The sequence below is a fragment of the Nocardioides aquaticus genome (assembly GCF_018459925.1).
Classification (GTDB): domain Bacteria; phylum Actinomycetota; class Actinomycetes; order Propionibacteriales; family Nocardioidaceae; genus Nocardioides; species Nocardioides aquaticus.
Window position 1 is genome coordinate 57672 of record NZ_CP075371.1, and the last position, 218569, is coordinate 276240.

223 protein-coding genes, 3 tRNA genes and 3 pseudogenes (2 of these 229 only partly in view) are annotated in these 218569 nt (G+C 73.2%); 135 read left to right on the forward strand and 94 right to left on the reverse strand.

Features of this window, described 5'->3' with window-relative positions; all coding sequences use genetic code 11:
- Window positions 1-189, forward strand: partial view of an MMPL family transporter gene (locus ENKNEFLB_RS00265; protein WP_246535753.1) — the end only. It extends 1881 nt beyond the left edge of the window; only the last 189 of its 2070 coding nucleotides appear in the window; its start codon lies off the left edge, out of view; the stop codon is at window positions 187-189.
- A 40-nt stretch (window positions 190-229) separates the two neighbouring features.
- On the opposite strand, the gene ENKNEFLB_RS00270 is transcribed toward ENKNEFLB_RS00265, so the two are convergent.
- Complete coding sequence (locus tag ENKNEFLB_RS00270; RefSeq protein ID WP_214057373.1) at window positions 230-499, reverse strand: YrhK family protein; 270 nt, start codon at window positions 497-499, stop codon at window positions 230-232.
- 96 nt (window positions 500-595) lie between these two features.
- On the opposite strand from ENKNEFLB_RS00270, the gene ENKNEFLB_RS00275 reads away from it, so the two are divergent.
- The gene (locus ENKNEFLB_RS00275) at window positions 596-1840 is read left to right on the forward strand and encodes an AI-2E family transporter (RefSeq protein ID WP_214057374.1); all 1245 of its coding nucleotides are present in this window, start codon (window positions 596-598) and stop codon (window positions 1838-1840) included.
- Between the two features lie 157 nt (window positions 1841-1997).
- On the opposite strand, the gene ENKNEFLB_RS00280 is transcribed toward ENKNEFLB_RS00275, so the two are convergent.
- The gene (locus ENKNEFLB_RS00280) at window positions 1998-2156 is read right to left on the reverse strand and encodes a hypothetical protein (RefSeq protein WP_214057375.1); all 159 of its coding nucleotides are present in this window, start codon (window positions 2154-2156) and stop codon (window positions 1998-2000) included.
- A gap of 71 nt (window positions 2157-2227) precedes the next feature.
- Between ENKNEFLB_RS00280 and ENKNEFLB_RS00285 the strand changes: the two genes are divergently transcribed.
- Complete coding sequence (locus ENKNEFLB_RS00285) at window positions 2228-2890, forward strand: TetR/AcrR family transcriptional regulator (protein WP_214057376.1); 663 nt, start codon at window positions 2228-2230, stop codon at window positions 2888-2890.
- A 71-nt stretch (window positions 2891-2961) separates the two neighbouring features.
- On the opposite strand, the gene ENKNEFLB_RS00290 is transcribed toward ENKNEFLB_RS00285, so the two are convergent.
- From ENKNEFLB_RS00290 to ENKNEFLB_RS00310, 5 genes are all read right to left on the reverse strand, one after another.
- Window positions 2962-3939, reverse strand: a complete 978-nt coding sequence (locus ENKNEFLB_RS00290; RefSeq protein WP_214057377.1) for a bile acid:sodium symporter family protein — start codon at window positions 3937-3939, stop codon at window positions 2962-2964.
- Between the two features lie 79 nt (window positions 3940-4018).
- On the reverse strand, window positions 4019-4342 hold the full coding sequence (locus ENKNEFLB_RS00295) for a putative quinol monooxygenase (RefSeq protein ID WP_160010476.1): 324 nt from the start codon (window positions 4340-4342) through the stop codon (window positions 4019-4021).
- Window positions 4343-4369: 27 nt separating this feature from the next.
- Window positions 4370-5404, reverse strand: coding sequence for an NAD(P)-dependent alcohol dehydrogenase (locus ENKNEFLB_RS00300; protein WP_246535754.1), 1035 nt, complete (start codon window positions 5402-5404; stop codon window positions 4370-4372).
- Window positions 5401-6228, reverse strand: coding sequence for an iron-sulfur cluster assembly protein (locus tag ENKNEFLB_RS00305; protein ID WP_214057378.1), 828 nt, complete (start codon window positions 6226-6228; stop codon window positions 5401-5403). The genes ENKNEFLB_RS00300 and ENKNEFLB_RS00305 overlap by 4 nt, the downstream gene beginning before the upstream one ends.
- Window positions 6225-7277, reverse strand: coding sequence for an amidohydrolase family protein (locus ENKNEFLB_RS00310; protein ID WP_214057379.1), 1053 nt, complete (start codon window positions 7275-7277; stop codon window positions 6225-6227). Before ENKNEFLB_RS00310 ends, ENKNEFLB_RS00305 begins: the two co-directional genes overlap by 4 nt.
- 181 nt (window positions 7278-7458) lie before the next feature.
- Here ENKNEFLB_RS00310 and ENKNEFLB_RS00315 point away from each other — a divergent pair, with 181 nt between their 5' ends.
- Genes ENKNEFLB_RS00315 through ENKNEFLB_RS00335 form a run of 5 tightly spaced genes read left to right on the forward strand, consistent with a single transcriptional unit; the run spans window position 7459 to window position 13359 of the window.
- Window positions 7459-8883 (forward strand): AAA-type ATPase lid domain-containing protein, encoded by a 1425-nt coding sequence (locus tag ENKNEFLB_RS00315; RefSeq protein ID WP_214057380.1) that lies wholly within the window; start codon window positions 7459-7461, stop codon window positions 8881-8883.
- A gap of 39 nt (window positions 8884-8922) precedes the next feature.
- Window positions 8923-10029, forward strand: a complete 1107-nt coding sequence (locus ENKNEFLB_RS00320; protein ID WP_214057381.1) for a hypothetical protein — start codon at window positions 8923-8925, stop codon at window positions 10027-10029.
- A complete protein-coding gene (locus ENKNEFLB_RS00325; protein WP_246535755.1) occupies window positions 10026-10964 on the forward strand; it encodes an ABC transporter ATP-binding protein in 939 nt (312 codons plus the stop codon). Before ENKNEFLB_RS00320 ends, ENKNEFLB_RS00325 begins: the two co-directional genes overlap by 4 nt.
- A complete protein-coding gene (locus ENKNEFLB_RS00330) occupies window positions 10961-11794 on the forward strand; it encodes an ABC transporter permease (protein ID WP_160010464.1) in 834 nt (277 codons plus the stop codon). The genes ENKNEFLB_RS00325 and ENKNEFLB_RS00330 overlap by 4 nt, the downstream gene beginning before the upstream one ends.
- Window positions 11795-11814: 20 nt before the next feature.
- Window positions 11815-13359, forward strand: a complete 1545-nt coding sequence (locus ENKNEFLB_RS00335) for a hypothetical protein (RefSeq protein ID WP_214057382.1) — start codon at window positions 11815-11817, stop codon at window positions 13357-13359.
- 28 nt (window positions 13360-13387) lie between these two features.
- On the opposite strand, the gene ENKNEFLB_RS00340 is transcribed toward ENKNEFLB_RS00335, so the two are convergent.
- Window positions 13388-14170 (reverse strand): lipase family alpha/beta hydrolase, encoded by a 783-nt coding sequence (locus ENKNEFLB_RS00340; protein ID WP_214057383.1) that lies wholly within the window; start codon window positions 14168-14170, stop codon window positions 13388-13390.
- A gap of 86 nt (window positions 14171-14256) precedes the next feature.
- Between ENKNEFLB_RS00340 and ENKNEFLB_RS00345 the strand changes: the two genes are divergently transcribed.
- Both ENKNEFLB_RS00345 and ENKNEFLB_RS00350 read left to right on the forward strand, forming a co-directional pair.
- Entirely contained in the window at window positions 14257-15264 is a 1008-nt protein-coding gene (locus ENKNEFLB_RS00345; protein WP_214057384.1) for an SDR family NAD(P)-dependent oxidoreductase, read from the forward strand.
- Entirely contained in the window at window positions 15261-15866 is a 606-nt protein-coding gene (locus tag ENKNEFLB_RS00350; RefSeq protein ID WP_214057385.1) for a nitroreductase family protein, read from the forward strand. The genes ENKNEFLB_RS00345 and ENKNEFLB_RS00350 overlap by 4 nt, the downstream gene beginning before the upstream one ends.
- 292 nt (window positions 15867-16158) lie before the next feature.
- Here the strand turns inward: ENKNEFLB_RS00350 and ENKNEFLB_RS00355 are convergent, their stop codons facing one another.
- Together ENKNEFLB_RS00355 and ENKNEFLB_RS00360 are read right to left on the reverse strand one after the other, a co-directional pair.
- Complete coding sequence (locus tag ENKNEFLB_RS00355; RefSeq protein ID WP_214057386.1) at window positions 16159-16689, reverse strand: hypothetical protein; 531 nt, start codon at window positions 16687-16689, stop codon at window positions 16159-16161.
- Window positions 16689-17252, reverse strand: coding sequence for a hypothetical protein (locus ENKNEFLB_RS00360; RefSeq protein ID WP_214057387.1), 564 nt, complete (start codon window positions 17250-17252; stop codon window positions 16689-16691). Before ENKNEFLB_RS00360 ends, ENKNEFLB_RS00355 begins: the two co-directional genes overlap by 1 nt.
- A gap of 95 nt (window positions 17253-17347) precedes the next feature.
- Between ENKNEFLB_RS00360 and ENKNEFLB_RS00365 the strand changes: the two genes are divergently transcribed.
- From ENKNEFLB_RS00365 to ENKNEFLB_RS00395, 7 genes and pseudogenes are all read left to right on the forward strand, one after another.
- Window positions 17348-17830, forward strand: a complete 483-nt coding sequence (locus ENKNEFLB_RS00365) for a glutathione peroxidase (protein WP_214057388.1) — start codon at window positions 17348-17350, stop codon at window positions 17828-17830.
- Complete coding sequence (locus ENKNEFLB_RS00370; RefSeq protein ID WP_214057389.1) at window positions 17827-18336, forward strand: SRPBCC family protein; 510 nt, start codon at window positions 17827-17829, stop codon at window positions 18334-18336. The genes ENKNEFLB_RS00365 and ENKNEFLB_RS00370 overlap by 4 nt, the downstream gene beginning before the upstream one ends.
- Before the next feature lie 76 nt (window positions 18337-18412).
- Window positions 18413-19774: an NAD-dependent malic enzyme gene (locus ENKNEFLB_RS00375; RefSeq protein WP_214059245.1), complete on the forward strand. Its 1362-nt coding sequence runs from the start codon at window positions 18413-18415 to the stop codon at window positions 19772-19774.
- Window positions 19775-19876: 102 nt separating this feature from the next.
- A complete protein-coding gene (locus tag ENKNEFLB_RS22785) occupies window positions 19877-21373 on the forward strand; it encodes a fatty acid desaturase (RefSeq protein ID WP_214057390.1) in 1497 nt (498 codons plus the stop codon).
- Window positions 21373-21561 carry a ferredoxin gene (locus ENKNEFLB_RS00385; RefSeq protein WP_214057391.1) on the forward strand — a complete coding sequence of 63 codons (189 nt, stop codon included), beginning with the start codon at window positions 21373-21375 and terminating at the stop codon, window positions 21559-21561. Before ENKNEFLB_RS22785 ends, ENKNEFLB_RS00385 begins: the two co-directional genes overlap by 1 nt.
- Window positions 21562-21564: 3 nt before the next feature.
- Window positions 21565-22800 (forward strand): NAD(P)/FAD-dependent oxidoreductase, encoded by a 1236-nt coding sequence (locus ENKNEFLB_RS00390; protein WP_214057392.1) that lies wholly within the window; start codon window positions 21565-21567, stop codon window positions 22798-22800.
- Between the two features lie 112 nt (window positions 22801-22912).
- Window positions 22913-23290: pseudogene (locus ENKNEFLB_RS00395) on the forward strand (TetR/AcrR family transcriptional regulator); the annotation flags it as partial.
- A gap of 135 nt (window positions 23291-23425) precedes the next feature.
- Here ENKNEFLB_RS00395 and ENKNEFLB_RS00400 read toward each other — a convergent pair.
- On the reverse strand, window positions 23426-24007 hold the full coding sequence (locus ENKNEFLB_RS00400) for a TMEM165/GDT1 family protein (RefSeq protein ID WP_214057393.1): 582 nt from the start codon (window positions 24005-24007) through the stop codon (window positions 23426-23428).
- Window positions 24008-24310: 303 nt separating this feature from the next.
- Between ENKNEFLB_RS00400 and ENKNEFLB_RS00405 the strand changes: the two genes are divergently transcribed.
- Window positions 24311-25621, forward strand: a complete 1311-nt coding sequence (locus ENKNEFLB_RS00405; RefSeq protein ID WP_214057394.1) for a M15 family metallopeptidase — start codon at window positions 24311-24313, stop codon at window positions 25619-25621.
- A gap of 15 nt (window positions 25622-25636) precedes the next feature.
- On the opposite strand, the gene ENKNEFLB_RS00410 is transcribed toward ENKNEFLB_RS00405, so the two are convergent.
- Entirely contained in the window at window positions 25637-26566 is a 930-nt protein-coding gene (locus ENKNEFLB_RS00410) for an alpha/beta hydrolase (protein WP_214057395.1), read from the reverse strand.
- A gap of 83 nt (window positions 26567-26649) precedes the next feature.
- On the opposite strand from ENKNEFLB_RS00410, the gene ENKNEFLB_RS00415 reads away from it, so the two are divergent.
- The 12 genes from ENKNEFLB_RS00415 to ENKNEFLB_RS00465 all read left to right on the forward strand — a co-directional run bounded on the left by ENKNEFLB_RS00415 (window position 26650) and on the right by ENKNEFLB_RS00465 (window position 38741).
- Window positions 26650-27615 (forward strand): NADPH:quinone oxidoreductase family protein, encoded by a 966-nt coding sequence (locus tag ENKNEFLB_RS00415; RefSeq protein WP_214057396.1) that lies wholly within the window; start codon window positions 26650-26652, stop codon window positions 27613-27615.
- Window positions 27608-28240, forward strand: coding sequence for a 2-phosphosulfolactate phosphatase (locus ENKNEFLB_RS22790; protein ID WP_275955934.1), 633 nt, complete (start codon window positions 27608-27610; stop codon window positions 28238-28240). The genes ENKNEFLB_RS00415 and ENKNEFLB_RS22790 overlap by 8 nt, the downstream gene beginning before the upstream one ends.
- Window positions 28237-28848, forward strand: a complete 612-nt coding sequence (locus tag ENKNEFLB_RS22795) for a hypothetical protein (protein ID WP_338040935.1) — start codon at window positions 28237-28239, stop codon at window positions 28846-28848. Before ENKNEFLB_RS22790 ends, ENKNEFLB_RS22795 begins: the two co-directional genes overlap by 4 nt.
- 85 nt (window positions 28849-28933) lie before the next feature.
- Window positions 28934-29524: a SigE family RNA polymerase sigma factor gene (locus ENKNEFLB_RS00425; protein ID WP_214057397.1), complete on the forward strand. Its 591-nt coding sequence runs from the start codon at window positions 28934-28936 to the stop codon at window positions 29522-29524.
- Entirely contained in the window at window positions 29521-30609 is a 1089-nt protein-coding gene (locus ENKNEFLB_RS00430; RefSeq protein WP_214057398.1) for a hypothetical protein, read from the forward strand. Before ENKNEFLB_RS00425 ends, ENKNEFLB_RS00430 begins: the two co-directional genes overlap by 4 nt.
- Window positions 30610-30646: 37 nt before the next feature.
- Window positions 30647-32626, forward strand: coding sequence for a M13 family metallopeptidase (locus ENKNEFLB_RS00435; protein WP_275955935.1), 1980 nt, complete (start codon window positions 30647-30649; stop codon window positions 32624-32626).
- A 39-nt stretch (window positions 32627-32665) separates the two neighbouring features.
- Window positions 32666-33256 carry a DUF998 domain-containing protein gene (locus ENKNEFLB_RS00440; protein WP_214057399.1) on the forward strand — a complete coding sequence of 197 codons (591 nt, stop codon included), beginning with the start codon at window positions 32666-32668 and terminating at the stop codon, window positions 33254-33256.
- A gap of 9 nt (window positions 33257-33265) precedes the next feature.
- The gene (locus tag ENKNEFLB_RS00445; protein ID WP_214057400.1) at window positions 33266-33562 is read left to right on the forward strand and encodes a DUF2470 domain-containing protein; all 297 of its coding nucleotides are present in this window, start codon (window positions 33266-33268) and stop codon (window positions 33560-33562) included.
- A complete protein-coding gene (locus tag ENKNEFLB_RS00450; protein ID WP_214057401.1) occupies window positions 33559-35721 on the forward strand; it encodes a RecQ family ATP-dependent DNA helicase in 2163 nt (720 codons plus the stop codon). Before ENKNEFLB_RS00445 ends, ENKNEFLB_RS00450 begins: the two co-directional genes overlap by 4 nt.
- Window positions 35722-35734: 13 nt before the next feature.
- A complete protein-coding gene (locus ENKNEFLB_RS00455; RefSeq protein WP_214057402.1) occupies window positions 35735-36994 on the forward strand; it encodes an AGE family epimerase/isomerase in 1260 nt (419 codons plus the stop codon).
- Window positions 36995-37004: 10 nt separating this feature from the next.
- Window positions 37005-37853, forward strand: coding sequence for an LLM class flavin-dependent oxidoreductase (locus ENKNEFLB_RS00460; protein ID WP_214057403.1), 849 nt, complete (start codon window positions 37005-37007; stop codon window positions 37851-37853).
- Window positions 37854-37961: 108 nt separating this feature from the next.
- Window positions 37962-38741: a FadR/GntR family transcriptional regulator gene (locus tag ENKNEFLB_RS00465; RefSeq protein WP_275955936.1), complete on the forward strand. Its 780-nt coding sequence runs from the start codon at window positions 37962-37964 to the stop codon at window positions 38739-38741.
- On the opposite strand, the gene ENKNEFLB_RS00470 is transcribed toward ENKNEFLB_RS00465, so the two are convergent.
- Complete coding sequence (locus tag ENKNEFLB_RS00470) at window positions 38642-39121, reverse strand: DUF4112 domain-containing protein (protein WP_214057405.1); 480 nt, start codon at window positions 39119-39121, stop codon at window positions 38642-38644. The genes ENKNEFLB_RS00465 and ENKNEFLB_RS00470 overlap by 100 nt on opposite strands.
- An 81-nt stretch (window positions 39122-39202) precedes the next feature.
- On the opposite strand from ENKNEFLB_RS00470, the gene ENKNEFLB_RS00475 reads away from it, so the two are divergent.
- The 5 genes from ENKNEFLB_RS00475 to ENKNEFLB_RS00495 all read left to right on the forward strand — a co-directional run bounded on the left by ENKNEFLB_RS00475 (window position 39203) and on the right by ENKNEFLB_RS00495 (window position 45242).
- Window positions 39203-40132 (forward strand): hypothetical protein, encoded by a 930-nt coding sequence (locus tag ENKNEFLB_RS00475; protein ID WP_214057406.1) that lies wholly within the window; start codon window positions 39203-39205, stop codon window positions 40130-40132.
- Between the two features lie 61 nt (window positions 40133-40193).
- A complete protein-coding gene (locus ENKNEFLB_RS00480) occupies window positions 40194-43067 on the forward strand; it encodes a DEAD/DEAH box helicase (RefSeq protein WP_214057407.1) in 2874 nt (957 codons plus the stop codon).
- Window positions 43064-43771, forward strand: a complete 708-nt coding sequence (locus ENKNEFLB_RS00485) for an SWIM zinc finger family protein (RefSeq protein WP_214057408.1) — start codon at window positions 43064-43066, stop codon at window positions 43769-43771. Before ENKNEFLB_RS00480 ends, ENKNEFLB_RS00485 begins: the two co-directional genes overlap by 4 nt.
- A gap of 77 nt (window positions 43772-43848) precedes the next feature.
- Entirely contained in the window at window positions 43849-44655 is an 807-nt protein-coding gene (locus ENKNEFLB_RS00490) for a crotonase/enoyl-CoA hydratase family protein (RefSeq protein ID WP_214057409.1), read from the forward strand.
- A gap of 2 nt (window positions 44656-44657) precedes the next feature.
- Window positions 44658-45242, forward strand: a complete 585-nt coding sequence (locus ENKNEFLB_RS00495; protein WP_214057410.1) for a hypothetical protein — start codon at window positions 44658-44660, stop codon at window positions 45240-45242.
- Window positions 45243-45418: 176 nt separating this feature from the next.
- On the opposite strand, the gene ENKNEFLB_RS00500 is transcribed toward ENKNEFLB_RS00495, so the two are convergent.
- Window positions 45419-45991 (reverse strand): SACE_7040 family transcriptional regulator, encoded by a 573-nt coding sequence (locus ENKNEFLB_RS00500; protein WP_214057411.1) that lies wholly within the window; start codon window positions 45989-45991, stop codon window positions 45419-45421.
- Window positions 45992-46143: 152 nt separating this feature from the next.
- On the opposite strand from ENKNEFLB_RS00500, the gene ENKNEFLB_RS00505 reads away from it, so the two are divergent.
- From ENKNEFLB_RS00505 to ENKNEFLB_RS00545, 9 genes are read left to right on the forward strand one after another with little or no spacing between them, the layout of a single operon-like run.
- A complete protein-coding gene (locus ENKNEFLB_RS00505; protein ID WP_214057412.1) occupies window positions 46144-47631 on the forward strand; it encodes a BCCT family transporter in 1488 nt (495 codons plus the stop codon).
- Window positions 47622-47816, forward strand: a complete 195-nt coding sequence (locus ENKNEFLB_RS00510) for a hypothetical protein (protein WP_214057413.1) — start codon at window positions 47622-47624, stop codon at window positions 47814-47816. The genes ENKNEFLB_RS00505 and ENKNEFLB_RS00510 overlap by 10 nt, the downstream gene beginning before the upstream one ends.
- 43 nt (window positions 47817-47859) lie before the next feature.
- A complete protein-coding gene (locus ENKNEFLB_RS00515; protein ID WP_214057414.1) occupies window positions 47860-49416 on the forward strand; it encodes a carboxyl transferase domain-containing protein in 1557 nt (518 codons plus the stop codon).
- 7 nt (window positions 49417-49423) lie between these two features.
- Complete coding sequence (locus ENKNEFLB_RS00520) at window positions 49424-51364, forward strand: acetyl/propionyl/methylcrotonyl-CoA carboxylase subunit alpha (protein ID WP_214057415.1); 1941 nt, start codon at window positions 49424-49426, stop codon at window positions 51362-51364.
- Window positions 51361-52329: a hydroxymethylglutaryl-CoA lyase gene (locus ENKNEFLB_RS00525; protein WP_246535756.1), complete on the forward strand. Its 969-nt coding sequence runs from the start codon at window positions 51361-51363 to the stop codon at window positions 52327-52329. The genes ENKNEFLB_RS00520 and ENKNEFLB_RS00525 overlap by 4 nt, the downstream gene beginning before the upstream one ends.
- A complete protein-coding gene (locus ENKNEFLB_RS00530) occupies window positions 52326-53438 on the forward strand; it encodes a hypothetical protein (RefSeq protein WP_214057416.1) in 1113 nt (370 codons plus the stop codon). The genes ENKNEFLB_RS00525 and ENKNEFLB_RS00530 overlap by 4 nt, the downstream gene beginning before the upstream one ends.
- Entirely contained in the window at window positions 53435-53839 is a 405-nt protein-coding gene (locus ENKNEFLB_RS00535; RefSeq protein WP_214057417.1) for a hypothetical protein, read from the forward strand. The genes ENKNEFLB_RS00530 and ENKNEFLB_RS00535 overlap by 4 nt, the downstream gene beginning before the upstream one ends.
- Window positions 53770-54684, forward strand: coding sequence for a hypothetical protein (locus tag ENKNEFLB_RS00540; protein ID WP_214057418.1), 915 nt, complete (start codon window positions 53770-53772; stop codon window positions 54682-54684). The genes ENKNEFLB_RS00535 and ENKNEFLB_RS00540 overlap by 70 nt, the downstream gene beginning before the upstream one ends.
- Window positions 54681-55940, forward strand: a complete 1260-nt coding sequence (locus ENKNEFLB_RS00545; RefSeq protein WP_214057419.1) for a hypothetical protein — start codon at window positions 54681-54683, stop codon at window positions 55938-55940. The genes ENKNEFLB_RS00540 and ENKNEFLB_RS00545 overlap by 4 nt, the downstream gene beginning before the upstream one ends.
- On the opposite strand, the gene ENKNEFLB_RS00550 is transcribed toward ENKNEFLB_RS00545, so the two are convergent.
- The gene (locus tag ENKNEFLB_RS00550) at window positions 55901-56584 is read right to left on the reverse strand and encodes an EcsC family protein (protein WP_214057420.1); all 684 of its coding nucleotides are present in this window, start codon (window positions 56582-56584) and stop codon (window positions 55901-55903) included. The two genes, ENKNEFLB_RS00545 and ENKNEFLB_RS00550, sit on opposite strands and share 40 nt — an antisense overlap.
- Window positions 56585-56659: 75 nt before the next feature.
- Between ENKNEFLB_RS00550 and aat the strand changes: the two genes are divergently transcribed.
- Entirely contained in the window at window positions 56660-57343 is a 684-nt protein-coding gene (gene aat / locus ENKNEFLB_RS00555) for a leucyl/phenylalanyl-tRNA--protein transferase (protein ID WP_246535757.1), read from the forward strand.
- Window positions 57344-57356: 13 nt separating this feature from the next.
- Here the strand turns inward: aat and ENKNEFLB_RS00560 are convergent, their stop codons facing one another.
- From ENKNEFLB_RS00560 to ENKNEFLB_RS00570, 3 genes are all read right to left on the reverse strand, one after another.
- Window positions 57357-57692 carry a rhodanese-like domain-containing protein gene (locus tag ENKNEFLB_RS00560; RefSeq protein WP_214057421.1) on the reverse strand — a complete coding sequence of 112 codons (336 nt, stop codon included), beginning with the start codon at window positions 57690-57692 and terminating at the stop codon, window positions 57357-57359.
- Window positions 57693-57944: 252 nt separating this feature from the next.
- Window positions 57945-58610 (reverse strand): histidine phosphatase family protein, encoded by a 666-nt coding sequence (locus ENKNEFLB_RS00565; RefSeq protein ID WP_214057422.1) that lies wholly within the window; start codon window positions 58608-58610, stop codon window positions 57945-57947.
- A gap of 37 nt (window positions 58611-58647) precedes the next feature.
- The gene (locus ENKNEFLB_RS00570; RefSeq protein WP_214057423.1) at window positions 58648-59319 is read right to left on the reverse strand and encodes an alpha/beta hydrolase; all 672 of its coding nucleotides are present in this window, start codon (window positions 59317-59319) and stop codon (window positions 58648-58650) included.
- 99 nt (window positions 59320-59418) lie between these two features.
- On the opposite strand from ENKNEFLB_RS00570, the gene ENKNEFLB_RS00575 reads away from it, so the two are divergent.
- Window positions 59419-59868: a hypothetical protein gene (locus ENKNEFLB_RS00575; protein WP_214057424.1), complete on the forward strand. Its 450-nt coding sequence runs from the start codon at window positions 59419-59421 to the stop codon at window positions 59866-59868.
- A 10-nt stretch (window positions 59869-59878) separates the two neighbouring features.
- Here the strand turns inward: ENKNEFLB_RS00575 and ENKNEFLB_RS00580 are convergent, their stop codons facing one another.
- Window positions 59879-60745, reverse strand: coding sequence for an Fpg/Nei family DNA glycosylase (locus tag ENKNEFLB_RS00580; protein ID WP_214057425.1), 867 nt, complete (start codon window positions 60743-60745; stop codon window positions 59879-59881).
- A 114-nt stretch (window positions 60746-60859) separates the two neighbouring features.
- Between ENKNEFLB_RS00580 and ENKNEFLB_RS00585 the strand changes: the two genes are divergently transcribed.
- From ENKNEFLB_RS00585 to ENKNEFLB_RS00600, 4 genes are read left to right on the forward strand one after another with little or no spacing between them, the layout of a single operon-like run.
- On the forward strand, window positions 60860-61153 hold the full coding sequence (locus tag ENKNEFLB_RS00585; protein WP_214057426.1) for a hypothetical protein: 294 nt from the start codon (window positions 60860-60862) through the stop codon (window positions 61151-61153).
- Between the two features lie 33 nt (window positions 61154-61186).
- Window positions 61187-62389: an ATP-binding protein gene (locus ENKNEFLB_RS00590; RefSeq protein WP_214057427.1), complete on the forward strand. Its 1203-nt coding sequence runs from the start codon at window positions 61187-61189 to the stop codon at window positions 62387-62389.
- Between the two features lie 44 nt (window positions 62390-62433).
- Window positions 62434-63243: a glycerophosphodiester phosphodiesterase gene (locus tag ENKNEFLB_RS00595; RefSeq protein ID WP_214057428.1), complete on the forward strand. Its 810-nt coding sequence runs from the start codon at window positions 62434-62436 to the stop codon at window positions 63241-63243.
- 19 nt (window positions 63244-63262) lie between these two features.
- Window positions 63263-64207, forward strand: coding sequence for a DUF5926 family protein (locus ENKNEFLB_RS00600; protein WP_214057429.1), 945 nt, complete (start codon window positions 63263-63265; stop codon window positions 64205-64207).
- A 111-nt stretch (window positions 64208-64318) separates the two neighbouring features.
- Here the strand turns inward: ENKNEFLB_RS00600 and ENKNEFLB_RS00605 are convergent, their stop codons facing one another.
- The 4 genes from ENKNEFLB_RS00605 to ENKNEFLB_RS00620 all read right to left on the reverse strand — a co-directional run bounded on the left by ENKNEFLB_RS00605 (window position 64319) and on the right by ENKNEFLB_RS00620 (window position 67982).
- Complete coding sequence (locus ENKNEFLB_RS00605; protein ID WP_246535758.1) at window positions 64319-65371, reverse strand: adenylate/guanylate cyclase domain-containing protein; 1053 nt, start codon at window positions 65369-65371, stop codon at window positions 64319-64321.
- Window positions 65372-65378: 7 nt separating this feature from the next.
- Window positions 65379-65747, reverse strand: coding sequence for a Crp/Fnr family transcriptional regulator (locus tag ENKNEFLB_RS00610; RefSeq protein ID WP_214057430.1), 369 nt, complete (start codon window positions 65745-65747; stop codon window positions 65379-65381).
- 141 nt (window positions 65748-65888) lie between these two features.
- Window positions 65889-67115, reverse strand: a complete 1227-nt coding sequence (locus ENKNEFLB_RS00615) for an arginine deiminase (RefSeq protein WP_214057431.1) — start codon at window positions 67113-67115, stop codon at window positions 65889-65891.
- A gap of 27 nt (window positions 67116-67142) precedes the next feature.
- Window positions 67143-67982, reverse strand: a complete 840-nt coding sequence (locus tag ENKNEFLB_RS00620) for a prephenate dehydratase (RefSeq protein WP_214057432.1) — start codon at window positions 67980-67982, stop codon at window positions 67143-67145.
- Between the two features lie 23 nt (window positions 67983-68005).
- Between ENKNEFLB_RS00620 and ENKNEFLB_RS00625 the strand changes: the two genes are divergently transcribed.
- Window positions 68006-68410: a DUF4446 family protein gene (locus ENKNEFLB_RS00625; RefSeq protein ID WP_214057433.1), complete on the forward strand. Its 405-nt coding sequence runs from the start codon at window positions 68006-68008 to the stop codon at window positions 68408-68410.
- Window positions 68411-68424: 14 nt separating this feature from the next.
- On the opposite strand, the gene ENKNEFLB_RS00630 is transcribed toward ENKNEFLB_RS00625, so the two are convergent.
- Window positions 68425-69270, reverse strand: a complete 846-nt coding sequence (locus tag ENKNEFLB_RS00630) for a MarR family winged helix-turn-helix transcriptional regulator (RefSeq protein WP_214057434.1) — start codon at window positions 69268-69270, stop codon at window positions 68425-68427.
- 179 nt (window positions 69271-69449) lie between these two features.
- Here ENKNEFLB_RS00630 and ENKNEFLB_RS00635 point away from each other — a divergent pair, with 179 nt between their 5' ends.
- Complete coding sequence (locus tag ENKNEFLB_RS00635) at window positions 69450-71009, forward strand: MFS transporter (protein WP_275955978.1); 1560 nt, start codon at window positions 69450-69452, stop codon at window positions 71007-71009.
- A gap of 10 nt (window positions 71010-71019) precedes the next feature.
- Window positions 71020-71754: an AAA family ATPase gene (locus tag ENKNEFLB_RS00640; RefSeq protein WP_214057436.1), complete on the forward strand. Its 735-nt coding sequence runs from the start codon at window positions 71020-71022 to the stop codon at window positions 71752-71754.
- A gap of 10 nt (window positions 71755-71764) precedes the next feature.
- On the opposite strand, the gene ENKNEFLB_RS00645 is transcribed toward ENKNEFLB_RS00640, so the two are convergent.
- Complete coding sequence (locus tag ENKNEFLB_RS00645) at window positions 71765-73339, reverse strand: bifunctional phosphatase PAP2/diacylglycerol kinase family protein (protein ID WP_246535759.1); 1575 nt, start codon at window positions 73337-73339, stop codon at window positions 71765-71767.
- A 119-nt stretch (window positions 73340-73458) separates the two neighbouring features.
- Between ENKNEFLB_RS00645 and serS the strand changes: the two genes are divergently transcribed.
- Genes serS through ENKNEFLB_RS00665 form a run of 4 tightly spaced genes read left to right on the forward strand, consistent with a single transcriptional unit; the run spans window position 73459 to window position 77082 of the window.
- Entirely contained in the window at window positions 73459-74727 is a 1269-nt protein-coding gene (serS, locus tag ENKNEFLB_RS00650; RefSeq protein WP_214057437.1) for a serine--tRNA ligase, read from the forward strand.
- On the forward strand, window positions 74724-75608 hold the full coding sequence (locus ENKNEFLB_RS00655) for an HAD family hydrolase (protein ID WP_246535760.1): 885 nt from the start codon (window positions 74724-74726) through the stop codon (window positions 75606-75608). The genes serS and ENKNEFLB_RS00655 overlap by 4 nt, the downstream gene beginning before the upstream one ends.
- Window positions 75609-75610: 2 nt before the next feature.
- A complete protein-coding gene (locus ENKNEFLB_RS00660) occupies window positions 75611-76432 on the forward strand; it encodes an HAD family hydrolase (RefSeq protein ID WP_214057438.1) in 822 nt (273 codons plus the stop codon).
- Window positions 76426-77082: a hypothetical protein gene (locus ENKNEFLB_RS00665; protein WP_214057439.1), complete on the forward strand. Its 657-nt coding sequence runs from the start codon at window positions 76426-76428 to the stop codon at window positions 77080-77082. The genes ENKNEFLB_RS00660 and ENKNEFLB_RS00665 overlap by 7 nt, the downstream gene beginning before the upstream one ends.
- Before the next feature lie 49 nt (window positions 77083-77131).
- On the opposite strand, the gene ENKNEFLB_RS00670 is transcribed toward ENKNEFLB_RS00665, so the two are convergent.
- The 3 genes from ENKNEFLB_RS00670 to mobA are packed head-to-tail and all read right to left on the reverse strand — an operon-like array spanning window position 77132 to window position 79407.
- Window positions 77132-77734 (reverse strand): bacterial proteasome activator family protein, encoded by a 603-nt coding sequence (locus tag ENKNEFLB_RS00670; protein WP_214057440.1) that lies wholly within the window; start codon window positions 77732-77734, stop codon window positions 77132-77134.
- 43 nt (window positions 77735-77777) lie between these two features.
- Window positions 77778-78776: an NAD(P)H-quinone oxidoreductase gene (locus tag ENKNEFLB_RS00675; protein ID WP_214057441.1), complete on the reverse strand. Its 999-nt coding sequence runs from the start codon at window positions 78774-78776 to the stop codon at window positions 77778-77780.
- 37 nt (window positions 78777-78813) lie between these two features.
- Complete coding sequence (gene mobA / locus ENKNEFLB_RS00680; RefSeq protein WP_246535761.1) at window positions 78814-79407, reverse strand: molybdenum cofactor guanylyltransferase; 594 nt, start codon at window positions 79405-79407, stop codon at window positions 78814-78816.
- A 25-nt stretch (window positions 79408-79432) separates the two neighbouring features.
- Here mobA and ENKNEFLB_RS00685 point away from each other — a divergent pair, with 25 nt between their 5' ends.
- From ENKNEFLB_RS00685 to ENKNEFLB_RS00695, 3 genes are read left to right on the forward strand one after another with little or no spacing between them, the layout of a single operon-like run.
- Window positions 79433-80230 (forward strand): carbon-nitrogen hydrolase family protein, encoded by a 798-nt coding sequence (locus ENKNEFLB_RS00685; protein WP_214057443.1) that lies wholly within the window; start codon window positions 79433-79435, stop codon window positions 80228-80230.
- 11 nt (window positions 80231-80241) lie between these two features.
- Window positions 80242-81240 carry a hypothetical protein gene (locus ENKNEFLB_RS00690; protein ID WP_214057444.1) on the forward strand — a complete coding sequence of 333 codons (999 nt, stop codon included), beginning with the start codon at window positions 80242-80244 and terminating at the stop codon, window positions 81238-81240.
- A 51-nt stretch (window positions 81241-81291) separates the two neighbouring features.
- Window positions 81292-81528, forward strand: a complete 237-nt coding sequence (locus ENKNEFLB_RS00695; RefSeq protein WP_214057445.1) for a biotin/lipoyl-binding carrier protein — start codon at window positions 81292-81294, stop codon at window positions 81526-81528.
- A gap of 52 nt (window positions 81529-81580) precedes the next feature.
- On the opposite strand, the gene ENKNEFLB_RS00700 is transcribed toward ENKNEFLB_RS00695, so the two are convergent.
- Window positions 81581-81669 (reverse strand) — tRNA-Ser (locus ENKNEFLB_RS00700).
- A gap of 76 nt (window positions 81670-81745) precedes the next feature.
- Here ENKNEFLB_RS00700 and ENKNEFLB_RS00705 point away from each other — a divergent pair.
- The 3 genes from ENKNEFLB_RS00705 (at window position 81746) to ENKNEFLB_RS00715 (ending at window position 82694) form a co-directional block, all read left to right on the forward strand.
- Complete coding sequence (locus tag ENKNEFLB_RS00705; protein WP_214057446.1) at window positions 81746-82240, forward strand: hypothetical protein; 495 nt, start codon at window positions 81746-81748, stop codon at window positions 82238-82240.
- Window positions 82241-82290: 50 nt separating this feature from the next.
- Window positions 82291-82383: transfer RNA gene (locus ENKNEFLB_RS00710), tRNA-Ser, on the forward strand.
- A gap of 173 nt (window positions 82384-82556) precedes the next feature.
- A complete protein-coding gene (locus tag ENKNEFLB_RS00715) occupies window positions 82557-82694 on the forward strand; it encodes a hypothetical protein (protein WP_214057447.1) in 138 nt (45 codons plus the stop codon).
- A gap of 216 nt (window positions 82695-82910) precedes the next feature.
- Here the strand turns inward: ENKNEFLB_RS00715 and ENKNEFLB_RS00720 are convergent, their stop codons facing one another.
- Complete coding sequence (locus ENKNEFLB_RS00720; RefSeq protein ID WP_214057448.1) at window positions 82911-83918, reverse strand: LuxR family transcriptional regulator; 1008 nt, start codon at window positions 83916-83918, stop codon at window positions 82911-82913.
- Between the two features lie 118 nt (window positions 83919-84036).
- Window positions 84037-85875: a phosphoenolpyruvate carboxykinase (GTP) gene (locus ENKNEFLB_RS00725; RefSeq protein WP_214057449.1), complete on the reverse strand. Its 1839-nt coding sequence runs from the start codon at window positions 85873-85875 to the stop codon at window positions 84037-84039.
- 222 nt (window positions 85876-86097) lie between these two features.
- Here ENKNEFLB_RS00725 and ENKNEFLB_RS00730 point away from each other — a divergent pair.
- From ENKNEFLB_RS00730 to ENKNEFLB_RS00740, 3 genes are all read left to right on the forward strand, one after another.
- Window positions 86098-86170: transfer RNA gene (locus ENKNEFLB_RS00730), tRNA-Arg, on the forward strand.
- 238 nt (window positions 86171-86408) lie between these two features.
- Complete coding sequence (locus tag ENKNEFLB_RS00735; protein ID WP_214057450.1) at window positions 86409-86711, forward strand: helix-turn-helix domain-containing protein; 303 nt, start codon at window positions 86409-86411, stop codon at window positions 86709-86711.
- Window positions 86704-87960, forward strand: coding sequence for a tyrosine-type recombinase/integrase (locus ENKNEFLB_RS00740; RefSeq protein ID WP_214057451.1), 1257 nt, complete (start codon window positions 86704-86706; stop codon window positions 87958-87960). Before ENKNEFLB_RS00735 ends, ENKNEFLB_RS00740 begins: the two co-directional genes overlap by 8 nt.
- Window positions 87961-88011: 51 nt before the next feature.
- Here the strand turns inward: ENKNEFLB_RS00740 and ENKNEFLB_RS00745 are convergent, their stop codons facing one another.
- From ENKNEFLB_RS00745 to ENKNEFLB_RS00760, 4 genes are all read right to left on the reverse strand, one after another.
- A complete protein-coding gene (locus tag ENKNEFLB_RS00745) occupies window positions 88012-88215 on the reverse strand; it encodes a Rossmann-fold NAD(P)-binding domain-containing protein (protein ID WP_214057452.1) in 204 nt (67 codons plus the stop codon).
- An 87-nt stretch (window positions 88216-88302) separates the two neighbouring features.
- Window positions 88303-88632 carry an SDR family NAD(P)-dependent oxidoreductase gene (locus ENKNEFLB_RS22800; RefSeq protein ID WP_214059252.1) on the reverse strand — a complete coding sequence of 110 codons (330 nt, stop codon included), beginning with the start codon at window positions 88630-88632 and terminating at the stop codon, window positions 88303-88305.
- Window positions 88601-88963 (reverse strand): hypothetical protein, encoded by a 363-nt coding sequence (locus ENKNEFLB_RS00755; protein WP_214057453.1) that lies wholly within the window; start codon window positions 88961-88963, stop codon window positions 88601-88603. Before ENKNEFLB_RS00755 ends, ENKNEFLB_RS22800 begins: the two co-directional genes overlap by 32 nt.
- On the reverse strand, window positions 88960-89337 hold the full coding sequence (locus tag ENKNEFLB_RS00760) for a TetR/AcrR family transcriptional regulator (RefSeq protein ID WP_214057454.1): 378 nt from the start codon (window positions 89335-89337) through the stop codon (window positions 88960-88962). The genes ENKNEFLB_RS00755 and ENKNEFLB_RS00760 overlap by 4 nt, the downstream gene beginning before the upstream one ends.
- A gap of 266 nt (window positions 89338-89603) precedes the next feature.
- On the opposite strand from ENKNEFLB_RS00760, the gene ENKNEFLB_RS00765 reads away from it, so the two are divergent.
- Window positions 89604-90833 carry an MFS transporter gene (locus ENKNEFLB_RS00765; protein WP_214057455.1) on the forward strand — a complete coding sequence of 410 codons (1230 nt, stop codon included), beginning with the start codon at window positions 89604-89606 and terminating at the stop codon, window positions 90831-90833.
- A gap of 5 nt (window positions 90834-90838) precedes the next feature.
- Window positions 90839-91630, forward strand: coding sequence for a helix-turn-helix domain-containing protein (locus tag ENKNEFLB_RS00770; RefSeq protein WP_214057456.1), 792 nt, complete (start codon window positions 90839-90841; stop codon window positions 91628-91630).
- A 298-nt stretch (window positions 91631-91928) separates the two neighbouring features.
- Here ENKNEFLB_RS00770 and ENKNEFLB_RS00775 read toward each other — a convergent pair whose 3' ends face one another.
- Window positions 91929-92441 (reverse strand): hypothetical protein, encoded by a 513-nt coding sequence (locus ENKNEFLB_RS00775; protein WP_214057457.1) that lies wholly within the window; start codon window positions 92439-92441, stop codon window positions 91929-91931.
- A 241-nt stretch (window positions 92442-92682) separates the two neighbouring features.
- Between ENKNEFLB_RS00775 and ENKNEFLB_RS00780 the strand changes: the two genes are divergently transcribed.
- Window positions 92683-92955 (forward strand): hypothetical protein, encoded by a 273-nt coding sequence (locus ENKNEFLB_RS00780; protein WP_214057458.1) that lies wholly within the window; start codon window positions 92683-92685, stop codon window positions 92953-92955.
- A 114-nt stretch (window positions 92956-93069) separates the two neighbouring features.
- On the opposite strand, the gene ENKNEFLB_RS00785 is transcribed toward ENKNEFLB_RS00780, so the two are convergent.
- Window positions 93070-93384: an ArsR/SmtB family transcription factor gene (locus tag ENKNEFLB_RS00785; protein ID WP_214057459.1), complete on the reverse strand. Its 315-nt coding sequence runs from the start codon at window positions 93382-93384 to the stop codon at window positions 93070-93072.
- Window positions 93385-93478: 94 nt separating this feature from the next.
- Here ENKNEFLB_RS00785 and ENKNEFLB_RS00790 point away from each other — a divergent pair, with 94 nt between their 5' ends.
- The gene (locus tag ENKNEFLB_RS00790; RefSeq protein ID WP_214057460.1) at window positions 93479-94684 is read left to right on the forward strand and encodes an MFS transporter; all 1206 of its coding nucleotides are present in this window, start codon (window positions 93479-93481) and stop codon (window positions 94682-94684) included.
- A 198-nt stretch (window positions 94685-94882) separates the two neighbouring features.
- Here ENKNEFLB_RS00790 and ENKNEFLB_RS00795 read toward each other — a convergent pair whose 3' ends face one another.
- Window positions 94883-95509, reverse strand: a complete 627-nt coding sequence (locus ENKNEFLB_RS00795) for a YdeI/OmpD-associated family protein (protein ID WP_214057461.1) — start codon at window positions 95507-95509, stop codon at window positions 94883-94885.
- A gap of 118 nt (window positions 95510-95627) precedes the next feature.
- Here ENKNEFLB_RS00795 and ENKNEFLB_RS00800 point away from each other — a divergent pair, with 118 nt between their 5' ends.
- From ENKNEFLB_RS00800 to ENKNEFLB_RS00815, 4 genes are all read left to right on the forward strand, one after another.
- On the forward strand, window positions 95628-95924 hold the full coding sequence (locus ENKNEFLB_RS00800) for a DNA gyrase subunit A (protein WP_214057462.1): 297 nt from the start codon (window positions 95628-95630) through the stop codon (window positions 95922-95924).
- Between the two features lie 281 nt (window positions 95925-96205).
- Entirely contained in the window at window positions 96206-97216 is a 1011-nt protein-coding gene (locus tag ENKNEFLB_RS00805; RefSeq protein ID WP_214057463.1) for an IS481 family transposase, read from the forward strand.
- A gap of 109 nt (window positions 97217-97325) precedes the next feature.
- On the forward strand, window positions 97326-97679 hold the full coding sequence (locus ENKNEFLB_RS00810; RefSeq protein WP_214057464.1) for a helix-turn-helix transcriptional regulator: 354 nt from the start codon (window positions 97326-97328) through the stop codon (window positions 97677-97679).
- A gap of 155 nt (window positions 97680-97834) precedes the next feature.
- A complete protein-coding gene (locus ENKNEFLB_RS00815) occupies window positions 97835-98026 on the forward strand; it encodes a hypothetical protein (RefSeq protein WP_214057465.1) in 192 nt (63 codons plus the stop codon).
- A gap of 544 nt (window positions 98027-98570) precedes the next feature.
- Here the strand turns inward: ENKNEFLB_RS00815 and ENKNEFLB_RS00820 are convergent.
- Both ENKNEFLB_RS00820 and ENKNEFLB_RS00825 read right to left on the reverse strand, forming a co-directional pair.
- On the reverse strand, window positions 98571-99500 hold the full coding sequence (locus ENKNEFLB_RS00820; protein WP_214057466.1) for an alpha/beta hydrolase: 930 nt from the start codon (window positions 99498-99500) through the stop codon (window positions 98571-98573).
- Window positions 99501-99528: 28 nt separating this feature from the next.
- Entirely contained in the window at window positions 99529-100236 is a 708-nt protein-coding gene (locus ENKNEFLB_RS00825) for a TetR/AcrR family transcriptional regulator (RefSeq protein WP_214057467.1), read from the reverse strand.
- Between the two features lie 149 nt (window positions 100237-100385).
- Here ENKNEFLB_RS00825 and ENKNEFLB_RS00830 point away from each other — a divergent pair, with 149 nt between their 5' ends.
- The 11 genes and pseudogenes from ENKNEFLB_RS00830 to ENKNEFLB_RS00880 all read left to right on the forward strand — a co-directional run bounded on the left by ENKNEFLB_RS00830 (window position 100386) and on the right by ENKNEFLB_RS00880 (window position 112172).
- Window positions 100386-103109 (forward strand): ABC transporter permease subunit, encoded by a 2724-nt coding sequence (locus tag ENKNEFLB_RS00830; RefSeq protein WP_214057468.1) that lies wholly within the window; start codon window positions 100386-100388, stop codon window positions 103107-103109.
- A 1-nt stretch (window position 103110) separates the two neighbouring features.
- Window positions 103111-103326, forward strand: a pseudogene (locus tag ENKNEFLB_RS23080) (ATP-binding cassette domain-containing protein); the annotation flags it as partial.
- A complete protein-coding gene (locus ENKNEFLB_RS22805) occupies window positions 103257-103847 on the forward strand; it encodes an ABC transporter ATP-binding protein C-terminal domain-containing protein (protein WP_275955979.1) in 591 nt (196 codons plus the stop codon). The pseudogene ENKNEFLB_RS23080 and the gene ENKNEFLB_RS22805, both read left to right, overlap by 70 nt.
- Window positions 103848-104070: 223 nt before the next feature.
- Entirely contained in the window at window positions 104071-105225 is a 1155-nt protein-coding gene (locus ENKNEFLB_RS00845) for an ABC transporter substrate-binding protein (RefSeq protein ID WP_214057471.1), read from the forward strand.
- A gap of 147 nt (window positions 105226-105372) precedes the next feature.
- Window positions 105373-106101: an SDR family NAD(P)-dependent oxidoreductase gene (locus ENKNEFLB_RS00850; RefSeq protein WP_214057472.1), complete on the forward strand. Its 729-nt coding sequence runs from the start codon at window positions 105373-105375 to the stop codon at window positions 106099-106101.
- On the forward strand, window positions 106094-107731 hold the full coding sequence (locus ENKNEFLB_RS00855; protein ID WP_214057473.1) for a flavin-containing monooxygenase: 1638 nt from the start codon (window positions 106094-106096) through the stop codon (window positions 107729-107731). Before ENKNEFLB_RS00850 ends, ENKNEFLB_RS00855 begins: the two co-directional genes overlap by 8 nt.
- Entirely contained in the window at window positions 107724-109463 is a 1740-nt protein-coding gene (locus tag ENKNEFLB_RS00860) for a class I adenylate-forming enzyme family protein (RefSeq protein ID WP_214057474.1), read from the forward strand. Before ENKNEFLB_RS00855 ends, ENKNEFLB_RS00860 begins: the two co-directional genes overlap by 8 nt.
- A 26-nt stretch (window positions 109464-109489) precedes the next feature.
- On the forward strand, window positions 109490-109939 hold the full coding sequence (locus ENKNEFLB_RS00865) for a hotdog family protein (RefSeq protein ID WP_214057475.1): 450 nt from the start codon (window positions 109490-109492) through the stop codon (window positions 109937-109939).
- 39 nt (window positions 109940-109978) lie between these two features.
- The gene (locus tag ENKNEFLB_RS00870; RefSeq protein ID WP_214057476.1) at window positions 109979-110518 is read left to right on the forward strand and encodes a MaoC family dehydratase; all 540 of its coding nucleotides are present in this window, start codon (window positions 109979-109981) and stop codon (window positions 110516-110518) included.
- Entirely contained in the window at window positions 110518-110985 is a 468-nt protein-coding gene (locus ENKNEFLB_RS00875) for a Zn-ribbon domain-containing OB-fold protein (protein WP_214057477.1), read from the forward strand. The genes ENKNEFLB_RS00870 and ENKNEFLB_RS00875 overlap by 1 nt, the downstream gene beginning before the upstream one ends.
- A complete protein-coding gene (locus tag ENKNEFLB_RS00880; RefSeq protein WP_214057478.1) occupies window positions 110982-112172 on the forward strand; it encodes a lipid-transfer protein in 1191 nt (396 codons plus the stop codon). The genes ENKNEFLB_RS00875 and ENKNEFLB_RS00880 overlap by 4 nt, the downstream gene beginning before the upstream one ends.
- Before the next feature lie 629 nt (window positions 112173-112801).
- On the opposite strand, the gene ENKNEFLB_RS00885 is transcribed toward ENKNEFLB_RS00880, so the two are convergent.
- Window positions 112802-113848: a 2,3-butanediol dehydrogenase gene (locus ENKNEFLB_RS00885; RefSeq protein ID WP_214057479.1), complete on the reverse strand. Its 1047-nt coding sequence runs from the start codon at window positions 113846-113848 to the stop codon at window positions 112802-112804.
- A 282-nt stretch (window positions 113849-114130) separates the two neighbouring features.
- Here ENKNEFLB_RS00885 and ENKNEFLB_RS00890 point away from each other — a divergent pair, with 282 nt between their 5' ends.
- Complete coding sequence (locus ENKNEFLB_RS00890; protein ID WP_214057480.1) at window positions 114131-115243, forward strand: amidohydrolase family protein; 1113 nt, start codon at window positions 114131-114133, stop codon at window positions 115241-115243.
- A 13-nt stretch (window positions 115244-115256) separates the two neighbouring features.
- Window positions 115257-115601 carry a metal-sulfur cluster assembly factor gene (locus tag ENKNEFLB_RS00895; protein ID WP_214057481.1) on the forward strand — a complete coding sequence of 115 codons (345 nt, stop codon included), beginning with the start codon at window positions 115257-115259 and terminating at the stop codon, window positions 115599-115601.
- 218 nt (window positions 115602-115819) lie between these two features.
- Here the strand turns inward: ENKNEFLB_RS00895 and ENKNEFLB_RS00900 are convergent, their stop codons facing one another.
- The 8 genes from ENKNEFLB_RS00900 to ENKNEFLB_RS00930 all read right to left on the reverse strand — a co-directional run bounded on the left by ENKNEFLB_RS00900 (window position 115820) and on the right by ENKNEFLB_RS00930 (window position 122708).
- Window positions 115820-117112, reverse strand: coding sequence for an MFS transporter (locus ENKNEFLB_RS00900; protein WP_214057482.1), 1293 nt, complete (start codon window positions 117110-117112; stop codon window positions 115820-115822).
- A 38-nt stretch (window positions 117113-117150) separates the two neighbouring features.
- Window positions 117151-117999 carry an alpha/beta hydrolase gene (locus tag ENKNEFLB_RS00905; RefSeq protein ID WP_214057483.1) on the reverse strand — a complete coding sequence of 283 codons (849 nt, stop codon included), beginning with the start codon at window positions 117997-117999 and terminating at the stop codon, window positions 117151-117153.
- A gap of 190 nt (window positions 118000-118189) precedes the next feature.
- Entirely contained in the window at window positions 118190-118456 is a 267-nt protein-coding gene (locus ENKNEFLB_RS00910) for a TetR-type transcription factor C-terminal domain-containing protein (RefSeq protein WP_343899345.1), read from the reverse strand.
- Window positions 118457-118887: 431 nt separating this feature from the next.
- On the reverse strand, window positions 118888-120567 hold the full coding sequence (locus ENKNEFLB_RS00915; RefSeq protein ID WP_275955940.1) for a long-chain-fatty-acid--CoA ligase: 1680 nt from the start codon (window positions 120565-120567) through the stop codon (window positions 118888-118890).
- 178 nt (window positions 120568-120745) lie between these two features.
- A complete protein-coding gene (locus ENKNEFLB_RS22810) occupies window positions 120746-121489 on the reverse strand; it encodes an AraC family transcriptional regulator (RefSeq protein WP_275955941.1) in 744 nt (247 codons plus the stop codon).
- Complete coding sequence (locus ENKNEFLB_RS22815) at window positions 121473-121691, reverse strand: cupin domain-containing protein (protein ID WP_275955942.1); 219 nt, start codon at window positions 121689-121691, stop codon at window positions 121473-121475. Before ENKNEFLB_RS22815 ends, ENKNEFLB_RS22810 begins: the two co-directional genes overlap by 17 nt.
- Window positions 121692-121729: 38 nt before the next feature.
- Window positions 121730-122182, reverse strand: a complete 453-nt coding sequence (locus tag ENKNEFLB_RS00925) for an NAD(P)-dependent oxidoreductase (RefSeq protein WP_214057486.1) — start codon at window positions 122180-122182, stop codon at window positions 121730-121732.
- Window positions 122183-122210: 28 nt separating this feature from the next.
- On the reverse strand, window positions 122211-122708 hold the full coding sequence (locus ENKNEFLB_RS00930; protein ID WP_214057487.1) for an anthrone oxygenase family protein: 498 nt from the start codon (window positions 122706-122708) through the stop codon (window positions 122211-122213).
- 166 nt (window positions 122709-122874) lie between these two features.
- Here ENKNEFLB_RS00930 and ENKNEFLB_RS00935 point away from each other — a divergent pair, with 166 nt between their 5' ends.
- The 6 genes from ENKNEFLB_RS00935 (at window position 122875) to ENKNEFLB_RS00960 (ending at window position 129658) form a co-directional block, all read left to right on the forward strand.
- The gene (locus tag ENKNEFLB_RS00935; RefSeq protein WP_214057488.1) at window positions 122875-123180 is read left to right on the forward strand and encodes a hypothetical protein; all 306 of its coding nucleotides are present in this window, start codon (window positions 122875-122877) and stop codon (window positions 123178-123180) included.
- Window positions 123181-123401: 221 nt separating this feature from the next.
- Window positions 123402-123842, forward strand: a complete 441-nt coding sequence (locus ENKNEFLB_RS00940) for a hypothetical protein (RefSeq protein WP_214057489.1) — start codon at window positions 123402-123404, stop codon at window positions 123840-123842.
- Window positions 123843-124050: 208 nt separating this feature from the next.
- Window positions 124051-125469, forward strand: a complete 1419-nt coding sequence (locus ENKNEFLB_RS00945; RefSeq protein ID WP_214057490.1) for a cation:proton antiporter — start codon at window positions 124051-124053, stop codon at window positions 125467-125469.
- Window positions 125470-125571: 102 nt separating this feature from the next.
- Window positions 125572-125811, forward strand: coding sequence for a hypothetical protein (locus ENKNEFLB_RS00950; RefSeq protein ID WP_214057491.1), 240 nt, complete (start codon window positions 125572-125574; stop codon window positions 125809-125811).
- Window positions 125812-125961: 150 nt separating this feature from the next.
- Window positions 125962-128214: a winged helix-turn-helix domain-containing protein gene (locus ENKNEFLB_RS00955; RefSeq protein ID WP_214057492.1), complete on the forward strand. Its 2253-nt coding sequence runs from the start codon at window positions 125962-125964 to the stop codon at window positions 128212-128214.
- 106 nt (window positions 128215-128320) lie between these two features.
- Complete coding sequence (locus tag ENKNEFLB_RS00960) at window positions 128321-129658, forward strand: LuxR C-terminal-related transcriptional regulator (RefSeq protein WP_214057493.1); 1338 nt, start codon at window positions 128321-128323, stop codon at window positions 129656-129658.
- 21 nt (window positions 129659-129679) lie between these two features.
- On the opposite strand, the gene ENKNEFLB_RS00965 is transcribed toward ENKNEFLB_RS00960, so the two are convergent.
- Window positions 129680-130135 carry a hypothetical protein gene (locus tag ENKNEFLB_RS00965; protein WP_214057494.1) on the reverse strand — a complete coding sequence of 152 codons (456 nt, stop codon included), beginning with the start codon at window positions 130133-130135 and terminating at the stop codon, window positions 129680-129682.
- A gap of 182 nt (window positions 130136-130317) precedes the next feature.
- Between ENKNEFLB_RS00965 and ENKNEFLB_RS00970 the strand changes: the two genes are divergently transcribed.
- From ENKNEFLB_RS00970 to ENKNEFLB_RS00990, 5 genes are all read left to right on the forward strand, one after another.
- Window positions 130318-131529 carry a cation:proton antiporter domain-containing protein gene (locus tag ENKNEFLB_RS00970; protein ID WP_214057495.1) on the forward strand — a complete coding sequence of 404 codons (1212 nt, stop codon included), beginning with the start codon at window positions 130318-130320 and terminating at the stop codon, window positions 131527-131529.
- A gap of 156 nt (window positions 131530-131685) precedes the next feature.
- Window positions 131686-132000 (forward strand): SHOCT domain-containing protein, encoded by a 315-nt coding sequence (locus ENKNEFLB_RS00975; protein ID WP_214057496.1) that lies wholly within the window; start codon window positions 131686-131688, stop codon window positions 131998-132000.
- Window positions 132001-132016: 16 nt separating this feature from the next.
- Complete coding sequence (locus tag ENKNEFLB_RS00980) at window positions 132017-133366, forward strand: chloride channel protein (protein ID WP_214057497.1); 1350 nt, start codon at window positions 132017-132019, stop codon at window positions 133364-133366.
- Between the two features lie 25 nt (window positions 133367-133391).
- On the forward strand, window positions 133392-134438 hold the full coding sequence (locus ENKNEFLB_RS00985) for an AI-2E family transporter (RefSeq protein ID WP_214057498.1): 1047 nt from the start codon (window positions 133392-133394) through the stop codon (window positions 134436-134438).
- On the forward strand, window positions 134435-134920 hold the full coding sequence (locus ENKNEFLB_RS00990; protein WP_214057499.1) for a potassium channel family protein: 486 nt from the start codon (window positions 134435-134437) through the stop codon (window positions 134918-134920). The genes ENKNEFLB_RS00985 and ENKNEFLB_RS00990 overlap by 4 nt, the downstream gene beginning before the upstream one ends.
- A gap of 3 nt (window positions 134921-134923) precedes the next feature.
- Here ENKNEFLB_RS00990 and cls read toward each other — a convergent pair whose 3' ends face one another.
- The 3 genes from cls to ENKNEFLB_RS01005 all read right to left on the reverse strand — a co-directional run bounded on the left by cls (window position 134924) and on the right by ENKNEFLB_RS01005 (window position 137742).
- The gene (cls, locus tag ENKNEFLB_RS00995; protein ID WP_214057500.1) at window positions 134924-136375 is read right to left on the reverse strand and encodes a cardiolipin synthase; all 1452 of its coding nucleotides are present in this window, start codon (window positions 136373-136375) and stop codon (window positions 134924-134926) included.
- On the reverse strand, window positions 136375-137124 hold the full coding sequence (locus tag ENKNEFLB_RS01000) for a YhjD/YihY/BrkB family envelope integrity protein (protein WP_214057501.1): 750 nt from the start codon (window positions 137122-137124) through the stop codon (window positions 136375-136377). The genes cls and ENKNEFLB_RS01000 overlap by 1 nt, the downstream gene beginning before the upstream one ends.
- A gap of 195 nt (window positions 137125-137319) precedes the next feature.
- Entirely contained in the window at window positions 137320-137742 is a 423-nt protein-coding gene (locus tag ENKNEFLB_RS01005; RefSeq protein WP_214057502.1) for a DUF7144 family membrane protein, read from the reverse strand.
- 152 nt (window positions 137743-137894) lie between these two features.
- Here ENKNEFLB_RS01005 and ENKNEFLB_RS01010 point away from each other — a divergent pair, with 152 nt between their 5' ends.
- The gene (locus ENKNEFLB_RS01010) at window positions 137895-138575 is read left to right on the forward strand and encodes a dimethylsulfonioproprionate lyase family protein (protein ID WP_214057503.1); all 681 of its coding nucleotides are present in this window, start codon (window positions 137895-137897) and stop codon (window positions 138573-138575) included.
- Window positions 138576-138617: 42 nt separating this feature from the next.
- On the opposite strand, the gene ENKNEFLB_RS01015 is transcribed toward ENKNEFLB_RS01010, so the two are convergent.
- Window positions 138618-139595, reverse strand: coding sequence for an SDR family NAD(P)-dependent oxidoreductase (locus tag ENKNEFLB_RS01015; protein ID WP_214057504.1), 978 nt, complete (start codon window positions 139593-139595; stop codon window positions 138618-138620).
- A 43-nt stretch (window positions 139596-139638) separates the two neighbouring features.
- On the opposite strand from ENKNEFLB_RS01015, the gene ENKNEFLB_RS01020 reads away from it, so the two are divergent.
- Both ENKNEFLB_RS01020 and ENKNEFLB_RS01025 read left to right on the forward strand, forming a co-directional pair.
- Complete coding sequence (locus ENKNEFLB_RS01020; RefSeq protein ID WP_214057505.1) at window positions 139639-140220, forward strand: TetR family transcriptional regulator; 582 nt, start codon at window positions 139639-139641, stop codon at window positions 140218-140220.
- A gap of 45 nt (window positions 140221-140265) precedes the next feature.
- Window positions 140266-140670: a hypothetical protein gene (locus ENKNEFLB_RS01025; protein ID WP_214057506.1), complete on the forward strand. Its 405-nt coding sequence runs from the start codon at window positions 140266-140268 to the stop codon at window positions 140668-140670.
- Between the two features lies 1 nt (window position 140671).
- On the opposite strand, the gene ENKNEFLB_RS01030 is transcribed toward ENKNEFLB_RS01025, so the two are convergent.
- A complete protein-coding gene (locus tag ENKNEFLB_RS01030) occupies window positions 140672-141691 on the reverse strand; it encodes a LacI family DNA-binding transcriptional regulator (protein ID WP_214057507.1) in 1020 nt (339 codons plus the stop codon).
- A 151-nt stretch (window positions 141692-141842) separates the two neighbouring features.
- Between ENKNEFLB_RS01030 and ENKNEFLB_RS01035 the strand changes: the two genes are divergently transcribed.
- The 7 genes from ENKNEFLB_RS01035 (at window position 141843) to ENKNEFLB_RS01065 (ending at window position 148998) form a co-directional block, all read left to right on the forward strand.
- Window positions 141843-142442, forward strand: a complete 600-nt coding sequence (locus ENKNEFLB_RS01035; RefSeq protein WP_214057508.1) for a TRAP transporter small permease — start codon at window positions 141843-141845, stop codon at window positions 142440-142442.
- Window positions 142439-143713 carry a TRAP transporter large permease gene (locus ENKNEFLB_RS01040; protein ID WP_214057509.1) on the forward strand — a complete coding sequence of 425 codons (1275 nt, stop codon included), beginning with the start codon at window positions 142439-142441 and terminating at the stop codon, window positions 143711-143713. The genes ENKNEFLB_RS01035 and ENKNEFLB_RS01040 overlap by 4 nt, the downstream gene beginning before the upstream one ends.
- A gap of 72 nt (window positions 143714-143785) precedes the next feature.
- A complete protein-coding gene (locus tag ENKNEFLB_RS01045; protein ID WP_214057510.1) occupies window positions 143786-144802 on the forward strand; it encodes a DctP family TRAP transporter solute-binding subunit in 1017 nt (338 codons plus the stop codon).
- A gap of 47 nt (window positions 144803-144849) precedes the next feature.
- Entirely contained in the window at window positions 144850-145803 is a 954-nt protein-coding gene (locus tag ENKNEFLB_RS01050; RefSeq protein WP_214057511.1) for a phosphotriesterase family protein, read from the forward strand.
- Complete coding sequence (locus ENKNEFLB_RS01055) at window positions 145800-146684, forward strand: shikimate dehydrogenase (RefSeq protein ID WP_214057512.1); 885 nt, start codon at window positions 145800-145802, stop codon at window positions 146682-146684. Before ENKNEFLB_RS01050 ends, ENKNEFLB_RS01055 begins: the two co-directional genes overlap by 4 nt.
- Window positions 146681-147133 (forward strand): type II 3-dehydroquinate dehydratase, encoded by a 453-nt coding sequence (gene aroQ, locus ENKNEFLB_RS01060; RefSeq protein WP_214057513.1) that lies wholly within the window; start codon window positions 146681-146683, stop codon window positions 147131-147133. The genes ENKNEFLB_RS01055 and aroQ overlap by 4 nt, the downstream gene beginning before the upstream one ends.
- Window positions 147133-148998 carry a bifunctional sugar phosphate isomerase/epimerase/4-hydroxyphenylpyruvate dioxygenase family protein gene (locus tag ENKNEFLB_RS01065; RefSeq protein ID WP_214057514.1) on the forward strand — a complete coding sequence of 622 codons (1866 nt, stop codon included), beginning with the start codon at window positions 147133-147135 and terminating at the stop codon, window positions 148996-148998. The genes aroQ and ENKNEFLB_RS01065 overlap by 1 nt, the downstream gene beginning before the upstream one ends.
- Before the next feature lie 77 nt (window positions 148999-149075).
- On the opposite strand, the gene ENKNEFLB_RS01070 is transcribed toward ENKNEFLB_RS01065, so the two are convergent.
- Complete coding sequence (locus ENKNEFLB_RS01070; protein ID WP_246535763.1) at window positions 149076-149825, reverse strand: TetR/AcrR family transcriptional regulator; 750 nt, start codon at window positions 149823-149825, stop codon at window positions 149076-149078.
- A gap of 72 nt (window positions 149826-149897) precedes the next feature.
- Between ENKNEFLB_RS01070 and ENKNEFLB_RS01075 the strand changes: the two genes are divergently transcribed.
- From ENKNEFLB_RS01075 to ENKNEFLB_RS22315, 4 genes are read left to right on the forward strand one after another with little or no spacing between them, the layout of a single operon-like run.
- Window positions 149898-150695, forward strand: a complete 798-nt coding sequence (locus tag ENKNEFLB_RS01075) for an SDR family NAD(P)-dependent oxidoreductase (protein ID WP_214057515.1) — start codon at window positions 149898-149900, stop codon at window positions 150693-150695.
- Window positions 150696-150698: 3 nt separating this feature from the next.
- Complete coding sequence (locus ENKNEFLB_RS01080) at window positions 150699-151826, forward strand: DUF5938 domain-containing protein (RefSeq protein ID WP_214057516.1); 1128 nt, start codon at window positions 150699-150701, stop codon at window positions 151824-151826.
- A 5-nt stretch (window positions 151827-151831) separates the two neighbouring features.
- Window positions 151832-153205 (forward strand): AMP-binding protein, encoded by a 1374-nt coding sequence (locus ENKNEFLB_RS01085; protein ID WP_246535764.1) that lies wholly within the window; start codon window positions 151832-151834, stop codon window positions 153203-153205.
- A complete protein-coding gene (locus ENKNEFLB_RS22315; RefSeq protein WP_246535765.1) occupies window positions 153118-153372 on the forward strand; it encodes an AMP-binding enzyme in 255 nt (84 codons plus the stop codon). The genes ENKNEFLB_RS01085 and ENKNEFLB_RS22315 overlap by 88 nt, the downstream gene beginning before the upstream one ends.
- Here the strand turns inward: ENKNEFLB_RS22315 and ENKNEFLB_RS01090 are convergent.
- Entirely contained in the window at window positions 153274-153486 is a 213-nt protein-coding gene (locus ENKNEFLB_RS01090) for a hypothetical protein (protein ID WP_214059692.1), read from the reverse strand. The genes ENKNEFLB_RS22315 and ENKNEFLB_RS01090 overlap by 99 nt on opposite strands.
- Window positions 153487-153649: 163 nt before the next feature.
- Between ENKNEFLB_RS01090 and ENKNEFLB_RS01095 the strand changes: the two genes are divergently transcribed.
- On the forward strand, window positions 153650-154111 hold the full coding sequence (locus tag ENKNEFLB_RS01095) for a hypothetical protein (protein WP_214057517.1): 462 nt from the start codon (window positions 153650-153652) through the stop codon (window positions 154109-154111).
- Between the two features lie 191 nt (window positions 154112-154302).
- Here ENKNEFLB_RS01095 and ENKNEFLB_RS01100 read toward each other — a convergent pair whose 3' ends face one another.
- Window positions 154303-155136: a formate/nitrite transporter family protein gene (locus ENKNEFLB_RS01100; RefSeq protein WP_214057518.1), complete on the reverse strand. Its 834-nt coding sequence runs from the start codon at window positions 155134-155136 to the stop codon at window positions 154303-154305.
- A 164-nt stretch (window positions 155137-155300) separates the two neighbouring features.
- Here ENKNEFLB_RS01100 and ENKNEFLB_RS01105 point away from each other — a divergent pair, with 164 nt between their 5' ends.
- A complete protein-coding gene (locus tag ENKNEFLB_RS01105) occupies window positions 155301-156269 on the forward strand; it encodes an MsnO8 family LLM class oxidoreductase (protein ID WP_246535766.1) in 969 nt (322 codons plus the stop codon).
- On the opposite strand, the gene ENKNEFLB_RS22820 is transcribed toward ENKNEFLB_RS01105, so the two are convergent.
- From ENKNEFLB_RS22820 to ENKNEFLB_RS01120, 3 genes are all read right to left on the reverse strand, one after another.
- Window positions 156258-157697 carry a hypothetical protein gene (locus ENKNEFLB_RS22820; RefSeq protein ID WP_214057520.1) on the reverse strand — a complete coding sequence of 480 codons (1440 nt, stop codon included), beginning with the start codon at window positions 157695-157697 and terminating at the stop codon, window positions 156258-156260. The genes ENKNEFLB_RS01105 and ENKNEFLB_RS22820 overlap by 12 nt on opposite strands.
- 56 nt (window positions 157698-157753) lie before the next feature.
- Window positions 157754-157993, reverse strand: a complete 240-nt coding sequence (locus ENKNEFLB_RS01115; RefSeq protein ID WP_214057521.1) for a hypothetical protein — start codon at window positions 157991-157993, stop codon at window positions 157754-157756.
- Between the two features lie 144 nt (window positions 157994-158137).
- Window positions 158138-158629: a MarR family winged helix-turn-helix transcriptional regulator gene (locus ENKNEFLB_RS01120; RefSeq protein WP_214057522.1), complete on the reverse strand. Its 492-nt coding sequence runs from the start codon at window positions 158627-158629 to the stop codon at window positions 158138-158140.
- 63 nt (window positions 158630-158692) lie between these two features.
- Here ENKNEFLB_RS01120 and ENKNEFLB_RS01125 point away from each other — a divergent pair, with 63 nt between their 5' ends.
- The gene (locus tag ENKNEFLB_RS01125) at window positions 158693-159058 is read left to right on the forward strand and encodes a VOC family protein (protein ID WP_214057523.1); all 366 of its coding nucleotides are present in this window, start codon (window positions 158693-158695) and stop codon (window positions 159056-159058) included.
- Window positions 159059-159133: 75 nt separating this feature from the next.
- On the opposite strand, the gene katG is transcribed toward ENKNEFLB_RS01125, so the two are convergent.
- The 9 genes from katG to ENKNEFLB_RS01170 form a co-directional block, all read right to left on the reverse strand.
- Window positions 159134-161401, reverse strand: coding sequence for a catalase/peroxidase HPI (katG, locus tag ENKNEFLB_RS01130; protein WP_214057524.1), 2268 nt, complete (start codon window positions 161399-161401; stop codon window positions 159134-159136).
- A gap of 59 nt (window positions 161402-161460) precedes the next feature.
- Window positions 161461-161940 (reverse strand): hypothetical protein, encoded by a 480-nt coding sequence (locus ENKNEFLB_RS01135; RefSeq protein ID WP_214057525.1) that lies wholly within the window; start codon window positions 161938-161940, stop codon window positions 161461-161463.
- A gap of 42 nt (window positions 161941-161982) precedes the next feature.
- Complete coding sequence (locus tag ENKNEFLB_RS01140; protein ID WP_214057526.1) at window positions 161983-163728, reverse strand: AMP-binding protein; 1746 nt, start codon at window positions 163726-163728, stop codon at window positions 161983-161985.
- 87 nt (window positions 163729-163815) lie between these two features.
- Complete coding sequence (locus ENKNEFLB_RS01145; RefSeq protein WP_214057527.1) at window positions 163816-165051, reverse strand: ABC transporter substrate-binding protein; 1236 nt, start codon at window positions 165049-165051, stop codon at window positions 163816-163818.
- A 23-nt stretch (window positions 165052-165074) separates the two neighbouring features.
- Complete coding sequence (locus ENKNEFLB_RS01150; RefSeq protein WP_214057528.1) at window positions 165075-166244, reverse strand: branched-chain amino acid ABC transporter permease; 1170 nt, start codon at window positions 166242-166244, stop codon at window positions 165075-165077.
- Window positions 166237-167112, reverse strand: coding sequence for a branched-chain amino acid ABC transporter permease (locus tag ENKNEFLB_RS01155; RefSeq protein ID WP_214057529.1), 876 nt, complete (start codon window positions 167110-167112; stop codon window positions 166237-166239). The genes ENKNEFLB_RS01150 and ENKNEFLB_RS01155 overlap by 8 nt, the downstream gene beginning before the upstream one ends.
- Complete coding sequence (locus ENKNEFLB_RS01160) at window positions 167109-168041, reverse strand: ABC transporter ATP-binding protein (RefSeq protein ID WP_214057530.1); 933 nt, start codon at window positions 168039-168041, stop codon at window positions 167109-167111. The genes ENKNEFLB_RS01155 and ENKNEFLB_RS01160 overlap by 4 nt, the downstream gene beginning before the upstream one ends.
- Window positions 168038-168889, reverse strand: coding sequence for an ABC transporter ATP-binding protein (locus ENKNEFLB_RS01165; RefSeq protein ID WP_246535767.1), 852 nt, complete (start codon window positions 168887-168889; stop codon window positions 168038-168040). Before ENKNEFLB_RS01165 ends, ENKNEFLB_RS01160 begins: the two co-directional genes overlap by 4 nt.
- 145 nt (window positions 168890-169034) lie before the next feature.
- The gene (locus ENKNEFLB_RS01170; protein ID WP_214057531.1) at window positions 169035-169889 is read right to left on the reverse strand and encodes a helix-turn-helix transcriptional regulator; all 855 of its coding nucleotides are present in this window, start codon (window positions 169887-169889) and stop codon (window positions 169035-169037) included.
- A 134-nt stretch (window positions 169890-170023) separates the two neighbouring features.
- On the opposite strand from ENKNEFLB_RS01170, the gene ENKNEFLB_RS01175 reads away from it, so the two are divergent.
- Together ENKNEFLB_RS01175 and ENKNEFLB_RS01180 are read left to right on the forward strand one after the other, a co-directional pair.
- Complete coding sequence (locus tag ENKNEFLB_RS01175) at window positions 170024-171646, forward strand: AMP-binding protein (protein ID WP_214057532.1); 1623 nt, start codon at window positions 170024-170026, stop codon at window positions 171644-171646.
- Window positions 171647-171651: 5 nt separating this feature from the next.
- Window positions 171652-172224: a peroxidase-related enzyme gene (locus tag ENKNEFLB_RS01180; RefSeq protein ID WP_246536070.1), complete on the forward strand. Its 573-nt coding sequence runs from the start codon at window positions 171652-171654 to the stop codon at window positions 172222-172224.
- A 61-nt stretch (window positions 172225-172285) separates the two neighbouring features.
- On the opposite strand, the gene ENKNEFLB_RS01185 is transcribed toward ENKNEFLB_RS01180, so the two are convergent.
- The 4 genes from ENKNEFLB_RS01185 to ENKNEFLB_RS01200 form a co-directional block, all read right to left on the reverse strand.
- Window positions 172286-172915 carry a hypothetical protein gene (locus ENKNEFLB_RS01185; protein WP_214057534.1) on the reverse strand — a complete coding sequence of 210 codons (630 nt, stop codon included), beginning with the start codon at window positions 172913-172915 and terminating at the stop codon, window positions 172286-172288.
- A 104-nt stretch (window positions 172916-173019) separates the two neighbouring features.
- Window positions 173020-174528: a SulP family inorganic anion transporter gene (locus ENKNEFLB_RS01190; RefSeq protein ID WP_246535768.1), complete on the reverse strand. Its 1509-nt coding sequence runs from the start codon at window positions 174526-174528 to the stop codon at window positions 173020-173022.
- Between the two features lie 69 nt (window positions 174529-174597).
- The gene (locus ENKNEFLB_RS01195; protein ID WP_214057535.1) at window positions 174598-176172 is read right to left on the reverse strand and encodes a peptide chain release factor 3; all 1575 of its coding nucleotides are present in this window, start codon (window positions 176170-176172) and stop codon (window positions 174598-174600) included.
- An 11-nt stretch (window positions 176173-176183) separates the two neighbouring features.
- On the reverse strand, window positions 176184-176606 hold the full coding sequence (locus ENKNEFLB_RS01200; RefSeq protein WP_214057536.1) for a MerR family transcriptional regulator: 423 nt from the start codon (window positions 176604-176606) through the stop codon (window positions 176184-176186).
- 130 nt (window positions 176607-176736) lie between these two features.
- Between ENKNEFLB_RS01200 and ENKNEFLB_RS01205 the strand changes: the two genes are divergently transcribed.
- The 3 genes from ENKNEFLB_RS01205 (at window position 176737) to ENKNEFLB_RS01215 (ending at window position 180587) form a co-directional block, all read left to right on the forward strand.
- A complete protein-coding gene (locus ENKNEFLB_RS01205) occupies window positions 176737-177462 on the forward strand; it encodes a polyamine aminopropyltransferase (protein ID WP_214057537.1) in 726 nt (241 codons plus the stop codon).
- Window positions 177463-177640: 178 nt separating this feature from the next.
- Complete coding sequence (locus ENKNEFLB_RS01210) at window positions 177641-179332, forward strand: ribonuclease J (RefSeq protein WP_214057538.1); 1692 nt, start codon at window positions 177641-177643, stop codon at window positions 179330-179332.
- A 49-nt stretch (window positions 179333-179381) separates the two neighbouring features.
- Window positions 179382-180587, forward strand: coding sequence for an endonuclease/exonuclease/phosphatase family protein (locus ENKNEFLB_RS01215; RefSeq protein ID WP_214057539.1), 1206 nt, complete (start codon window positions 179382-179384; stop codon window positions 180585-180587).
- A gap of 83 nt (window positions 180588-180670) precedes the next feature.
- On the opposite strand, the gene ENKNEFLB_RS01220 is transcribed toward ENKNEFLB_RS01215, so the two are convergent.
- The 3 genes from ENKNEFLB_RS01220 to ENKNEFLB_RS01230 all read right to left on the reverse strand — a co-directional run bounded on the left by ENKNEFLB_RS01220 (window position 180671) and on the right by ENKNEFLB_RS01230 (window position 184201).
- Window positions 180671-181729, reverse strand: coding sequence for an NAD(P)-dependent alcohol dehydrogenase (locus ENKNEFLB_RS01220; RefSeq protein ID WP_214057540.1), 1059 nt, complete (start codon window positions 181727-181729; stop codon window positions 180671-180673).
- A 121-nt stretch (window positions 181730-181850) separates the two neighbouring features.
- Window positions 181851-182627 carry an IclR family transcriptional regulator gene (locus ENKNEFLB_RS01225; protein ID WP_246535769.1) on the reverse strand — a complete coding sequence of 259 codons (777 nt, stop codon included), beginning with the start codon at window positions 182625-182627 and terminating at the stop codon, window positions 181851-181853.
- A 128-nt stretch (window positions 182628-182755) separates the two neighbouring features.
- Window positions 182756-184201, reverse strand: coding sequence for an SLC13 family permease (locus ENKNEFLB_RS01230; protein WP_214057541.1), 1446 nt, complete (start codon window positions 184199-184201; stop codon window positions 182756-182758).
- 226 nt (window positions 184202-184427) lie between these two features.
- Between ENKNEFLB_RS01230 and ENKNEFLB_RS01235 the strand changes: the two genes are divergently transcribed.
- Window positions 184428-185582: a pyridoxal-phosphate-dependent aminotransferase family protein gene (locus tag ENKNEFLB_RS01235; RefSeq protein WP_214057542.1), complete on the forward strand. Its 1155-nt coding sequence runs from the start codon at window positions 184428-184430 to the stop codon at window positions 185580-185582.
- A gap of 6 nt (window positions 185583-185588) precedes the next feature.
- Window positions 185589-188567 (forward strand): FAD-binding and (Fe-S)-binding domain-containing protein, encoded by a 2979-nt coding sequence (locus ENKNEFLB_RS01240; protein WP_214057543.1) that lies wholly within the window; start codon window positions 185589-185591, stop codon window positions 188565-188567.
- A 121-nt stretch (window positions 188568-188688) separates the two neighbouring features.
- On the opposite strand, the gene ENKNEFLB_RS01245 is transcribed toward ENKNEFLB_RS01240, so the two are convergent.
- Both ENKNEFLB_RS01245 and ENKNEFLB_RS01250 read right to left on the reverse strand, forming a co-directional pair.
- A complete protein-coding gene (locus ENKNEFLB_RS01245; protein WP_214057544.1) occupies window positions 188689-189474 on the reverse strand; it encodes an enoyl-CoA hydratase in 786 nt (261 codons plus the stop codon).
- A complete protein-coding gene (locus tag ENKNEFLB_RS01250; protein WP_246535770.1) occupies window positions 189471-190643 on the reverse strand; it encodes a CaiB/BaiF CoA transferase family protein in 1173 nt (390 codons plus the stop codon). Before ENKNEFLB_RS01250 ends, ENKNEFLB_RS01245 begins: the two co-directional genes overlap by 4 nt.
- Window positions 190644-190680: 37 nt before the next feature.
- On the opposite strand from ENKNEFLB_RS01250, the gene ENKNEFLB_RS22825 reads away from it, so the two are divergent.
- Window positions 190681-191409 (forward strand): GntR family transcriptional regulator, encoded by a 729-nt coding sequence (locus tag ENKNEFLB_RS22825; protein ID WP_214057546.1) that lies wholly within the window; start codon window positions 190681-190683, stop codon window positions 191407-191409.
- A 235-nt stretch (window positions 191410-191644) separates the two neighbouring features.
- Window positions 191645-192082, forward strand: coding sequence for an SRPBCC family protein (locus ENKNEFLB_RS01260; protein WP_214057547.1), 438 nt, complete (start codon window positions 191645-191647; stop codon window positions 192080-192082).
- Between the two features lie 24 nt (window positions 192083-192106).
- Here the strand turns inward: ENKNEFLB_RS01260 and ENKNEFLB_RS01265 are convergent, their stop codons facing one another.
- Window positions 192107-193297 carry an NAD(P)/FAD-dependent oxidoreductase gene (locus ENKNEFLB_RS01265; RefSeq protein ID WP_214057548.1) on the reverse strand — a complete coding sequence of 397 codons (1191 nt, stop codon included), beginning with the start codon at window positions 193295-193297 and terminating at the stop codon, window positions 192107-192109.
- 14 nt (window positions 193298-193311) lie between these two features.
- Complete coding sequence (locus tag ENKNEFLB_RS01270; RefSeq protein ID WP_214057549.1) at window positions 193312-193752, reverse strand: SRPBCC family protein; 441 nt, start codon at window positions 193750-193752, stop codon at window positions 193312-193314.
- Between the two features lie 95 nt (window positions 193753-193847).
- Between ENKNEFLB_RS01270 and ENKNEFLB_RS01275 the strand changes: the two genes are divergently transcribed.
- Both ENKNEFLB_RS01275 and ENKNEFLB_RS01280 read left to right on the forward strand, forming a co-directional pair.
- Window positions 193848-195092 carry a glutaminase gene (locus ENKNEFLB_RS01275; RefSeq protein WP_246535771.1) on the forward strand — a complete coding sequence of 415 codons (1245 nt, stop codon included), beginning with the start codon at window positions 193848-193850 and terminating at the stop codon, window positions 195090-195092.
- A gap of 94 nt (window positions 195093-195186) precedes the next feature.
- Entirely contained in the window at window positions 195187-196455 is a 1269-nt protein-coding gene (locus ENKNEFLB_RS01280; RefSeq protein WP_214057550.1) for an MFS transporter, read from the forward strand.
- On the opposite strand, the gene ENKNEFLB_RS01285 is transcribed toward ENKNEFLB_RS01280, so the two are convergent.
- Window positions 196452-197780, reverse strand: a complete 1329-nt coding sequence (locus tag ENKNEFLB_RS01285) for a cytochrome P450 (RefSeq protein ID WP_246535772.1) — start codon at window positions 197778-197780, stop codon at window positions 196452-196454. The two genes, ENKNEFLB_RS01280 and ENKNEFLB_RS01285, sit on opposite strands and share 4 nt — an antisense overlap.
- 188 nt (window positions 197781-197968) lie before the next feature.
- Here ENKNEFLB_RS01285 and ENKNEFLB_RS01290 point away from each other — a divergent pair, with 188 nt between their 5' ends.
- Window positions 197969-198592 (forward strand): methyltransferase, encoded by a 624-nt coding sequence (locus tag ENKNEFLB_RS01290; RefSeq protein ID WP_214057551.1) that lies wholly within the window; start codon window positions 197969-197971, stop codon window positions 198590-198592.
- 12 nt (window positions 198593-198604) lie between these two features.
- Here ENKNEFLB_RS01290 and ENKNEFLB_RS01295 read toward each other — a convergent pair whose 3' ends face one another.
- Window positions 198605-198853: a CDGSH iron-sulfur domain-containing protein gene (locus ENKNEFLB_RS01295; RefSeq protein ID WP_246535773.1), complete on the reverse strand. Its 249-nt coding sequence runs from the start codon at window positions 198851-198853 to the stop codon at window positions 198605-198607.
- On the reverse strand, window positions 198838-199827 hold the full coding sequence (locus ENKNEFLB_RS01300; protein ID WP_246535774.1) for an iron-containing redox enzyme family protein: 990 nt from the start codon (window positions 199825-199827) through the stop codon (window positions 198838-198840). The genes ENKNEFLB_RS01295 and ENKNEFLB_RS01300 overlap by 16 nt, the downstream gene beginning before the upstream one ends.
- 141 nt (window positions 199828-199968) lie before the next feature.
- On the opposite strand from ENKNEFLB_RS01300, the gene ENKNEFLB_RS01305 reads away from it, so the two are divergent.
- From ENKNEFLB_RS01305 to ENKNEFLB_RS01330, 6 genes are all read left to right on the forward strand, one after another.
- A complete protein-coding gene (locus ENKNEFLB_RS01305) occupies window positions 199969-200430 on the forward strand; it encodes a PTS sugar transporter subunit IIA (RefSeq protein ID WP_214057552.1) in 462 nt (153 codons plus the stop codon).
- A 201-nt stretch (window positions 200431-200631) separates the two neighbouring features.
- Complete coding sequence (gene cobN, locus ENKNEFLB_RS01310) at window positions 200632-204276, forward strand: cobaltochelatase subunit CobN (protein ID WP_214057553.1); 3645 nt, start codon at window positions 200632-200634, stop codon at window positions 204274-204276.
- Window positions 204269-205039 (forward strand): precorrin-6A synthase (deacetylating), encoded by a 771-nt coding sequence (gene cobF, locus ENKNEFLB_RS01315; RefSeq protein WP_214057554.1) that lies wholly within the window; start codon window positions 204269-204271, stop codon window positions 205037-205039. Before cobN ends, cobF begins: the two co-directional genes overlap by 8 nt.
- A complete protein-coding gene (locus ENKNEFLB_RS01320) occupies window positions 205036-205395 on the forward strand; it encodes a hypothetical protein (protein ID WP_214057555.1) in 360 nt (119 codons plus the stop codon). The genes cobF and ENKNEFLB_RS01320 overlap by 4 nt, the downstream gene beginning before the upstream one ends.
- Entirely contained in the window at window positions 205395-206843 is a 1449-nt protein-coding gene (locus tag ENKNEFLB_RS01325; RefSeq protein ID WP_214057556.1) for a cobyric acid synthase, read from the forward strand. Before ENKNEFLB_RS01320 ends, ENKNEFLB_RS01325 begins: the two co-directional genes overlap by 1 nt.
- Window positions 206844-206861: 18 nt before the next feature.
- Window positions 206862-207605 carry a cobalt-precorrin-6A reductase gene (locus ENKNEFLB_RS01330; RefSeq protein ID WP_214057557.1) on the forward strand — a complete coding sequence of 248 codons (744 nt, stop codon included), beginning with the start codon at window positions 206862-206864 and terminating at the stop codon, window positions 207603-207605.
- Here ENKNEFLB_RS01330 and ENKNEFLB_RS01335 read toward each other — a convergent pair.
- Window positions 207590-208545, reverse strand: a pseudogene (locus tag ENKNEFLB_RS01335) (cobalamin biosynthesis protein). The gene ENKNEFLB_RS01330 and the pseudogene ENKNEFLB_RS01335 overlap by 16 nt on opposite strands.
- 14 nt (window positions 208546-208559) lie before the next feature.
- Between ENKNEFLB_RS01335 and ENKNEFLB_RS01340 the strand changes: the two are divergent.
- Complete coding sequence (locus tag ENKNEFLB_RS01340; protein WP_214057558.1) at window positions 208560-209090, forward strand: bifunctional adenosylcobinamide kinase/adenosylcobinamide-phosphate guanylyltransferase; 531 nt, start codon at window positions 208560-208562, stop codon at window positions 209088-209090.
- Between the two features lie 18 nt (window positions 209091-209108).
- Here the strand turns inward: ENKNEFLB_RS01340 and cobT are convergent, their stop codons facing one another.
- Genes cobT through ENKNEFLB_RS01355 form a run of 3 tightly spaced genes read right to left on the reverse strand, consistent with a single transcriptional unit; the run spans window position 209109 to window position 211194 of the window.
- Window positions 209109-210137 carry a nicotinate-nucleotide--dimethylbenzimidazole phosphoribosyltransferase gene (cobT, locus tag ENKNEFLB_RS01345; RefSeq protein ID WP_246535776.1) on the reverse strand — a complete coding sequence of 343 codons (1029 nt, stop codon included), beginning with the start codon at window positions 210135-210137 and terminating at the stop codon, window positions 209109-209111.
- Window positions 210134-210949 carry a CbtA family protein gene (locus tag ENKNEFLB_RS01350; protein ID WP_246535777.1) on the reverse strand — a complete coding sequence of 272 codons (816 nt, stop codon included), beginning with the start codon at window positions 210947-210949 and terminating at the stop codon, window positions 210134-210136. Before ENKNEFLB_RS01350 ends, cobT begins: the two co-directional genes overlap by 4 nt.
- 11 nt (window positions 210950-210960) lie before the next feature.
- Window positions 210961-211194 carry a CbtB domain-containing protein gene (locus ENKNEFLB_RS01355; RefSeq protein WP_214057559.1) on the reverse strand — a complete coding sequence of 78 codons (234 nt, stop codon included), beginning with the start codon at window positions 211192-211194 and terminating at the stop codon, window positions 210961-210963.
- Window positions 211195-211474: 280 nt separating this feature from the next.
- On the opposite strand from ENKNEFLB_RS01355, the gene ENKNEFLB_RS01360 reads away from it, so the two are divergent.
- A complete protein-coding gene (locus tag ENKNEFLB_RS01360; RefSeq protein WP_214057560.1) occupies window positions 211475-212212 on the forward strand; it encodes an SDR family oxidoreductase in 738 nt (245 codons plus the stop codon).
- 36 nt (window positions 212213-212248) lie between these two features.
- Here ENKNEFLB_RS01360 and ENKNEFLB_RS01365 read toward each other — a convergent pair whose 3' ends face one another.
- From ENKNEFLB_RS01365 to ENKNEFLB_RS01390, 6 genes are all read right to left on the reverse strand, one after another.
- Window positions 212249-212407 carry a hypothetical protein gene (locus ENKNEFLB_RS01365; RefSeq protein WP_214057561.1) on the reverse strand — a complete coding sequence of 53 codons (159 nt, stop codon included), beginning with the start codon at window positions 212405-212407 and terminating at the stop codon, window positions 212249-212251.
- Window positions 212408-212474: 67 nt separating this feature from the next.
- Complete coding sequence (locus ENKNEFLB_RS01370; protein ID WP_214057562.1) at window positions 212475-212813, reverse strand: hypothetical protein; 339 nt, start codon at window positions 212811-212813, stop codon at window positions 212475-212477.
- Window positions 212814-213345: 532 nt separating this feature from the next.
- A complete protein-coding gene (locus ENKNEFLB_RS01375) occupies window positions 213346-215805 on the reverse strand; it encodes a bifunctional hydrogenobyrinic acid a,c-diamide synthase/histidinol phosphate aminotransferase CobBC (protein WP_214057563.1) in 2460 nt (819 codons plus the stop codon).
- Window positions 215802-216416, reverse strand: coding sequence for a cob(I)yrinic acid a,c-diamide adenosyltransferase (gene cobO, locus ENKNEFLB_RS01380; RefSeq protein WP_214057564.1), 615 nt, complete (start codon window positions 216414-216416; stop codon window positions 215802-215804). Before cobO ends, ENKNEFLB_RS01375 begins: the two co-directional genes overlap by 4 nt.
- A 1-nt stretch (window position 216417) precedes the next feature.
- Window positions 216418-217059, reverse strand: a complete 642-nt coding sequence (bluB, locus tag ENKNEFLB_RS01385; RefSeq protein WP_214057565.1) for a 5,6-dimethylbenzimidazole synthase — start codon at window positions 217057-217059, stop codon at window positions 216418-216420.
- On the reverse strand, window positions 217059-218569 hold the 3' portion of the coding sequence (locus tag ENKNEFLB_RS01390; RefSeq protein WP_214059262.1) for a VWA domain-containing protein. 535 nt of this gene lie beyond the right edge of the window; only the last 1511 of its 2046 coding nucleotides appear in the window; its start codon lies beyond the right edge, outside the window — the gene reads right to left on this strand; the stop codon is at window positions 217059-217061. Before ENKNEFLB_RS01390 ends, bluB begins: the two co-directional genes overlap by 1 nt.

A 218569-nucleotide genomic window follows, 5' to 3' on the forward strand; every position in this document is an offset into this window, starting at 1 on the left:
ATCCTGCTGGCCGCGGTCTTCGCGGTGCTGGGGGTGCTGCCCCTGGTGCTGCTGGCGCAGCTCGGCACGATCATCGGTCTCGGGGTCCTGCTGGACACCCTGGTCGTCAGGACCGTCCTGGTGCCGGCCCTGGCGGTGCGGCTCGGCGACCGGTTCTGGTGGCCGGCCCGTCCGGGACCGGTCGGCTGACGGCGACGCGGTCCGGCAGCTCGGCCGCCCCGGCCGGGCCTCAGTAGTCCTGGTCGCTCTCGTGCCGGTGGTCCGGGGCCACCCGCTGCAGGTGCACCCGCCGGGTCAGCCGGATCGCCGGACGCACGGCGAGCTGGATGCTGCCGATCAGGAAGCACCAGGTGCCGACGTCGGTGGTCTCGGGTGAGAAGAACAGCACGCTGCCGACGATGAACCAGGCCGCCACGAGCAGGTCGTTCAGGATGGAGACGACCTCGTAGCGCTGGCGCAGCACGAGCTCGTCGCGGGTGAAGGGCAGGGGTACGTCCACCGCGCGAGGCTACGGCCCCCGGTCCCGAGCGACCTGCGGGACCCGTGATCGCCGGGGTGCCGGGGGGTGGGGCCGGTTCAGGGCACGATGAGCACCATGACCTCTGCCGACCACCCCCGCGGACCGTCCCCGGACGACGACGCAGCTCCTGACCCGCAGCGGCCGCGCGGCACGCCGCAGGAGCGTCAGGACGACGCCGACCCGACCGGTGACGTCGACAGCGTCACGGCCTCGGCCCGGGCGCTCGACCCCCGCGCGATGGCCTCCGGCGTACGCCGCCTCTCGACGTGGACGCTGCGTCTGCTCGTCCTCGTGGTCGGCGCGATCGTGCTGGGCATGCTGGTCGGCAAGCTGTGGAGCATCCTGCTCCCGCTGGTGCTGGCCCTGGTGCTGACCACCGTCCTCGAGCCGCCGGTCCGGCTGCTCGAGCGGCGGTTCCGGGTCCCGCGGACCCTGGCCTCGGCCGCCGTGGTGGTCCTGTTCGTGGCGGTCTTCGGCGGGATCATCTCGCTGCTGGCCCCGACGGCCAGCGACGAGGTGGTCGAGCTGTCGCTGAGCGCGTCGAAGGGGCTCAGCGACCTGGAGTCCTTCGTGGCCGACCTGGGCGTGGGCGTGACCGACGCGCAGATCGAGTCGGTCGTGACCGCCGCCCAGGAGCGGCTGCAGGCCAGCGCCGCGACGATCGCGTCGGGCGTCCTGGTCGGCCTCGGGGCGATCGCCAACCTGCTGATCAACGCGGTGGTGACGTTGGTGCTGACGTTCTTCTTCCTCAAGGACGGCGGACGCTTCCTGCCGTTCCTGCGGCGCTGGACCAGCCCCACGGCCGGTCACCACCTGATCGAGGTGACGACCCGGTCGTGGATCACGCTCGGCAGCTTCGTGCGCACCCAGGCGCTGGTCGGTCTGATCGACGCCTTCTTCATCGGCGCCGGGCTGCTGGTGCTCGGCGTGCCGCTCGCGCTGCCGCTGGCCGTGATCACGTTCCTGGCCGCCTTCGCGCCGATCGTCGGGGCCGTGACGGTCGGCGCACTGGCCGTGCTGGTCGCCCTCGCGGCCAACGGGTGGGTCACCGCGCTGATCGTGCTGGGGATCGTGCTGGCGGTCCAGCAGCTCGAGGGCAACGTGCTGCTCCCGTGGCTCCAGGGCCGGAGCCTGGACCTCCACGCCGGCGTGGTGCTGCTCGCGATCGTGCTGGGCTCCACGCTCTTCGGCGTGATCGGGGCCTTCTTGGCCGTGCCGGCCGCCGCCGTGGCGGTCGTGGTCGCGCGCTACCTGCACGAACAGGCCAGCGCCGAGCCGGTCGCCGACATCGTGCGGCGTGAGGAAGCCGCGCGGGAGTGAGCCGCCTGGGAGTGAGCCGCCCGGGAGTGAGCCGCCCGGGAGTGAGCTGCGGGCCGGCCCGGCGACCCCGGGAACGAGGAAGACCTCCCCTTCCGGCGCCGTGGCGTCGGGAGTGGGAGGTCCGGGTGCTCGGTCGAGCGCCGCGAACGGCGCCGGATCAGCGCTGGGTCAGGCCGAGGCCGACCGAGAGCGTCTCGGTGAGCGAGGTGCGTCGGGGGGAGCGCGCGAGGTTTGCGACGCGGGCGAAGCGGGTGCTGCGGGCCCGCGACTGCGTGCCGGAGGAGTGGCGCGAGACGACGGGGGTGGAGTCGAACATGGTTCTCAGATCCTTAGGTTCACTGGTCGGTGTAGACATGACTGTACACAGGTCGGTGTAGCGTGGACAAGATGACGGACCACGACACGCCGGGTGATCTCGACCACGTCGTCACCGAAACCCCTGCCGAGGGTGTCCCGGAGGCGGACCCGACCACCCCCGAGCGGATCGTCGCGGCCGCGGCCCGTTGCTTCTACCGCGACGGGATCTACTCCACGGGGGTCGACGCCCTGGCCGCCGAGGCTGGGATCTCCAAGCGCACGCTCTACAACCACTTCCCCAGCAAGGACGGCGTGATCGCGGCCTACCTGCGCCAGCGCGAGGAGCAGTGGCAGGACAAGCTGCACGGGATCTGGGAGGAGGTCGGCGACGACCCGGCCCTGCAGGTCGTGGCCTACGTCCGCGGCTACGCCCACCCGGTCGAGGACGAGGTGTTCCGGGGCAGCGCCTTCATCAACGCCGCCGCCGAGCTCTCCGACAGCGAGCACGAGGCGCTGGGGGTGATCCAGGAGTCGATGAAGCACATGGAGGACGGCCTGGAGCGCATCCTGGCCACCGCCGGGGTCCGGGACGCGGCCGCGGTCGCCACCCGGATCCTCTACCTGGTCGAGGGGGCCGTCGCCGTCGGCGGCGTCCGTCGCGACGAGAGCTGCCTGCGCGACGCGGAGTACTTCATCGAGCTGCTCCTCGAGGAGTGCGGCCTGTCGGTCGAGGCCGTGCGCGCCGCCAGCTGACCCGCCGAGATGACCCTCGCGGACAGCCGAGATGACGCTCGCGGCGCCTCGAGGTGACGCTTGCGGCGCGGTCAGCCGACCCGGTCGCGCTCGGCCACGGCCCGTTCGACCGGCCGCCGCGACCACCAGCCGGCCAGCAGCGAGCCCGACACGTTGTGCCACACCGAGAAGATCGCGGCCGGAAGGGCGGCGGCCGGTGAGAAGTGCACCGTGGCCAGCGTGGCGGCGAGCCCGGAGTTCTGCATGCCCACCTCGATGCTCACCGCGCGGCGGGCGGGGACGTCCAGCCCGGTGAGGCGGGCCAGGCCGTAGCCCACGCCCAGGCCGACCCCGTTGTGCAGCACGACCGCGAGCACCAGCAGCGGCCCCACGGTGAGCACGGTGTCGGCGCTGCCCGCGACCACGATCGCGACCACGGCGGCGATGCCGGCCACCGAGACCAGGGGGAGCGCGTCGAGGACCCGCTCGACCAGGGCCGGGACGACCGTGCGGAGCAGCAGCCCGAGCAGCACCGGGGCGAGCACCACCTGGACGATCGAGACGAAGAGCGCCCCGGCGTCGACCGGCAGGAACTCCCCGGCCAGCCACAGCACCAGCAGCGGCGTCAGCACCGGGGCGAGCAGGGTGGAGAAGGTCGTCATCGCCACCGACAGCGCGGTGTCGCCCTTGGCGAGGAAGACCATGACGTTGCTCGCCGTCCCGCCCGGGGACGCGCCGACCAGCACCATCCCGGCGGCCTGGGTCGGGGAGAGGTCGAGCAGCCGGGCGAGGGCGAAGCCGGTCAGCGGCATCACGAGGTACTGCGCGGCGACCCCGACGCCGAGCGCCCACGGCGTACGGACGACCACGGCGAAGTCGACCGGGCGCAGCGTCATCCCCATCCCGAGCATGATCAGCGCGAGCAGCCAGGGCACCGCGGGCGCGGCCTGGGCGAGGGTGTCGGGGAGGAGCAGCCCGAGCCCGCCCGCGGCGAGCACGAGCACGGCGAACCAGCGACCGGTGAAGGCGCTGGCGCGCTGGAGGACGGGGGTGGAGGACGACGGGCTCACCGGCCCAGGTGACCACACCGCGGGGACGACGACGGGCCACCGCCACATGCTGGCGGTGGCCCGTCGCCGGGTGGTCGGGTCAGCCGACCTGCATCTCGCCGAGCTCGGACCACTCCGTCCCGGGCACCTCGGCGTTGACGATCCGCGGGGTCGCGGCGAGGTACGCCGGCAGCTCGCTGGTCGCCTTCTTGAAGTGGTCGGACTGCACGTGGGCGCCGCCGGCGTCACCGTCGCGGAACGCCTCCACGAGCACGTACTCGTTCGGGTCGGTGACGCTGCGGGACCAGAAGAACCACAGGCAGCCGTCCTCGGCGTTGCAGGCCTCGGTGAACTCGCGGGAGATCTCGGGCCAGTCGTCGGCGTGCTCGGCCTTCACCGAGAAGACGGCGGTGATGAAGATCAAGGGTTTCCTCCTGCTGGGTGGTGGGGGTCAGGGGACCAGGATGGCGCGCCCGCGGACGCGGCCGTGGTCGAGGTCGTCGACGGCGGTCGCGAAGTCGTCCAGGGCGTACTTCTGGGTGTGCAGCGTGACCTGGCCGCGGGCCGCGAGGACCATCAGGTCGCACAGGTCGTTGTAGGAGCCGACCAGGTTGCCGACGATGTTGATCTCGGCGCTGACGATGTCGATGGTCGGGACGTCGATGTTCTCGCCGTACCCGACCACGTGGTAGTCGCCGGCCCGGCGCAGCATCGCCACGCCCTCGGCCGTCGCCCCGCCCTCGCCCACGAAGTCCACGAGCACCTCGGCGCCGTGGCCATCGGTCAGCTCGAGGACCTGCTCGACGTGGGTGCTGTCGGCGACGACACCGTGGTCCGCGCCGATCGACAGCGCCAGCTTCACCGCGTCCGGGTTGCGGTCGACCACGACGATCTCGGCCGGGGTCAGCGCCTTGAGGACCTGGATCCCGATGTGGCCCAGACCGCCGGCGCCGATCACCACGCACCGGTCGCGCGGGGTCAGCCGCTTCGCGGCCTTGGCGGCGGCGTGGTACGCCGTGAGGCCGGCGTCGGCCAGCGCCGCGACGTCCGACGGCTCGAGGGAGTCGTCGATCTTCACCACGCTGCGTGCGGTGGTGCGCAGGTAGTCGGCGTACCCGCCGTTCGTGTCGATGCCGGGGAAGTCGCTGACCTCGCAGTGCACGTCGTCGCCGGAGCGGCAGGCGCGGCACAGGCCGCAGGTGACCAGCGGGTGCAGGATCACCTTGTCCCCCTCGCGCAGGTGGGTCACCGCCGAGCCGACCGCGTGCACCCAGCCGGCGTTCTCGTGCCCGATCGTGTACGGCAACGTGACCTGGGACTTCTCGGCCCACTGCCCCTCCAGGATGTGGAGGTCGGTGCGGCAGACGCCGGCGCCGCCGATCCTGACGACGACGTCGAGGGGGCCGGTGGCCTCGGGGACGTCGACCTCGGCCATCTGCAGGCCCTGGTGGTAGCCGACGACCTGGACGGCGCGCATGGTGCTCATCGGTGCTGCTCCTTCGCGGGGTGGGGACGGGTGGTGAGCGAGGCCAGCGGCACGAACGCCTCCTCGGCGCGGGGGGCCTGGTCGCCCTCCGAGCCGGGGTAGCGGGTGGCGAGCAGGCCGCGGCAGAAGTGGGCGTTGCCGTCGATCGAGATCCGCGTCGAGCGGGCCCGGCGCAGCGCCATCGGGACGTCGTCGGGACGCCGGCCCTCGGCGTCGACCAGGACCACGGCGTCACCGTCGACGGGCAGGCCGAGGGCGGCGCGGCGGCGTACGAGCGCCTCCCGGTCGTGACCCTCGGGCAGGTCGCCCAGGCGGACCTCCCCGAGCGTGTCGACCGCGCGCTCCGGGTCCAGGCGCAGGAGCCCGGTCAGGCAGCGCTCGGCGGCGGCCGTGTGCGCCTTGCGACGGAAGACCATCCGCAGCTCGTCGAGGCTGTCCTCGGCCTCGTCGCCGAAGGTGCCGCGGTAGCCGGCGTCGGCGGCCAGGCCGGCGTTGATCCTCGGTGAGTCGTGGTGGTCGTCGAGCTCGACCACCAGCGCCCGCGGGTCGTCGCGCCGGGCGAGCAGGGCGGTGACCTCGTCGCGGCTGTCGGAGGCCATCAGGTAGGCGAAGCTCGGCGAGCAGAACGACGTCGGCAGGCGCAGGTGCACCTCGACCGCCGCCTCGGTGACCGTCACCGAGGTGACGAAGCCGAGGTCGGTGATCGGCTCGTCGAGCTCGGGGTCGAGCACGACGTCGAGCACCCCGCGCACGTGGGCCTCGGTCAGCGGTGGTCCGGGGACGCTCGCCGGCGCGCGCTCCTCGACCTCCGACAGGAGCGTCATCGGGCGCCCACCAGGTCCGGGTCGGCGGCCGAGGGGTCGCGGGGACCGGTGGCGGTCTCGTCGGCCTCGGGCAGGCGCAGGGCCTGCGGCACGTCGAGGTCGTACAGCGCGGCGGCGTTGAGGCCGAGGATCTTCTTCTTCTGTTCCAGGGTGATCGGCGCGTACTCGCTCATGTCGGAGGGGATCTGGAAGTCCACGAAGGCCTCGACCAGCCACTTCGGGGTCCAGATCGCGTAGTCGGAGGAGAACAGGATCCGGTCCTCACCGATCCAGTAGAGGAGCTCCCCCATGATCTGGGCGAAGTAGCGGGGACGGGTGTGGATGAAGGGCATCGCCACGGCCAGGCCGCCGTAGACGTTCGGCTCCTGGGTGGCGATCCAGCAGAAGTCCTCCAGGCGCGGCAGGCCGACGTGCTCCACGATGAAGTTCAGGTCGGTGAAGTCGGTGGCCACGTGGTCGACGTCGGCCACGTCGAAGGCGTCGCGGTCGAGGGGGCGGATGGTGGGGCCCTTGTGGACGTGGATGTTCTTGATGCCCAGCTCGCGGCAGGCCTCGAAGTAGCGGTAGGCCCACGGGTCGTCGAGTTTCCAGCCACGGGAGTCCCCGTGCCACTCGGCGGTGTAGAGCTTGACGCCCTTCAGGCCGTACTTCTCCGCGTCCGCGTGGAGCTGCTCGAGGCCGCGCTCGCCGTTGCGGGGGTCGAAGTTGTGGTTGTAGGTGAGCTTGTCCGGGTGCGCCGCGGCCAGGGCGGAGGCCTCCTCGGACTGTCCGAAACCGGTCTTGTAGAACTCGTGGAGGTAGGCCGGCTGGAAGATGGCGTGGTCGGCGTAGCCGTCGGTGAAGACGTCCTTCATCAGCCGCTCCCCGCCCTGGTAGAGGTACTCCTCGTAGGGCCAGACCTCGGACTCGGGCGAGAGGTTGCGGTGGTAGTCGTAGAAGCAGTCGATGAACTGCTTGCCGTGGATGTTGCGCTGGTTCTCCTCGCGGGCGTCCCACAGGGCGATGTGCGCATCGACGATGTAGAAGTCCTCGCCGTCCTTGGTGTACATGGTTCCTCCGTCTCCGCCCGTGACGACCGTCACGGAGCACGTCGCCGACGCTAGGTCGTCGCGACCCCGCTGCCGAGGGGGTGCGCGTCTCACTTTGAGACGCGGGTCACAGTCCGCGTCGTACGCTGGCGCCACCGCCGGGCACGCGTGGGTGTCCCGGGGGCGGCCGTGGAGGTGGCTGGTGGGGGAGCTCGAGCAGCACGCGCCCGACCGGGTCGTGGCGTCGTGGCGCCGCAGCGAGGACTACGGCGTGTCCCACGGTGAGGTGCAGCCGCGCTTCAGCGGCGCGCCGCCCACGGAGTCGCTGTTCGCGACCTGCGGCCGCGAGGTGCTCGGCGACCTCCACCGGTCGCTGGCCGCCGAGCCGGTCAGCCTCATGCTCACCGACGCCGACGGCCTGGTGCTGGACCGCCGCAGCGGTGACCACGCGCTGCTGCGCGCCCTGGACGCGGTGCACCTCGCACCGGGCTTCTCCTACGCCGAGCGCGAGGCCGGGACCAACGGGCTCGGCCTGGCGCTCGCCGACCGCACGCCGACGGTGGTGCGGTCCGAGCAGCACTACGCGCTGAGCCTGCGCGGCTACACCTGCGCCGCCGTGCCGGTGCTGGACCCCCGCACGGGACGGCTCGAGGGCGCGTTGAACCTCACCACCTGGTCGGCCTCGCACAGCGACCTGCTGCTGGCGCTGGCCCGCTCGGCCGCCGGCACCACGACCGCGCTGATGCTGGCCCGATCCGGCGGCGGTGCCGCCCCGACGCCCTCGCGCGGGGCGGTCTACCGGGTGGAGGCACCGCGCCTGGAGCCCGGCTCCGGCACGCTGACGGGTCTGTCCGCGTCCTGGACCGACGCGCTCACGCAGGTCCGCGCCGCCGTGGCGAGCGGGCGGGTGGTGGCCGTGGTGGGCGAGCGCGGCGCCGGGCGGACGACCCTGCTGGCCCAGGCCGCGCGTGCCGAGCGCCCCCGCGGCCGGGTGCTGGCGGCCCGGGTCCCGGCCCCCGACGACGTCGCCACCTGGCTCGACCTATGGTCGCCGGAGGTCGGCAAGGAGCACACCACGGTGCTGCTCGGCGACGCCGACCTGCTGCCGGCGTGGGCGGCCGACCGGCTCCGCGACCTGCTGCCCGGTGCCGGCCCGGCCGGCTGGGGCGCGACCGCCGGACGCCTGGAGGACCTGCCGGCCGCGCTGGTCCCGCTGGTGGGCGCGGTCGTCCAGGTCCCGCCGCTGCGCGAGCGTCCCGACGACGTGGTCCCGCTCGCGCGCCACCTCGCCCACCAGGTGCGCGGGCGCGAGGTGGACCTCACCCCGGCGGCCGAGCAGGCGCTGCGCGACCACGGCTGGCCGGGCAACGTCGCGGAGCTGCGCGACGTGGTGCGCGACGCGGCCACGCGTACCGACGTCGTCGACGTCCGCCACCTGCCCGCCGAGGTGCTCAGCCAGGGCACCCACCGGCTCAGCCGGATCGAGACCTTCGAGCGCGACGAGATCGTGCGGGTGCTGACCCGGCCGGGGGTGACGATGCGTGAGGGAGCGCTCGAGCTGGGCATGAGCAGGGCGACGGTCTACCGCAAGATCGGGCAGTACGGCATCCGGCTCCCCCGGGGGTGACCGCGGGGGTGATTGGCCCGCGCCCCGTAGCGTCGGGCCATGACCTCCCCGCGGCGCTGGCTGGTGGTGGCCGCGCTGGTCGCGGCCGTCGTGCTGCTCCCGCTCGCCCCCCGGCTGCTGCCGGCCGAGGAGACCGACCAGGACCCCGCCGCGCTGCTCGCGCTGCTGGCCGAGGCACCCGACGCGGGCTGGAGCGGCTACGTCGAGACGACCGGCACGCTGCAGCTGCCGGCCACCGGGGACCTCGACGACCTCGGGTCGCTGCTCGGCGAGACGACCCGGCTGCGCGTGTGGTGGCGCGACGCGGACTCGTGGCGGGTCGACCGGCTGCTCACCGCCGGCGAGAGCGACCTGCGGCACACCGACGACGTCACCGTGGCCTACTCCTACGAGGCGCAGGAGGCCGAGGTCAGCCGCGACCCCGACATCCGGCTGCCCCGCACGAGCGACCTGCTGCCCTCCGAGCTGGCGCGGCGGTTCGTGGTCGGCGCCGACCCGGCGGCGGTCGACGCGCTGCCCGCGCGGCGGGTGGCCGGCGTCTCGGCCGCAGGGCTGCGCGTCGACGGGTCGCAGGCCGACGAGCGGACCACGATCGGGCGGGTCGACGTCTGGCTCGACCCCGCCACCGGGGTGCCGCTGCTCGTCGAGGCCTACGCCGAGGGGTCGTCCTCGCCGGCGCTGACCAGCGAGGTCCGTGACTACGACCCGGGGACGCCACCGGCCTCCGTCGTCGCGCTGGACCCCACCGCCGGGACCGACGTCGAGCGGGTCGACGTGCTCGACATCGCCGACGCCGCCAGCCAGTACGCCCCGCTCCGCCCGCCGGACGAGGTCGCCGGCCTCGACCTCCAGCCGAGCTCGCGCGGAGCCGTCGGGGTCTACGGGCAGGGGCTGACCCAGCTCGTGGCCATCCCGCTGCGCGACAACGAGGCCGACCCGCTGCGCGAGCAGGTCGCCGTCACGCCCGACGCGGTCGCCACCGAGGACAGCATCGGAGCCCTCGCCGGCCCGCTCGGCGTCCTCGTCGGCGGCCGGGCCGGTGACGGGGGCTGGCTGGTCGCCGGCACCCTCGACCTCGACGCGCTGCGCGCCGCCGAGGCCGACCTGCGCTCCGGCGCCGTCTATCTCCCCGAGGAGGACCAGTGATCCGCACCCACGGCCTGACCAAGCGTTTCGGCCGGGTGGCGGCGGTCAGCGACCTCGACCTCGACGTGCGCGAGGGCGACGTCTACGGCTTCCTGGGCCCCAACGGCTCCGGGAAGACCACCACGGTCCGGATGCTGCTCGGCCTGGTCCTGCCCACCTCCGGCACCGCCGAGGTGCTCGGGCGCCCGATGCCCGGCTCGGCCGCCGAGGTGCTGCCGCAGGTCGGGGCGATGGTCGAGGGGCCGGCGGCGTACGGGCAGCTGTCCGGGCGCCGCAACCTGGCGCTCTACGACGCCGCGGGACGCGGGTCGCGCCAGGGGCGGGCCGGGCGCGTCGACGACGCGCTGGCGCGGGTCGGGCTGTCGGGCGTGGACAAGCGGCCCGTGCACGCCTACTCGCTCGGGATGCGGCAGCGCCTCGGGCTGGCGCAGGCGCTGCTGACCTCGCCGCGGCTGCTGGTCCTCGACGAGCCCACCAACGGCCTGGACCCGCAGGGCATCCGGGACATCCGGGCGCTGCTGCTCGACCTGAACGCCGCCGGCACCACCGTGCTCGTCTCCAGCCACCTGCTGGCCGAGATCGAGCAGACCTGCGGCCGGGTGGGCGTGATCTCGCGGGGCCGTCTCGTCGTCCAGGACGACCTCGACGCCCTGCGGGGGCCGACCGGGCGCCAGCTGCTGCGCACCGCCGGCGCGGCGCACGGTGAGCGGGCGGCCGCGGTCCTCGGCCGCGCGGTCGAGGACCGCGACGGCGAGCGGCTGGTGGTGCGTGGCGACGACCCGGCCGCCATGGTCGCCGCGCTCGTCGCTGCGGGCGTGCCCGTGGTCGAGGTGACCCCGGAGCGGCGCACGCTGGAGGGCGTCGTCCTCGACGCGACCGGCGCCGGCTCCGACGACTTCTCCGTCACCGACCAGGGCAGGGTGGGCGCCGCGTGATCCGCGTCGAGCTGTCCAAGATGGTGCGCAGCCGCCGCACCTGGGTGACGATCCTGCTGATCGACGCCTTGCCCAGCCTGGTCGCGGTGCTGCTGTCGCTCACCGCGATCGGGCCCCGGCCCGGCACGGGCCCCGCCTTCCTGTCCGCCGTGCTCACCGACGGCACGCTGTTCCCGCTGGCCGCGCTGGCCATCGTGCTGCCGCTGCTGCTGCCGATCGCGGTGGCCCTGACCGCGGGCGAGGCCGTGGCCGGCGAGGCGCAGCAGGGGACGCTGCGCTACCTGCTGGTGCGCCCCGTCGGGCGGCTCAGCTTCCTGGTCGCCAAGATGGTGGCAGTGATGGCCTTCGTGGTGATCACGATCGTGGTCGTCGCGGTGACGGCGTACGTCCTCGGGGTGCTCCTGCTCGGCAACGGCGAGGTCACCGCCGGCTCGGCGGTGGTGCCCGGCGGCACGTCGGTCTCCGGCACGACGCTGTCGACGCCCGAGCTGGTCGGGCGCACGGCGCTGGCCCTGGCGTACGCGATCCTCTGCATGGCCGGCGTGGCCGCGATCGCGCTGTTCCTCTCCACCGTCGCCGACTCCCCGCTCGGGGCGGCGCTCGGGACGATGGCGGTGCTGATCGCCTCCACGCTGCTGTTCACCCTGGACGCCGCCGACGTGGTCCGGGACGTGCTGCCGACGCGCTACTGGCTGGCCTTCGTCGACCTGTTCCGGGACCCGGTCCTGTGGCGCGACGTCGTGCGCGGGGTGCTGCTGCAGCTGGCCTACGTCGTGGTCTTCTTCGGCGCGGCCTGGGCCAACTTCGCCACCAAGGACGTCACCGACTGAGGTGAGGTGATGATGGCCCGATGAGGACGGCGTCCGAGGCCCGGCAGCTCGCGTCGCAGCTGGTGCGTGTCGTGACCGACGGTGGCCCGGACGAGTGGCGCGCCGGCTCCCACACCCTTGCGCGGCTCGGGGGCAGGTCGTGGTTGCTGCTGGACGAGGCTGCGCGGTGGTCCTTGCCGATGGCGGGCGCGCCCGTCGGCGGCTCCCAGGGCTGGTTGGGGCCGGAGGTGGCCGAGTCCACCGGTTTCGTCGCTGCCGTGACCAGCATGCACGTGGACGGGCGCGTCCGACAGCGCGCGTCGCGGGTGCTCGCCGCCAGGGACGGAACGGTCGCGTCGGCCGCTCTCGCCGTCCGGTTGCTGGACCACGTCGAGCAGGTGCGGGACGAGGCCACCCGAGCGCTCCACCCGCGCCTGGGCGCCGCCGACGCAGGCACGGTCCTTGCCGTGGTCCTCGCTGGCCGCGGACGCCGGCACGCGCCGTCCGCCCTGGCGTTCGTCCGCGGCCTCCTGCTGGAGCGGCTGCCCCCAGAGGGGCTGGTCGAGGAGCTCCTGCGCGGGGACGACCGCGCCGTACGACGGTGGGCGCTGGCCCTCGCCCAGGACCGTCACCTGCTTGGTGCCGAGCAGCTGCTGGAGATGGTGAGGTCCGACCCGGACCAGTGGGTGCGCGCCTCGGCCGCTGAGTGGCTGCTGCCTGTGGCGGAGCCGCAGGAGCTGCGCGAGCTCCTGGTGGCCAAGACGGTCGAGGCGAGGATCGTGGCGCTGACGCGGTTGCCCGACGAGCTCCTGGCGGACGACGAGACGACACGGTTGCTGACCGACCGCGCCCCTCGCGTGCGGGAGCAGGCACAGATGCGAGCACGTCGTCGCGGCATCGACGCCGCGCGGTGGTACCGGGAGCTCGCCGGCACGATCACTACCCCGGCGCACAGGGTGGCGGCGGTCCTCGAGGGACTGGCGACGGTCGGGGGACCGGAAGACCTCGAGGTGTTCGCCGCACACCTGGACCACCAGAGCGCCCGCGTCCGAGCCGCCGCAGTGAGCGGCGTCAGCGCCCACGCTTCTGCGGACCTCGCCGTCGGCATGCTCGGGCCGGTCCTGCTGGACCCCAGCCCACGCGTGGCCTCGGCCGCTGCCCGTGCCCTGGTCCGTCTCCGGGCACCGCAGGAGGTGGCGACGAAGGCGTGGACGGCTCCCGGGCCCTGGAACCGTCGGGCCGCGTGGCACGTCGGTCACCGAGCGGGCGCTTGGGACCGGGTGGAGGCCGACCTGCGCGCTGCTTCGGACCCCGACCCGCAGCTGGTCTCCCTCGGCCGCACTGGGGTCCTGAACTGGCTCGAGACCAGCGCGGCGACCACCTGGGCGCGGCTGTCGGAGGAGCAGCGAGACCGGGTGCAGGGTCTTCTCGACACCGCATCGATCGACAGCGCGACGAACCGGACCGTGGCGTTCCACGCCGGGATCAGGAGCCAGGCGCCCGCGCCTACGGCGCCTGCGCCCGCCACCCCCGGACCCCGGCCCCACGGCGCGCGACGCTGGTTGCGGCTCGTACGCCGCCGCTGACACCGCCAGGGACTGTCCCGCCCGGCGGTCAGCAGACCTCGGGGCCGGGGACGACCGGCGGTGTGGTGCCGAGCTCGGCGACCACGATCCGCAGCACCGCCGGGGTGCTCGGCACGTCACCGTGGCTCACGACCAGGTCGGGGCAGACGTCCTGGAGGCCGAACGAGACCGCGCCGTCGAGCCGTCCGGAGGTCGGCGGCACGACCGTCTGGTCGTCCTCGGTCCACAGCGCCGCCCACTCCGGGCCGCTCGGGGTCTCGTCCCCGGCGTTGAGGCTGGCCAGCAGCTCGCTGTCGGGCTGCAGCTGCTGGCACCCCTCCGGGCACCCGGACCCGGCCAGGCCGGCCGCCTCGGCCAGCTCGGTGCCGTGGTGCGGCGAGGCCAGGGTCAGCACCCGCCGCGTGATCTCGTCACCGCCCAGCTCGGCGACGAAGAGCCGGGCCGCCACGCCGCCGGCCGAGTAGCCCACCACGTCGACCGACGGCGCACCGCCCGCGACCGCGGCCTCGGCCGCCTCCGCCACGAGCGCGGCGTGCTCGCGCAGGTCGCCGCGGCCGTCGCCAGGAGGGGCCACCACCTCGACGGTCCGGCCGTCCTCCCGCAGCGCGCCGGCCAGCGTCTCGAGGCCGGTCTCGCTGCCGCCGTACCCCGGCAGCAGCAGGACGGGGCCGACGTCGCCCTGCGCGACCGGCGGCGCCGGCTCGTCGCGGCCGAGGACCAGCGCGACCGACCCCGCGACCACGGCGGCGACGACCAGGGCGGCGACGACGAGCCAGAGTCGGCGGCGGGCGGGGGAGAGGGAGTCGAGCACCGCTCCAGCATGCCCCGGGGGCGCACGCCGGTCCCGACGGACTGCCACCCGACCGGGTGCGGGGACGCCCTCCTAGGTTGGGTGGCATGACCTCGATCCCCGCCGGGCTCACCCGCGCCCTCGACACCGCGCTCGACCGGTCGGTCGTCCTGGGCTACACCCGGGTCGGCTCTGCGGTGCGCCGTCGCTTCTGGGCCGCCGACCCGCCGGCCGGGGCGCTGCTCGGCAAGCACGTCGTCGTCACCGGCGCGACGTCCGGCATCGGGGAGGCGATGGCGCTGTCCTTCGCCCGACTCGGCGCGACGGTGCACGTGCTCGGCCGCACCCAGCACAAGATCGACACCGTCCTGGCCGACGTCCGCAGCCGGGTGCCGGGCGCGTCGGTGGTCGGCGAGCTCTGCGACGTGAGCGACCTCGACGCCGTCCGCGCGTGGTGCGCCGACCTCGTCGGCCGGGTCGACGCGCTGCACGGGCTGGTGCACAACGCCGGCGTGCTCCCGCCCGAGCGGCAGGAGAGCGCGCAGGGCCACGAGATGACGCTGGCCGCGCACGTGCTCGGGCCGCACCTGATGACCGAGCTGCTGCTCGAGCCGCTGCACGCGGGGGGCCGCGACGGCGGCGCGACCGTCGTGTGGATGAGCTCCGGCGGGATGTACACCTCCGGTCTTCGCGCCGACGACCTGCAGTTCGTCCGGGGCGAGTACGACGGGGTCCGCGCCTACGCGCGCACCAAGCGGATGCAGGTGGTCCTGGCCGACGCCTGGGCCGAGCGGCTCCGCGAGAGCGGCGTGACTGCCGCGTCGATGCACCCCGGCTGGGCCGGCACCCCCGGCATCACGGACTCGCTGCCCGGCTTCGGCAAGGTCGTCGGCCCGTTGCTGCGCAGCGCGGAGGACGGCGCTGACACCGCGGTGTGGCTGGTCGCCACGCGGCCCTCGGCGCCGGGGACGCACCACTTCTGGCACGACCGGCGCACTCGGCCCACCACGTACCCGGTGCAGATGGCGGACGACCGGGGCCGGGTCGCCGACTTCCTCGGCCAGGTCGCCGACCTCACCGGCACCGAGGCGTGGCCCGCGACGGTGCTCCGATGAGCGCCGCGCCGGTCAACGACGACGCGCTCGCCGAGCCGCTCCGCTCCCGGTGGAGCCCCACGTTCTTCGACGACACCCAGGCCCTCGACCGGGCGCAGGTCACGACGCTGCTGCAGGCGGCCCGCTGGGCCCCGAGTGCCGGCAACTCCCAGCCGTGGGTCTTCCTGGTCGCTGAGCGCGGCTCGGGGACGCGCGCCGCGCTCGAGGAACACCTCTCGCGCGGCAACGCGTGGGTGCGCCGACCAGCGGTGGTCCTGCTCGGCTGCACCCAGGTGGGCCCGGACCCGGCGGCCCCGCCGAGCGGCAAGCCCGCGAAGGACCCGGCGTACGCCCACCACGACCTCGGCCAGGCCGCCGCCCACGTCACGCTGCAGGCGCGGGCGATGGGCCTGGACGCCCACCAGTTCTCGGGGTTCGACAAGGACGCGGTCGCCGCCGCCCTCGGCCTGCCCGACCACGTCCGACTGCTCACCGGCATCGCCGTCGGCCACCGCGGCGACCCCGCCGCCGCCCCGGAGGCCGAGCGCGAGCGCGAGGCCAAGCCGCGTACCCGCAAGCCCCTCGACGAGGTGGCGCTGGTGCGGTGGGGCGAGGCCTGGTAGATCGCCGCTGCGCGGAGCCGGAAGGAACGATGTCGACCCGGGGGTCGCGCTGACCGTGTCTTCGCAGGTCAGCCAGTTCGAGGCGACGGGTCAGCAGACTTCGTTCCTTCCGGCTACGACCGCTGACCCACCTCCCAGCCGAGGCGGAGGCGGAGCCGGTGCGTGCGGGTGCGCTGGCGCAGTGTTTCCCACCAGATGACGGGCCCTGCTGCCAGCGTGACGACCGGCAGCAGGGTCAACAGCAACGGAACGTCCACACCGGCCGCGCCCGCCAACGACCGCGGCCGCCCGGTCAGCCGAGCCGCATCGCCAACCGGCGCAGGCGCTCGCGCCGGCGCACCGCCTCCCACCACGCCAGCGGTCCCACCACCACCACGACGACGGGCAGGAAGGCGGGGAAGCGCCAGGCGTCCCAGCCGGCGGCCCAAGCGATGGCGACGGGTATCCCGAGGGGGACGGCCAGCACCCACAGCCAGGGTGCCCCGGCGATCTCGGCCTCGGTCGAGCGGAGCTGGCGTGACGTCTCAGCCCGCCACCTCGCCTCGTCGCCGACCCCCTCGGGCGGGAGCTCGCCCTTGCGCACGGCGCGTCGGAAGGCCCAGACCCGGTCCAGCCTGCCCAGCCGGGCCGCGGTGGCGTCCTGACGCCGCCAGCCCAGGACGACGGCGGCGCCGATCACCCCCACCATCGCCACGAACAGGGCAAGGGCGCCGAGGGTGCCGGAGGTGGCGTCGAAGGCAGCCCACAGCCAGGAGTAGACGGCGAGCGGGAGGAGGGGCGCCCCGATGAGGACCAGGCCGCGGACCGGCCCCGTGTCGCTCATCAGCGCCCCAGCCGCTCGGCCAGCGCGTCGAGCCGGTCACGGCGACGTCGCAGGTGGACGGCGAGGAACGGCCAGCCCAGGACGGTGACCGTCGCGACCGAGGCAGGCACAGAGGCGGCCTCGCCCCTTCCCGTGAGGACCAGCACGACGACGGCGGCCACCAGGGCCAGCACCACGAGACCGACCCACGGCACCGCCAGGACGGCCTCGCGGGCTCGTAGCCGGAGCACCGGGAGGTGCAGACGCCACGCCCCGACCTCACCGTCCGGGTGCACCCGGGCCCCGGTCAGGGCCTGCTCGAAGAGATCGCGCTGGCCGGGACCGCCGTACGGGAGCTCCTCGCGCCGGCGGAGCCGCCGACCGACCAGGACCGCCGCTGCGACGACGAGGAGCAGCACGCCGTAGGCGACGAGCAGCTCCCTTCCCCACGGGACCTCGCCCCAGAGGGCGCCGGCGACGATGATCGCCCACCACGGCGCCCACGACCGCGCCATCCCGCGCACCCGACGGAGCACCGGGCCGGCCGGTGTCGCGGCGACGGGAGGGGCGGTGGTCGTGCTCATGACGGCATCATCCGACGCCCGCACCCGTCTGTCACGCACTTCCTGCACGCCCGCGCTCGCCTTTCCGGTTGCCGCCCGGCTGGCAGGATCGGAGCATGACCTCCCTCCACGACCACCACGCGACCGCGATCGACGGGGGGGACGTCGACCTGGGGACGTACTCCGGTCAGGTCGTCCTCGTCGTCAACACGGCCTCGCAGTGCGGCTTCACGCCCCAGTACGAGGGCCTCCAGGACCTGCAGAAGTCCTACGCCGACCAGGGCTTCAGCGTGCTCGGTTTCCCGTGCAACCAGTTCCAGTCCCAGGAGCCGGGCGACGACGCCTCGATCGCGGGGTTCTGCGAGCGCAGCTTCGGCGTCACGTTCCCGATGTTCAGCAAGGTCGACGTCAACGGCGACCAGGCGCACCCGCTCTTCCGCTGGCTCCGCGAGGAGAAGGGCGGCCTGCTGGGCGACAAGATCAAGTGGAACTTCACCAAGTTCCTCGTCGGCAAGGACGGCCAGGTCATCAAGCGGTACGCGCCGACGACCAAGCCGGAGAAGATCACCGGCGACATCGAGAAGGCGCTGGCCTCGTGAGCGGCTTCACCGCGACCACCACCGCCGAGGCGATCGTCCTGGCGACCCGGGAGCAGATCTGGGAGGTCCTGCGCGACGCCGACGAGGTCGCCCGGCTGACCCCGTTCGTCACCCGGATCGAGGACCGTGGCGAGCACTGGATCTGGTCGATGACCAAGCTGCCCGTGCCCAAGGCCACCCTCTCGCCGACCTTCACCGAGAAGATGGAGTTCGTCGAGCTCGAGCGGATCGAGTTCAAGCACGACGCCCCCGAGGGCTCGGACGAGAACGCCTGCGTCGACGGGTGGTACGAGCTGGAGGAGCTCGAGCCGCTGGAGGGCGAGCCGGCCGCCACGATGCTGCGCACGTCGCTGTCGATCACCCTCGACCTGCCGCTGCCCAAGGCGCTCGGGCCGGCGGTGAAGGCGTCGATGAAGACGGTCATCAACCAGATGGGCGACCGGTTCTCGGCGGGCATGCTGGAGACGCTCGGCACGACGACGCGGGGGAAGCCCACACGCTCGTGACTTGCCGGTAACCCGACCCGGGCGGGAGTCTGACCCCGTGCCCAAGATCGCGACCACGTCCTCGTACTCCATCACCATGCGGCTCCACACCGAGCCCGACCACTCCGTGATCGGCTCGGTGGCCACGGCGATCGCCGCGGAGGGCGGGATCGTCATGGCCGTCGACGTCGCGGAGTCGGCCAACGACCGCCTCGTCATCGACGTCACCTGCTCCGCGATCGACGCCGACCACGCCGCGCAGCTGCGCGAGAAGGTCGACGCGGTCGACGGCGTGACGGTGCACAAGGTCAGCGACCGGACCTTCCTGCTCCACATCGGCGGCAAGATCGAGGTCACCTCGAAGGTCCCGCTGCGCAACCGCGACGACCTGTCGATGGCCTACACCCCGGGCGTGGGGCGGGTCAGCAAGGCGCTGGCCGACAACCCCGGCGACGTCTCGCGGCTGACGGTCAAGGGCAACTCGGTCGCGGTCGTCACCGACGGCTCGGCCGTGCTCGGCCTCGGAAACATCGGCCCGGGTGCCGCGCTGCCGGTGATGGAGGGCAAGGCGGCGCTGTTCAAGCGGTTCGCCGGCATCGACGCCTGGCCGATCTGCCTGGCCTCCCAGGACACCGACGAGATCGTGCGGGCCGTCGAGATGATCGCCCCCGGCTTCGGTGGCATCAACCTGGAGGACATCGCCGCCCCCCGGTGCTTCGAGATCGAGGCGCGGCTGCGCGAGAGCCTGGACATCCCGGTCTTCCACGACGACCAGCACGGCACCGCGATCGTCGTGCTCGCGGCGCTCACCAACGCGCTGCGCGTGGTCGGCAAGAAGCTCGAGGACCTGCGGATCGTGGTCTCCGGTGCGGGTGCCGCCGGCACCGCCATCGTGACCCTGCTGCTCGCCGCCGGCGTGACGGACGTCGTGGTCTGGGACCGCGAGGGCTGCCTGTCCGGCGACGACGAGTCGCTGCCCGCCGCGAAGCTCAAGCTGGCCAAGGTGACCAACCCGCGCAAGGTCCGCGGCGACCTGCACACCGGCGTGACCGGCGCGGACGTCTTCATCGGCGTGAGCGCCCCGAACGTCCTCGACGCCGAGTGGATCAAGGACATGAACGAGAAGGCCATCGTCTTCGCCCTGGCCAACCCCGACCCGGAGGTCGAGCCCGGTGACGCCGGGGAGTACGCCGCGGTGGTCGCCAGCGGGCGGTCGGACTACCCCAACCAGATCAACAACGTGCTGGCGTTCCCGGGTGTCTTCCGCGGGCTGCTCGACGCCCGCGCCACCGACGTGACGATCGAGATGATGCTGCGGGCCGCCGACGCCATCGCCCACGTGGTCAAGGACGAGGAGCTCAACCCCACGTTCATCATCCCGTCGGTCTTCAACTCCGAGGTGCCCAAGGCGGTCGCGCGCGCGATCGCCGGGAAGCACGCCACCCTCGGCGACGACTGAACGGCGACTTGACAGTCACCTAGGTATTGTCAAGTGCGTTGACAATCGGTACCTTTCTGTCAACCCGGCGCGCTCCCGCGCCGGCGACAGGAGGGACTCCTCGTGAGCGCACGGACCACCACCGGCAGCAGCCCCGGCGCCGGCAGCACCGTCCCCGCCGGATCGACCGACGGGTGGCACGACCACAAGCGGACCCTGTGGCTGATCGGGCTGGTCGTGCCCTCGCTGGCGTTCGTCGCGTACGGCGGGTGGCTGGCCACCGGGTCCGGCCTGTGGTTCTGGGTCGGCCCGGTCGTGATCCTGGTGATCGTCCCGGCCGTCGACCTGGTCGCGGGCCTCGACCGCGCCAACCCGCCCGACGACGTGATCGAGGCGCTCGAGCAGGACCGCTACTACCGCTGGGTGACCTACCTGTTCCTGCCGGTGCAGTACGCCGGGTTCGTCGGGGCCGCCTACCTGGTCGCCCGCGGCGACCCGCTGGGCGTCGGCGGTGACCTGACCCTGGTCGAGCAGCTGGGCCTGGCGGCCACCATCGGCTGCATCGGCGGGATCGGGATCAACACCGCCCACGAGCTCGGCCACAAGCGGGAGGCCAACGAGCGCTGGCTCTCCAAGATCGCCCTGGCCCAGAGCTTCTACGGCCACTTCTACATCGAGCACAACCGCGGCCACCACGTCCGCGTCGCGACGCCCGAGGACCCGGCGAGCAGCCGGATCGGGGAGTCGTTCTACGCCTTCTGGCCGCGCACCGTGCTCGGCTCGGTGCGCTCGGCCTGGCGCCTGGAGGAGAAGCGGTACGCCCGCCGCGACCAGCACCCGTACCGGCCCGGCAACGACGTCCTGAACGCGTGGGTCATGTCGGCGGTGCTGTGGGGCGCCCTCGCGGTCTGGCTCGGCCCGGTCGTCCTGCCCTTCCTGGTCGTCCAGGCGCTGATCGGCCTCACCCTGCTCGAGGTCGTCAACTACATGGAGCACTACGGCATGCGCCGGCAGAAGGTCGGCGTCGGACACCGCGAGCGCTACGAGCGGGTCGACCCGTCGCACTCCTGGAACTCCAACAACGTGGCGACCAACGTGCTGCTCTACCACCTGCAGCGCCACAGCGACCACCACGCCAACCCCACCCGGCGCTACCAGACGCTGCGCGACTTCGAGGAGTCGCCGGTGCTGCCGACGGGGTACGCCGGGATGATCCTGATCGCGCTCGTGCCGCCGCTGTGGCGCCGGGTGATGGACCCCCGGGTGGTCGCCCACTTCGACGGCGACGTCACCCGCGCCAACGTCCACCCGCCGCGCCGCACGCGGGTGCTCGCCGCGTGGCCCGCCCCGGCTGCGGCCGACCAGCCGGCCGCGGCCGACCAGCCGATCGAGGACGCCGCCGCCCCTGCCGCTGCCGCCACAGCCGTCGTCCCCGCGGACGAGGTGCTGGCTGCGCGCTGCCCCGGCTGCGGCTACACCTACGAGGTCGAGGTCGGCAACGAGCTGGAGGGCTTCGCGGCCGGCACCTCCTGGGCCGACGTCCCCGACGCGTGGTGCTGCCCGGACTGCGGGGTCCGCGAGAAGGTCGACTTCGTCCCGATGACCGGGAGCGACGCCTGATGCGGGTCGTGGCGGACCGCGACACCTGCGAGGGTCTCGGCATGTGCGAGGCGATGAGCGAGCTGTTCGAGGTCGGCGACGACGGCTCCGTCGTGGTCCACGACGAGCAGCCCCCCGAGGCCGCCCGGGCCGACGTGCAGGCCGCGGTGGACGCCTGCCCGGTCCTGGCCCTGCGGCTCGAGGGCTGAGGCGTGCGCGCGGGCGGACGCCTGGTCGTGGTCGGTGCCGGACTGGCCGGGTTCAGGGCGGTCGAGACCGCCCGCCGCGAGGGTCACGCGGGCGAGCTGGTGCTCCTCGGGGCCGAGGAGCGGGCGCCGTACGACCGGCCGCCGCTGAGCAAGGCGGCGCTCGCCCCCGGTGCCACCGAGCCCGTCCCCTTCCGCACCGCGGAGGAGCTGGAGGACGACCTCGGGATCGACCTGCGGCTGGGGGAGGAGGCGACCGGTCTCGACACCGCCGCCCGTGAGGTGGTCCTGGGCGGCGAGCGACTGGCCTACGACGCCCTGGTCGTCGCCACCGGCGCCCGCCCGCGGGCCGTCCCCGGCGACCACCTGGCGGGCGTGACCCACCTCCGCACGGCCGACGACGCCGCGGTCGTCCGGCGGGCGCTGGACGCCGGCGCGCGCACCGTCGTCGTCGGCGCCGGGTTCATCGGCTCCGAGGTCGCCTCCGCCGCCCGCGCCCGCGGGCTCGAGGTGACCGTGGTCGAGGCGGCCGACGTGCCGCTGCAGCGGTCGCTCGGGCCCGAGGTCGGCAGGCTCGTCACCCGGCTGCACCGCGACGCGGGCGTCGACCTGCGCCTGGGCTCGGGCGTCACCGGGCTCACCGAGGTCGCCGGCCACGTGACGGGGCTCGCCCTGGAGGACGGCACCGAGCTGGCCGCCGACCTGGTGGTGCTCGGCGTCGGCGTGGCCCCGTCGACCGGCTGGCTCGAGGGCAGCGGCGTCGACCTGCACCCCCGCGACCGCGGCGTCGTCTGCGACGACACCCTGGCCACCAACGCCCCCGGGGTGTGGGCCGCGGGGGACGTCGTGCACGCGCCCCACCCGCTGCTCGGCGGGGACCTGCTGCGGGTCGAGCACTGGACCAGCGCCGCCGAGCAGGGTGCAGCGGCCGCGCGCCACGCGCTCGACCCGTCGTCCGCGCAGCCGTTCGCCCCCGTGCCGTACGTCTGGTCCGACCTCTTCGGCCACCGCCTCCAGCTCGTCGGCACCTCCGTGGCCGACGGGGTGGTGGTCCTCGACGCCGACGACGGCGGCGTCGCCGGGACGACGGCGCTCTGGCACCGGGGCGGGCAGGTGGTCGGGGCGCTGGTCGTCGACCGTCCGCGGGTGGTGATGAAGCTGCGTCGCCGGATCGCCGACGGCGGGCCGTTCGACGAGGCGCTGCACGCTGCCCGGGAGCTGCTCGGGCGCGCCGGGACCTAAAGTGGGGCCGGTGACCTCCACCGCCCGACCGCACCAGGCCGTCGCCACCCGCGACCGGATCCTCGCCGCGGCCGTGGACCTCACCTCGCGCACGGGGTGGGCGAAGGTGACGATGGCGCGGCTCGCCGACGAGGTCGGGGTCAGCCGGCAGACGGTCTACAACGAGATCGGCACCAAGAACGTGCTGGCCGAGGCGATGGTCCAGCGCGAGCTGGAGGCGTTCCTCTCGGTGGTCGGCACGGCGTTCGACGAGCACCCCGACGACCTGCAGGCCGCCGTCGTGGCCGCCTCGCGCGGGGTGCTGGACCGGGCCCAGGACAACCCGCTGCTGCACGCCGTCGCCTCGGCCACGCACGGCGCCGACACCGAGCTGCTGCCCCTGCTGACCACCCACGCCGGCTCCCTGCTGGCCGTGGCCAAGATGGTGGTCGGCGAGCGGGTGGCCTCCTTCGACGTCGCGCTCGGCGCCCGCGACCTCGACGCCGCCATCGACACGGTGGTCCGGGTCGTGCTCAGCCACGTGATGCAGCCCAGCGGCCCCCCGCGCAGACCGCCGACGACATCGGGTGGGTCGCCACGCGGGTGCTGCGGGGCTGAGCCGGAGGGGCCGTCCGCCGCGCGCGGGTCAGCCGACGACGCCCGCGCCCTCGAGGATCAGCAGGACGCCGAAGAGCGCGAACAGCGTCGCGGCGCCGTAGGTGATCGCCTTCTCGGGCAGCTTCCTGCCGAGCATGGCGCCGACCACGATGGCCAGCGCGTCGGCGGCGACCATGCCGACGGTGCTGCCGATCCAGGTGCCGAACCAGCCGTGCTGGGTGGCCAGGGTGATCGTGGCCAGCATGGTCTTGTCGCCGAGCTCGGCGAGGAAGAACGCGACGCCGACGGCGAAGATCGCCTTGCCGGTGGAGCGGCGGGCCTTGTCGGCCTCGTCGTCGGTGAGCTCGTCGCCGCGCAGCGTCCAGGCCGCGAAGCCCAGGAAGGCGATGCCGGCCACGATCGCGATCACGTCCTGCTGCTCGGCGAAGGCGTCGCCGATCCAGAAGCCGATCGCGACGGAGGCGAGGTGCACCACGGCGGTGGCCACGGTGATGCCCAGGAGGACGTCCCGGGCGCGGTAGCGGCTGGCGAAGGTCATCGCCATCAGCTGGCTCTTGTCGCCGAGCTCGGCGACGAAGATGACGGCGGTGCTGAGCAGGAAGGCTTCCACGAGGTGTCTCCTCGGCCCGGGAGGGCCAGGTCAGGGCCCGGCCGAGCACGTGGTCCGCGGGACGGAGACGTCTTCGACCGGGCGCATCAGGGTTCGGTGCGCTGGTCGAAGGTCTCGTCCGCCCGGCTGAGCCGGGCCTGCCGCACCGGACCGTGAGGTCAGTGTGTCGATGCGACTGTTGAGGACTACTCCCCTTCGTGTCCCAGGATGACGCACCGGTGGGGGTCCAGTCCAGCCGGCTCCGCGGCGTTCGGTGAACGGGTGTTGCTCCTCACGTCTACGCTCCACACGGGAGGGATGCAGATGCGTCGAGGTGTGGCCCGGGTCGCCGGGGGTCTGGCGGTGGCCGCCGTGCTGACGGCCTGCGCCGGCGACCCCTCCGGCGCCGGCTCCGGCACCGCCGAGGACCCCGTGATGGGCACCAGCCCGGTCTCCGAGGCGCTGGAGGCGCCGACGGGCGGTGGCAGCGCTGCCGGCTCCGGACGCTCCACCGACCGGGAGGACCGGCAGGACGCCGCGGGCGGCCGGGACGACGGCGTCGTGGTCGCCGACCCCGAGCACGCCGTCGAGCCGCCCGGCCCGCGCGGTCGGGACGAGGCGATCGCCCCGCCCGACATGCTGCTGTTCAACGCCGACGAGCCGCTGGCCGACGAGGTCGTGGACGAGATCGCCGCGGTGGACGGCGTCGACGAGGTCTCGCGCCTCTCGATGGCCCAGGTCTCGCTCGAGGAGCGCGTCTACACCGTCGCCGCGGTCGACTCGGCGACGTACCGGCTCTTCACCCCGCCCGAGAGCGCGCTCTTCCAGGAGCAGTGGGACCGCGTCGCGGGCGGCGAGGTCGCGCTGACCACCGCCAGCGAGAAGTCGCTGCCGGTCGACGGCGACGGCTACCTCCAGCTCGCGCTCGGCGAGGACGACGCCCAGGAGATCCACGTCGGCGCCATCGCGCCCCAGATCGACCAGGTCGACGCCGTCGTGAACACCTCGTGGGGCGAGGAGCTCGGCATCCCGGCCGGCAACGCGCTGCTGGTGCGTACCGGTCAGAAGGCGCCCCAGGCGCTCCGCCCCGTGATCGCGAAGATCCTCGGCGACCAGGCCACCATCCAGGACATGGACGTCGTCGCCCGCGAGGGCCTCGACACCGACGCCACGCAGCAGGCGTTCCTCGTCGGCGGCGTGGCCGAGGCGGTCGGCACCTTCCGCTACACCGTCGCCGGCGGCCAGGTGATCCCCGAGCAGGCCTGGGAGAGCCAGTACATCAGCACCGAGGAGGTCCCGATCCTCGGCACGGTGACCTGCAACAAGGCGATGATGCCGCAGCTGCGGGCCGCGCTGGAGGAGATCACGCTGGCCGGGCTGGCCGACAAGATCAACCCCGGCGAGTACGCCGGCTGCTACTACCCGCGGTTCATCGCCGGGTCCACCACGCTGTCGAACCACTCCTTCGGCACCGCCTTCGACCTCAACGTGCCGGGCAACCTGCGCGGCACCGTCGGGGAGATGGACCGCGGCGTCGTGGCGATCTTCAAGCGGTGGGGCTTCGCCTGGGGCGGCGATTGGAGCTACACCGACCCGATGCACTTCGAGATGGAGAGCCTGGTCGAGCCCCGCTGACCTGCGCCGGTCGGTTCACCGGTCGTCGGGTCGCTCCAGCAGCACGTCCCGCACGATCGCCGCGACCCGTGCCATCAGCCGCCGCGCGCGGTCGGGGTCGTGGGACCAGAAGTAGTGGTCCGCGCCGGGCGTGACGTCGTGCAGCAGCACCGGGACGCCCGCCTCGGCCAGCCGCTGGGCGTAGAGGTCGCCGTCGGCACGCAGCGAGTCCCGCTCGGCGGTCATCACCACCGCGGGCGGCAGCCCACGCAGGTCCGGCGCCAGCAGCGGGGAGGCGTACGGCTCCGCACGGCGGGCCGGGTCGGGGAAGTAGACGCGACGCACCAGCGCGCGCAGCGACGGCGAGATCATCGGCTCCGCCCCCGGCCCGGCACCGCCCTCCGGCACCTCGGTGGCCAGGTCGAGCGCCGGGACGCCGAGCACCTGCAGCAGCGGGCGCACGGTGCCGCAGTCGCGGGCCATCAGGCAGGCCGCGGCGGCCATCCCGCCGCCCGACGAGAGGCCGCCGACGGCCAGCCGGGTGCCGTCGACCCCGAGCGAGGTGCCGTGCCCGGACTGCGGGCCGTCCAGCCAGGCCAGCACGTCGTGCGTCTGCTCCTGCGCGACCGGGTAGCGCACGTACGGGCCGGTGCGGAAGTCGACGTTGACCACCGCGACCCCGGCCTCGGCGACCAGGTAGCGGCACCAGAAGTCGTCCATGAACGGGTGGCGCATCAACCAGGCGCCGCCGTGCAGGTGGACGTACGCCGGCCGTGGCCGCGAGCCGGGCGCCCACGCCGGGTCGGTGTAGACGTGCACCGGCACCCGGCCGTGCCGGGTGGGGACGAGGTGGCGCCGGGGACCCGGCAGGTCGGTGCCTGCGAACCGGAGCTCCTCGCCGTAGCGCACGGACCACCGCGCGCTCGCGTGCATCGTCATCGCCGCGACGCGGTCGGACAGCCTCACCGGGTGGACCTCACCGCCGGGATTCGGAACGGTCGCACGGACGGATGGGTCGCCCGCGCGCGCCCTGGCCTACCCTGCCGGGCATGCGCGCAGCCCAGGTCGTCACGCTCACCGGTCCCACCGACGTCGTCGTGCAGGAGGTGCCGGACGCGACCGCCGGCGAGGGCCAGGTCCTCGTCGAGGTCCACGCCGTCGGCACGTCCTTCCCCGACCTCCTGCTGTCCCGGGGGGAGTACCAGATGAAGCCCGAGCCGCCCTTCACGCTCGGCGTCGACGTCGCGGGCGTCGTCGTGTCCGGCGAGGGCTTCGAGCCCGGCCAGCGCGTCTGCGCGGTCCAGGGCTACGGCGGGGCGTCCGAGCTGGCCGCGATGCCGGTCGACTCGACGTTCGCGCTGCCCGACGCGCTGTCCTTCGAGGAGGGCGCGGCGATGCCGATGAACTACCTCACCGCGCAGTTCGCCCTGGCCGAGCGTGCCGGGCTCCGCGAGGGCGAGACCGTGCTGGTCCACGGGGCCGCCGGCGGCGTCGGCACCGCGACCATCCAGGTCGCCAAGGGGTACGGCGCCCGCAGCGTCGCGGTCGTCTCGACCGAGGAGAAGGCCGAGGTCGCCCGGCAGGCCGGTGCGGACGAGGTCGTCCTGCTCGACGGCTGGAAGGACGCCGTGAAGGACCTCACCGGCGGCAAGGGCGTGGACGTGGTGATGGACGTCGTCGGCGGCGACGTGTTCCTCGACTCCCTGCGCTCCCTGGCCCCCCAGGGCCGTCTGCTCGTGGTCGGCTTCGCCGCCGGGCAGGGCATCCCCGAGGTCAAGGTCAACCGGCTGCTGCTCAACAACACCGACGTCCGGGGCGTCGGCTGGGGCGCCTACGCGATGGCCCGCCCGGGCTACATGCAGCAGCAGTGGGCCGCGCTGGTGCCGATGATCGAGGCCGGGGTCGTCAAGCCGCCGGTCGGTCGCACGTACGCCTTCGAGGAGTTCGGGCAGGCGCTGGTCGACCTCGACGAGCGGCGCACGCTGGGCAAGGGCGTCGTCCGGCTCCGTGACTGACGACGACCCGCGGGGCGCCGGGCGGCGGGCCGCGCACGGGCAGGCGGCGTACGCCGTCCGGCTCGAGACCGGCCCGGCCGGTGCCGCCGCGGTGGTCGCCGGGCTGGGGGCGGAGGACGTGACGGTGGTGGTGGACGTGCTGTCCTTCACGACCACGGTGACCCTCGCGGTGGAGCGGGGCGTCGAGGTGCACCCGTTCGCCTGGCGCGACGAGCGCGCGGAGGCGTACGCCCGGGAGCGCGACGCCGTGCTGGCCGTCGGCCGGTTCGAGGCCGCGGCGTCGTCCCCGGGGGTCGAGGAGCGAGCGTCTCGAGACCGGCCCACGCTGTCCCCTGCCGCGATGCTGCGTGGCGACGGCCTCGCCGGGGTGCGGCGGCTCGTGCTGCCGTCCCCGAACGGTTCGACGATCAGCGCCCTGCTGGCCGACGCCGGGGTCGGCGTGGTGGGCGCGTGCCTGCGCAACGCCCGCGCGGTCGCCGACGCGCTGGCCCCGGCGCTCCTGAGGGGCTCGACCCTGGCCGTCGTGGCGTCGGGGGAGCGCTGGGGGACGGGTCGCTGCGCCCCGCGACCGAGGACGTCTGGGGGGCCGGGGCGCTGCTCGCCGCGCTCCTCGATCGCGGCGTGACCGGGTTGAGCCCGGAGGCGGGGCTGGCGGTCGCCGCCTGGCAGGCGGTCGCCGACGACCCGGCCGCCGCGCTCCGCGCCTGCGCAGGCGGCCGCGAGCTGGCGGCGGCCGGGTTCGGCGAGGACGTCGACGTCGCGGCGGCGGTCGACGTCAGCGACGCGGTGCCGGTGCTGCTGGACGGGGCGTTCCGCGGCGGGCGGCGCTGGGGCTGGTCCGCCGACGGCGGCAGCGGGCCCGAGCGGTGGTTCGACCCGACCTCGGTGTGGCGCAGCCCGCCGCCGTCACCGCCGCCCCGCACCGGCCCCACGGAGATCCGGGTGATGGTGGACGACCACACCGGCATCTGGTGCTGGACCGACGACGACTCCTTCACCGAGGAGGACCTGGACCGCGACGACGCGCCACCCGTGCCGCCCGGTCTCCGCGCCCGGTTGCGGGCCTGGACCGAGGAGCACGAGGCGCACCTCGGCGCGGCCGTCGAGCCGGGCTGGCCGGCCGACCACGACCGCCGGGGGCGGGCGATGGCCGCAGAGCTGCAGGAGTCGCTCGGGGAGGACTACCGGGTCGAGCACGTCCCGGGGTGGGCGCTCGAGGGAGGCCAGGAGTGAGGCTCGCACGGCGGCCGACCGTCCCGGCGAGGAACGGTCCGGGGGACGGTGCAACCTCCGGACCCGTGCAGAGCATCTTCTCGGCGTGGACGCCACCGACCTCGTGAGCCCGGAGACGGGGGATCCGACCGACCGACCGCCCGACCATGCGTCCGGCGGGGTCGACGACGCCTTCGCCGACTTCTTCCGGTCCTGCTGGCCCCGCTCCTACCGGGTGGCTCTAGGAGTCACCCGCGACGCCGCCGCCGCGGAGGACGCCTGCCAGGCGGCGTTCGCCCGGGTCTACGCGTCCTGGGCGCGCATCAGCCGCGTCGACCACCCGGAGGCGTACGTGCGTCGGATGGTCATCAACGAGGTGCTGGGCCAGCACCGCCGGCCCTGGCGCCGCCACGAGCGGATGCAGGCGGACCCGACCGCCGATCCACGACCGACGAACGGCGACCTGGACGCGCTCGGGCAGGTGGTCACCGGCCGGGACGCGCTCTGGGGGGCCGTCGCCGTCCTGCCGCCGCGGCAGCGGGCGGTCGTGGTGCTCCGCTACTACGAGGACCTCTCCGAGACGGAGATCGCCTCCGTCCTCGGCTGCTCGGCCGGGACCGTGAAGTCCCAGGCCTCGCGAGCCCTGGCCACCCTGCGCCGCGTGGCGGCCGACGACAGCACCGGAGACCTGCGATGAGCACCGACCTCGAGCACCTGCTGGCGGCCACGGTCCGCGAGCGGCTCGACCCCAGCGCGATCCCCCCCGGTGACCTGGACCTCGTCCTCGCGTCCGGGCGCCGGATCCGACGGCGCCGTCGCGGGGCTGCGGTCGCGGCGGGGGTGGCCCTCTCCGCGACAGCGGTGCTGGGCGCGCTGCTCCTCACAGGCCCGGGCGATGGCGCGTCCGACGGGCCCGAGGTCGCCGTCGACGTCGCCCTCGGACCGCTGGACGTCTCCGACGGTCTGCGTGCCTACGCGGACCCCGGCCAGGAGGTCCACCTCGGCGGGCGGGTCTTCCCCGCCGACGCGCTCGGGGCACTGGACACCGACGCGGCCGCGACCCCCGCCGGGATCGTCGCGTACGTCGACGGCCGGCCGGTGCTGCTCGACGAGTCGGGCGAGGTCCGCGAGCTCGAGCCGGGGGCCGAGGCCACCGACTTCACCCCGACCGCCAAGGCCGACTCCACCAGCCCCTCGGCCGCCTACGGCGCCCGGCTCGGCGGTGAGCCGACCATCGTCGTCCGGGACCTGGTCACCGACCAGGTCCTCGGCCGTCGCACGGTCCCCGCCGGGACCGTGGTGGACGCCTACGACGACGGGCTCGTGGTGCTGCGCACGGAGGGGGGCACCTCGGTCTGGGACGTGGCTCGGGACTCCGTCGTCGAGCTCGGTGGCCCACGCACCCGGGTGGCCGACCTGCGGGGCGGGGTGCTGCTCTACGACGGCCCGCGCCCTGACGGGCCCGCGGCGGCCGGGTTGCGGCGGCTGGTGCCCGGTGCCATCGACTCCCAGCTCACCTTCGACGGTGAGCACGTCCTGTCCTGGGCCAGCCGGTTGGAGCCGACCGACCCGGCAGGTCGGCCGGTGGTCCTCGAGGAGGGTCCCCCGGGCGGCGGGTACGCCTTCTTCACCATCGACACCGACGGCTCGGTCCTGCTGGCCGAGCCCGGCGCGCGCGGTGCGACCGTGTACGACTGCCTGGTCCCGTCCGGGACCTGCGAGGAGCTCGGCCCTCTCAGCACCACGGGCGGGGACCCCGCGTTCATCGGCAACGACATGTAGTGGGCGGGCCGTGCACGGCCCCGGTTAGGGTCGACGGGTGAGCATCCTGGACGACGCCCGCGAGGGCATGAACCCCGACATCCGACCGCAGGACGACCTCTTCGGCCACGTCAACGGCCGGTGGCTCGACGAGGTCGAGATCCCCGCGGACCGCTCCAGCTGGGGCCCCTTCGTGCAGCTGGCCGACGCCGCCGAGGAGCGGGTGCGCCAGATCATCGAGGACTTCGCCGCGCAGTCGCGCGAGCCGGGCGTGCCCGACGCCGACGCCGCGTCGGCCGAGGAGGCGCAGAAGATCGGCGACCTCTACGCCTCCTTCATGGACACCGAGGAGGTGGACCGGCGTGGGGCGGCACCGATCCGGGCGCTGGTCGACGCCAGCCGGTCGCTGCGCGACGTGCGCGACCTGGCCGCGTTCCTCGGGGAGTTCGAGCGGATCGGCGGGCACGGCCTGTTCGGGTCCTACGTCGACACCGACGACCGCAACTCCGACCGGTACCTGTTCCACCTCGCCCAGGGCGGCCTCGGGCTGCCCGACGAGTCGTACTACCGCGAGGAGAAGTTCGCCGAGATCCGCGGCAGCTACGTCGCCTACCTCGAGCGGCTCTTCACCCTGGTCGACCACGAGGACCCCGCCGGCGCCGCCGCGGCCGTGCTCGCCCTGGACACCCGGATCGCCGCCGGTCACTGGGAGCGCGCCGACACCCGGGACGTCCAGAAGACCTACAACCTGCGCACCCTCGAGGAGGTCAAGGCGGCCTGCCCGTCCTTCGACTGGGACGCCTACGTCCAGAACCTCAGCGGCCCCGAGATCGACCCCGCCCCGCTGCTGGCCGAGGCCTGCGTACGTCAGCCGTCGTTCTTCGAGCACCTCGACGGCGTGCTGCGCGAGACCCCGCTGGACGACTGGAAGTCCTGGCTGCTGGCGCACGTGCTGCGCTCCTCGGCGGCCTACCTGACCGACGACTTCGTCGAGACCAACTTCGACTTCTACGGCCGCACCCTCAACGGCACCCCCGAGCTGCGGGCCCGGTGGAAGCGCGGCGTCGCCCTGGTCGAGGGCGGCCTCGGCGAGGCCGTCGGCAAGGAGTACGTCGGGCGCCACTTCGGCCCGCGCGCGAAGGCGATGATGGACGACCTGGTCGCCAACCTGCTCGCGGCGTACCGCAGCTCGATCGGCCGGCTCGACTGGATGACCGAGGAGACCAAGCAGCGGGCGTACGAGAAGCTGGGGACCTTCCGGCCGAAGATCGGCTACCCGGACCGCTTCCGTGACTACTCCGCGCTGCGCATCGACCCGCACGACCTCGTCGGCAACGTCGCGGCGATCTCCGCGCACGAGACCGACCGCCACCTGCGCAAGATCGGCTCCCCGGTGGACCGCGACGAGTGGTTCATGCTGCCGCAGACCGTCAACGCCTACTACAACCCCGGCACGAACGAGATCTGCTTCCCCGCCGGCATCCTGCAGAAGCCGTTCTTCGACCCCGACGCGCTCGAGGCGGAGAACTACGGCGGGATCGGCGCGGTGATCGGCCACGAGATCGGCCACGGGTTCGACGACCAGGGCGCGCAGTACGACGGCACCGGCACTCTCAACGACTGGTGGACCGCCGACGACAAGGCCGCCTTCGAGGTGAAGTCCAAGACGCTGGTCGCGCAGTACGACGGGTTCTCCCCGCGCAACCTGCCCGGCGAGAAGGTCAACGGCTCGCTGACCGTCGGCGAGAACATCGGCGACCTGGGCGGTCTCACGATCGCGCACACCGCGTTCGTCATCGCCCAGGGCGGCCACGCCTCGGTCGAGGACCGCCGGCGGCTGTTCATGAACTGGGCCTACGTCTGGCGCACCAAGCGCCGCACCGAGCAGGAGCAGACCTACCTGACGATCGACCCGCACAGCCCGCCGGAGTTCCGCGCCAACATCGTGCGCAACCTCGACGAGTTCCACGACGTCTTCGGCACCGTCGCCGGCGACGGGCTGTGGCTGGACCCGGGGGACCGCGTCCGGATCTGGTGACGGGGGGCGCGGGGGACGACCACGCGGCATGCTGACCCCGTGCACCGGACCGCGCTCGTCTCCTCCGCCCTCGCCCCCGTCGCGCTCATCGGGGGCTGGACGCTGGCAGCGACCCGGCAGCCGGAGGCGTACGACGCCACCCGCGACACCATCAGCGCGCTGGCCGCGGTCGGCGCCGAGGACCGGTGGGTGATGACGACCGGGTTCCTGGTCCTCGGCGGCTGCCACGTGGTCACCGCCCTCGGGCTGAGCGAGGCGCACCGGTGGGGCCGGCTCGTGCTGGGCGCCGGCGGGGTGGCGGTGGTCGGCGTCGCCGTGGCGGCCGAGCCGTCGACGGCCCACGTGCCCGTGGCGACGGCGAGCTTCGTGGCCCTGTCGCTGTGGCCGGGGTTGTCCGGCCTGCCCGGGCGGCGCACCGGGTGGGTGGCCACGGCCGTGCTGGGCGGGCTGCTCGCCTGGTTCTCCCTCGAGCTGGGCGGTCCCCGGTCGGGCCTGGCCGAGCGGGTGGTGGCGGGCGCGCAGGTGCTGTGGCCCCTCGCGGTGGTCCTCACGCTGCGGGCCCGGGGGCGTACGGCCGGCCGCGCCGCGGGCCGCACCGCCCGCCGGGGAGCTGTCGGCGGGCGCTCGTAGGCTCGCGGCATGCCCTTCGACGACGCCACCTGCGACGCGGTCCTCGCGCACATGAACGACGACCACCGCGACGACAGCCTGCGCATCGTGCAGGCCCACGGCCACCCGGGCGCGACCGCCGCCGAGATGACCGGCCTCGACGAGCACGGCGGCACCTGGCACGTCACCGAGGGCAGCGCCGAGGCCACGCTGCGCGTGGGCTGGCCCGACGGCCCGGTCACCGAGCGGGCCGACCTGCGGGGCGCCGTGGTCGCCCTGCACGACGAGTCGGTCCGCCTCCTCAGCGCACCGCAGGACCACCGGTGACCGCCGGGTCCGCCGCGCCCGGGGCGACCGACGCGGGCACCCGTGCCGACGTGCGCGCCCGAGCCGAGGGCCACCTGCGGGCCCTGGTCGGCAAGGACGACGCCGTGCTGCGCGAGGACCAGTGGTCGGCGATCGAGGCGCTGGCGGTCGACCAGCGCCGGGCGCTGGTCGTCCAGCGCACCGGCTGGGGCAAGTCCGCGGTCTACTTCGTGGCCACGCTGCTGCTCCGTGAGCGGGGCGCCGGACCCACCGTCATCGTCTCGCCGCTGCTGGCGCTGATGCGCAACCAGATCGCCGCCGCCGAGCGGGCCGGCATCCGCGCGGTGACCATCAACTCCACCAACGCCGAGAGCTGGGAGCCGACCCACGAGGCGATCCGCGCCGGGGAGGTGGACGTCCTCCTGGTCAGCCCCGAGCGGCTGAACAACCCCGGCTTCCGCGACGAGGTGCTGCCGCGCCTGGCGGCGACCTGCGGCCTGCTGGTCGTCGACGAGGCGCACTGCATCTCCGACTGGGGCCACGACTTCCGACCCGACTACCGCCGGATCCGCACCCTGCTGGGCGACCTCCCCGACGGCATCCCGGTCCTGGCCACCACCGCGACCGCCAACCAGCGGGTCACCGACGACGTCGCCGAGCAGCTCGGCGGGCTCGACCGCGGCGCCGGCCGCGCCGAGGTGCTCGTGCTGCGTGGCTCGCTGGACCGGGAGTCGCTGCGACTGGGGGTGGTGCGTCTGCCCACCGCCGAGCAGCGGCTCGGCTGGCTTGCCGACCACCTCGCCGAGCAGCCGGGGTCGGGGATCGTCTACTGCCTCACCGTCGCCGCCACGGCCGAGGTCGCCGACTACCTCCGCTCCCGCGGGCACGACGTCGCGGCGTACTCCGGGCAGACCGAGGCGACCGAGCGGCAGGCCCTCGAGCAGGACCTGCAGGCCGGGCGGGTCAAGGCCCTGGTCGCCACCAGCGCGCTCGGCATGGGCTTCGACGCCTCCCTCGGCTTCGTGGTCAACCTCGGGGCGCCGTCCTCGCCGGTCGCCTACTACCAGCAGGTCGGCCGCGCCGGGCGCGGGCTCGACGCCCGCAGCGAGAGCGCCACGGTGGTGCTGCTGCCGGCGACCGAGGACCGCGACATCTGGGCCTACTTCGCCTCCCTGGCCTTCCCGCGGGAGGAGCTGGTCCGCCAGACGCTCGACGTGCTCGCCGAGGAGGGCCGGGCGATGAGCACGGCCGCCCTGGAGACCCGCGTCGAGCTCAGCCGCAACCGGCTGGAGACCCTGCTCAAGGTGCTCGACGTCGACGGCGCCGTCCGCCGGGTCCGTGGCGGCTGGGAGTCGACCGGGCAGCCGTGGACCTACGAGGCCGAGCGCTTCGAGCGGGTCCGCGCGGCCCGGGAGCGCGAGCAGCGCGCGATGCTCGACTACCTCGACACCGACCGGTGCCGGATGCGCTACCTGCGCGAGCAGCTCGACGACCCCGACGCCGAGGACTGCGGCCGCTGCGACACCTGCGGCGGCCTGGACCTGCCCACCGGTGTCTCCGACGCGGCGCTGGCCGAGGCCGGTGCCCGGCTCTCGCGCCCCGGCGTCGTCGTCGAGCCCCGCAAGATGTGGCCGACCGGGCTGCCCGCGATCGGTGTCGACCTCAAGGGCAAGATCGCCGAGGGGGCCGGCGAGGGCCGCGCGGTGGCCCGGCTCACCGACCTCGGCTACGGCCAGGCGCTGCGCGAGCTGTTCCGCGCCGGGACGGAGGACGGGCCGGTCCCCGTACCCCTGGTGAAGGCCGTCGTGGCCGTCCTCGGCGACTGGTCGCCCCGGGTGGACGCCATCGTCGTGCTCGACTCGGCCACCCGGCCGACCCTGGTGGCCGACCTGGCCGCGGGCCTGTCGCGCTACCTCGGCGCCCCGGTGGTGGGCCGCTTCGCGATCGTCGACCCCTCGGTCGAGCCGGGTCGGGGCGCGGTGAACTCCGCCCAGCGGGTCGCGGCCGTCGGGCGTCGCTACGACCTGCACCTCGACGACCCCGCCGCCCTCGACGGCGCGTCGGTGCTGCTGGTCGACGACCTGGTGGTCACCGGATGGACGATGACGCTGGCCGCCCGGGCCGTCCGCCGCGCCGGCGCCGCCCAGGTCGTGCCGCTGGCGCTGGCCACCCAGAGCTGAGGTGACCCGCGCCGTGCCCGTGCCCCTGCTGACCTCCTCCGAGGCCGTCGCCCTCGACGCCCACGCCCGTCGGCTGCTCGACGTCGCCGCGGGTGCCCGGCACCCCGACGGCGGCTACGCCTGGCTGAGCGACGACGGCACGGTCGACCCGGTCCGGGCGCGGGAGCTGTGGATCACCTGCCGGATGACGCACGTGCACGCGCTCGGGGTGCTCCTGGACCACCCCGGGTCGACGGCGCTCGCCGACCACGGCGTGGCGGCGCTGCGCGGGGTCTTCCGCGACGAGGCCCACGGTGGCTGGCACGCGCGGGTCGGCCCGGACGGCGCGGTGCCCGGCGCCAAGACCGCCTACGAGCACGCGTTCGTCGTCCTGGCCGCGTCGTCGGCCGTCGCCGCCGACCGGCCCGGGGCCGCCGACCTCCTCGAGGAGGCGCTCGCGGTCCTGCTCGAGCGCTTCGTCGCACCGGCCGGGCCCGGCGCCGGCCTGGTCGCCGAGGAGTGGGACCAGCGGTTCGAGGTCCTCGACGACTACCGCGGCCTGAACGCCACCATGCACGCGGTCGAGGCGCTGTCGGCCGCCGCCGACGTGCTCGACGACCCCGGTCCGCGCGCCGTCGCCGCCGGGATCGTCGACCACGTCCTCGGCCGGCTCGCCCCGGCCCACGACTGGTTGCTGCCCGAGCACTTCGACCCCGCGGGGAGACCGCTGCTCGACTACCACCACGACCGGCCGGCCGACCCGTTCCGCCCCTACGGCGCCACCATCGGGCACGGCTTCGAGTGGGCCCGGCTGGCCCTGCAGCTGCACGCCGCGACCGGGGACACCGCCCCCGGCTGGTGGGTCGACCACGCGGTCGCCCTGGCCGACGCGGCCGCCCGGCACGGGTGGGCGCCCGACGGCCACGACGGGTTCGTCTACACCGTCGACTGGGACGGCGCCCCGGTCGTCCGGGAGCGGATGCACTGGGTGGCGGCCGAGGCGGTGGCCGCCGCCTCGGCGCTGCACCAGGCCACCGGCGACCCCCGGCACGCCGACCGCTACCGCGCCTGGTGGGCCCACGCCGGGGAGTGGTTCGTCGATCCCGTCCGCGGGTCCTGGGTGCACGAACGCTCGCCCGACGGCGGCGCCAGCAGCCTGACCTGGTCCGGCCGCCCGGACGTCTACCACGCGCTGCAGGCCGCGCTGCTGCCCCGGCTGCCGCTCTCGCCGTCGCTGGCGACGGCGCTGCGCGACGGCCTGCTGCCCCCGCCCGGCACCCACCCGACGCCCTAGGGTCGGGCCCATGCGCCACGGAATCACGATCCTGCCCGAGCTGCCCTGGGCGCAGGCCGCCCCGCGGTGGCGTGCGGCCGAGGAGATGGGCTTCGACCACGCCTGGACCTACGACCACGTGGTGTGGGGGGGCCTGCCGGAGTCCGACTGGTACGCCGCCGTGCCGACGCTGACCGCCGCGGCCACCCTCACCACGACGATGCGCCTCGGCACGCTGGTCGCGTCCCCCAACTTCCGCCACCCGGTGCCCTTCCACCGTGAGGTGCAGGCTCTCGACGACATCTCGGGCGGGCGCTTCCTGCTCGGTGTCGGCACCGGCGGCGACCTCGACTCCCGCATCCTCGGGATCGAGGACCTCGCGGTCCGCGACCGCGTCGACCGCTTCCAGGAGTTCACCGACCTCCTCGTCCGGCTGCGCACCGAGGACCACGTCGACGCCGACGGCCGCTGGTTCTCCGCCCGCGGGGCGCGCACGCTCCCGCGGCTGCGCGACGTCCCGCTGCTGGTGGCGGCCAACGGACCGCGCTCGCTGCGGTACGCCGCCCGCACCGGCGACGGCTGGGTGACGACCGGGCCGCGGACCGAGGCGCTCGAGGACTGGTGGGTCGGGCTGGCGACGGCGCGGGACACCTTCGAGACGGCCCTGGACGCCGCCGGCCGGGACGCCGCCGCGGTGCCCCGCTACCTGCTGCTCGACGCCTCGCCGCAGTTCTCCCTGGAGAGCGTCGGCGTCTTCGACGACATGGTGGGCCGGGCCGCCGACCTCGGCTTCACCGACGTGGTGACCCACTGGCCGCGCGCCTCGGACCCGTACGCCGGCGACGAGTCGGTCCTGGAGGCGGTCGCCGCCCGGTTCTGAGACCCGCGTCACATGCCGTCCCGGTCCCTGGATCTCGACGCGGCGGGGAGGGCAGGTCGGGTTATGGTCGTGCCCGATTCAAGGACCGGAGACCAGATGCCCCAAGGCGTGACCGCGCGTGCTGCCGCAGACCTGCTCGACCTGATCCTCGACCAGACCTTCCCCCCGGGCGCGTCCCTGCCGTCCGAGACCGAGCTCGCCGAGCGTCTCGGCGTCAGCCGCCTGACCGTCCGCGAGGCGATCAAGTCGCTCGCCGGGACCCGGGTGATCGTGGTGCGGCAGGGCCGCTCCAGCATGGTGAACGAGGTCGAGGAGTGGTCGCCGTTGGAGCCGCGGCTGTTCGCCGCCCGGGTGGCCCGGGGCAGCGACTCCCTGCCCGCGCAGATCCTCGAGGTGCGGCGCATCGTCGAGGTGGAGGCGCTGCCGCTGGCCGTCGAGCGGTGCACCGACACGCAGCGTGAGGTCCTCGCCGACGCGCTGAGGTGGATGCGGGAGGCCCACGCCGCCGACGACCCGACCACCTTCGCGGAGAACGCCCTGCGGTTCCGGTCCGGGCTGATCGCCGCCGCCGGGAACGTCTACCTCGAGGCGCTCCTCGCTCCGCTCACCGACATCGTGATGCCCGCGGCGCACGAGGCCCACGCGGACCCCGGCCTGCGGCAGCGGGTGCTCGACGTGCACGGCGAGCTGCTCGCGGCCGTCGAGGCGGGGGACGTGCCCCGGGCGCGTGCGGTGCTGACGGGCCACTTCGAGAAGCAGCGGGCCGACCCGATGTGGCTGCGCACCCGTCAGATCAGCAGACCGACCAGCAGCACCAGCGCCACGACGCCGAGCACCAGCGCGAGCAGCAACGGCACGGCGACGAGCAGCAGCGCCGACGCGACGTAGCCGACCGTCGGCGCCGGGACCGGCGCGCCGACCGGCCGGTCCGCCAGTGCCCGCTCCATCAGCCTGATGTTCTTGCGGTTGGCCCGGTGGGCGACGTCCGCGGCATCGCCCACCAGCGGCACCACCCCGAGCAGGGCGTCGACCACGAGGTTGCCGCCCATCCGCGCGAGCACCGGCACCGGGACGTGGCACCGCACCGCGTCGTAGAGCACCACCCCGGAGATCGCGGAGCCGGCGAGGTCCCCGACGCCGGGGACCAGGCCGATCACGGCGTCCAGGCCGAGGCCGACCTGGGTCCCGGGCACCCGGATCGCGTCGTCCATCACGCGGGCGAGGACCCGGCTGCGGCGGGGGACGGGGGTCCCGGTCTGCTCGTCCATGCCCCGATCCTCCCGGACGGCTGCGCGGGCCCGGTCGTCTCCTAGGGTGAGGCCTCCGCACCGACCCTCGGAGGAACCTCCATGCGACTGCGTCCCCAGCACCGTCCGCGTCCCCTGGCCGCCGTCGCCGTCGCGGCGGTGACCGCGGCGGCCCTCGCCGGCTGCTCCGGCGGGGAGGAGGAGTCGCCGGAGGACGAGACGTCCGGGTCCCCGTCGGCGTCGTCCTCGGAGTCGGCGGAGCCCTCCGCGTCATCGGAACCGTCGGAGCCGGCCGACGGTGAGGCGGCCGCCCAGGCCCTCCAGGACGCCGTCGACGCCACGATCGCGGCGCGGGTCTTCACGATCGACGGCGACCTCGACCTCGAGATCGCCGGTCAGCAGCTGGAGCTGCAGACCGAGGGCAGCGTCGACTACGACGCGACCGTCGCGGACCTGCGGCTCGCGATCGGCCAGGGCGGCCAGACCAGCGAGGCCGAGGTGAAGGCCGACGGTGAGACGCTCTGGGTGCGCGCCGAGGGCCAGGGTGTCCCCGCCTTCCCCGGCGGCGCGACCTGGCTGCAGGGCGAGGCCACCCGCCTGGCCGAGTCCACCACCTTCACCCCGACCGGTCTCGTCGGAGCGGTCCTCGTGCTGCGCGGCGCGTCCGAGGTCGAGGAGGTCGGCACCGAGGAGGAGGACGGCGTCGAGGTCACCCGCTACGCCACCACCTTCACCTACGACGACGCCCTGGCGGCCGTCGACGGCCAGGAGGCCCAGGTGCTCGGCAGCGCCTTCTCCCTGACCGGCGCGGCGTCCTCGATCGACCTCGACGTCGAGGTCGCGGTGGGCGACGACGGCGTGCTGCGGGAGTTCGACCTGGAGCTCGCCGAGTCCGACGTCGCGGCCGCGGGCAGCTACGAGATCAGCCTGAGCGACGTCGCCGGCGAGGTCACGCCGCCCGCGCCGCCGGCCCCCTCCGACGTGGCCACGGGTCCCGAGGCCGAGGCGCTGCTCGACCAGGTCATCGTCTGACGCGCCCGGTGTCGGCGGCCGCGGCTAGCGTGGGACAGGTGCGGTCGACGAGGGGGTGCCTGTGGGTTTCGTCCCGCTGACCGGGCCGGCCGAGCTCGCCGAGGCCGCACCCGGCGCACGCCCCGGCGAGGCCGTGGTGGCGTTCACCGCCGCCGACGGGGGCCGACGGGTCGAGCTGCCGGTGCGCGCCGCCCTGCCGGTGCTCACCAAGGCCCACGCCCGCGACGACGTGCACCCCAGCGTCGGTCTCCTGGCCGGCGCGGCGCTGCTGGCGCTGCGCCTCGTGGCGGCCGGTCGGCTGGCGCCGGACGCGGTCGGCGACGGCTGGCGGATCGCCCCGCTGCCGGCCGAGGACGACGACCGGGTCGCGCAGCTGGCCCTGGCCCGCTCCCACGACGGTCTCGCGCCCGACCAGGCCGAGGCCGTCGTGCGCCGGGTGCTGGACGCCGTGGCCGACACGATGCCGCGCACCGCCTCCCGCCCGCCCCGGGCCCGGCCGGCCGAGCGCGTCGCGCCCGGTGACTTCGCGGAGCGGCTGGCTGCCCGGCTCGACCGGCTGCGCGCACCCGCCCCGACAGGGCAGGTCGACCGGACGCCGCCGGCGCGGCGGGCCGAGGACGACGACCGGCCGCAGCTGGTCCGCCTCGCGCTCCGGGTCGAGGCCGACGAGGAGGACCTGTCGGCCGGCTCGGTGCGGCTCGTGCTCCAGGTCCACGACGAGCTGGACCCGCTGCACCTCTGCGAGGCCGTGGACCTCTGGGCGGACCCCGACGCGACCGACGGGGCGGGTCACGGGTTCGGCGTCCGGGCCCGCACCCACGCCGCCATCGCGCTGCGCGCGGCGGCCGAGGCGTGGCCGGTGCTCGACCGGATGCTCGACGGGCCCACGCCTGCGGAGCTGACCCTCAGCGGCGAGGACCTCGCGAGCCTGCTGGAGGACGGGGTCGCCGCGCTCGGCGCCCGGGGCGTCGACGTGCTGTGGCCCCGCAGCCTCGGCCGGGACCTGACCGCGACCAGCGTGCTCGACCGGGTCGACCCCCGCCACCCGCAGGACCGGGGTCCGGCGACCGGGCCGGGGCCGCACGAGGAGCCGCTCCAGGACCCGCTCCTCGGTCCCGACTCGGTCTTCGCCTTCCGCTGGCAGCTCGCGCTGCACGGCGAGGACCTGACCGCGGCCGAGATGGACGCGCTGGCCGACGCCGCCTCACCGCTGCTGAGGCTGCGCGGTGGCTGGACGGTCGTCGACCCCGCCACCGCGCGCAAGGCCCGCAAGCGGCTGCAGCGCACCGTGGCCCCCACCCGCGCGATCGCCGCCGCGCTGACCGGCACCGTGCCGGTCGAGCCGGGCACCGGCCTGCCCCCCGACACCCCGGTCGTGGTGGGCGCGTCGCTGCTGAAGGTGCGCGAGCAGCTGGTCGGCGCGGCCACGACGGAGCCGGTGCCCCCGCCGCCGGGGCTCCGGGCGGAGCTGCGGGACTACCAGCGGCACGGCCTGACCTGGCTGGCCACGCTGACCGGCCTCGGCCTCGGCGGCTGCCTGGCCGACGACATGGGACTGGGCAAGACCGTCACCCTCGTCGCGCTGCACCTGCACCGGACCTCCCGCGGCGCCACCGGGCCGACCCTCGTCGTCTGCCCGGCCAGCCTGCTCGGCAACTGGGAGGCCGAGATCCGCCGCTTCGCCCCCGGGGTGCGGGTCCGGCGCTTCCACGGCGGGGAGCGGACGCACGAGGACCTCGCCCCCGACGCGACGGGTGCGACCGGGCCGGGCGCCGACACCCGGGGCTTCGTGCTGACCACCTACGGCACCATGCGCCGCGACGCCGAGCGCCTCGGCACCACCGCCTGGGACCTGGTGGTCGCCGACGAGGCCCAGCACGTCAAGAACGCCCGGTCCTCGACGGCCCGGGCGCTGCGCACCATCGACAGCGCCGCCCGGGTCGCCCTGACCGGGACCCCCGTCGAGAACGACCTCACCGAGCTGTGGGCGATCCTCGACTGGACCGTGCCGGGCCTCCTGGGCAGCCGCAACGCCTTCCGCAAGGTGTGGGCGGCCCCCATCGAGTCCGGCCTCGAGCCGACCAAGGCACGCCAGTTCGCCGACCTGATCGGACCGTTCCTGCTGCGGCGTCGCAAGTCCGACCCCGGCATCGCCCCCGAGCTGCCGGCCAAGACCGAGACCGACCACCTGCTGCGCCTGACCCGGGAGCAGGTCGTGCTCTACGAGGCCTTCTGCCGCGACACCCTGGCCCGCATCGAGCGCGCCGACGAGGACGCGCGCCGCGGCCTCGTGCTGGCCCTGCTGACCGGGTGCAAGCAGATCTGCAACCACCCGGCGCAGTTCCTGAAGCAGTCCGGGGGGCGGTTGCGCGGCCGGTCCGAGAAGCTGGACCTGCTCGAGGAGCTGCTCACCACGGTCGTCGCCGAGGGCGGCGCGGTGCTCGTCTTCACGCAGTACGTCGCGATGGCCCGCCTCGTCGAGCAGCACCTCACCGCCGTCGGCGTGCCGCACCAGCTGCTCCACGGGGGCACCCCGGTCCCGCAGCGCGAGGCCATGGTCGCGTCCTTCCAGGCCGGGGAGGTCCCGGTCTTCCTGCTCTCCCTCAAGGCCGGTGGCACCGGCCTCAACCTGGTCCGCGCCGACCACGTCGTCCACCTCGACCGGTGGTGGAACCCGGCCGTCGAGGACCAGGCGACCGACCGTGCCCACCGGATCGGGCAGACCAGGCCCGTCCAGGTGCACCGCCTGGTCGCCCAGGGCACCATCGAGGAGCGGATCGGGCAGCTCCTGGCCCGCAAGCGGTCGCTGGCCGACGCGGTCCTGGGGCGCGGGGAGGCGGCGCTGACCGAGCTCAGCGACGCCGAGCTGCACGACCTCGTCCGCCTGCGGCAGCCCGACGGACCGGACGGGCCGGACGGGCCGGACGGGCCGTGAGCGCCGTGGCCCACCCGCGGGTCCCGGCCCGGCGCGGTCGCGCGTGGGCGGGGCGGTGGTGGGCGAAGGCGTGGCTGCGGGCGGTGGAGGAGGTGGCCTACGACGAGGGCGACCTGCGCCGCGCCCGCTCCCTGGCCCGGAGCGGCGCCGTGGGGGCGGTCCGGGTCGACGCCGGCAGCCTGCGCTCGGCGGTCACCGAGCAGCGCCGCGGTGCCGAGGAGCTGTGGGGCGTGGAGGTCGCGCTGCCCGTCCTCGACCCCTCCGCGGTCGCGGCGCTCGTGGAGGCGGTGGCCGCGGACCCCGCCCGGGTGGCCGCGCTGCTGGCCGGCGAGCTGCCGCACGACCTGGTCGAGCACGCCGAGGAGGCCGGGGTCGAGCTCGTGCCGTACGGGACGGAGCTGGCGGCCTCGTGCACCTGCGCGTCCTGGGTCGACCCGTGCCCGCACGCGCTGGCCCTGCTGCTCCAGGTCGGCTGGCTGGTGGAGGACGACCCGCTGGTGCTGCTCCAGCTGCGCGGGCTGCCCCGCGAGGACCTCCTCGCCGCGCTGCACCACCGCCGCGACCCGCAACCCGGGCCGGGGCCCGGCCGCGACGACGCCGAGGAGGTCCTCGAGACCGCGGAGGACGCCGCGCGCCGTGCCGCGCGGATCCTGGACCTGCTCGGGCACGACCACGACCCGGCCGAGCTGGACCGGCTCTGGTGACCCACCCGGCCCGACAGGTGGGGCCTGGTCTGGCACCCTGAGGCCGCCGCACCACCCGCCCGTACCGAGGAGACCCGATGAGCGACGTCCTGCGCGTGGAGCGCGACCGCACCCCGCACGTCGAGACCTGGACGCTGGACCTGCCCGACCAGCGCAACCCGATCTCGGGGCCCGACGTGGTCGCGGCCCTCGTCGAGAACCTGGAGCGCGTCGACGCCGACACCGACGTGCGCTGCGTGGTCCTCACCGGTGCGGGATCGGCGTTCTCCGCCGGCGGCAACGTGCGCGACATGGAGGAGCGCCGCGGCATGTTCGGCGGGACCCCCTGGGAGCTGCGCAACGGCTACCGGCACGGGATCCAGCAGATCCCGGCGGCGATGGCCCGCTGCGAGACCCCGTTCGTCGCCGCGGTCAACGGGCCGGCCGTCGGCGCCGGGTGCGACCTGACCCTGATGTGCGACCTGCGGGTGGCCTCCAGCCGCGCGTGGTTCGCCGAGTCCTTTGTCCAGCTCGGCATCATCCCCGGAGACGGGGGCGCCTGGCTGCTGACCCAGGCCGTCGGACCCGCCCGGGCCGCCGAGATGGCCCTGACCGGGGACCGGGTCGACGCCGCCACCGCGCTGGACTGGGGCCTGGTCTCGCAGGTCGTCGAGCCCGACGACCTGCTCGACGCCGCCCACGCGCTGGCCGCCCGGGTCGCGAAGAACCCGCCGCACGCGACCCGGATGGCCAAGAAGCTGCTCAAGGCCTCCCAGCACCAGGGCCAGGCCGCGGTGCTGGAGCTGTCCGCGGCCATGCAGGCCCTCGCGCACCACACCGCCGACCACGCCGAGGCACTGGCAGCGCTGCGCGAGAAGCGCGCCGGCGACTACCAGGGCTCCTAGCCGTGCGCACCCCGCGCGAGGTGCTCGACCGGGTCGCGCTCTGGAGGATCGACCCCACCTCGCTGGTCCGGCCGGACGAGCAGACGACCGTGCGGCGGATCGAGGTCGTCCGGGGCACCTGGGGCCTGGTGATGCTCGCCGGCCCGACGCCGCTGCTGCGCGCGATCTCGATCGACGACGACCCCGTCATGATCTGGACCGGGCGGGTGCTGGGCACGCGCCACCTGACCCAGGCCGTGCTGTCCGGGGCGCGGCCGAGTCCCGAGGGCCTGGCGATGGGCGTCTGGGTGGACGCGGTGCACGCGCTGTGCGCGCTCGGGCTCGCGGCGTCGTCCCGCCGCCGCGCGGCGGCCGGGATCTTCGACGCGGTCGCGGCGACCGGCTGGGCGGTCGCGGGCTACCGCGACCTGGTCAACCCCCGCGCCGCCCTGCCCACCCACACCGGACGCCGCGACGCGCTGGCCCGCCGCTTCCTGCGGGCGCTGCCCGGCGGCGCGCCCCTGGCCGACCGCGTGGAGCAGGACCGCGAGCGGCTGCCGACCGCCGAGCGGGGCGGCACGGACGACGCCCGGGGCGACGTGTCGTAGCCGCGCAACGGCGCCCGTACGGCAGGCCCCGCCGCCGGCGTAGTCGGAAGGAAGGAAGTCGGCGCGGCCGTGGCCGGTGACCTGGATCCACAGGTCAGCGCGGTGCGGGCGACGGGACGAGGTACTTCGTTCCTTCCCGCTACGACTGCCGGGCCGCTGTCCCACCCCGGCTGCCGTCAGCCCGCCGGCGCCACCCCCAGCGCCGCCTCGGCCATCGCGCGGAGCAGCGCGGCCATGTCGGCCGGCGGCAGGACCGCGCTGTGGGGGGTGGAGTTGATCAGGCCGAACACCGCGTGCGCGCGGGCCCGGGCCGGCGCCGGCCCGAGCGCGGGGTCGGCCGCGCGGCACTGAGCCGCCCACAGGTCGACGTACGAGCGCTGGAGCGTCCGCACCCGCTCGCGGGCGTCGCCGGGCAGCGAGGACCAGTCCCGGTCCTGCACCACGATCAGCGCCGGGTGGGCCAGCGCGAAGTCGACGTGGAAGGCGATCAGCGCCCGGAGACCCGCGACCGGGTCGGTCGCCTCGGCGACCCGGCGGCTGCCGTCACCCAGGAGCCGCTCGCTGATCGAGACCAGCATCTCGGCCAGCACCGAGTCCTTGGACGGGAAGTGCTTGTAGAGCGCCGGGCCCGAGACGCCGCAGGCGGCGCCGATGTCGCTGACCGACACCCCGTGGAACCCGCGGCGGGCGAACAGGTCGGCCGCGGTCTCGAGGATCTGCTCGCGGCGGGAGACCGCGCTGGTCGTCACGGCCACAGGCTAGGGGCCGCACCGGGCGGCCGCACGCCGGCCTCCCACCGTCCTCCCGCCGACGTGCAACCCGGCGCCGAGGCGCCTACGGTGGTAGTCGCCCTCGGGCGGCGGCACGATGTCCCAGACCTCCGACCAGAAGGACCGAGATCTTGCGTTCCTACCTCAGGGAGCACACCAACCCGCCCGTCTTCCTCGGCTCGGCCGCGGTGATGCTGGCCTTCCTCGTCTGGGGTGTCGTCTCGCCGCCGAGCGTGGCCTCCGTCAGCGACAGTGTGCTGTCCTTCATCACCAGCAACTTCGAGTGGCTCTACATCTTCGGCGCCAGCGGCTTCGTGGTGTTCGTGATCTACCTGATGCTGGGCCGCTACGGCTCGGTCAAGCTGGGCCCCAACGACTCCGAGCCCGAGTACAGCAACCTGTCGTGGTTCGCGATGCTGTTCACCGCCGGGATGGGCATCGGCCTGGTCTACTACGCGGTCAGCGAGCCGGTCTTCCACTTCCTGAACCCGCCCACCGGTGACCCCGGCACGGACGAGGCCGCGGCCAACGCGATGAACTACACCCTGTTCCACTGGGGGCTGCACCCCTGGGCGATCTACATCGTGCTCGGGACGTCGCTGGCCTACTTCTCCTTCCGCCGCGGCCTGCCGCTCCGTCCGGCGTCGGCCTTCTACTCCTTCCTCGGGGACCGGATCTACGGCTGGCCCGGGGCGCTGGTCGACATCCTCGCCGTGTTCGGCACCCTCTTCGGGCTCGCCACGTCCCTCGGGATCGGGGGCCGCCAGGTCGGGGCCGGCCTGAACGAGCTCTTCGGGATCCCCAACAACACCCTGGTCCAGGTGCTGATCATCGCGGCGATCACCTCCGTCGCGGTCGTCTCGGTGATGCTCGGGGTCGACAAGGGGATCCGGAACCTGTCCCTGGCCAACCTCTGGCTGGCCCTGGCCCTGCTGCTCTTCGTCTTCGTGTTCGGCCCGACCCGCGACCTCGTCAACACCCTCGCGGCCAACGTGGGCACCTACGTCCAGACGCTGCCGAGCCTCGGGCTGGAGACCTTCCCCAACGGCGGGGAGCAGGCCCAGGGGTGGCAGAACGGCTGGACCCTCTTCTACTGGGGCTGGTGGATCTCCTGGGCGCCCTTCGTCGGGATGTTCCTGGCCCGCATCTCCTACGGGCGCACGATCCGGTCCTTCGTGGCCGGAGCGCTGTTCGCGCCGGTGGGCGCCTCGATGGTCTGGCTGACGGTGTTCGGCGACTCGGCGCTGACGATCCTGCGCGACGACCCGGAGAACGCGCTGAACCAGGCCGGCGACGACGCGCCGCGCAGCCTGTTCCTGCTCTTCGAGCAGCTCCCCGCGCCGGAGGTCCTCACGACCCTCGCCTCGGTGCTGGTGGTGCTCGTGGTCGTGCTGTTCTTCGCCACCTCGTCGGACTCCGGCTCGCTGGTGGTCGACATCCTCACCAACGGCGGGGACCCGAACCCGGTCTGGCAGCAGCGCCTGTTCTGGGCGGTCACCGAGGGGGCGCTGGCGTCCGTGCTGCTCATCGCCGGGGCGAACGCCGCCGGGGGGCCGATCCGCTGGCCGCGCTCCAGGCGGCCTCGATCGCCGCGGGCCTGCCGTTCTGCGTGGTGCTGATCTTCATGGCGGCGGCGCTGATGAAGGCGCTGCGTGAGGAGCGCATCGAACGGCCCGGCATCGCCGCGCCGTCCCCGATGGTCGGCATGCGGGAGTACGCGATGCGTACCCGGCCGCCGCGCGACGGCGACGCCCAGGCCGAGGGCGGGGCCGGGTCGGCGAAGGAGGACCCCGCGGACGCGTGAGCCGGGTCTCGACGCGGCGGTTAACGATCGCTAACCTGACCCCGTGACCGACGACCTGCGTACCCAGACCGCGCAGCTGCACGCGCGGCTCGAGACCGTGCGTCGCGGCGGCAGCGAGGCCGCCCGCGCCAAGCACGTCGCCCGCGGCAAGCTGCTCGCCCGCGACCGGGTCGACCGGCTGCTCGACCCCGGCAGCCCGTTCCTCGAGCTCAGCCCGCTCGCGGCCACCGGGATGTACGACGACGCGGTCCCGGCCGCGGGCGTGGTCACCGGGATCGGCCGGGTGGCCGGGCGCGAGGTCGTCGTCGTGGCCAACGACGCGACCGTCAAGGGCGGCACCTACTACCCGGTCACGGTCAAGAAGCACCTGCGCGCGCAGGCCGTCGCCGCCGAGAACCACCTGCCCTGCGTCTACCTCGTCGACTCCGGCGGGGCGTTCCTGCCGCTGCAGGACGAGGTGTTCCCCGACCGCGAGCACTTCGGCCGGATCTTCTTCAACCAGGCGCAGATGTCGGCGCGCGGGATCGCCCAGGTGGCGGCGGTGATGGGCTCCTGCACCGCCGGCGGCGCCTACGTCCCGGCGATGAGCGACGAGACCGTGATCGTCAAGGACCAGGGCACGATCTTCCTCGGCGGCCCGCCCCTGGTGAAGGCGGCCACCGGCGAGGTCGTCACGGCCGAGGAGCTCGGCGGCGGCGAGGTCCACGCCCGGGTCTCCGGGGTGGTCGACCACCTCGCCGACGACGACGCGCACGCCCTCGACCTGGTCCGCTCGATCGTCGGCACCCTCGGACCCGGCCGGGTGCACCTGGAGCCCCAGCCGGTCGAGGAGCCGCTCGAGGACCCCGAGGGCCTCTACGACGTCGTCCCGGCCGACCCGCGCACGCCGTACGACGTCCGCGAGGTGCTGCGCCGCGTCGTCGACGGCTCGCGGCTGCACGAGTTCAAGCCGCTCTACGGCGAGACGCTGGTCTGCGCGTTCGCGCACGTCCACGGCTACCCGGTCGCGATCGTGGCCAACAACGGCATCCTGTTCAGCGAGTCGGCCCTCAAGGGCGCCCACTTCGTCGAGCTGGCCAACCAGCGCGGCATCCCGCTGCTGTTCGTGCAGAACATCGCCGGCTTCATGGTCGGGCGCGAGTACGAGAACGGCGGGATCGCCAAGGACGGCGCCAAGCTGGTCACCGCCGTGGCCTCCTCGGTGGTGCCCAAGCTGACCGTCGTCATCGGCGGCTCCTACGGCGCCGGCAACTACGGGATGTGCGGGCGCGCCTACGACCCCCGCTTCCTGTGGATGTGGCCCAACGCCCGGATCTCGGTGATGGGCGGCGAGCAGGCCGCCTCCGTCCTGGCCACCGTGCGCCGCGACGGGATCGAGGCCCGCGGCGGGGAGTGGACGGCCGAGGAGGAGGAGGCGTTCAAGGACCCGGTCCGCGCCCAGTACGAGGAGCAGGGCTCGCCCTACTACTCCACCGCCCGTCTCTGGGACGACGGCGTCATCGATCCCGTCGACACCCGCCGCGTGCTCGGGCTCGGCCTCGCCGCCGCCGCCCGCGCCCCGATCCCGGAGACGCCGCACTTCGGCGTCTTCCGGATGTGAGGACCCGATGACCCCGCAGCAGCGCTTCACCTCCGTGCTCGTCGCCAACCGCGGCGAGATAGCGCGCCGCGTCATCCGCGGCTGCCGCGCCGCCGGCCTGCGCACCGTCGCGGTCTACTCCGACGCCGACGCCCGCGCCCCGTTCGTGCGCGAGGCCGACACCGCCGTCCGCCTCGGGCCGACGCCCGCCGCGGAGTCGTACCTCTCGGTCGAGCGGCTGCTGGCCGCGGCCGCCGAGTCCGGCGCCGAGGCGGTGCACCCCGGGTACGGGTTCCTGTCCGAGAACGCCGGCTTCGCCCGCGCCGTCCGGGACGCGGGGCTGGTCTGGATCGGGCCCACGCCCGAGGTGATCGACCTGATGGGCCGCAAGGACCACGCCCGCGACGTCGCCGAGCGGGCCGGTGTCCCCGTCACGCCGCGCTACCCCGAGGACGGCGTCCCGGCCGACGCCTACCCCGTGCTGGTCAAGGCCGCGGCCGGCGGCGGCGGCAAGGGCATGCACGTCGTGCGGGACGCCGCCGACCTCGACGCCGCCGTCGCGCGGGCCCGCCGCGAGGCGCGCTCGGCCTTCGGCGACGACACGCTGCTGGTCGAGACCTTCGTGGAGCGCGGGCGCCACGTCGAGGTCCAGGTCGTCGGCGACGAGCACGGCCACGTCGTGCACCTCTTCGAGCGGGACTGCTCGGCGCAGCGGCGCCACCAGAAGGTGGTCGAGGAGGCGCCGGCGCCGTACCTCGACGAGACGGTCCGCCGCCGCCTGCTCGACTCCTCCGTCGCGCTGTGCCAGGAGGTCGGCTACACCGGCGCCGGCACGGTCGAGTTCCTCGTCGACGGCGACGGGCCGGACGCCGGTGCCTACTTCCTGGAGATGAACACCCGCCTCCAGGTCGAGCACCCCGTCACCGAGGAGGTCACCGGGGTCGACCTCGTCGCCTGGCAGCTCACGGTCGCCCAGGGCCTCCCGCTGCCGCTGGCCCAGGACGAGATCACCTGCACCGGCCACGCCGTCGAGGTCCGCGTCTACGCCGAGGACCCGTACGCCGGGTTCGTCCCCCAGACCGGCCGGGTCCACCGGCTGCTGCGCGCGGACGGCGCCCGCCACGAGTGGGGCGTCGAGCAGGGCGGCACGGTCGGCACGGCGTACGACCCGATGCTCGCGAAGGTCGTCACCACCGGGGCCGACCGCGACGCCGCGCTGGCGGCGATGGTGACCGCGCTGGACCACTCCGCCGTGCTGGGCGTGGTCACCAACACCGGCTTCCTGCGGCGGCTGGTCGCGAGCGAGGCCTTCCGCACCGGCGAGGTGCACACCTCCTGGCTGGACGGGACGGCGGCGGACGAGCTGCTGACCGCGCCGGCACAGCCCCCGCACGCCGCCGGGCACGCCGCCCAGGCCTGGGCCGACGAGCACCTCGTCGCCGGCCCCGGGCCCTGGGAGGCGCTCGACGGGTGGCGCAGCGCCGGGCCGGCGCGCCCGGTCTCGGTCACGCTCCTCGACCCCGCGGGGGAGGTGCACGAGGTGCCGGTGGTCCTCGGCGGCCCGCCCCGCACCGCGGACGACGGCACCGCGGACGACCGGGGTCCGGTCGTGGTCGACCGCGCCGGCGCCTGGGCCCTCGTCGAGGGCCACCCGTGGCGCTTCGAGCGCCCCGACCCGGCCCGGCGCGGCGAGGTCGCCGTCGGTGACGCCGACGTGACCTCCCCGATGCCGGGCACGGTCATCGACCTGGCCGTCGCGGTCGGCGACCGGGTGGTGGCCGGCCAACGGCTCGGCGCGGTCGAGGCCATGAAGATGGAGCTGGCGCTGACCGCCCCGCACGACGGCGTCGTCGCCGGCGTCGGCGCCGCGGTGGGCGACCAGGTCCCGATGGGCCACGTCGTGGTCCGGGTCGACCCCGACGACGGGCCGGGCGACGGGCCGGGCGACGGGCCGGGGGACGCGTCGTGAGCCGGCCGCCCGGCCTGCCGATGGCCGTCCCCGCGCCCGGGATGCCCGAGCACGTCACGATCTACGAGGTCGGCCCCCGCGACGGCCTGCAGAACGAGCAGGAGCTGGTCCCGACCCCGGTCAAGGCCGAGTTCGTGCGCCGGCTGCTCGCCGCCGGGCTGCCCGTGGTCGAGGCGACCAGCTTCGTGCACCCCCGCTGGGTGCCCCAGCTGGCCGACGCCGCCGACCTGGTCGGGTCCCTGGTCGACGACCTGGGCGACCATGCGCGCGCGCTGCCGGTCCTGGTGCCCAACGAGCGGGGGCTCGACCGGGCGCTCGAGCTCGGGATGCGCCACGTGGCGGTGTTCGGCTCCGCCACGGAGACCTTCGCCCGCAAGAACCTCAACCGCGGGCTGGACGAGCAGCACGCCATGTTCGCGCCGGTCGTCGACCGTGCGCTGGCGGCCGGCGCCGACGTCCGGGCGTACGTGTCGATGTGCTTCGGCGACCCCTGGGAGGGCCCGGTGCCGCTGGCGCAGGTCGTCGACGCCGGGCGCCGGCTGCTCGACCTCGGCGCCTCCCAGCTCAGCCTCGGCGACACCATCGGGGTCGGCACCGCCGGCCACGTGGTGGCCCTGGTGGAGGCCTTCGGCGACGCCGGGATCGGCCCGGAGCGGCTGGCGCTGCACTTCCACGACACCTACGGCCAGGCGCTGTCGAACGTGCAGGCCGGGCTGCGCGCCGGGATCACCACCTTCGACGCCTCCGCCGGGGGCCTCGGCGGCTGCCCGTACGCCGAGAGCGCCACGGGCAACCTCGCCACCGAGGACCTCGTGTGGCTGCTCGACGGCCTCGGCGTGGGGCACGGCGTCGACCTCGCGTCGCTCGTGGCGACGTCGACCTGGATGGCCGGGCAGCTCGGACGGCCCAGCCCGTCGGCCGTGGTGCGGGCGCTCGGGAGCGGTACGGCACAATCGCCGACGTGAGCCGAACCGCCCCGCGTCGCGTCTTCCTCCACGTCGGGGCACCCAAGACCGGCACCACCTACCTGCAGGACCGGCTGACGCTCAACGCCCGGTCGCTGGCCCGGCACGGCGTGCACGTGCCGACCGGCTCGCGCCTGGTCAGCCCCGCGCTGTTCCAGTTCCGAGCCGCCCTGGACCTGCTCGGCCAGGACTGGGGCGGCGCGCCCGGCCACGCCGAGGGCGCCTGGGAGGCGCTGGTCAAGAAGGTGCGCGCGACCAGCGGCACCGTCGTGGTCAGCCACGAGATCCTCGCCCCGGCCAAGGCCGAGGCGGTGGCCCGCGCCAAGCGTGACCTGACCGCCGACGGCTCCGAGCTGCACGTCGTCTACACCGCGCGCGACCTCGGTCGGCAGGTGCCCGCCGCGTGGCAGGAGAGCATCAAGCAGGGCCGGACGTGGTCCTACGCCGTGTTCGTGAAGAAGTTCCGTCGCCGCTCGGCGTGGTTCGCCCACGCCTTCGACCTGCCCACGGCGCTCGGTCGGTGGTCCGAGGGGCTGCCGCCCGAGCGGGTCCACCTGGTCACGGTGCCGCCCAGCGGCACCCCCGGTGACCTGCTCTGGACCCGCTTCTGCGCGGTCACCGGCATCGACCCGGCCTGGGCACCGCGGCCCAGCGACCGCCGCAACGCCTCCATGGGGGCGGCCGAGACCGAGGTGGTGCGCGCGCTCAACGAGGCGCTGGACCGCAAGGTGCGCCGCGGACCGGACTACGACTACCTGATCCGCAACCTGCTCGCCGAGGACAGCCTCGTCAGCGGCAGCAGCCACTCCTCGCCGGTGCGGATGCCCCCGCGGCTGCTCGACTGGGCGCAGGAGGAGACCGCGCGCTGGCGCACCTGGGTGGAGTCCGCGGGCATCGACGTCGTCGGCGACCTCGACGAGCTCGAGCCGCGCCCGATCGCCGAGGAGGACTGGAACGACCCCGACAAGACGACGCGCAAGTGGCGGCTCCGGGTGGCGATGCGGGCGCTCACGGCCATGACCGAGGAGGCCGCCCGCCGTCCGATGCCGGAGCGCTCGCTGCCCGGGCGGGTCCGCGCCGAGGCGGCCCGCCGGATCCGGACCAGGTGAGCGACCCGGCTGCGATCCGGGCCTGGTCCTGGGTGGCCCACCTGCGGGACGGGGGGTCCACGCCCTGGGCCGGATGGTCCGCGCCGGCCGACAGCCCCGACAGCCCCGGCGGCCCCGACAGCCCCGGCGGCCCGGCCTCGACCGGTCCCCGGGTGCTCCCGGGCGCCCAGCAGCTCGAGCTGCTGCGTCGGGTCAACGCCGCCGGCGACCTGCCCGTCGCCGCGCGCGACCGGGTCCTCCTCGCCAGCGGGCTCGACCGTGGCCGCGCCGACCTGCCGCTGCCGGGGGACCGCGCGGCCGCTTCGGCCCCCTCCCGCTCGACCCCGCCGACGTGCCGACCGAGGAGCTGCTGCGGGTCGCGGTGCTGCTGCTGGCCGACGCGCTGCCCGGAGCCCCGGTGACCCGTCCCGCGACGGTGCCCCCGACCCGTACCTCCCGGCTGCGGCGGGCGGCGGGCGGCGGCTACCGGGTCGCCGGCGACCCGTGGCTCGCGGACCGGGTCCGCGAGGAGCTGCGCCGCCGCGGACGCCCTCCCGGCGGGCGGCGGCCCCGGGTCCTCGTCCTCGGCGGGTCGGTGCCGGACCTGCTCGCCCGCACCTGGGCCCACCGGGTGCTCCACGAGGGTGCGCCGGCGTGGCCGGACTGGGTCGCGGCCCGGGCCGGCGGTGCCCTGCCACCTGGTGCCGACGTGGCCGGCCAGGCCGACGCGTGGGCCTCGCGGGTGGGTGCGGCGCGGGTCGTCGTGGTCACCGACCCGGCCGCGCTCGGGCGGCTCACCGGAGTGCGCCGGCTGGACCCGGGCACCGCGCTCGGCCCGTGGGGCGCCCGTGGCCCGGGCGGCGACGCGGTCGAGCTCGCCCGGCGCGTCCGGGTGGCCCTGGCCGTGGTGGCCCCTCCGCACGAGCACGCGACCCTGCTGCGCGAGCGGTTCCTCCCCGCCCTCGCTGCGGAGGCCGCGCGACCCGCGTCGAGCGCCCTGGTCACCGGGCCCCTGCCCCGGGTGCCGGCCGAGCACGCCGAGTGGGCGGCGCGCCGTGCCGTCCGGCAGCGCCGCCGGGTGCTCCGGGCTGGCTACGCTGTCGCGGGCGACGTCGACGACCTGCTTCCGGGCCGACCAGGGGTCGTACCGGACCGACCCGGTCGTGACGTCCCGGATCCCGAGCGCGTGCTCGGGATCGCCGTGTCGCTGCTGGCCCAGGGGCTGGTGCCGGACCACGGATCCGATCACGGAGGGCAACAGGCATGACGCGTCGGGTGCTGGTGCACGTCGGCACTCCCAAGACCGGGACGTCCTACCTCCAGGACGTGCTGTTCCGGAACCGGGAGCTCCTCCTGGAGCACGGCGTGCTCTACCCCGCCGACCGCTTCGACGCCCACTTCCTGGCCGCGCTGGACCTGATGCGGCTGCCCTGGGGCGGCCTGGAGCAGGAGGCCCTCGGGCGGTGGGACGAGCTCGCGGCCCAGGTGCGTGCGCACGACGGCACCTCGATCGTCAGCCACGAGATCCTGGCGCGTGCGAGCGCCACCCAGGCCGCCGAGGCGCTGGCCTCCTTCGACGAGCCCGGCCGCGAGCCCGCCGAGATCCACCTGCTGCTGTCCGGGCGCGACCTCGTCCGCCAGGTCCCGGCGGAGTGGCAGGAGAACGTCAAGCACCGCAACACGCTGACCTACGAGCGCTTCCTGGCCAGGCTGCGCGACCCGGACCGCTCCACCCGGATCGGCAGCTGGTTCTGGGCGGTGCAGGAGATCCCGGACATCCTCGACCGGTGGGGCGCGCACGTCCCGCCCGAGCGGGTGCACCTGATCACGGTGCCGCCGCCCGGCGGCGACCCCGACCTGCTGTGGCAGCGGTTCTCCTCCGCCTTCGGCCTCGACGGCCTCGACCTCGAGCTGGAGACCACCCGCTCCAACCCCTCGATGGGCGTGCCCGAGACCGCCCTCCTGCGCCGGATCAACGCGAGCACCAACAAGGTGGTCCCCCCGGCGCACTACCGGGAGCTCGTCCGCGAGCTGGTGGCGCACCAGACCCTCTCCCCACGCCGCGACTCACCGCGGCTGGCGGTCCCCCCCGACCTGCACGACTGGTTGCACGAGCTGCAGTCGCGGTGGGTCGCCGAGGTCCGCGACCGCGGGTACGACGTCGTGGGCGACCTCGATGACCTGCTCTCCCGGCCCACGGTCGCCGCGGAGGACTTCGCCGACCCCGACCACCCCGACGAGGCCGAGGTCGCCGACGCCGCGCTGGCCACCATCGGGGCAGTGCTGCAGGAGCAGGTGCGCGAGCGCGAGGACCGGGCCGCCGAGCGGGCCCGGGCCCGCGAGGTCGAGGACGACCTGCGACGTCAGCTCTCCGACGTTCGCGAGGCGCTCGCGCGGTCCTACCTCCGGCCGTCCTTCCTGCACCGCGAGCGGATCGTGCGCGGGCTCGAGGGCTCGCGCGCGGGCCGGGTGTCGATGCGGGTCTACCGCGCGGCGCGCGGCAGGAGCTCGCGCTCGGCGTAGCGCCCGATCTTCCAGGTGGCGTAGCCGTCGGCGCTCGCGCCCACGACGCCGCCGACGACCGGCACCCGGCGGCTCACGGTGATCGCGAGGCGCTTGCCGGTGATCCGGCTGATGATCGAGTTGGCGACCTCGCGGGAGACCGTGGCGTCCAGCGCCTCGTCGTGCACCGGTGCGGTGGCCAGGGCCATCGGCGGGGCGGGGAGCTTGTTGGCCTTCACCAGGTCCTCGACGGTGTCCTCGCCGAGGACCGTGACCAGGATGGCGTTGCGCACCTTGGGGTCCTCGAGGTCGTAGCCGCGCAGGTGCGCGATGCCGGCGACCATCCGGCACTGCAGCAGGGCGAGGCCGGTCACGTTGGTGGGGATGGTCAGCGGCGCGGTCACCAGGCCGCCGATGTTGGTCACGAAGCCCTGGGCGCCGGCGAAGCGGACGTGGTTCTCGACCAGCTCGCGCACCGCCTTGTCCCGGTCGCCCTTCTGCTCGGCCAGCTGCTTCTCCGCCGCCTGCGCCGCGGCGGGGAGGGGGCCGACGCCGTTGATGGCGCGCGAGAGCGCCTCACGTACGAAGGAGGTGGTCAGCCCCGGCGCGAACCCCGTGACGCGGGATCCGAGCTGCTTGCCGATCTGGTTCTTGATCATACCCATGCCGTCGATCCTAGGGACGGCCCGACCACCCGGTCGGCGGGCGTGGGGGGTCCGCGGAGCCGCTACGGTCGCCCCGTGCCCGTCGAGCCCCCTGCCACCGGTTGGATCTTCGGGGACGCCTCGGCGCACGACGAGACCGACGACCTGGTCGCGATCGGCGCCGATCTCGAGCCGGGCACGCTGCTGGAGGCCTACCGGCACGGCATCTTCCCGATGCCCGCCGGGGACGCCGGTGACCCGATGTACTGGTTCAGCCCGGTCCGCCGCGGCGTGCTCCGGCTCGACGACCTGCGGGTCCCGCGCTCGCTGCGCCGCTCCTGCCGCGACACCGAGATCCGCGTCGACACCGTCTTCGCCGAGGTCGTCGAGGCCTGCGCCGACCCCCGCCGACCGCACGGCTGGATCACCGACGACGTGGCGGGGGCCTACCAGCGCCTGCACGCGCTGGGCTGGGCGCACTCCGTCGAGGCCTGGCAGGACGGCGAGCTCGTCGGCGGCCTGTACGGGCTCGCCCTCGGCGGGCTGTTCGCGGGGGAGTCGATGTTCCACCGGGTCCGCGACGCCTCGAAGGTGGCCCTGGTCGGGCTGGTCGACCTGCTGCGCGAGGGATCGGCCGAGGGACCGCGGCTGGTCGACGTGCAGTGGGCGACGCCGCACCTGGAGTCGCTCGGGATCACCGAGATCGGCCGGGCCGACTACCTCGCCGCGCTGCCGCGCCTGTTCGCCACGCCGCTCCCACCGGCCTTCGACCAGCGCTGAGGGTCGGACCTGCTCAGACCACCCGGGGCGGCTGGCCGTCCTCGCTGACCATCGGCCGCCCGGCGGCCTCCCACTCGAGCATCCCGCCGTCGAGGTTGACCACGTCGTGGCCCTGCTGGACGAGGTAGGCCACGACCTGCGCCGAGCGGCCCCCGACCTTGCAGGTCACCAGCACCTGGCCCTCGGGCACCTCGTCGAGCCGCTCCACGAGCTGGCTCATCGGCAGGTGCCGCGCCCCCTCGATGTGCCCGGCGTCCCACTCGTGCTGCTCGCGCACGTCGATCACGGGCAGCCGCTCGGGCAGGGGGTTCGGGACGGCGTCCAGGGTGACGGTGGGGACCTCGCTCATGCCCCGAGCCTGCCACGGCGGGGTACGCCAGGCCCGGCGGGCACCGCCGAGATGACGCTTCCGGACAGCCGAGATGACGCTCGCGGCGCGTCGAGGTGACGGTTGCGGACCGGTGGGCACGCCGGTGGTCAAGGAGCGAGCGCAGCGAGCGTCTCGAGACCGGCCCCCGGTGGGTCGATGGGTGATCTGCATGCACCTGGTGAGTGCAGATCACCCATCGACCGGTGGGCGGTCGCAAACGATTCGGGAGGCTCAGTCCTCGACGTCGTCCCCCGTGACGTCGTGCGCGGACAGGTCGAGGAGCTCGGGCCCGCCGAGGGGGTCCCCGGTCCACGAGACCAGCTCCCACCCGTCGTCGGGTGAGCCTTGGAGCACCGCGGCCGCGGTGTTCGAGACGTGCAGCTCGGCGGCGTGCTCCGGTGACATCGCCGTGGCGACGGCCGTCCAGACCCGGATCGCCGCCCCGTGGCTGACCACCACGACGGTGTCGTCGGGCCCGTGCGCCTCGGCGAGGTCCGCGACGACGGCGTCGAAGCGGGCCAGGAAGGAGGTGCCGTCCTCGCCGCCGGGAAGGCGGCGGTCGCGGTCCACGTGCATCCAGGAGCGGAGCAGGTCGACGTACGCCAGCACGGCCTCCTCGTCGGTCCGCATCTCGAGGTCGCCGGCGGAGACCTCTTCGAGCCCGCGTCGCACGACGACCGGCAGCCCGCGCGCCTCGGCGAGCGGGGAGGCGGTCTGCTGGGTGCGGACGAGGGGGGAGGCGTAGACCGCCGTCACGTCCTCGTCGGCCAGCGCCCCGGGGACGGCCGCGGCCTGGCGCCGGCCGAGCTCCGTGAGGTCGGCACCGGGCTCGTCGGTGTCGAGCGCGCCGGCCACGTTGGAGGAGGTCTGGCCGTGCCGGACGAGGATCAGCCGCATGGCGCGGAGGGTATCGGCGTCGGGTGGACGGGCGGCGTCACGACGTCACCCACTGCTCGCCGGCGAGCACCCGCGCGGCGGGGCCGCCGCTGTCGTCGCCGAGCAGGGTGGCGGCCACGAAGTCGGCGGCGGCCTTCTCGAAGGTCGCCCCGTGCTTCAGCATCGCGTGCTTGCCGCCGGTGACGGTCACGAACCCGACGTCGGTGGTGCGCATCAGCCGGCGCGCGACCGCCTCGGCCTTGGCCGGGCTGGCGATCCGGTCCTCGTCGCCGTGCACGAAGAGGACGTGGCGTCCGCGCAGGTCCGGGGCGTCGTCGGGGAAGACGTACGGGTTCAGCGCGACCACCGTGCGTACGGCCGGCCGGTCACCGGCGAGCAGCGCCGCCCGGCCCCCGAGCGAGTGGCCGACCAGCGCCACGGGAGCCGCGGGGAGCTCGGCGCGGACCTGGTCCAGCGCCCACTCGACGTCCTGGACCGGGGTCCGGGACGCGTCCCACCCGCGCACCGAGTTCAGCAGCCGGTAGACCGCCAGCCGTCCCCGCCCGGCGCGGCGCACCCGCTGCGCGACCGGGATCATCCGCAGCACCGACAGCTGGGTCGGGCTGACCGCGGCGGAGTCGCGGCGCGACCCGCCACCGTGGAGGAACAGGACGACCCCGTCGGGGTCGCGGGGGCGGTCGACGGTGATCAGCTGAGGAGTTCCAGGCACTCTGCAATCCTCCCCGAGGCCCAAGCCGCCGAGGGGTGAGGTGTGCGGACCCCGGGAAAGTCCGGGCGGGGCAGGCGCGTCCGCGGATACCCTCCGTCGGTGAGCGCGAGAGGACTCCCCGCCGACACCACCCCGGCGCGCGCCGCGCCCGGCGACGTCGAGGTCTTCCAGGTCGACGAGCGCGACTCGTCGTGGGAGGACGACCACCCACGGTTCCGCGTCTACCTGCACGGCGGCGCCGGTGACGTGCCAGGTGCGTGGACGGACACCTACGACGTCATCGGTGCGGACCTCCTCCAGGTCGTCGACTGGGCCCAGCACCAGGCCGGTGACCGACTGACGTACGCCGTCGCGCTCGTCGGCGCCGACGGGGGCGGGCGTCGGGGACTGGTGTGGCTCGTCGGGATGGATGCCAACGAGGGGACCGATCCGGGCAGTCGGCTCGAAGGGATCCAGCAGCGGATGCTCCTCCGTCGGCGGCACCCGGTCCGGCTGGGCACGGCGGACGCGATGCCGGCCGACGTCCCGCAGCCCTACGCCCAGGACTGAGGAACGCCACCTACTTCAGGAACTTGCTCGTCCGCCGGTCCGCCAGCGGCTTCCCGCCGGTCTGGCAGGTCGGGCAGTACTGCAGGCTCGAGTCGGCGAAGGACACCTCCCGCACGGTGTCGCCGCAGACGGGGCACGCCTCGCCCGTCCGCCCGTGCACGGCCATGTGGGTCTTCTTCTCGCCCTTGAGCTCGCTCGCCGCGAGACCCCGGTTGCGCGCGACCGCGTCGCCGAGCACGCCGCGGATCGCGGCGTACAGCGTCTGCACCTCCTCCTCGTCCAGGCTGCTCGCGGGCTTGTACGGCGACATCCGCGCGGCGTGGAGCAGCTCGTCGGAGTAGGCGTTGCCGATGCCGGCGATCGTGCCCTGGTGGCGCAGCACGCCCTTGACCTGCTTGCGGCCCTCGCGCTCGAGGATCACCTTGAAGGCGTCGAGGGTGAAGTCGTCGGTGAGCGGGTCGGGGCCGAGGCTGGCGATGCCGGGCACGTCGAGCGGGTCGCGCACGACGTAGGCCGCGAGCGACTTGCGGGTGCCGGCCTCGGTCACGTCGAGCCCGGCCTCGGGGTCGAGGACCACCCGCAGCGCCAGGGGCGACTTGTTGCTCGCGCTCGGCGGCTTCTCGGGGACCTCGTCGCGCCAGCGCACCCACCCCGCGCGGGCCAGGTGCAGCACGAGGTGCGTGCCGGAGGCCTCGATGTCGAGGAACTTGCCGTGCCGGGTGACGTCGTCGACCAGCGTCCCCTCCAGCGCGGTCAGCGGCGGGTCGTAGGTCTTCAGCGCGCTGAACGCGGCCAGGTGGATCTTGGTGATCGCCCGGCCGTCGAGCCGCTGGCGCAGGTCGAGGGCCAGCGCCTCGACCTCGGGAAGCTCCGGCATGGCGTCATCCTAGGGACGACCGCCGCCACCGGCGAGGGATGCGTCGCCCCGGGCCACACCCCACTTTGTCGACTTTCTCTTCCCTCCGGACCCCCGCGCGGGCAGGATGGAGGGGTGCCACTCCCGCACCCCCTGCCCGAGACGGGCGCGATCTTCCTCGACGCGCGCGGGGCCGAGCGCGCCATGCGGGTCTCGTGGCACTCCGAGAAGGACCTGATCGTGCTGTCGCTGTGGCGCGACAACGTCTGCACCGGCTCCTTCCGGCTCGGGCTCCCCGAGGCCGCGCAGCTGATGCAGGTGCTGCAGACGGGGCTGGACCAGGCGTACGCCGACGGCCACCCGGCCGCCGCCCGCGCCGTCCCCGTCACCGGCCACCACGCGCGCCACGCCCGGCCCGCCGCCATCTAGGGCTGGCGCTAGACACACCGATACGGTCCTGACATGGACCCGATCCGCAACCCGTACGCCCCCGGCGCGGGGCAGCGTCCCCCCGAGCTGGCCGGTCGCGACCGCGAGCTGGGGCAGTTCGAGGTCACCCTGGAACGCGTCGGCGCCGGGCGCCCGGAGCGCTCGATGGTGCTCTCCGGGCTGCGCGGGGTCGGCAAGACCGTGCTGCTCAACGCGCTGCGCGGCGAGGCCGTGCGCCGGGCGTGGGGGACCGGCAAGATCGAGGCGCGCCCCGACCAGAGCATCCGGATCCCGGTCGCCCAGGCCGTGCACGCCGCCGTCCGCGAGGTCGCCCACCGCCACCGCGACCCCGACCGGGTCGACGAGGTCGCCGGCACCCTGAAGTCGTTCGCCCTGCGCGCCACGGTCGAGGAGCGGCGTACGGCCCGCTCGGCCGGTGTCCGCTGGACGCCGCCGACCGACGTCCCGGCGACCCGCGGACGCGCCGACTCCGGCGACCTCGAGCTGGACCTCGTCGAGCTGTTCACCGACGTCGCCACCCTGGCCGGCGACCTCGGCGTCGGCGTGGGGCTCTTCATCGACGAGATGCAGGACATCTCGATCGAGGAGCTGGCCGCGCTCTGCGGCGCGTGCCACGAGATCAGTCAGCAGGGCGCCCCGCTGATCGTGGTCGGCGCGGGCCTGCCGCACCTCCCGGTCGCGCTCGCGGCGTCCAAGTCGTACGCCGAGCGCCTCTTCCGCTACGTCTCCGTCGACCGCCTCCCGCGCGAGATGGCCGACCGGGCCTGGCGGCTGCCGGCGGCCACCGAGGGGGTCACCTTTGACGACGCGGCCCTCGACGAGCTCTACGCGCTCACCGACGGCTACCCCTACTTCGTGCAGGCCTACGGCAAGGTCACCTGGGACGCCGCGGTCGGCTCCCCGATCGCCGTCGAGGACGTCCGCGCCGCCGCACCCGAGGCCGAGCAGGAGCTCGCGATCGGGTTCTTCGGCGCCCGGTACGACCGCGCCACCCCCGCCGAGCGCGACTACATGACCGCGATGGCCGACCTCGGCGTCGACGCCGACGACCTCGCCGTGGCCACCGCCGGCATCGCCGAGCACCTGGCCCGCAAGCCGCAGTCGCTCTCCCCGGCCCGCGACGGGCTGATCAAGAAGGGCCTCGTCTACTCCGCCGAGCGGGGGAGCGTGGCGTTCACCGTGCCGCACTTCGGGAAGTACCTGCGGGCCCGGTGACCGCCCTCCCACCCGCGCGCCGCTGACCCTGCCACCATGGAGTCATGAGGCCGAAGGTCGTCGCTCACCGCGGCGCGAGCCACGACAACGCCGAGCACACGCTGCGCGCCTACCTCGCCGCGCTCGACGCCGGTGCGGACGGGCTGGAGTGCGACGTGCGGCTGACCGCCGACGGGCACCTGATCTGCGTGCACGACCGCGACCTGCGGCGCACCGCCGCCTCGCCCGGGGCGGTGTCCACCATGGAGCTGGCCGAGATCGCCGAGCTCGACTTCGCCAGCTGGAAGAACCCCTGGGCCGACCTCGACGACGAGGCGGCCGAGCCCGACCCGGCGACCAGCGGGGTGCTGACGCTGCGCAAGCTGCTCGAGCACGTCGCCGACCTCGACCGCCGCGTCGAGGTCGCGATCGAGACCAAGCACCCGACCCGCTACGGCGGCCTGGTCGAGAAGCGGCTGGTCGAGATGCTGGGGGAGTTCGGGTGGGACCGGGCCGGCTCCCCGGCGCGGGTGATGAGCTTCTCCTTCACCGCCCTGCAGCGCGTCGAGCGGCTCGCCCCGGGCGTCCAGCTCGTCCAGCTCATCGACCGGCCCGCGGCCTGGCCGATGCTCAGACGCGCGATCGGGCGGGACTGGCTGGTCGGGCCAGGGATGGACGACCTCACCGAGCACCGCAAGTACGGCAAGCGGCTGGCCCGCAGCGGCCACGAGGTCCACGTCTGGGTGGTCAACACCGCCGAGGAGCTGAGGCTCTGCCAGGACCTCGGGGTGACGACCGTGATCACCGACCGCCCGGCGTACCTGATCGGCCTGCTCGACGGGCGTCCCGGCGGGCGCTCCGCCCCCGGCGCCTGAGGCCGGATAGGTTGCGGCCATGGCCAAGAAGAACCGCAACCGGCAGCGCGCCGAGACCACCCCCACCGAGCCCGGCGAGGTCGGTCCCCGTCAGCCCTGCCCGTGCGGGTCGGGCAAGCGCTACAAGGCGTGCCACGGTGCCGCCGGCGGCGGCGACGTGTACGTGGCGCGCCCCTTCGAGGGCCTGGCCTCCGAGGGCGACGTCGTCGCCCTGCGCGAGCTCGTCCCCGCCGCGACCGCCCCGCTGACCCTGCGCGACGACGTCGACGCCCACGGGCGCACCGTCACGCTGTGCACCCTGGCCCCCGGCGCCGTGCCGGCCGTCGTGCGTGACTCCGGCGAGGTGCTCCTGGGGCTCCAGGTCCAGCACTCCTTCGGCGACCCGTCGCGCGACCTGGCCGCCGTGCTGCTCGCCGCGCTCGAGGCCGAGCCCGGCGCCGTCGGCCTCACCGACGCCCCCGGCCCGGGCCCCCGCCTGCAGGACCTCGTCGTCGACGCCCCCCTCGACATCACGGTGCACGAGGGGTACGGCTACTGGGTCGAGGAGTCCGACCAGTCGCCCGAGGTCGCCGAGCTGCTCGAGCAGGCCGACGACCAGGCCGCGCCGACCGCCCGCCTGGCCTCGGTCGCGTCGGCCTACTGGACCCGGATGGGCTCCAAGGAGCACCTGCGCTGGGTGATGCCCGAGCCCGAGGGCGAGCTGCTCGACGCCCTGGCCCGGCTCCACGCCGCGGGCACCGACACGCTGATCCCGGAAGGGCGCCTGGTCGGCATGTTCCGCGCCCACGGCCTGCTCACCCCGGTCTGGGACCTGCCCGTCGGCACCGGCGCGGAGGCGCTCGAGGACCCCGCCGCCGACTTCAAGACCGCGCTCGACGCCGCCCTGGCCGAGAAGGCCCCGCTCACCTCGGAGGAGCGCTCCGCACGGTCGGGCCTGGCGAACCGGCAGGTCACGATCCGCTGAGGTCGGCCGGGCGGGACGTCCCCGGCCGACCGGGGACTTCCGAACCTGTCGGCCTTTGCAAAGGCCGACGAGTTCGAGACCTGCCCGTCAAGTCCCGCCCCCGGGAGGCGCTCAGCCCACCGAGCGCGTCCGCACCGTCCACGCCGCCAGCCGTGCGAACCCCTTCACCGAGACCCGCCGCACCCGCTTGAACCGGTACGCCGGCGCGTCGTCGGCGTCCGCCGTCGCCTCGGCGGGCGCCAGCGCGTCGTGCGTGCCGGCGTCGACCAGCACCCGGCCGGGCCGCGAGACCGACGTCAGCCGGGCGGCGACGTTGACGGTGGAGCCGAAGACGTCACCGAGCCGGCTGACCACCTCGCCCGTCGCGACGCCGGCGCGTACCCGCGGGAAGCGGTCGGCCTCGTCCTCCCCGCGCGCGGTCATCGCCAGCGCCAGACCGACCATGGGTCCGGGGGCGTCGGCGACCAGGAGCACCTCGTCGCCGATGTTCTTGATGATCCGGGCGCCGGCGTCCAGCGACATGCCGGCGCACTGGTCCTCGAAGTACTCCAGCCACGCCACCAGCTCGGACTCGTCCAGCGACCGGCTGTGCGCGGTGTACCCCACGATGTCGACGAAGCACACGGTCTGCGTCGAGACGGCCTCGGCGGCGTGCTGCGCCCCGCCGGCGGAGGTGAGCAGGCGTCCCGCGGCGCTGGTCAGGTGGCGGCGCCAGACGTAGGACTGGAGCTTGTCGATGCGGGGCAGCACGTCGTCGGCGAACCGGGCCAGCTGCCCGGCCGGGTCCTGCCCGTCCTCGAGGGCGACCCGGGCCATCAGCGAGGTCTGCCACTCGGCCAGGCGGGCGAAGCTGCGCCCCCACGTCCGTACGAGCGCGGCCTGCGAGTCGGCGTCGAGCACGCCGAGGCGCAGGAGGTCGTGGGTGAGCCGCAACGCCTCGACGTCGGCGTCGGTGAACGCGACGTCGTCGTCGGTGACGCGGGCGAAGCCGAGCAGCCGCCAGAGCTCCTCGGCCAGCATCATCGGCACCCCGGCGGCGTCGGCGACCTCCTGGCGGGTCAGTCGGGGGCGTCCGTCCAGCAGCCGCTCCTCGAGCTGCTGCACCGCGTCCCCCAGGGACCCGTCCGCCGGGAGGGTCTCGTCGCCGTCCTGGTCCTCGCTCACCGGCGCATCATCCCAGCCGGGACTCCGCCACCGCGTCCAGCGCCCGTCGGAAGCCCGGCATCTCCGCCGACAGCTCCTCGACGGCCTCGGCGGTGAAGTGGACCAGGTCCAGCGGGGTCAGCGCCACGAGCGTGGCGGAGCGCAGCGAGTGCCGCACGATCCCGCCCTCGCCCATCACGTCACCGGCGCCGAGCCGGGCGATCTCCGCGCCGCCACGGCGTACGGACACCTCGCCCGAGATGATGACGTAGGCCTTGTCGGCCGGCGTCCGCTCCCAGATCGGCGACCAGCCCTCGGGCAGGCGCACGCGGCGCCCGGCGGCGCTGATCCGGGCGACCTCGGGCGGGGTGAAGGACTCGAAGAACGTGCCGGGCATGGGTGCGCCTCTCGTCTCGGGGGTTGCTCCCCGGTCAACGAGGGGGTGCGGCGGGGGGTCACGGCCTACGACGGTGACCCGGCCCACTGGACCGGACCACCGGGCCACCGGGCCACCGCCTGACGTGCCGGCGACCGGCGCTCAGCCGACCGGCATCGGGTCCCGCTCGATCGGGCAGCTCATGCAGCGCGGTCCGCCGCGGCCCGAGCCGAGCTCGGAGCCGGAGATCCGGACGACCTCGATCCCGGCCTCCTCGAGGCGGGCGTTGGTCTCGGTGTTGCGCTCGTAGGCGACCGCGACCCGCGGGGCGAGGGCCAGGGTGTTGTTGCCGTCGTCCCACTGCTCGCGCTCGGCGGTGACGGGGTCGAGGCCGGTGTCGATGTGGTGCAGCCGGTCGATGCCCATCGCCCGGGCGGCGGCGACCAGGAACGGCTCGGCCCCGGCGACCGCGAGCAGGAGGCTGCCGTCGTCGGCGTGGCCGGCGTCGGTCACGGCGTAGGCCGTGAGCGAGTCGGCGACGTTGGGGTACATCACGACCTTGTCGACGTCGACCATCGTGCAGACCGTGTCGAGGTGCATGGTCGCGCGCTCCTGGGCGATCGGGACCGCGAGCACGGTGTGGGCCAGGCCGGCCTCGAAGACCTGGCGGGCCAGCCGCTCGGCGCCCGCGGGCGTCGTCCGCTCCCCGACGCCGACGGCGATCACGCCGGGGGAGAGCAGCAGCACGTCGCCGCCCTCGACGTGCTCGAGCTGGTGGCCGTGGATGCGCGGGGCCGCGTCGAAGCGCGGGTGCAGGCTGTAGACGAGCTCGGTGAGCTGGGTCTCGCGCTTGCGGGCCGGCATCGCCAGCGACGTGATCGCGACCCGGTCGCGCACCCAGAAGCTGGAGTCGCGGGTGAAGAGGAGGTTCGGCAGCGGGTCGATGAGGAACGCGTCGTGCGGCAGCAGCGAGGTGACCAGGCCGAACCCGCCGCGCACCTCGTCGTTGCGGATGCCCGCGGTCAGGTAGTGCGTCAGCTCGGCGGGCGTGGCGTCGCCCAGCTTGCCGGCCAGGTAGCCGCGCATCGTGTCGCCGAGGTCGAGCCCGGAGAGCGCCGTGCCGATCGCGGTCGCCCGGGCGTCGGGGTCGGCGAGGGTCTCGGTGAGCAGCTCGGTCAGGTACAGCACCTCGACGTCGCGGTCGCGCAGCGCCTGCGCGAAGGCGTCGTGCTCCTCCTGCGCGCGCGCCACCCACGGGATGCCGTCGAAGAGGAGGCGGTCGTTGTTGCCGGGGGTCAGCCGCTGCAGCTCGGCACCCGGGCGGTGCAGCAGCACCGTACGGAGGGTCCCGACCTCGCTGTCGGCGCCGGTGGGCGCGTGAGCCGTCATGGGCGCAGCCTAGGGCCAGGGCGACCCTCAGCGACGCGAGGCGTCGGCCGGGTAGACCCCGAGCACCTTGATCTCGTGCGTGAAGAACCGCAGCTCCTCCAGCGCCCGCGCCAGGCCGGGCTCGGCGGGGTGGCCGTCGACCTCGGCGAGGAACTGCGTCGCGGTGAACTGCCCGTCGACCATGTAGCTCTCCAGCTTGGTCATGTTCACGCCGTTGGTCGCGAAGCCGCCCAGGGCCTTGTAGAGGGCCGCCGGGATGTTGCGCACGTTGAAGACGAAGCTGGTCACGACCGGGCCGCGCCCGGCCTCGGCCTCGACCAGGTCGGGGGAGAGCACCACGAAGCGGGTGGTGTTGTGGTCCTCGTCCTCGACGTCCTCACGGAGCACCTCGAGGCCGTAGATCTCCGCGGCCAGCCGCGGCGAGATCGCGGCCTGGGTGGGGTCCCCGGCCTCGGCGATCTCGCGGGCGGCGCCGGCGGTGTCGCCGGAGATCAGCGGGGTCAGGCCGAGCTCGCGGATCACCCTGCGGCACTGGCCCAGGGCGTGGACGTGGCTGTGGACGGTGCGCAGCCCCGCGGTCGTCGCCCCGGGCACGCCGAGCAGCACGAACTGGATCCGCCAGAAGTGCTCGGCCACGATGTGCAGGCCCGAGCCGGGCAGGAAGTGGTGGATGTCGGCGACCCGGCCGGCGATCGAGTTGTCGATCGGGATCATCGCCAGGTCGGCGCTGCCCTGGTCGACCGCGGCGAAGACGTCCTCGAAGGAGGCGCACGGCACGGGCTCCAGGTCGGGGTAGTGGTGCGCGCACACCGCGTGGGAGTTGGCGCCCGGCTCGCCCTGGTAGGCGATGCGTCCCGTCCTGGTCACCGGCTCAGTCTAGGGTCGGCGACGTGCTGGTCCTGTCGCTGCTCACCGCCGTGGTCGCCCTCCTCGCCACCCTCGCCCTCGCCTTCGCGGTCGTCGCCCTGCGCCGCACCGCGCGTCCCCGCGGCGGCGGTGTCGACGCGCTGCCCGAGGACCTCCAGGGCCTGCGCCAGGAGGTCGCCGCGCTCACCGCCGAGAGCCGGGCGGCGCTGCGCAACCTCGCCGTCGTGCGCTACGACGCCTTCGGCGACATGGGCGGGCACCTCTCCTGGTCGCTGGCGCTGCTCGACGAGGCCGGCCACGGGGTGGTGCTGACCTCGATCCACGGCCGCAGCGAGGCGCGCACCTACGCCAAGAACATCGCCGCCTGGACCTGCGACCAGCCCCTCTCCCCGGAGGAGCAGGAGTCGGTCGACCACGCCCGTCCCTGAGCCCGCCCGGGTGCCTAGGAGACGAACGCCCGCAGCAGCACCGTCAGGCGGTCCCGCTCCGCGGCGGTCAGGGGGGCCAGCAGGTCGCCGATCGCCCGGTCCCCGGCTCCCCGCGCCGCGTCGGTCGCCGCGTCGGCGCCGGCCTCCCGGTGCAGCAGGTGCGTACGCCGGTCCCCGGCCGCCGCGCGCCGGCTGACCAGCCCGCGCTCCTCCAGGCCGTCGACGACCTGGACCACCCGCGCGCCGCTGAGGCCGAGGTGGCGGGCCAGGTCGGCCTGCGGGACCGGCCCGGTCTCGCCCAGCACCACCAGGGCCGCGTAGTGCCGCGGCTCGAGGCCGACCGGCGCCAGCGCCTCGAGGAAGTCGCGGTGCGCCCGCTCGTGCAGGCGGGTGACCAGGAAGCCGGTGCTCGCCCGCAGCACGGGCGGCACCTGCGCGGACAGGTGCGGGTCGGTCACCGCGTGCAGCAGGTCGCGCAGCTCGGCCGACCCGGCGTCCCCCAGCGGTGCGGTCAGCCGCCGGACGACCTCGTCGAGGTGCGCGCCCCAGCGGCGTACGGCGTCGTCGGCCGCCGGCGTCCGGGTGAGCAGCCAGGAGCGACGGTCCACGGGGTTGCGGACCCGGGCGACCAGGCCCTGCCGCACCAGCTCCGCGGCCACGGTGCCCACGGTCGTCGCGCTGACGGCGATCGCCGCGGCGAGGTCCTGCTGGGAGCGGGCGTGCCCGTCGCCCAGCACGTGCAGGACTGAGAAGCCGTGCACGTCGACGCCCGCCGGCAGCACGTCCGCGAGCTCGGCGGCCACCCGCATCCGCGCCCGGAAGAGCAGGTGGCCCGGCAGGGCGGCCAGCACCTCCAGCACGTGGCGCTCCTCACGTTAGGCAAGACGTTGATCGTTAACCTCTTGACCATATCGCGGGACGGGTGGATCGTCATCCCTGTGCCCGACCTCGACGACACCACCCACGCCCCCGGGGCCACCATCGCGGCCGCCCCGGCGGCGAGCACGCCGACACCGGCGGCGGGTCCCCGTGGTGGACCCTGGTCGCGGTCGCCACCGGCGTGTTCATGCTGCTGCTCGACATCACGATCGTGAACGTCGCCCTCCCCGACATCCAGAGCCAGCTCGACGCCTCGATCTCCGACCTGCAGTGGGTGATCGACGCCTACGCCCTCAGCCTGGCCGCGCTGCTGCTCACCGCCGGCTCCCTGGCCGACCTGTACGGCCGCCGCAAGGTCTTCGTGATCGGCATCGTGCTCTTCGGGCTGGGCTCCGCGGCCTGCGGCGTGGCCCAGGACGTGCTGTTCCTGACCCTGGCCCGCGCCTTCCAGGGCATCGGCGGGGCGGCGATGTTCGCGACCGCCCTGGCGCTGCTGGCCAGCACCTACACCGGGCGCGCGCGGGGCATCGCCTTCGGCGTCTTCGGTGCCGTCACCGGCGTGGCCGTCGCCGTCGGCCCGGTCCTCGGCGGCGTGCTCACCACCGGCCTGTCGTGGCGCTGGATCTTCTGGGTCAACGTCCCGCTCTGCGTCGGTGCTGTCGTCCTGACGCTGGCCAAGGTCCGCGAGTCCCGCAACCCGTACGCCGGGCGCCCCGACTGGATCGGGTTCGTCACCTTCAGCACGGCGCTGGCCGCGCTCGTCCTCGGCCTGATCGAGGCCGGCGAGCGGTCCTGGTCCGACGGTCTGGTCGTCGGCTGCCTGGTCGTCGCCGCCGTCATGATGGCGGCCTTCGTGGTCAGCCAGCTGCTGCAGTCACAGCCGATGTTCGACTTGGCGCTGCTGCGCAAGCCGACCTTCACCGGCGGCCTGGTCGCGGCCTTCGGGGTGTCGGCGTCGATCTTCTCGGTGCTGGCCTACCTGGTGATCTACCTCCAGAACGTGCTCGGCTACTCCGCGGTCGGGACCGGCGTACGCCTGCTGTTCCTCTCCGGCGCCTCCTTCGTGGCGGCCGCGATCGCGGGCCGGCTGACCGAGAAGGTCCCGACCAAGTGGCTGATCGCCCCGGGGTTCCTGCTCACCGCCGGCGGCCTCGCGCTGATGATCGGCGTCGGCGACGACTGGACGCACCTGATCCCCGGCCTGCTGGTCGCGGGCGTCGGGATCGGGATGATCAACCCGCCGCTGGCCTCGACCGCCGTCGGCGTGGTTGCCGTCGAGCGCTCCGGGATGGCCTCGGGCGTGAACTCGACCTTCCGGCAGGTCGGGATCGCCACCGGGATCGCCGCGCTGGGCTCGATCTTCAGCCGCGAGATCGCCGCCGACGCCACCGCCGGGCTGCAGGCGCAGGTCCCGCCGGCCGCGCTGGACCCGCTGACCGCCGCGCTGTCGGGCGGCCAGGTGCAGGTCGCCGCCGACGCGGCGGCCTCGGCGGCCCCGGGTGGGCGGGCCGAGGCCGCCCGCGAGCTGGTCACCCAGGTCGGCACCACTGCCGTGGTGGACGCCCTCGACCACATCCTGCTGATCGCCGCGGTGATCGCCCTGGTCGCTGGCCTGCTGTGCCTGGTGCTGATCCGGCAGAAGGACTTCGTCGCGCAGGGGCCCACCCCGGCCGCCGCCGAGGAGCCCGAGGCCCGGGACGGCGTCGGCGCCTCCGCCTAGCCTTCGGCCCATGCGGTTCGACCAGCCTCCGGTGCTCGAGGTGACCGTCGACCGCAGCAAGCGGCTCGACCCCGACGAGTGGCCGATGACGGTGCCGGCGGTGGCCCAGCTGGACCGCGAGGGCCTGCGCCTGGACCCCGGGGTCACGCTGCTGGTCGGCGAGAACGGGTCGGGCAAGTCGACGCTGGTCGAGGCGGTCGCGATGGCGTACGGCCTCTCGCCCGAGGGCGGCTCGGCCTTCGGCGACCGGACCACCCGGGCCTCGGAGTCGCCGCTCGGCGGCGCGCTGCGGCTGCGCCGCGGGCTCGGCTCGGGCAGGTGGGGCTTCTTCCTCCGCGCCGAGACGATGCACGGCTTCTACACCTTCCTCGAGGACAACCCCACCGCGAACCCGCGGGAGCCCCTGTTCCACGAGATGAGCCACGGGGAGTCGTTCCTCGAGGTGCTGCGCACCCGGTTCGACTCCTCGGGCCTCTACTGCCTCGACGAGCCGGAGGCCGCGCTGTCCTTCTCCTCGACCCTGGCCCTGATCACCACGCTGCACGACGTCACCCGGTCCGGCGCCCAGGTCCTCTGCGCGACGCACTCGCCGGTGCTGGCCGCGATGCCCGGCGCGACGCTGCTCGAGGTGGGCGAGTGGGGCTACCGGCGCACCCGCTGGGAGGACCTCGAGCTGGTCGAGCACTGGCGGCGCTACCTCGACGAGCCGCAGCGCTACCTGCGCCACCTGCTCGGCGACGACTGAGCAGGAGCCGTCAGCGGGGGACGCGCACCAGCACCCGCCCGTGCAGGCACTCCATCCGCAGCTCGTGGCCCGGCGCGATCACGTCGCCGTCCAGCTGGCGCGGGGTCTCGACGTCGGTACGGATCACCACGCTGCGCCCGGTCATCCGGTTGACCAGGTCGTCCACGCGCCGACGGCGCAGCAGCACCCGCACGGCCAGCGGGATCCAGGACAGGAAGCGGCGGGGGTGCAGCAGCACGACGTCGAGCAGCCCGTCGTCGATCCGGGCGTCCGGGAGCAGCGGCATCCCGGCCTGCAGGTGCCCGACGTTGCCGACCACGATCGTGCGGGCCCGGGTCTCGACCGGCTCGCCGCCGTCGACGGTGATCCGCACCTTCACCGCGGGGTACATCAGGGTCTTCAGCCCCGACAGCACGTAGGCCAGCCAGCCGACCCGCGCCTTGATGCTGTCGTTGACGCCCTCCATGATCGCGGCGTCGAAGCCCATCCCGGCCATCACCATGAAGTGGGTCTTCTCGAGGTCGTCGCCGGAGACCTCGACCAGGTCGACGGCCTGGTCCTGGCCGGTCAGCGCGATGTCGACGGCGGCGCGGATGTAGAGCGGCAGGGCCAGGTTGCGGGCCAGCAGGTTGCCGGTGCCGGCCGGGATGATCCCGACCGGGACCCCGGTGCCGGCCAGCTCGGCGCACACCTCGCGCACGGTCCCGTCGCCGCCGCAGACCACGACCAGGTCGGCGCCCGCGACCGCGGCCGCCTCGGCCTGGCCGGTGCCCGAGTCCTCGGGCGTGGTCAGGAACCACTGCGGCTCCGACCAGCCGGCGGCCACCGCCATCGAGGTGACCAGCGTCCGGAAGGCCTGCTCGTCCTCGACCTTGCTCGGGTTGAGCACGACCGCGAGGTCGCGGGTGGTGGGGCCCGCGACCGGCAGCGGCTCGCTGCGGCGGGCGTGGCTGCGCGGCAGCGGGTCCTGGACGACCAGGCCGACCAGCGCCAGCCCGAGGCCCAGCAGCAGCCCGCCGGCCACGTCGCTGGGGTAGTGCCGGCCCAGCAGCACCCGGTCGGCGTAGACCGCGAGCACGGCCAGCGCGACGAGCACGGCCGTCAGCCGCCGGATCCCCCCGCGCCGCACCAGCATCCAGACCAGCACCAGCGCCACCGTGCCGAGCGCCGTGATCGACGAGGCGTGCCCCGAGGGGAACGCCTTCGAGAGCAGCAGCAGCTCGGGGTCCTGCCACGGCGGTCGCTCCCGGCCGACGAGCAGCTTCAGGCCGGTCGTGGCGAGCGCGGTCGCGCCGACGACCAGCACGGCGTACACCGCCGCGCGCCGGTGCCCCTTGACCCACAGCGACACCGCGAGAGCCGTCGTGAGCACGGTGATCCCGATCGTGCCGAACGCGAGCTCGACGACGTGCAGCGGCTGTCGCAGCCACGGCTGGTCGGCGGTCCACGCCGCGGCGCGGCTGCCGGCGTCGTCGACCGCGGCCAGCCAGTCCCAGGCCTGCAGCACGCCGAGGGCGAGCAGGCCGAGCAGCAGCAGGCAGGCCAGGCCGGCGCTGAGCTGCAGGCTGCGGGGTCGGTCGAGCACGACGCTCCTCGAGGGCAGGGGGAGAGGCCCGGGGGTCCGCCCGGCCGTCGCCAGGATAGGTCGCCCCAGGGGTGGGGACGGGACCGGGAGCGACGCGGCACGGCCGATAGCCTGGCGCCATGATCGACCCCCGGCTGCTGCGAGACGACCCCGACCGAGTGCGCGCCGCCCAGGCCAAGCGTGGCCTGTCCGCCGAGGTGGTCGACCGGGCGCTGTCGGCCGACGCGGACCGTCGGGCCGCGATCGGCGACTTCGAGGCCAAGCGCGCCGAGCAGAAGCAGCTCGGCAAGCAGGTCGCGCAGGCGAAGGGCGAGGAGAAGCAGGAGCTGCTCGCCCGGACCAAGGCGCTCTCCGCCGAGGTCAAGGCCGCCGAGGCCGCGCAGGGTGAGGCCGAGACGGCGTGGCGCACCGCGCTGATGGAGATCCCCAACCTCGCGGCCGACGAGGTGCCGGCCGGCGGCGAGGACGACTTCGCGGTCCTCGAGCACGTCGGGACGGTGCCGCAGTTCGACTTCGAGCCGCGCGACCACGTCGAGCTCGGCCGGATGCTCGGCGCGATCGACCTCGAGCGTGGCGCGAAGGTGTCCGGCTCGCGCTTCTACTTCCTCACCGGCCTCGGCGCACGGCTGCACCGCGCCCTGGTCAACATGGCGATGGACCAGGCCGCCGAGCACGGCTTCATCGAGGTCGTCCCGCCCTCGCTGGTCAAGCCCCGCGCCATGGAGGGGACCGGTTTCCTCGGCCAGGCCGCCGACGACGTCTACCGGATCGAGGGCCAGGACCTCTACCTCGTGGGCACGTCCGAGGTGCCGATGGCTGCCTTCCACTCCGACGAGATCCTGGACGGTGCCGCGCTGCCGCTGCGCTACGCCGCCTACAGCCCGTGCTTCCGCAAGGAGGCCGGCTCGCACGGCAAGGACACCCGCGGGATCTTCCGGGTGCACTGGTTCGACAAGGTCGAGATGTTCGTCTACACCACGCTCGAGGAGGCCCCGGCCGAGCACGCCCGGCTGCTGGCGTGGGAGCGCGCCTTCCTGGACAAGCTCGAGCTGGCCTACCGCGTCGTCGACGTCGCGGCCGGCGACCTCGGCCTCTCGGCGGTGCGCAAGTTCGACTGCGAGGCCTGGATCGCCTCGCAGGGCCGCTACCGCGAGCTGACGTCGGCCTCGAACTGCACCGACTTCCAGAGTCGTCGGCTCGACACCCGGGGCCGCTTCGGGGACACCACCGGACCGGTCGCCACCCTCAACGGCACCCTCAGCTCGACCAACCGGCCGATCATCGCGCTCCTCGAGACCCACCAGCAGGCCGACGGCTCCGTCCGCGTCCCCGAGGCGCTGCGGCCGTACCTCGGCGGCCTCGAGGTCCTCACCCCGGTCACGGCGTGAGCACGCCCGCCCCGGGCGAGCCCGGCTGGCAGCCCCGGCTGGTCGCCCTCGACATCGACGGGACCCTGCTGCGCTGGATCACCGGCGCCGGCACGACGCACGAGGAGGTCCCGGACGCCGTACGCGCCGCGGTCCGCCGGGCCGCGCGGGCCGGCGCCCACGTGGTGCTGGCCTCCGGGCGGTCCCCGCACAGCATGACCGGCGTGGCCGACCTGCTCGGGTTGGCCGAGCTGGCCGACGACCGGCTCTGGATCGTGGCCAGCAACGGGGCGGTGGTCACCCGCTACCCCCCGCTCGAGGTGGTGCGGGAGGAGACCTTCGACGCCGGGCCCGCCGTGCAGCGCATCCTCCAGCTGCACCCCGAGGCCCTGGTCGCCGTCGAGGAGCGGGGCGTCGGCTACCGGGTCAACCGGGCCTTCCCGACCGGTGAGCTCAGCGGGGACCTGATCCCCACCCCGGTCGAGCACATGGTCGCGGCCCCCGTCAGTCGGGTGATCATCCGCGACCCGGCGGCGACCGTCGACGACTTCGTGCGCCTCGGCGCGGAGCTCGGCCTGCACGGCACGGACTACGTCGTCGGGTGGACCGCCTGGCTCGACCTGTCGGCCCCCGGCGTCTCCAAGGCCTCGGGCCTGGACCACGTGGCCGACGCGCTCGGGCTGACCGCCGCCGACGCGCTGGCGATCGGCGACGGCCGCAACGACGTCGAGATGCTCCGCTGGGCCGGTCGCGGCGTGGCGATGGGCCAGGCCGTCGACGTGGTGCACGAGGCCGCCGACGCCGTGACCGACGGCGTCGACGACGACGGCGCCGCCCGCGAGCTCGAGCGCTGGTTCGGCACCGGCTCCACCGCCGACGCCGCCGACGCCACCGGGGGCTGAGGGTGACCCCGACCCCGCCCCGGCTGGTCGCCACCGACCTCGACGGCACCCTGCTGCGCGCGGACGGGACGCTGTCGGCGCCCAGCCGGCGCGTGCTGGCCGCCCTCGACGAGCGTGGGGTGCACGTCGTCCTGGTCACCGCGCGCCCGCGGCGCTGGATGCTCGACCTGTGGCCGGTGGTCGGCGCGCACGGTCTCGCGGTCGTCTCCAACGGGGCGCTGACCTGGGACGTCGCCGCCGACCGGCCGGTCGAGACGCGTCCGTTCGATCCCGCCGTCGGGCGGGCCGTGGTGAGCCGGGTGGCCGCCGCGGTCCCCGGCGCCGGGTTCGGGGTGGAGCGGGTCTCCGGCCTGGTCTGCGACGCCGCCTACACCGAGATCGAGGACCCGCCCGCGGGCCTCGTCGTCGACGACCCGGAGCGGCTGTGGGACGAGCCCGGGCTGAAGCTCCTCGTCCAGGACGAAGGCGCCGACCCCGCGGCGCTGCGTGACGCCGTGACCGAGGCCGTGGGCGACGACGCCGAGGCCACCTGGACGCTCCCCGGGCTGGTCGAGGTCAGCGCCCGCGGGGTCACCAAGGGCGTCGCCCTGGCCCACCTCGCCGCGGGGCTCGGGATCGACGCGGCCGAGGTGGTCGCCTTCGGGGACATGCCCAACGACGTGGCGATGCTGACCTGGGCGGGGCGGGGCTGCGCGGTGGCCAACGCCCACCCCGACGTCCGGGCTGCGGCCGACGAGGTCGTGGGGCACCACGACGACGACGGCGTGGCGCGCGCCCTGGCTGGCCTCTTCGACCTGCCGTCTGCTGTCATGGGCGCATGCTGAGATCGGGGTCGAGCCGCCCGTGGTTCCTCCGCGCCGCCCTCCCGGCGACGGTGCTCGGGTTGGTGCTGCTCGCGCCGGCTGCCGCCGCGAGCGACACCACCGGCGGGACCGGTGGGGCCGGCCCGGAGCCGCAGGCCTGCGCGCCCGCGTCGCTCGCCGACGCCACCAAGTCCGCCGCGGCCGTGTTCATCGGCACGGTGCGGGGCGTGGCCAGCGACGAGATCAGCGCCCAGGAGACCGACTACTTCCACTCCGTGGACGTCGACCGCGTCTACAAGCCCGGCCGCGGCGCGATCATCGACACCGAGGAGGTCGAGCTGGTCACCCAGCGGACCAACGACCGGTGCAGCCTCGGCGCCCTCGACGAGGGGCAGCGCTACGTCGTCTTCGCCACCCTGTCCGGCGACGCCCTGCTGGCCGACGGCGACGGCGGTACGGCCCTGGCCGACGCCGACCTCGTGGCCGAGCTCGAGGACCTGCTCGGCTCCGGCCGACCACCGGTGCCGCCGGAGATGCCCACGGCGACGCTGACCCCGGTGTCGGTCGACTCGCCGACCCCGTTCGTCCGGGCCGCGGCCCCCGGCGCCGGTCTGGTTCTCGTGGGGCTGCTGGGCCTGCTGGTCACCCGGCGTCTCAACCGCGGCCACTGACCGGCCCTTGACCGGCCACTGACCGGCGACTGACCGCCACCGGCGCTCGCTACAGGTACATCCCGCCGCTGCCGTGGCCCCCGCCGTCCCCGGGCTGCCCGGGCTGGCCCGGCGCGCCCGGCTGGCCGGACGGTGGCTGCGGACCGGCGTGGTCGGGACCACCGGCACCGCGGGGCAGCGCCCGGCGGGCCTGCTCGATCTGGGCCTTCGCGGTCATCTGCTGGGCGTAGATCGCGGTCTGGATGCCGTGGAAGAGCCCCTCGAGCCAGCCCACCAGCTGGGCCTGGGCGATGCGCAGCTCGGCGTCGGACGGCACGGAGTCGTCGGTGAAGGGCAGCGAGAGACGGTGCAGCTCCTCGACCAGCTCCGGGGCGAGCCCCTCCTCGAGCTCGTGCACGGAGGCCTGGTGGATCTCGCGGAGGCGGACCCGGCTCGCGTCGTCGAGGGGCGCCGACTTCACCTCGTCCAGCAGCTGGCGGACCATGCTGCCGACCCGCATCACCTTGGCCGGCTGCTCGACCAGCTCGGTGACGGCGCGCTCGCCCCCACCGTCCTCGGCGCCGGGGACCGGCCTCCCGTCGGTGCCGACCGGCCTCCCGTCGGGGCCGACCACGACGACCTGCTGGTCCGGGTGGTCCTGCTGCTCGCTCATGACCACGACCCTAGCCAGCGGGTCCGGGCCCGAGGCCACCCGCTCAGAGCGTCAGGACGATCTTGCCGGTGTGGCCCGAGGCCTCCATCAGCTCGTGGGCGGCGCGGACCTCCTCCAGCGGCATGGTGCCGTGCACCATGGGGCGGATCCGGCCGTCGGCGACCATCGGCCACACCTCGGCGACGACCTCGGCGCAGATGGCGGCCTTCTCCTCGACCGGGCGGGCGCGCAGCGAGGTGGCCGAGACGCTGCCGCGCTTGCCGAGCAGCATGCCGAGGTCCAGCTCGCCCTTGGCGCCGCCCTGCATCCCGATCACGACCAGGCGGCCCTCGGTCGCGAGCGCGGTGACGTTGCGACCCAGGTAGGAGGCGCCCATGTTGTCCAGGATGACGTCGGCGCCACCGAGGCCCCGGACGACCTCCACGAAGTCCTCGTCGCGGTAGCTGACGACCACGTCGGCGCCGAGCTCCCGGCAGGTCTGCAGCTTCTCGGGGGACCCGGCGGTCGCCACGACGCGGACGCCGCGGTGGTGGGCCAGCTGGATGGCGAAGGTGCCGATGCCGCCGGCGCCGCCGTGCACCAGCAGCGTCTCGCCCTGCTGGAGGCCGGCGACCATCTCGAGGTTCGACCAGACGGTGCAGGCCACCTCGGGCAGCGCGGCCGCGGTCACGAGGTCCACCCCGGCCGGGACCGGCATCACCTGGCCCGCGGGCACGACGACGTACGCCGCGTAGCCGCCGCCGGCGAGCAGCGCGCAGACCTCGTCGCCCACGGCCAGGGGCGCGCCGCCGGCCCCGGTGACGGGACCGCCGTCGCCGTCGGGGCCGAGCGCGGCGACCACGCCGCTGCACTCCAGGCCGATCACGTCCGAGGCGCCCTTCGGGGGCGGGTACATCCCGCGCCGCTGCAGGGTGTCTGCGCGGTTCACCGCCGTCGCCCGCACCTCGATCAGCACCTCGCCGGGTCCCGCCTGGGGCTGCTCGACCTCACCGACCGAGAGGACCTCGGGCCCACCGGTCCCGTCCGTCACGACTGCACGCATGGCGCGACCCTAGAGGAGACGGCTGGGCGGCTTCCTCCTACGGCGTGCCGTCCGGCCCCGGTTCGCCCGCGAGGTCGCGCAGGTCCGACCAGGTGTCGACGTCGCGGTGCTCCTGGCCGAGCGGCGCCACGTCGACCAGGTCGAGCCCGGAGAGCATCCGGTGCACCGGGTGGCCGTGCCGGTCCTCGCGGCCCGGGGCGACCGCGTCGAGACGGGCGGTGTCGAGCACGAGCGCGAGCTGGCGGCGCCCGTCCGGGTCGGTCAGCGCGGCCCCGTCCCGGCCCGCCGCGGCGGCACGCAGCCGGGTCAGGGTGCCCGGGGTCAGGTGGGGCATGTCGACGGCGAGCACGGCGACGTACGCCGGGTCGCCCCGCAGCGCGTCCCGCCCGGTCAGCAGGCCGGCCACCGGCCCGCCGTGCCGCGGGTCCTCGACCACGAAGGTCGCCGGGAGCGCGGTCGGGACGGCCTCGCCCACCACGACGACCTCGACGGCGTCGGCCACGGCGTCCAGGGCGCGGGCCAGCAGGGTCCGCCCGGCCACCTCGACGCCGGCCTTGTCGACCCCGTCCAGGCGGGTCGCGCGACCGCCGGCCAGCACCACGGCGGCGTACGTCGGCAGGGGGTCGGGCACGCCCCGAGTCTGACACCCTGGGTGCATGAGTCGTGATCGCCTGCGGGTGTCCCTCGTCCAGGAGGCGGCCTCGCTCGAGCCGTCGGTCAACCGCGACGCGGTGCGCGCGCTGACCCCGGCCGCGCAGGACCTCGTGGTCTTCCCCGAGGCCTTCGCCCGTGACTTCGGTACGGCCGGCTCCGACGTCAGCGCCTTCGCCGAGCCCGTCGACGGGCCGTTCGCGACCGCCGTGCGGGAGGTGGGCACCGAGCGGGCGACCACGGTGGTGGCCGGGATGTTCGAGAGCAGCAGCGACCCGGCCCGGCCCTTCAACACCCTCGTCGTGCGGGGTGCGGCGCACGCCGACTACCGCAAGATCCACCTCTACGACTCCTTCGGCTACCGCGAGTCCGACCGGCTGCTGGCGGGGGAGACGACGCCGGCGGTCGTCGAGGTGGACGGCTGGGTGGTCGGCCTGATGACCTGCTACGACCTGCGCTTCCCCGAGCACGCCCGGCTCCTGGTCGACGCCGGCGCGGAGGTCCTGGTCGTCCCGTCGGCGTGGGTGGCCGGCGAGCGGAAGGTGGACCACTGGCGCACCCTGGTGCGCGCCCGCGCGATCGAGAACACCGTCTTCGTGGCCGCGGCCGCCCAGCCCGGGCCGCGCTACAGCGGGCACTCGATGGTCGTCGACCCGCTCGGGGACGTGCTCGCCGAGGCCGGGGAGGAGTCGGCCGCGGTGAGCGCGGTCCTCGAGCGGGCTGCGTTGGAGCAGGCGCGCCGGACCAACCCGTCCCTGACCAACCGCCGCCTGGACGTCCGGGCCCCGGCGGCCGGTCTGTAGCCTTCGACGACGTGCGCCCCCCTGCCGCCGCGGCCCGGCTGACCTCGCCCCGGCTGCTCGCGCCGCTGTGGCTGGTGCTCGTCGCCGCCGGTGCTGCGCTGCTCGTGCTCGGCCTGGTCCCGGTGGGTCCCGACGAGCTTTCCCGGGTCGGCGCCGTGGTCGTCTCCACCGCGTACGCCTGGGCGCTGGCCGCCCGGGTCGGGGGCCGACCGGTCCTCTTCGGCAGTCTCGCCCTGGTCGCCGGGGTGCTCGCGGTGGTGCTGGACCTGACCTGGCTGCGCACCGGGGCGTCCGTGGCGACCTGCGTGGTGGCGGCCGTGCTCGGGGTGGTGGCCACCGTGCCGGCGGTCCGCTTCCGGCTGGCCGCGCGCGAGTGCCTGGTGGCCGTCGTGGTCGCCGGCGTCGGGGCGCTCGCCGCGCTGGGGTACGCACCGACGCTGACCCTGACCCGGTTCGAGTACCTGACTCTCGCCCTGGCCATGGTCGCGACCGTCGCGGTGGTCCAGCGCCTCGGTGCCGGTCTGCACGGCCTGGGTCGGCGCGGGCTCCTCGCGGTGGTGGCCGGGACGCTCCTGCTGGCCGTGACGCTGCTCTACGCCGAGCTGCTGCGCCGCTACGGCACGCCGACGGTCGTCGACAACCTGCTCGACGGCGTCGTCTGGGTCCGCGACACCCTCGGTGCCTTCCCGCGCCCGATCGCGACCGTCGTGGGGGTGCCGGCCCTGGCGTGGGGATGCCACATGCGGGCGCGTCGTCGCCAGGGCTGGTGGGTCTGCGCCTTCGGCGCGGCCGCCACGGCGTCCACCGCGACCGCGCTGGTCAACCCCGGCGTCACCCTGCTGGAGAGCGGGCTGTCGGTGCTGTACGGCCTGGTGGTCGGCCTGGTGCTCGGGTACCTGCTGATCCGCGTCGACCTCGCCGTCACCGGCACCCGCGGACGGCGTAGCCGGGCCGCCGAGCAGGGCCTCGCGGTACGCCCGGAGCCCCGCCGTACCGAGCCCCTGCTGTAGCGGCGCGGGCCCGCGCGGGGCTACGCAGCGGTAACGACTAGGTTCGCTCCCATGCCCCGTGAACGCCTCAGCCACGTCCTCGCCGAGATGGTGGCCAACGTCCTCGAGATCGAGGTGGCCCCCGGTGACGAGGTCGCGATCGGCCAGTCCGTGGTGCTGCTGGAGTCGATGAAGATGGAGATCCCGGTGCCCAGCGAGCACGCCGGGACCGTCCGTGCGGTCAAGGTCGCGCCCGGCGACGTCGTCCAGGAGGGCGACGTCCTGGTCGAGCTGCTGCTCACGGACTAGGCGCTCCCGGACCAGGCGCTCCCGGACACGTCCGGCGCGCCGCCTGGCTCGGCAGAGGGGGCGGGATTCGAACCCGCGGCTGACATCTCTGCCAGCGACCGCTTTCAAGGCGGTTCCGATCGGCCGCTCCGGCACCCCTCCGTGCGGGCGTCACGGCGTCGCCGGCCGCCCGTACCCGGGGGAGTCTAGACGGGCCCGGTCGGGGATGATCGGGGACATGAGCACTCCCGGCGCAGCGTCACCCAGCCCGGCGGACGGCCCGGCAGACGGTCCGGCCGGCCCGCGCGTCTACCGGATGGCGCCGCCGCTGGTCGCCCGGCTGGTCGGCTCCTCCTTCGTCGGGGTCGCGCTGCTGCTCTTCGTCACCACGGCCGTCGTCTACGCCGCCGGGTTGAGCGGGGACCTGCTGGTGATCCCGCTGCTGCTGGGGGTGGCCGGGTCGTTCACCCTCGGCTGGTGGCTCCGCTCGCGGGCCTGGGTGCTGCGCCTGGACGCCGACGGGTACGCCGTGCGCCTCGTCCGCGGCGCCCGCGTCACCGACGCCGCGTGGTCCGAGGTCCGCGAGGTGCTGACCACGACCACCAGCGGCCACCCGTACCTGGTCCTGCGGCTGGGGGACGGGCGCGAGACGGTGATCCCGGTCGAGGCCGTGGCCGGCGACCGGGAGCAGCTCGTCCGCGAGGTGCGGGCGCGGCTGCAGCGTCGGGGCTGAGCCGGATTCGCCGTCGCCCGGTGGTGCTTGTAGCCTGTGTCCGCTGTCGGGGAGGCGTCGCCTAGTCAGGTTTATGGCGCCCGCCTGCTAAGCGGGTTGAGGGTAATGCCCTCTCGCGGGTTCAAATCCCGCCGCCTCCGCCAGTCCTGCTCCCCCTCACGGGGGTGCAGGATGCTGCCCCTGTGAGGGCTCTGCGTTGCAAGATCCTGCAATGCACAGAGTTGAGCCACTCCGAGGCTCCCGGTGTCTCCTGCCACGCCCGCAGACTGTGACCGCGGTCAGGAAGACCGTGCTGGGACACTGCCAAGGAGACTCCATGAACATCACGCGCAAGATCGGCATCACCGTCGCCGCCGCCTCCCTCAGCCTCGGGCTGCTGGGCGTCTCCGCCCCGGCCCAGGCGCGCGACACCAGCTGGGGCTGCGGCGGACCCTGCCTCGTCTCGAACAAGTGATCCACGGTCCTGCGGCGGGTGGGCCGCGGCGGGACCTGATCGCTCACAGACCGGCGCACTGAGCGCCGCACATACGTGGGACCGGAGCCTCACCACCCCCCCAACTTGTGGGGCTCCCGTGCTCGACAGAGCCGGTCCCTACGGCGAAGGCGGTGACTCGAACCAGACTCGAGTCACCGCCTTCGAGGTTGATCATGCGGTGCCGGGTCGGGCTGGTCAATCGTCCTCGGGAGCGGGCTCCTGGCCCGAGACGCCCTTCGTGCCCATGACGTAGCCGAGCTGGAAGCGGGTCTGCGCGTCCCACTCGGCCTTCAGGTCGGCGACGTAGCCGGCATAGGTCCGCGGGCTGACGCCGAGGCGCTTGGCGCTGGCCGGGTCCGAGTGGCCCTCGATCAACATCCGGATCGTCATCGCCCGCTGCTCGACGGCGATGTCCTTCATCATCGCGGTGTCGCGGTTGGTGAAGGGCCGTCCCCGTTCCCACGCCCGCTCGAAGACGTCGACGAGGTACGCCACCACCGACGGCTCGCGGATGGCGATCGCCAGGCGGAGGTCGTCGTCGCCGGGGATCACGGCCACCCGCCGGTCGAAGACCAGCATCCGGTTGAAGAACTCGTCCAGCGTGCGCACCTCCGCCCCGCGTTCGGTGACCGCGGAGACGTACTGGTGCGTGACGGTGCTCCGGCGTGCGCTGTGCTGGTAGAGCGTGCGCATCGAGCAGCCGCGCTCGAGCATCTCGACGTCGCGCAGCGCGGCGGAGGCCAGCGTCTGCGGGTCCCGACCGGTCTGCGGCTGCGCGGTGAGGACCTCTTCCTCGCACTCGGCGGTCAGTCCCGCGAGGAACGGGCCGATCGCGTTGCCACGCAGGTGGGTGATCGGCCCCCCGTCGGAGGCGCGGGGGGAGCGTCGCCAGGTCTGCGTCAGCTGGCCGAAGGCCGAGGCCCACTGCGAGGACTCCTCGAGCAGCCGGGAGCCCTCCTGGGAGAGCGGGGAGACCACGCGGGACTGGATCGCGCTCGGGTCCTGGGGCTGGTAGCTGGTGCCCTCGCGGTCGGGCTGCAGCAGGCCGAGCTCGAGGAGCAGCTCCAAGGCGGGGCGTCGGGCTGCGCCCACGGCGATGCGCGGGTCGTCGACGGCGATGCCGCCCGTGCCGACGATCTCGGCGAAGAGGGCGGCCGCCTCGGACTCGAAGAGCGCGCGTTCCTCGGGGCCGTAGCTGCTCACGCCAGGACTCCTTCCGGCCACCGTCAGGAGCCGTCGGGGCCGTCGTCATCGTCCCACACGCCCCAGGGCCCCGCCCGCTGGTCGCGGACGGGGCCCTGGGTGCGGCGGGCGTACGGGCTCAGGCGTCGAGGCGGGCGCGCAGCCCGTCCAGCTCGGTCCAGAGCACCGTGGGGAGGTCGTCGCCGAACTTCTCGAACCACTCCTGGATCTCGGGCAGCTCGGCGCGCCACTCGGCCGGGTCGACCGCGAGGACGTCGCGGAGGTGCTCCTCGGTCATGTCGAGCCCGTCGGTGTCGAGCGACTCCGGGGTCGGCACGTGCCCGATCGCGGTCTCGACCGCGGCGGCCTGGCCGTCGATGCGCTCGACGACCCACTTCAGCACCCGACTGTTCTCGCCGAAGCCGGGCCACAGGAAGCCACCGTCCTCGTCGCGGCGGAACCAGTTGACGTAGAAGATCTTCGGCAGCTTGGCCGCGTCGTGGTCCTTGCCCATCGAGATCCAGTGGTCGAAGTAGTTCCCGGCGTTGTAGCCGATGAACGGCAGCATCGCCATCGGGTCGCGACGCACCAGCCCGACCTGGCCGACCGCGGCGGCGGTGGTCTCGCTGGAGAGCGTGGCGCCGAGGAAGGTGCCGTGGGTCCAGTCGCGGGCCTCGAAGACCAAGGGCACGGTGGTCTTGCGGCGACCGCCGAAGAGGATCGCGTCGATCGGGACGCCGCGCGGGTCGTCGTACTCGTCGGCGAGGATGTCGCACTGCTTGATCGGGGTGCAGTACCGCGAGTTCGGGTGGCTGGTGAGCAGGCCCTCCTCGGCCTTCTCGGGCGTCCACTCCTCGCCCTTCCACGTGGTGGCGCGGGCCGGCGGGTTCTCCAGGCCCTCCCACCAGATGTCGCCGTCCTCGGTGAGGCCCACGTTGGTGAAGACCGAGTTGCCCTTGTTGATGGTCTTCATCGCGTTCGGGTTGGTGTGCTCGTTGGTGCCCGGGGCGACGCCGAAGAAGCCGTACTCCGGGTTGACCGCCCAGAGGCGGCCGTCGTCGCCGACCCGCATCCAGGCGATGTCGTCGCCGAGGGTCTCGACCTTCCAGCCGGGGATGGTCGGCTCGAGCATGGCCAGGTTGGTCTTGCCGCAGGCGCTGGGGAAGGCCGCGGCGACGTACTTGGTGACGCCCTGCGGGCTGGTGAGCTTGAGGATCAGCATGTGCTCGGCCAGCCAGCCCTCGTCGCGGGCCATCACGCTGGCGATGCGCAGGGCGTAGCACTTCTTGCCGAGCAGGGCGTTGCCGCCGTAACCGGAGCCGAAGGACCAGATCGCGCGCTCCTCGGGGAACTGCACGATGTACTTGGTGTCGTTGCACGGCCACGCCACGTCGGCCTCGCCCGGCTCGAGGGGGTGGCCCACGGAGTGCAGGGCCGGCACGAAGTCGGCGTCGAGCTCGGTCATCCGCTCGAGGACGTTGCTGCCCATCCGCGCCATCACGCGCATCGAGGCGGTGACGTAGGCGGAGTCGGTGACCTCGATGCCGAACATCGGCTTCTCGGCGTCGAGGTGGCCCATCACGAACGGGATGACGTACATCGTGCGGCCCTTCATGCAGCCGGCGTACAGCCCGCGCATGCGCTCCTTCATCTCCTCCGGGTCCATCCAGTTGTTGGTGGGCCCGCAGTCCTTCTCGTCGACCGAGCAGATGTAGGTGCGGTCCTCGACGCGCGCCACGTCGATCGGGTCGGAGGCCGCGTGGAAGGAGTTCGGCTTGATGTCGGGGTTGAGCCGGGTGAAGGTGCCGGTCGACTCCAGGGCCGCGGTGAGCTCGGTCCACTCCTCGTCGGAGCCGGTGCACCAGTAGACGCGGTCCGGCGTGGTCATCGCCGCGACCCCCTCGACGAAGTCGATGATCCCCTGGTGCGTGGTCGGGTGGCCGGTGGCGCTGGTGCTGGACTCCTGGGTGGCGGTCATGCCTTCATCCCTCTCCCGTGATCTCGCCGCAGCCGCTGCGCAGTGGCGGTGGTGTCGTCGTCGGTGGTAATTGTTCGGACTCCGACTATTTCGACGCGAGGTTACCCGCGGGTCACACGCGGCGACATTGGAACGATCAACGACCGGCGGGTCCCGACCCGGATTCGTGCCCGGGTCAGGGGTCGGCTAAACTCGCTCAGGTTCCTGGGAGACCGGGGACGGGCGCCTGTAGCTCAACGGATAGAGCATCTGACTACGGATCAGAAGGTTTGGGGTTCGAATCCCTACAGGCGCACAGACTGGACAGGCTCATGACCTGCACAAACAGGTGCATGACCGGCTCGCTGAAAGCGGGCCACGGGGCTCTCCCGGCTCAAATATCGGCTCAAAAAAGATTCTGCGCGCCGCTGTCGCAGCCGGTCGTGCGTGGTCGTCTCCTGAGGCGGCGTCCCCCGGTGCGTCCCCCACGGCGTCCCCCGGTTGCTCGTCCCTGGGGTGATCCTCACGGTGGTCTGTCATGTCATCGGGGTGGCATGGACACCCACGCGCACACCCCTGCCGCCCCCACCGCCCCGACCACGACCGGACGCGCCCCGAGCAGCAGCCCGGCTGCTCCAGTCATCGCTGCGCCGGTCACGATGCTGCTGACCCTGGACGAGGTCGCCCTCGAGCTGCGCTGCGCACGGCGCAGCGTCGAGCGGCAGATCACCCGCCATAGGCTCGCCGCGGTGCACGTCGGGCGCTCGGTCCGCATCGAGCGCCGCGAGCTCGAGCGCTACGTCGCCCAGCTCAGTGATCAGCCCGGCGACCAGCTCAGCGACCCGCGCCGTGGGTAGGCAGCGCAAGCCCGCCGAGCAAACCACCGCCTCGCTCTACCGCGGCGCCGACGGCAGCTGGCACGCCCGGGTCACCATGGGCCGCCGCCCCGACGGCACCACCGAGCGCAAGCACCTGCAGCACCGGACCAAGGCCGCGCTGCGGGAAGCGGTCCGCGAGGTCGAGCGCTCCCGCGACACCGGGCGCTACGTCTGGACCGCCGACGACCTGACCCTCAACGCCTGGCTCGAGCACTGGCTGGGCACCGTCCTGCCGATGACGGCGAGGTGGAAGACGCTGTCGACCTACCGCAGCCAGATGCGCAACCACGTCGCGGACAGCCTCGGCGGCTGGCGGCTCAGCGAGATCCAGCCCGAGCACCTCGAGGCGCACTACCGCCGCATGGTGGAGGCGGGCCACTCCACCCACACCATCCGCGCCGTACACCGGGTGCTCTGCTCGGCACTCAACGAGGCCGTCCGACGTCGGCGGCTCGCCTCGAACCCGGCCCTGATCGCGCGTCCCCCACGCGCGGTGCAGGTCGAGGTCGACCCGCTGACCGTCCCCGAGAGCCGTCGGGTGATCGCCGCGGCGCAGCACACCCTGAACCCGCCCCGGTGGTCGATGGCGCTGTCCCTCGGCCTGCGCCAGGGCGAGGCACTCGGCCTGCTCTGGAGCGACGTCGACCTCGACGGCGGCGTGCTGCGCATCCGCCGCGCGGTCCAGCGCCACACCTGGGACCACGGCTGCGCTGCCGCCGACGGGCAGCCCGGCTGCGGGCGGAAGCGGGGCGCGGAGTGCGAGCAGCGCACCGGCGGCGGACTGCAGCTGGTCGAACCCAAGACCAAGGCCTCGCGCCGCACGGTCGTCCTGCCCGCCCCGCTGGTCGAGGAGCTCCGGGCGCACCGCGCCCGCGTCAACCGCCGCCGTCTGAGCGCCGGCGCCGACTGGGACGCCACCCACGACCTCGTCTTCCCCGCCGCCGCCGGCGGGCTCCTCGACCCCTCGCGCGACCACACCGAGTGGAAGGCCCTGCTCACCGCCTCCGGGACCCGGGACATGCGGCTGCACGACGCCCGCCACACCGCAGCGACCCTGCTGCTCCTCCAGGGCGTCGACATCCGCACCGTCATGGCGATCATGGGCTGGACCGAGATGGCCACCGCGCAGCGCTACACCCACGCCGTCGACGAACTGCGCCGGCGAGCGGCAATGCAGATGGGTGCGCTGCTGTGGGAGGACTCCGCGATGCCGCAGGTCGTCGAGTGACACGGTCCTTCGGTGCTCCGGCGTGCGGATGGGGCGGGGGACAGGTCCGGCTCAGGCCCCCAGGGCCGCGAAGATCTGCTCGTACCGCGTCTTCGGGTCGAGGTTGAGCCCGGACTTGACGAACTTCGCCCAGTCGTCGGCGAGCACCTCCTGGGCACCCGACTCGATGGCGTCGAGGCCGGCGCCCGCCAGGTCGGCCGGCGCGATCTTGGACGCGTCCACGGCCCGGGCCATGTCGGTGTCGACCAGTCCCATGTGCACGCCGACGACGTGCGTGCCCTGTCCGGCGAGCTCGAGTCGCGTGCTGTCGGTCAGGGCCCAGGCCGCAGCCTTCGACGTCGCTTACGCACCAGCTCCGGGGGCGGTGAACCACGACAACGCCGAGACGACGTTGAGGATCGCACCGCCGCCGTGGGCTCCCAGGATGGCCGCGAACGCGCGGGTCATCAGCAGGGGGCCGTAGAAGTTGGTGTCCATCTCGCGACCGATCGTCGCCTCGCCCCCGGCGACCAGCAGACTTCCGATCGAGATGCCGGCGTTGTTGATGAGGACCTGGACGTCACCTGCCGCGGCGGCCGCCGCTTTGACCTGGCCGGCGCTGGCGAAGCGGCGGTGTCGATGTCTGCAGCTGAGCCGTGGTTCAGCTCGTACTGAGTGCGCCGTTGATCGAATCGACTACCTGGTGCGGGTCGTCGACGGTGATCACGAGGCGGTCGAACTTCTCTTCGGGGTCGAGGGTGATGACGACGGTGCGTTCGTACCCTGAGATGTTCCAGAACTGTTTTCCACCGTCGGCGTGGAATGTGCCGGACAACTTTCCAGGCAGGCCGAGTCCGGGACCACGCCAGCCCTTGGGCTCGTCTCTCATGCCCGGGTCGAAGGTCGCTCCCCGGACATGCTCGAGCGGGACCTGCAGCCGGCGGGTGAACGACCACAGCTTGTTCAGACCGATCGGTTCGACCAGGAGGCGCTCCGGGGTAACCGTGACTCTGTTGCTACTCATGTCGACTCCTTCTCGTCCTGCAGCCACGCGCGGGCCAGCAGGCGCCTGCCTAGTTGCTCTTCGGTGATGGCGTGGGCTTCGAGGAGGCCCTCGATCCGTTCGCGGACACGTGGGTCGGTCGGGGCGAGTTCGAGCAGCCCGACAAGGATCACGTCGAGCCGTTCCGTCGAGCTTGCCTCTGTCGCGTCGACGGCATCGAGAACCCGCAGAAACATCCCGTGCTTGCTCCCGAAGGCGCCGTACAGACTCCCTCGATGTACGCCCGTCGTGTCGACTAGGTGGTCGATAGATGTCGACGCATACCCCCGCTGACAGAACACTGCCGCAGCGGCGCCCACCGCAACCGTCTCGTCGAACTGCCGTGGGCGACCCATAATTCGAGAATAGTTGTTCAAGAACGCCTAGTCAAGAACCACGAAGTTCGTTAATTTGCGCAGGCAGCCTCGCTGGTCGGGTCGTCTCGTGGGGTTAGCGGCGCACGAGAACCCTCGCCGTGACGGCCGTCGCTGGCGTGTCGCTTTCGCCCGACCATCGAACAGGTCGAGCGTTCAGACCCTGTCTCCGATGCGGCGGTTTATTGCGCCCTTGGTGATGGCGGCCGACTTGAGTCCGACCCCACGTCATGGTTTCCGATGGAGCCATGAACCGGACGTCGTTCGCCTATCTCGCCTCTCACGGCCTGTCGATGCTGGGCAACTCCACCGCGGCGGTGGTGCTTCCGCTCGTGGTGCTGCAGACCACCGGCAGCGCCTTGGACGCCGGCGTCGTCGCGGCCGCCGCGGCCGTGCCCGCGGTGCTCGCCGGCCTGGTCATGGGCAGCGTCATTGACAGGGTGCACCGCCGGTCCGCGTCGGTGGCCACCGACCTGGTCTCTGCAGCCGCCGTTGCCGCGCTACCGCTGGTGGACCTGGTGACCGGGTTGTCGGTGGGGTGGTTCGTTCTGTTCGGGATCGTCGGGTCGTTCGGCGATGTGCCGGGGCTGACCGCGCGCGAGGCGCTTGTGCCGCACGTAGCGCAACACAGTGGGCTCGCCGTCGATCGGCTGGTGGCACTGCGCGAGGGGGTCGGCGCGTTCACGATGCTCGTCGGACCGGCGGTGGCTGCGGGTCTGGTGGTGCTGCTCGACGGGTCCGGCGCCCTGTGGATCACCGCTGCCACGTCGGCTGCCGCGGCTTCCGTGACCCTTCTCCTGCCGCGCGACGTCGGCGCCATGAGCGGCGGCCCCGTGGTCGGGACGTCCCCTCGTGCTCAGCTCGCTCATCTGCGGGAGGGTTGGACGACGCTGCTCCGCAATCCGTTCCTGGTCAGCGTCACCGCGCTCAGCTTGCTGCTCGCTACGGTGCTGACGGCCATTCAGGGCCTGCTGCTGCCCGTGCACTTCACCGGGCTCGGCCAGGAGGGTCGCCTCGGTCTGGTGCTCAGCGCGCTCGCCGCCGGCATGCTGGTCGGCGCCGGCGGTCACGCCGTCTGGGGGACTTTGCTCTCGCGCCGTTCCTGGTTCGTCGCGGGTCTGCTCGTCTCCTGCGCGGGGGTCGCGCTGCTCGGGTCGCTGCCGCCGATCGCGCTTATGCTCTCTGGCGCTGGTCTGCTCGGCGTCGCGGGAGGGTTGCTCGCCACGGTGACGGGTGCCCTGATGAGCGAGCGGATCCCCGACACGCTGCGCGGTCGGGTGACCGGTACCCAGAACGCCGTGCTGACCGCCGCCCCGGCGCTCGGCGTCCTCGGCGCCGGCGTCGCCGTTGAGTTCGGATCGCTGAGTCTGGCCGGAGTCCTTGTCATCGTCGTGTGGTCCCTCACCGTCGTGGGTGCACTGCTCGCCCCTGCACTGCGCGATCTCGAGCCGTCGCCGCCCGCGTTGATGGTGCAATGAGAGGTATGCGCAGCAAGGAGGTCGCCGAACTCGCGGGCGTCTCGGTGCGCACGCTGCGCCACTACCACCAGATCGGGCTCCTTCCCGAGCCGACGCGGAGCGGCAATGGCTACCGGCACTACGCCCTTGTCCACGTCGCAAGGTTGTTGCGCATCCGCCGGCTCGCTGACCTCGGCATCCCGCTCGACCGGATGCCGGATCTACTCGCAGACACCGGCTCCCCGGCACTCTCGGCCGCTGATGTCCTGACCGACCTCGATGGTGAGCTGGAGGCACAAGTCGAGCGGCTGCAGGAGCAGCGACGCCAGATCGCCCAGCTGCTCGCCGACGGACGGCGACCCGACCTTCCACCCGGTCCGTCCGTCGCCGACCTGATCGCTGAGATCAGCCCCGCCATCGCCGACCTCGAGCGGGACGCCGGCATCGTCGTTGCCAGTCTCGGCAGCGAGACGTACGCCGAGGACCTGCTACGCATGGGCGAAGCGATCACCCACGCCGACGCCGATGGCGAACTGAGCGCGGTTGTCGTCCGGTTCCGTGACCTCGACCCGACTGCGCCGGACGACGAGGTGAGAGCGGTCGCCTTCGGCTTCGCCAAGCTGCTCGGTGCTGTCATGTGCAACCTTCGGTCAAGCGATACCGGGCGACGCCTCGCACTCGTCCCGCCCGGTCAACTTCCGACTCTTCTGGGCGACCCCCGGCTCAACCCTGCGCAGCTCGAAGCGCTCACAGTCCTGTCGGACTGGATCGAGGCCGGCGGCGACGTTTCAGAAAGCGATCCGAGAGCGTCGACTTGATCCCGAAGAACCAGCACGACCGTCAGCCACGGAGCTGATGGCCCAACAGATGTTCACCTTGAGTCAGATCGGCAGACCAGGCACGTCGCGATCAAGTTCAACGTCCAGCAGATGGTGTCGACGCCACAACCTTGCTCGCGGGCATGTCGTGGAGTGTCGACGTGTCCCGAAAGCGGCTACTAGACGGTTCCCCTAGGGCCGGTGTCTGGCCAGGTTCGGTCTAGGTGATCGGCGGGCAGCTCTCCATGCGGCGGGCAAGCGGCTGTTACGCGCTAGGTGGCGCCCACTCGACTATCGCCTACTCGCCTGGATTCGCCCAGGAGAGAAGGTCCTCGCGCTGGACGTGCAACGCGGGCAACATCTGCTCCCTGACTTCCTGCGGGAGCCAGCCCGGATCCGCTGTCGTCTGGGTCTCGTACTCGATGGTGCGCAGAGCAAGCGCGCGATCGTCGACGCTGAGGTGTCCAGTGAGCCGCAGCAGTGTGAATGCTGCGCCACGAATCAATGCCGCCTGGTCCAGGTAGTCGATCCCTTTGAAAGTCCCCACCAGAGCATCGAGCCCGGCCTGATCGGTCTCCAACACGTCAGCGATGGTGGAGTTCCTCCCCAGCTCATCGCGTCGCTGTCCCCAGTCCTGCAAGACGTCTGAGCCCTCATCGCTACCGAATGGCGCGGTCTCCAAGCCGGTGTCGTCGTAGATCGGGTCGTTGAAGTGGAGGACGAACGCCGGGTGCGGCGTGGGTAGGGACACTCCTGGAGTCTCTAGAGGATTCCCGAGTATGTCCACGAGACATGCGAGCGCTGTGGTCATCGTCTGGCTATCGGGTGCGGGGCTCTCTGCCCGAGCGTGCGCTCACTGGCGTCAACGGACGCTGGAGGTGTCCTGTTCGTGGTGCAACGGCGCCTGTGGACGCAGGATGCGCGGCGCGCTCAACGCGTTGCCGCCGAGCAGTTGCAGCGCTGATGCTGCTCCGGTTGGCAGCTCACACTGCCGAGTGCGGGTGCGGCCACATGCGTACCTTCGGACCACCGACAACCGAAGGAAGTGCCTCATGGGTCTCTTCAAGGTCAGCAGAACTCCGCAGGCACAGACAGAACGGGACCTCAGGATCAAGGGCCGGATCAGCCATCGCAGCCTCCGAGAGCTCCAGGACCAGCTTCACGCCGTCGGAGACCTCGGCCTCGATCTGGACGAGGCCCTCCGCAGCCCGAGCCAACGCCAAAAGGTCGATATCGCCACTCTGATCAAGGCGTTGGCCGTCGCGACGGAAACTGCCGAGCTGGCGCTCGCGGAGGTCGTTGCACTCCGACAGGCTCTCGAGTGACCTGACAGGCCATGGGGGAGGGGGCCGTCGACCGTGACATGACGCCGTTGCGGTGGAATGACGCGCCTCGCGACGCAGAGTCAGGAGTGGTGAACCCGTGGTCGGGCTGGGACCTCAGCGGGTGCCCAGTACGGAGTCGAGCAGTCCCGGGAACACTGCGTCGAGCTCGTCGCGGCGCAGGCTGAGCAGGCGCCCGCGTCCCTTGGACACGTTGCGGACCACGCCGGCCTCGCGCAGCACCTTGAGCTGGTGCGACTTGGTCGCCTTCGGCACCGGGCCGCCGGTCGCGCTGCAGGCTGCCATGTCCATCGGCCCGTCCACGAGCTGGCGCGCCAGGGCAAGGCGCGCCGGATCGCTCAGCGCGAAGAGCACGTCGGTGATGGCCACGTCACTGATCGGGGGGTGGTGGAGCTCGGTGGCAGCCGTCATGGTTCGACAATAGTTGAACCATTGGCAAGACTCACGTACCGTCGCCATGGTTCGAACTTCGTCGAACCAATATTGATCTCCGCGAGGACCCACCATGGCCACCACCGTCGACGCCCCGGCCCCTGTCCGTCGTGGCCACCCGGCCGGCTTCGCCCTCGCCCTCGGCGCGATCCTGGTGATGATGGCCGGGGCCAGTGCCCCATCGCCGTTCTACCCCGTGCTCCAGCGCGACATCGGGTTCTCCTCGGCCATCCTGACCGGCATCTTCGCGGTGTACGCCGTCGCGCTGCTCCTCACGCTCTTGGTGACCGGCTCGCTGTCCGACCACCTGGGCCGCCGTCCGGTCGTCTCGGGTGCCCTGGCCCTGCTGGCCGTCAGCATGCTGGCCTTCTGGCACGCCGACTCCGTCACGCTCCTGGTCACCGCTCGGATCGTCCAGGGCGTCGCCAGTGGTCTGCTGCTCTCCTCGCTCACCGCCACCGTGGTCGACCTCGAGCCCCCCGGCCGCCCCGGAGTCGCCGCCACCGCCAACAGCGTCATGCCCCTGGCCGGCCTCGCGCTCGGCGCGCTGGTCGGCGGCGCCGTCATCGACCGTGCTGACGCCCCGTTGGCAGTGGTCTTCGGCGTCCTGACCGGCGTCTACGCGGTGCTCGCGCTTGCCGTGTGGCTGCTCCCCGAGACCTCTCCTCGTCACGACGGCGTGCTCCGGTCGTTCCGACCCACCGTCGGCGTCCCGGTCACCGCCCGCCCGGCTTTCGCGCGCAGCGCCCCGGCCCTGTTCGCCGGTTGGGCCACCGGTGGGCTCTACCTCTCGCTGGGCGCGCCGATCGTCGCGCAGGAGCTCGGTGGCGCCCGCCACGTCGAGCAGGGACTCGTGGTCACCACGCTGACCGGGGTCGGCGCCCTGTCCAGTTTCGTGGCCCGCAACCGGACCTCGCGCGAGATCACGATCTACGGCACGACCGCGCTCGCCCTCGGCACCGCACTCACGCTGGTCGCGCTCGCGTTCGGCTCCTACTGGGGCTTCATCGCCGCCGCCGTGGTCGCCGGCTCGGGCTTCGGCACCGCGTTTCTCGGCATCATGCGCTCCATCACCCCGACGGTGGGACCCGACGAGCGGGGCGAGCTGTTCGCTTCGGTCTTCGTGGTCAGCTACCTCGCCTTCGGAATCCCCGCCGTCGTCGCCGGCGTGGCCGCACCCCACGTGGGCCTGGCCGCCACGACGTACGCCTACGGCGGGCTGGTCATCGTCCTTTCCGCGACGGCGGCGCTCCTGCGCAGATACCGCTCGACTGACTGACAGATCCAGCAGCGACATCGGCGCGGGGCTTCGTGAGAGCGGTCGTCTGGACGAGCAGAGGGTTGCGGAGCAGATGGCGAAGGCAATCTAGGAAGGCTGAGGGCCTCGCACGCTCGCTGCGCATCATCGGCCGTGCAGGTCACGTCCGTAGCGGTCGAAGACGCTGCTCGAGCAGGCACGACGACCACGACGAGGGGCCTACTGCCGGGCGTCGGTGCCCTGGCTTGCCCGTCCGGGATGACCCGCCCTTTGCGGGTGAAGCGTCTCGCCGCGCGCCAGCATCTCAACCATCTCGGTGATCTTGAGGGCCCGGCTCTCAGCGCGCTTCATGTTCTCGACCCGATGGATCAGCGCGAACCGGTTGGCGCTCGTGAGCACGTTGAACATCGCCCGCGCGTCCGGATCCGCCGCTATCGCCGCGGCCAGGTCGTCGGGCGCCTGGCGGGTCGCCGGACCGGCGTACGCCGAGTCCCACCGCCCGTCGGCGCGCGCGGCGTCGACCGCGGCGCGCCCGGCGTCGGTCATCCGGCCCTGCTCTTCGAGAGTCGATACGAGTGCGACGTTTCGCTGGGACCAGCTGCTCTTGGGGCGTCGCGGGGTGATGCGCACGGTGTAGCTGGAGTCGTCGCGTTTGCCGGCCTGGCCGTCGATCCAGCCGAAGCAGAGCAGTTCCTCGACCGCGCTCGCCCACGTGATCGTGGTGTCCGTGCCGCCCTTCTTGGTCAGCACCAGCCGCACGCCGGGCGACGTCGCCTGGTGCTCTTCGAGCCACGCTCGCAGCGCGGCCGGGTTGGTCACGAGCAGCTCGGGCAGCAGGGTTGCCATGGTCCGACGCTAGCCGCGGACGCCGACACCTGCGCCTCTGAGGCGGCGGGTTGACGCGGCCTCAGATCGCTGCAGCTTGAAGCGGATAGTGCGAGTCACTACCGCCTAATGTCAGCGCATGGTTGACGACCAGGAGCGGCAGCACCAGGTGAGAGATCTCCAGTCCCGCCTTCACATCTTCGAAGGCCTGGTGTCAGTGCTGGGTGATCCTCACGCGTTTGTTGACGTCGTACTCCAGGGCGCTGATATGTCTGACGCACTGCGGTCGCTGAGGGCTAGCTATGGGTTGAGCGACATTCAGGCGCAGGCAACGCTTGACCTGCAGTTCCGCAGACTTGACCAGACGTCGCAGTCCAAGATCCGGGCTGAGCTGGAGGACATCCGGACTGAACTGGCGCGGCTCACCACGACCTAGCCATGGGCGGCGCAGATCCCCCAACCACCGGCATGGGCGGACGTCTAGTGCGTCTCGTTCGCGGCGCATTGGGCGCACCAGCGGTTCAGGCCGAGTACTGGACGCACGGATCGTGGTGGTACCTGCGGAGGCAGTCGTAGCGGGCCGGTGCCCTAGTTGTGATGCCCAGGCACGTTGGTCGAGATCCTGCGACGACACGATCTGACCTGTAGATGGACGAAGGCCTCCCCGGTGTGGAGTGGAGCTGTCTAGGAACCGCTCCGCCACCGAAGGAGGCCTTCGTGTCCCACGCTACCCATGCAAACGCTGCCCTGACCCCCCGCGCACGACTACGACTCGCGCGACTGATCGTCGACCAGGGATGGCCGCCCGTTCGTGCTGCTGAGCGCTACGACGTTTCCTGGCGCACGGCGAAGAAGTGGGCCGACCGCTACCGCGACGAGGGACCCGACGGCATGCACGACCGGTCCTCGGCACCACACCGCCAACCGAACCGGACGCCGGCACCGGTGGTCCGCAAGATCGTGCACCTGCGCTGGAAGCAACGCCTCGGACCAGTCGAGATCGCTGACCGACTCGGCATGGCGTCCTCGACCGTCCACGCCGTCCTGGTCCGCTGCCGCCTCAATCGGCTCACCCACATCGACCGTGCCACCGGGGAGCCGATCCGTCGCTACGAGCACGAGCAGCCCGGAGACCTGCTCCACGTCGACGTCAAGAAGCTCGGCAAGGTCCCCGACGGCGGCGGATGGCGCTACGTCGGCCGCCAGCAAGGCCAGAAGAACCGGTCAACAACTGTGGCGCGCACCGGCACACCACGCAGCAAGCACCGCGACCCAGTCATCGGGACCTGCTACCTGCACACCGTGATCGACGACCACTCCCGCGTCGCCTACGTCGAGGCCCACGACGACGAGACCAAGGAAACCGCGGTCCTGGTGCTGCGCAACGCGGTCGCCTGGTTCGCCCAGCGCGGCGTCACCGTCCAACGGGTCCTCAGCGACAACGGCAGCTGCTACAGGTCCCACTTGTGGCGCGAGACCTGCGCCGAACTCAGCATCACACCGAAGAAGACCCGGCCCTACCGACCTCAAACCAACGGCAAGATCGAGCGCTTCCACCGCACCCTGGCCGAGGACTGGGCATTCAAGAAGTTCTACAACTCCGAGTCAGCCCGGCTCGCCGCTCTGCCAGCATGGGTCCACCAGTACAACCACCACCGACCCCACTCAGCAATCGGGAAGGCCGCACCCATCACCAGGTTGAACAACCTGGCTGGGCATCACACCTAGTCCTGCGCCTGCTCATCGTCGAGCCGCGCGAGGTCTTCCGTCGCCTGATCCCTGAGCCGTGGTCGTTGCCTTCCGTCGATTGAGAAGGATTCGACGTGAAGGGGCAGTGATGGCAAGGGACGACGAAGGAGAGCAGCTCCCGCTGTGGGGCGAAGAAGAGAACAGCGACCTAGGGACACGGACGCCTTACCCAGTCGCGACACCAGCCACGGCGGTAGGCGCCGCTCAGAGGCCGGACAAGACGGCGCGGCCGTCACCGACGACGGACGTTGAGGACCGCCCAGACCCTGATGGGTTGTGGGACATCGATGCCGTCGCCACCTACCTGAACGTCCCGAGGCAGACGATCTACGCGTGGCGCCAGAAGGGATACGGGCCCCACGGGTTCCGGGTGGGCAAGCACCTGCGCTGGCGCGCCGCCACCGTCGTCGCATGGACTGTCGAGCGGGAGCGGCTTCAGTGATCGTCGAGCGCCCCTGTCCGCGCTGTGGTCGGGTCATCGTCGAGTCGGTGCCACGACCGCCGGGGCGTCCGAAGACGTGGTGTTCGGTCACGTGTCGACGTGCGGCGTCGGGGGAGCGCCTCGCGGCGGCGAGCGGCGTCATCCCCACGACGTACGTGCCTGTCGAGATCTCGCTCGAGGAGCACGCGCAGGCGGTGCTCGGCTCACCGGCTGCGTGCCGCCGGGTCCTGCGCGCGCTCGCGGAGATGGACGTCTCGGGCCGACTCGACGAGGCAAAGTGGAGCAGTGTGGCAGGCGAGCTCGAGCGGCTGCGGCGTCCTGCCGGCCGGTCGATGTGGCGTCGCTGACGAGGTTTCGCCCGACAGAACTACCCCGGCAGTGCAAGAGGTGTGTGGTGCTTCGTTCTTGAGCTTTCAGGTGGGGGTACGCACGCGACGTACCGCTGCCGATCCGTGTGGAGCAGAAGGCGGCGTGGTCGTGTCGATGAGTGGCGAGGCGAGATCAGGTGCGTGGGTCATTCGCTGACGTGGCGGCGGCGACCGCAGGGGGTCGGCACCGGGTCGGTCTCGCACCACTGGGCGCGTACCCGTCACGACGAGGGCGCCGGGGTCAGGCAGGGTGTCAGCCGATCCCTGGGCAGTCGCGTTTTCCTCGGAGGACGGGCCATGTTGGCAGCGTTTGTTCGTCCTGCAGATCCACTCAAGCCGTGCGCCTACCTACGTGGTCTGCGCTGATGGCCTGTGTGTGCGCGTGGGGTGGCTGAATGGCAGCCCCGTGGTGAAACGCCGATCTCAGGCTTGCAGGCCAATGCCCCGTCGTCCATCACGCTGGCCAATCGGCAGCAGACCGGGGGGATCTGCTGGTCACCGCTGGCCCTCGGCGCCCCTCACTTCACAGGGCGGCCATGAAGTTCGCGATGTCGCCGTCTAGCTCGGCGGCTTGCTCAAGCACCCCGTCCAACGACCAGAAACCGTGTACGGCGCCGGGGTAGTGCAAGACGGAGGTCGTGACACCGACCTCCTGCAGCGTCTGCGCCAGCTCGATGGCTTCGTCGCGGAGGGGGTCGAGGCCGGCGGCGACGACGAGGGTCGGGGGCAGGCCGGTGAGGTCGGTCCTTCCGAGGATGTCCACCCTCGCATCGGCATCCCGGCCATCGAGGTGGGTGTCCCAGTACCAAGCCATGGTGCTTTTGGTGAGAACCGGAGCGTGAGCGTTCTCCCTCATGGATGGGCGCGCGTTGGTGTGAGGGGAGGCCACGCACGGGTAGACCAACACCAAGGCGTCGGCTGATGTGAGTCCCGCGTCGCGGCGTTGCAGGGCGGTGCCGAGCACGAGGTTGCCACCCGCACTGTCCCCCATCATGACGATCCGGGTCGGGCGAGCTCCTACGAGGCCGGGGTCGGCGACGATCGCATCGACGGCGGCCATGCAGTCCGCCAGCGGTGCCGGAAAGGGCGATTCGGGAGCGAGTCGATACTCAAGCGAGACGACCACGGCTCTCGCGGCCCGGGCGAGTCGTCGGCACGGTCCGTCTGCCGCGTGGACACTTCCGAGGCACCATCCGCCACCATGTGCATACACAACCAGCGGCAACTCCTCACGAGGCGCGGGGTTGTAGACCCGCGCCGGGATGTGGCCGTCGCCACCGGTGATCTTGACGTCGTGCACCAAAGCGATCGGGGCGCGCTCGGACTGCGACCTGGTGACCTGCTCCATGGCTCGCCGCGCGGCGAGCACACCTAGCTGCTCATGCGGCTTGACGCCGAGCGTGGAGAAGGCGTCGACCAGGCTCTGAACGTCGGGGCGCAGGGCGTCGTTCATCGCGGGCACCCTCTCGGTCGCACGAGGCTCACCCCGCGGTGGCCGGGGGACCGGGGACCGCGCCGGTCGCGAGGCCGGAGAGCAGGACGTCGGCGTAGGACTCGCCGATGGTCTTGGCGTCGACCTCGGCCGTGTTGGGGTTGAACCAACGATGGGTCCAGCTCACCATGCCCATTAACCCGTAGGCGAGAACCCACGGCTCACCCACCGCCCGGATGGAGCCCTCGTCGATGCCTTGGCCAATGATGTCGGTGACGGCGGCCTCATAGCGGCGGTTGACCCGTCGCATCTCGGCCGCCCAGGCCTTTCGCTTGGGATCGACGTGCGCCATGTTCTCCTGCAGGTACACGTAGAGGAACGGGTAGTGCTCGGCGTAGGAGCACATCAACTGGACCACGAGCTTGCGCAACTTGACCGTCGCCGACGCCGACGAGTCGCGGATCTGCTCGGCAATGGCCAGGTTGCCCTTGACCACGTCGGTCACGAGGACATCGAAGACCTCCTCCTTGCTGCTGAAGTAGTAGTAGATCGAGGCGCGATCCGTCCCTACCTCCTCCGCGATCTTGCCGATGCTGGTGCCGCGGTAGCCGCCGGTGCGAAAGAGAAGCGCGGCGGCGTGGAGGATCTGGGCCCGACGGTCCTCGTAGCCGGCATTCTTCTGGCCCTGCGCCGTGGCGCGTCGCTGGCCGATGCCGCTAGTCGGGGCGACGGATCCCGATTCCGGCTCCTTGTTCATCGGGGGAGCATAGCCCCGCCCGAGCCGCAGTCGCCTTCTCCAACGAGCACGTCAACAGGAATGTTGACGACGGGCTTTCGCGTCATTAGGCTGCGGCCGTGACACGAGTCACACCAGTCGAGCCGCGAGCCGAGGAGTAAGACCAAGACATGACTGCCGTGGTCATCAGCGGGCTTATCGTGGGCCTGCTCTACGCGATCGCCGGGCTCGGCTTCGTCGTCATCTACCGCACCTCGAAGGTGCTGAACTTCGCGATGGGCGGCCTGGGGGCGGTGGTCGCCTACGTCGCCAGCGACCTGATCGACTTGGGGTTGCCCTACCCGGTCGTAGTACTCCTGGGGCTCCTTGTTGGCGGTCTGCTCGGCGCCCTGTTGGAGCTGGCCATCGCGCGACCGCTGCGAGACCGGCCCCACCTGACGGTCGCCCTGGCCACGCTGGGAGCGCTGTTGATCTTGGAGGGGCTGGTCGGTCTGCGCTACGGCTTCGCGCCACAAAGCCTGGCACCCGCCTTCGATCGCGGGGTCGGGCTCGACGTGGGGCCGATCTCCATCAGCACCAACCAGCTCTTTGTGGCAGGTATGGGCCTGGTGGCTACGGTCGTGCTCTTCGCGATCGTGATGCGGACCCGGCTCGGCCTCGGGATGCGGGCGGTCAGCTCAGGGCCCCTGACAGCCCAACTGCTAGGCGTCGACGTTGGACGAGTCCGGATGTCGGCCTGGATCCTGGGCGGCGTCTATGGAGGACTCGCTGCGCTCCTGGTCACGCCATTGACCTACCTCTCGCCCGGCAGCTTCACCATCTTCTTGCTGACGGCCTTCGCGGCCGTGGTCCTCGGCGGCTTCACCAGCGTCATTGGCGTTGTGATCGGCGCCCTCGTCTTCGGCGTCGCCACCAATCTCTTGCTCACCTACCTCGACTCAAGCCTGATCTCGACCTACACCTTCCTCGGTGTGGCGCTCGTGCTGGTGCTGCGACCGCACGGCATCTTCGGGCGAATCGAGCGACAGGTGCCCGAGCCCTCGATCCCCTCTCGCCGCCGGGCACCGGCCCGTCGCGGCGCGCGCGCCTCGGTGGGACGCCCCGGCTCGACTGACGGGGCCGCACCGGCTGGCCCAGTTGCGGTCCCGGCGCGGCTCCGGCTCGCCGGGTGGGCGGTCCTGCTCGTCGTCCTCCTGGTGATGCCCTTCGTGACCGATGACCGACGCCTCTTCCTTCTTGCGACGGCGTTTGCCATGTTCGTCGGCGTCCTTGGGCTGAACGTCCTCGCCGGCTTCAGCGGTCAGGTGTCCCTGGGGCAGAGCGCATTCCTCGCCATCGGCGCCTACACCGCCGCGGTGGCGGTGGACCGAGGTCTCCCGCCCCTGGTGGGAGTGGCCCTGGCGCTAGTCGTCGGCGGCGGTGCCGGACTGCTTCTGGGGCTGCCGGCCACCCGGCTCTCCGGTATCTACCTCACGCTTCTCACCCTGATCTTCGCCTTCGCGCTCCCCGAGCTGATCGTTTACCTCAAGGACGTCACCAACGGCGCCAGCGGGCTTCCGCTGACGCCGCCCGAGTTCCTGTTCGTGCCGGCGAACATGTACTGGTTCATGCTCGCTGCCGCCTGCGCAGTCGGCGCCGGAGTGATGGTGTTGGCCGGCACCAGGACAGGACGGGCGTGGCGGGCGGTGCGCGACAGTGAGGACGGTGCGCGGTCCCTTGGCCTCAAGCCAGCTGGGGTCAAGCTCGGTGCCTTCACGCTCGGGTCCGCGCTTGCCGCCCTGGGCGGAGCGCTCGGCGGACTGCTGGTTGGCTTTGTGGGTCCCGATAGTTACGGCGTCTTTGTCTCGATCTACGCGCTGCTTGCCGTGGTGCTGGGAGGGTCCGGGTCTGTCTTCGGCAGCCTCCTCGGCGCACTGTTCATCACGGTGGTCCCCGACGTCACCGGCGGCTCGGGTATTCCGCAGAACCTGCTTTTCGGGATCGCGCTGCTGCTGGTGCTATTCCTCGCGCCGCGAGGTCTTGCCGGGCTGCTCGAGCGCGCGACGCTCGCGGCACTCGGCTTTAGGGAGCGGCGGGCCGCCCGGGCACACGGGCTCGAGATTGGACCCGAGCGTGAGACTGTGGCGGATCCGGTGCTCGAGACCCCGTCGTCGTCCGATCGCCAGGGCTCTGAGGCCCTGCTGCGACTGGTGGGGGTCAGTGCGGGTTACGGCGTCGAACCCGTGCTCCGCGAGTTGGACCTGACGGTCGGGAAGGGGGAGATCGTCGCGCTGCTCGGCGCCAATGGGGCGGGCAAGTCCACCGTGCTGCGCACCATCTCGGGGGTGATCCCTGCCGACTCTGGCGATCTGTCGTGGGAGGGCGAACCACTGTCGGGGTGGCCGAGGCACCAGGCGGCCGCGAGCGCTCGGCGCGGTATCGGCCACATCCCGGAGGGTCGCGGAATCTTCCCCGACCTGACGGTCAAGGAGAACCTTGACCTGGGTTCCTTCGCAGCCCCGAGCCGGTCGGTTTCTCCGGAGGATCTCGAGAGGGTGCTGGGGTACTTCCCCATCCTCGGGGACCGGCTGGGCCAGCTCGCGGGCACGCTGTCCGGGGGCGAGCAGCAGATGCTGGCGATCGCTCGCGCCCTCCTGTCTCGGCCGCGTCTGCTGATGCTTGACGAGCCGTCGCTCGGACTCGCGCCGCTAATCTCCCAGCAGGTCTTCAATATGATGCGAACCATTGCTGATTCGGGCGTCTCGATCCTGCTTGTGGAGCAGAACGCGCGGGCGAGTCTGGCCCTGGCGGACCGTGCCTACGTCCTGAGTCGAGGTCGCGTAGTGCTCTCGGGACCGGCGGACGAGGTAGCGGCCAACCCGAGCCTGACCGGCTCCTATCTGGAGGTGGGCTGACATGGTGGCGCACGCGCTGAGCGTCAGGAACGCCTCAATCAGGTTCGGGGGTATCCATGCTCTCAAGGACGTCTCCCTCCACGTGGCGGACGGCACCCGGGTGGGGCTGATCGGCCCCAACGGCGCCGGGAAGACGACGTTGATCAACTGCATCGCCGGCGGCCTGGCCCCCGATTCCGGCGAGGTCGACCTTTTCGGGAAGTCGATCTCGCGGCTTTCGGCACCCGCCCGAGCGAGTCGCGGGATTGGGCGCACGTTCCAGAATCTGGAGCTCTTCGACTCAATGTCGGTGCTCGACAACGTGATGACGGCACTCGACCGTCCGCTGCGGCGAGGGGGAGGGCGGCGACCAGGCAGCGACGGGATCGGGCCCGGTCCGCGATGGCCACCTTCGGCATTGAGCAGTACGCCTCGGTCCCGGCGGGCTCACTGCCCTACGGCGTGCGCAAGCTGGTGGAGCTGAGCCGGGCCTTCGTCCGCGAACCGCGCTTCATGCTCCTCGACGAACCGGTAGCCGGGCTCAGCGAGACCGAGACCTTCCTCGGCGTGCTCGTCGACGGGCTCGACCGCCTCGGGTGCGGGGTGCTGCTCATCGAGCACGACATGCCGACGGTCAGGGAGCTGTGCGAGCGGGTCTACGTGTTGGACACGGGCGCGGTCATTGCCGAGGGGCCGTTCGCCGAGGTCGCGACGGATCCTCGCGTCGTGGCGGCCTACCTCGGCGCCGACGCCGTCTGACCTCCAACTTCCAGGGATCCTCGCAGCCGCGGCGACCCAGGGCGAGCTACATCTTGACCGTCAACACAGTCGTTGACAGATATGACGAGGGTCACTTAACGTCAGAACAGGGTCACGCCAGCGTCACGTAGCAAGAGGCGACGACCGCACTCATCCACCCAGTGAACTCAGGAATCGAGACGACATGTCAGCACGCATCAGCTTGGTCGCCATGGTTGGCGTCATGGGCCTCGCGACCTCGGCCTGCGGGGGAGGGGGCGCCTCGAGCGGCGACTCGGGGATCTCGGATGACCAGGAGGTCACGGTCGGCATCTCGGCGATCCTGAGCGGTCCCGCCGCGACCTCTGGACAGGGCATGACCTGCACGGTCGAGTCCTACCTCGAGGCGGCCAACGAGGAGGGTGGCGTCAACGGCTACACCTTCAACGTGGTCTCACGTGACCATCAGTACGACCCCAGCCGCGCGGCCAACATCGCCCGCGAGTTCGTCTCCGAGGACGTCTTCTTGATGCTGACAGACGGCACTGCCACCATGAACGCGGCGCTGCCGGCGATCCAGCCTCGCAGCATCCCCATCATGGCCACGGCGGACGGTGCGGTCTTCACGCCGCCCGAGTACGAAGCCATGTTCGGGATCAACCCCGACTATGGGCGCGAGGCCGCGGGCGGGGCGCGATTCATCATCGACGAGCTGGGCGAGACCGAGGCTGCTATCGCGTACCTGAACTCCGAGGCAGGCGAGCCGGCGGCGGAGGCGTTTCCCGCCTACATGGAGGCCAATGGCGGCACCGTCGTGGCGAGCGAGGCCATCGCGGCGACCAACACCGACTACGCGGCCCAGGCGCAGACCCTGAAGTCCTCTGGGGCGCCGGTGGTCTACTCCAACCTGCTGGACACCGGTCTGGCCGCCCTGCAGAAGGCCAGTGACGCCATCGGCTACTCGCCGACGTGGGTCTCGTGGTTCCCGGCCTACACGCCCAGCTATCTCGACCTCGCCGGCAGTCTGGCCGAGGACACCTACATCTCGCAGTTCGCCACCCCGCTGACCGAGACCAACGACAAGGGCGTCGCAAACTACCTCGAGATCATGCAGGACGCCTGCCCCGAGTCGCTGGAGGCGCAGTCGGCGCAGTCCGCGTCGAGCTTCGCCGCCGCAATCATCGCCGGCGTCGAAGAGGCGACCGAAGGCGACCAGGAGCTTACGCGTGAGACCTTCGCGGCAGCGCTCGAGGGTGCCGAGCAGGCTTACGGCCTGACGCCGTCAGTGACGTGGAACGACGAGACACACGCAGGGGCGACGAAGTCGGCCATGTATCAGGTGCGGGACGGTGACCTTGCGGCTGTCACTGACTACGAGACGTTGCCCGAGACCGAGTAGCTATCCGGGGGAGCCCTCCGAGCTCCCCGCCTACCGGTCCGACGTGGGCCGGCCACCGCGGCCGAACTGCCGCTCAAGAGTAAAAGGTGGGTCGAGGATGAAGAATCGCGACGAAGTGCCGGCATCCAACGCGACGGGGGAGCCCCGATGAGCGGCGTCGCCGTCGTCACCGGCGCGGCGTCGGGAATCGGCGCCGCCGTCGTCGCCCGGCTGGAGCGCGACGGGTGGGAGGTGGTCGGCGTGGACCGGATCGAGGGCCCGGGCATCATAAGCGCCGACGTCACCAGTGAGGACCAGCTCGCGAGGGCGGCAGCGGGCCTCGTTGGGCGCAGGGTGGACGCTCTCGTGTGCGCGGCCGGAATCTGGGACCGCGACGACGACCGCTACACCTCGGTCTCGGACGACGTCTGGCACCGGACTTGGGCCGTCAACGTCACCGGGACCATGCTCACCCTGCGAGCCTTCGCACCCCTGATGGGTGAGGGCGGGTCTGTCGTGACGATCGCCAGCATGGCCGCCGTCTCCGGCATCCCCAAGCGGGACGCTTACACCGCCTCGAAGGGCGCCGTCCTCGCCCTGAGCCGCGCGTGGGCCGCCGATCTGATCCGGCTCGGGATCCGGGTCAACACGTTGGCGCCGGGCATCGTGGAGACTCCCATGACCGAGCACCTCGACGGCGCCTATGCCTCCAGCCTGCCGCTGGGTCGTCCGGCCACCGCCGCGGAGGTGGCGTCCGTGGTCGCTCACCTCGCCGGGCCGGAGAGCAGCTACCTCAACGGCGTCGTGATCCCCGTCGACGGGGGGCTAACCGCCGTCAACAGTCTGGTCAGCGTCGCGCCGCGGTCCCCGATGACCGGCGGAGGGTCACATGTCTGAGGCCGGCATCCTCAGCGCCTCCGCCGAGGTCGACGTGGTGGTCGTCGGAGCGGGGTTCGCCGGTCTGCGGGCCCTGCACACGCTGCGCTCGCAGGGCCGCAGCGTCGCCGTCCTCGAGGCCGGCGACGGCATCGGCGGCGTGTGGCACTGGAACCGCTATCCCGGCGCGCGCTGCGACATCGAGAGCTACGACTACTCCTACTCCTTCTCCCCCGAGCTCGAGCAGGAGTGGCGGTGGACCCAGCGCTACGCGCGGCAGCCAGAGATCCTGAGCTACATCGAGCATGTGGCCGACCGGTTCGACCTGCGCCGCGACGTCCACCTGCGCCGCACGGTGACCGAGTGCGTGTGGGACGAGGAGCGCGGTCGGTGGGACATCCGCACCGAGGGCGGCGAGCGCTGGGACGCCAGGTTCGTGGTTTGGGCGGTAGGAAACCTCTCCTCCACCAAGCAGCCGACGCTGCCGGGTGCGGAGGACTTCCGTGGACGCATCCTGCACACGGCCACCTGGCCACGCGACCCTGTGGACCTGACCGGGCTGCGGGTCGGCGTGATCGGCACCGGATCCTCCGGCATGCAGTCCATCCCGATCCTCGCCCGCGAGGCCGAGCACGTCACGGTCTTCCAGCGCACCCCCAACTACAGCGTGCCGGCCGTGCACCACGAGATCAGCGACGTGCGCGACGCCGAGGTCAAGGCCAGCTACGCCGAGAGACGTCGCCGCATCCGGCAGTCGCCCAGCGGTCTGGGCTTCAAGCCGCGCAAGGAATCGGCGCTCGAGGTTCCCGAAGCCGAGCGTGTGGAGGCCTTCGAGGACGCTTGGAACGGCGCCGGCTTCGGCTTCAGCCTGACCTTCCGCGACATCCTGGTCGATCTCGAGGCCAACGAAACCGCCGCCGATTTCGTCCGCGAGAAGATCGCCGGGTTAGTGGAGGACCCCGAGACCCGAGAGCTCCTCACACCCCGCGGCTACCCGTTCGGCGCTAAGCGTCCCGTCGTCGACGACGGCTACTTCGAGACCTTCAACCGCGACGATGTGACGCTGGTTGACATCGCGTCCGACCCGCTGGAGGGAATGACCCCCACCGGGTTACGGACCGAGAGCGGTGAGACCCACGAGCTCGACGTCCTGGTCTTCGCCACCGGCTTCGACGCCCTCACCGGCTCGCTGCTGCGACCGAGGGTGGTCGGTCGCGACGGCGTGACGCTGCAGGAGAAGTGGGCCTCCGGCCCGGTCACCCACCTCGGCCTGGGGATCCACGGGTTCCCCAACATGTTCGTGGTCGCAGGGCCGGGCAGCCCTGCTCTCCTCATCAATGTCTTGGTCGGCATCGAGCTCCACGTCGACTGGATCGCGGAGATGCTGGCTGACATGGACCGGCGCGGAGCGCGCGAGGTCGAGGTCGAGGTGGCGGCCGAGGCCCAGTGGGTGGCTCACGTCAACCAGAGAGCTGCCCAGACGCTCTACCCGCTCGCACGTTCCTACTACATGGGCGACGAGGTGCCCGGGAAGCCCAGAGTGTTCATGATGTACGCCGGAGGCCTGCGCAACTACCGCAAGATCCTCGAGGAGTGTGCCGCCGAGGACTACGCCGGCTTCGCCTTCACCAGGAGCATGAGCGATGCCTGAGGCCATGACCGAGCGCCGGCTCGCGCCGCTCGCACAGCGGCGCGCAGAGCTGGAGGCGCGCCATCCCCGTTGGGAGCCCACGACCCTGCACGGGGCCCTGGACACCGCCGCAGAGCGCTGGGCCGACCGACCCTATGTGATCACCGACGACCGGACCTTCACCTACGCGCAGATCCAGGAGTGGTCGCGTGTCTTGGCCCGGGGCCTGGCGGGCCTGGGCATCGGACGCGGCGATCACGTCGGCTTGGAGATGGCCAACTACCCCGAGTTCGTGGCCTGCAAGTTCGCGATCTCGCGGGTGGGAGGCACCGCCGTCCCGATCAACTTCCTGAGCCGGCGCGACGAGCTGGCCTACGTCCTGGAGCAGTCCCAGGCCGCCGCGCTCATCGTCATGGCGCGCCACCGCGAGCTCGACTACTTGGCGATGCTCGACGACCTCGCGCCCGGTTGGGAGCGCCACGGTGGTGGCAGAACGCTCCCGTCCCTGCGCACCGTCGTCATCTTCGAGAACGACAGAGCCGCAGGCCGCGCCGACGCGTTGACCCTCGCCGGGCTTGAGGACGGCCCGCCCGTCGACGACGAGTTGCCCTACGTGGATCCCGCAGCCACGGCCGACATCCTCTACACCTCCGGCACCACAGGTGGCCCCAAGGGCGTGCAGCTCACCCACGACATGCTCCTGCGGACGGCCTACGGGGCGGCCTACGGACGCGGCTTCGAGGACGGCCGACGCATCCACTTCGCGATGCCTATGTACCACGTCTTCGGTTATGTCGAGGGCATGCTTCCGGTCCTGTTCGTGGGAGGAGCCATCGTCCCTCACCTCTCCTTCACGCCGGTCGCTTCGCTCGACGCGATCGAGGCCCACGGTGCCACCGACATGCTCGCCATTCCCCTGATGACCCAGGCGGTCATGGACGCGCAGCGCGAGCGCGGCGCGGACCTCGGCTCGCTAGCCTCCCTGCTCTCCTCGGGCACAGCGACCCCGCCGGGGCTCTGGGACCGTATCGACTCGGAGCTAGCCTGCGAGGAGGTGACCACCGGGTACGGGATGTCGGAGACCACGGCCTCCTCCACGGTGACCAGGCCCGACGACGGACCAGAGAAGCGCCGCACCACCAACGGTCGGCTGCGGGACGTCGGCGTCGCGGGGGACCCCGCGCTGGGCGGTCGCCTGGTCCTCTACCGTGCTGTCGGCCCCGAGACGGGACGAGACCTGGGTCGCGGCACGGTTGGGGAGCTGCAGGCCAAGGGGCCGGGCGTCACTCGCGGCTACTGGGACAAGCCGGAGGCGACCGCCGCAGCTTTCACCGACGACGGCTGGCTGCGCACCGGTGACCTTGGGACGATTGACGACGAGGACTACGTCCACCTCGTGGGCCGGGTCAAGGACTGCTACCGCTGCGGGGGCGAGCAGGTCGTGCCGGCCGACGTCGAGGCCGTCCTGCTCGAGCACCCGGGGGTCGAGCAGGCGCTCGTGGTCCCCGTGCCAGACGACCGGATGGGCGAGGCGGGTGCCGCCTGCATCGTGCGCCGCGACGGGGAGTACGTGGAGCCCGACGAGCTCGTCGCGATGGCGGCCGAGAAGCTCGCACGCTTCAAGGTGCCCAAGCACGTGCTCTTCGTCGAGACCTCCGAGATCCCCCTCACGGCCAGCGGTCGTCCCCGTAAGTTCCTCCTCCGCGAACTCGCCCTCACGCGGCTCGGCCTGGACCGGTCGACCGCCCCATGACACGTCCCCACGAAAGGCTCGGCGCCATGCAGACCACCCCCCACGGGGCACCTCCCGTCAAGGACCGCATCACGCGAGGCACCCCCGTGGGCTTCGAGCTCGTAGGCGTGAAGAAGCGCGCACTGATCCAACTCATGGGATCCCGGCTCTGGGGGCGGTTCAACCCCAACCACTGGGACCCCGTCTACGCCCAGGAGACCGGCTTGGCCGCGCCCATCCAGACCGGGGAGATGTCCACGGCCTACCTCTCCGAGATGTGCGTGAACTACCTCGGCGAGAACTACTACCGCAACGCCCGAATGGTCTGCAAGTACGTCTCCTCCACCCAGGCGAACGACGTCATCACGACCCACGGCGTGGTCACGGCCAAGGAGCCTAAGGGCGACGGCTTCCGCTTCACCATCGACATCTGGGCCGAGGACCAGGACGGGCAGAAGAAGACGGTCGGGCAGATGGAGGCCGACGTCGATGTCTGAGCCCCGCCGCATCCGCACCCACCCGCCGAAGGGAACACCATGAGCGTCAACTCTGTGCCCGCCACCGACTCGCTGCGTCCCATGACCTCCGTCCAGGTCGACCAGACCCGGGAGTTCGTCGCGAGCCTCGACGAGAAGTCCGAGACCTACTGGGACATGGTCACGATCGGCGATGTGCTCTCGCGCGACCTGCACCTCAGCGCGGAGCTGGTCATCCTCTACGCCGACGCGGTCGAGGACTTTAATCCCTGGTACGAGGGCTGGTTGATGAACCGGTGGCACATGGAGGGTGAGTCGCCGTTCGGAGGGGCCATCGTGCCGCCCATGCTCATCTCGCACTTCGTGCTCTCGGTGCAGTTTGACCACACCAAGCCGTTCGCGATCGGTTCGATCCACACTTTCCACGACACCCAGATACACAAGCCGGTCCCGGTCGGCTCCACCGTCCGAATCCAGACCACGGCGGTCGATAAGTTCACCAAGCGGGACCGGCGCTACGTGCGACACGAAGTGGAGGTGACCGATGTGGAGGACGCCACGCTGTACCTGTCCGAGACCCGCGACATCCTCTCGCTGTGATGGCCGACGTGACCGAGCCCGGGGTCGCTGCCGGACACCAGATCCCCGTGGCCGAAGGCCTCTTCGAGATCACCGACGACGGCCAGGTCGCCCTGGTCGGCTCGCGCTGCGCCGCGTGCGACGCGCACTACTTCCCTCAAGCACTGGGCTGCCGGAACCCTGCCTGCGACGCCACGACGGTCGAGCGCGTGCTCCTCGGTCGTCGAGGTCGTCTCCATAGCTTCACCGTCCAGCACTACCAGCCACCCGCGCTGTTCCGGATGAGCCCGTGGCAGCCATACGCCATCGGGCTGGTCGAGATCGAGGAGGGACTGAAGGTGATGGCCATGCTGAGCGACGTCGACCTCGAGTCCCTGGAGATCGACACACCGCTCCGACTCGCGACTGAGCGCCTCTACGAGGACGAGGCGGGACACGACGTCCTGACCTACGCATACGCACCGTACGAGGAAGGGACGAGTCAATGAGGTCGGTCTACGTGCTGGGCGTCGGGGCGCATCCGTGGGGCAAGTTCCCCGAGAAGCCACAGCTGCAGCTGGCCATCGAGGCCATGTCGGCGGCGCTCGGCGACGCCGGGTTGCGCTGGCGAGACCTCCGGGGCCTGGTGGCTGCGAGCTCCCGTTTCGAGGGCGGCCTGGGCTGGGGCCTGCACGCGAACGAACTGCTCCAGTCTGTGGCCGAGAGCGGCATCCCGGCGGTCAACGTTGGAGGTGGATGCGCGGCCGGCGGGATCGCCATCCACACGGCAGCGTCCATGGTCGCAAGCGGGGAGTGCGACGTCATCGGAGCCGTCGGCGCCGAGCGCATGCCCAAGGGCTTCATCCCCCGGCCGCCCGGGGTCCCTGACGACATCACCGACACCGACTACCTGCGTTGGGTCGCCGTCGGGGCCACCAACCCTGCCTACTGGGCGCTCGAAGCGCGGCGGCGGATGCACGAGCTCGGCACGACGGCCGAGGTACTCGCCCAGGCGTCGGTGGAAATGCACCAGCACGCGACGGGTAACCCGCTGGCGCGCTACCGCAAGGAGCTCACCATCGACGACGTGATCGCCTCGCCGACGGTGAGCGACCCGCTGCACCTGCTGGAGATCTGCGCCGTCAGCGACGGCGCGGCCGCCCTCATCCTCGGGACCGAGGAGCAGGCGCGGCGCAGTGGCGGGCCGATGATCCGGGTGGCCGGCTCCGCCGTCGCGACAGGCCAGTTCGGTGACCCCGCGGTACGCATCCCCACGGTCGCGACGGCCTCCGACGACGCTGTCGTCCACACCAGCGAGGTGGCCGGCGCCGTCCGCGCCGCGCAGCAAGCCGCCGGCATCGGCCCGGCCGATGTCGACGTCCTGGAGATGGCCGACAACTCGGCGTGGCACGTGCTGGCGTGGCCCGAGAGCCTCGGCTTCCTCGAGCCCGGCCAGTCGGACTGGATGCTCCAGCGCGGCGACTTCGGACTTGACGGGGCGTTCCCGGTCAACCCCAGCGGCGGCTTCCTGTCCTTCGGGGAGGCGACCACGGCGCAAGGCGTCCTACAGGTTTGCGAGCTCGCCTGGCAGCTGCGCAAGGAGGCCGTGGGTCGCCAGGTGCCCGGAGCGCGGGTCGGTCAGTCAGCCGTTCTCGGGCTCGGTGCCAACGGAGCGTCCGTCGTGCTCACGGCCTAGTGTCGCATGTCATGGATAGGCAGAGTGTTCGCTTCGGAAAGCATGGCGTGTAGTCAACGGTCTGCCCCTGCCCCTGCCCTTCTCCGGCGTGAGGGGTGACCGCGAGGAGCTCGAGCGCTGGACGCGGTTGGCCCCACCGGCCCCGATGAGCGTGGCCCGAAGCTGTACCTGGCCACCCTGATCGACCCCTAACAGCCGTCGACTCGTCGGTGCCGCGACCGGCCTGCATCCTGACGCCGACCTGGCCTGTGCCGCGATCAAGATGACGGTCACGGTCCGTGGTAGGCGCGAGGCGATCTGGCGTGAGGAGGACTCCGAGCGAGTCGCCTTCTACACAGACCGCGGGCCACCTACACCGCCAACGAGTTGACGAAGCTGTGCCGCCAGCAAGGGATCCGCTAGTCCATGGGGCGGGTTGGGTCGTACTTCTACGCCGTCGCCGACATCGACGTCCTCACCGTGCGCTACATCCGCCCTGGGCAAGCGCTGGCAACCACCTCGAGCCGCGACCTCGGACTATGGCGAGGTCGGGTGATGACCAGGGGACACACTCGATGGGCCGCCGTTTCGGCAAGTCGGAGACCACGGAACCTCTGGAACTGGTCCCGGTGTCGCTCACCGTCGCACGCCTATGACTTGACCAGGACCTTCATGTGCTGACCGGCCCTCAGCTCCTGCAGAGCGTCTGACACGTGCTCGAGTGGTACCTCGCTGACCCAACCGGTGAAGTCGTAGTGTCCCTCCGCCATGGCGGCGATCACGGCGTCGAAGTCCTCAGGCAGGTAGGCGATGCTGCCAATGATCGTATTCTCGGCGAATACGAACGGAGTGGGGTTGAAGGCAAACTCCTTCTCGTGAAGCGAGACGATGAGCAAGGTGCCTCGAGGTGCAAGGCTCGCGATCGCTTGATTGACTGCGGCGCCGGCACCCGCAGCCTCAAAGGCGACATCAACACCCCTCTCGCCAGTGGTCGACGCGATCACGTCAGCCAGGTCGTCCTCGGGGCCGACGACCGGGTCCGCGCCGACACCAACGATGGCGTCCCGACGGCTCTTCTGCGGCTCGGAAACGACGATCCGGTCCACGCCGTGCGCCTTGAGAGCAAACCAAACACCGACCCCGATCGGCCCGGCTCCGGCGATCAGGGCGCTCTGGCCGGGCTTGATGCCGCTGCGGACGACTGCGTGCCACGCGGCAGCCATCGGCTCGACCATGGCGCCCATGCGCAGGTCGACGGAGTCGGGCAGGGTGTACACCTTGTCGGCCTTCACCGTCGTATACGCGCTCATACCTCCGCCGGGACTGGAGATCCCCTGACACGCCAGCCGCTGGCATGCACCGGCCAATCCGGTGTCGCAGGCCGGGCATGAGCCACAGGAGTGGAGCGGCCACACTGCCACCTTGTCTCCCTCATGGTGGCCCGTGACGCCCTCGCCGACCTCGACGATCTGGCCGGCGAACTCGTGGCCGAATACCTGTGGAAGCGCTGCCCCGGTCAGCTCATTGGGCTTGGAGAAGTCGAAACCGGAAGCCTCGGGTGTGAAGAAAACGTGGAGGTCCGTGCCGCAGATGCCCGTGTAGGCGTTGCGCAACTTGACCTCGCCCGGCCCCGGTGCGGGCTCGGGGACGTCCTCGATTCGCAGGTCTTCCTTGCCGTAGAACCGGGCTGCTCTCATCGCATGTCCTCACTGCGCATCGACGGGTAGACCCTCCGACGGTCGTGACGTGTGACGGAGGCGCTGTGGCCCAGGCCACATGTTGAGGCCTAGTTACTAGCAGCACAGATCCTCGTCGTCAACACCTGTGCTGACGGATCAAGCATGTCTCGTGGCGCCGTTACGGACCGCGTCATCAGGAGTGTTGACGACCCGTCGATTTCGTTGATACAACGAAAGCCAGCTCGATGTGAGCAACGCCACATCTCGATGACCCTGGAAGGGCCTCCCATGATTGACGGCATGTTCGTGCTCGACGCAGTGACTCACGCCTACAACCACACGCCCGAGAACTGGGCGGATGAAGCCGGCGGCCATTCCATGGTCGAGATGGCTTACGCGCTCGCCCGGAACTCGCCGGACGTTCGGCACGAGCTCGGCAAGGACGTGTACCTCTCGAACTGGTCCGTCGATGACCTCGCCGCCTTGCTCTTCCGGGAGAGTCGGACGGACGTAGCTGTGTTTCACCCGCTGGCAATCTCCTCTTTCAAGGACGGTTACTGCTCGCTGGAAAAGGCGGCCGAGGCGATCGAGAAGTACCCCAATCGATTCATCGGGGCCTACATGGTGGTTGACCCGCTCACTGGCCCCAAAGCCCTTGAGTCGATGGCCGAGCAGAGGGACATGTTCGGCGACAAGACCCTCGGGTTGAAGCTGTATCCGACGAGCTGGCAGGGCCACAAGCCTGTCTCCTGGAGCATGGACGACCCCACGTTGATCTACCCGCTTTACGAGAAGGCGCAGGAGCTCGGCGTCGGTACCGTGGCCGTGCATAAGGCCGTGCCGATCGGTCCCATCCCTGTCGGCAACGCCTACGACCCCAGCGATCTCGAGAACGCTGCCACCGAGTTTCCTGGGCTGAACTTCGAGATCGTGCACGGCGGACTGGCCTTCTTGGAGGAGACGGCCTGGCTGCTGGCTCGGTTCGGCAACATCTCCGTGAACATGGAGATTCAGAACATCATCGTGGAGCGCCGGCCGAACAGTTTCGCCGACATCCTCATCGGCTTGTGCCGGATCGGCGGCAACGCCATGTTGGATCGCCTGTTCTGGGGCTCCGGTGGCACCCTCTGTCACCCCCAGCCAGGGCTGGAGGCGTTCATGAAGTTCGAGTTCCCGCAGGAGAAGCTCGACAACTCCGGACTGTTCGCCGCGGTCACTCAGATCACTGAGGAGAACAAGCGGAACATGCTCAGCGGGACGTACGCGCGGCTGCACGACCTCGACCTGGACGCGATCGGTGCGGCCATCGCCGACGACGAGTTCAGTGAAGGCCGGGGAGAGACACTGCCGGAGCCGTACACCACGATCTCGATGGCCGAGAAGGTGCAGCAGGATCGGCTCGCCAATGCCTGAACCATCGACTGAAATGCTCGTGCTGATCCACCGGGCCGCCGACAAGATCAAGGACCCGTGCAGTGTCGCGGGCGGGACGCCCATGGGGCTCAGCGAGATGGGCCTCATCGGCTCCGTCGACATGTCTGAAGACGGCGATGTGGCGATCGTCTTGCGCCTGACCGCGCCCTTCTGTCACATGATCGCCTTCCTGGAGTCCGAGCTCGTCAAGCTGGTCGGCAGATTGCCCGGGGTCCGCTCCGTGGCTGTGACCACCGACCAGGGTTTGGATTGGTCGCCCGACCTCATCAGTGGCGATGCCCGGCGCCGTCGTGAAGACCAACTGACGCTGCACGTTCGTAAGCCCTCGGACGCCTGAGCCGGACGGGCGAGTCGACCGGGATTGATCTAGTGAACTAGTTCGCTCGGTCCACGGAGTTAGCGAACAACCGCGCTGCGGTGACCTGCGTCATGCAGGTCACCGCGGCGCAGTTCGAGTCTGTACCGATCGTCGCGGATGGGTTGCATCTCGAGGCATCGGACTCGTGGGCGCAGCGCATCGTGTGAATCGTCGCCGTGCGTCCTTTTGCCGTCGAGTCACCGGCCAGTGGTGGTCGTGGGCGAGGCAGCGTTGAGTCCTGACGTAGTGCCGATCCTGGGTGTGGCGCCGAGCATTAGCAGCGTGGCGACTCCCGCGAGCCCGGCGAGGACGAGGAAGGCGGCGGCGTAGGAGCCAAGAAGTTCTGCGAGTGCCGCGCCGGCGAAGGGTGCTACCGCCGACGAAGCCAGGGCAGGTGCGGTGAGGATGCCGTTGAGGGTGCCGTAGGACGTGGGGCCCCATCGGTCCGTAATGGCCGTGGCCTGCACGAGGGTGTAGAGGCCACGGGCAAGTCCAAGGAGCATGCCGAGCACGATCAGCAGCTCAGCGGAGTCCGGCGCCAGCGCGAGCGACGCGGTGGTGATGGCGACGGCAGCGAGCACGATGACCCCGCGTGACGTGACTGTGGTCCCGGCAGCGAACCGGGCATAACCGAGCCGGCCGATGACCTGGCCGAGACCGCCCAAGCCGAGTGCGAGTGCGGCGAGGTTCCTGCTCATCCCCTGCTCGACGAGCATCGGCACCAGATTGATGATGACGCCGAAAACGGCCAGAGCGGCCAGCGCGTTGGCGAGCGTCAGCAGCCGGAACGGTGAACTTCGAGCGGTAGCTGCGGCATCCTGCTTCCTGTCGACTGCGGCGACGGTGCGGTCATGGGTCGTGGGGTGGGCGCCGCGCCACGGGCGGTTCAGCCCCCACCAGTGCAACGGGATCGTGATGAGGATCAGGCTTGCCAGCAGCACGAAGTACGCCTGACGCCAGCCAAGCCAATCGTCCAGGGCCGAGGCCAGGGGAGCGAAGACGGTGCTGGACAGGCCGGCAACCAAGGTCAAGGTCGTCAGGGCACGCACCCGGCGGGCACCGCCCCAGTGAGTCAGCGCGGCGAACGCCGGCGGGTACAAGGTCCCGGCCATCGCCACGCCGGTCAGGACCCAGCCGATGTAGAAGACCGCTAGGTTCGGCGCCAAAGCCATGGTGGTGACACCGGGGATGGCGACGAGCGAGGCCGCGGTCATCACCGCGCGCGGCCCGACGTCGTCGATGTGACGGCCAACCCAGATGCCGACGCCTCCCGCAACGACCTGGGAGAGTGAGAACGCTCCGGTAACCGCGACGCTGGACCAGCCAGTGTCGGCAGTGATCGAGGACTGAAGAGCTGCGAACGTGTAGTAGAGGACGCCCCAGGACACGATCTGCACGATGCTGAGCACCGCCACGACATGCCGCAGCCCGGCGCGGTCGAGCGCGTCAGACTGCTCGTGGTGCTCGCCGTCGGTGGTGGCGCCAACCACCGGGTCCGAATCCCGAGGTACGCGGCGCCGCCGGTGACTCACCGCTCGGGCTGACCGAGTGGCGGCACGTCTCGCGAGATGTCGAGTGCGATCTGTTCCGGGGCAGGCGCCGCGGCGGACGCGATGAAGTCGGCGATCTCATGATCTAGCTCGACGGTCTGCTCGAGGATGCCGTCCAGCAGCCAGAAGCCGTGCACCGCGCCTGGGTAGAGCGAGACGGCGGTATCCACCTCGGCGCGCTCCATATTCTCCGCCACCAGAAGGGCCTCATTGCGCAAGGGGTTTAGGTCTGCAGCGACGACGAGGGTCCGAGGCAGCCCCGAGAAGGAAGCAGCCTGCCGCAGATCGACTCGCGCGTCAGAGGCGCGACCGTCGAGGTAGGTGTCCCAGTACCAAGCCATCGTGGTCGCGCTCAGCATCGGAGCGTCGGCGTTCTCGCGCATCGAGGCCAGTCGGTTCTCGTGGGGAGAGGTCATGCAGGGGTAGACGAGCATCAGCGAGTGGGGCTGGGTGGAGCCGTCGTCGCGGCGCTGGAGGGCCGTGGCCGGCACGAGGTTCCCTCCAGCGCTGTCGCCCATCGTCACGACCATGGACGAGGGTCTATCGACGATGCTGGGATCGTCAAGGATGGCGCCGATCGCAGCAGCGCAATCTTCGACCGCGGCCGGGAAGGGTGATTCCGGGGCGAGCCGGTACTCCACGGAGACAACGCGACACTTGGCGGTCTCCGCGAGCCTGCAGCACGGTCCGTCAGCGGCCTGCACGCTGCCGAGCGTCCATCCTCCACCGTGGACGTAGACGAGGAGAGGAAGGTCATCCCTGCGCGCGGGGTCATAGACGCGGGCCGGGAGCTGTCCGTCCGCCCCCGGCACCAGGATGTCGCGCACCGTGTCGAGAGGGACTCGCGCACCTTGAGAGCGGCGGACTTGTTCCATCGCGCCACGGGCAGCCAGCACGCCAAGCCGTTCGTGGGGTTGGACCCGAGTGCCGCAAAGCAGTCGACGAGGACCTGAACGTCGCGACGGAGGGGATGCGGAGTCATGTCAACCCACATGTTGACGCCGCGTGCGCTCTTGGTCAACCGCGACCGGGGGCGTCACCGGTCGCCGGGATCGTCCCCGTCGCGAGCCCACCAAGCAGGACGTCGGCGCAGGTCTGGCCGATGGTCTGCGCATTAACGGTCGACGTCTGCGGGTTGAACCATCGGTGCGTCCAGCTGACCATGCCCATCAATCCGTATGCGAGCAGCCACGGCTCGCCCATCGCCTCGAAGGAGCCCTCGTCGATGCCCTGCGTGGTCATGTCCGTCACTGCGGCCTCGTGCTGCCGGTTCACGCGACGCATCTCGCTGGCTCACGCCTGGCGCTTGGGGGCCACGTGAGCCATCTTCTCTTGCAAGAACACGCGTTGCGGCAGCATCGAGAGAAGCGGCTCACCGCGGCCTGCAGTCGCTCGTGGTGGCGTTCGGCTCCGGCTCAAAAACGGCTCAAAAACCCCTCCAGGAGAGCCCTTGAGCGACTCAGGCCGACTGGGCGAGTCGTCCCAAGCGGAGTGCCCGCACAGCCCTCTGACCTGGTACTTTGTTATGAAAGTCGCTGTCGTCCGTAGGTGTGCCGGGACGGCCGCAGACGCCCCGGACCCTCGCTACGGATCAGAAGGTTCGGGGGTTCGGATCCCTACAGGCCCACCCTGCTGACCGGGCCCTGACCTGAAGCAGTCCCCGACTTCACGTCATCACTGATGCGCCGGTCGAGCTCGCCCGCCGCAGACGACGTTCAGGACTCTCGGATCCGGGCCGCCACCTCTCGGCGCAGGACCTTGCCCATGGGGTTGATCGGCAGGTCGTCCACGAAGACGATCCGACGCGGAACCTTGTAGGCCGTCAGCGCTCGGCGCGTGTGTGCCCGCAGCTCATCCGGCAGGACAGCAACACCCCCGACGGACACGACCGCAGCAACCACTTGTTCCCCACCGTCTTGGTGCGGGAGTCCGACCACCGCCACGTCCACGACCGCGGGGTGTGTGCGGAGCGCGGCCTCCACCTCCGAGGGATAGACGTTGAACCCGCCGGTGATGATGATCTCCTTGACCCGGTCCACGATCACCAGGAACCCGTCGGGCGACATGGTCACCACGTCCCCGGTACGGAACCAGCCGTCGTGGAAGGCGGACGCCGTCTCCTCCGGCAGGCCACGGTAGCCGGAGAAGACCTGCGGCCCTCGGACCAGCAGCTCACCGCCTTCACCGAGGGGGACGTCGCGATCGAGGTCCTCGCGGTCCGCGATGCGGATCTCCACGTCCGGGAAAGGTACGCCGATCGCGCCGGGCCGCCGCGCCTTGGTCATCGGGTTGCCGACGATCACCGGCGACGTCTCCGTCAGGCCGTACCCCTCGACGAGCAGCCCGCCCGTGGCGGCCTCCCACTTCTCGACGAGGTCGCCGGGCAGCGGCATCGCGCCCGACAGGGCGTACCGGATGCCCTTGATCGAGACCTTCCGACGCTCCGCCTCGTCGACGATGCGCTGGTAGAGGGTCGGCACTGCTGGCACGAAGCTCGGGACCTCCCGCGCGACGGCTTCCATGATCAGGCCGATGTCGGGTTTCGGGAGCAGGACCAGCTTGGCGGCGAGGGCCACGCCCAGCAGCACGCTCACCGTCACGCCGTAGGCGTGGAACAACGGCAGCGCCACCAGGAAGGACTCCTTGCCCTCCTCCAGGCCCGGCACCCAGGCACGACCCTGGACGACGTTGGCGACGAGGTTGCGATGGAGGAGCGGCACCCCTTTCGGCACGCCGGTCGTGCCAGAGGTGTAGAGCAGCAGCGCGATGTCGTCCTTGCCCGGACGGGGATGCGAGTCGTCGAGCGGCGCTGAGGAGACCAGGTCGGCCCACTGCATGACCTGGGGGGCCGGGGAGGTCAGCTGGTCCCGGGCCGCGCGTGCCTTCGCGACCGGCAGACGCAGCGCGAGCCGCTTCTTCCACGGAAGCCGGGTGGTCATGTCGACGGCGACGACGTGCTCGAGCGAGGACCCGGTCTTGAGCTCCTCGATGACCGGCACCACCTTGTCCCACACGATCGCGACCCGGGCACCGTGGTCGACGAACGGGTGACGCAGCTCCGCTGCCGTGTAGAGCGGGTTGTGCTCGACCACGGTGGCACCCAGCCGCAGCACCGCGAAGAAGGCGATCACGTTCTGCGGACAGTTCGGCATGACGAGGGCCACGTTGTCGCCGGCACGCACGCCGAGCGCGTGCAAACCGCCCGCGACGTGCCGGATCTCGTCGGCGACCTCGGCGTAGGTCGAGACGCGGCCCAGGAAGTCCAGCGCCGGCCGGTCGGGATACCGCTGCGTCGCGCTCTCCCACAGACCGAGGACGGTGGTGTCGCCGTAGTCAAGGTGCAGGGGCACCCCAGGGGCGTAGGAGTCTGCCCACAGGGGCTGCTGAGCCGGCACGGCGTTCCTCGTGTTCTGTCGCTGGACGGACGTCGCGACGAGTCCCAACGTATCGGTCCGAGCAGGTCGCATCGCAGGGACCGGACGCGCAGCGCGACCAGGTGACCCCAGCCCGGCCATGAGACGTGCCGACGTGGCCTCACTGGGCTCGACCGCGCTGACCGGCCGTCGTCGGCCGCTACGCGCTGGCCTGTCCGCGGCGGTACTGCTGCGGGCTCGTGCCGTGCACCCGCTTGAAGGCCGTGCTGAAGGAGAACGGGGTGCTGTAACCCACCCTGCGCGCGACGGAGGCGACGGTGGCGTCGGAGGAGACCAGCAGGTCCGCGGCGAGCGCCAACCGCCAGGACGTGAGGTAGGCCATCGGCGGGCTCCCGAGAAGCGCGGTGAACCCGCGACCGAGCGCGGCCCTGGACACCCCCACCCTCTCGGCCAGCTCCTCGACCGTCCAGGGGTGGGCCACGTCGTGGTGGAGCAGCGACAGCGCCCGGCCGACGACGGGGTCGTGCTGGGCGCGGAACCATCCGGGGGCCTCCTCGCGGCGTCCGGCGAACCACGTCCGCAGGGTCGCGATGAGGAGCACGTCGAGCAGCCGGTCGAGGAGCGCGCGCTGCCCGGGGGCCTCGACCGCCATCTCCGCCGTCAGGACCGCGAGCACGGGGGTCGCGGCCTCGGCCTGGCTGAGCAGGACCACCCCCGGGAGCGCGGAGAGGAGCGGTTGGCTGGCCTCGCCCCGGCCCTCGTAGGTACCGACGAGCAGGGTGCAGCCGCGCCCGGGGTCGTCTCCCCAGGTCCGGACCCCGAGCGACCACTCGTCGCTGACGACCCGGCCGTCCTCCGCGCTGGTGCAGCCGCCCCCCGGGTGGATGACGACGTGCGGCGGGGTGGTCGGGGTGTCCGCGACCGTGTTAGTGGTCAGGCCCACGGACGATCGCGACCTGGCCCTCGGCCATCCGCAGAGGTGCTCGGCCGTCCGGGCAGAGCCAGGCCTCGCCCCGCAGCACCGCCAGCACGGTCAGGGGCGCCTCGTCCTCGACCCGCAGCGACCACGGGGGGTCCAGCTGCGCACGGAGCAGGAACGCGCCTCGCGCTCTGGGACCGTCCAGCAAAGCCTCGAGCAGGTCCACACCGAGGAGGCTAGCCCTCTCGGCGGGCGCATCGCCCGTCACGCGGAGACGGACACGGTGCGGCCCAGGTAGGTCCCGTCCTGGACCTGCGCGAGCAGGAAGGCGGCCACGTCGGAGCGCCCGATCTTGAGCAGCATGCCCTGCGCCGAGCCGTCGAAACCGTGTCGGAACGGCCCCGGGCTCCGGTCGGTGAAGGCGGACGGCCGCACGATCGTCCAGTCGAGGTCGCTCTCCTCCACGACGTGCTCCTGTCGTCCGTGGTCGGCGTAGGCCGCCCGGAGCGCCACCACGACCGCGTCGGCGCCTCGTGCGGTCGGCAGGCAGGCGCCCGGGTCGGTGACGTCGCCCGCGACGATCTCTAGCCGGTCGTGCCGTGCGGTGACCCGCGAGGTGTCGCGGGTGAAGGCGGTGACCTGGTGCCCGTCGGCGAGCGCCTGCTCCACGACGAGACTCCCGATGGCGCCGGTGGCGCCGAAGACAGTGATGTTCACGAGTCATCCTCCGTGGGTGGGTCGGGGATCAACCGGCCGACCGGCCGGAGACGAAGAGGGCCCAGGAGAGGGCGGTGAGCGCACCGGTCGAGGTCACGGTGCGCAGGACGTTCCAGCGCACCCAGCGGTCCTGGAACCGAGAGCGGAGGTCGGCGTCGAGGAACGCCGGTGCGGCGTCATCGATCGCGGCGTTCAGTGGCAGGTGGATCGCACCGGTGACGACCACCGTGGCCGCGGTCAGCACCAGGGCGGCGACCAACCACGGCAGGGCCTGACTCCGGTCAGGCAGGTTGAGGAGCAGTGCCGCGAGGGTCAGCACCGGGCTGCCGAGGAAGGTCGCCATCATCCACGGGTTGGAGATGGCCGCGTCGATCCGGTGGAAGGCGGTGAGAATATCGTGGTCGTCCAGGGTGCCGAGGCCGGGCATCACCGAGTGCGCGAAGGAGAAGAGCAGGCCGGCGACCATGGCGGTGGTGAGGGTGGCGCCCATCGTGGCGGCGACGCCGAGCGCGGTGGTCTGGGTCATGGGCCCATTCGACCGCCGCGGGCGGAGCCCGGCCATGGTCGTACGACTCGGGGGCATACGGCAGACGCTCGTGCGATCGCTGCCCAGGACGTCGCCGAATAGGCACGGCCTCCTCGGGATCTGCAGCAAGCTCCACTCACGCGTCTGCCGGGAGTACGTTCGCTCGATGAAGACCATCGCCGGCGCCGTGGCCGCCGCCCTCCTGACGCTCGGCCTGCTCGCAGCTGCCCCCGTCGCGCCGGCGTCAGCCGACACCCCGGGGTACGTGAGCCGGGTGGAGTTCGGGAAGGCCCGCACCGGCTGGGCGATCAACCGCGTCGACCGCTTGTTCGACACCGTCGGTCGCGTCGTGTCCCAAGGTGGCGGGTGGATGACGCGGGACTACCGGGCCTTCGGCGGCCGCACCGCATCACTGACCTACGAGATGACCAACGGGGTCTGGCGCATGCGTTACAAGTACCTCAGCTCGTAAGGCACAGTCCAGCGCAGAGCCGGGTCGGTACTCGTCACCTCGTGGCGTGCGTCGGTGGGGACGTAGAGGGGCACTCCGGCCACCACGGCCCGGTTCTTTCCCTTCCTCACGACACGTGAGGCGCCGCGGCGTCCCGCTGACCTGGACCGGGTGCTCGCCCTAGGGTCTGCGCCGGGGCGGCAGCCGTCGCCGCCCGCTCGAGTCTCGGAGGACCTCTTGTCATGCGCCGCTTCGACCAGCACCTGGTTCCTGTCGCCTACGGCGTCCTCGCAGTCGCCGTCGTGCTCAGCGCGATCGCGTACGCGGTCGGCGCGATGTGGCCCTTCTACGTCGCCGTCGTGCTCTACGCGGTCGTGCTGCTGGCGTACGTCCTGCCCGCTGCCGGGGACAGGATCAACCGGCGCCACGACATCGGTGGCGCCGTCGTCGCGCTGCTGCTGGCGCTGGTGGTGACGCCGGCCGTGCTCGGCCTGGGCGGTGTCGCGGCCGCCGCGTCCAGCGCCGTCAGCGCGTTCGAGGACTTCGGTGAGGTCGACGAGACCGAGCCGTCCGACTACTCCTCGGCGACCACGCCGGAGCAGTGTGAGGAGATCTGGTTCGGCGACTACTCCGAGTCGGCCGACGCGGAGCGGGACGACTGCCTGGAGCGCGTGGGCGGCTGAGGACGACTCGGCCGGGGTGACGTCAGGGAGGGGACTCCAGCCACCCCTGGCGGCGTCCCGCTCCGGCTCAAGAACCCCCCGGGAGACCCCTCGAGCGACTCCGGCCGACCGGGCGCGCCTGCCCAGGACAAGGGGTCGAGGACGACCCACGATCGACCAGGGCCCCCGGTGGTCGAGGAGCGAGCGCAGCGAGCGTCTCGAGACCCGTGTGTCCGAGGTGCACGCCCGCGAGCTGCGGATCGGGCGCCGCGAGCTCGAGCGCTACGGCGCCCAGGGAGCGACGAACCGGTCAGGCGGTTCCCCCGAGCCGGGTGATCCGACCGCGCACGGGATCGTGCGCATGCTGGCTGGACGAGCCGGGTGCCCGCCCGGTCGTGGTCTGGAGGCGCACGTGGACATCGGTCGCATCGTGGTCCTGGCGGCGATCTGCGCGGTGGCGTACCTGGCGGGCGAGCTGGCGGCCAGGCGTCACGTCCCCCGCCTACCCGTCTACCTCGCGGTCGGAGCGCTGGCCGGGCTGGTGATCTCGATGGCCCGCGACGCGGCCGACGTCGCCTTCCCCGGCGTCTCCGCGGTGGCGCTGGGCGTCATCGGGTTCGTCGCAGGGAGCCATCTGGTGTGGCCGACGATCCGACCCCAGATCCGCCAGATCGGTGCCCAGGTCGTCGGCATGAGCATCGCCGTGCCGCTGCTGGCCACGATTGTGGTCGCGGTCGTCCTCCGGGACGAGGACCTGTCGGTGACGGTGGCGGCCGCCATCCTGACCGGCACCATCATGCTGGCCCTGTCACCGCCGGAGGCCATCGCCGTCATTTCCGAGTCCCGGGCATCCGGGCCCTTCACCCGCTTCGTCCTGGGCACCACGGTGGTGATGGACGTGGTGGTCGTCGTCGGCTTCTCCGTCGCGCTCACCGCCGCCAACGCCCTGCTCGGCGAGTCGGTCGGGGTGGGCACCCTGGTGACCGGGGTGGCGGTCGGCCTCCTGCTGTCGCTCGCGGCCGGCCTGGTGGTGGGGGCGGTCCTCCTGCTGGTCGTCCGACGGGCCGGCGGCGTCCGCAGTGCGTCGGCGTGGATCGTGGCGGCCGCGGCGAGCAGCGTCGTGCTCGCCGTCCTCGCGGTGCAGTGGGCCGAGGTCCGGCTCGACGTGCACGCGGAGGTCGAGTCGTTGCTGGTCGCGATGATCGCCGGGGTCGTGGTGGCGAACACCGCCCACGGGACGGCGTTCGCAGAGCTCCTCGACAGGCTGGCCCCACCGGTCTACGTGGTCTTCTTCACCCTGACCGGCCTGGGGCTGCACCTGGACGCGCTGCTCGCGGCGGCCGTCCCGGCAGCACTGCTGTGGATCGTCCGCGGCAGCGGTCTCTGGGTCGGCTCCAGGGCGGCGATGGGCGTGGTGGGCTCGGACGAGCAGGTACGCCGGGTGGCCTGGAAGGCTTTCGTCCCGCAGGCCGGCATCGCGCTGGCGCTCGCTGCGACCGTCGCCGAGACGTACCCGGGGTTCGGCGAGACCCTGGCGACCGTGGTCATCGGCACCGTGGTGCTGAACGAGGCGATCGGCCCGTTCTTCCTCCGCTCGGCCCTCCAGTCGGTGGGCGAGACCGCCTCCACGGTCGAGCAGCTGCACTAGGTCGCCCCCTCCTGCCCCACGCCACCCGCGGTGGGTGACTCGTCGGCTCCCGGGCCCGGGCATGGTGGCGGGGTCAACGCCGCGTCAGGAAACGAGACCCCGATGTCGAGAGCCGCCTACGAGATCCATGCAGCCGGTGAGGTCCCCTCTGCCGTCCTGGAGGACTTCGAGGGGGTGACGGTCGCGCTCGACGTCGCCGGGACGACCATCCGCGCCGACCTCGCGGACGAGGCCGAGCTGCACGGCGTGCTGGACGCCCTGCGTCGCGAGGGCTTCGTGCTGGTCGACGTCCGCAGGTGGCCCGATGACGGGTCCGTGGACGGCGAGGGCGCCCCGGAGTAGCGTCCCAGTCCTGGCGGAGGACATCGCCGGTCCAGCGCCGGCGCCGAGGACCGCGAGGTCGGACCACCACCACCTGCGTTGCCCCACGTGGGCCGGTGCTCGCCGGGCCGTTCCCGGAACCGGGAGGCACCAACAGGGGGTGAGCGCACCATGACCCACCGCGAGGGTCCCGGCCCCGGTGCGCCCGTCACGACGGTCGACTCCTTCCTCGAGGCCAAGCTGCACTGGCCGTCGCCACGCCCCCACTGGCTCTGCCGCCAGCGCCTCCTCGCGCGGATGCGCTCGGCGTGCGAGCACCCGGTCACCCTGGTCGCTGCTCCGGCCGGGTACGGGAAGACCATCATGGTGGCGCAGTGGCTGGAGCAGGCGCGTCCGTGCGCTGCGTGGGTCTCCCTGGACCCGGGTGACAACGACGCGAACCGGTTCTGGTCGCACGTCGCCGCCGCGCTCGGGCGAGCGGGGTGCCACGTGGAGTCGAGGCGCCCAGCCCACCGGGTCACGGACGAGGCCACGGCGCCGGGCTCGATGCTCTCGGTCATCACCAGCGCGTTGGCCGGCCTCGACCACGACATCGTGGTGGTGCTCGACGACTTCCACTTCGTCCGCAGCGCCGCCTGCCACGCCCAGGTCGAGATGCTGATCGAGCACCTGCCCCCGCAGGCGCACCTGGTGCTGCTGACCCGTGCCGACCCGGGGCTGCGGCTCGGGCGCCTCCGGGCCTCGGGTGGGTTGCTGGAGATCCGCGCCGACGCCCTGGGTTTCACTCCGGAGGAGGCGGGCGCGCTCCTTGCCCAGGAGCAGGTGGAGCTCGGCGCCGACGCGATGCGGCTGCTGCTCACCCGCACCGAGGGGTGGCCGGCCGGCCTCTACCTGGCGCTGCTCTCCCTCGCGGGTCGTCCCGACCCCGACGCGTTCGTGAGGGACTTCAGCGGCGGTCACCGCTACATCGGCGACTACCTGACCGAGGAGGTGCTCAGCCGTCACCCCGACCACCTGCGCGAGTTCATCACCACCATGTCGATCCTGGACCGCTTCTGCGCCCCGCTCTGCGATCACGTGGCCGGCTCTGACGGGTCGGCCGGCCTCCTGCACGAGCTCGAGCGCACCAATCTCTTCCTGGTCCCGCTGGACGAGGACGGGCGCTGGTTCCGCTTCCACCACCTGTTCGCTGCCGTCGCCCGCAGCGAGCTGGGGCTCCGACGCCCCGAACACGTCCGGCTCCTGCACGCCCGCGCCGCCGAGTGGTTCGTCGCGCGCGGCAACGTCGACGAGGGGGTGCGGCACTCCCTCGCGGCGGGCCAGGTCGAGACGGCCTCGACGCTCGTGCAGGCTCACTGGCTGCAGTTCGTGGACGCCGGGCGGATCGCCACCGTCCTGGGGTGGCTGGAGGCCGTCGGCCCGCCCACCGAGGCCACCGACCCCGCCGCGAGCGTCACCGCCGCCTGGGTCGCCGCCCTGATCGGCGACGAGGCCGAGCTGGGGGCGCGGCTCGAGGCGCTGCGTGCCTTCGGGTCCTACGGCCCGCTCCCGGACGGCGCCCGGTCGGTCGAGTCGGCCGTCGCCATGATCGACGGCCTGTTCGGCTACGGCGGGCCGCTGCCGATGATGCGGGGTGCGGAGGCCGCGGTCGCGCTCGAGACGGACCGGCACTCCCCCTTCTACGCGCTGGCCCAGGTCACCCTCGGCCACGCGGCGTACGTGGCCGGCGACCTGGACCGGGCCGTGGTGCCCCTGTCGAACGCGTGGCGCAACGACCGCGGGCCGGTGGTCGTACGGGCGCTCGCGCTGGCCACCGGGTCGTTGGTCGAGGACGAGCAGGGTCACGCGGCGCGGGCGCGTGCCTCGGCCGAGACCGCGATGGAGCTGCTGGAGGCGAACGGCCTGGGCGCGATGCCGCAGGCCTCTCTGGCGTTCACCGCCCTGGGCCTGGCCTACGCCGGGGCGGGTTTCGTCGACCGCGCGCTCGTCACCCTCGACCGCGGTCTCGTCCTGCGCCGCGAGACCTCCGCCCACGGTCCGTGGGGAATGATCCACCACCTGGTGGTGCATGCGGGCGTCGCCGCCCGGGCCGGACGGACCGAGCTGGCCCGTGACCTCCTGGGGGACCTGGACTCCCGGCTCGAGCGTTACACCGTGGGCATGGGTGCCGTGCGTGCGCGCGTCGACGCCGTCCGCCGCCTGGTGCACGACGACGCCCCCGCCGTCCTTCCCGAGGAGCTCACCGCGCGGGAGGTCGACATCCTCCGCCTCCTGCAGGGCAGCCTGAGCCTGCACGAGATCGGCGACGCGCTGTACCTGTCCGCCAACACCGTGAAGACCCATACCCGCGCGGTCTACCGCAAGCTCGAGGTGCACACCAGGACCGACGCCGTCGTGGCCGGGCGCCGGGCGGGCCTGCTCTGACCTCGCGTGCGGGCCGCTCACCCGGGTGAGATGTCGGCGCGGGTGACGCGCACTCACCCGCGCGCGCAGGTGGATGGGTCGACGACCCCGCACCCCAGGGATGGCCATGACACCTCCGACAGCCTCAGCACAGCTCGACGACGCCCGCGCCGGGGAGCGACGCGGCTGGGCGGTGGTCGAGATCCGTCGCGACGGCAGCCTGGGGCCGGCCGAGCTCGTGTCGGCGTCAGGAGCCCAGGAGGCGGCTCGCGCCGCGGTGACCCGTGCCGGGCGGGGCCGGCAAGCAGGCCGGAGCTCGATGCTCGACGACGCCCTCGGCCTGCTCCAGGCCGCGAACGGTCTGCATGCGCAGGCCGCCCGGTCGTTCACCCGGGCCGGCCTGGGACCGGCGGACATCACCGACCAGCAGGAGGTCCTCGGCCACCTGGCCCTGGTCGAGGCGTACCGGGGCGACCTCGCTCGCGCTGCGGACCACGCCAGGACCGCCCTCACGGCTGCCGGCGCCCCGGGGGTCCCCGCCGCCGACCGGTACGCCGCGCTGGCCATGGCATGGGTCCACCTCGAGCGCGCCGAGGACGCCCGGTGCGCGGCGCAGCTCGACCTGGTGGGGCACGGCCCGACCCGACAGGTCGAGCCATGGTGGGACACAGCCCGGGCCCTCCTGGAGGCGCGGCTGCTCGTCGCCACCGGTCGCCCTCACGCGGCGGTCCGCCTGCTCACCGACGAGATCGCCGTTGCCGAGCCGGAGCCCGCATGGCGGCACGGCGTGCTGGCCGTGGCGCGGGCCGACGCGCTCCTAGCGGGAGGTGAGCCCCGGCGGGCGCTGGCGGTGCTCACACCGCTGCCGCCGAGCGCCTTCCCCGAGGCCGCCGTCGTGGCCGCCGACGCCCACCTCGCGACGGGCGACACCCGCGGGGCTGTGGCCGTGCTGGCCGCGGCGACGGGGGACCTCGATGGTGCCCCGCTCACCGTCCAGGTCCGGGCCTGGCTGCTGGAGGCCCGGGCCAGCGCCCACCGCGGGCATCGTGAGCGGACCGGCCAGCTGCTCGCCCGCGCGCTCCAGGCGGCCGCCGCCGAGGACGCGCTGTCGCCGCTGCGGCGGCAGTGGCCCGGGGTGCGCCAGCTGGTCAACGAGGACCCGGTGCTGCTGCGCACGTACCGCGATCTCCTGCCCAGGCTGCGGGACCTGGAGGCGAGACGGACCGCGCCCCCGGTCCCCGTGGTCCGGCAGACGCCCACCGGCATCCTCGGCGCCAGCCTGACCGAGCGTGAGCTGGAGGTGCTCGACCTGCTGGCGCAGATGTACTCCACCGAGGAGATCGCCGTCGCGCTGTACGTCTCGGCCAACACCGTGAAGACCCACCTCAAGGGGATCTTCGCCAAGCTGTGCGTCAACCGCCGCGCGGAGGCCGTGCGCCGCGGCCGCCAGCTCGGCCTCTGCTGACCGGCGGCGCTCGTCGCCGGGTCAGGCCGACCGGTCGAGCACGGCGGCACCGACCACGTGCACGCGCTCGATGGCCACGCCGCAGTCGGTGCAGGCCCGGAGGAACCGGTGCATCTCGCCGGAGGTGGCGGCCAGCCTCACGCGTGCCTGCGCGGGCACCACGCGGTGGGGCCACCCCAGGTGGTGCAGGACGGGCGCACCGACCTCCCCGTCCACGTCCACCACGTAGACCTGGACGTCGTCCGTCGCACCCGGCAACCGGTGCACCTCGACCAGGGAGAGACCCAGGGACGACAGCTCGTCCAGCAGCCGGTCCAGCTGCGAGGGCGTGCTGAGGCTCCGCCGCAACGACGTCCGCGGGCCGACCGTGCGGACCGACGCGGTCGGGAACCTCGCCTGCAGGTCCTCCGGCGGGACCCTGGCCAGCAGCACCTCGTAGGTGGACGCACGGTGCGGGGTGGCGCTGCGGTCGTCCATCGACCCACGGTCCGGCCGTCGGCCCGTCCCCGGCGTCACCCTCCGCGGGTGAAGTCCGCCGGTGCCGCGCTCCGGATGCTGGTCCCCCAGCACCGGTCGAGGACGAGTCGCTCGACGAGGTCTGACCCCGACACGGCCCCGCACCGTGCCGCCACGCCCGACGATGCGGAGAGGACGGCGCCATGGCGGCGAGCATGGCGGTGTTCGCGCTGGTCGTCATCGTCTTCGTCGCCCTCTCGGCCCGGGCCGGCCGGGCGTACGTGTCGGCACCGATGGTCTTCATGGTGGCGGGGTTCGTCCTCGGTGGCACGGCGCTGCAGCAGCTCGACGCGACGCTGATCGCGGTCGTCGCCGAGGCGACGCTGGCGCTGCTGCTCTTCCACGGCGCCGCCGAGCTGCGCCCGCGCGACCTCCGGTCCGACTCGCGGCTCACCGCCCGGCTCCTCCTCCTCGCCCTGCCCGTCTCCGTGGTGGCCACCTTCGTGGTCGTGAGGGCGGTGTTCCCGGACCTCGACGTCTGGCTGGTCGTGGTCCTCGCCGCGGCGCTGGCCCCCACCGACGCGGCGCTCGCCGCGGCGGCCGTGCTGGACCCGGTCGTGCCGGCGCGGGTGCGGCGCCTGCTCACCCTCGAGAGCGGGCTCAACGACGGGATCGCCACCCCGGTGGTGCTCTTCGCCATCGCCGCCGCTGCCGGGACGGCCGGCGGGGCAGGCGACGGCCACGGCGTTCTCCGTGCCGTCCTCGCGGTCGCCGTGGGCGTGGCCCTCGGGTCGGCGACCGGGTCCACCGCGGGCAGGTTGCTGCACACCGCACGTCGCCGGCGCTGGGCCGAGGACGACCTCGTCCCCCTGGCCGTCCTCGTGGTGCCGCTGCTGAGCTACTACGGAGCCGACGCCGTGGGGGGCAACGGGTTCATGGCGGCCTTCATGGCCGGGACCACCTACGCCGCGACCCACTCCTCACGCGCCGGGGCCACCGAGGACCTCGAGCTCACCCGCCTCACCTCGGCGCTCCTGGCGGCGGCCGCGTGGATGCTGTTCGGCCTGGCGGTCTCCACGTACCTCGCCGCCCTGGTCCAGTGGCGCACGCTCGTCGTGGCGGTGCTGTGCCTCACCGTGCTGCGGATGGTGCCGGTGGCCCTCAGCCTCACCCGATCCGGGCTGCGGGTCCCGACCCTGCTGTTCGTCGGGTGGTTCGGTCCCCGTGGCCTGCCGTCCGTGGTCTTCGCCCTGCTCGCGAACGACGCCCTGGCCGGGCGACCGGGCGCCGAGCTGGTCGTCGCCACGATCTCGGCCACGGTCGTCGTCAGCGTCGTGGCCCACGGCCTGTCCGCGCCGCCGCTCGCGACGTCGTACGGCGCCTGGGCGCGGCGCCGAATCACCCTGGACGGGTGAGTACGCCGACCCCCCTGCTCGACACGCTGACGAGCAGACGAGCGACGTGCGTCCCGTCCCGAGTGCCAAGGAGGAAGCGCCCATGGAGGGCTTCGGATTGTGGGACGTCATCGTCTCGATGTTCTGGTTCACGCTGCTGTGACGTGGATCTGGATGATGATCGCCATCCTGAGCGACATCTTCCGCGACCGTGAGCTCAACGGCGGGGCCAAGGCCGCCTGGACGGCGTTCATCGTCCTGCTGCCGTGGCTGGGTGCGCTCAGCTACATCTTCGCCCGCGGCAACTCGATGAACGAGCGCACCCGCCAGGCCGGCCTCGACCAGCAGGCCCGGGTGCGCGCCCTGATCCAGGACGCCGCCGGTGGCGGCACCAGCGTGTCCGACGAGCTGAGGGAGCTGGCCGAGCTGCGTGACGGGGGCGTCATCACCCCCACCGAGTACGAGCAGGCCAAGGTCAAGGTGCTGACGTGACACCCCGGCCCGGGTCGTGCCCGCCACCTCGGTGACCGGGATCGGGCAGGGGGAGGAGGCGGCCGGGCTGCACAGTCGGGGCTACGTCACCCTCCTGCTCACGTCCGGGCTGCTCGGCGTCCCGCTCTCCCTGGTCGCGTTCGGGTTCCTGGTCGTCGTGCACGAGCTGGAGCACGTGGTGTGGCACGACCTCCCCAGCAGCCTGGGTCACGCAGTTCCCCCGCCGTGGTGGCCAGTCGTCACCATCGGTGCGGCGGGCGTGCTGGTCGCGCTGGCCGTGACCCACCTGCCGGGTCGCGGGGGGCACGTCCCGGTCGCCGGGCTCGGGGCCGGGGCCACCGCGCCGGCGCACCTGCCGGGGGTGGTCCTGGCGGCCGCCGCCAGTCTCGTGGGGGGAGCGGTCGTCGGTCCCGAGGCACCGCTGATCGCCATCGGCAGCGGGCTGGCGCTGCTCGCCGTGCGCCGGACCCCGATCGGGGCGGACCCCACCACGTCGACGATCGTCGCCGCCGCCGGGTCCGCCGCGGCCATCTCCGCTATCTTCGGCAACCCCCTCGTCGCGGCCGTGATCTTCCTCGAGGTCCTCGGCCTCGCCCGCCGACAGCTGATGCTCGTGGTGCTCCCCTGCCTGTTCTCCAGCGGCGTGGGAGCGCTGCTCTTCACCGGGCTCGGGCGGTGGACCGGGTTCGAGGTCGGTGCGCTCGCCCTTCCCGGCCTCGCCCCCACTCGGCTCGTGCCGGCCGACGTCGTCTGGGCCGTGCCGCTGGCGGGTGCCGTGGCCGTCGGGACCTGGCTCGTCTACTCCGCGGGGCGAGCCGGCGCCCGCCTTGCCGAGGTCCACACCACCGCCGCCACGATCGGTGCCGGCCTGCTCGCCGGGACCGCCGCGTGCGCCTACGCGCTGATCACCGACCGTTCTCCGGGTGAGGTGGCGCTGTCGGGCCAGGCCACCCTGCCCGCCCTGGTCAGCGATCCCGGCTGGTCGACCGGGGCCCTCGTGGCGCTCCTGGTCTGCAAGGCCGTGGCGTACGCCGCGTGTCTCGGCACCTTCCGCGGCGGACCGGTCTTCCCGGCCCTCGTCCTGGGCGCCGCCGTCGGCGTGCTCGCCGCGGGGTCCCTCCCGGGTCTCGCGCTGCTGCCGGCCCTGGCCATCGGCATGGCCGCCGGGATGGCCGTGACCGGGCTCCCGGTGACCAGCGTGGTGCTGGTGGTGCTGCTGCTCGGTGACGCGGCGACGAGCCTGATGCCGGTCGTGATCCTGGCGGTCGTCGTCGCGCTGGTCGTCGAGGAGATGCTGTCGAGCAGGCGCCGTCTCGCCCCGCTCCGGCCGGGGCACCACCACCAGCCCGGAGGGGCACCGTCGTGAGCACCGGTCTGCCGAGGAGCACGCCATGAGCCAGACCCGCACCAACAGCCTCCTCGTGAGCGGGGCGTGCGTCGTGATCGTGGTCGCCGGGCTGCGGTCGGCCAGCGACATCGTCGGACCCGTGGTGCTGGCCGTGGCCCTCACCATCGTGTTCCACCCGCTCCGGGCCAGGCTCGAGCGCCGGATGCCGACGTGGGCCGCCTCGGTCGTCCTGCTGCTGCTGGCCTACCTCCTCATCCTCGCCCTGACCCTCGCCCTCGTCGTGTCGGTGGGGCGGCTCGCCGCCCTCGTCCCGGCCTACGCCGCAGACCTGGACGACCTCGTGGCCGACGTGACGGGTCGGTTGTCGTCCGCGGGCGTCGCCCCCACCGAGGTCGCCGCCGCCGCCGGGTCGCTGGACGTGGGCAGGGTGCTGGACGTGGCGACCTCGTTCATGGCGGGGATCGCGGCCGTCCTCTCCGACCTCTTCTTCATCGTCACGCTGCTGCTCTTCCTGGCCTTCGACGCGGCCCGCGTGTCGTGGCTGGCGGACCGGGCCCGGGTGCACCGGCCCGAGCTCGTCGACGCGCTGGCGACGTTCGCCCGGGGTACCCGCAGCTACCTGGGTGTCTCGGCCGTCTTCGGGCTCATCGTCGCCGTGATCGACACCGCCATGCTCTGGGCGATCGGCGTGCCGGGGGCGTTCGTGTGGGGCGTGCTGGCGTTCGTCACCAACTTCATCCCGAACATCGGCTTCGTGATCGGGGTGGTGCCGCCCGCCCTGATCGGGCTCCTCGAGGGCGGCCCGAGCCTGATGCTCTGGGTGGTCGTCCTGTACTCCGTGGTCAACCTCGTGATCCAGTCGATCATCCAGCCGCGCTACGTCGGGAGCGCGGTGGGCCTGTCCACCACGCTCACGTTCCTGTCCCTGGTGTTCTGGGCCTGGGTCCTCGGCCCGCTGGGCGCTCTCCTCGCGGTGCCGATGAGCCTCCTCGTCCGCGCCGTCCTCGTCGACGCCGATCCCGAGGGGCACTGGAAGCTGCCGTTGATCAGCGGGCAGCCGTCCGACCAGGCTCCTGCCGCCACGCCATGAGGACCGGTGGTGTCGCCTGGTCGCGCCCCGGACTCGGGTCCGCGGGTCTGCTGGTGGCCTACTTCGCCTTCCCGGTCGACTGGAACGACTCGACCGCCGCAGTCGCGCTGAGCCTGCTGCTCACGGCCGCCGGCGTCGGACTGGTGGGCCGGGTGATGGTGCTGGAGCTGCTTCAGCTGCGCTCCGGGGCGGCCGGTCGGGCCACGGGCGCGCTGACCCTGCTGCTGGTGCTGCTGGTCATGACGTTCTCGTTGACCTTCTACCTCGTCGACCTGCTGGCCCCTGCTCAGATCGTCGGACTGGAAACCCGCACCGACGCGCTCTACTTCACCCTCAGCACCATGACCACCGTGGGCTACGGCGACGTGCACGCCGAGGGACAGCTGGCCCGGGGCCTGGTGTGCGGGCTCATCGTCTTCAACGTCGTGGTGGTCGCGTCCCTGGTGAGGGACCGGTCGCGGGCCGGACGGCCGGACGCCTGAGCGCTACTGCAGCGCCGCCGTGAGGCGCATGGTGTTGTCCAGGTAGCGCTGGCCGCGGGACCGCTGCTGCCACTCGTCCAGGGTGAGCTCCCGCGTCATGGCGCGGTACCCGTCCTCGACCGCCCGGAAGCGGGCGACGACGTCGCCGCCGGTCAGCAGGAGCGACACCTCGTAGTTCAGGGCGAAGGAGCGCATGTCCATGTTGCTCGAGCCGATGACCGCGACGTCGTCGTCGATCGAGAAGTGCTTGGAGTGCAGGATCCAGGGCGGCGGGTAGAGGTGGATCCGTACCCCGGCCTCCAGCAGCGCCTGGTAGTAGGAGCACTGCGCGTGCGACACCATGAACTGGTCGCCCCACTCGCTGACGAAGAGCTCGACCGCCACCCCGCGGCGGGCGGCGGTGGTCACGGCGTAGAGAAGCGGCTCGTCGGGCACGAAGTAGGGGCTGGTCAGGGAGACGCGGGACTGCGCCGAGTAGATCAGTGCCGTGAACAGCCGGAGGTTGTTCTCGGTGGCGTAGCCGGGACCGCTCGGGACGACCTGGCCGGCCACCCCGTCCTGGTGCGGCGGGGCGGTCTCGGGCCGGATGTCGTCGCCGGTGCGCTCGTGGGACTCGATGTACCAGTCCTTGGCGAACACCGCGCGCAGCGCGTTCACCGTCGGGCCCTCGATCCGGGCCACGAGGTCGACGTACTCGCGGCCGTGCTGGTGGTTCCTCGGCTTGTTGTACCCGGGCTCGACGAGGTTCTGCGAGCCCATGAAGGCCACGCGGCCGTCGACGACGACGATCTTGCGGTGGTTGCGCAGGTCCGGGCGCTGGAACTGCCCCTTCAACGGGCGCACGGGCAGCATCTGGTGGAACTGGATCGGCAGGCCCTCCAAGCGGGCGATCAGCTCCCGGTGGCCCGGGATGCTGCGCGAGCCGATGTGGTCGAGGAGCAGGCGGACCGTCACGCCGCGCTCCGCGGCGGCCACGAGCGCCTCGAAGAACGGGCCGGTCACGTCGTCCCAGGCGGCGATGTAGAACTCCACCTCCACCGAGGAGGCCGCGGTGCCCACCGCCTGCGTCATCGCCGCGATCGCCTCCCGGTAGCCGGCGATCAGCTCCACGTGGTTCCCGTCCTGGAGCGGCAGCGACCCGAGGTTGCGCCCGAGCGCGGCGATCGAGTCGAGGTACGGCGGCCCCGTGACGTCGGCTGGTGCGAGCCGGTCGGTGGCCGACCTGATCGCCTCGTCGGCCTCCCGCTGCCGGGCCAGCCGTGCCCCACCGACGTCGGTACGGCCGAGGAACAGGAAGACGACGAACCCGGCGAGCGGGATGACCAGGATCAGGATGAGCCAGGCCATCGCCGAGGAGGGCTTGCGGTTGCCGGGCAGCACGCCGAGCGCGAGGACCTTGACGAGATGGTCCGTGACGACCAGCGCGGCAGCGACCACGACGAGGACGGTGTCCACTACGACCTCCTCGCTGCCGGGTGGGCAGACGTCCCGAGCACCGCACCGACGACGGCGGCACCGACGATGACCGAGGCGACGGCGAGCAACCACGTCACCAGCGCCAGGGCCACGCCGACGACGCCGTACCGCTCGGCGTTCCGGGCGACGAGCTCGGGCACGTACAGCGCCGTGCCCCAGCCGACGACGAGCTGGAGCACGGTGCTCGGCACCGCCCCGCCCAGGAGGGACCGGGTGGGGACGCGCCGCGACAGCATCAGGGAGGTGCCCAGGACCCACCCGCCGACGACCGCGGCCGCCTGGGCCGCGAGCCCCAGGACCAGGCCGGCCGGCACCGTGTCGAGCCGCTGCCCGACCCAGCCGGCGGCGAAGCCGGCCCCGAGCAGGACGGCGAGCCCGGCGGTCCTGTCGACCTTCCCGCGGAACCCCGTCCGGCGCAGGCCCCACGCGCCCTGGAAGGTGCGCTCCACCGACCGGGCGAAACCGTTGAGGGAGAACAGCAGCAGACCGGCGCTGAACAGGGTCACCCCGCCGGTGGCACCCGGGGGGTAGGCGAACAGGGAGGTGACGGCTGCGGCGGCACTGCCGGTGAGGCCCCATCGCTCGACGAGGCCTTCCCCGACCCCGTCGGCACCTGAGGCGCCGGTGAGCGAGGCGATGACCACGAGCAGCGGCACGAGCGCGATGAAGCCCTGGCCGGCGAGCATCAGCACCCGGTCCCGGCCCTCGATGAGCTGGAACGTGCGCACGCACCTGACGAGGAGGCTGGTGGCCCGGTGACGCTCGAGCCGGAGCACCCAGGTCGCACACCGGGTCGCCCACAGCGAGGGCACGGGCGCGGTCCCCGCGTCGCGGCGAGGTGGTGGCCGGTCGTCCTGGTGTGACACCCGGTCCCCCATCTGCGTGCGGCCCCGCCCTGCTGCGCTCCCGGCTCCCTGGTGTTCTCAGGCCGCGCCCCGGGCTGGGGCGATCTGCTGTGCCAGCGCCCAGATCACCAGGACGTCCAGGGCGATGATGAGCGCCGCCCAGAACGGGTAGTACGGCATGAACGCGAACTGGCCCACGGCCGAGAGGACCGCGAACCCGATGCCCGCCGAGGCGGCCCAGGACTGACCCTTGAGGATGCCGATGCCGACGGCCAGGCCGACGGCTCCGAGGAGCATGGTGACCCAGCCCCAGGTGGTCAGGTCGATCTCGTAGGTGTAGGCGAGGCCGGTGACGAAGATGTCGTCCTCGAGGACGGCGGCGACGCCCTGCAAGACCTGGAACGAGCCCAGGGTCGCGAGGAGGACGCCGGCGAAGACGGAGACGCCGTACGCGGTTCCCGCAGATCCGTCGCGCGTCTGGCGCGGGCCGGTGGTGGTCATCGGTGTCCCTCCGTGTGACGAGGCTGCTGGCAGCCTCACGCTAGGAGCCTGTCCGGGCCGGAAGATCACCCGTCGCGGAGGAGTCCCCGAGCGCCGTGACGGGTCACCCCGGGTGGAGGCCGTCGCCGGTGCCCCGGGGCTAGCCTGACCGGATGACGTCCGGCTCGCGGGACCTGTCCGGCTCGGATGCCGGAGCTGCGCCTCGTCTCGCCCTGGCCGCGCTGCTGCGGGGCCGTCTGCGCGGTGCCGGTGCCGCTGACCAGCTCGCGGCGCTCGACAGCCTGGATCCACAGGACGTGACCGGGTCGGCGCCGTCGGCGGACCCCGGCGGGCTCCCGGTCCTGGCGCACCTGGAGGAGGCCGTCGCGCTGGCGCGTGAGGGACTGGACCACGACGACGGTGAAGCGTTGGCGGCGGTCGCGGGCTCCGTGTCATGGGTGCAGACCGAGGCCTACCGCCAGGACCCGCCCCATGGGAACTTCCTCGACGGGTACGCCCACGCCACGTTCCTCGGCCCGACCGACGGGGGACAGGGCCCCACCCCGGCGGCCGCGGCGATGGGCCTGCTGCTGCTGGCCCCCGGGGTCGTCTACCCGCACCATGCCCACCCTGCCGACGAGGTCTACCTGCCCTTGACCGAGGCGCGCTGGTCCCACGGAGCCGGCGCCCCGTTCGAGGTCGCGACGGTCGGGACGGCGTTGCACCACCGCCCCTGGCAGCCCCACGCCATGATCACCGACGCACGCCCGCTCCTGGCCCTCTACCTCTGGACAGGGGCGGTCACGGTGCCGGCCACCTGGACCCGGGGGGACTCACCGGCCGAGGCGCCCTGAGATCCCTCGTGCTCGTCACCCCGTGTCGCCCCTCGCGCGCCGTCAGCGCGAGGCCTGGCGAGCGGCCGCCAGCAGGTCCTCGGAGACGTCCCAGAGACGGCGGGCGTCGTCAGGGTCGAGCGCGTGGGGCAGGACGCCGTGGATGCCGTCGAGCTTGTCGACGACGGCGGCCTCGCGACAGTCCTCGAAGTAGCGGCCGCCGATGCCCTCGACCAGCGGTGAGGTCGCCAGGAAGACCGAGGTGGCCGCGCCCTGCTCGGGCGTCTTCATCCGGAACAGACCAGCCGCCTCGGCCTTACGCGACTGCGCCTCGGCCGCGGCCCGCTTCTCCGGGCTCCAGTGGCGCTGCAGGGGCGTCCAGATGCCGCCGGGCATCAGGGCGTTGGCGGTGATGCCGTCGGCGGCCCACCGGCGGGTCGCCTCGACGGCGAAAAGCGAGTTGGCGGTCTTGGACTGGCCGTAGGCCAGGCCGGGGTCGTACGCACGACGCTCGAAGAAGAGGTCGTCGAAGACGACCGGCGACGCGGCGTGGCCGCTGGAGGAGACCGAGACGATCCGTGCCCGGTCGGCGGAGGCGAGAGCGGCGTGCAGCCCGGTGGCGAGCGCGACGTGCCCCAGGTGGTTGGTGCCGAGCTGGGTCTCCCAGCCCTGGGCGGTGGTGCCGTACGGGGTGTCCATCACGCCGGCGTTGTTGACGAGCACGTCGAGGGGACCGGCCCAGGCCGCCGTCACCGCGTCGACCGAGGCGAGGTCGGCGAGGTCGAGCCGGACGACGGCGACGTCGTCGCGACCGCTGGTGCCGGCGATGTCGGAGGCCGCGCGGTCGCCGGCGGTGGTGTCGCGCACGGCCAGGGTGACCTGCGCCCCGGCGTGCGCCAGGGCGCGGGCGGTCTCGACCCCGATGCCGGACGCGGCCCCGGTGACCAGGGCGCGTCGTCCGGTGAGGTCGAGGCCCGCGACGACCTCGAGGGCGGTCGTGGTGTCGTCGTACGGGCTGCTGATCGGCGGGGAGGAGGTCATGCCCGGAACATGCCAACTAGATGGTTGGGTTTAGGGTGACGACGTGGCGAGGGACGGGTACGCGAGCCGGCGGCGGCTGCTCGCGGCCGCGACCGTGGAGTTCGCGGCTCACGGCTTGGCGGGCGCGCGCGTCGACCGCATCGCTGCCGCGGCCGAGGTCAACAAGCAGCAGATGTACGCGTGGCACGGGTCGAAGGACGGCCTCTTCGACGCCGTCTTCGCCGCCCAGCTCGAACGGATCGTGAACGCGGTCCCGTTCACGGCGCACGACCTCCCCGGCTACGCCGTCGCGCTCTACGACAGCTACCTCACCGATCCCGAGATCATCCGGCTCGTCGGCTGGAACCGGCTCGAGCGGGTGCCGGCCGGTGACCTGCTGGCCGGCCACGGCGCGCTCACCGAGCCCAAGCGTGCCGCCCTCGAGCAGGCCCAGCGCGACGGCCTGGTGGTCGACGGGATCGCGCCCGGGGACGTCTACGCGATGGTGATCGGCATCGCCGGGTCCTGGTCGCCGCTCAGCGGCACCGTCACCGCGGCCCCCGGCGACGACGAGGCCGACCACGCCCGCCGGCGCAAGGCCCTGCGCGAGGCGGTGGCTCGCGCGCTGGTGCCCGACCACCGCTGACCGGTCCTCCTTGTCCGGCGCCGGGAACCGGCGGATCATCGAGGGGTGGACGTGGACCTGGTGGTCAAGGTGAGCGTGATCGCCGCTGTCCTGGTGGTGTGGTGGGTGCTCGCCGACCTGCGTCGCTACCGCGACCTCGCCGTCAGGGCGGGCCGGGCGCTGCACGTGGCGGAACCCTCGCCGCCGCCTCCGCCCGGCCCCCCGATCGAAGAGGTCGCGGCCGACATCCGTCGGATCGGGGGACAGATCAGGCAGGCGTCGCCCGGCATGCCGGTGGCGAGGATGCGGGGCTGGGTGGCCGCCTACGACGACGTGCTCGTCGTGGCGTGCGAGGCCCTGGCCCTGGAGCACCGCCTCCGCTCCACCCCGGAGGGCGCGGGGCGCGACCTGGAGCGGGAACGGGTCGAGCGGCTGATCGAGCGGGCCGGGCTCCGGGTCCGCGCCTGGTAGGTCACGACGGGGCCGGCCCCGTCGAGTCGCGCACGACGAGCTCCACGGGCATCGCGACCTGCTCGGCGGGGGGCTGGGCACCGCGGCGTCGCGCGTCCAGCGCCGACATGAGCAGCTCGACGGCGCGCCGGCCGGCGTCGCTGATCGGACCGCCCAGCGTCGTCAGTGACGGCTGGACCAGGGTCGCGGCGAAGATGTTGTCGAACCCGACGACGCTGACGTCCCCCGGCACGTCGAGGCCGCGGTCGGACAGTCGCCGCATGATGCCGATCGCGAGCAGGTCGTTGTGGGCCACCACCGCCGTCCCGCCGACCCGGAGCGCGGCGTCGGCCGCGCTGCTCCCGCTGGCCACGGTGGGGGTGTACGGGCCCATCCGGTGCGCCTCGAGGTCGTACTGCCGGGCGCCCTCGGAGAGCATCCGCCACCGGGTCGCCCCCATCCAGGAGCTCGGCGGGCCGGCGCAGTAGGTGAAGGACCGGTGGCCCAGCGACGACAGGTGCTCGAGGATCTGGCGACACCCCGACGCCATGTCGAGGGTGACGCTGGTGGTGCCGGGCAGGTCCCGGTTGAGGAGGACCGTCGGGTGCTCGGCGGCGAGGTCGCGCAGCTGCTGGTCGGGCAGCCGGCTGGCCGCCATGACGAAGCCGTCGACGGTGCTGGTCAGGCCCCGGACCTGTTCGAGCTCGATCTGGGTCGACTCCTCGCAGTTGACCAGCACCAGGGTGGTCCCGGAGGCCCGGGCGCGCAGCTCGGCACCGCGGATCAGCTCGAAGTAGTGCGGGTTGGTGATGTCCGAGACCAGCATCGCGACGGTGCGCGGCCGCTCCTCGGAGCGCCCCGACGCGGGTCCGGTACGCCGGCGCGGCCGCTGCCGGGGCGCGTAGTCCAGCTCGGCCGCGGCGGTCATCACCCGGGCCCGGGTGGCGTCGGTGACCCGGCCGGGATCGGCGAAGGCCCGCGACACCGTCGACGCCGCGACCCCCGCCCGCTCGGCGACGTCGTAGATGGAGGGCCCGGTCACGCGGTGATCGAAGCAGAGGATGGCAACAACTGGCAACTTGTTGCAACTGCATGACGCGAGTTCCTAGGGTCCGGAGCGATGTGAGTGCCGCCACACCGGCGGCCGGTTTCCCGAGGAGGTCCACGTGGCTCCGTCTGAGTCAGCTTCGCCGGTGGGTGTCCCCCCGCCGGACGCACCGGACGCCCGTCCCGGGCCAGGCACGGAGCCGGGCGGTGCCCTCGGGCGCGTCGTCCGTGCCATCACCGGGATCGAGCTCGGCGTCGCCGCCCTGGCGACCGCGATGATCTTCGTCCTGGTCCTGGTGCAGGCCTTCCAGCGCTACCTGCCGGTCGACGGCTGGACCTGGACCGGGGAGCTGTCGCGCTACGGCCTGGTCTGGCTGACCTTCGTGGCGGCCGGCGTCCTGGTCACGCGGGACGGGCACATCGCGCTGCAGGTGGTCGACACCCTGCGCCCCGCCTGGCTGGTGCGGGCGGTCCACGTCCTGGCCCACCTCGTCGTGGCGGCCACCGGCGCCGGCTTCGCCTGGGCCTGCTGGACCCTGATCCAGGAGTCGGGCAACCTGACGACGCCGTCGCTGCAGATCCCGATGTCGTTCGTCTACGCCCTCCCGCTGGTCGGGTTCGTGAGCACGGCGGTCCGCTCGCTCCTCGCGGCCGTCCTCGTCCTCCGGTACGGCATCCCGGCCTCCCGGGAGCGGGACGCCCTGCCGGTCAGCGTCAACGGCCCCGAGCAGGGGGCGCGCGCATGACCGTCGCTCTGCTCCTGATCGGCATCCTGGTCCTGCTCCTGCTGCGGGTCCCGGTCGCCTTCTCGTTCCTCGGTCCCGGCCTGGCCTACCTCGTGCTCACCGACCAGTCGGTCGGGCTGGCGATGCGCCTGGTGACGAACTCCACCGCGAGCTTCCCGCTCCTGGCGGTGCCGCTGTTCGTCCTCCTCGGGGTCCTCGCCAACCGGGCCGGGATCGCCGACCGGCTCTTCGACTTCGCGCTGGCCCTCATGGGACGCGTCCGCGGCGGGCTCGGCTACGTCAGCGTCGGTGTCAGCCTCGGGTTCTCGTGGATGAGCGGCTCGGCCGTGGCGGACGCCGCCGCGCTCAGCAAGGTCGAGATCCCGGCCATGCAGCGCAACGGCTACACCACCCGGTTCGGGCTCGGGGTGGTCGGCTCCTCGGCCCTGATCGCTCCGGTGATGCCTCCGAGCATCCCCGCGGTGATCTACGCCGGCCTGGCCGCCGTCAGCACCGGCGCGCTGTTCGCGGCCTCGGTCGTCCCGGCGCTGCTGATGGCCGCCGGGTTGTGCGTGGTCGTGTTCGTCCTCGTCCGCCGGCAGCCGGACATCGTGCAGACCGGGTTCAGCTGGGCCGAGGTCCGGCGTACCGGCCTGCGGGTCCTGGCGCCGGTCGGTGCTCCGGTCCTGATCCTGGGCGGCATCCTCGGCGGCTGGTTCACGCCGACCGAGGCCGCCGCGGTCGGTGCGCTCTACATGCTGCTGCTCGGCTTCGCCTACCGGTCGCTGGACCTGCGGGTGCTGCCCTCGATCTTCGTCGAGACCGTGCTGACGACCGCGGCGATCATGCTGATCGTCTCCTCCGCGGCGCTGCTCGGCTTCGTGCTGGCCCGCGAGCGTGTCCCGCAGCTGCTCTCCGAGCTCGTGCTCGGGATCACCGACGACGCGACGGTCTTCCTGATCCTGGTCGCGCTCCTGATGCTGGTGCTCGGCACCGTCATCGACGCCACCGCGGTGCTGGTCCTGATCGTGCCGATCCTGATGCCGATCGGCCTGCGCCTCGACGTCGACCCCGTCGTGCTCGGGGTGCTGATGATCGTGTCGTTGATGATCGGCCTGCTCACGCCGCCGGTCGGCACCGTCCTCTACGTCCTCAGCTCCACGATGAAGGTGCCGGTGGGCGAGGTCTTCAAGGCCTCGGTCCCCTTCACCATCCCGCTGCTGGCCGTCTGCGTCCTGATCATCTTCGTCCCCGGGGTCGTGACCTGGCTCCCGACCAGGCTCGGTCTGTAGCAGGCGCGACCCCCACCACCCACCGTCTCGGTCCACCACCCGGCACCGCCGGGACCACCGGAAGGAACACCGATGAACCGCACCTCCCGCGTCACCCGCTCCACCCTCGCCGCCGCGGCGGTCCTGCTCCCGATCGGCCTGCTGAGCGCCTGCGGCGGGGGCGACTCGTCCGGCTCCGGCGGCGTCGAGCTGACGCTGGCCCACAGCTACACCGAGGACCAGCCGCAGCACGCCTGCGGTGCCGAGGTGATCAAGGAGGAGGTCGAGGCCGCCGACGCCGGCATGACCGTCGAGATCTACCCGAGCAGCCAGCTCGGCGCCGACGCCGACCGGATCGCCTCGGTGCAGTCGGGCGACATCGACCTCGACATCCAGGGCGCCTCGGCACTGGCCGCCGCCTACGAGCCGATCGGCGTGATCGACGCGGCGTACGCCTTCGAGAGCACCGAGCACCTGGCGGCCTTCTTCGACGGGGAGGCCAGCGACACCGTCAAGGCCGACTTCAAGGACGCCTCCGGGGTCTCCGTCCTCGGGGCGTGGTCGGCCGGGGCGCGCCAGTTCACCGCCTCCGAGCCGATCCGCGAGCCCGCGGACCTGGACGGCCTGCGGATGCGCTTCCCCGGGTCGCCGCAGTTCCTGCTCAACGCGGAGGCACTCGGCGCCCAGCCCACGGAGGTGGCCTACGAGGAGCTCTACCTCGCCCTCCAGCAGGGCGTCGTGGACGGCCAGGAGAACCCGATCACGAACATCTCGGCGACCAACATCGCCGAGGTCCAGGACTACCTCAGCCTCTCCAGCCACGCGCAGAACTCCAACCTGATCATCGCCGGACCGGTCTACGACGAGCTCGACGCCGACCAGCAGCAGGTCCTCGACGACGCCGTGGCCACCGCGGTGGACGGACTGCCGGCCTGCGTGGAGGAGGAGGAGACCGCGCAGCTCGAGGAGTGGGCCTCGAGCGGCGAGATCGAGATCGTCGACGACGTCGACGTCGAGGCCTTCAGCGCGCAGACCGACGCCTGGTTCACCGACAACCTCGAGGGCGAGTCCCTCGCGGTCTACGAGGCCATCAAGAGCTCGGCCCCGTGACGGGGGAGGTACCCGACGCCGCCCCGGTCCAGACCTACCGGGGGCCCGTGCCCGCGGCAGACCTCGGCTGGACCCTGACCCACGAGCACCTGTTCGTGCTCAGCCCCGAGCTCGACCGCGACCACCCCCACCCCGAGTGGGACCCCGACGCGGCGGTGGACAGGGCGGTGGCCGGCCTGGAGGAGCTGTACGACCTCGGGGTCCGCACGGTGGTCGACCTGACGGTGCCCGGCCTGGGTCGCGACGTCACCCTCGTCGGGCGGGTCGCGGCGCGGGCCCGGGTCAACCTCCTGGCGGCCACCGGGTGGTACACCGACGCGGTCCTGCCGCCGTACTTCCGCACGCACGGACCCGGTCGGCTGATCGGCGGCCCGGAACCCCTGGTCGAGATGTTCCTGCGGGACCTGGAGGAGGGCGTGGCCGGGACGGGCGTGCGCGCTGCGGTGATCAAGGTCGTGACGGACGAGCCCGGTCTGACGCCGGACGTCAGCCGTGTCCTGGCCGCCGCCGCGGTCGCCCAGCAGCGCACGGGCGTCCCCGTCGTCACCCACAGCAACCCCCACCTGCGCACCGGGCTCGACCAGCTGCGGGTGCTCGGGGACGCCGGGGTCGACCTGCGACGGGTGGTCGTCGGCCACAGCGGCGACACCCCCGACCGCGGCTACCTGCGAGCCCTGCTCGACCACGGCGCGACGATCGGCGTCGACCGTCTGGGGATGGCCCATGTCGCCGACGACGACGTCATGGTGGACAGCGTCGTGACCCTGGCGGCCGAGGGCTACGCCGACCGGATCGTGCTGTCGCACGACGCGGCGTACTTCAGCCGGGTGACCCCGCCGTCGTGGCGTCGGGAGCACGCGCCGCACTGGCGCCACGACCACCTCGCCCGCTGCGTGCTGCCCCGGCTGCGCGCGGCCGGCGTCTCCGCGGACGACCTGGACCGGATGACCACCCACAACGCACGACGGCTGCTGACGCCGTCGGTGGAGGCCGCCGCGTGAGCACCCACTACCGGGTCGCGTTGCTCGGGCACGGCATCGGGCCGTCCCTGACGCCGGCCCTGCACGAGCAGGAGGCGGCGCTGCTGGGTCTCGACTACCGCTACGAGACCGTCGACCTGATCGGGGACCCCGACGTCGACCTCGGGGCGTTGCTGACCCGGCTCGAGGGGGAGGGGTTCGCCGCCGTCAACGTGACCCACCCCTTCAAGGTGGCGGTGCTCGACCACGTCGCCTCGACGAGCGCCGTGGTGGAGCGGATCGGGTCGGCCAACCTGGTGCTGCTGGACGGCACCGGCGACCCCGGAAGCCCCCACCGCCGCGCGCACAACACCGACGTGACGGGGTTCGGGGCCGGTCTGGTGGCGTTCCTGGGCGACCGCCCGCGTGGGCGGGTGCTGCAGGTCGGGGCCGGAGGGGCGGGTCGCGCGACGGCGTACGCGCTGCTCGACCTGGGGTTCGACGAGGTCGTGGTGCACGACCGTGACCCCGTCGCCGCGGCCGCGCTCGTCGAGCGCTTCGCCCCGACGTCGGGGGGACGGATGCTCGCCTCCGAGGACGATCTCGCGACCTGGGTGACGGACGTGGACGGCGTGGTGCACGTGACGCCGATGGGGATGGCCGAGCACCCCGGCGTCGCCTTCGACCCCACCGTCCTGCGCGAGGGGGCCTGGGTGGCCGAGGTGGTCTACCGCCCGCTCGAGACCGAGCTGCTGCGCCGCGCCCGCGCCCGGGGTGCCGACACGCTCGACGGAGGGCTCATGGCCGTCGGTCAGGCGGTCGACAGCCTGCGGCTGATCACGGGCCGTGAGCCCGACCGGGACCGGATGACCGAGCACTTCCGCGCCCTCGTCCGGTCCCTCGAGAGCGACGGTGCGGCGTGAGCGCGGTCTGGGTGCTCAACGGGCCCAACCTCAACCTGCTCGGCACCCGCGAGCCCGCGGTCTACGGCCACGACACCCTCGCTGACGTCGAGGACCGCTGCCGGCGGACCGCCACGACGCTCGGCCTGGGCCTGGACTTCCGGCAGACCAACCATGAGGGGGTGCTCGTGGACTGGATCCAGCAGGCCGGTGCCGGGGTGGCGGCCGGGGACGTCCTCGGGGTCGTGCTGAACGCCGGGGCCCTCACCCACACCTCGGTCGCGCTCCGCGACGCCGTGGTCGGGGCGGTGGTGCCGACCGTGGAGGTGCACCTCAGCAACGTGCACGCCCGCGAGCCGTTCCGCCACCACTCGTACCTGAGCCCCGTCGCCCGGGGTGTCGTGGTCGGGCTCGGGCCGCTGGGCTACGAGCTGGCCGTCCGGTCCTTCGCCCCCACCCAGGAGAGCTGATGCGCACCTCGATCGCCACGGTCTGCCTCAGCGGCAGCCTGGAGGACAAGATGACCGCGGCCGCCGCCGCCGGGTTCGACGGGATCGAGGTGTTCGAGCCCGACCTGGTCGCCAGCGACCTCTCCCCGGAGGAGGTCCGCAGCCGGGCAGGCAGGCTCGGCCTCACCCTCGACCTCTACCAGCCCTTCCGGGACTTCGAGGGCGTCACCGACGACCTGCTCGCGGCCAACCTGCGCCGCGCCGAGGCCCGCTTCGCGGTCATGCAGCGGCTCGGCGTCGACACCGTCCTGGTGTGCAGCAACGTCGGGACGGCCACCGTCGACTCCGACGACGTCTCGGCGCACCAGCTGCGCCGGCTCGGCGACCTCGCCGCGGCGTACGACGTGCGGATCGCCTTCGAGGCGCTGGCCTGGGGGCGCTTCGTGGACGACTACCGCCGAGCGGCCCGCATCGTCGCGCTGGCCGACCACCCCGCCGTCGGCACCTGCCTGGACAGCTTCCACATCCTCTCCCGCGGCCACGACCCGGCCGGGATCGAGGAGATCCCGGCGGAGAAGATCTTCTTCGTGCAGCTGGCGGACGCGCCGAGGCTGGCCATGGACGTGCTGTCCTGGAGCCGCCACCACCGGCTCTTCCCCGGGGAGGGCGACTTCGACCTCACCGGGTTCGTGGCGCACCTGCTGCGCGCGGGCTACGCCGGCCCGCTCTCGCTGGAAGTCTTCAACGACACCTTCCGCCAGACCGACACGGCCCGGACCGCCGCGCACGCCTTCCGGTCCCTGGTGTGGCTCCAGGACCAGGCCGCGCGCCGACTCGACGCCGGTCCGCTGACCCGGATCGCCGAGGCCGCGCCGCCGGTGGGCGTCGACTTCGTCGAGGTCAAGGCCGAGGACACCGGCGAGGTCGAGGCCACCCTGGACCAGCTCGGGCTCACCTTCCGTGGTCAGCACCGGACCAAGCCGGTGCGGCTCTGGTCGGGCGGCCCGGCCAGGATGGTGCTCAACGAGCAGCACGCCCGCGAGGTCGAGCCGGTCGTCGCCGGGCTCGGCCTGGTGGTGCCGGACGCCGCGGCCACCGAGCGACGCGCCCACGACCTCGGGGTGCAGCCCGTCCACCGGCGCTCGCAGGTCGACGAGGCCCGTCTGGCCGGGTTCCTGGCCCCCGACGGCCTCGAGGTCTACCTCGTCGACGCCCCGGGCCCGGACGCGGAGCCGACCTGGGTGGAGGAGTTCGAGCACGGCCTGCCGCGGGACACGGCGGACTCCTTCACCGGTGTCGACCACGTCAACCTGGTGCACTCCTGGGCCGAGCACGACGAGGCGGTCCTGTTCTGGACCGCGGCCGCCGGGTTCGACGCCCCGGCCGCCACCCAGGTGGCCAGTCCGCAGGGGCTGGTGCGCAGCCAGGTGGTCCGCACGCCGGACGGCCGGGTCCGCCTGCCGCTGAACGTCGCCCCGGCGGTCAGTCGCGACTACCCGGAGCACGTCGCGCTGCACTGCACCGACATCTGGGCGGTGGCCTCCCGGGCGGCCGGGCGCGGGATGGCGTTCCTGCCGGTGCCCGACAACTACTACGACGACCTCGCCGCCCGCTTCGGGCTCGACCCCGGGCTCCTCGACCGCCTCCGGTCCGCCCAGCTCCTCTACGACCGGGACGGTGCGGGGGAGTTCCTGCACTTCTACACGCGCCGGGTCGGTCGGGTCTTCTTCGAGGTGGTGCAGCGGCTGGACGGTTACGACGGGTACGGCGCCGACAACGCCCCGGTCCGGCTGGCCTCCCAGGCGCGGGTCGACCGGGTCGAGCGGACGGCACGAGAGTCCGCCGCCGGACCGGCCGCCGGGGCTCGCGGGCGGCCGCGGACCTGACCGCGATGGCGGGTCAGCGCCGGCATGGTCCTGCGTGACCGGGGTTGTGTCGTGGCTGAGCCTCTACGAGGTCGATCTCAACCGCGCAGGGTGAGCGGCATCAGCGCGTGCACCTGGTCGGTCATGGTGTCCAGCGCCTCCTGCGGTTCCGCGGTCAGGTAGCCGAGCAGCGCCTGCTGGAAGAGCCCGTCGAGCACGCCGTACGCAGCCGCCGGCGTCATGGCGACGTCGGCCCCGCTGAGCTCGGCGTAACGCGAGACGACCCGCCAGATCATGTCCTCCAGCGTCTGGTCGATCATCAGCACGGCCTCGCGCAGTGGCTCCTCGAACATGCTCTGCGTGCGCAGGTCGTACCAGAGGCGGTGCATCGGCGCCTCGAGCTGCAGCGTCTCCACGAGCTTCGCGGCGAACGAGGTCAGGAGCTCCTCAGGGGTGGTCGAGTGGGCGACCAGTCCGTCGTAACGACGGACGCACTGTGCCTTGTAGTGGCGGACGCAGTAGACGATCAGCTCGGTCTTGTTGGCGAAGTAGTAGTGCACGACGCCGTGGCTGAACTGAGAGTTGTTGGCGATCTCGCGAAGGCTGGTGCGTGCGTAGCCCAGCTCGCCGAGCGTCTGCAGGGCCGACTCGGCCAGCTGGTTGCGTCGCTCGTCGTACCTGTCGGCCGGGGGCGGCGTGGTGTCCTCGCGGGCGCCTTGGCGGACGCGCCGGACGGCGCCTCGGGCGCCGTTCTCGTCCTGGCCATGCGGCCACCCTAGTCGAGCGGGGCTCCGGACCCGGCGTTCTCTTGACGCGTGACCAGATGTACCTGGACGGCTGTCCAGCAATCTCTTGACAAGTGTCAAGGAGCGCGACACGTTGTGACCGCGACCACATCCACCCGTCTGAAGGAGCTCACCATGACCGACCTCGACCTGACCGGGCGTACCGCGCTCGTCAGCGGAGCAGCGCAAGGACTGGGGGAGGGGATGGCGCAGGCGCTGGCGGCTGCCGGCGCGCGCGTCGTCGTCGCGGACCTGCAGGACGACCTCGGCGAGAAGGTGGCCGGCTCGCTGAAGGGCGAGGGCCACGGATTCGTGCACCTCGACGTGACCGACGAGGCGAGCTGGGAGAACGCCACCCGTGTTGCGGTCTCCGAGTTCGGCGGCCTCGACGTCCTGGTGAACAACGCCGGGGTCGAGATCAGCAGCCTGATCACCGAGGTGGTTCCCGAGGACATCCGCACGATGCTGGAGGTCAACGTCCTCGGTACCGCGCTCGGCGTGAAGTGGGGCCTGCGGACCATGCGTCCCGACGGGCCCGCCGGCCAGGGCGGCAGCATCATCAACATCTCCTCGGTCGCCGCCACGATCGCGTTCCCGGGCATCCCGATCTACTCGGCGACGAAGTCCGCGGTCAACCGGCTCACCCGGGTCTCGGCCATGGAGGCCGGCAAGCTCGGCTACGGCGTTCGCGTCAACTGCGTCTACCCGGGCCTGGTGCCCACCGCCATGGGCCAGGGGCTCGCCGCCGACATGGCCGAGCTCGGCCTCTTCGGATCCCCCGAGGAAGCGGTGGGCGCGGTCATCGAGCTCACGCCCTCCGGGCGTCTGGGCGAGGTCGCGGACATGGCCGACGCCGTGGTGTTCCTGGCCTCGGACGCCTCGCGCTTCATCAATGGAGTCGGCCTGCCGGTCGACGGCGGAATGGGGATGTGAGCCATGGGTGACAAGCAGGTCGTCGTCTACGGCGCCTCCGGCTACACCGGCCGGCTCATCTGCGAGTACCTCCGCGAGTACCACGTCCCGTTCATCGCCGCCGGCCGTGACGGAGCCAAGCTGAAGACCTCCATGGAGGGCCACGTCGCCGGCATCGAGACCGCCGACTACGAGGTCGTCGAAGTCACCCACGACGTCGCGTCCCTGACCGAGCTGTTCCGTGGAGCGTCCGTGGTGCTCAACACGGTCGGACCGTTCAGCAAGTGGGGGCCGGAGGTCGTCGAGGCGTGCCTCGCCGTCGGTGCGCACTACACGGACACCACCGGTGAGCAGGACTGGCTGATCACCTGTGACGAGCAGTACGGCGCGGACTTCGCGGCAGCCGGGCTGCTCCTCGCGCCTGGCATCGCGCAGATGTACACGACCGGCGAGATCGCCGCCGAGGTCGCGCTGGAGACACCCGGCCTCGACACCCTCGACATCGCCGTGTTCTGGGGTGGCAGCCCGACGATCGCTTCGACGCAGACGATCCTCTTCAACGCCGCTCTCTCCGGCGCGCACTACCTCGAGCAGAACGCCTACGTGCCGTTCGATCCGGACGCCGGTCACTTCCACCTCGCCGTCCCCGGCCAGCACGAGCTCGCGCTCGCGCTGCCGTGGGGAGGGACGTCGCACCCCGTCTGGTACCGCAGGGACCCGCGTGTGGCGAGCTGCAGGGCGCTCGGCGGGGTGTTCGACAAGGCGCTGATGCTCGGGGTGCCGCAGATCGTCGCGGGTGCGCTGGAGGCGACCAAGGACATGGAGCCCGACGAGAAGTACGCCGCCCTCGCCGCCACCGCCGCACAGGTGATGAGCTCCATGCCGCCCCGGGAGAACCCCCGGCTGAACAAGTCGCTCGACTCGGTGCACGCGTCCGGCCCCCTCGGACGCGCGCACTGCGTCATCCACGGCAACCAGAACTACAAGCAGACAGGGTTGCTGCAGGCCTACGCGGCGTACTCGCTGCTGATGCAGCCTCCCAAGCGGGTCGGGTTCGCCTCGGGCTGCCAGGCCTTCGGCCACCGCGAGCTGCTCGGCGTGCTCCGCTCGTTCGGGCTGGTCTCGCAGCCCGTCCTGACCGTCCAGGCCTGACCGTCGTGCGGCTGGTCGACTACCTCGACAAGGGGGCCTCGGTCGATCCCGGGGCCCCCTGCCTGACCACCGACGGCAGCAGCTCGTCGTACGCCGAGGTCCGGGACCTCAGCTTCCGCGTCGCAGCGGCCCTGGCCCGTACCGGGGTCGCCCCGGGAGACAAGGTCGCCATCCTCTCGGCCAACGACCCGCTGGCCTTCACCTGCGTCTTCGGGATCAGCCGTGCCGGAGCGGTGTGGTGCCCGATCAATCCTCGGAACGAAGCAGACGAGACCCGCGAGCTGCTCGAGCTCTCCGACTGCGCCGTGCTGATCCACCAGGCGTCCTTCTCCCCCCTCGTCGACCGGATCCGAGACGGGCTGCCGGGGCTGACCACGATCGTGTGCCTGGACGGGACGCCGCTCCCGGGGACGACGTCGTGGGACGCGTTCCTGGAGGCCCCTGGCGCACACGCCCCACCGGACGCCCCACCGGTCGAGGACCTCGCGATGATCGTCGGCACCGGCGGCACCACCGGCCGGCCCAAGGGCGTGATGCTCACCGGCACCAACCTGGAGGTCATGTCCGCGACCACGCTGATGTGCTACCCGTTCGAGGGGCGACCGGTCTACCTCGCGCTCGCCCCGCTGACCCATGCCGCGGGCGTGCTGTGCTTTCCCGTGCTGGCCAGCGCGGGGGAGATCGTGGTGATGCGGACTCCGGACGTGGGCGACTTCCTGGGGCTCGTCGAGACGCACGCCGTGACACACACGTTCCTGCCCCCGACGCTGATCTACATGCTGCTCGACCACCCGCGGCTCGGGTCGGCGGACCTCTCGTCCCTGCAGTGCTTCTGGTACGGCGCCGCGCCGATGTCGGTCACGCGGCTCGAGGAGGCGATCGACCGCATCGGGCCCGTGATGGCCCAGCTGTTCGGGCAGACCGAGGCGCCGATGATGGTGTCCGCGCTACCGCCCGCCGACCACTTCCTGCCCGACGGGACGCTCGCTCGCGAGCGGCTCGCCTCCGCCGGTCGGCCGACACCTCTCGTCACCGTCGCGATCATGGACTCCGACGGGTCCTTGCAGGCCCGCGGCGAACCCGGCGAGATCGTCGTGCGCAGCTCGCTCGTCATGCGGGGCTACTACCGCGACCCCGGGGCGACGGCCGAGGCCTCGACGCACGGCTGGCACCACACCGGGGACATCGGCTTCCTCGACCCCGACGGGTTCCTGTTCATCGTGGACCGCGCCAAGGACATGGTCATCACGGGGGCTTCAACGTGTACTCGACCGAGGTCGAGCAGGCGCTCATGGAGCACCCTGCCGTCGCCGACTGTGCCGTGGTCGGGCTCCCCGACGAGAAGTGGGGAGAGCGGGTCACCGCCGTCGTCCAGCTGAGGCCGGGGCAGGCCGCTTCGGGGGCCGAGCTCGCGGCCTTCGTCAAGAAGCGCATCGGCAGCGTGAAGTCACCGAAGCAGGTCGAGGTCTGGGAGCAGCTGCCCCGGTCGAAGATCGGCAAGGTGTTGAAGACCGACATCAGGAGGACCCTGACCGGAGCCGGTTGAGGCGCCGAGGGCCGGAGGGCCGTCGACGACACGCGACAGCAGGTACGGCGGCACGCTGAGGCCTGCCATCGAGGTGCCGCCGAGCGCGACGCCGAGCGCGACGCCGAGCGCCACCCGTCCACGCTGTCGGGCCACCAGCGAACCGGGGCAGGACCACGGGCCACGCGGGGCCGCCCGGGCCGGCGGCGAGCCCCGCGACCGCCCATGCCCCCACAGGTGGTTGGTCCCGGACGCTCCGCTGCCGGCGCCGGTACCCGTTTCGTCGCATACTGTGCCGGTGACCAGGACCCGGGACGTGGTGGCGGCCGACGGCACCACTGCACGGCGCAAGCCCGTCGCGGGTGACCTCCACTGGGACGGCGCGGTGTGGCGACGCTGGAGCGGTCGGCGCTGGACACAGGCCGCGTACTCCCTGGACCCGGACCGCCTCGAGGAGCCCGCTCGGCTCGACACCGGGTCCGCTGTCGGTGAGGACCGCCGCCGACGCGCACTGGCGCTCGCGGTGGAGGACCAGGTGGTCAGCAACGGCGCGACCGTGGTGCTGGACGGCCCCCACGGCGTTGTGCTCGGCTACCCCCGAGCCGTCTCGCACGTCTTCCACGCCCTCATGACGCTGGTGACGGCGGGCATCTGGATCGTCGTGTGGCTAGCGCTCGCGCTCGGCCGCGGACAGCGCCGGATCCGCCTGGAGGCGGACGACTGGGGCAACGTGTGGGCGCAACCGGTCGCCGGCAGCTAGCAACCGGGAGGGAAGGGCCGATGTGCCCTTCCTGCGGAGGCGCCGCCGGGGGGAGCGTGAGGGGATGGTGAAGCACTGGATCCGTCGTCTGCGCTGCCGCCGCGACCACGGGTCGCACTGCCCGCACACCTCGCACTACCACCGCGGGAAGCGGTGACGGAGGCGCCGCGGACCTCGCGTCTGCCGAGGGGTTACGCGTCGCTGTCGGCCTCCGCCTCCGGCTGGTCCTTGACGAACAGGTACCAGTAGGAGGTCGCCACGAAGATCACGGCCCCGACCAGGTTGCCGACCCCGGCGACGCCCCAGTTGAGCAGGGTGTCGCCCCAGCCGACGTCGGGCACGCCGGCGAACATCGCGGCCGGCAGGAAGAACATGTTGGCGACGACGTGGTCGAAGCCCATCGCCACGAACGCCATGATCGGGAAGAAGATGGCGAGGATCTTGCCGGACACGGTGGTCGCGGACAGTGACATCCAGACCGCCAGGCACACCAGCCAGTTGCAACCGACGCCCCGCAGGAAGGTCTGCCACACGGTCTCGTCGGTCTTGTCCGTGGCGATCGTGGCCAGCCGCTCGTGCGTCATCGCCGCGACGCTCCCGGCCTCCTCGCCGCTGCCGCCGATGACGCCGGACTGGATGGCCAGGAAGAACGCGACGAACAGTGCTCCGATCAGGTTCCCGAGCAGCACGACGGAGAGGTTGACGACGACGTCCTTGCCGCCGATCTTGCCGCGCATCGCGCTCAGCGGCACCAGCATCATGTTGCCGGTCGCCAGGTCGGAGCCTGCGATCAGGACCAGGACGAGCCCCAGGGTGAAGGCGGCGCCCGTGAAGAGGGTCGGCAGCGTCCCCCAGGTCGCCGGGTCCAGGCCGGAGGAGACCGTGATCGCGACCAGGGCGCCGAAGGCGATGTAGGCGCCGGCGAGGAACGAGCTGAGCAGCAGCTTGTCCCAGGTGCGCGTGGTCTTCTTGGCGCCGGCCTCGACGGCTACGGCCGCCGTCTCTGCGGGCTCACGGGCGGACATGGGACCTCCTGGGTGGGCGGGCCGACGGGCGACGACGCTGGGGAGTCAACCGCACCGCCCGCCTCGTCCGCCAGTGGTCCGGACCGATGATTCCGGCCGGGTGGGCCCGGCGCGAACGTCGTGGCCATCGGGAAGGGCGGCGGCCGGCCCGGCGTTGGGGCAGGGTGAGGCTCTCCCTGCTGGACCGCTCCCGGACCCGTGCCGGCCGCCCCGACGCGGAGGCCGTCACCGGCACCGTGCAGCGCGCGGTCCGGGCCGAGCGGCTGGGCTACGAGCGGTTCTGGGTCGCCGAGCACCACGCCGTCCCCGGGATCGGGTCCGGGGCGCCGGCCGTGCTGCTGGCCGCGATCGGCGCGCGCACCTCGACGATCCGGATCGGCTCGGGCGGCGTGATGCTGCCCCTGCACCAGCCGCTGGTGGTGGCCGAGCAGGCCCTGGTGCTCGAGGCGCTGCACCCCGGTCGCGTCGACCTGGGCCTCGGCCGCTCGCTCGGCTTCACGCCACCGGTGCGGGACGCCCTGCGGCGCGGTCTCGACGACCCCGACACCTTCGAGGTCGACGTGGCCGAGCTGCGCGGCTACCTCGACGGCGCGGGGGCGGTCACCGCCCGGCCGGCGTCCGTACGTCCGGTGCCGATGCACCTGCTCGCGACCGGTCGGGGGATCCCGCTGGCCGCGCGGCTGGGGCTGCCGGTGGTCGTCGGTGGTCCGGTCCTCGACACCGACGACGTGACCGGCGTGCTGGCCGACTACCGCCGCACCTTCCGGCCGCACCGCGGCAGCACGCCGTCGGTCACGATCTCCCTCGACGTCACGGTCGCGGACGACGACGCGACGGCCCGGGAGCTGGCGCTGCCCGAGGCCTGGGCGATGGCGAGGTCGCGCCAGACCGGGGAGTTCGCACCGCTGGAGAGCGCGGCCTCGATCCGGGCCGCCACCTGGTCCGACCAGGTGCGACGCCGCGTCGAGGAGTCCCTGGACCGCGCGGTCGCGGGGAGTCCGGCGACCGTACGCCGCGCGCTCGAGCGGCTGGCCGAGCGCACCGGCGCCGACGAGCTGATGGCGAGCACCTCGACCTACGACCGCGACGCCTTGCTGGCCTCCGACGGGATGCTGCGCGACCTAGTCGGCTGACGCGGCCTTCTCGGCGCGCAGGCGCGCCTCGATGGCGTCGAGGGCGCGGTCGAGGGCGATGCGTTTGACGGTGCGCAGGTAGGTGGTCTCGTCGACGGGGTGGGTGCCGGCGGGGCCGGTCTCTCGGTAGAGGCCGTGGGGCGTGCGCCAGTAGTGGCGGTCGAGGCCGTGCTGGTGGACGGTCCAGCCGGCGTGGGTCTTGGCGCGGTGGTGGGTGCGGGTCAGGGGTGCGGCGTTGGTGTCGTGGGTCTGGCCGGGTGGTCCGTCGGGGTTGTACGGCACGGGATGGTCCATGTCGGTGCGCCTGGAGGACCGGGTGGCGTGGGGGAAGGCCTCGACGGGGCTGCGGAGGCGGGCCCTCTCGCGGATGGACTCGGGGAACTCGTAGCTGCTGGTGGTGCCTTCGGCGTGGAGGTCGATCACGGGGCGGAGGCTGACGTTGCTGTGGCGCAGGAGGGCGACGAGCTGGGCCAGGAGGATGGGGCCGAGCTCCTCGACGCGGGCGACCGCGTCGCTGCCCTCGCAGGCGGCCTGGTGGAGGTGGACGTAGACCACGGCCTGGGCGGTGCGCCGCCGCTGCGGGACCGGGTCGCCGGCCTGTGCCGGATCGTCCGAGGGGTGGGGGTTGTCGAGGAGGTCCAGGACGGCGGCGGGGTGGGCCAGCCAGCCCAGCGCGAGGGCGCGCAGCGCCTGCTTGTCCAGTGCGGTGGGGTCGGGGTGCTCGACCAGGTCGGGGCGGGTGGCGAGGATGTCGGCGATCCGGTCGACCATGGCGTCGACCCAGACGACGTCTCCGGGTTCCATGCGGGCGTAGAGGCTGCGGGAGCCGAACTTGTCGGTGCGGGTGACGGCCACGAGGCGGCGTCGGGCCTCGGCCTCCAGCCTGGCGGCGTGGGCGGCCAGGTCGGCCTCGATCACCTTGGCCTCGGCGAGCTCGAGGACGCGGGAGGGGGAGTCACCGGCGATGGAGTCGGCCACGGCGGCGTCGACGAGGGTCGCCTGGGTGCGGTCGAGCCGACGGGACATGGCGGCGACGCGGCGTGCGACCCAGACCTCGCAGGGGCCGGCCTGGACGACGGCCCACGTCCTCGGCAGGCGGTGGCGGAGGTCGAGGGCGTCGGCCAGGGCGGCGCGGGCGGCGAGGGTGTGGACGCGGCGGGCGGTGGCCAGCTCGGGCAGGCAGAGCTCCTGGACCCGCGGGGTGCCCTCGCCGCCGAGGTCGACCAACCGGTCCTCGCCGTTCCAGGCGCGTCGCCCGTCGGGTCCTTTGCGGGGGTCGGCGGCGTGCAGGTCGGCCCAGTGCAGGGCCAGGAGGAGGTCCTCGACCTCGGCGGCGCGCCTGGTCTGCAGGACTGCTTCGGTCCGGTGCAGGACGCCGGTGGCGTCGAGGTCCTCGATCGGGACCGGCGGCACGACCTCGGTGGACATGGCCTGACTATACTAGAACACATGTTCGAAAGTCAATGACACGGTGCGAGTGGTGCTCAGAACCAGAGGGGCGGCCAGAACGCGACGAACGCGGCGCCGGCGAGGAGCAGGGCCAGGGCGTTCTCCGCGATCGTGGAGTGTCCCGGCTTGTCGTAGGTGGCGACCATGGTTCCGACGACGAACGGCACCGCCACGAAGGTCACCGCAGGGAGGTCGGCGAGCCCTCCGAGGAGGGCGACGAGGCCGCCGACCCACCCCAGGGCGCGGATCAGCAGGACCCGGCGGGGGGCGCGCACGCGGTGCGCGTCGCCCGGCCCGCTCACCTGCTCTGGAACACGTCGACTGCCTTCCGAGCTGTCCATCCCGCTCCCGACCCGATCGTGTGGCTGACGGCGACCGTGGTCAGCCAACCAGAACCCCTCCAGGGAGGTTGTCGGTTTCTACGACTTTCCGACGGCAGGGTCACCGTGGCCGTCCCCGGCCACGGGTGCGGCATCGTCCCGGAGGGAGCGGACCATGGTTCGCAGCATCCGGAGCGCCTCGGCCTGCTCGGTCGGGGTCAGGCCGGCCAGCATCCTGACCTCGACGGACCGGACCGCCGTGGTCGCGCGCGCCAGGCTCCGCCGACCTCGCGGCGTGAGGCGCGCGGGAAGCGCCTTGCCGACGGGCGCCTCCCCGGGTCGGTCGACCTGCCCCTCCCTCTCGAGGGCCTGGAGGAGCGTGTTCATCGACTGGCGCGTCACGAACGTCCCCCGGGCGAGCTCGGAGCCGGTCAGGCCGGGGCGCTGGGACAGCAGCTCCAGAGTCGCGTACTGCGTGATGGTCATCCCCAGCGGGCGCAGCACCTCTTCCATGGCGGCGCGGAGCGCGCTCGACGCCTCCTTCAGCACGTAGCCGACCGACGTCTCGAGGGTGACTCCGTCTTGCGTCATGTCAGGATCCTGACATACCTTCTCGATGTCAGGAACCTGACACCCAACCGAAGGAGCACCACCATGCCCGTCACCGGCCCCGACTTCGTCTCCCTGCAGGTGCGTGACCGCGCGGTCTCGCAGGCGTTCTACGAGCAGTACCTCGGGCTGGCCCGCTCGGACGGACCTCCGCACGCCGTCGTCTTCGACACGAGCCCCGTCGCGTTCGCGCTGCGCGACGTCGTCCTCGGCACCGACCTCGCCTCCGTCGCCCAGCCCGGGATCGGCGCGGCGATCTGGCTGCACGCCACCGACGTCCAGGCCATCCACGACGCGCTCGTCGCCGACGGCCACGCCGTCGTCGCCGCTCCTGTCGACGGTCCGTTCGGCCGGACCTTCACCTTCGCCGACCCCGACGGCTACCAGATCACGCTCCACGACCGCGCCTGACCGGCACCGCAGAGCACGACGGAGCCCCCGCCCCGCGCACGGCGGGACAGGGGCTCCGGGGTGGTGCGGGGTGCGTCAGGTGTTCTTGACGTCGTACCGGTCGGCCATCATGAGCTTGTCCCACACCGCCACGAAGTCCCGGACGAACAACGCGTGCCCGTCGCTGGCGGCGTACACCTCGGCCACGGCGCGCAGCTGCTGGTTGGCGCCGAACACCAGGTCGTGGCGGCTGGCCGAGTAGGCCGGCGCGCCGGTCTCGCGGTCGTCGAGGGTGAACGCGGTGCCGGCCTCGTCCTGCTTCGTCCACTCGTAGTCGGTGCTGGTCAACGTCGTGAAGAAGTCGTTGGTGAGCACCCCGACGCGGTCGGTGAAGACCCCGTCGGCGGAGCCGTCGTGGTTGCAGCCCAGCACGCGCAGCCCGCCGGTGAGAACGGTCCACTCCGGTGCGCTCAGCCTCAGCAGCGCGGCCTTGTCGAGGAACATCTGCTCCGGCGACACCGCCGGGGCCACGGTGGCCCAGTCGTCCATCTGGTAGCTGCGGAACCCGTCGACGGCCGGCGCGAGCCACTCGAACGTCGGTACGTCGGTCTGCTCGTCGGTCGCGTCGACCCGGCCCGGGGTGAAGGGCACGGTGACCGGCTCGCCGGCCGCCGCGGCGGCCTGCTCGACCGCCACGCAGCCCCCGAGGACGATCAGGTCGGCGAGGCTGACCTGCTCCGCGCCGCTGTTGAAGTCGGCCCGCACCCGCCGCAGGGCGTCGAGCACGGGCACCGTACGGGCGTTGACCGGCCAGTCCTTCTGCGGCGCCAGCGCGAGGCGGGCGCCGTTGGCGCCGCCGCGCTTGTCGGTGTCGCGGTAGGTGATCGCCGAGGAGAAGGCGGTGAAGGCCAGGTCGGAGACCGAGACGCCGGAGTCCAGCACCGCCTGCTTGAGCTTCGCGATCCCGGCGTCGCCGACGACGGGGTGCTCGGCCTTCGGCAGCGGGTCCTGCCAGGGCAGGTCCTCGGCGGCGACCTCGGGGCCGAGGTAGCGGTCCTTCGGACCCATGTCGCGGTGCGTGAGCTTGTACCAGGCGCGCGAGAACTGGTCGGTGAAGTAGTCGAAGTCGGCCAGGAACCGCTCGCAGATCGCCCGGTAGACCGGGTCCACCTTGAGCGCGATGTCGCTGGTCATCATCATCAGCGGGTGCTCGACGCCCTCGAGGTGCGCGTCCGGCGTGGTCGGGGCGGTGGCGTCGGTCGGCTTCCACTGCAGCGCGCCGGCCGGGCTCTCGGTCTGCTCCCACTCGAAGCGGAAGAGGTTCTCGAGGTAGTCGTTGTCCCAGGTGGTCGGGTTCGGCGTCCAGGAGCCCTCGATGCCGTTGGTCATCGTGTCCTCGGCGTTGCCCTTGCCCTGCGGGTTGTGCCAGCCCAGGCCCATCGACTCCATCGGCGCGACGTCCGGCGGGACGCCGATCCGGTCCGGGGAGACCTGGCCGTGGCTCTTGCCGAAGGCGTGCCCGCCGGCGATCAGCGCGACCGTCTCCTCGTCGTTCATCGCCATCCGGCCGAAGGTGATCCGGATGTCGACCGCCGAGGCGGCCGGGTCGCCGTTGCCCTCGGGACCCTCGGGGTTGACGTAGATGAGGGCCGAGTGGGACGCCGCGAGCGGCTGCTCGAGCTCGTAGTCGTCGCTGCCGGGCTCGCCGGTCCAGCGCTGGTCGCGCATCACCATGGCGTCGCCGGACGGCGGGTTCATGTTGTCGATGTACTCGGGACCCCAGTACACGGCGTCGTCGGGCTCCCAGGCGTCGCGGCGCCCGCCGCCGAAGCCGAAGGTCGGGAAGCCCATCACCTCCAGCGAGCAGTTGCCGGTCAGCACGATCAGGTCGGCCCACGACAGGCGGTTGCCGTACTTCTGCTTGATCGGGGACAGCAGGCGACGCGACTTGTCGGTGTTGCCGTTGTCCCACCAGCTGCTGATCGGGGCGAAGCGCTGCATCGCCTCGCCGGCGCCGCCGCGACCGTCGGCGATCCGGTAGGTGCCAGCGGAGTGCCAGGACATCCGGATCATCTGCGGGGCGTAGTTGCCGTAGTCCGAGGGCCACCACGACACCGAGGTCGTCAGCAGCTTCTTGATGTCGGCCTTGAGCTCGTCGAGGTCGATGGTCGCGAAGGCGGCGGGGTAGTCCAGGTCGCGCAGCGGGTTCGCGGCCGCGCCGTCACGGTGCAGCTGCTCGACGCGGAGGCGGTCGGGGTACCAGTCCTGCAGCGTGGGGCGGGAGGTCTGGGCGCCGCCGACCTTGTTCCCGCCGAAGGGGCACGCCCCCTCGAGGACGTCGTCGTACTCGGTGTACTGGGTCATGACCGGATGCTAGACACCGGACCGCGACCGACCGGGTGACTCGCCCCCGCGGTCCGGGGTCAGGGGCAGAACGGCTCGGTCGGCGCGCCGGCCTCCCCGGCCGAGATCCCCGACTTGCCGTCGTAGATCGCCCAGGCCACCGGCTCGGCCCCGTCGAACCGGGTGACGCAGATCCGGAAGGTGTCGCCCATGACCTCGTAGCCGGCCTCGCTGCCCGGACGCAGGCTCTTGGCGTAGTCGACGTTCGCCTCGAAGTCGGCCTGGTCCTTCGGGTTCACGAAGCCCTGGTCGATGGCGTAGCCCGCGACGTCGAGGCCGACCGTCGTGGCCTCGCCCTGGACCTCGCCCACCACCGCGTCGATCTCCGCGTCGATCTCCGCCTGGCTGGTCTCGGGCGCGCTGGGGGACTCGGTCGGCGCGGCGCTCGAGGACCCCTCCTCGGCGGGCGCGGCGTCCGAGGCCGTGTCCTCGCCGGAGCCGCACGAGGCGAGCAGCAGCAGGGTCGAGGTGGCGAGCAGGGTGCGGGCCGTCAGCAGCACGTCGTGGGTCCGATCCGAGAGGGGGGAGGGTGCCGGGCGATCCTAGACGGCGCCGCCGCGCAGCTCGGGGAACTGGTCGTCGCCCCAGCCGGCCTCCCGGGCGGTGCCGGCCTCGGCCAGCTCCTCCTCCCGGGCGCGCAGCTCGACGCGGCGGATCTTGCCCGAGATGGTCTTGGGCAGCTCGGCGAACTCGATCCGGCGGATCCGCAGGTAGGCCGGCAGCCGCTCACGGGTGTGCCGCAGGATGTCGACCGCCGTCTCCGCGGTGGGCTCGAAGCCCGGGGCGAGGACGACGTAGGCCTTGGGGACGGCCAGGCGTACGGCGTCGGGCGCCGGCACGACCGCGGCCTCGGCGACCGCCGGGTGCTCGATCAGCACGCTCTCCAGCTCGAACGGGCTGACCTTGTAGTCGGAGGCCTTGAACACGTCGTCGGTGCGACCGACGTAGGTCAGGTAGCCGTCCGCGTCCAGGGAGGCGATGTCGCCGGTGTGGTAGACGCCGCCGGCCATCGCCTCGGCGTCCCGCTCGGGGTCGCCCTGGTAGCCGGTCATCAGCGGCAGCGGCCGGCCGGTCGGGCCCTCCAGGTCCAGGCAGAGCTCGCCCTCGGCGCCCTCGCCCGCGAGGCGTTCCCCGGTCAGCAGGTCGACGAGCACGACCGGTACGCCCGGCAGCGGGCGTCCCATCGAGCCCGGCTTGACCACCGAGCCCGGCGTGTTGCCGACCGCGGCGGTCATCTCGGTCTGGCCGAACCCGTCGCGCAGGGTCAGCCCCCAGCGCTGCTGCACCTGGTCGATCACCTCGGGGTTGAGCGGCTCCCCGGCGCCGATCACCTCGCGCAGCGACCCCGGGCCGTCGGAGAGGTCGGCCTTGATCAGCATCCGCCACACCGTGGGCGGGGCGCAGAACGTGGTGACGCCCTCCTCGCGCAGCACGGTGAGCAACGAGGCCGCGTCGAAGCGGGCGTAGTTGTGCACGAAGATCGTCGCCTCGGCGATCCACGGCGCGAAGAAGCAGGACCACGCGTGCTTGGCCCAGCCGGGCGAGGAGATGTTCAGGTGGACGTCGCCGGCGCGGAGCCCGAGCCAGAACATCGTGGTCAGGTGGCCGACCGGGTAGGACACCTGGGTGTGCTCGACCAGCTTCGGGCGGCTCGTCGTGCCGCTGGTGAAGTAGAGGAGCAGCCGGTCGTCGGGGCTGGTGCCCGGGTGCGGGAGGTCGGCGTCGTCCAGGCCGTCGACGGCGGTCAGGTCGTCCCACCCGTCGGCCGCGCCCACGCAGAAGCGGCCCAGGTCGTCGGCGGTCCCGGCCAGCTTGGGGGCGTCGGCGGGGTTGCACACGACGTGGCGGGCCCCGCCGCGTGCGACCCGGTCGCGCAGGTCGTCCGGGCCGGCGGCCGTGGCGGTCGGCATGACGACGGCGCCGAGCTTCATCACCGCGAGCATGCACTGCCACAGCTCGACCTGGTTGCCGAGCATGACGATGACGGCGTCCCCGCGGCGTACGCCCCGCTCCTGCATCCACCGCGCGAGCTGGTTGGAGGTGCGGCGCATCTGGTCGTAGCTGAGCTCGCGGCGGGTGCCGTCCTGCTCGAGGATCACCAGCGCGGGGCGGTCGTTGCCCTCCGCGACCCGGTCGAACCAGTCGACGGCCCAGCAGAACTCGGGTCCCAGGTCGGGCCAGCGGAACTCGGCGACCGCCTGCTCGTGCCGTCCGTACAGGGCGAGGAGCTGGTCGCGGGCGGCGCGGTAGGCCTGCGTGGCGGGACGGGTGGTGGGGGCGGTGGTCATGCCGGGGGCTCCTCGGGGTGGGTGCGGGCCGGGCCCGCCGCCGCCTCCGTCACCGGAGGCCGCGACGGGCCCGTCGTCGATCGGGTGCTACTGCTCCTCGGGCGCCACGTAGCTCTCGGCGTCGGGGGAGGTGAACAGGTCGCCCTGCTGCGTCAGGCCGCCCTCGGCGTCGATGTCGGCGGTGGCGATGTAGACCTCGCGCGTCGCCGGCGAGCCGGGGGAGGTGAGGTCGAGGTCGGCGACGAGCTCGTCGGTGGTGACGTCGGTGCTCGAGGCCAGGGCGTCCTGGATGCCCGAGCGGGTCAGGTCGTCGCAGGAGGCCTCGAGCACCTGGCCCCAGATCTCCCCGATGGCGTAGCCGTAGGGGATGCCGGCGTTCGCGGGCTCGGACTTGCCGAGCTCCTCGTAGGCGGTGGCCACCTCGGCGGCCTTGGGCACGTCGGAGCTGTACGGCGTCGCGCTGCCCACGAGGTAGTAGTTCTCCAGGGCGGCCTGGGTGTCCTCGGTGAGGATGGCCGGGGCGAAGGTCGGGTTGTTGCCGACCAGCGGGACGTCGAGGCCCAGCTGCGCGGCCACCGTGGCCACCGACAGGGTCTGCGACGGGGTGGTGGTCAGGCCGATGGCCGAGACGTCCGCGCCGCGCAGGCCGGTGACGACGTTGCGCAGGTCGGTGTCGGTGGGCAGCACCTTGACGGCCTCGAGCGTGATGTCGTGCTGCTCGGCGAAGTACTCCGCACCGAGCAGCCCGTTCTCGCCGTACTCGCCCTCGAGGTAGACGAAGCCGACGGTGTCGCCCTCGGCGATCTCGCCCTGCTCGAGGAGGTAGGAGAGGCCGTTGACCATCTCGACGTCGTAGGTGGTGCCGGGGATGACGACGTACGGGTTCTTGAGCAGGAACGAGGACCACGACAGCGCCACCGAGGTGGTCTCGTTGTCGATCAGCTGCTGGTCGAGCGCGGCGATGACCGGCGAGCCCAGGATCTGCATGAACCCGAGCACCTCGGGCAGCAGCTCCTGGTAGGCCAGCACGCCGGCGTCGGCCTGGTAGCCGTGGTCGCGCACCACGAGCTCGATCTGGCGACCGCAGATGCCGCCGGCGGCGTTGACCTCGTCGGCCCAGATCTGGTGGCCGTCGACGGTGCCGGTGCCGAGCTGGATGAACGGCCCGCTCTGGTCGGTCAGCACGCCGAGGGCGATGGTGTCGTCGGTGACGCCGGGCGCCGCCGCACCGCCCTCCCCGGAGCTGTCGGTGCTCTTGCTGCTGCAGGCCGTGAGGGCCAGGGTCGCGACGGCGGCCGTGGCCAGTAGGCGTCGGGTCTTCATGGTGCCTCTTCTCTGGGGGTTCTTCATCGGGTGGTGACGCGCGTGAAGCGGTGGGTGAGTCGGCGGGCGATGGCGGCCAGGCCCCCTGGCTCGAAGATCACGAGCAGGACGATCAGGGCGCCGTAGGCATAGGCGGTCAGCACGACCGGCGTGAAGCCGCCGTCGCCGGTGGTGAGGTCCTGCAGGAAGCCGACCTGGGGGACGAGCACGTTCAGGGCGAGCGGGAAGCCGGAGACGAACGCGGCACCGACGACGGCGCCGGTGATCGAGCCGAGCCCGCCGATGATGATCATCGCCAGCAGCCCGATCGCGACGGTGATGGACCAGGAGCCGTCGAACTCGTTCTCGTCGGCCTTGAGCAGCCCGAACCACTGGATGGTCATGACCCCCGCGAGGCCGGCGTAGGCCGAGGAGACCACGAAGGCGCCGGCCCGGGTCCGGGCGACGTCGACGCCCATCGCGGTCGCCGAGGCCGGGTTGTCCCGCACCGCGCGCCAGGCGCGGCCCGGGCGGGAGCGCACGGCGCCGGTGGCCAGGACGAAGGCGATCGCGGTGAAGACCAGGAACAGGTACCAGGTGCGCTCGGGGGCGTTGAGCGGCACGCCGAGGAGCAGGAACTCCGGCTGAGCGGTGGTGAAGGAGAACCCGAGCACCTCGAAGGCGGGGGAGGGGCGGCCGGTCGCGGCGCCGCCGGTGAGCTCGGAGAACCGCTGGCCGAGGTAGAGGCCGAGGTAGACCAGCGCCAGGGTCGCCACCGACAGGTAGATGCCCCCGACCCGGCCGGCGACCGGCGCGAAGGCCAGGCCGGCGAGCCCGCTGACCACGATCGCGCCGAGCAGGGCCAGCAGCGACGGCCACCCGAGGGCCACCAGGCCGGACTCGGCGACCGGGTCGCTGGCCAGCGTGGCGTACGTCGTCGCGCCCACCAGCATGAAGAACGGCGTGCCCAGGGAGAGCTGGCCGCAGTGGCCGGTCAGCAGGGTCAGCCCGATCGCGGCGACCGCGCTGACCATGACGAACTCGCCGACGCGCAGCCAGGTGGCGTCGACGTAGAGGGGGAACGCGAGCAGGACCAGCAGCAGGGCCACGCCCAGGACGACGCGGACCAGGGTCCGGGTACGGCTGGTGGCCGGCGTCGCGGTCGGGGTGGCCGCAGGCTCGGTCGGTCGGTCGAGCTTCTGGGTGTCAGACACGGTGCACCTCCACGGTGCCGAACAGGCCGGAGGGACGGACGACCAGGACGGCGAGCATCACCAGGAACACCGCGCTCTTGGCGAAGTCGAAGCCGATGTACTGCGCGGCGTAGGCCTCGGTGAGCCCGACGACGAACCCGCCGACCACCGCGCCGAAGACGGAGTCGAGGCCGCCGAGGATCGCGGCCGGGAAGGCCACCAGCGCCAGGAAGTGCGTGGCGCGGGAGACACCGGAGCCGGAGAAGTCCGGCGTGGCCAGGAAGAGGACCGCGACCCCGGCCAGGAGCCCGGCGACCAGCCAGGCGGCGGCGGTGACCTGGGCGTTGCGGACGCCCATCAGCGCGGCCGCCTCCCGGTTCTCGGCCTGGGCCCGCATGCTCAGGCCCCACCCGGTGAAGCGGAAGAGCGCCAGCAGCGCGCCGATCAGCACCAGCCCGGTCCCGAGGGCCACGAGCTGGCCGACCAGGACGGTGATCTCGCCGAAGCGGATCACCTCCTGCGCCCACGGCGGCCGCAGGAACGGCGCGTCGGTGCTGAGGCGCCGGGCGACCTCCTCGGTCACGATCACGTCGACGCCGATGGTGAGCAGCACCAGCGCGATCGGGTCGGCGTTGCGGCTGCGGGCCACCAGGACGCGCTCGATGAAGAGCGCGAGCAGGCCCGCGGTCAGGACGCCCGCGACCCCGGCCACCAGGAAGCCCTGGTCGGAGAACCGGTAGGCGACGTAGCCGCCGGCGAGGACCAGCGAGCCGTGCGCGAAGTTCACCACCCCGGTCGCGCGGAAGATGATGACGAAGCCGAGGGCGAGCAGCGCGTAGACCGCGCCGCGGCCCGCGCCGTTCACCGTGAGCTGGAGCAGGGTGGTCACGACGAGGTGCCTTCCGTGGGGCCCGAGGTGGCGGGGTGGTCGTGGTGGTGGTCGTGGTGGTGGTCGTGGTGGTGGTCGTGGTGGTGGTGGTGGGTGTCGAGGTCGTCGGCGGTGACGCCCTCGGCGGCCAGGTCGCCGAGGTAGGCGCGGATGACCTCCGGGTCCTGCTGGATTGCGGCGGGGGTGCCGTCGGCGATCCGCTTGCCGAAGTCGAGGACGGTGACGTGGTCGGCGATCCCCATCACCAGGGCCATGTCGTGCTCGACGAGGAGCACCGAGATGCCGAGCGCGTCGCGCAGGTCGGTGATGGTGCGGGCCATGTCGCGGGTCTCGCCCTCGTTCATCCCCGCGGCGGGCTCGTCGAGCATCAGCAGCTTCGGCTCGGTGGCGACCGCGCGGGCGATGTCGACGCGCTTCTGGTCGCCGTACGACAGCTCGGTGACCGGGCGGTGGAGCCGGTCCCCCAGGCCGAGGAAGGCGCAGATCTCGGCGACGCGGTCGGCGTGGCGCGCCTGCTCCTTGCGCATCTTCGGCAGCCGCAGCCCGGCGCTGAGGAACCCGCCGGAGGTCAGCGCGTGCCGCCCGAGCATCACCGTGTCGAGGACCGTGGTGTGGCCCGACAGGGAGACGTTCTGGAAGGCGCGGCCGATGCCGAGGTGGGCCAGCTGGTGCGGACGCCGGCCGACGACGACGTCGTCGCCGAAGCGGACGGTGCCCTCGCTGACCTTGTAGAGACCGGAGACGACGTTGAAGCAGGTCGACTTGCCGGCGCCGTTGGGTCCGATCACGGCGTGGATCGTGGCCGGGCGGACGTCGAAGCTGACGTGGTCGAGCGCGGTGACGCCGCCGAAGCGCACGGTGACGTCCTCGACGTGCAGCGTCGGGACGTCCCCGGCGCTCGGCGCGGGCTCGGTGGCGGCGGTGCTCATCGGGTCCACCTGGTCAGGGTCGGGCGGCTCGTACGCCGCTGCTGGTCGGTGCCTGCGTCCTCGTCGGGGTCGTCACCGTGGTCGGTGCCGCCGTGCCCGCCGAGGTAGAGCGCCTTCACGGCGTCGGAGCCGGCGAGCTCGGCCGCGGTGCCGCGGATGGCGACCCGGCCGACTTCGAGGGCGACGGCGTCGTGGGCGACCCGCAGCGCCATGGCGGCGTTCTGCTCGACCAGGACGACGGGCGTGCCCTGCTCGTTGATGGTCGTGACGATCTGGCCGATCTGGTCGATCAGCAGCGGCGCGAGGCCGAGGGAGGGCTCGTCGAGCAGCAGCACCTTCGGCTCGGCCATCAGCGCGCGGCCGATGGCCAGCATCTGCTGCTCGCCGCCGGAGAGGAGACCGGCGCGCTGCCGGCTGCGCTCGGCGAGCCGGGGGAACAGGTCCATCACCCGGTCGCGGGAGGCCGACCGGCGCGCACGCGGGGTGGTCAGGCCGCCGACCGCGAGGTTCTCCTCGACCGTCATCCGGCCGAAGACCTGGCGGCCCTCGGGGGACTGCACCACGCCGGCCCGCGTGACCGCCGCGGGGGCGAGGCGGTGCAGCGCCTGGCCCTCGAACTCGATGCTGCCGGAGCGGATCGAGCCGCCGTGCATGCCGAGCGTGCCGGAGATGGCCCGGAGCAGGGTCGACTTGCCGGCCCCGTTGCTGCCCAGGACCGCGACGACCGTCCCGGGGCGCACGGCCAGGTCGACGTGGTCGAGGACGCGGGTGCTGGTGCCGTAGCCGGTGACCAGGTCCGTGATCGACAGCACGGGCGGTGCCTGGTCCGCGCCCGGGTGCTCGCTCAACTGGGTGTCCCTCCGTCAGGCCGCCCGGGTGACGTGGGTCGCAGGCGGCGTCGCGTCCGCTGAGACTGAGGGGTGCGCGGACGCCTGCCTACCTCCGATCAGAGGTGTGATCCGGGACACGTCCAGATCGTTATGCGGGCCGGGGTCAGTCGATCCAGCCGGAGCGGCGGGCCAGGTCGATGGCCTGCACCCGGTTGGCGCAGTCGAGCTTGCGCAGCAGGTCCTGGAAGTACGACTTCACGGTGTTGGGCAGCAGGCCGAGGTTGGCCGCGATCTGGCGGTTGGACAGCCCGCGCGCGGCCTCGACCAGCACCTGCAGCTCGCGGCGGGTCAGCGACGACCCGTCGGGCAGGGTGACGCCGTGGTCGACCGCGGCACCGCCGTCGAGGCGCTGGCGGATCCGGTCGAGCTGGGCGCTGATCGCCGACGTGCCGAGCCGGGCGGCCACCTCGCCCAGCTCCCGGGCCACCGACGCCAGCTCCGCGGCGCTGGGGTCGGGGCGCAGGGAGGCCTGGGCGGCCTCCAGCGCCTCCAGGCGCGCCCGGACCTCGTCCTCGACGAGGATCTCGTGCTGCAGCCGCCGGCGCAGCGGGTCGAGGGAGTCGAACCAGCGGTCGCCGAGGGGCAGCTCGGTGGTGCTGCCGAGGTAGACCACGGCCCGGGCCCGGCCGGTCACGATGATCGGGACGGCGGCCGTGGTGACGATGGCCTCGCTGCGCACGGCGTGGTCGTAGTGGTGCGTGATGCCGCGCGCGTTCTCGTAGTTGCCGACGCTGGTGGGTCGGGACAGGGCGAGCGCCTTGCCGCCGAGGCCCGTGCCCGGGGTGATCTCCAGGTGGTCGAGGGCGCGGGTGCGGGTGCCGAGGGTGCACAGGATCTGCAGGGAGCCGGAGCGGTCGTCGACGACGCTGCCGAAGGCGAGGTCCATCCCGCTGGTGCTGCGCCACGCGGGCAGCGCCGGGCTCAGGCGGCTGAGGACCATCTCGGTCGACGTCGGCACGCTTCTCCTCCTGCTCCACCACACCCCTGTGGGCTGGGTCACAGCACAGGATGCCCTACCGCGTTCGGCCCGGGGAGGGCCGAACCTCCCTTCGGAGGTGTGACCCACATCTCGTGCTGCCTACCGTCCCTCCCATGAGCACGGAGACGTCCTACGACCGCGGCCCGAGCGAGCCTGCGCTCCTGGAGGAGACCATCGGCGAGAACTTCGAGGCCACGGTGCGCGCGCACCCCGACGCCGAGGCCCTGGTGGAGGTGGCCAGCGGGCGCCGCTGGACCTGGACCGAGCTGGACGCCGACGTGGACGCGCTGGCGCGCGGGTTGATCGGCGCGGGCCTGGAGCGCGGCGACCGGGTGGGCGTGTGGGCCCCGAACTGCGCCGAGTGGACGATCGCGCAGTACGCCACCGCCAAGACCGGTGTGGTCCTGGTCAACGTGAACCCGGCGTACCGGACCCACGAGCTGGCCTACGCGGTGAACCAGTCCGGGATGCGGCTGCTGCTGGCCGCGTCGTCGTTCAAGACCAGCGACTACCGCGGCATGGTCGAGCAGGTGCGCGGCGAGTGCCCGGCGCTCGAGCGCGCGGTGTTCGTCGACACCGACGACTGGGACGCGCTGCTGGCCGAGGGCGCCGGGGTGCCGGCCGGGGCGGTGGCCGAGCGGATGGCCACCCTCGACGCGCGCGACCCGATCAACATCCAGTACACCTCCGGCACGACCGGCCGGCCCAAGGGCGCGACCCTGAGCCACCGCAACATCCTGAACAACGGCTTCTTCACCACCGAGCTGATCCACCTCGGGCCGGAGGACCGGCTGTGCATCCCGGTGCCCTTCTACCACTGCTTCGGGATGGTGATGGCGAACCTCGGCTGCACCTCGCACGGCACCACGATGGTGATCCCGGCGCCGGGGTTCGACCCCGAGGCGACGCTGCGCGCGATCGTCGACGAGCGCTGCACCGGCGTCTACGGCGTGCCGACGATGTTCATCGCGATGCAGAACCACCCGACCTTCGCCGAGCACGACCTGTCCTCGCTGCGCACCGGGATCATGGCCGGCTCGATCTGCCCGGTCGAGGTGATGAAGCGGTGCATCGCCGAGATGAACATGAGCGAGGTGGCGATCGCCTACGGGATGACCGAGACCTCCCCGGTCTCCTGCCAGACGCGCGCCGACGACGACCTCGACCGGCGTACGGCCTCGATCGGCCGGGTGCACCCGCACCTGGAGATCAAGGTGGTCGACCCGGCGACCGGGGAGACCGTCGGTCGCGGGACGACCGGCGAGCTGTGCACCCGCGGCTACTCGGTGATGCTCGGCTACTGGGAGGAGCCGGAGAAGACCGCGGAGGCGATCGACGCCGACGGCTGGATGCACACCGGTGACCTCGCCGAGATGCGCCCCGACGGCTACTGCAACATCGTCGGGCGGATCAAGGACCTGGTGATCCGCGGCGGGGAGAACGTCTACCCGCGCGAGGTGGAGGACTTCCTCTACACCCACCCCGACATCGAGGACGTGCAGGTGATCGGGGTCCCGGACGAGAAGTACGGCGAGGAGCTGTGCGCCTGGATCAAGATGAAGGCCGGCACCGAGCCGCTCGACACGGCGGCGGTGCGCGCGTTCTGCGACGGGCGGCTCGCGCACTTCAAGGTCCCGCGCTACGTGATGGTCGTGGAGGAGTTCCCGATGACGGTGACCGGCAAGGTGCGCAAGGTCGAGATGCGCGAGACCACGGCCACGAGGCTCGGCCTGTGAGCGGGATGCGGCGCGAGCGGCCGGTCAGCCGGTTCGGCACCGTCGAGGTCGCCGACCTGCCCGACGACCTGCGCGAGCGGCTCGAGCCGCTGGTCGAGAAGACCGGGTTCGTGCCGAACATCTTCCGCGCCCTGGGCCGCCGGCCGGCCGAGCTGCGGGCGTTCCTGGACTACCACGACGCGCTGATGGACTCCGACGACGGACTGTCGAAGGCCGAGCGGGAGCTGGTCGTGGTGGCCACGTCGGGACTGAACGACTGCCTCTACTGCGTGGTGGCGCACGGCGCCGTCCTGCGGATCCGCGGCAAGGACCCGCAGCTGGCCGACCACGTGGCGACCCACCCTCGCGGCGCGGACCTCGAGCCGCGGCAGCGGGCGATCGTCGACCTGGCCATCGCGCTGGCCGGCGACCCCGGCGGCTTCGGCGAGACGGACGTCGCCGCGGCGCGGGCGGCCGGGCTGAGCGTGGACGAGGTGTGGGACGTCGGCTCGATCACCGCGCTCTTCGCCGCGTCCAACCGCCTGGCTCACCTCTTCGGCCTGCAGCCCAACCCGGAGTTCTTCTCGATGGGCCGCTGAGGAGGAGCTGGCGCAGCACGGTGGTCGAGGAGCGAGCGTCTCGAGACCCGGCGGGCAAGAGCTAGAAGGCGTAGCCGAACCGCGCCAGGTCCGTGGCGTGCGCCTGCTCGACGAGGCGGCGGCCCTCGACGCCGTACGAGCGCCACCACGCGCGCTCGCGGTCGGTGACGTTGGTGGGCGGCACGTCGAGGTCGAGGCCGGTGAGCTCGCGCAGGTCGGCCTCGAGGTGCTCCATGCGCAGCACGACGTCCGCCTCGTCGACGTGGCCGGCGTTGACGCGGCGGGGGCGCGCGGACCCGCCGAGCGCCCGGGACAGCCAGGCGTCGAACTCCAGGGTGAGCGCGTCGACGACCGAGTCGACGGCGCCCGGGGTGACGTGCACCCACGACGTCGGGTCGCGCAGCTCGTGCACCCAGCGGGTGCGGGTGCGCTCGTACTCCGCGACGTAGAAGTCGAACGGGTTCCGGGTCGTGGTGACGACCCGGAGCCCGTGGTCGGCGGGCAGCAGGCCCGCGGCCACCAGCTCGCGCGCGGTGCCGTGCTTGGCGTCGACGCCCGCGACCCGCACCTCGCCCGGGGGCGGCACCTCGGTGACGTCGCGCTGGGAGAGCAGCGCCTCGCGCAGAGCGGTGCTGCCCGTGCCGGGCGCGGCGGTGAGGAGCAGCCCCGCGTCGGCGTCGACGAGGGCCATCAGCGGCTGCGGTCGGCAGGAGGCATGCCGCATTGAACCGCGGTGGACCCGGGGGCCCGCTCCACCCCGGCGGGGGCGGGGGCGCGCCCCGCCCGGACCGCCCGTCAGTGCGCGGAGAGCCGCCCGGAGAGACGCTCGTGCCGGTCGGCGCTGCTGTCGTTCAGGCCGCGGATCTCGACCTGCTTGCCCTTGCGGGCGTACTTGGTGGTGATCGCGTCCAGGGAGGCCACCGTCGAGGCGTCCCACACGTGGGACGCCGAGAGGTCGATGACCACGCGCTGCGGGTCGTCGGCGTACTCGAACTGGGTGTAGAGGTCGTTGCTCGAGGCGAAGAACAGCTCCCCGGTGACGCGGTAGACCGCGGTCTCGACGCCGCCGTCCTGGACGACCTCGCGGTGGGTCTGCGTCAGGTGCGCGACGCGGCGGGCGAAGAGGACCATCGCGACGAGCACGCCGCTGACCACGCCGATGGCGAGGTTGTGGGTGGTGACGGTGACCGCGACGGTCACCAGCATCACCAGCGTCTCCGACTTCGGCATCCGCCGCAGCGTGCCGGGGGTGATGCTGTGCCAGTCGAAGGTGCCGACGGCGACCATGATCATGACGGCGACCAGGGCGGCCATCGGGATCGTGGCCACGACGTCGCCGAACCCGACCACGAGGACGAGCAGGAAGAGCCCGGCGCAGAAGGTCGAGATCCGGGTGCGGGCGCCGGAGGCCTTCACGTTGATCATCGTCTGGCCGATCATCGCGCAGCCGCCCATGCCGCCGAAGAAGCCGGTGATCACGTTCGCGGCGCCCTGGCCCCAGGACTCGCGGGTCTTGTCGGAGCGGGTGTCGGTGATGTCGTCGACGAGCTTGGCGGTCAGCAGCGACTCGAGCAGCCCGACCAGCGCCATCGCCAGGGCGTACGGCGCGATGATCTGCAGCGTCTCCAGGGTCAGCGGCACGTCGGGCAGCAGCAGCGTCGGGAGGCTGTCGGGCAGCTCGCCCTCGTCGCCGACGTCGGGCAGCGTCAGGCCGGCGGCGACGGTGGCGACCGTGAGCAGCACGATCGCGACCAGGGGGCCGGGCACGGCGGTGCTCACCCGGGGCAGCACGACCATCACCAGGATCCCGACGGCCACCATCGGGTAGACCAGGAACGGCACGTCGATGAGGTACGGCAGCTGGGCGGTGAAGATCAGGATGGCCAGCGCGTTGACGAAACCGACCATGACCGAGCGCGGCACGAACCTCATCAGCTTCGCGACCCCGAGCAGGGCCATCGCGACCTGGATCAGCCCGCCCAGGATCACGGTGGCGATCAGGTAGTCCAGGCCGTGCTCCCGCATCACCGGTGCGATCACCAGGGCGATGGCGCCGGTGGCGGCCGAGATCATCGCCGGCCGACCACCGAGGAAGGCGATGGAGACCGCCATCGTGAAGGAGGCGAAGAGCCCGACCCGCGGGTCGACGCCGGCGATGATCGAGAACGAGATGGCCTCGGGGATCAGCGCCAGCGCCACCACGAGGCCGGCGACGACCTCGCGGCGCAGGACCGCGGGTCGGCGCAGGGCGCCCATGACGGTGTGGGTCTCGGCGGGGGGCCCGGCCAGGGCGGTGTCACTCACGTGGCGCGACTCTACCCTGACGTGAGGGAAGAGTTGCCGTCGAGGACGACGTGGAGCAGGTGGCCCTGCTCACTCCACCCCGGCGACCAGGCTGTGCAGCCGCAGGTGCGGGTTGAGCCGCTCGATGGCCTGCAGGCGCCACTTGTCCGGGAAGAGCGCCAGCAGCGTGCCGTCGGTCCTCGTCATCACCTCGACGTCGCGCAGGGCGCCGACCTCGGCGGCCTGCTCGGGCTCGACGCGCCGCGCCATCTGGTAGTGGAGGTGCTCCAGGCGGACCGGCGCCTGGTACTCGCTCTCGAGCCGGGCCTGCACGACCTCGAACTGCATCGGGCCCACGGCCGCCAGCACCGGGGCGTGCTCCCCGCGCAGCTCCGAGCGCAGCACCTGGATCACGCCCTCCTGGTCCAGCTGCTCCATGCCCTTGCGGAACTGCTTCCAGCGACCGGTGTCGGTCACGGCCACGGTGGCGAAGTGCTCCGGGGCGAAGCTGGCGATCGGCGGGTAGGTCACCGCGCGGCCGGCGTGGATGGTGTCGCCGACCCGGAGCGCGTGCGCGTTGACCAGGCCGATGATGTCGCCGGGCAGCGCGATCTCGACCGAGGCGCGCTCGCGGCCGAAGACGGCCTGGGCGTACTTGGTGGTGAACGGACGGCCGGTGGCCGCGTGCGTGGCGACCATCCCCCGCTCGAAGACGCCGGAGCAGACCCGGGCGTACGCGAGCCGGTCGCGGTGCGCGGCGTTCATCCCGGACTGCACCTTGAACACGAAGGCGCTGAAGTCGTCACCGACCTCGCGCACCGAGCCGTCGACGGCCGGCGTGGGACCCGGGGGCGGGGCGAGGTCGAGCAGGATGTCCAGGATCTGCGCGACGCCGAAGTTCTGCAGCGCCGAGCCGAACAGCACCGGCGTGGTCCGACCGGCCAGGAAGGTCTCCTGGTCGTGGTCGGCGCCGTCCATGGACAGCAGCTCGTGGCCCTCCTCGGCCTCGTCCCACAGGTCTCCGACGGAGGCACGCGCGGCCGCGGCGTCCATCCGCTTCTCGGGCGCCTTGGTCGCGCCGCCCGCGGTGCGGGTGTAGGCGATGTAGTCGCCCGAGCGGCGGTCCAGCACGCCGCGGAAGTCGCCGGCCTCGCCGACCGGCCAGGTCAGCGGGGTCGGGCGCAGGCCGATCTGCTGCTGGATGCTGTCCATCAGACCGAACGGGTCCAGGCCGGGGCGGTCCCACTTGTTGATCACCGTCACCACCGGGATCCCGCGGTGCGCGCAGACCTGGAAGAGCTTCAGCGTCTGCGGCTCCAGCCCCTTGGCGGCGTCGACCAGCATCACCGCGGAGTCGACGGCCGACAGCACGCGGTAGGTGTCCTCGGAGAAGTCCGCGTGGCCGGGGGTGTCGACGAGGTTCACCACGTGGCCCTCGTACTCGAACTGCAGGGCCGCGGAGGTGATCGAGATGCCGCGCGCCTTCTCCATCTCCATCCAGTCCGACACCGTCGCCTTGCGGTGGCCCTTGCCGTGCACGGCCCCGGCCTCGCCGATGACCTCGGCGTGCAGCGCCAGCGCCTCGGTCAGGGTGGACTTGCCGGCGTCGGGGTGGCTGATCACGGCGAAGGTGCGCCGGGGGCGGGAGTCGGAGTGGGTGGACATCACCGACGAATCTACGTCGGTGGGAGCGGGCCGCCCGAATCCAGCCGCTCGCCGAGGCCGGCGGCGAACGCCTCGGCGACCCCGAGCCGGCGGCGCAGGGTGGCCACCCGCTCCTCGGCCGCGGTGTGGATGACCGCCAGCCGCTCGAGCAGCCCGGTCCGCTCCGCCGCCGACGGGCCCTGCTCGAGCGCGTCGACGACCTCGAGCAGGTCGCGCATGTCGTCGAGGGAGAAGTCCAGCGGCTTCATCTGCATCACCAGCTCGAGGCGGGCGACGTCGGACTCGGCGTAGAGGCGGAACCCGCCGGTCGAGCGGGCCGAGGGCGGCACGAGGCCGACCTCCTCGTAGTAGCGGATCGTGCGCAGGCTCAGCCCGGTGCGCGCGGCGACCTCGCCGATCTGGCTGTGCCCGGTCGCTCGCTGCTCCGTGCCCATCGTCCTCCGCCCCCTGCTCGCTGCCGCTCCTGGCCGCCGAGGCTAGCGGCCGTCCCGCTCGGGACCGAAACCCTCCCGCCGCGTCAGGGTAGGGTCGGGAGCCAGGCAGGACCGGGGAGGTGGGCGACGGATGGCCGGACGTGGGGGCGGCAGCCGCTTCGAGGAGCTGGACCACGCCGAGACGCCCTGGGGCGTCGTCAGCCTGAGGCGCCGTCACGACCTGGTGACCGACCGGGAGGTCTTCGAGGTCAAGCTCGACGACGACTTCCTGATGACCAGCCAGTTCACCGCCACCGAGGAGGAGCTGGCCCGGATCGCCCTGCGCGCGCTGACCGGGGACGCGCTGCGGGTGCTGGTCGGCGGCCTCGGCCTCGGCTACACCGCCGCCACCGCGCTGGCCGACCCCCGCGTCGCCCACGTCACCGTGGTCGAGGCCGTCGAGCGCGTCGTGGAGTGGCACCGCCGCGACCTCTTCCCCGACACCCGCGGCCTGGCCGCGGACCCCCGCACGACCCTGCTCCACGACGACTTCTTCGCGCTCGTCCGCTCCCGCGCCCACGACGGGGAGTACGACGCCGTCCTCGTCGACATCGACCACGCCCCGGACCGCCTGCTGCGCCCCGACCACGGCGACTTCTACTCGCCGGGCGGCCTGGCGGCGGTCGCGGCGCTGCTGGACCCGGCCGGCGTGCTCGCGCTGTGGTCCGACGAGCCGCCCGACGACGCGGTGCTGGCGGCGATGGGCACGGCCTTCGCCGGGGCGACCTCCCACGTGGTCACCTTCGACAACGCCGCCACCGGCGGCACGTCGTCCTGCACCGTCTACCTGGCCACCGGCCCGACCCGTCCCCGGTGACGGCCCCCGACCGGCTCCGCGCCACGATGTGCACCATCACGCCGCTGCCGCGAGACTGGCGGCCCACGACCTTCCGCACGACCCGCACCACCCGTACGCGCAGCACCCACGAGAACCCGCACCACCGACGCCCGCGGTCAGACGAGACCGCGACCCACCGCTGAAGAACGGACCACCCATGAGCCACCCCCACCCCGAGCTCCAGAAGCCGCCCCGCCTGCCGAACGACGGCCTGCGCATCGTCGCCCTCGGCGGCCTCGGCGAGATCGGCCGCAACATGACCGTGTTCGAGCAGGCCGGCCGGCTGCTGATCGTCGACTGCGGGGTGCTCTTCCCCGAGGAGCACCAGCCCGGCGTCGACGTGATCCTCCCGGACTTCACCTGGATCCGGGACCGCCTGGACAAGATCGAGGCGATCGTCCTGACCCACGGTCACGAGGACCACATCGGCGGGGTGCCCTACCTGCTGCGCGAGCGCGCCGACATCCCCGTGGTCGGCTCGCGCCTGACGCTGGCCCTGATCAAGGAGAAGCTGAAGGAGCACCGGATCGTCCCGAAGGTGCACCAGGTCAAGGAGGGCGACCGCACCGGCACGACGTACGGGCCCTTCGACCTCGAGTTCCTCGCGGTCAACCACTCCATCCCCGACGGCCTCGCCGTCGCGATCCGCACCTCCGCCGGGCTGGTGCTGCACACCGGCGACTTCAAGATGGACCAGTTCCCCCTGGACCGCCGGATCACCGACCTCCGCGGCTTCGCCCGGCTGGGCGACGAGGGCGTCGACGTGTTCCTCACCGACTCCACCAACGCCGAGGTCCCCGGCTTCACCACCGCCGAGCGCGACCTGACCCCCGCGATCGAGCAGGTCTTCCGGACCGCGCCGCGACGGGTGATCGTCTCCAGCTTCGCCAGCCACGTGCACCGGATCCAGCAGGTGCTGGACCAGAGCCACGCGTACGGCCGCAAGGTCGCCTTCGTGGGCCGCTCCATGGTCCGCAACATGGGCGTCGCGCAGGACCTCGGCTACCTCACCGTGCCGCCGAACCTGATCGTGCCGCTGGACCAGCTGGAGAAGATGGCGCCGAACAAGGCCACCCTGATCTGCACCGGCTCGCAGGGCGAGCCGATGGCCGCGCTGTCGCGGATGGCCAGCCGCGACCACAAGATCCGCGTCGGCGAGGGCGACACCATCCTGATGGCCAGCTCGGTCATCCCCGGCAACGAGAACGCCATCTCGAACGTGATCAACGGCCTGACCCGCTGGGGCGCCAACGTGGTGCACAAGGGCAACGCCAAGGTGCACGTCTCGGGCCACGCCAGCGCCGGCGAGCTCGTGTACTGCTACAACATCGTCAAGCCGCGCCACGTGATGCCCGTCCACGGCGAGTTCCGCCACCTGCGCGCCAACGCCGACCTCGCGATCAGCACCGGCATGGACGCCGACCGCGTCGTGCTGGCCGAGGACGGCGTGGTGATCGACCTGGTCAAGGGTCGCGCGAAGGTCACCGGCAAGGTCGCCGCGGGCAACGTCTACGTCGACGGCAACGTCGTCGGCGGGGTCACCGAGGCCACCCTGAAGGACCGCCGCACGCTGGCCGAGGAGGGCGTGGTGACGGTGCTGGCCATCGTCGACGCCGACACCGGCAAGCTCGCCGACCCGCCGGACTTCCTGGTCCGCGGCTTCGAGCACGACCCCCGCGCCTTCGACCCCGCGGTGACCGTGATCGAGAAGACGCTCTCGCGCGCCGCCTCCGAGGGCATCGGGGACTCCCGGCGCCTGGAGCAGATGATCGGGCGCGACGTCGGTCGCTGGGCGCAGCGCGCGTTCCGGCGCACCCCGATGATCATCCCGGTCGTCATCGACGCCTGAGGGACGGACGGGCGGGGGCGGGTCACCGGGCATGGGGGACGATGCGGGAGTGAGCACCAGCGGCGGACCCGACGGCCAGGAGCGCCCCGACGCGCGCCCGGCCGGGCGCCGCCGCCCGTCCGGCCAGGTCCTGCAGGTCGGCGGGCTGGTGCTGCTGCTCGTCGTGGGCGGGTTCTTCGGGGTCCGCGCCGTCACCGACGACACCGTCACCGCCTCGATGACCTCCGCGGCCGACGCCGAGGCCTCGGCGCCGCCGGAGGCCGCGGACCCGGACCCGGCAGAGCCCGTCGAGCCCCTCGAGGCCCCCGAGCCCGTCGACCCCGGGCCCGGTGAGGTGCTGGAGGCGGGCCCCCCGATCGAGCGGACGGGCGGCGGTGGCAGTGACGGTGGCGTCGCCGACGCCTTGGAGGACCTCGCCCGCAGCGCCGAGCAGGCCGCCGGACCCGTCGGGTCCGTCCGCGGCGCGCGGGCGCGGTCCCGGGAGCGCAGCTGCGTGCCCGCGCCGTCCACGACGGTCCGGGTCGCCACCTACAACATCCTGGGCGCCGGGTCGCGCTCCGGCCGGGGCTACGACCTCGGCCGGGTCCGCGCCGACATCGCCTCCTGGGACGTCGACGTCGCGATCCTGCAGGAGGTCTACCGCCTCGGCGGTGACGCGGCCCGCAGCGACCAGCCGGCCGACCTCGCCGCCGGCCTGGGGATGGACTGGGCCTTCGGCTACAACGCCCGCAAGGGCGCCCGCACGCAGTACGGCACGGCCGTGCTCTCGCGGTTCCCGATCGTCGAGCAGGCCAACTCGCGGCTGCCCAACAGCGGCGGTCTCGAGCAGCGCGGGCTGCTGCGCGCGACGCTCGACGTCGGGGGCACCCGCCTCGATGTCTTCGACACCCACCTGCAGCACACCCCGCAGGCCGCGGCCCTGCGCGCCCAGCAGGCCCGGAGCGTGGCCGGCATCATCGGTGCCCGCCGCGCCGCGACCGGCAACCCGGCGGTGCTGGGCGGCGACTTCAACTCCAGCCCGACCGGCGCGGTGGGCGCGAGCCTGAACGGGGTGCTGCGCGACACCTGGTTCGACGTCGGCGGCGGCCAGGGCGCCACGCACCCGGCGGGCCGGGGCAAGGCGCGCATCGACCGGCTCTACCAGTCCGCCGACGTGGTCCCGCTCGCCGCGGCCGTCCGCCCCTCGGCCGCGTCCGACCACGACGCGGTGACCGCGGTCTACCAGCTCCCGGGCGCCGGGCGGGTCTGCGAGTAGCCACCCCGTCCCGGACGCGCGGACGCGGGCCGGACCCGGAGGTCCGACCCGCGTCGGGATCGTGCGGAGGTGCGTGCGGAGGCTCAGGCCTCCAGCGTCGCGGTGTCGATCACGGCGCGGTAGCGCACGTCGCCCGAGACGACCTTGTCGTAGTAGTCGTCGACCTGGTCGGCCGAGATGACCTCGACCGTGGCGGTGACGCCGTGCTCGGCGCAGAAGTCGATCATCTCCTGCGTCTCGGGGAGGCCGCCGATCATGCTGCCGGCGATCTGGCGGCGGTTGGCCAGCAGCGAGAACGCGCTGACCTCGAGGTTCTCCTCCGGGGCGCCGACGTTGTGCATCACGCCGCCGCGGGCCAGCAGGCCCATGAAGGAGTCGAGCGGGATGCCCGAGCCGACGGTGTTGAGCAGCACGTCGAAGGAGCCGGCGAGCTCGTCGAAGACCGACTCGTCCTCGGTCGCGTAGTAGTGCTGCGCGCCGAAGGACAGGCCGTCCTCCTTCTTGGCGTCGGTGCGGGACAGCACGCTGACCTCGGCGCCCATCGCCGCGGCGATCTTGACGCCGACGTGGCCGAGGCCGCCGAGGCCGATGACGCCCACGCGGGTGCCCGGCCCGACGCCGTGCTCCTTGAGCGGGTGGTAGGTGGTGATCCCGGCGCACAGCAGCGGGGTGACGCCGGCGTACTGCGACTCGTCGAAGGCGTCAGGGACCTTGACCACGAAGTGGTCGCGGACCACGACCTGGCCGCTGTAGCCGCCCTGGGTGATCTCGCCGTCGTAGCCCTGGACGCCGTAGGTGCCGACGCCGCCCTTCTCGCAGTACTGCTCCTCGCCGTCCTTGCAGGCGGCGCAGTCCAGGCAGGAGTCGACGAAGCAGCCGACGCCGACGACGTCGCCGACGGCGTGGGTGGTGACCTCGGGGCCGACCTCGAGCACGGTGCCGAGGATCTCGTGGCCGGGGGTGAGCGGGAAGGAGGCCGGGCCCCACTCCTCGCGCTTGGTGTGGATGTCGCTGTGGCAGATGCCGGCCCAGCGGATGTCGATGCGGACGTCGTCGGGGCGCAGGTCGCGGCGCTCGAGCTGCACCTTCTCGAAGGAGGCGTCGGCGGAGGCGGCGGACAGGGCGGGGACGGAGACGGTCACAGGGGTCCTCTCGTACGGGAGCGACCGGCTGCCCGGGGGCGGCACGGTCGCGTTGACCGTTCAACTATGACCCGGGGGCTCTCACCCGCTCGTGTGGTCGGTCCGCTCGTCGGGGGCCCGGTCAGGCGAGGTCGTCCGCGATCGCCGCGGCCGCGCGGTGCAGCGCGGGGACGGCCTCGGCGAGCAGCTCGTCGGTCATCCGGGGGGCCGGGCCCGAGATCGACACCGCGAGCCGGGCGCCCGGCCGCGGACCGACCTGGGGCACCGCGACGGCCACGCAGCGCACGCCGACCTCCTGCTCGCCCTCGTCGACGGCGTAACCGCGCTCCCGCGTGCGGTCGAGCTCGGCGCCGAAGGACACCTCGTCGGTGAGGGTGTGGTCGGTGTAGCGGGGCATCCCGGTGCGGACCAGGAGGTCGTGCACCTCGGGCGCGGCGGTCGTGGACAGCAGCACCTTGCCGACGGCCGTGCAGTGGGGGAGCACCCGGCGCCCGACCTCGGTGAACATCCGCATGGAGTGGCGTCCGGGGACCTGGGCGACGTAGGCGATCCGGTCGGAGTCGAGCAGGGCCAGGTTCGCGGTCTCGCCGAGCTCGTCGACCAGCCGTCGCAGGTGCGGGGCCGCGAGGGTGTTGAGCATCGTCGAGGAGCTCTCGGCGAGCAGCAGCAGGCGCGGGCCGAGGGCGTACTGGCGGGACGGCTCCTGGCGCAGGTAGCCGAGGTCGACGAGGGTGCGCACGGCCCGGTGGATCGTGGGCAGCGGGAACCCGGACTCCACCGCGAGCTGCGACAGGCCCATCACGCCGCCGTTGGTGGCCACGATCTCGAGCAGACGGAACGCGCGGGCGATCGACTGCACGCCGCCCGTCGAGCGGGACTCCTCCGCGGCCACGGCCACCCCTGCATTCTTCTCGTTGATCGGAAGGATCCTATCGATGTGCGGAAGGGGAGGCGCGCCGATCGGCACACCTCCCCTCCGTGGAGCCCGGGGGGCTCAGGCGGCCGGGGCTCCGGCCGCCGGGGGCGTCACTGCAGCAGCGACAGGCCGAGCGCCTGGTCGCCGAGCAGGATGAACAGCACCCAGGTGACGAGCGGGACGACCGCCACCATCGAGAACCCCCAGGTGAGCAGGCTCTTGTACACCCGGTCCCGGTCGGCCTCGTTGGCGTTGGCCACCACCAGTGCTCCGGAGGTGGAGTACGGCGAGGAGTCCACCGTGGAGGACGAGATCGCCAGCGCGGTGACCAGGGCGACCACGCCCAGCACGGCCGTGGGGCCGTCCAGGAACGGGACCGCGAGCGGGATCAGCGCGCCGAGGATGCCGGTGGTGGAGGCGAAGGCCGACACGATGCCGCCGACGTAGAGCACGAGCAGGGCGGCGATCACGGCGGCGCCGAGCCCGGCGGCCCAGTCCCCGAAGTACGTGATCACGTCACGCTCGCCCGCCGGGTCGAGCGCCGGGTTCTGCAGCAGGCTGACGTAGGTCACGATGCCGCAGACCAGCAGGATCGTCGGCCAGGCGATCTCGCTGACCGCGCCCTTGGTGATCTTCGGGTTCATCAGGCACAGCAGCGACCCGATCAGGAAGGAGAAGAAGCCCACGTCGAGCCCGAGGAAGAAGGCGCCCAGGGTGAGGACGACCATCCCGGCGATGGTGAGGCTCCGGTGGAAGTCGAGCGTGGTGACGGGTGCGTCGCCCGGCTTGGCGTGCGGGGAGGCGCTGGACGCCGAGGCCGTCCTCTGGCCGGTCTGCTCGGCCGGGCCCTCGCGGAACCGGCTGACCTTGGAGCCGTCGGCCGAGACCAGCTCGCCGTCGCCGGCGTCGCGCACGCCCAGGAGCTTGCGCCCGCCGAAGATGACGAAGGTGATGGCGCCGAGGATGACGTTGAAGACGAACGAGGCCAGGAAGAGGAACAGCGGGCTGCCGTCGAGCCCGGCGCTGGCGACCGTGTCGTTGGTGATCGCGCCGAAGATGCTCAGGGGGGAGAAGCCGCCGGCCGTGGCGCCGTTGATCACCATCAGGCCCATCAGGACCTGGTTGATGCCGTACCGGCGGGCGAAGGTCATTCCGATCGGGGCGATGATCGCGACCGCGGCCGGCACGACGGCGCCGATGCCGGTCAGGACGCCGGTGACGCCGAAGAACACCCACGGGATCAGGGCCACCCGCCCGCCGACCAGGCGTACGGAGGCGTGGACCAGCCAGTCGACGGTGCCGTTGTTCTTGGCGATGCCGAACAGGAAGGTGACGCCGGCCAGGGTGATGAACAGGTCCCCGGGGAACCCGTCGGCGATCATCCCGGACTTCTCGTCGAGGGCGTCTGGGCTGAAGCCGCCCGGCAGCAGCAGGATGCCGAGGACGAACGCGGCCGAGATGGCGAGCACGCCCATGTGGATCGGTAGGAACGTGGAGAGCAGGAAGATCACGCTCAGCACGAGGAGCGCGATGATGGCGACGAGAGCGATGGACAAGGGACAGGACCTCCGGGTTCATTCCGCCAAGCGGAAGAGAGTTTTCGCTGCACTGACCCTGGCGTGTGACTCAGGTCTCGTCAAGCCCTGGGAGAGAAGCGACTCAGGCGGCTGGACGCGTGGCCCACGTCACGATTACGCTCCACTTAGCGGTAGAGAACTTCCGCTGGACGGATAAATCCTCGGGTTGGCGGCCTGCGCCGCGGCCCGGGACGAGAGGATTCCCATGGGTCGCCACTTCCTGCAGATCCCCGGTCCCACGAACTGTCCGGACGAGGTGCTGCGGGCGATCTCGGCCCCGACCATCGACCACCGGGGCCCCACCTTCGCCGCGCTCGGCACCCGGGTGCTGGAGAAGATCAAGCCGGTCTTCGGCACCACCAACCCGGTGGTGATCTACCCGGCGTCCGGCACCGGCGCCTGGGAGGCCGCGCTGGTCAACACCCTGAGCCCCGGCGACAAGGTGCTGTGCTTCGAGACCGGCCACTTCGCCACGCTGTGGCAGTCCATGGCCCTCGAGCTCGGCCTCGAGGTCGAGATGGTGGCCGGCGACTGGCGCCACGGCGTCGACACCGACGCGGTGGCCGCGCACCTCGGCGCGGACACCGCGCACGAGATCAAGGCCGTCTGCGCGGTCCACAACGAGACCTCGACCGGCGTCACCAGCCGGATCGGCGACGTGCGCGCGGCGATGGACTCGGTCGACCACCCGGCCCTGCTGCTCGTCGACACGATCTCCTCGCTGGGCTCGATCGACTACCGCCACGACGAGTGGAAGGTCGACGTCACCGTCGCGGGCTCCCAGAAGGGCCTGATGCTGCCGCCGGGCCTGTCCTTCAACGCCGTCAGCGACAAGGCGCTCGAGGCCCACCGCACGGCAGGCATGAAGCGCTCCTTCTGGGACTGGACGCCGATCCTGGCGGCCAACGAGAAGGGGATGTGGCCCTACACCCCGGCCACCAACCTGCTCTACGGCCTCGAGGTCGCCCTCGACATGCTGGCCGACGAGGGCCTGGAGAACGTGTTCGCGCGCCACCAGCGCTGGGCGCGGGCCACGCGCGCCGCCGTCGAGGCCTGGGGTCTTGAGATTCTCTGCCTCGACGAGCGCGAGCACTCCGGCGTCCTGACCGCCGTGGTGATGCCCGAGGGCCACGACGCCGACGCGCTTCGTGCCCTGATCCTGGAGCGCTTCGACATGTCGCTGGGGGCCGGTCTGACCAGGCTGGCCGGCCGGGTCTTCCGGATCGGTCACCTCGGGCACTTCGAGGACTTGTCCCTGGTCGGCACGCTGGGCGGGGTGGAGATGGGTCTCGGCCTCGCCGGCGTCCCGTTCACCCCCGGCGGCGTCCAGGCCGCCCTCGCCGTGCTGCAGGAGGACTGAGCGACCATGACGACGACCGCGCCCCCCGAGACCGCCGCCGGCCCCGACGACGCCCCGCCGGGCTTCGCCGCGGCCCTGGAGGCCGCGGTCGAGGGCGAGGTCGCCTTCGACGACTACAGCCGGCACCTGTTCTCGCGGGACGCGAGCATGTACGCGATCCGTCCCCTCGGCGTGGTCTACCCCCGCCACGCCGACGACGTGGCGGCCGCCGTCCGCGTCGCCTCCGAGCACGGCGTCCGGGTCACCCCGCGTGGTGCCGGCACCAGCCTGGCCGGGCAGACGATCGGCGCGGGCATCGTGCTGGACCTCTCGCGGCACATGAACCGGATCCTCGACCTCGACCCCGAGCGGCGTACAGCCCGGGTCGAGGTCGGCGTGGTGCAGGACGAGCTGAACCGGGCGGCGGCGCCGTTCGGGCTGATGTTCGGCCCGGACACCTCCACCAGCAACCGGGCCACCATCGGCGGGATGATCGGCAACAACTCCGCCGGCAGCGGGTCGCTGCGGTTCGGGATGACGATCGACCACGTCCGCGCGCTCGACGTGGTGCTCGCCGACGGCTCGACGGCGCGCTTCGAGCCCGTCGACGAGGCCGAGGTGCACCGCCGGGCCTCGATGCCGACCCTGGAGGGCTTGCTCTATCGCGAGCTGCCGCGGATCGTGGAGGAGAACCGCACGGCGATCGCCGACGGCATGCCGCCGTTCTGGCGCCGGGCCTGCGGCTACCGCCTGGACCGCCTGGCCGACCCGGCCACCCCGTTCGACCTGGCGAGCTTCGTGGTCGGCTGCGAGGGGACCCTGGTCACCGCCACCGTCGCCGAGGTCGACCTGGTCCCCAAGCCGGGCAACACCGTCTACGCGGTGGGCCACTTCGACACCACGCAGAAGGCCATCGAGGCCACCATGGACGCGCTGTCCTGCGAGCCGGCCCAGGTCGAGCTGATGGACAAGACGATCCTGGACCTCTCCCGCCAGAAGATCGAGTACGCCGACCTCGGCTCGTCCCTGGTCGGCGACCCGGCCGCGCTGCTGTTCGTCTCCTTCACCGGCGACGACCGCGACGACGTGCTGGCCCGCCTGGACCACCTGATCGAGGTCTGGGACGAGAAGGGCCACGGCTACCACACGCTGCGCCTGGTCACCGCGGCCCAGCAGACCGCGCTGCTCAAGGTGCGCAAGTCCAGCCTGGGCCTGCTGATGGCGGCCAGCCAGGGCTCCAACCGCCCGCTGGCGTTCGTGGAGGACACCGCGGTCCCGCCGGAGCGGCTCGCCGAGTACACGGCGCGCTTCGCGGAGGTCCTTGACGAGAACGACATGAAGGCCGGGTTCTACGGCCACTGCTCGGTCGGCTGCCTGCACATCCGTCCGTTCGTCGACCTCTCGCGACCCGACGAGGTCACCCGGATGCGGCGGGTGGCCGAGGAGATCAAGGACCTCGTCAAGGAGTTCGGCGGGGTCAACTCCAGCGAGCACGGCGACGGCCTGGCCCGCAGCGAGTTCAACCGCGAGATCTTCGGCGACGACCTCTACGAGGCGATGCGCGAGGTCAAGGGCCTCTTCGACCCGGCGAACATCATGAACCCCGGCAAGATCGTCGACGCCCCGTCGATGACCGAGAACCTGCGCGACGCGGTGCTCCCGCCGGCCCCGGCCTTCCGCACCCGCCTGGACTTCGAGGTCGTCGGCGGGATGCGCGGCGCGGCCGACCGCTGCATGAACATCGGGCTGTGCCGCAAGAGCACCACGGGGGCGATGTGCCCGTCGTACATCGCGACCCGCGAGGAGGAGCACGCCACCCGCGGGCGCGCCAACGCCCTGGTGAAGGCGCTCTCCGAGCCCGACCCGAAGGCCGCGCTCGGCGGCGAGCGGCTGCACGAGATCCTCGACCTCTGCCTGATGTGCAAGGCCTGCAAGTCCGAGTGCCCCCTGGGCGTCGACATGGCCAAGCTCAAGAGCGAGACGCTGTCGCACTACCACGACGAGCACGGCGTGCCGCTGCGCTCACGGGTCTTCGGCAACATCCGCACGCTGAACAAGCTGGGGTCGTTCTTCGGCCCGCTGGCCAACGTCCCCGGCCGGATCCCGGTGCTGCGGTTCCTGATGGAGAAGGTGCTGGGCATCGCCCGGCAGCGCCCGCTCCCGCAGTTCAAGCGTCGCAACCTGGTGCGCTGGTTCGGCAGCGAGGGCCGCCGGTCGACCACGGAGGCCACCCAGGGCACCGTGAACTTCCTGGCCGACTCCTTCACCTCCTACTCCGAACCGCACATCGGCCAGGCCGCGATCCGGCTGCTCCAGCGCTCCGGGTGGGAGGTCGAGCTGGCCAGCACCGGCTGCTGCGGCCGCTCGGCGCTGTCCAAGGGCTTGGTCGACGAGGCCACCAGCAAGGCCCGCACGATGGCGGCCGACCTGGCGACGAACACCCCGGCCGGGTCCCCGATCGTGGGCTGCGAGCCGTCGTGCCTGTTCACGCTCCGTGACGAGCACGTCTCGATGCTCCCGGACGACCCGAACGTGCAGGACGTGTCCGGGCGCGTGCGGCAGGTCGAGGAGCTGCTGGTCGAGGCCGTCGACGACGGGCGCCTGGCGTTCGCCGAGGACTCCTGGCTCGCAGGCCGGCGGATCCTCTACCACGGCCACTGCCACCAGAAGGCCGAGGTCGGCACCGCCGCGACGGTCGCGCTGCTGAAGCGGATCCCGGGTGCCGAGGTCGTCGAGCTCGACGCCGGCTGCTGCGGGATGGCCGGCTCGTTCGGCTACGAGGCCGAGCACTACGAGATGTCGATGAAGGTCGGGGCGGACCGGCTCTTCCCCGCGATCGAGGCCGAGGACGGCGAGACCGTCATCTGCGCGACCGGCACCTCGTGCCGCGAGCAGATCTTCCACGGCACCGAGCGCTCCGCCTGGCACCCGGTCGAGCTGGTGCAGGAGGCGCTGACGCCGGCCGCCGGCGCCCGCCGGAAGGCCGACAACCCCGCCCACGCCTAGCCGAGATGACGCTCGCGGACAGCCGAGATGACGCTCGCGGACAGCCGAGATGACGCTCGCGGACAGCCGAGATGACGCTCGCGGCGCGTCGAGGTGACGGTTCCGGACAGGTGGCGTCGCCTCAGCGGCCCTGCCAGTCCGGGGTGCCGCGGCTGGTGAAGGCGGCGACGCCGCGGGCGAAGTCCTCGGAGCCATAGACGCCGGCGACCACGTCGTCGACGTCGACCGTGCCGGCAGCCGCGTGCAGCCGGCGCAGGATCTCCTTGCCCGCGGCCATCGTCAGCGGGGCGTGGGACAGGATCGCGTCGAGCACCTCGGCGGTCGTGGCGTCGACGTCGTCGGTGGTCCGCGTGACGAAGCCGCAGGTGTGCGCCTCGGCCGCGTCGAGGAGGCGGGCGGTCGTGATCATGTCGATGGTGCGCGCGTGCCCGAAGTGGCGCAGCGTCAGCGCGTAGCTGCGTGCCGAGAGCGTGTTGCCCAGGGTCCGGGCGATCGGGTAGCCGAAGCGCGCCGAGGTGTGGGCCACGCGGACGTCGGCCGCGGCCGCGATCGCCAGGCCGCCCCCGACGCAGGCGCCGTCGATCGCGGTGACGACCGGCACCCGGACGGCCAGCAGCCGCTCGATCGTGGCGTCGATCGTCTTCTCGTACGCCACCCCGCGCGGGCCGTCGAAGCCGGCGAACTGGGCGATGTCGGTGCCGGCGACGAACGCGCGGCCGCCGGCGCCGCGGAGCAGCACCGCCCGTACGTCGTCGGAGGCGTCGGCCCGCTCGCAGGCCGCGACCAGGCCCTCGTACATCGCGAAGGTCATCGCGTTGCGCGCCTGCGGGCGGTCGAAGACGACGTGCAGCACCGACCCCTCGAGGCGTACCTGCAGGTCGTCGGTCGCGTCGGTCGCGTCGGTCACGGGGTCTCCTCGGTGGTGGTGGCCAGCTCGGCGAGCACGGCCTCGGTGTCGGCGCCCAGCACGGGGCCGGCAGGCCCGCGGCGCACCGGGGTGCGGGAGAAGCGCATCGGGGAGCCGACCTGGCGGACCGGCCCGAGCGTCGGGTGCTCGGCGTCCCAGTAGAAGTCGCGCGCCTCGAGCGCGGGGTCGGTGAAGACCTGGTCGTAGGTCTGGATCGGGGCGCACGGCACCCCGGCGGCCTGCAGCACCTCGAGCACCGTGTCGGTGCTCAGGGTCGCGGTGACCTCCTCGACCGCCTCGACGAGCGCGTCGCGGTGGGTCATCCGGGCGGTGTTGTCGGCGAAGCGTGGGTCGGCCGGCAGGTCGTCCAGCCCGAGCGCGGCGCAGAAGGCCAGCCACAGCGTGGGTGTGTTCGCGCCGATCGTGACGTGGCCGTCGGTGGTGACCACGGCCTGGTACGGCGCCTGCGACTGGTGCGCGGAGCCCTGTGGTCCCGGCACGCCGCCGCCCCCGAACCAGCGCCCGGCCTCCCACACGCCCAGCGCGACGCCGGCCTCGTGCAGCGAGACGTCGAGGTGCTGGCCGAGCCCCGAGCGGTCGCGCTCGCGCAGGGCGGCGGTGACGCCGAGCGCGACGTACATCGCGCACATCAGGTCGCACACCGGGACGCCGACCTTGGCGGGACCGCCCCCGGGGAAGCCGGTGACGCTCATCAGCCCCGAGCGGGCCTGGGCCATGATGTCGAGCCCCGGCTGCTGCGCCAGCGGACCGTCCTGGCCCCAGCCGGAGGCCGAGGCGTAGACCAGGCCCGGGTTGTCGGCGGCGAGGTCGTCGTAGCCCAGCCCCATCCGTCGCATGGCGCCGGGACGCAGGTTCTCGACCAGCACGTCGGCGCGGGCGGCGAGCCGGCGGAAGGTGGCGCGGCCCTCGTCCGACTTCAGGTCGAGCGCGACCGACTCCTTGTTGCGGTTCAGCCGGACGAACGAGGAGCTCTCCCCGTCGACGTACGGCGCGTTGCCCCGCACGAAGTCGCCGGAGCCGGGCGTCTCGACCTTGACCACGCGGGCCCCGAGGTCGGCGAGCTGGGTGGCCGCGAACGGGGCGGCGAGGAAGGACCCGACCTCGACGACGAGGACGCCGGCGAGCGGTCCGGGGGCGGTGTCGTTCACGCGACCTCCTGGGTGGGTTCTGTGTACGGTATACCGCATGACCGACCGGCGCCTGGCTCCGCCGCCGAGCCTGGCCGAGCGGGCCGCCGACGCGGTCCGCGCGATGATCCTCGGCGGCGAGGTCCTGCCCGGCGAGCGCCTGGTGGAGAGCCGGCTCACCGAGCAGCTCGGCGTCTCCCGCCCGCCGGTGCGCGAGGCGCTCCAGCAGTTGGAGCACGAGGGCCTGGTGGTGCCGTCCGGTCGCCGCGGGCTGGCCGTCCGCACGCTGACCCGGCACGACGTCTACGAGATCGTCACGCTGCGCGACAGCCTCGAGCAGCTCGCCGTACGCCTGGCGCTGCCGGTGACCGACGAGGAACGGCTGACGCCGCTGGTGGCCGCGCTGGCCGACTTGGAGGACGGCGCCGCCCGCGACCACGGGAACGCGGCCCTGGTCGAGCGCGGGTTCGCCTTCCACCTCGCGCTCGTCGCGCTGTCCGGGCACCGACGGCTGGTCGCGACCTACCGGGACCTCGGCCTGCAGGTGCGGCTGTGCATGAGCGCCAACGTCGCGAGCCGGACGCACGAGGACGCCGCGGGCAACGCCGCGCGGCACCGGGTCCTGCTCGACGTCGTGCGTGCGGGCGACCCGGACGCCGCGCTCGCCGCGCTGGCCGACCACGGCCACCGGTCCTTCCTGGCCCGCGTGGTCGACGAGCTGCCCGGCGGCTCGGCCGCGTCCGACGCCTGGCTGGCCCGGCTACGGGGGGCCGAAGGTCACGCCTAAGGGTGTATTCGCAGGTGGGGGGTCCGGGATGACACTCGGTTCACGAGGTCGGCGGCCCCGGGCTCCGAGACTTACGCAGATCCTCGGGGATGTAACCGGACCGGGCCGGGGGCGCTGACCTCGCCCGTCCTGGCCGCCCTTCGACAGCCCTCGTCAGCCCACCGGGGTGCCGCGCGGGCCCACGTAGGCCCCCGACCTGCCACAGTCGTCGGACCCGACCCAGGAGCTGATGCGTGTGAGCACGAACGAACGCCTCGTCGATGCCACCCCCGACCAGGTCTGGGCGGTGCTGGCCGACGGCTGGCTCTACCCGCTGTGGGTCGTGGGTGCGACGCGGATGCGCGAGGTCGACGACTCCTGGCCCGCGCCGGGCTCGGTGCTGCACCACTCCGTCGGCGCCTGGCCGCTGGTGCTCGACGACACGACGTCGGTCACCGCCTGCGACCTGGGCCGCCGGCTCGACCTGCGCGCTCGGGCGTGGCCGTCCGGCGAGGCGGCTGTGTCGATCGAGCTGGAGGCGGTCGGCGCCCGGACCCGCGTACGCATCCGCGAGGACGCCGTCGCCGGACCGGGACGCCTGGTCCCCGCGCCCCTGCGGCACCTGCCGCTGGCCTGGCGCAACGTCGAGACGCTCCGGCGGCTGGCCTACCTGGCCGAGCGCCGGGCCGGCTGAGCCGACCCGGCGCCGGGGCGTCGGCTAGAGGCGGCCCAGCAGGTCGACCGGGTTGGCCGGCCGGGTGTGGGCGGCCAGCAGCTGCTCGGCCCCCTCCAGCTCGTCGCCGTCGCCGTCCCAGACCAGGACGCCGGCGACCTCGGCGTCGGTGAGGTAGTACACGACGGTACGGCCGTCCGCGCGCTCGTCGACGACCGTCTCCAGGTCCGTGGAGGTGCTGCCCATGGCCTCGAACCCGTGGCCCAGGACGTCGGAGTAGAACATCGGCGTGTGGTCGTAGGTCTCGTCCGATCCCGCGATGATCCGGCCGACCGCGGCGCCCATCGCCGAGGCGTTGTCGACGTGCTCGACGCGGCGCCGACCGAGGATCCGGTCGGGGTACTCGGCGACGTCACCGGCGGCGAACACGCCCTCGGCCGTGGTCCGCAGCCGCTCGTCCACGACGATGCCGCCGTCCTCGGACCGCTCCGCCACGCCGTCGAGGACGTCGCCGGCCGGCTCGATGCCCATCCCCACCACGACGACGTCGACGTCGAGGACCCCGCCGTCCGAGAGGCGCAGGCTGACCTCGTCGCCGCGCTGCTCGCCGCCGTCGACCGACGTGCCCGACAGCAGCCGGACCCCGGCGTCGACGAACAGCTGCTGGAAGCGCTGGGCCAGCGGCTCGGGGAAGCGGGTGTCGCCGAGCACCTGCTCGGGGTGGACCACGGTGACCTCGCAGTCCTGCTGCGACAGGGCGGCGGCGATCTCGCTGCCGATGTAGCCGCCGCCGACGACGGCGACGCGGGCACCGCCTCCGGCCAGCGCGCGCAGGCGCTGGTAGTCGGTCAGGGTGCGGTAGTGCAGCACCCGGTCGGAGGCCGGCAGCCCGTCGACGCCGCGGGGGCGCCCACCGGTGGCGACCAGCAGCGAGCCGTACCCGAGCTCGGTGCCGTCCGCGGTGGTGACCGTGCGGGCCTGCGGGTCGACCGAGGTCACCCGGGTCGCCAGGTGGATCTCGGCGCCGGTCTGCTCCGCGGTACGCGGGTCGAGCCCGTCCTGGGTGAAGTCGGGGTCGGTCCAGAGCTTCTTGGACAGCGCCGGGCGCGGGAACGGCGGCACCGGCTCCTCGCCGAGGATCCCGATCGAGCCGTCGTGGCCCTGCTCGCGCAGCGCCTGGGCGGCGGCGTCGGCGACCATGCCGCCGCCGACGACGAGGACGTCGTAGGTCTTCACGGTGCTCCTCGCTCTCAGCCGGCCAGGCGGTCCAGCGCCTGGGTCATGTCACGCTCGACGTCGTTGCCGATCTTCTCGAAGACGACCTTGACGGCGGGCGCGGCCAGCTTGGCGGCGCCGGACATCTCGATCACGGCCTCGTAGGTGACCTCGCTGCCGCCGCCTGCCGCGGGCTTGACGGTGATCGTGTCGGTCGAGGTGGCGGTCTCGTTGCGCCCGACCAGGACGATCGTGTCGTCGGTCAGCTTCTCGAGCGTGTAGGTCAGCTCCGTGCCGACCCCGGCGATCTTCGACTCGTTGTGGAAGGTCGAGCCCACGACGATCGGGCCGGTGTCGTTGCGCGTGCAGCGCTCCGTGCCCGGGTCCCACTCCTCGGCGTTCGTGAAGTCCTTGAGGTAGTCCAGGACGGTGGCGGGCTCGGGTCGGACGGTGAAGGTTCGGGTGACGGTGGTCATGCGCTCGACGCTAGGACGACCGGGCGGGTGAGGACACCCCCTCGGCCAGGGGCGCCGGTGCCGCCGGGACGGCATGCTGGGGGGATGAGGACCGCATGAGGACCCCGGTGCCGGACTACCTCCAGGAGGTGCTCGGCGGCTGCACCGCCGACGGCGGTGCCGTGGCCGACGACGTGCCCGAGCTGGCGGCCGCCGACCCGGACCGGTTGGCCGTCGCGCTGACCACGCTCGACGGCGTCACCTACTCGGCCGGGGACGACGACGTGCTGTTCACCGTCCAGTCCATCTCCAAGCCGTTCGCCTACGCGCTGGCGCTCCAGGATCGGGGCCTGGCCGCCGTGCTCGAGGTCGTCGGCACCGAGCCGTCGGGCGACGCCTTCAACGAGATCTCGCTCGAGCCGGGCACGGGTCGTCCGCGCAACCCGATGATCAACATCGGAGCCATCACGACGCACTCGCTGGTGGGGGAGCCCGGCCTGGCCGGCGCGGCACGCTCGGAGCGCCTGCGCCGGGGGCTGTCGGCCTTCGCCGGCCGCGAGCTCGTCGTCGACGAGGCGGTCCTGGAGTCCGAGATGGGCACCGCGCACCGCAACCTGGCCCTGGCGCACATGGTCCGCAGCCGCGGGACGGTCACCGAGGACCCGACGGTCCTGGTGCGGGAGTACACCCGCCAGTGCGCGCTGCTGGTCGACGTCCGCGACCTCGCGGTGATGGCGGCGACCCTGGCCCACCACGGCGTCAACCCGGTGACCGGGGAGCGCGTGGTCGGGGCCCGGGTCGCCCGGCAGGTGCTGAGCGTGATGGCGACCTGCGGGATGTACGACGCCGCCGGCGACTGGCTGTCGGTGGTCGGCATCCCGGCCAAGTCCGGCGTGGCCGGGGGCATCCTCGGCGCCCTGCCCGGCGAGGTCGGGATCGGCACCTTCTCCCCGCGCCTGGACCGCTTCGGCAACAGCACCCGCGGCGTCCGGGTGTGCGAGCGGCTCTCCGAGGACATGGGGCTGCACCTGATGGGGATGGCCCCGGCCGGGCTCGCGGTGGTCCGCGAGGTCGGGCTGGTGCACGACGACGGCGGGGGGACGGCCTGGCGCGCGGTGCTGCAGGGCCCGGTGACCTTCTCCGGCGGCGAGCGGGTGCTGCGCGAGCTGGCCCGGATCGGCGCCGACGGCGTCGACGTCGTGCTGGACCTGACCCGGGTCTCCCAGGTCGACGACGTCGGGCGCCGGATGCTGCTGGAGGGGGTGCGCCGGCTCGGCCTCGACGGGCACGCCGTCAGCGTGGTCGACCCGGAGCTGATGCTGGTGGTCGAGGATGTGGGGACCCCCGGCCCGGCTCGGTAGCATCGGCTGCGCAGAGGGTTCTGCGCGTCTTGGAGGTGGGTTCGGCGCGCGCCTGTCGTGGCGCACCCGAAAACCGCAAGAAAGCAGAACCTCCGTGTCCCCTCTCGCCTCCTACCGCCGACTCCTGCGGCTGGCCGGCCCGGCCTACGTGGCCGTGGCCTTCCTGGGCCGTCTCCCGCTGGCGATGAGCCAGCTCGGCACCCTGCTGCTGGTGTCCACCGCGACCGGCAGCTACGGCGCGGGCGGCCTCGCCGCCGGGGCGCTGGCCGTGGCCAACGCCGTCACCTCCCCGCTCGCGGGCGCGCTCGCCGACCGGGTCGGGCAGCGTCCGGTGGTGCTGGTGCAGTCGCTGCTCGGCGCGGCGCTGCTCTCGCTGCTGGTGGTGCTGGTCGGTGCCGACCTGCCGACGCCGGTGCTCGTCGCCGCGGCCGCCGCGGCCGGGGCCAGCCTGCCCCAGGTCGGCCCGCTGGCGCGGGTGCGCTGGCGCCCGATCACCGACGGCTCCGGGGTCCACCAGCGGCGCCTGGTCGACGCGGCCTTCTCCTACGAGGGTGCCGCCGACGAGGCGTCCTTCGCGCTCGGGCCGGCCCTGGTCGGCGTCGGCGCGGTCGCGGTCTCGCCGTCGGGGGCGCTGCTGCTCGCAGCCGGGCTGCTGGCGGTCTTCGGGACCGCCTTCGCGCTGCACCCCACGGCGCGCCGCTCGCGCGCGTCGCGGCTCGCCGCCGGCGTGGACCGGGCCGCCGCGGCGCGGCTGCTGACCGGCACCGTGCTGGTCCTCGGCCTGGCCCAGCTCCTGGTCGGGATGCTGTTCGGCTCGGTGCAGACCGGCGCCACCGTGCTGGCCACCAGCGAGGGCCGCCCCGGCCTGGCCGGCTTCGTGCACGGCACGCTCGGGGTCGGCAGCGCGGTGGCCGGGCTGATGACCGCCGGGCTCCCGCAGCGGATCGGGCACGAGCTGCGCGCCTGGTGGGCGGCCTGCCTGCTGCTGCCGCTCAGCGTGCCGCTGCTGCTCGTCGACTCGCTCCTGCCGCTGACCGCGGTGGTGCTCGTCCTCGGCTGCGCGGTCGCGCCGTACATGATCGCGGTCTTCAGCCTCGCCGAGCGCGTGGTCGACCCGGCCCGGGTGGGGGCGGCGATGACGCTGCTGGCCAGCTGCACCGGGATCGGGTACGCCCTGGGCTCGGCCGTGGCCGGTCGGCTCGCCGACGACCACGGGCACACCGCCGCGTTCGCGGTCACCGTGACGGCCTGCGCGCTCGCCGCGCTGCTGACCACCGCGGCCCGGCGCCGGCTGCACGACGCGGTCGCTCGGGCCGACGCCGCGGGTCGCCGCGAGCCGGCTCCGGCGGGCCTGGCGGGCTAGACGCCCAGCCGCGCCGGGAGGGTCTCCCAGCCGCGCAGGATCCGGGTCGGCCGGCGCCGGGCGCCGCGCTCGAGCGCCAGGTCGGGGAAGCGGTCCAGCACCGTGCGCAGCCCGACCTCGCCCTCCATCCGGGCCAGGGCGGCCCCCAGGCAGTAGTGCCGGCCGGCGGAGAACGAGACGTGGTCGCGGGCGTTGGCCCGGCCCACGTCGAAGCGGTCCGGGTCGGCGAAGACCGCCGGGTCCCGGTTGGCGCCGGCGAGCAGGCAGGTGACCACCGACCCCCGGCGTACGGCGACCCCGGCGACCTCGGTGTCGCGGCGGGCGACGCGGCCGGTGAGCAGCACCGGAGGGTCGACCCGCAGCACCTCGTCGACCGCGGTCGACCACAGGGAGGGGTCGGCGCGGAGCCTGGCCAGCTCGTCGGGGTGCTCGGTGAGCAGGACGATGCCGTTGGAGAGCAGGTTGACCGTGGTCTCGAAGCCGGCGGCCAGCACCAGGCCCGCGGTGGCCTCCAGCTCGGCGTCGCTCAGCCCGACGCCGTCCTCGCGCGCCGCGACCAGCTGGCTCATCAGGTCGTCGCCGGGGTGCTCGCGCAGGCCGGCGAGGTGCTCGGCCAGCCAGGCCCGGAAGCCCGCCAGCGCGCGCTCGACGCGGCGGAACTCGGCGTACCCGAGACCGAGGTCGAGGCTGGGCGCGGCGGCCGCGCCGAAGGCGAGCACCCGGTCGCGCTCCCCGGCCGGCACCCCGAGGATCTCGGCGATCACCGTGACCGGCAGCAGCGCGCAGTAGCGCTCGACGAGGTCGACGGGACCGTCGCCGGGACGTGCCTGCGCCTCGAGGTCGTCGAGCAGCTCGTCCGCGACCTGCTGGGTGCGCTCCCGCAGGCCCTCGACGGCGCGCACCGAGAAGACACGGGTGACCAGCTTGCGGTAGCGGGTGTGCTGCGGGGGCTCGGTGACCAGCAGCGACGGCGGGCTGAGCGGTCCGAAGGCGGCCGGGTCCGCGGCCCACGTGCCCAGCCGGCCCAGCACGCCCTCGTCGCCGGCGTCGAAGACCCCGGTACGGAAGTCGTTGCTGGTCAGCACCTCGCGCACCACCGGCTGGTGCGCGGTCATCAGGGCGTACCGGGCCCGGTGCAGCGGCCCGGAGGACCGCACCTCGTCGGCGATGGCCCGCAGGGCGGCGTGGTCGTGCGCGACGCGGCGGTCCACCAGCCGGCCCTGCAGGTCGCCCCGCCTGGCCGCGTTCCGCATCACGGTGCTGGGCAGGGCGTGCCCGAGGGACCACCGCACCGCGGGCCGGACGAGGCTGTCGGTCGGGGACACGGGCGGCTCCTGGCTGGACGGTGCGGGGGACCTGTCCGCGACAGACTGTCGCGCTCGGGCTCGCCACGCCAACGTGAGGTACGACACCCCGGACCGCGAGCGGGGCCCCCGCCGTGGCCGCGTGGCCGCGCGGCCGGCCCACCCCCGAGCAGGTAGTCGCGGGCGCCGGGGTCCGCCACAGTGGCCCGATGAGCTCTCCCGACCTGACCGACCCCGAGGTGATGGAGTTCGGGGTGATCCACGTGGAACACGACGACCGGGTGCTGCGCCCACGACCCTGGACCCGGATGCAGTCGGAGTGGGCCGCCGAGCTCGCCCACGACCTGCCCGCGGGGCCCTTCCTGGAGCTCTGCACCGGCGCCGGCCAGATCGGGCTGCTCGCCGCGGTGCTGTCGGGACGCCGGCTGGTCGCCGTCGACGCCGACCCCTGGGCCTGCGAGGTCGCGACCCGCAACGCCGCCCGGGCCGGGATCGCCGACCGGGTCGAGGTGCGCGCCGGCGACATGCGCACGGCGGTCGGGGACCGGGAGGCGTACGCCCTGGTGGTCGCCGACCCGCCCTGGGTCACCAGCGCGGAGGTCGGCCGCTTCCCGGAGGACCCGCTGCTGGCCATCGACGGCGGCGCGGACGGCCTGGCCGTGGCCCGGCTCTGCCTCGAGGTCGCCGCCGGGCACCTGCTGCCGGGCGGCCTGCTGCTGGTGCAGCTCGGTGACGACGCGCAGGCCGACGCCCTGGCCGCCGGCGCCGGGTGGGTCGAGCGGGGCCGCCGCCACGGGGAGCGTGGCCTGGTCCTGCTCCTGGCCCCCGCCTGAGCCCGGACCGGGTCAGGTCGGGCGGTCCGCCGCCGGCAGCAGCTTGTGCGTGGCGTCGCACCACGGCGCGATCGAGGAGCGCCCGCAGCGGCAGAGGGCGCTGACCGGGCGGGTGGTCGCGTGCCGGACCCCGTCGCTGGTCTCCACCACGGCCGCCCCGCGCAGCAGCAGCGGCCCGCCGGCGCAGGGGAGGCGTACGGGGTCGCCCTCGACGACCCGGGCGGTCGGCTCGGGGGCGGGGCGGGTCACGCGGCGTCCCACCGGGCGAGCATGTCGTGCGCGGTGCGGGCCTCGAGGTCCAGGCAGGTCCAGGCGCCCAGGGCGACGTCGGCCAGCAGGCCGGGCTCCTCCTCGACCAGCGCGCCGCAGACCCCGACCAGGGCCAGGTGCTCGTGCACCGCGTCGGCCTCGACGTGCTCGTCGTAGTAGCCGGCCATGTCCTCGCCGATCCCGAGGCGGCGCAGGCCCTGGGCGAGCTGGCGCGAGGGCACCGAGCTGGTCGCCTCGAAGGCGGCGAAGTGGCCGACCGCCGCGCCGCGCAGGCGGCGCTGCAGGCCGAACATGCTCACCGCGTTGTTCTGCTCCAGGATCGGCAGCGTGGCCTCGCCGACGTAGTGGCCGTAGTCCGGCTCCAGGCCGGCCGCGGCCATGCCCTGCTCGAAGAGCCGGTGGTGCAGCCGCCCGGGGTCGCCGCCGCCGTACTCGTCGAACTGCACCTCGGCCAGCGCCGCCTTCGGGCGTGCGGTCAGCCGCGGCACCACCCAGCTCGTGGGGTCGGCCTCCTTGAGGTGGTACAGCGAGCGCTGCCGCAGCAGGGCGAGGGCCTGCTCCCGCGTGCCGCGGCGCTGCAGGTGGCGGGCCAGCGAGGGCGCGTCGTCGGTCTCGATGATCCGCTGCACCAGGGCGGTGACGTCGTCGGCGGGGTCGACCGGCTCCCACCCCGCGGCGAACCGCTCGCGCAGGCGCTGCTCGAGGTCGTGCTCGAGGCCCTGCCGCAGCGTCATCAGCTGGGGCGCCCACTCCCAGGCGTCGTCGACGTCGGCGAACCCGCGGTAGTGCAGCTCGTGCAGCACCCACAGGCACTGCGCGGCGTCCTCGGGGTCCGGTGCCGCGGTGGGGTCGAGGTCGGGGGCGAGCCCGGCCGGCAGCGCCGCGTCGGGGCTCGTGGGGGCGGCGGTCAGCAGGAGGGCGTGCAGGGCGGTGCCCATCGGGCCGCGGGCGGGGGGCAGGAGCATCAGCGCGCTCCGGGTCGGGTGGTGCGTGTGGTGTGGGGCATCGCCTCCATGGTGGCGGCGCGCGTCGGCCACCGGGACCCTCCGCAGGGGTTGATCTGGCCCGTGCTCCCGCGCGGCGCCGGATCCTGAGAGACTGGGGCCGTGACTGACGAGCAGCAGCCGGTGACCACGCCCGACCTGGTGGACCTCCACTCCGAGGCGACCGACCAGTCGACGGTGGTCGACGCCCTGCTGGGGCTGCTCGAGGACGCCGGGCGGCTGCGCGACGCGGACGCCTGCCGCGCCGACCTGATGGCCCGCGAGGCGATCGGCTCGACCGTGCTCCCCGGCGGCGTGGCCATCCCCCACGCCCGGACCGCCGGGGTCGACGTGCCGACGGTGGCCGTGCTCCGCCTCGTCGCGCCGGTGGCGTGGTCCGCGGGCGCCGGTCCGGTCGACGTCGTGCTCGGCCTGTTCACCCCGGCCGGTGACAGCGACGGCTACCTCAAGCTGCTCGCCGCGCTCACCCGCTCCGTGGTCGCCCGCCTGCCGCGCGACCTGCGCGAGGCCGGCTCGGCCAGGGAGGCCGCCGGGATGGTCCAGCGGGGCGTCGGCAAGCGCTGAGCCGGACGATCGCCCCGGCGGCGGCGCTCATCGCCTAGGGTGAGCCGCACACGTCTCGTGGGATCAGGAACCCGGTGCGACTCCGGGGCGGTTCCGCCACTGTGACGCCCGGCCCGGCCCTCTGACGAGGACGGGGCGGGCGCAGCCAGACACTGGCCACGGGACTCCGCCGACCAGGGGCGAGAACCCCGAGGAGCCACCGTGAGTCGACCCGTCGACCGTCCCGCGCGCATCGCGCTGCTCTCCACCTCCGACACCGACCTGCGCTCCGCGCGGGCCTCTGGCGCCGACTGGGTCTGGGCCAACCCGAGCCGCCCCGGGCACCAGTTGATGGCGGCCACCCTCGAGGGCTGCGACCTGGTCGTCGGGCGGATCCTCGGCTCGCCCGACGAGCTGTGCTCCGGCTTCGCCCGGATCCGGGCGACCGGGATGCCGATGGTGGTGCTCGGCGGGGAGCAGCAGCCGAGCGCCGAGCTGATGGAGCTGTCGTCGGTGCCGATGGGCGTCGCCGCGCAGGCCCACCGCTACCTGTCCGAGGGCGGCCCGGCCAACCTGGCGCAGCTGCACGCGTTCCTCTCCGACACGGTGCTGCTCACCGGCCACGGGTTCGAGCCGCCGGTGGAGGTGCCGGCGTGGGGCATGCCGGCGAGGCCTGGTGCTGCCGCCGACCTGCCGAGGGTCGGGATCCTCTACTACCGCGCCCACGAGGCCAGCGGCAACGCCGGCTTCGCGCACGCGCTGGCCGACGCCGTCGACGCGACCGGCGAGGCCGTGGGCGTCCCGGTCTTCGCCGGCTCCCTGCGCTCGGCGCCCGACGCGCTGTACGACGCCCTCGGCACGCTCGACGCCCTGGTCGTCACCGTCCTCGCGGCGGGCGGCAGCGCGCCGGCCGGCGCGAGCGCGGGCGGCGACGACGAGGCGTGGGACGTCGAGCGGATGCGGGCCCTGGACATCCCCGTCCTCCAGGGCCTGTGCCTGACCTCGAGCCGCGCCGAGTGGGCGGCCAGCGACGAGGGCGTGACCCCGCTCGACTCCGCCACCCAGATCGCGATCCCCGAGTTCGACGGGCGGATCATCACCGCCCCGTTCTCCTTCAAGGAGGTCGACGAGGACGGCCTGCCGCAGTACGTCGCCGACGCGGAGCGCTGCGGCCGGGTCGCGCGGATCGCGGTCAACCACGCGCGGCTGCGGCGTACGCCCCCGGCCGAGCGCAAGGTCGCCCTGATGCTGTCGGCCTACCCCACCAAGCACTCCCGCGTCGGCAACGCGGTCGGCCTGGACACCCCGGTCAGCACGGTCCGGCTGCTGCGCCGGATGCGCGACGCCGGGTACGACCTGGGCGCCCCCGGCGACGTCCCGGGGCTGGACCTGGCCGACGACACCGAGGCCGGGGACGCGCTGATCCACGCCCTGATCGACGCCGGCGGCCAGGACGAGGAGTGGCTGACCAGCGCGCAGCTCGGCGAGGCGCACGTCCGGATCCCGGCCGCGGCCTACCGCCGCTGGACCGCCGACGTCCCGGCCGACCTGATGGACGACGTCGTCGGGACCTGGGGCGAGGCGCCCGGGTCGCTCTTCGTCGCGCCGCCCGCCGACGGGCGCGGCGAGGGCGAGATCGTGCTGGCCACGATCGCCGCCGGCAACGTCGTGCTGCTCATCCAGCCGCCGCGCGGGTTCGGGGAGAACCCGGTCGCGATCTACCACGACCCCGCGATGGCGCCGTCGCACCACTACCTGGCGGCGTACCGCTGGCTGGCCGCGGCGCCCGACGACGGCGGCTTCGGCGCGCACGCGGTCGTGCACCTCGGCAAGCACGGGTCGATGGAGTGGCTGCCTGGCAAGAACGCGGCGCTGTCGGCGTCCTGCGCGACCGACGCCGCGATCGGCGACCTGCCGCTGGTCTACCCGTTCCTGGTCAACGACCCCGGCGAGGGCGCGCAGGCCAAGCGCCGGGCGCACGCGACGATCGTGGACCACCTGATCCCGCCGATGGCGCGGGCGGAGACCTACGGCGACATCGCCCGCCTCGAGCAGCTGCTCGACGAGCACGCCAACATCGCCGCGATGGACCCGGCCAAGCTGCCCGCGGTGCGCGGGGAGATCTGGCAGCTGATGAAGGCCGCCGAGATGCACCGCGACCTCGGTCTCGACGAGCGCCCGGACGACGAGGAGTTCGACGACTTCCTGCTCCACGTCGACGGCTGGCTCTGCGAGATCAAGGACGCCCAGATCCGCGACGGCCTGCACGTGCTCGGCCAGGCGCCGGCCGGCTCCGGACGGGTCGACCTGGTCCTGGCGATCCTGCGCGCCGCCCAGGTGTGGGGCGGACAGAGCGCCGCCGTGCCCGGGCTGCGCGCCGCGCTCGGGCTGAAGGAGGGCGCCGAGGCGACCACCTCGGTCGACGAGGTCGAGGCCCGCGCCCGGGCGCTGGTCGAGCACATGGAGGCCGCCGGCTGGGACCCCGCCGCCGCGGTGGGCGCGCACGACGACCCGGAGGTGCAGCGGGTGCTGGCCTTCGCCGCCGAGCAGGTCGTCCCGCGGCTGGGCCGCACCACCGACGAGCTCGACGCCGTGCTGCACGCCCTGGACGGCGGGTTCGTCCCGGCGGGCCCGTCCGGGTCGCCGCTGCGCGGGCTGGTCAACGTGCTGCCGACCGGACGCAACTTCTACACCGTGGACCCCCGCGCCGTCCCGTCCCGGTTGTCGTGGCAGACCGGCGCGGCGATGGCGGAGTCGCTGGTGGCGCGCTACCTCGAGGACCACGGGACGTACCCGGAGTCCGTCGGCCTCTCGGTCTGGGGCACCTCGGCCATGCGGACCTCCGGCGACGACGTGGCCGAAGTGCTCGCGCTGCTCGGCGTGCTGCCGACCTGGGACGAGGCCTCGCGCCGGGTCTCCGACCTGACCGTCGTGCCGCTGGAGGACCTCGGCCGCCCGCGCATCGACGTCACGGTCCGGATCTCCGGGTTCTTCCGCGACGCCTTCCCGCACGTCGTGGCGATGCTCGACGACGCCGTCCGGATGGTCGCCGACCTGGAGGAGCCGCTGGAGGCGAACTTCGTGCGCGCGCACGTGCTCGACGACCTCGCCGACCACGGGGACCACCGCCGGGCCACCACGAGGATCTTCGGCTCCAAGCCGGGGTCGTACGGCGCGGGGATCCTGCAGCTGCTCGAGTCCGGGTCCTGGCGCGACGACGCCGACCTCGCGGAGGTCTACACCGCGTGGGGCGGGTTCGCCTACGGCCGCGGCCTGGACGGGGCGCCGGCGGCCGACGACATGCGCACGAGCTACCGGCGGATGAAGGTGGCCGCGAAGAACATCGACACCCGCGAGCACGACATCGCCGACAGCGACGACTACTACCAGTACCACGGCGGGATGATCGCCACCGTGCGCGCGCTGACCGGCGCGGAGCCGGCCGGCTACGTCGGCGACTCGACCTCCCCGGACCAGGTCCGCACCCGCACCCTGCAGGAGGAGACCAACCGCGTCTTCCGGGCCCGCGTGGTCAACCCGAAGTGGATCGGGGCGATGCAGCGCCACGGCTACAAGGGCGCCTTCGAGCTCGCGGCCACCGTCGACTACCTGTTCGGCTTCGACGCCACCACCGGCGTCGTGCACGACTGGATGTACGCGACGCTCGCGCAGGAGTACGTCCTGGACGAGACCAACCAGGAGTTCATGCGGCGCTCCAACCCGTGGGCGCTGCGCGGGATCGTGGAGAAGCTCCACGAGGCCGTCGACCGCGGCCTCTGGGAGGAGCCCGACCCGGACCTGCTGGCCCGGATGCAGGCGGTGTACCTGGACCTCGAGGGCGACCTCGAGGACCGTCACGATGGCTGAGCCGCGGCACCGCGCCCCCCGCCGGGTCGTCGTGGTCGGGATCGGGATGGGCCCGCAGCACGTGACGCCCGAGGCGGTCGCCGCGCTGGCCCGCGTCGACGTCGTGCTCGCCTTCGCCAAGGAGGCCGACGACGGGTCGGAGGACCCGCTGCTGGCGGTGCGGCGCGAGGTGTGCGCCCAGCAGGGCCTCGACCTGGTCGTGGTGGCCGACCCGCCGCGCGAGCGGCACGACGGCGTCGACTACGCCGCGGCCGTCGAGGCCTGGCACCACGCCCGGGTGGAGGCGTACGAGCGGGTGCTGACCGAGCACGACGGCGTGCTCGGCCTCCTGGTCTGGGGCGACCCGGGGCTCTACGACTCGACGCTGCGGCTGCTCGACGCGCTCGGCGAGCGGGTGCCGCTGGAGGTCGAGGTCGTGCCGGGGATCGGCAGCCTCCCGCTGCTCGCCGCACGGCACCGCCTGGTGCTGCACGACGTCGGCCACCCGCTGCACGTGACGACCGCACGCCGGCTGCCCGAGGCGCTGGCCCAGGGCCAGCGGAACCTGGTGGTCATGCTGAACCGACGCCTCGAGCTCGACGGTCTCGAGGACTGGTCGATCTGGTGGGGGGCCAACCTCGGCGGTGTCGGCGAGGCCCTGGTGGCCGGACGGGTCGGCGACGTCCTGCCGGCGATCGCGGCGGCCCGGGCGCGGGCGAAGCAGCAGGCCGGCTGGGTGCTGGACCTGTTCCTGCTCCGGGCGCCGGAGCAGGTGGCGGGGTGACCCGCCCGGACCGCGACGTCATGCTCTGCCGCGACTGCTGCTGCGGCGACCCCGGCAAGCACCCCACGACCGACCACCGCGCCCAGCAGGACGCGCTGCTCGCCTGCGCCGGGACGACCCGCGCCGGCGAGCGGGTGCGCGTACGCGTGGTCGACTGCCTCGGGCAGTGCGACCGCAGCAACGTGGTCCTGGTGCGCGACTTCACCCGCGGCCGTCGACCGGTCGACACCTGGCTCGGCGACGTGCACGACGAGGACCTGACGTGGCGGGTGGCAGGCTGGGCCGAGCGCGGCGGCGAGCTACCGGAGGACCTGGCCGCGCACCGGTTCGCCCCGTTCGTGCCGGGGCGCGGCTGATGGCCGGGATCCTGGTCGCCGGCACCACCTCCGACGCGGGGAAGTCGGTCGTCACCACGGGGCTGTGCCGCGCGCTGGCCCGGCGCGGCGTGCGCGTCGCGCCGTACAAGGCGCAGAACATGTCGAACAACTCGATGGTCTGCACCGCCGGCGACGGCACCGCCGCCGAGATCGGGCGCGCGCAGTGGGTGCAGGCCCTGGCCGCGCGGGTGGAGCCTGAGCCCGCGCACAACCCGGTCCTGCTCAAGCCGGGCTCCGAGCGGCGCAGCCACGTCGTGGTGATGGGGCGCCCGGCCGGGTCGCTCTCCTCGGCCGACTGGGAGCACGGTCGCGCGCACCTGGCGCGGGCGGCGCACGCGGCGTACGACGACCTCGCCTCGCGGCACGAGGTCGTCGTGGCGGAGGGCGCGGGGAGCCCGGCGGAGATCAACCTGCGTGCCGGCGACTACGTCAACCTCGGCCTGGCCCGGCACGCGGGGATGGCCACCGTCGTGGTCGGCGACATCGACCGCGGCGGGGTGTTCGCGGCGATGCTCGGGACGCTGGCGCTGCTGGAGCCGGCCGACCAGGCGCTGGTCGCGGGCTGGGTGGTCAACAAGTTCCGCGGGGACCGGGCGCTGCTGGCCCCGGGTCTCGACCAGCTGCACGCGCTGACCGGCAGGCCCGTGCTCGGGGTGCTGCCCTGGCGGCCCGACGTCTGGCTGGACAGCGAGGACGCGCTGGACCTGGAGGGCCGGCGGGCCGGTGCGGAGGTCACCGGGTCGGGCGGGAGCGACGTCCGGCGGGTGGCCGTGGTGCGGCTGCCCCGGATCAGCAACCTCACCGACGTGGACGCCCTGGGCCTGGAGCCCGGTCTGGACGTCCGGTTCGTCTCCGACCCGCGCGACCTGGACGCCGACCTCGTCGTCCTGCCCGGCACCCGCGCCACCCTGGCCGACCTGGCCTGGTTGCGGGCGCGGGGGCTGGACGAGGCGGTGCGTGCGCACGCGGCGGCCGGCCGGCCCGTGCTCGGGATCTGCGGCGGCGCGCAGATGCTCGGGCGCTCGATCAGCGACCCGGACGGGGTGGAGGGCCCGGCCGGGGCGGTGGTCGACGGCCTCGGCCTGCTCGGGCTGACGACCGTCTTCGGCGCCGAGAAGGTGCTGCGCCGCCACGACCCCGCGGGCTACGAGATCCACCACGGCCGGGTCGCCGGCGAGACCGAGGCCGGCGCGGTGACCGCGACGATGGTGCACGGCCGGCTGGAGGACGACACGTACCGCGCGACGTACCTGCGCCAGGCGCTCGGCGTGGCCTCCGCCGCGTCCTTCCCGGCCGCCCGGGAGCGGCGTCTCGAGCTGCTGGGCGACCTGGTGGAGGAGCACTGCGACGTCGACGCGCTGCTCGCCCTGGCGCGGGACGGGGCGCCGGCCGGCCTGCGGCTGCTGGAACCGGGAGCGTCCCGGTGAGCGCGCGGTGAGGGTGCTGTGAGGGTGCTGGTGCTCGGCGGCACCGGCGAGGCGCGCGAGCTCGCCGCCCTCCTGGTGGCCGACGGCGTCGAGGTCGTGTCGTCCCTGGCCGGACGGGTGGCCGAGCCGAGGCTGCCGGTCGGCGGGGTGCGGGTCGGGGGGTTCGGCGGGGTCGCGGGGCTGCGCGCGGAGGCTCGGTCCTACGACGCGGTGGTCGACGCCACCCACCCGTTCGCCGCGACGATCTCGGCGCACGCGGCTGCGGCGCTGGGCGGTGCGCCGGACGAGGGTGGGGACGTCCCGCTGCTGCGGCTGGCCCGGCCGGGGTGGCAGGACCCGACCGGGTCGTGGCGCTGGGTGGCCGACCACGACGAGGCGGCGGCCGTGACCGCGGCGCTGGGGGAGCGCCCGTTCCTGACCGTCGGCCGCCAGCAGCTGGCGCGGTTCACCGGCCCGCTGGCCGGGCACCGGGTGCTGGCGCGGGTCGTCGACGAGCCCGAGGTGCCGCTGCCCGGGGGTTGGACGGTGCTGCGCAGCCGCGGGCCGTACGAGGTCCCCGCCGAGCGGGCCCTGCTGCGCCGGCACGGGGCCGACGTGCTGGTCACGAAGGACTCCGGCGGGGCGCTGACCCGGGCCAAGGTGGAGGCGGCCGCCGAGCTCGGGGTGCCGGTCGTGGTCGTCCGCCGCCCCCCGCCGCCGCCGGGCGTGCAGACGGTGACCGACGCCGTCGGGGCGGCGGCGTGGGTTCAGGGGCTGCGGTGAGACCCGCCGGCCGCAACCGCGGCCGCCACCAGCACCGCCGCCAGGTCCACCCGCAGGACCAGCCGCCGCGCCCGGGCCAGGTCGACGTGGTCGGGCTCGCGGCCGTCGCCGAGCGCCGGCCGTTCCTCGACCCGGCGGTCCGCGCCGGTGCCGTAGGCCGTCGTCCCGCCGAGCCGTACCCCGAGCGCCCCGGCGACCGAGGACTCGACCGGGCCGGCGTTCGGGCTGGGGTGGGCGGCGGCGTCGCGCCGCCACGCGCGGACCGCGCCGCGGCGGTCCTCGCCGAGGACCACGACCAGGGCGGCGGTCAGCCGCGAGCCCGGCAGGTTGAGGACGTCGTCGAGGCGGGCGGCCGCCCAGCCGAAGCGGGCGTACCTCGTCGAGCGGTGCCCGACCATCGCGTCCAGGGTGTTGGCCGCGCGGTGGCCCAGCAGCCCCGGCACGCCAGCCACCGCGCCCCAGACCAGCGGCGCGACCACGGCGTCGGAGGTGTTCTCGGCGACCGACTCGACGGCCGCGCGGGCCACCCCGCCCGCGTCCAGCGAGGTCGTGTCGCGCCCGACGAGCCGGGCCACCTGCCGACGAGCCGCCTCCAGCGAGCCGGCCGCGAGCAGCCGCTCCACCGCGGCGGTCTCCCGGTCCAGCGACGTCCCCCGAGCACGGTCCAGGTCGCCGCCGCGGTCAGCAGCACGTGCCCGGCCGGCCGGCCGTGCACCGCCCGCTCGGCCACGGCACCCAGGCCCACCGCCCCACCGACCAGCAGCGCGACGTGGACGGCCCCGGCGGCACGGCGGTCGGCGTACGCCACCTGCTCGACCCGCCCGGCCAGCCGGCCGAACCCCGCCACCGGGTGCCACCGGGCGGGGTCCCCGAGGACGCGGTCGGCCGCGTACCCGAGTCCCAGACCGAGCGCCCGGCTCAGCACCGGCCCGCCCGACACCCGAGGAGCCCCCGATGAAGGTCCTGGTCACCGGTGGCGTGCGCTCCGGCAAGTCCGCGCACGCCGAGAGCCTGTACGCCGGGCGCGCCGACGTCGCCTACGTCGCCCCCGGGCCCACCGCCGCGGAGGACCCCGACCCCGACTGGGCGGCGCGCCTGGCCGCCCACCGGCTCCGCCGACCCCCGACCTGGAGCACGCTGGAGACCCGGGACCTGACCGGAGCGGTGACGGCGGCGGGCGGTGCGGTGCTGGTGGACTGCCTGGGCACCTGGCTCACGGCGGTGCTCGACGGGGACCGGGCGTGGGACCGTCCCGCGGCCGCCCAGCACGCCTCGCTTGCCGCGCACCTCGACCCGCTGGTCGCGGCCCTGGGCGCCACCACCCGCGACGCGGTGCTGGTCACCAACGAGGTCGGCCTCGGCGTGGTGCCCTCCCACCGCTCGGGCCGGGTCTTCCGTGACCTGCTCGGCACGGTCAACCAGCGCGTCGCGGCGGCGTGCGACGAGGTGCACCTCGTGGTCGCGGGACGCGTGCTGCGCCTCTGATCCCGGCGACCGCACGCCTCAGCCCAGCTCGGACAGCAGGGCGGTGTCGCGCAGGAGGGCGACGGCGCCGCGCAGCAGCGGGACGGCGGCCACCGCCCCGCTGCCCTCGCCCAGCCGCAGCCCGAGGTCGAGCAGGGGCTCCAGCCCGAGGGCGGCGAGCGCGAGGCCCTGGGCCGGCTCGGTCGAGCGGTGCCCGGCGGCCCACCAGTGGCGCGCGCCCGGCGCGAGCCGCTCCGCGGTCAGGGCGCAGGCGACCGAGACCAGGCCGTCGAGGAGCACGGGCACCCCGGACTCCGCCGCCTCGAGCAGGAAGCCGACCGTGGCCGCGAGGTCGGCCGACCCGAGCGCGGTGAGCGTGTCGAGGGGGTCCGCTGTGCGGTCGCCGACGCGGGCCAGCGCGAGCGCGACGACCTCGGTCTTGCGGGCCAGGCCGGCGTCGTCCACCCCGGTGCCGCGCCCGACCACGTCCCCGGCCGGCAGGCCGAGCGCGGCGGCGACCAGGGCGGCGGCGGGCGTGGTGTTGCCGATGCCGAGGTCGCCGGTGAGCAGCAGCTGCGCGCCGCCGTCGATCTCGCAGAGCGCCGCCTCCCGCCCGACGTCGACCGCGCGCCTGGTCTCGTCGGCGGTGAGGGCGTCCTCGAGGTGGATCGCCCCGCTGCCGCGCCGGACCGACCGGGCCGTGACCGGGGGCGGGACGCCGTCGAGGTCGTCGTCGACGCCGAGGGCGAGCACGCGTACCGACACGTCGTGCGCGGCCCCGAGCGCGCTGACACCGGCCCTCCCGGCCACGATGGTGCGGACCATCGCCGGGGTGATCGCGGCCGGGTAGGCCGAGACGCCGTGCGCCGCGACACCGTGGTCACCGGCGAGCACGGTGAGCCGGACGTCGGTCAACGGCGGCGGAGGCACCGCTCCGAGGGTCGAGGCGAGCCACACGGCCAGGTCGCCCAGCCGCCCGAGCGCCCCGGCCGGGGTGGCCAGGGCCTCCAGGCGCTGCTGCGCCTCGGCGCGGAGCGCTGCCGGGGGCGGGGTGATCGGGCCCGTCACAGGCTGGCGGCCAGGGCACGCCGGTCGGCGCGGGCGACCACGTCGCGCTGCAGCCGGCGGACCGTGCCGACCAGCCCGACGCCGAGCACGCCCCACAGGGTCGTCAAGGTCAGCAGGGAGGCCAGCCGGAAGTCCCAGAGCACCTGCGCCGGGACGTCGCCGAGCGGGGCCGGGTCGGGCAGCAGCGCGACCGTGACGAGCACGACGACGAGGTAGCCGGCGGCGGCGAGCACGCCGGCGGCGTACGCGTCGAGCCTCGTGGCCAGCCGGACGGCGACCACGACCGCGGCCAGCGCGGTCAGCACCGAGACGTCGAGCAGGCCGAACCACGCCAGCGTGCGGGAGCCGATGGTGCCGGGGTCGCCGACACCGGGCGGGTTGGCCGGGAAGGCCAGCCACGGGACCAGGGCGACGGCCACGAACCCGACCGCCGCCACGACCGCCGTGGCCCGGGTCGGGTCGAGCCGGCCGAGACGCCCGATCGCGAGCGCCGCGCCGAGGGCGACCAGGCCGCCCAGGGCGCCGCCGACCGCGACGCTGGCCGCGCCGAGGCCCCACGTGGCCTGGGTGCCGCGCGAGACCAGCTCGTCCTCCGCGGGGGCGCCGGGCTCCGGCGCCGGGGCGACCGACTCCTCGTAGGCGATCGCCGCGTCGATCGTGGGCTCACCCACGACGGCGGAGACGCCGAACGACACCAGGCCGGCCAGCAGCCCGACGAGCAGCCCGCGCACCAGCAGGGCGCGGGGAGCGATCGGGGGCGTGCTGGCCGGAGCGGCGGGGTGCGGGGCAGGGGTGTGCGCCGAGGCGCTCATCGGCCCGCGCCTCAGTGGCAGGGGTAGCCGAGCAGGTGGCGCCCGTCGTGGACGACCTCGTGCAGCATCATCCCGCCCGGCACGCCGAACATCGTCAGGTCGACGCCGGCGAGCACGATCACCACGGTGCCCAGCAGGACGAGGAACAGCGCCCAGGGGGCCAGGCTGCGGAGCGGGATGGCCGGGACCTGGACGGACGACGGGGCCAGCGGCGTGGAGCCGAGGGCAGGGTACGACTGCGACATGGTGCCTCCTCAGGGATGACTGCGTCCCTGTTCGATGGGGTGGAAGCGGACCTTCGGGTCTGGCTCCCGCCCCCTCCGACTCTCGTCGGGAGGGCGGTCACAGTAGCGCGACTGCTCCGGGTTCCCACCGGATTCCTCGTGCCCGCGAGCGCAGCCTAGGCCATCGCGCCGGACTTGGGTACGGGGTCCGCCACGGGTCCGCGACGGGTCCGTCCACGGGCCCGTCCACGGGTCCGCCGGGGTGGGAGGGTCGGGTGGTCGTGGGGCCGAGGATGGGGTCATGACGGAGCAGACGCTGACCGGACGGACGGCCGTGGTGACCGGGGCCTCGAGCGGGATCGGGGAGGCCACCGCGCGTGCCCTGTCCGCGCAGGGCGCGGCGGTGGCGGTCCTGGCGCGGCGCACCGACCGCCTCGACGCGCTGGTCGCCGACCTCGAGGCCGACGGCGGCACGGCCCGGGCCTACGCGTGCGACGTGACGGACGCGGACGCCGTACGGACGGTGCTCGCGCGTGTCGTGGCCGATCTCGGCGGGATCGACGTGCTGGTCAACAACGCCGGCGTCGCCCACCAGCACCTCGCCCGCGACGCCGACCTCGCCGACTGGCAGCAGATGGTCGACGTCAACCTCACCGGCGTGCTCGCCACCACGCACTCCGCCCTGGAGCACCTGGTCGCCGCGGCGGCCGGCGAGCGCGGCGTCGCCGACGTGGTCACCATCAGCTCGGCGAGCGGCAGGCGGGTGCCGCAGGCGACGAGCAACGTCTACGCCGCCACCAAGCACGCGGTCGGGGCGTTCTCCGAGGCGCTGCGCCGCGAGCTCGGCCCCCAGCACGTGCGGGTCGGCCTGGTCGAGCCGGGCTTCGTGCGCACCGAGCTCACCGCCGGCCACGACTTCGAGCCGCTCGGCGCGCTCGAGGCCGCCGACGTCGCGGACGCGGTCGTGTGGATGGTGACCCGGCCGCGGCGGACCGCGGTCAACGAGGTGCTGATGCGTCCCATCGAGCAGGACAGCTGAACGCCCGGCCCGACCGGGGTCGCGCGACCGGCGCCCTCAGGCGGTCCTGCCGTGCCCGTTCCCGCGCTCGCGGGCGACCTCGGCCTCGACCGCGGCCCGGGTCCGTGCCCGCGCCTCGGCGAAGTAGCGCTTCGGGTCGCGCAGGATCTGCTCGATGCGGGCGTCCTCGCCACGTCGCTCGATCTTCACTGCCATCGCGTTCCCCGTCCCTCGGACTCCCAGTGTGCCGCACGTCGGTCCACCGGACCAGCGCCCGGCCGGATCACGGCGGGACCCCGGGCCGGTGGGCCAGGCCCATCGCCAGGGCGAGCACCCCGGAGACCAGCCGGAGCAGGCCCTCGTCGTCGGCGCTGAGGGAGCCGGGCTCCAGCGCGTCGAGGGTGAGCATGCCGTAGGCGGCGTCGTCCCCGACGGTGGCGACCGCCACGAAGGTGCGGTAGGCGGGGGCGCGGTCGAGCGACCACCCGGGCGGCGGTGCGGACAGCACGTCCTCGCACCGCAGCGCCCCGTCGGTGAGCACCAGGTCGATGGCCGCGTCGCCCGCGGTGCTGCCCTCGACGAAGTGCGTGGTGGGTGGCCCGGCGCGACCGGCGTGCTCCACCGGCACGAGCCGGCCCGGGGGCCGGCGTCCAGGCGGTACCAGCAGGCGCGGGAGCGGTCGTGCCCGATGAACTCCGAGGCGGTCATCAGCACCAGGGACACCGTCTGCGCCGCGAGCCTCTCGCGGACCTCGGGGTCGGGCTCGGCGACGGAGCGGGCGACCATGCGCAGGACGGGGTCGAGGGCGTCGTTGATCGCCATCCGGGTCTCCACCCGGGCCTCGATCTCGCGCTCCTCGGCCGACGCCTCGGCCCGGCTGGCCCGCCACTGCCGGAGCTGGGGGACCGCGAAGGCCAGGGCGGTGCAGGTGGCCTGCGCCGCCACGAGCCAGGCGCGGGTGGCGCCGTCGGCGGTGCGGGCGGCCTCCCCGAGGACCAGGGCCGCGACGACGACGGTCACGCCGAGGGCGAGCCACAGCGCCTCGGCGCGCGTGGCGTGGTGCGTGTCCCCGGTCATCGGTCCCTCCTTCGCGGACATCGTCGCGGGCGGCACCGACACCGGTCCGACGACGCGCTGGGCGGCCGGGTCGTGGGTCAGCGGACGCGCTGGAGCGCGTCGGACGACCCACGACCCCGTACACCGGCGAGCGCGGCCAGGAGCACCTCGGTCGTCGCCGGCTCCCGGGCCGCGATGCGGCACCAGGACGCGTCGAGGCCGGGGAAGGTGTCGCCCCGGCGTACGGCCACCCCCGCCTCCCGCAGCGCCTCGCGCACGCCGGCGCCGAGGCGGGCCAGGACGAACGAGGTCGACGAGGCGAGGACCTCGACGCCGAGCCCGGCGAGGCCGGTGGCGAGGTGGTCGCGCCAGGCGGCGAGCTCGTCCGCCCGGCGCCCCGCCTCGACCCGGGCCGCCGGGGTGGAGCAGGCGACGAGGGCGGCCCCGGCCGTGGTCGAGACCGACCACGGGGTCTGCCCGCGCCGCAGGTCGGCGACCACGTCGGGCGCGCCGAGCAGGTAGCCGGCCCGGACGCCGGGGACCGACCAGTGCTTGGTCAGGCTGCGCAGCACCACGAGCCCGTCGAGCGGTCCCCCCGCGAGCGACTCCGGCTCGCCCGGGACGGCGTCCATGAACGCCTCGTCGACGACGACCAGCCGGCCGGGACGCACGAGGGCGCGCAGGACGTCGGCCGGGTGGAGCACCCCGGTGGGGTTCGTGGGGTTGCCGACGACCACGAGGTCGGCGTCCTCCGGCACCGCCGTCGGGTCCAGCGCGAACCCGTCCTCGGCCCGGCAGGCCACGACGGAGACCTCGTGGCCGGCCTGCTCCAGCGCGGCGTGCGGCTCGGTGAACTGGGGGTGCACCACGACCGGTCGCCGCCAGGGGCGCAACCGGGCGACGAGCCCGAACGCCTCGGCGGCCCCCGCCGTCGCCAGCACCTCGTCCGGGTTGCGGCCGTGGTGCGCGGCGACGGCCCGCTCCGCGGCCGTGGGGTCGGGGTAGGAGCCCACGTCCTCCAGGCTCGCCACCAGTGCCTCGGTCAGCCAGGCGGGTGGGGGACCGGGGTGGACGTTGACCGCGAGGTCGACCAGGCCGTCCCCGGTCTCGGCGTCGCCGTGGTGACGCAGGGGGTCGGGGTGGGGGGCGCTGAGCGGGGGTCTCGAGACGCTCGCTGGCGCTCGCTCCTCGACCGCCGGGGCGTACGCGTGGGCGGCGTCGGCGAAGCGCTGCGCCAGCTGAGGGTGCCCGGCCCAGTGGGTGTGCAGGTAGCTCGCGTGCAGGGTCGGGGTGGCCACCCCGACGTCGGTGCCGTCGACGGTCCAGGCCGCGACGTCGCCGGCCACCGGGTCGACGTGGGTGCGGTGGAACTCGTGCCCGGTGACCTCCTCCCCGGCCCGTCCGAGCAGGGAGTCGGCGGGGGCGGTGGCGGCGGGGTAGCGCAGGGTCAGCCGCTCGGTCATCGCCGCGCTCGCGGCGACCGCGCCGACCATCGGCTCGCCGCCGAGGGCGTCGCAGAGGTACAGCAGCCCGGCGCACTCCGCGACCGTCGGTACGCCCGCCGCCACCGCGGCCCGCAGCGACGCCCGCATCGCGGCGTTGCCGGTCAGGTCGGCCGCGTGCACCTCGGGGAAGCCGCCGCCGAGGTAGACCGCCGCCGTGCCGCGCGGCAGCGCCGCGTCCGCGAGCGGGTCGAAGGCGACGACGTCGCAGCCGGCCGCACGCAGCAGCTCCTCGGTCTCGGCGTAGCGGAAGGTGAAGGCCCGGCCGCCCGCCACGGCCACCAGCGGACGGTGCCCGGGCCGGGCACCCTGCGGTGGTGAGACGTGGTCGTGCGGGGACCACGGGGCCACGTCGAGGTCGGGCGCCGACCGCGCGACCGCCAGCACGGCCTCCAGGTCGACGGAGGCCGCCACGTGGTCGGCCAGCGCGTCCAGGGCCGCCGCCGAGAGCTCACGCTCCTCGGCCGGCACCAGCCCGAGGTGGCGCGACGGCGCGGCCACGGCCGGGTCCCGCGGGATCGTGCCCAGTACCGGCAGGGAGATCGAGGAGGTCACCTCGGCGGCGTGCCGCGGCGACCCGGCCTTGTTGAGCAGGACCCCGGCCACCTCGACCGAGCTGTCGTAGGTGGCCATCCCGTGCACCACCGCGCCGATCGAGCGCGAGGAGCGGGAGATGTCGACGACCAGCACCACCGGCGTGCGCGTGAGCGCGGCGACGTGGGCGGTCGAGGAGAACCCCTCCCCTCCGACCCGCCCGTCGAAGAGGCCCATCACGCCCTCGACGACCGCCACGTCGGCCGGGACGGGCGTCCGTGCGCCGTGCAGCAGCAGCGGGGCGACCCGGTCCTCGCCGACCAGGTGCGGGTCGAGGTTGCGCCCGGCCCGCCCGCACGCGAGGGCGTGGTAGCCCGGGTCGATGTAGTCCGGCCCCACCTTGTGGCCCGACACGACGTGCCCGGCGCGGGTGAGCGCGGCCATCAGCCCGGTCGAGACCGTGGTCTTGCCCTGCCCGGTGGCCGGGGCCGCGACGACGATCCGCGGGAGGCGGGTGGTCACCACTCGATCCCCCGCTGGCCCTTCTGCCCGCGGTCCATCTGGTGCTTGACCTTGCCCATCTCGGTGACCAGGTCGGCCGCCTCGACCAGGGCCGGGTGGGCGCGGCGGCCGGTGACCACGACGTACTGGCGCCCGGGCCGGTCCCGCAGTGTGGTGACCACGTCGTCGACGTCGACCCAGCCCCACTCCATCGGGTAGGTGAACTCGTCGAGCACGTAGAGGTCGTGGCGCTCCTCGGCGATCCGCCGCTTCACCTCGGCCCAGCCCTCGGCGGCGTCGCGGGCGTGGTCCTCGTCGTCACCGGCCTTGCGCGACCAGGACCAGCCGGACCCCATCTTGTGCCACTCGACCGGTCCTCCCTCGCCGGTCTGCGCGTGCAGCTCGCCGAGCCGCTCCAGCACGGTCTGCTCGCCGATGCGCCACTTGGCCGACTTCACGAACTGGAAGACGCCGACGTCCCAGCCCTGGTTCCAGGCCCGCATGGCCAGGCCGAAGGCGGCGGTCGACTTCCCCTTGCCGTCACCGGTGTGGACCATCAGCAGCGGCAGGTGCCGGCGCTGGGCGGTGGTCAGGCCGTCGTCGGGGACGGTGCTCGGGGTGCCCTGCGGCATGTCAGCTCCTGCTCTCGGCCGGGGTGCGGCGGTAGGTCTCGTGGTGCACGGCGTCGGCCAGCGGGCGCCGGGAGCGCCAGCGGTGCCGCTCGAGGTCGGGGACCTCCTGCAGCCCGGTGACCGGGCCGACGCAGAGCCAGGCGACCGGCCGTACGCCCGGGGGCAGCGCGAGCCGTTCGGCCAGCCACTCCTCCCGGAAGAACGACACCCAGCCCACCCCGACGCCCTCGGCGGTCGCGGCCAGCCAGAGGTTCTGGATGGCCAGGCAGGTGGAGTAGAGCCCGGTGTCGGCGATGGTGCGCCGGCCGAGCACCTGCGGCCCGCCGCGGGACTGGTCGTGCGTGACGACGACGCCGAGGCCGGCCTCGCGGACGCCCTCGACCTTGATGGCCGCGAAGGTGGCGGCGCGGTCGGGCGGCAGGTCGGCGGCGTACGCCTCCCGCTCGCCCGCCACGTGCTGGGCGAACGCCCCGAGCGTGCCGGGGTCGCGGACGAGCACGAAGTCCCACGGCTGGCTCATCCCGACGCTCGGGGCCCGGTGCGCCGCGCCGAGCACCCGCTCGAGCACGGCGTCGTCCAGCGGCTCCCCGCTGAACTCGGCCCGGACGTCCCGCCGACGCGCGACAGCCTCGTAGAGGTCCATCAGGCGGCACCGGCCGGACGGGCTACGGCGGCCAGCGCGTCCGCGCTCACCTCGCCGACCGGCACGTGCTCGGCGCCGAGGTGCTCGGCCAGCCGGCGCGCCAGGCCCATCCGCATCGGCCCGGACTCGCAGTCCACCACCACGCTCCCGACGCCGGCGGCGGCGAGCAGGTCGGCGGCGCTCCGCGACCGGTCGACGGCGTCGGCCCCGGAGGTGGCGCGGCCGTCGGTCACCACAACCAGCAGCGGGCGCCGGCGCGGGTCGCGGACCCGCTCCACCTCCAGGCAGCGGGCGGCCTCGAGCAGGCCCTCGGCCAGGGGCGTACGCCCGCCGGCGGGCAGCACCTCGAGGCGCGCCGCGGCGACGTCGACCGAGCGGGTCGGTGGCAGCGTCAGCTCGGCGCCCGTGCCGCGGAAGGTGACCAGCCCGACCTTGTCGCGGCGGCGGTAGGCGTCGAGCAGCAGCGACAGGATCGCCGCCTTGACCTCCTCCATCCGCCGCCGGGCCGCCATCGAGCCGGACGCGTCGACGCAGAACAGGACGAGGTTCGACTCCCGGCCCTCGCGCACCGCCACCCGCAGGTCGTCCGGGCGCAGCAGCACCCGCCCGCCCGTCCCGGGCACCCGGCCGCGGGCGACCTGGTGCGGCGCGGCGGCCCGTACGGTCTCGCCGAGGTGCACCGCGCCCTGGCGGCCGGGTCGGGAGCCCGTACGGCGTCCGGTCGACGTCACCGCCCGGCTGCGCCGCCCGGCCTCGCCCTCGCCGGTGCCGCGGACGGCCAGCAGTCGGGCGCGGTACGCCTGTCCCGCACCGACGGTGGAGGTCCCGCCGGGCGGGGGAGCGGGAGCGGGGTCCGGTGCGGGGTCCGGTCCTGCGTCATGCGTTCCGTCCAGGTGGTTGTCCGGAGCGTCTGACGTCCCGCCGTCCGCCGGTCCCGGGTCCGGTCCTGGGTCCGGCGCAGCGTCATGCGCTCCGTCCGGGGAGGTGTCCGGAGCGTCTGACGTCCCGCCGTCGTCCCCGCCACCGTCCCCGCCACCGTCCCCGCCACCGGGCGGCTCGGGGTCGGGCTCGTCGGGGTCGTCGGGCAGCAGGTCGTCCAGCAGGTCCTCCTCGAGGCCGGGGGCGTCGAAGGGGTTGCGCCGGCGGCGGTGCGGCAGGGAGAGGCGGGCCGCGGCGCGGATGTCCTCGGTCGTCACGAAGCGCCGGCCGTGCCAGGCGGCGTGCGCGGCGGCGGTGCGCGCGGTGACGATGTCGGCGCGCATCCCGTCGACGTCGAGCGCCGCGCAGAGCTCGGCGATCCGCAGCAGGGCCCCGTCGCCGACGACGACGTCGCCGACCAGGGCCTGCGCGGCCGCGACGCGCGCCCGCAGCGCCTCCTCGTCCGGCGCCCAGGCCGCTGCGAAGGCGTCCGGGTCGGCGTCGTAGGCCATCCGCCGACGGACCACCTCGACCCGTCGGGCCGGGTCGCGGGGGGCGGCGACCTCGGCGGTCAGGCCGAACCGGTCGAGCA

What these genes read in the sequence shown, in the direction of transcription:
- ENKNEFLB_RS00275 (WP_214057374.1), top strand. Translation starts at nt 596, where the DNA reads ATGACCTCTGCCGACCACCCCCGCGGACCGTCCCCGGACGACGACGCA.
- ENKNEFLB_RS00280 (WP_214057375.1), bottom strand. Translation starts at nt 2,156, where the DNA reads ATGTTCGACTCCACCCCCGTCGTCTCGCGCCACTCCTCCGGCACGCAG.
- ENKNEFLB_RS00285 (WP_214057376.1), top strand. Translation starts at nt 2,228, where the DNA reads ATGACGGACCACGACACGCCGGGTGATCTCGACCACGTCGTCACCGAA.
- ENKNEFLB_RS00300 (WP_246535754.1), bottom strand. Translation starts at nt 5,404, where the DNA reads ATGAGCACCATGCGCGCCGTCCAGGTCGTCGGCTACCACCAGGGCCTG.
- ENKNEFLB_RS00305 (WP_214057378.1), bottom strand. Translation starts at nt 6,228, where the DNA reads ATGACGCTCCTGTCGGAGGTCGAGGAGCGCGCGCCGGCGAGCGTCCCC.
- ENKNEFLB_RS00310 (WP_214057379.1), bottom strand. Translation starts at nt 7,277, where the DNA reads ATGTACACCAAGGACGGCGAGGACTTCTACATCGTCGATGCGCACATC.
- ENKNEFLB_RS00320 (WP_214057381.1), top strand. Translation starts at nt 8,923, where the DNA reads ATGACCTCCCCGCGGCGCTGGCTGGTGGTGGCCGCGCTGGTCGCGGCC.
- ENKNEFLB_RS00335 (WP_214057382.1), top strand. Translation starts at nt 11,815, where the DNA reads ATGAGGACGGCGTCCGAGGCCCGGCAGCTCGCGTCGCAGCTGGTGCGT.
- ENKNEFLB_RS00345 (WP_214057384.1), top strand. Translation starts at nt 14,257, where the DNA reads ATGACCTCGATCCCCGCCGGGCTCACCCGCGCCCTCGACACCGCGCTC.
- ENKNEFLB_RS00350 (WP_214057385.1), top strand. Translation starts at nt 15,261, where the DNA reads ATGAGCGCCGCGCCGGTCAACGACGACGCGCTCGCCGAGCCGCTCCGC.
- ENKNEFLB_RS00355 (WP_214057386.1), bottom strand. Translation starts at nt 16,689, where the DNA reads ATGAGCGACACGGGGCCGGTCCGCGGCCTGGTCCTCATCGGGGCGCCC.
- ENKNEFLB_RS00360 (WP_214057387.1), bottom strand. Translation starts at nt 17,252, where the DNA reads ATGAGCACGACCACCGCCCCTCCCGTCGCCGCGACACCGGCCGGCCCG.
- ENKNEFLB_RS00365 (WP_214057388.1), top strand. Translation starts at nt 17,348, where the DNA reads ATGACCTCCCTCCACGACCACCACGCGACCGCGATCGACGGGGGGGAC.
- ENKNEFLB_RS00375 (WP_214059245.1), top strand. Translation starts at nt 18,413, where the DNA reads ATGCGGCTCCACACCGAGCCCGACCACTCCGTGATCGGCTCGGTGGCC.
- ENKNEFLB_RS00385 (WP_214057391.1), top strand. Translation starts at nt 21,373, where the DNA reads ATGCGGGTCGTGGCGGACCGCGACACCTGCGAGGGTCTCGGCATGTGC.
- ENKNEFLB_RS00405 (WP_214057394.1), top strand. Translation starts at nt 24,311, where the DNA reads ATGCGTCGAGGTGTGGCCCGGGTCGCCGGGGGTCTGGCGGTGGCCGCC.
- ENKNEFLB_RS00415 (WP_214057396.1), top strand. Translation starts at nt 26,650, where the DNA reads ATGCGCGCAGCCCAGGTCGTCACGCTCACCGGTCCCACCGACGTCGTC.
- ENKNEFLB_RS00430 (WP_214057398.1), top strand. Translation starts at nt 29,521, where the DNA reads ATGAGCACCGACCTCGAGCACCTGCTGGCGGCCACGGTCCGCGAGCGG.
- ENKNEFLB_RS00445 (WP_214057400.1), top strand. Translation starts at nt 33,266, where the DNA reads ATGCCCTTCGACGACGCCACCTGCGACGCGGTCCTCGCGCACATGAAC.
- ENKNEFLB_RS00460 (WP_214057403.1), top strand. Translation starts at nt 37,005, where the DNA reads ATGCGCCACGGAATCACGATCCTGCCCGAGCTGCCCTGGGCGCAGGCC.
- ENKNEFLB_RS00470 (WP_214057405.1), bottom strand. Translation starts at nt 39,121, where the DNA reads ATGGACGAGCAGACCGGGACCCCCGTCCCCCGCCGCAGCCGGGTCCTC.
- ENKNEFLB_RS00475 (WP_214057406.1), top strand. Translation starts at nt 39,203, where the DNA reads ATGCGACTGCGTCCCCAGCACCGTCCGCGTCCCCTGGCCGCCGTCGCC.
- ENKNEFLB_RS00490 (WP_214057409.1), top strand. Translation starts at nt 43,849, where the DNA reads ATGAGCGACGTCCTGCGCGTGGAGCGCGACCGCACCCCGCACGTCGAG.
- ENKNEFLB_RS00520 (WP_214057415.1), top strand. Translation starts at nt 49,424, where the DNA reads ATGACCCCGCAGCAGCGCTTCACCTCCGTGCTCGTCGCCAACCGCGGC.
- ENKNEFLB_RS00545 (WP_214057419.1), top strand. Translation starts at nt 54,681, where the DNA reads ATGACGCGTCGGGTGCTGGTGCACGTCGGCACTCCCAAGACCGGGACG.
- ENKNEFLB_RS00550 (WP_214057420.1), bottom strand. Translation starts at nt 56,584, where the DNA reads ATGGGTATGATCAAGAACCAGATCGGCAAGCAGCTCGGATCCCGCGTC.
- ENKNEFLB_RS00560 (WP_214057421.1), bottom strand. Translation starts at nt 57,692, where the DNA reads ATGAGCGAGGTCCCCACCGTCACCCTGGACGCCGTCCCGAACCCCCTG.
- ENKNEFLB_RS00565 (WP_214057422.1), bottom strand. Translation starts at nt 58,610, where the DNA reads ATGCGGCTGATCCTCGTCCGGCACGGCCAGACCTCCTCCAACGTGGCC.
- ENKNEFLB_RS00580 (WP_214057425.1), bottom strand. Translation starts at nt 60,745, where the DNA reads ATGCCGGAGCTTCCCGAGGTCGAGGCGCTGGCCCTCGACCTGCGCCAG.
- ENKNEFLB_RS00590 (WP_214057427.1), top strand. Translation starts at nt 61,187, where the DNA reads ATGGACCCGATCCGCAACCCGTACGCCCCCGGCGCGGGGCAGCGTCCC.
- ENKNEFLB_RS00595 (WP_214057428.1), top strand. Translation starts at nt 62,434, where the DNA reads ATGAGGCCGAAGGTCGTCGCTCACCGCGGCGCGAGCCACGACAACGCC.
- ENKNEFLB_RS00600 (WP_214057429.1), top strand. Translation starts at nt 63,263, where the DNA reads ATGGCCAAGAAGAACCGCAACCGGCAGCGCGCCGAGACCACCCCCACC.
- ENKNEFLB_RS00610 (WP_214057430.1), bottom strand. Translation starts at nt 65,747, where the DNA reads ATGCCCGGCACGTTCTTCGAGTCCTTCACCCCGCCCGAGGTCGCCCGG.
- ENKNEFLB_RS00615 (WP_214057431.1), bottom strand. Translation starts at nt 67,115, where the DNA reads ATGACGGCTCACGCGCCCACCGGCGCCGACAGCGAGGTCGGGACCCTC.
- ENKNEFLB_RS00640 (WP_214057436.1), top strand. Translation starts at nt 71,020, where the DNA reads ATGCGGTTCGACCAGCCTCCGGTGCTCGAGGTGACCGTCGACCGCAGC.
- serS (WP_214057437.1), top strand. Translation starts at nt 73,459, where the DNA reads ATGATCGACCCCCGGCTGCTGCGAGACGACCCCGACCGAGTGCGCGCC.
- ENKNEFLB_RS00665 (WP_214057439.1), top strand. Translation starts at nt 76,426, where the DNA reads ATGCTGAGATCGGGGTCGAGCCGCCCGTGGTTCCTCCGCGCCGCCCTC.
- ENKNEFLB_RS00670 (WP_214057440.1), bottom strand. Translation starts at nt 77,734, where the DNA reads ATGAGCGAGCAGCAGGACCACCCGGACCAGCAGGTCGTCGTGGTCGGC.
- ENKNEFLB_RS00675 (WP_214057441.1), bottom strand. Translation starts at nt 78,776, where the DNA reads ATGCGTGCAGTCGTGACGGACGGGACCGGTGGGCCCGAGGTCCTCTCG.
- ENKNEFLB_RS00685 (WP_214057443.1), top strand. Translation starts at nt 79,433, where the DNA reads ATGAGTCGTGATCGCCTGCGGGTGTCCCTCGTCCAGGAGGCGGCCTCG.
- ENKNEFLB_RS00695 (WP_214057445.1), top strand. Translation starts at nt 81,292, where the DNA reads ATGCCCCGTGAACGCCTCAGCCACGTCCTCGCCGAGATGGTGGCCAAC.
- ENKNEFLB_RS00705 (WP_214057446.1), top strand. Translation starts at nt 81,746, where the DNA reads ATGAGCACTCCCGGCGCAGCGTCACCCAGCCCGGCGGACGGCCCGGCA.
- ENKNEFLB_RS00715 (WP_214057447.1), top strand. Translation starts at nt 82,557, where the DNA reads ATGAACATCACGCGCAAGATCGGCATCACCGTCGCCGCCGCCTCCCTC.
- ENKNEFLB_RS00725 (WP_214057449.1), bottom strand. Translation starts at nt 85,875, where the DNA reads ATGACCGCCACCCAGGAGTCCAGCACCAGCGCCACCGGCCACCCGACC.
- ENKNEFLB_RS00735 (WP_214057450.1), top strand. Translation starts at nt 86,409, where the DNA reads ATGGACACCCACGCGCACACCCCTGCCGCCCCCACCGCCCCGACCACG.
- ENKNEFLB_RS00745 (WP_214057452.1), bottom strand. Translation starts at nt 88,215, where the DNA reads ATGGGACTGGTCGACACCGACATGGCCCGGGCCGTGGACGCGTCCAAG.
- ENKNEFLB_RS00755 (WP_214057453.1), bottom strand. Translation starts at nt 88,963, where the DNA reads ATGAGTAGCAACAGAGTCACGGTTACCCCGGAGCGCCTCCTGGTCGAA.
- ENKNEFLB_RS00760 (WP_214057454.1), bottom strand. Translation starts at nt 89,337, where the DNA reads ATGGGTCGCCCACGGCAGTTCGACGAGACGGTTGCGGTGGGCGCCGCT.
- ENKNEFLB_RS00765 (WP_214057455.1), top strand. Translation starts at nt 89,604, where the DNA reads ATGAACCGGACGTCGTTCGCCTATCTCGCCTCTCACGGCCTGTCGATG.
- ENKNEFLB_RS00770 (WP_214057456.1), top strand. Translation starts at nt 90,839, where the DNA reads ATGCGCAGCAAGGAGGTCGCCGAACTCGCGGGCGTCTCGGTGCGCACG.
- ENKNEFLB_RS00775 (WP_214057457.1), bottom strand. Translation starts at nt 92,441, where the DNA reads ATGACCACAGCGCTCGCATGTCTCGTGGACATACTCGGGAATCCTCTA.
- ENKNEFLB_RS00780 (WP_214057458.1), top strand. Translation starts at nt 92,683, where the DNA reads ATGGGTCTCTTCAAGGTCAGCAGAACTCCGCAGGCACAGACAGAACGG.
- ENKNEFLB_RS00785 (WP_214057459.1), bottom strand. Translation starts at nt 93,384, where the DNA reads ATGACGGCTGCCACCGAGCTCCACCACCCCCCGATCAGTGACGTGGCC.
- ENKNEFLB_RS00790 (WP_214057460.1), top strand. Translation starts at nt 93,479, where the DNA reads ATGGCCACCACCGTCGACGCCCCGGCCCCTGTCCGTCGTGGCCACCCG.
- ENKNEFLB_RS00795 (WP_214057461.1), bottom strand. Translation starts at nt 95,509, where the DNA reads ATGGCAACCCTGCTGCCCGAGCTGCTCGTGACCAACCCGGCCGCGCTG.
- ENKNEFLB_RS00800 (WP_214057462.1), top strand. Translation starts at nt 95,628, where the DNA reads ATGGTTGACGACCAGGAGCGGCAGCACCAGGTGAGAGATCTCCAGTCC.
- ENKNEFLB_RS00810 (WP_214057464.1), top strand. Translation starts at nt 97,326, where the DNA reads ATGGCAAGGGACGACGAAGGAGAGCAGCTCCCGCTGTGGGGCGAAGAA.
- ENKNEFLB_RS00820 (WP_214057466.1), bottom strand. Translation starts at nt 99,500, where the DNA reads ATGAACGACGCCCTGCGCCCCGACGTTCAGAGCCTGGTCGACGCCTTC.
- ENKNEFLB_RS00825 (WP_214057467.1), bottom strand. Translation starts at nt 100,236, where the DNA reads ATGAACAAGGAGCCGGAATCGGGATCCGTCGCCCCGACTAGCGGCATC.
- ENKNEFLB_RS00830 (WP_214057468.1), top strand. Translation starts at nt 100,386, where the DNA reads ATGACTGCCGTGGTCATCAGCGGGCTTATCGTGGGCCTGCTCTACGCG.
- ENKNEFLB_RS00845 (WP_214057471.1), top strand. Translation starts at nt 104,071, where the DNA reads ATGGGCCTCGCGACCTCGGCCTGCGGGGGAGGGGGCGCCTCGAGCGGC.
- ENKNEFLB_RS00850 (WP_214057472.1), top strand. Translation starts at nt 105,373, where the DNA reads ATGAGCGGCGTCGCCGTCGTCACCGGCGCGGCGTCGGGAATCGGCGCC.
- ENKNEFLB_RS00855 (WP_214057473.1), top strand. Translation starts at nt 106,094, where the DNA reads ATGTCTGAGGCCGGCATCCTCAGCGCCTCCGCCGAGGTCGACGTGGTG.
- ENKNEFLB_RS00860 (WP_214057474.1), top strand. Translation starts at nt 107,724, where the DNA reads ATGCCTGAGGCCATGACCGAGCGCCGGCTCGCGCCGCTCGCACAGCGG.
- ENKNEFLB_RS00865 (WP_214057475.1), top strand. Translation starts at nt 109,490, where the DNA reads ATGCAGACCACCCCCCACGGGGCACCTCCCGTCAAGGACCGCATCACG.
- ENKNEFLB_RS00870 (WP_214057476.1), top strand. Translation starts at nt 109,979, where the DNA reads ATGAGCGTCAACTCTGTGCCCGCCACCGACTCGCTGCGTCCCATGACC.
- ENKNEFLB_RS00875 (WP_214057477.1), top strand. Translation starts at nt 110,518, where the DNA reads ATGGCCGACGTGACCGAGCCCGGGGTCGCTGCCGGACACCAGATCCCC.
- ENKNEFLB_RS00880 (WP_214057478.1), top strand. Translation starts at nt 110,982, where the DNA reads ATGAGGTCGGTCTACGTGCTGGGCGTCGGGGCGCATCCGTGGGGCAAG.
- ENKNEFLB_RS00885 (WP_214057479.1), bottom strand. Translation starts at nt 113,848, where the DNA reads ATGAGAGCAGCCCGGTTCTACGGCAAGGAAGACCTGCGAATCGAGGAC.
- ENKNEFLB_RS00890 (WP_214057480.1), top strand. Translation starts at nt 114,131, where the DNA reads ATGTTCGTGCTCGACGCAGTGACTCACGCCTACAACCACACGCCCGAG.
- ENKNEFLB_RS00895 (WP_214057481.1), top strand. Translation starts at nt 115,257, where the DNA reads ATGCTCGTGCTGATCCACCGGGCCGCCGACAAGATCAAGGACCCGTGC.
- ENKNEFLB_RS00910 (WP_343899345.1), bottom strand. Translation starts at nt 118,456, where the DNA reads ATGCGTCGCGTGAACCGGCAGCACGAGGCCGCAGTGACGGACATGACC.
- ENKNEFLB_RS00930 (WP_214057487.1), bottom strand. Translation starts at nt 122,708, where the DNA reads ATGACCCAGACCACCGCGCTCGGCGTCGCCGCCACGATGGGCGCCACC.
- ENKNEFLB_RS00935 (WP_214057488.1), top strand. Translation starts at nt 122,875, where the DNA reads ATGAAGACCATCGCCGGCGCCGTGGCCGCCGCCCTCCTGACGCTCGGC.
- ENKNEFLB_RS00940 (WP_214057489.1), top strand. Translation starts at nt 123,402, where the DNA reads ATGCGCCGCTTCGACCAGCACCTGGTTCCTGTCGCCTACGGCGTCCTC.
- ENKNEFLB_RS00950 (WP_214057491.1), top strand. Translation starts at nt 125,572, where the DNA reads ATGTCGAGAGCCGCCTACGAGATCCATGCAGCCGGTGAGGTCCCCTCT.
- ENKNEFLB_RS00955 (WP_214057492.1), top strand. Translation starts at nt 125,962, where the DNA reads ATGACCCACCGCGAGGGTCCCGGCCCCGGTGCGCCCGTCACGACGGTC.
- ENKNEFLB_RS00960 (WP_214057493.1), top strand. Translation starts at nt 128,321, where the DNA reads ATGACACCTCCGACAGCCTCAGCACAGCTCGACGACGCCCGCGCCGGG.
- ENKNEFLB_RS00965 (WP_214057494.1), bottom strand. Translation starts at nt 130,135, where the DNA reads ATGGACGACCGCAGCGCCACCCCGCACCGTGCGTCCACCTACGAGGTG.
- ENKNEFLB_RS00970 (WP_214057495.1), top strand. Translation starts at nt 130,318, where the DNA reads ATGGCGGCGAGCATGGCGGTGTTCGCGCTGGTCGTCATCGTCTTCGTC.
- ENKNEFLB_RS00975 (WP_214057496.1), top strand. Translation starts at nt 131,686, where the DNA reads ATGATCGCCATCCTGAGCGACATCTTCCGCGACCGTGAGCTCAACGGC.
- ENKNEFLB_RS00985 (WP_214057498.1), top strand. Translation starts at nt 133,392, where the DNA reads ATGAGCCAGACCCGCACCAACAGCCTCCTCGTGAGCGGGGCGTGCGTC.
- ENKNEFLB_RS00990 (WP_214057499.1), top strand. Translation starts at nt 134,435, where the DNA reads ATGAGGACCGGTGGTGTCGCCTGGTCGCGCCCCGGACTCGGGTCCGCG.
- ENKNEFLB_RS01005 (WP_214057502.1), bottom strand. Translation starts at nt 137,742, where the DNA reads ATGACCACCACCGGCCCGCGCCAGACGCGCGACGGATCTGCGGGAACC.
- ENKNEFLB_RS01010 (WP_214057503.1), top strand. Translation starts at nt 137,895, where the DNA reads ATGACGTCCGGCTCGCGGGACCTGTCCGGCTCGGATGCCGGAGCTGCG.
- ENKNEFLB_RS01015 (WP_214057504.1), bottom strand. Translation starts at nt 139,595, where the DNA reads ATGACCTCCTCCCCGCCGATCAGCAGCCCGTACGACGACACCACGACC.
- ENKNEFLB_RS01040 (WP_214057509.1), top strand. Translation starts at nt 142,439, where the DNA reads ATGACCGTCGCTCTGCTCCTGATCGGCATCCTGGTCCTGCTCCTGCTG.
- ENKNEFLB_RS01045 (WP_214057510.1), top strand. Translation starts at nt 143,786, where the DNA reads ATGAACCGCACCTCCCGCGTCACCCGCTCCACCCTCGCCGCCGCGGCG.
- ENKNEFLB_RS01065 (WP_214057514.1), top strand. Translation starts at nt 147,133, where the DNA reads ATGCGCACCTCGATCGCCACGGTCTGCCTCAGCGGCAGCCTGGAGGAC.
- ENKNEFLB_RS01075 (WP_214057515.1), top strand. Translation starts at nt 149,898, where the DNA reads ATGACCGACCTCGACCTGACCGGGCGTACCGCGCTCGTCAGCGGAGCA.
- ENKNEFLB_RS01080 (WP_214057516.1), top strand. Translation starts at nt 150,699, where the DNA reads ATGGGTGACAAGCAGGTCGTCGTCTACGGCGCCTCCGGCTACACCGGC.
- ENKNEFLB_RS22315 (WP_246535765.1), top strand. Translation starts at nt 153,118, where the DNA reads ATGGAGCACCCTGCCGTCGCCGACTGTGCCGTGGTCGGGCTCCCCGAC.
- ENKNEFLB_RS01100 (WP_214057518.1), bottom strand. Translation starts at nt 155,136, where the DNA reads ATGTCCGCCCGTGAGCCCGCAGAGACGGCGGCCGTAGCCGTCGAGGCC.
- ENKNEFLB_RS22820 (WP_214057520.1), bottom strand. Translation starts at nt 157,697, where the DNA reads ATGTCCACCGAGGTCGTGCCGCCGGTCCCGATCGAGGACCTCGACGCC.
- ENKNEFLB_RS01120 (WP_214057522.1), bottom strand. Translation starts at nt 158,629, where the DNA reads ATGACGCAAGACGGAGTCACCCTCGAGACGTCGGTCGGCTACGTGCTG.
- ENKNEFLB_RS01125 (WP_214057523.1), top strand. Translation starts at nt 158,693, where the DNA reads ATGCCCGTCACCGGCCCCGACTTCGTCTCCCTGCAGGTGCGTGACCGC.
- katG (WP_214057524.1), bottom strand. Translation starts at nt 161,401, where the DNA reads ATGACCCAGTACACCGAGTACGACGACGTCCTCGAGGGGGCGTGCCCC.
- ENKNEFLB_RS01140 (WP_214057526.1), bottom strand. Translation starts at nt 163,728, where the DNA reads ATGACCACCGCCCCCACCACCCGTCCCGCCACGCAGGCCTACCGCGCC.
- ENKNEFLB_RS01145 (WP_214057527.1), bottom strand. Translation starts at nt 165,051, where the DNA reads ATGAAGACCCGACGCCTACTGGCCACGGCCGCCGTCGCGACCCTGGCC.
- ENKNEFLB_RS01160 (WP_214057530.1), bottom strand. Translation starts at nt 168,041, where the DNA reads ATGAGCACCGCCGCCACCGAGCCCGCGCCGAGCGCCGGGGACGTCCCG.
- ENKNEFLB_RS01175 (WP_214057532.1), top strand. Translation starts at nt 170,024, where the DNA reads ATGAGCACGGAGACGTCCTACGACCGCGGCCCGAGCGAGCCTGCGCTC.
- ENKNEFLB_RS01180 (WP_246536070.1), top strand. Translation starts at nt 171,652, where the DNA reads ATGCGGCGCGAGCGGCCGGTCAGCCGGTTCGGCACCGTCGAGGTCGCC.
- ENKNEFLB_RS01185 (WP_214057534.1), bottom strand. Translation starts at nt 172,915, where the DNA reads ATGGCCCTCGTCGACGCCGACGCGGGGCTGCTCCTCACCGCCGCGCCC.
- ENKNEFLB_RS01195 (WP_214057535.1), bottom strand. Translation starts at nt 176,172, where the DNA reads ATGTCCACCCACTCCGACTCCCGCCCCCGGCGCACCTTCGCCGTGATC.
- ENKNEFLB_RS01200 (WP_214057536.1), bottom strand. Translation starts at nt 176,606, where the DNA reads ATGGGCACGGAGCAGCGAGCGACCGGGCACAGCCAGATCGGCGAGGTC.
- ENKNEFLB_RS01205 (WP_214057537.1), top strand. Translation starts at nt 176,737, where the DNA reads ATGGCCGGACGTGGGGGCGGCAGCCGCTTCGAGGAGCTGGACCACGCC.
- ENKNEFLB_RS01210 (WP_214057538.1), top strand. Translation starts at nt 177,641, where the DNA reads ATGAGCCACCCCCACCCCGAGCTCCAGAAGCCGCCCCGCCTGCCGAAC.
- ENKNEFLB_RS01235 (WP_214057542.1), top strand. Translation starts at nt 184,428, where the DNA reads ATGGGTCGCCACTTCCTGCAGATCCCCGGTCCCACGAACTGTCCGGAC.
- ENKNEFLB_RS01240 (WP_214057543.1), top strand. Translation starts at nt 185,589, where the DNA reads ATGACGACGACCGCGCCCCCCGAGACCGCCGCCGGCCCCGACGACGCC.
- ENKNEFLB_RS22825 (WP_214057546.1), top strand. Translation starts at nt 190,681, where the DNA reads ATGACCGACCGGCGCCTGGCTCCGCCGCCGAGCCTGGCCGAGCGGGCC.
- ENKNEFLB_RS01270 (WP_214057549.1), bottom strand. Translation starts at nt 193,752, where the DNA reads ATGACCACCGTCACCCGAACCTTCACCGTCCGACCCGAGCCCGCCACC.
- ENKNEFLB_RS01275 (WP_246535771.1), top strand. Translation starts at nt 193,848, where the DNA reads ATGAGGACCCCGGTGCCGGACTACCTCCAGGAGGTGCTCGGCGGCTGC.
- ENKNEFLB_RS01290 (WP_214057551.1), top strand. Translation starts at nt 197,969, where the DNA reads ATGAGCTCTCCCGACCTGACCGACCCCGAGGTGATGGAGTTCGGGGTG.
- ENKNEFLB_RS01300 (WP_246535774.1), bottom strand. Translation starts at nt 199,827, where the DNA reads ATGCTCCTGCCCCCCGCCCGCGGCCCGATGGGCACCGCCCTGCACGCC.
- cobF (WP_214057554.1), top strand. Translation starts at nt 204,269, where the DNA reads ATGGCTGAGCCGCGGCACCGCGCCCCCCGCCGGGTCGTCGTGGTCGGG.
- ENKNEFLB_RS01325 (WP_214057556.1), top strand. Translation starts at nt 205,395, where the DNA reads ATGGCCGGGATCCTGGTCGCCGGCACCACCTCCGACGCGGGGAAGTCG.
- ENKNEFLB_RS01340 (WP_214057558.1), top strand. Translation starts at nt 208,560, where the DNA reads ATGAAGGTCCTGGTCACCGGTGGCGTGCGCTCCGGCAAGTCCGCGCAC.
- ENKNEFLB_RS01350 (WP_246535777.1), bottom strand. Translation starts at nt 210,949, where the DNA reads ATGAGCGCCTCGGCGCACACCCCTGCCCCGCACCCCGCCGCTCCGGCC.
- ENKNEFLB_RS01355 (WP_214057559.1), bottom strand. Translation starts at nt 211,194, where the DNA reads ATGTCGCAGTCGTACCCTGCCCTCGGCTCCACGCCGCTGGCCCCGTCG.
- ENKNEFLB_RS01360 (WP_214057560.1), top strand. Translation starts at nt 211,475, where the DNA reads ATGACGGAGCAGACGCTGACCGGACGGACGGCCGTGGTGACCGGGGCC.
- ENKNEFLB_RS01365 (WP_214057561.1), bottom strand. Translation starts at nt 212,407, where the DNA reads ATGGCAGTGAAGATCGAGCGACGTGGCGAGGACGCCCGCATCGAGCAG.
- cobO (WP_214057564.1), bottom strand. Translation starts at nt 216,416, where the DNA reads ATGCCGCAGGGCACCCCGAGCACCGTCCCCGACGACGGCCTGACCACC.
- bluB (WP_214057565.1), bottom strand. Translation starts at nt 217,059, where the DNA reads ATGGACCTCTACGAGGCTGTCGCGCGTCGGCGGGACGTCCGGGCCGAG.